The sequence below is a fragment of the Bradyrhizobium liaoningense genome, from assembly GCF_018130785.1.
Classification (GTDB): Bacteria; Pseudomonadota; Alphaproteobacteria; order Rhizobiales; family Xanthobacteraceae; genus Bradyrhizobium; species Bradyrhizobium liaoningense_A.
This window is the reverse complement of sequence record NZ_JAFCJT010000011.1, coordinates 1-215,268: the sequence shown is the minus strand read 5'-3', so window position 1 is coordinate 215,268 and position 215,268 is coordinate 1. Positions and strand designations below refer to the sequence as shown.

Below are 215,268 nucleotides of genomic sequence, written 5' to 3'. Positions count from 1 at the left end.
AACAAACTCGTCCTGGGCGCCCCGTGGGCCACGAAGCCGAAGCCGGCCAAGCCTCAGGATGCGCTTCAAGTGCGCAATCCACCATCTCTCGTCGCGCCGTGCTGATCGATGGCGGACTACGCCAGCGGACTGCGCTCCGCGCAGCCGCGGGCTGATCCGCCCTACGAAGTTGGTCGCCTACGCCATCTCGCGCCATCGCATCGGCAACTTGCCGTCCTCTCTGAAACTGTCGAGGAAGCGAAAGCGCGCGGCTTGCGGATTGGGGCGGGCCTCGATCGTGTTGCCGATGATCTGCACGACGTCGCTCTCGTCATAGGCAGGCCATGCCGGCAGGCCCGGTCCGTTCGGATTGCCGTGCATGGCAAAGTTCACCCAATAGCTCATCATCGTTCGCGCCAGTGCACGGTCCTGTTCGGCTGGTGGCGTCGTGCTGCCGACGATCTGCTGCGGCGTCAGCGTCCCGAACACGAACGGGATTTCGGTGACATGCGAGGCGATCGGTGTGTAGGGCGACGTATAGTTGAAGAGATAGCCGTAGGCCGGCACGCGTCCCGCGCGTCGATGCAGGCGCAACCACTGCCAGCACTGCTCGCCGATCACGTAGTCGCCGTTGAGCTCAGCCGCAGAGGCTTTGGCCTCCGCGTCGGTCATCGCGGGATAGACCTTCAGGAAATCGGGCATGCGCTCCTTGCCGAACATCCGCTCAGCCGCCGCGAGAAAGGCGGGCGCCGACTGATCGGGGAGTGATTGTGCGGGAAAGGGGAATTCTTCCGCGGCATTCCAGCCCGCCAGCAACGGGACGTGCATCTGTTCGCCGCGCAGGAATCGCCGCGCGGGTACGTCGAGCACCAATTGATGATCGATACTCGGTGAGAATGCCGCAACGACCGGGCTGGCCTCGAAGCTCCACGGCGCGGCGGCGTTCAGGCGGTCGGCCGGCATGGTGCGCAATTCCGCGATCGACGCGTTGCCTTGCCGTCGCGCGAAGGCGCGACCTCGCGCCCGGGCTTCGTCGAACGTCTGGAGCGGTCCGTGCCTGCCGTCCCAGAACGCGCCGCTCTGCCCGATCGCCTTGTGAAACAATCCGCGCGCCAGCGGCGAGGCCATCAGGATGCCGACGGCCATGGCGCCCGCGGACTCGCCGAACAATGTGACGTTGTCGGGGTCGCCGCCAAAGCCAGCGATGTTGGCCCTGACCCAGCGCAGCGCCATCAGCTGATCTTGCAAGCCGTAATTGCCTGACGGCGCTTCCGTGTCGAGATAGGGATGGGCGAAGAAGCCGAGGATGCCGAGACGGTAGTTGAAGCTGACCACGACGACGCCTCTGGCGGCCAACGCTACGCCATCGGTGGCGGGGTTGGCCGAGGAGCCGAACTGGAAGCCGCCGCCGTGAATCCACACCATAACGGGCCGTTTCTCGTTCGTGTGCTGCGCGGCGGTCCAGACATTGAGATAGAGGCAGTCCTCGTCGCGCGGTCCCGGCCGATGGTCGTTCGCGAGCGCTGACAGACAACCCGCGCCGAAGACGCTTGCATCGCGCACTCCGTTCCATGGCGCCGGCGGTTTCGGTGCGCACCAACGCAGAGGCCCGACCGGTGGCGCGGCGTAGGAGATGCCTTTGAACGCCAGAACGCCGCTCGCATCGCGCCGCTGGCCGCGCACGACACCGGACTGCGTGCGGATCTCACGTCCGAGTTCGGCTGCTGTCGAGATCATGAAGCCATGCATGATTGTCTCTCTTGATCGCGTGAGTGCCCGGCCAGCTGGCCGGGCAGGTTCAGCGCGCAGCCTATGGACTTCAGGGCTTCCTGAATTTAGATATTCAGCCTAGCAATGACTAAAAACGGTCAAGCATGCGGCAATCCCTTCGCTTTCCCTGGTCCAATCTCGATGTCGACGATCGCTCCGCGCCTGTCATCGCGGTGCGCGTGGACGTCAAGGGCACCACGGCCGAGGTGCCCGATCATCAGCACCGCAAGGCGCAGCTCGTCTTCGCGCTGGGAGGCGGCGTCACATGCCGCGTTCCGAGCGGCCTCTGGATGGTGCCGCCGCATTGCGCGGTGTGGGTTCCGGGCGGCATGCGGCACAGCAATCGCGCGACCGCCAACGCCCGGCTGTTCTTCGTCTACATCGAGTCGGAGATGATCGATCTGCCGGATCGCTGCTGCACATTGTCGATCTCGCCGCTGCTGCGCGAAGTGATCGTCGAATTGTCCGATCAGGTCGCGGACGACGAGGCGAGGGGAGAGCTGCTGGCGACCCTGCTTCGGCGCGAGTTGCCTCGCATGCCCGTTCAGCAACTGCATCTGCCGCTCTCGCCCGAGCCGCGATTGAAGCGGATCGCCGCCGCACTGGCGGAAGATCCGTCCGACCGCAGGACGCTGGCCGAATGGGCCCGTCGCGTTGCACTGAGCGAGAGCAGTCTCGCCCGTCTCGTCATCAAGGAGACGGGTCTCAGCTTCGGGCGGTGGCGACAGCAATTGCACCTGATCGTCGCCATACGAGAGCTGACCTCCGGCGCAAGCGTGCAGCAGGTGTCGGCCGAACTCGGTTATGAATCGGTCGCGGCCTTCATCACCATGTTCAAGAAGGCTCTCGGGAAGCCGCCGGCGAAATATCTCGCCAGCGTCGCACAGGACCGCTCTACGTCCGCGACATCTTCTCGTACTTCTTCACCAGCCGCTCGCGCTTGAGCCGCGACAGCCGCTGGATCCAGAATATCCCGTCGAGCTGGTCGATCTCGTGCTGGTGGCAGACCGCGCGCAACGCCTCCGATTCCTCGCTTTGCGTGTTGCCGTCGAGATCCTGATAGCTGATCCGCACGCGGGCGTGGCGCTGGACCTCGTCGTTGACGCCGGGCATCGAGACGCTGCCCTCGCGGTGCATGATCATCTCGGGCGAGGCCCATTCGATCTCGGGGTTGACGTAGGTCTGCGGCCCCGCCTTGGCGTCGAGCTCGAGCACGACGACGCGCAGGGGTACGCCGATATGCGGCGCCGTGATGCCGATGCCGGGCGCGGCGCGCATGGTATCGAGCAGATCCGCTGCAAGCTCGCGCAAGGCGCCGTCGAATGCGGTGACGGGACGGGCCGGGATTGCGAGCCGGCGATCGGGGTAGCGGACGAGGGGACGTATGGTCATGCAGGCTCCTACCACTCACGGATCGTTGAAGCATCCCGTTCTTGACTACCTACCAACTGGAAGGTAGCTAGCGGCCATGACCAACGTTTCCTCGACCGCCGACGACATCCTGGCCTGCGCGCGCAGCCTGATCATCGCGGGCGGTTACAACGGCTTCAGCTATGCGGACGTTGCCGAGGTGGTCGGCATCCGCAAGCCGAGCATCCATCACCATTTCGCCAGCAAGGTCGACCTGGTCCGAACCCTCGTGTCGCGCTACCGCGCGGAAGCCGAGGCGGGACTGGCTGCACTTGAGCGGAATGTTCCCGATCCGCGCGATCAACTCAAAAACTATGTCGGGTATTGGGAGGCGTGCATCAATGATGCGACGGCGCCTTTCTGCGTGTGCGCACTGCTTGCCAGTGAACTTCCGATATTGCCCGAGGAGGTCGCGCTTGAAGTGCGCGCGCACTTCCGTTCGCTGGCTTCGTGGTTGACGTCGGTGATGGAGCGCGGCAAGCGGAAAGGGCGGCTGCATCTCTCCGGCACAGCGAAGGTCGAGGCTGAAGGATTCATGGCGACCGTTCACGGCGCGATGCTGTCCTCGCGCGCCTATGGCGATCCAAAGATGTTCGGCGTGATCACCGGCCCGCTGCTGGATCGGCTTTCCACCAGGCACTGAAGACATCGGCGAGACGACAACACGCCCGCGGGCAGCTGCGGCGAGGGCAACTTGCTGCGCGTGAAAATCTACCAACTAGTAGGTAAAGGAGGGTGAAATGGCCTATCATCAACTGGATCTCGTTCGTGCCGATCGTGAGCGATGGCTGAAGCAATACTACTTCCTCCGGGCGGTGTTTTCGGTCGCCTGGGTCGTTGCTGCGTTTGCGGTCGGGCCGTCGTCTGCGGCGATCGCCGGAGCCTTGCTCGTGCTCTATCCGGCCTGGGACGCTGCTGCGAACTTCGTGGATGGCTTGCGCAGCGGCGGGCTCAATCAAAACCGCACGCAGGCGCTGAACGTTGTGGTCAGCCTGGCGACCGCTGTCGCGGTCCTCGTTGCCTTGCAGATGAGCATGAACCGGGTGCTCGGCGTGTTTGGTGCCTGGGCGGTTCTATCCGGACTGCTCCAGCTGGGAACCGCGATCCGTCGCTGGAGAAGTTTTGGCGCGCAGTGGGCGATGGTGCTTAGCGGTGGCCAGTCGGCTCTGGCCGGCGGTTTCTTCATCTTTCAGGCCACGACGCCGATGTCTCCGACGATCGCGAATGTCGCCGGCTACGCTGCGGTCGGTGCGGTCTACTTCCTGGTCTCGGCGGTATGGCTGACCGTCAGCGAATGGCGGCGTCGCGTAGCGATGTGAGGCGTCACCGTTGCCGCTCATTCGTCCGGGGGAAGGCGTGCCGTCCTTGTGCAGGAACCGGCCGCTGGAAGCCGGGCTCATCATGTCGATGTCGGAGCACGTCGTGAGATCGTCGGGCGAGCGCGAGCCGACTTCGAGATAGACGGCCATCGCATCCGAGCGGTTGATCATGTGATGGCCGTTGGCGCTGCCTTTCGGGAAGGCTGCACAGTCGCCGGCGCGCAGCACGGTTTCGCCGTTGTCCTCGATCAGGACCACTTCGCCCGCGAGCACGTAGACGAACTCGTCCTCGTGCGAATGCCAGTGCCGCTGGCTCGACCAATTGCCCGGCGGCAGCTGCATCAGGTTGACGCCGAAATCGGAGAGGCCACCGGCATTGCCGAGCTGCATGCGGAGGCGATCGGCGCAAGGGCCGGCGAAGGGCGAGGGATAGCCGGACCCCTTGCGCACCGGGACAGCGGCGATGTCGATCTTGGGCATGTGAATGTTCCATTCAAATCAGCGCATCGCGCGCAGCGGACCGGTGACCGGCGCCATGATCGGCGGCCGTTCGAACGTGATGCAATGAGCCTGACGGGATGATGACAGGATGCCAGTGTTTTGCCCGACGTGTCAAATTGCGGCCTGGCATCGCGAGTTCCAGATCATGCAATTTGGCCGCCCCGTAAGTCATTGATCCCGCGAGGGCGGGGTACTGTGCATGGGGTTGTTTTCGACATTTTTCTTGGCGGGCCGCAAAAGCCTGCTACGAAAAATGACGCGAGCCTGTCGGTCTCCGGCGTTCCCATTCGTCTTCCACCCAGACAGACCTGACGGGAGACCCTAATGAACGCTTCCTCCTATCGCTGGGTGATCGTCGCCGCCGGCGGCTTGCTCGGCTGTGTCGCGATCGGCGGCATGTTTTCGCTGCCGGTGTTCCTCCAGCCGATCGCCAAGGACACCGGCTGGTCGGTGACCGGCATTTCGAGCGCGATGACGATCGGCTTTCTGGCGATGGCCTTCACCAGCATGGCCTGGGGCACCGCGACGGACAGGTTCGGGCCGCTGCCGGTGGTGCTGACGGGATCGACGGTGCTGTCGCTCAGCCTGTTCGCGGCAAGCCACGCGACCTCGCTAATGGCGTTCCAGTTCATGTTCGGCCTTCTGGTCGGCGCTTCCTGCGCGGCGATCTTCGCGCCGATGATGGCGACCGTCACCGGCTGGTTCGACACCCATCGCAGCCTGGCTGTATCGCTGGTGTCGGCCGGCATGGGCATGGCGCCGATGACGATGGCGCCGCTCGCGGCATGGCTCGTCTCCGGCCACGACTGGCGCACCTCGATGCAGATCGTCGCACTGGTGGTCGGCGCCATCATGATCCCGGTCTCGTTCCTGGTGCGTCGCCCGCCTGCGCTTGCGCGTGCCGTGGCCGCGCCTGCGGGCGAGGGCACGCCGCAAGGGGAGATGTCGCTCGGCGAGGCGCTGCGCTCGCCGCAATTCATGATCCTGCTCGCCACCAACTTCTTCTGCTGCGCCACCCATTCCGGCCCGATCATCCACACCGTCAGCTATGCCGTGAGCTGCGGCATCCCGCTGATCGCGGCGGTGACGATCTACAGCATCGAGGGCTTTGCCGGCATGGGCGGCCGCATCGCCTTCGGGCTGCTCGGCGATCGTTTCGGCGCCAAGCGGGTGCTGGTGACGGGCCTGCTGTTGCAGGCGTTCGGCGCGCTCGCCTATGTCTTCGCGCAGCAGCTCGCGACGTTCTACGCGGTCGGCGCCGTCTTCGGCTTCATCTATGCCGGCACCATGCCGCTCTATGCCGTGCTGGTGCGCGAAAACTTTCCGCTGCGCATGATGGGCACGGTGATCGGCGGCACGGCGATGGCCGGCAGCCTCGGCATGGCGACCGGCCCGCTCGCCGGCGGCCTGATCTACGACGCGTTCTCCAGCTACGCCTGGCTCTACATCGCCTCCTGGGCGATGGGCCTCGGCGCCTTCCTGATGGCGATGAATTTCAGGCCGTTCGCGAAGCCGCAAGGCGAGGTGACCGCGGCGGCGGCGGCATGAGGACACCGATCGAGGCGCAGCATCACAGCTGCGCCTCGATCGCAGCCTTGTCGATCACCGACCATACCTGCCAGATCTTTCCGTCCCGGTATTCGTAGAACACGTTCTCGCAAAACGACACGCGCTTGCCGTTGATGGCGAGTCCCAGAAATGTCCCGACCGGTGTGCAGTCGAACTTCAGCCGCGCCGCGATCCTGGGCGGATCGGCGATCACCATTTCGATGTTGAATTGCAGATCCGGTATCTCCCGAAAATCCTGCTCCAGCATCGCGCGATAGCCCCACAGGCGGAACGGCCGCGCATTGTGGGCGACGTCGTCATGCACGAACTGGCCGAGCGTCGGCCAATCCTGCCGGTTCAGGCAGGCGATGTAGTTGCGGTAGATGCCGGCAAGCTCGTCTCTGGTCATGTCGCGGCTCTCAAAAGGCTTCGATGATAACGCCCGAGGATCGCGATCCGGTCCGACCTACAGCCGCTTCTCGAAGAACAAATCCGGATAGGGATCGTCGTTGAAGCGGGGAATCTCGCGCCAGCCGGTCGTGCGGTAGAGCTGACCGGCCTCGGGCAGCGCGCTGTTGGTGTCGAGCCGCAGCAGCGCGATGCCGAGCCCGCGCGCGGTGTCCTCGGCTGCGTCCATCAGGCGCCGGCCGAGCCGCAATCCGCGCGCGGCGGGGGCGACCCAGAGCCGCTTGATCTCGGCATAGCCGTGATCGGTGCCCTTCAGGCCGACGCAGCCGATCGGCAGCGTGTCCGACGTCGCGACGATGAAGGCGCCGCGCGGGCGGCGCATGTCCTTGGCATCCGGATCTCTCGAAAGAGAAACGTCAAAGCCCTGCTTGAAGCGGCGGCCGAGCTCGGCATAGTACTCGCCGAGGCAATAGCGGGCCTCCTCGCACTGTGGGTCCATCTCGGCGAGCGCGACGCGCTCGCGCGTCAGCGCCGAGGCAATCATGTCCATCGCCGCCAGCAGCGCCTCGCGTTGGGAATGGTGCGCGAGGAAGCCCTCGGCCTGCGCGTTCGACAGCGCCTCATAGGCCGCGAACTCGCGCCGCCCCGCACGCGTCAGCTTCGCCACGCGGCGGCGTGCGTCGTCGTCATGCGCATGGGTCTCGACCATTCCTTCGTCCTCGAGGCTGCGGAGCAGCCGGCTCATCAGCCCGGAATCGAGGCCGAGATAGTCGCGGATCTCCGCCACATCGGAGCGCCCGTGCCCAATCGCGTTGAGCACCCGGGCAGCGCCAAGCGGTCGGCCACGGCCGAGGAACGAGGTGTCGAGCGCGCCGACGGCAGAGGTGACGGCACGGTTGAAGCGGCGGACGCGGGAGACGGGATCGAGCATTAGCTGACCTTAGTCAGATAATATCGGCGGGTCAATCGGGCGGCCGCTTTGGAGTGCTGAGAGGCTGGCATTGGGGCGGTAATTCGAGCAGAACTTTGCCGTTGGAGCGCCTGCCGCGCCGTGACTGGAATAAATCAAGGAGACCATCGTGAGCAATGCGAGTGAAATGGCAGACCGGCTGGTCGCGGCCCGAAGCAGCGGCCGGCCGGTCGCGTGGCGTGATGTTCTGCCGTCAGATCGTGCGGCCGCTTACGCAATCCAGGATGCGACGCTTGCCCGGATCGGCCCGATCGGCGGCTGGAAGGTCGGGGCGGCGAACCCGGAGGCTGAGCCCATCTGCGCGCCATTGCCTGCGTCGTGTCTGCTTGCCTCGGGCGCACGATTGGGGACGGGGTTGCTGCGCGGCGTGGAAGCGGAAGTCGCGCTCCGGGTCGGGCGCACGCTCACGATCGACGATGCCGTACTGCCCGATCACGAACTGGCACGCGCGTTCGATGCCGCTTATCCCGTTATCGAAGTGGTCGAGACACGTCTTGAGGATTGGACCGACAGTGCGGCCCTGGCGCAGCTCGCGGATTTGCAGAGCCACGGCGCGTTGCTGATCGGACCCGCCGCGACAGTCAGCATCGCTTCCATCGATCTGAGGAGCGTCGAGGCGCAGATCTCCGTCGGCGATGACGTCAACAAGAGAACGACTGGCGGCAATCCGGCAGGCGACATCTGGCGGATGCTGCGCTGGCTCATTCGCCATTGCGCGGAGCGCGGCGCGCCTCTCTTGCCGGGTCACATCGTTACGACCGGTTCGTGCACCGGCATGATCTTCGCACAAGAGGGCGCCAGCGTCCGTGCGCGCCTGGAGGGTTTTGGTGACGTTGCCGTCGATTTCTGATCAATGCGCATAAAGGCAAGCCGCCACGCGCTTTACGCCGGTCATGCTGGCGGGCCGAGCCCAAGTTCCTTGCGGATCTTGCGCGGGAGCTTTGCCACGATCAGGGCATGGGCCTGCGCGAGATAGCCAGTGATCTCCGCATCGGGAAGTGCGTTGTTGCCGACCAGCTGCACCCATTTGGCGCGCGCAAGATAGGGGGCAGGCCGCGCGACGCCGTGCTCGATCAGCATCCCGTAGGCCATGTCCGAGGCCTTGAACATGTAGCTTGCTGTAAAGCCACCGCTCAGCGCGAACATCTTGCCGCCGACCTTGAACACGGAGGTGCCTTCCCACTGCACCACCTTGGTAGCGGCGGGCAGGCGCAGGCAGCGTGCTTCAAATGTCTTGGGTGTCATGCGATCAGAACCAGGGCGCAAGGCTAGCCTTTATGGCAGCATGTCTCTTCCAACCAGGGATGAATTGCCATGTCGCGCGTTTCGATCAAGACCAGGGACGATCTGCCGGAGGCGCTGAGGCCGCTGTGGGACAAGATGACCACCTATGGCGCGTTCGAGAACCAGGCTGGCGTCATGGCCCACCGCGCGCCGATCTTCAAGCACATGTGGTCGCTGCTGGTCGACCTCGCCGAAGAAGGCACTGTGTCGAAGCGCCATCTCGAGCTGGCGCTGGTCACGGTCTCGCTCCTCAACAAATGCGACTATTGCGTCTCGCACCACGCGCCGAAGCTGGCGGTGCAGGGCGTATCGGAGGAGGGCGCCGCTCGCCTCGTCGATTACAAGGATCATCCCGAGCTCGATGAGCTCGACAAGCTCGTCGTCGAATATTCCATTGCCGTCACCAACAATTGGAACAAGACCCGCGACGAGATCTTTACCCGCCTTCGCGCGCACTTTTCGGAGGCGCAGATCGTCGAGCTGACCTGGCGCATTGCGCTATGCGGTGCCTTCAACCGCTTCAACGACATCCTTCAGCTCGAAGTCGAGCAGGGCGTCCCCCACAGCGAAGCCGCCGAGTAGCGGCGCGTGGCCAGGCTGGGTTCCACCCCGGACCCGGTCTCCCGGCGTCCGATCACGGATTTGTGGGTTGTAGATAGAATATCGCAAACTATATCGTAAGATATGTTTTACAGAATGGCATACGATATGCACCACGGACGAGACCACAAAGACTTCCACTTTGGGCACTTCGCCCATTTCGTCATGGGCCGGCATGGCGGCGGGCGGCGCTTCGGCCGCGGCGGGCATGGCTTTTTCGGGCGCGGCCCGGGCGGCGACTTTCCCGGCGCGCGGAGGTTGTCCTCGCAGGACCTCCAGCTGGTGATCCTGGCGCTGCTTGCCGAAAACCCGGCCCACGGCTACGAGCTGATCAAGATCATCGAGGAGCGGTCCGACGGCTTCTACACGCCTAGCCCTGGCGTGATCTATCCGGCGCTGACCTATCTCGAAGAGGTCGGCCACGCGCGCGTCGAGCAGGATGGCGGCCGCAAGCTCTACAGCATCACGCCGCAGGGCGAGGCGTATCTCGCCGAGAACCGCTCGACTGCGGATGCGATCCTGCAAGCGCTGTCGCGAATCGGCCGCCGCATGGATGAGGTGCGCGAGGCCTTTGCCGGCGTCAGCGATCTCGATGCCGACGCCTCCGACGAATTGCACCGTGCCCGCCACAACCTCAAGCGCGCGCTGCGTGCAAGGCACGGCAGCGACTCTGCCGAGGCGCGCCGCATCGCCGCGATCCTGGATCGCGCGGCTGCGGAAATTCTCGGCAAGTAACTGACTGCGAAGCGAGGCAAGACATGAGCGATCGGCCGCACAGCCCGATTCAGGATCCACGCGTCAACGCCGTCATCGCGCGCCTGCAAGGCGCGCGGCAGCGGCCGGCCGTCGGCGGCCCGCGCGGCGCATTCAACAGCCGTGACCCCCACGCCTATGCGGAGCAGGGTTTTTCGATCCATCCCGAGCAGGGCGAGTTGATCTATCTGCTCTGCCGCGGCCTGCGCGCAACGCGCGTGGCCGAGTTCGCGACCTCGGTCGGGATGTCCACGCTCTATTTCGCGGCGGCCATCCGCGACAATGGCGGCGGCACCGTGATCGGCTCGGAGATCGTGCCGGCCAAGGTCGAAGCCGCGAGAAGCAACCTCGCTGAAGCGGGCCTTGCCGACTATGCCGAGATCCGCGAGGGCGACGCGCGGCAGACGTTGCGCGATCTCGGCGGCTCCGTCGACTTCGTCCTGATCGACGGCTGGCCGGGCGAGGCAGGCCCTTCGCTGGCGCGCGAGGTCATCGAGATCGTTGCGCCGCAGCTGCTGGTCGGCGGCTACGTCATGAACGACAATGCCGAGCCCGACTATCTCGCCTTCATCCGCGATCCCCGAAACGGCTTCGTCTCGATGACGCTGCCGCTCAAGGGCGGCACCGAGCTCAGCCTGAAGGTGACGTGACGGACGCGCCGGCGTCGCTGGCGCGCCAGGCGTCGGGAACCACGAACACTTCGTCGGCGCGGCCATAGCCGCCGTCGGGGACTTCCTCGATCAGAACCATCGTGTGCGGCCGCGCCGCCTCGCCGAAATAGTCGACGAAAAGCGCGGTGAGGTTATGCACGATCTCCGCCTTCTGCGCGCGCGACAGCGCGGCTTGCGGGACCTTGATGTTGACGAAAGGCATGATGGTTCTCTCCGTGTGATGCGTCAGACCACGCCGCCATTGGCGCGGATGACCTGGCCGTTGATCCAGCCGCTGTCGCGCCCGGCGAGGAAGGCGACGACACCCGCGATGTCGTCGGGCTGGCCGAGGCGGCCGAACGGGTTCATGGCGGCAACCGTGCGCACCTGCTGTTCGCTCTTGCCCTCGAGGAACAGCCGGGTCTCGATCGGTCCCGGCGCCACCGCGTTGACGGTGATGCGGCGGCCGCCGAGTTCCTTGGCGAGGATGTGCGTCATGGCCTCGACCGCGGCCTTGGTCGCGGCGTAGACGCCGTAACCGGGCTGATAGAGGCCGATGACGCTGGACGAGAAGCTGACGATGCGGCCGCCGTCGCGCAGCCGCCGCGCCGCTTCGCGCAAGGATCGGAACACGCTGTCGAGGTTGATCGAGGTTTGCCGCGCGAACGCTTCATCGGTCACCTCGGCAAGCGGCCCCAGCTCCATCACTCCGGCATTGTTGACCAGGATGTCGACGCCGCCAAAGCTGCCCTCGGCGGCATCGAACAGCCGCGCCGGCGTCGCCGGATCGGCAAGATCCGCCTGCACCGCGAGGGCGCGTCCGCCGGCGGCCTCGATCTCGGCAACGAGGTCACCGGCTGCGGCACGGCCGCTCGCATAGTTGATCGCTACAGCAAGTCCGTCTTGCGCCAGCCGGCGGGCGATCGCTGCGCCGATGCCGCGGGAGCCACCCGTGACGATGGCGGCGCGCTGATGTTGATTGGTCATGGCCAGTCTCCTCGATGACGACAATCCGAGCATAGCTGATCGGTATGGCCGGATAATCGCGTAAGACTTGCCATCACTTGTCGGCTGTGGTGAACAATCGGCCATGGATCGTTTTGACGCCATGCGCCTGTTCATCCGCCTCGTCGAGCGGCAGAGCTTTACGGCTGCAGCGGCCGACCTCGGGATCCCCCGTTCGACGGCGAGCGAGGTTTTGCGCGGGCTCGAGGCGCGTCTGGGCGCGCGGCTGCTCGAACGGACGACGCGGCATGTCACGCCGACGCTGGACGGCGAGGACTATTACCGCCGCTGCGTTGCCATCCTGGCGGAGGTCGAGGAAGCGGAAGCCGCGATGCGCGATGCGCAACCTCGCGGGTTGCTGCGCATCGACGCGCATCCCTTGCTGACCCGGACCTTCATCCTGCCGCACCTGCCGGAATTCCTGGCGCGCCATCCGCAACTCGAACTGCAGATCGGGCAGGGCGACCGCCTGGTCGATCTCGTGCGCGAAGGCGTCGACTGCGTGATCCGGTCGGGCGAGCCCGGCGACAGCGGGATGATTTTGCGCCGCCTCGCCACGATCGCCGAAATCACGGTGGCGAGCCCGGCCTATCTCGCCAGCCACGGCACGCCTGCGACGCCGGATGCGCTCGACGGCCATCAGATGGTGGCCTTCGTCTCCTCGCGTACCGGCGATGTGCTGCCGCTGGAATTTTCCGTCGCCGGTGTGCTTCGCCATGTCGTGTTGCCGAGCCGGGTTCGCGTCAACAATTCCGACACCATGGCCGATCTCGCACGGCTCGGCTTCGGCCTCGCGCAGGCCCCCCGCTATCGCTTCGCGGATGACCTCGCCAGCGGCGCGCTGGTCGAGGTTCTGGCTCACCACCCGCCATCGCCGACGCCACTCTCCGCGCTCTATCCGCAAAATCGCCAGCTCGCGCTTCGTCTGCGAATTTTCCTAGACTGGATCGCCGGCATTTTTGCCGAGGCGAAGCTGTGACGGGAATGCCGCGCGCGAGTTCACATGCCGCTCCCGCCGCCTCCGCCGCCAGCTTGTCTGGACGCTTCGAGATTTCTGTCTAAACGACTAGATTCACCAGGCGCGAAATTGGAAGCTCCCGGGTGGCCCTTCTTCGCCCCGATTGTCTGCGTCTCACGCAGCGCAGCGTAGCCGGATACGCTCGACTGATGTGTCTTAGGGATCATCTTATGCTGACCAGGTGCTTTGCCCGGTGCATCCCGTGCAAGAGTGGCTGGTGCGGTAGCGATGAGAGCGGCGGCAGAAAGTGCGATGATCGTTGTCTTCACTTTTTGGTCCTCCCTCCGTGGATTGAAGTGCCCGCGTAGAGCAGGGAAATTATCCCTGCTCGGTGAACGGCCGTATCACGCTGGGGTGAAGGCGTATCACTTCACCGTGGCAGTCCAGACTCTTTCCGCGGTGCCAGTCAGGGTTGCTTCGCTGTGCTCGCAATGCCGATGTTGAAGCAATTGTACGCCTCTTTGTGAGTTGTGCCCGTGCTGCAGATCGCTACCATGCGCCCGCTTCCGTGGAACACGGGGGCCAGCACGGCGAGCGGAGGCGACATGAGCGGGCAGGAACGCAAGGTAAAAGGATCGGACCTGTTTGTCGCTGCGCTGGAAAACGAGGGCGTCGATCGCATCTTCGGTATCCCCGGAGAGGAAAATCTCGACCTCGTCGAATCGCTGGGCACTTCCAAAATCGAGCTGGTCCTGACCCGTCACGAGCAGGCCGCGGCCTTCATGGCCGCCACGCACGGACGGCTGACCGGCAAGCCAGGCGTGTGTCTCTCGACGCTCGGTCCGGGCGCACTCAACCTGTCCACTGGTGCGGCCTATGCCCATCTCGGCGCGATGCCGATGATTCTGATCACCGGCCAGAAGCCGATCATGAGCAGCCGGCAGGCGCGCTTCCAGATCGTGGACGTGGTTGCGACCATGAAGCCGCTGACGAAGCTCTCTCGGCAGATCATCAGCGCCTCCAGCATTCCGACCGTGGTGCGCGATGCCTTTCGCGTGGCGATGGAGGAACGGCCGGGGCCGGTGCATCTCGAGCTGCCCGAGGACATCGCGGGCGACGAAGTACCGGCCGTTCCCGTGATCCCGGTCCATCCGATTGAAATTCCGGTCGCCCATCGCGCCGCGCTCGACCGCGCGGCCGAGATGATCCTGACCGCAAAACGTCCGTTGGTGATGATGGGAGCTGCGACCAGCCGGCCGAGCTCGACCCACGGCATCGCCAGCTTCGTTCGGCGAACCGGCATTCCGTTTTTCACGACGCAGATGGGGAAGGGCACGGTGCCCGGTGGCACCAATCTCTACATGGGCACGGCGGCGCTGTCCGAGCGCGACTACGTCCATGATGCGATCGATGCAGCCGATTTGATCGTGGCGATCGGCCATGATCCGATCGAGAAGCCGCCCTTCATCATGGGGCCGTCGGGACCGAAGGTCATTCACGTCAGCTACACGCCGGCGAGCGTCGAGCTGGTCTATTTCCCCGATGCCGAGGTCGTCGGCGACGTCGGCCCGAGCCTGGAGCTCCTCGCCGACCGGCTCGAAGGCAAGCTGCCGCAGGCGGCGGCGCTCTTGCCGTTGCGCGAGGAGATCCTCAGGCACATCGCCGACCGCGCGACCGAGGCGCGCTGGCCGCCGACACCGCAGCGCATCGTGCACGACATCCGCCAGGTGATCCCGGAAAACGGCATCGTCGCGCTCGATAACGGCATGTACAAGATCTGGTTCGCGCGCAACTACCGAACCCGCGTCGCCAACACGCTGCTGCTCGACAATGCGCTGGCGACCATGGGTGCCGGCCTGCCGTCGGCGATGATGGCCGCGATGCTCTATCCCGAGCGCCGCGTGCTCGCGGTCGCCGGCGACGGCGGCTTCATGATGAACAGCCAGGAGATGGAGACCGCCGTCCGCCTCAAGCTCAATCTCGTCGTACTGGTGCTCGAGGACAACGCCTACGGCATGATCCGCTGGAAGCAGGCCGTCGATCACTTCGCCGATTACGGCATGACCTTTGGCAATCCGGACTTCGTGCTGTACGCGAAGGCCTATGGCGCGAAGGGGCATCGCATCGAGAGCATCGACAGCTTTGGGCCGACGCTCGATGCCGCGTTCAAGGAAGGCGGTGTGCATCTGGTTTCGATCCCGATCGACTATTCGGAGAATGTGCGGGTGCTCGTGGACGAGCTGCGCGCGCATGAGAAATCGAAGGCATGATTTGTTCGGGACTCTCGCCACACCCGTCATTGCGAGGAGCGTAGCGACGAAGCAATCCAGAGGCAGTCTGGATTGCTTTGCTGCGCTCGCAATGACGGAGTGAGTGGCGAGACCGAAGCCCACATGACAACCGCACTTGTGTCGCGCCTTCCGATCGCCGACACTCACAATCATCCAACCAACCACAGGAATATGAAATGACTCGCGTTCGCTGTATCACCGAGATGGGCATGGGCGTCGACGTCCACGGCAGGGACGCCACCAAGGCGGCGAAGCGTGCGGTGTCGGATGCGATCAGGCATTCGAGCCTCGGCTTCTTCAGGATGATCGGGAAGACCGGCAACGACATGTTCGTCGATGTCACGATCGCGGTACCCAATCCCGAGGCGGTGGACAAGGAAGCCGTTGCGAAGGAGCTGCCTTACGGCACGGTGACCGTGAATGCGGTTAAGGGCGGGCTGGAGATTCCCTCGGCCACGGAACAGGCCAACGACCCCATCCTCATCGCCAATGCCGCCGTCATCGTCAGCTTCGACAAGGACTAGGGTCCAGTGTCCGACAGCGATGTGGCGCTGCTGGATCGCCCGATCTGGAGCGCGCTGACGACGAGCCAGAAGCATCTGGCGGAGGGCGGACCGCGTGCGCTGCGCTATCCCGTGGACATGACGCCGTTTGCCGACCTGGTCGACATGTCTGAGGCTAGCTTCGCGGCGCTCGGTGATCTCCTGGCGGGCTCGCAAGTTGCCGCGCTGTTCACGCCGGAGCCGGTCGACGTGCCCGCCGACTTCAAGGTGGTACTCTCGGAGACCGGCGAGCAGATGATCGGCTCGCCGGCCGACAGTCCGCTGCGCGATGTCGAGATCGTCACCCTCGGCGCTGCCGACGTGCCGGCCATGATGGCGCTGACGGAGCTGACCAAGCCCGGTCCATTCGCGCTGCGTACCCATCAGCTCGGCACGTTTCTCGGAATCCGCGCGGGCGGCGAGCTGGTCGCGATGACGGGCGAGCGGATGAAGCCGGGAAAGTTCGTTGAGATGACGGCCGTTTGCGTGCATCCCGACTATCGTGGGCGCGGCTACGCACAGGCGCTGCTGGCGGCGGTCGCACGACGGATCGAGGCGCGCGGTGAAATTCCGTTCCTGCACGTGTTTTCCCACAACGCATCGGCCATCGCGCTGTACGAGCGGCAGGGCATGACAATCCGCCGTCGCCTGTACGTCACGGCGCTGATGAAGGCGTGAGGGCCGTGCGGGCGGCCTTCATTTCCTGCGAAAGCGCGCTATATCCTTGCCAACCATAATTGGGGGAAACACATGGACGCCAGAACACCTGATTTTTCCGCCGCGCGGACGGCGATGCAGCGCTACGTCGATCAGGAGATCATTCCAGGCGTGTCCTGGGCAGTGCTGCGGGGGCGCGATGTCGTCGATCAGCAATGCGTGGGTTTCGCCGACCGTGAGGCGAGCACTGCGCTGCGGCCCGATCACATTTTTCGCGCGTTCTCCAACACCAAGATCTTCGTCACCTGCTCGATCATGCTGCTGGTCGAGGAAGGCCGCATCGGGCTCGATGACGCGATCGAGAAATTCCTGCCGCAACTCGGCAATCGCAAGGTGCTGAAGCAAGGCGCTTCGAGCCTTGCCGATGTCGAGCCGGCGAAGGGCCCGATCACGATCCGCCAGCTTCTGACCCACACCTCGGGCCTCAGCTACGGTATCTTCGATCCCGGCACGGTGCTGTTCAAAGGCTATAACGAGGCGCGCGTGCTCAATCCGCTCACGCCGCTGACCGACATGATCGACAAGCTCGCCGATCTTCCGCTGTCCTATCATCCCGGCACGGGCTGGGAATATTCGGTGGCGACCGACGTGCTCGGCCGCGTGGTGGAGGTCGTCTCCGGCGATGCACTCGACACCTTCCTCAAGGCGCGCATCTTCGATCGCCTCGGCATGGTCGATACGGGCTTCTCAGTGCCCGAGGCGCAGCAGGGCAGGCTGGTTGCGCTCTACACCGGCGCCGACGTGCTCGATCCGATGAAGCCGGGCCTCACGCGGGCCGACAATCTTCCGTTTCCGCAGGCCTATCGGCGGCCGTTTCCGCGGCTGTCGGGCGGCGGCGGTCTGGTCTCGACCTTGCCCGACATGCTCGCGCTGGTACGCGCGCTGCTACCCGGCTCGGATGCGCTGCTGAAGCCCGACACGCTGCGGCAGATGATGACGAACCAGTTGCCCGCGGGCCAGACCATCCGCTTTGCCAATCTCGGGCCGATCCCCGGCAAGGGCTTTGGTCTCGGCGGCGCCGTCACTTTTGCGCCGACGCCCTTTGATCCCCCGAATTCGACCGGCGAATTCCAGTGGGGTGGGCTTGCCGGCACCCATTGGTGGATCTGTCCGCAGGCAAACACCGCCGGCGTGCTGATGGCTCAGCGCCATATGGGCTTCTGGAATCCATTTTTCTTCGAGTTCAAGCGCCTGGCCTATCAGGCCGTCGGAGGCTGATCGCGAAAAAATTGTCGGCGCCCGCGAATCCTTTCCGGCCTTCGCGTCCTCTTGATGGTCGAGGCACTCCGCCTCGGCTCATTCTGGAGGATGTGATGGCGCTTTACAGGAAGAATATCGGCGGTCTGCATCAGGCGGTGAGGGTTGCCGCGGGGATCGCGGTGGCGGTCGCGGCATTTGTCTATCTCGCCGGCGCAACGGCGTGGCTGCTGGCGCTCGGGGGCGCAGGCTTCGCGCTGACGGGTCTCGTCGGCTATTGCCCGATCTGCGCGATGGCCGGGATCGGACGAGGAGGCGTGTCGTGAGTGCGGCGGCGATCTCGTCAAATCTGTTCGAGGCGGCACGGCTCGGCGATCCCCAGGCGATCGCGACCCTGCTCGAGACGGCGCAGCCGGATATCCGCCGCTACGCACGCGCCACCTGCCGCAGCTCGGCCGATGCCGAGGATGCAACCCAGGAGGCGCTGTGGATCCTGTTCCGCCATGTCGGCACGATCCGCTCGTGGCTCGCGTTTTCCGCCTGGCTGTTCAGCGTGGTCCGTCGCGAATGCCTGCGGCTCGCGCGCAAGGCCGGCCTCGCGCCATCGATCGACGACGAAGCGGCGGAGGCTCTGCTGCTGTCGCGTCCCGAAGCCGATTTGCGGCTTGACGTGGCCGCCGCGTTTGAAGCGTTGCCGGCGCACTATCGCGATATCGCGCTGATGCGGGACGTCAAGGAAATGACCATCGACGAAATCGCCGCCGCGCTCGGTGCATCCAGGCAGACCGTGAAGGCTCGCCTGCATCGCGCCCGCGCCCTGATGCGCGAATATCTGACGAGATGAGATATGAGCAATTATCAGACACCTGACGATCTGAAATCGATTCCGGCCTTTGTGGCGCTCGCGCCGGTCGAGGCCAAAGCGTTTCTGGCGTTCAACCACGCGGTCGAGCGCAAGGACGGATTGATCCCGCCGAAATATCGCGAGCTGATCTCGCTCGCGGTCGCGCTCACCACGCAATGCGCCTATTGTCTCGACGTGCATACCGCGCAGGCGGCGGAAGCCGGCGCGACGCGGGAGGAGGTCGCCGAAGTCGCGTTGATTGCGGCCGCCGTGCGCGCCGGCGGCACGCTCGGCCATGCGTTGCTGGCACAGCGCCTGTTCGAGCGACATCGAGACGAGGGGGAGAGCTAGATAGCTTGCCAAACTATCTCGGCCTCGATGGATTTCGCTTCGGTTGGGTCGCAGCCTGGATCGACGACCGCGGCGATCATGGCTTCGATTATTCACCGGGGCTCACGCGCCTGCTCGCGTTGCCGCATGCGCGTGCGATGATCGACATGCCGATCGGATTGAAACCGGGCGGCTATCGCGAATGCGACTTGCGTGCACGGGAGCTGGTTGGCCCCGCCGTGTTTCTCGGCGCGCGCCGTGACCTCTGGACGTTTCCCGACATGGCGGCGGCCAATCGCCATTATTGGGAGCACGAAGGCAAGGGCAGGGGCGTGTCGGCGCAGCTCTGGAACATCAGGGGCAAGATCAGGGATGTCGACGAGATCATGACGCCGGCGCGGCAGGCGACGATCGGTGAAGCGCATCCGGAATTGATCTTCTGGAATCTGGCAGGGCGAATCCGGCTTGCGAACAAGACATCTGCGGAAGGCCGCGCGCAGCGCATTGCTCTGCTGGCGCAACGCGGTTTCACGCGCTTGCCGAAATGGCTGACGCAGCGTCATGGCACCGGCATCGGCCGCGACGACCTCATCGATGCCTGCGCCTGTGCGGTCGCGGCCCGCGACAGCACACAGCGTGTCGGCGGCGAGGAGGTCGATCCGCGCGGACTGCGGATGGAGATGAATTACTGAGGTCGCGGCCTGGCGCGCATCGATTCGGGATAAAGTGGCAATTTATTTGAGGCGTGCAGGAACTGTCGATGGTCGGCCCGCGTTCCCCGTTCGAACCGATGACGGAGAAGCTCGTGCGATGAAGGATGCCAGTCAGCTCGCGACCGCGATGCTCGCGCTCGTTTTCACCGGAGCGCTGCTCGTCACCGGGCAGCTCTTCATCGAGCAACGCGCACAGCGCGATATCGCGTACGCCGCCAGCCATTTGCTGCGGCCCTTGTAGTCCGGCTTCGATGCGTGATCACTGCCCGGCCTTGCGCCGTTCGATGGCTCGCCTAGACTAGGCGGAATTTCACGAGCGAAGCCGGGGTCCCGATGTCTGATCTGTCTGCCTTTCCCATCACCAAGCGCTGGCCGGCCAAGCATCCGGAGTTGCTTCAGCTCTATTCGCTGCCGACGCCGAACGGCGTCAAGGTTTCGATCATGCTGGAAGAGATCGGCCTGCCCTACGAGGTCCATCTCGTCGATTTCGGCAAGGACGATCAGAAGACGCCGGAATTCCTCTCGCTCAATCCGAACGGCAAGATTCCGGCGATCCTCGACCCCAACGGTCCCGGCGGCAGGCCGCTGCCGTTGTTCGAGTCCGGGGCGATGCTGCAATACCTCGCGGAAAAGACCGGCAAGCTTCTGCCTGAGGACGCCGCGCGCCGCTACCAGACCATCCAGTGGGTGCATTTCCAGATGGGCGGCATCGGGCCGATGTTCGGCCAGGTCGGCTTCTTCCACAAATTCGCCGGCAAGGACTTCGAGGACAAGCGTCCGCTCGAACGCTATGTCAGCGAGGCCACGCGCCTGCTCGGCGTGATGGAAACGCATCTTTCCGGCCGGCAGTGGTTCATGGACGACGACTACACCATCGCTGACATCTCCATGCTGGGCTGGGTGCGCAATCTCATCGGTTTCTACGGCGCCGGCGATCTCGTCGCGTTCGACCAGTTCAAGTCGGTCGGTGCCTGGCTCGAACGTGGGCTGGCGCGGCCGGCGGTGCAGCGCGGGCTGAACATTCCGAAGCGGCCGTAAGTTACGTTAGCGCCTTGTGGGTCATGTAGAGCGCCATCACCGAGATGAGCGCGATCATGACCCCACGCAGGACCGACTTGCTGACGCCGTTGGCCGCGCGTGCGCCGAGATCTGTTCCGATCCAGAGACCGGCCAGAATGCCGATGATCGCCGGCCAGCCGACCATGAGCCCCTTGCTCCAGTAGATCCAGGCCGCCGGAATGTTGGTCGGGACGACCGAGAAGACGAGGCTGACGAGTTGTGCCTGATGCTGCGGCACGCGCAGGCCGGCTGCTAGGCCGACGGTGATCGCGAGGCCGCCGCCGATGCCCATGAAGCCGGAGGAAAATCCGGCGAGCATGCCGATAAGGAGTAGGGGCAGCCAGGGCAGTTCATCGCGGTCGCCGGCCTCGTTGCTCCCGTCCTTGCGCTCACGGCGCAGGATCAGGAGTGCGATCAGCGCGACGAGATAGACGACATAGGACCATTGCAGCACCGAGTCGGACACCGCCGCCGCGGCGTATCCGCCGCCCGCACCGCCGATGAGAAATCCGAGGCCGATCCAGATGATCCATTGCAGCGGGCTGCGATTGCCGCTTTGCCAGTAGCGGCGCACGCCGGCGAGACCTGTCGGCGGGACCTGCGTGATCAGCGATGTGCCCTGGGCGACGTGCTGCTCAGCGCCAAGCAGCAGCACGCTGAAGATCACGAGCCCGCCACCCGGGCTCGTTCCCATGAAACCCGACGTCAGTCCACCGACGAGACCAACGCCGGCGCCAGCGAGGAGATCGTGGATCCAGGACATCGCTTACGTCCTGGTTCGGCGCTTGATGTCGGGCTTGGGCGTGCGAAATCCGTCGATCACGCCGGCCACGGCCGCCATGCAGGCCTTAAGATCAAAATCCTCGCCCCAACATTTTTGCAGCACAAAACCCTGGAAGATCGCGATCAGCACGCGCGCGATCGCGTCGGCACCGAGGTCGCGCTTGATCAGGCCGTCATGCTGGCCGCGCTCGACCAGCGCGACGATCAACGCGCGCGGCATGTCGATGCCTTCGACGACGCTGGTGCGGACGCGGCGGTTGCGCAGCGCTTCGGCCCAGCCATGGATGCCGACACGGCGCCGCGCTTCGCCCGCGGGATCGGTGAGCCATTGTGCGTAGACGCGGATCAGTGCGTTAAGTCCTTCGATCGGATCGCCCGATCCCTGCGCGACCGAGTTGAGCACGGCCTCACGACGATGCCGGTCGTCGGCGAGGGCCTCGATCAGATCGTCCTTGCTCTGGAAGTAGAGATAGACCGCGCCGTGGCTCAGGCCCGAACGCTTGACGATGTCGGCCATGCCGGTCTGGTGAAAGCCATCCTCGGCGAAGCAGGTGAGGGCAGCGTCCAGGATCTGCTGCCGCCGACCTTCGCGCTGCTTGTCGCTGATCTTGGGCATTTTGGGCGTCCCTAAATAACCGACAGATCGATCGTTTTAGCTACTGGCTAGGTGCGGCCGGAATGAAGCCAAGCAAAATAAAAAACGATCAGTCAGTCATTTTTATTATCAAAAGCGATTTTGGTCAAGGCCGGGCTGTCCGGAGCCGGGAAATGAAGAGGCTTATGCCGTTGCGGACGCGTCGGCAGAGGCGACGGCGCGTCCCCTCGGTCGCGCCGCTAAAACAGCCGTCCGCCGTTCGGCACGGGTTTGCTCGGCTGCACCAGCACGACCTTGCCCTCGGCATCAGGGAAGCCGAGCGTCAACACCTCGGAGACGACCGGGCCGATCTGGCGCGGCGGGAAGTTCACGACCGCCGCGACCTGCTGTCCCACCAGCGTCTCGAGCGGATGGTTTTCGGTGATCTGGGCTGAGCTCTTGCGCACGCCGATTGCAGGACCGAAGTCGATCCACAGCCGCCAGGCCGGCTTGCGCGCCTCCGGGAACGGTTTTGCATCGACGATGGTGCCGACGCGGATATCGACCGCGAGGAAGGTGTTGAAGTCGATGGTCGGCGACGCGGCCGCGGCGGGGTCGTGAGTGGCGTGCATAACGTATCCGTTCGGAGAGCTGGCTTCGTTCGCAATATTGTCGCGCGAACCGGAGTTTCGTACAACGCCGCAGCCGAAGCACCACGCATGCGCGAGGAACTGTCTTGCCCAACATCATCTACGGCATCAAGAACTGCGACACCATGAAGAAGGCGCGCGCCTGGCTCGACACCCATGGCGTGGCTTATGAGTTTCACGACTACAAGGCGGCGGGCGTCGAGAAGGACAAGCTCAAGCAGTGGAGCGACAAGGCTGGCTGGGAGACGCTGCTCAATCGCGCCGGCACGACCTTCAAGAAGTTGCCGGATTCCGACAAGGAAGGCCTCACCGAGAAGAAGGCGCTGGCGCTGATGCTAGCGCAACCATCGATGATCAAGCGGCCGGTGCTCGAAGCCGGCGGCAAGCTTCTGGTCGGCTTCAAGCCGGATATCTACGCCAAGGAAGTCAAGACCCGGTAGGTCGGCGCAAAATCGCGCTGGCCCCTAGTTCAGCTCGACGATTTCGGTGGTGATGCCGGGCTGATCGGCGAACTCGACCACGTCGGCGGCAGCGATCCGGCCGGGTGCGCGATGGAAAAGATCGCGGTCGATCACCGCGCGCAATTTCGGACGCGGCAGCGCGTCATTTCCGCGCATCAGATTCTTGATCTCGAAGCCGCCATCCTCGCAGAACGTCTTGAGCGAAGCGATGACATGGCAGACCTTGCCGTCGGTCTGGAACGGCAGCAGCAGGCGTTCATAGGCAACGACGCGGCCGTAGATGTCGTCGACGTCGGCGACGCTGTAGACCGGAAGCCCGCGCGCCACGCATTCATGATAGATCGGCATCACGAAGGGGGCGAGGCGCGGCCCGATATAGTCGTCGAGGAGAACGCCCTTGCCGGTGTGACCATAGGCACGCGAGATGCGCGTGCCCTCGCTCTGGATGGTCAGGCGCGGCGTCGGTGCAGAAATGTCCACGGTATAATAGATGAGATCGGACAGCTCTTCCTCGAGCCGCGCGGGCTGATATTCCCAGATCGCCGGCGCCATCTGCTCGCGCGCATAAAGTCGCAGCCACGTGTTCAGGAGATCACGCTGCCTGATCGACTTGACGACAGAAGGAGCTGCGCTTGCAAAATCCAAGGCAATTTCCAAGACAATATTCCCGACGTCCAAAAACCCGCGCATGATCCATGCTGCGGGAAAATTTTCTATGAAGGCTGGCGCGCGGGACGAAAGACCGTTAACGACGGCTTGATGACCGGTGCTTTGTGAACCGGGAGGCCGGGCAGGCGACATCAAAACGCGTCCGACTAAGGGAGCATAAGTCTCCCGGCCGGAGGCCTGACCTGCTCAGCTTTCCGCCTTGCCTAACCCCCGTCACCTCCGGCATATTCCGCGCCCGGAGGCGGCGTTCCGGGACAGGCTCCAAGGCCTCCGGAAAGCCGAAGCAACTAAGGACAGCCACGCGCATTTCGCGGGCGGGGGGAAATCTGTTTGGCCGATGAGTTCATTCTTGAAACGGAAGGCTTGACCAAGGAGTTCGCGGGCTTCTTCGCCGTCCGCGACGTTGCGCTCAAGGTTCGCCGTGGGAGCATTCACGCGTTGATCGGCCCGAACGGGGCCGGCAAGACGACGTGCTTCAATCTTCTGACCAAGTTCCTGAAACCGTCCGCTGGAAAGATCCTGTACAAGGGACAGGACATCACTGCGATGGCGCCGGCCGACGTGGCCCGCCTTGGCCTCGTCCGTTCATTCCAGATCTCGGCGGTATTTCCGCATCTCACCGCGCTGGAGAACGTTCGTGTCGCGCTTCAGCGCCAGCACGGCAGCTCCTTCGATTTCTGGCGCTCCAAGTCGGTGCTGAACCGGTACAACAACCGTGCGCTGGAACTGTTGAACGATGTCGGTCTCAGCGAGTTCGCCAACACGCCGGCGGTCGAGATGCCCTATGGGCGCAAGCGCGCACTGGAGATCGCAACCACGCTCGCGCTCGACCCGGAGATGATGCTGCTGGACGAGCCGATGGCCGGCATGGGCCACGAGGACATCGACAAGATCGCGGCGCTGATCAAGCGCATCTCGGCGAAATATACCATCCTGATGGTCGAGCATAATCTGAGCGTCGTCGCCAATCTCTCCGACATCATCACCGTGCTGACGCGCGGACAGGTGCTTGCGCAAGGCAATTACGCCGAACTCACCAAGGACGAGCGCGTCAAGGAAGCCTATCTGGGAGCCGGTCATGCCTGAGACTGCAACCGCGGACGCTCCCGCAAAGGCCGCAGCCGGCGGCAACATCCTCCAGGTCCGCAACCTGGAAGCCTGGTACGGCGAGTCCCACATCCTGCACGGGATCAATTTCGACGTGAACGCGGGCGAGGTCGTCACCCTGCTCGGGCGCAACGGCGCCGGCAAGACGACTACGCTGAAGTCGATCATGGGCATCATCGGCAAGCGGACCGGCGCGGTGAAGTTCAACAACCAGGACATCATCCGCGCGACCTCGGACAAGATCGCGCGGATGGGCATCGCGTTCTGCCCGGAGGAACGGGGGATCTTCTCCAGTCTCGATGTGCGCGAGAATTTGTTGCTGCCGCCGGTGGTCCGCCAAGGCGGATTGCCGCTGGAGCAGATCTTCGATCTGTTTCCGAATCTGAAGGAACGTCTCAACAGCCAGGGCACCAAGCTGTCCGGCGGTGAGCAGCAGATGCTCGCGATCGCGCGCATCCTGCGCACCGGCGCGAGCTTCCTGATGCTGGACGAGCCGACCGAAGGTCTTGCGCCTGTCATCATCCAGCAGATCGGCCACACCATTGCGCGGCTCAAGAAGGAGGGTTTTACCATCCTCCTGGTCGAGCAGAACTTCCGGTTCGCATCCACCGTCGCCGACCGCTATTACGTGGTCGAGCATGGCAAGATCATTGACGGATTTTCCAACGCGGAGCTTGCCGCCAACATGGACAAGCTCCACACCTATCTCGGCGTCTAGAACGGCCAAGCGTAGAACGGCCAAGAGAAAACGGCGAAGAAAAAATTCAAAGGGAAGTAGCATGAAGACAAAGTCGATTGCATCGTTTCTGCTCGGCACGGCGTTGGCCGTGACCATCACCGGCGTAGCCTTCGCGCAGGACAAGACCGTCAAGATCGGCGCGCTGTCCGATCAGTCCGGCCTCTATGCCGACCTCGGCGGTCCCGGCTCGACGCTCGCCGCCCAGTTGGCCGTCGAAGATTCCGGCCTTGCCGCGAAGGGCTGGAAGATCGACATCATCTCCGGCGATCACCAGAACAAGCCTGACATCGGCACAGCGATCGCGCGGCAGTGGTTCGACGTCGACAAGGTCGACGTCATCGTCGACGTGCCGAACTCCGGCGTGGCGCTCGCCGTCAACAACGTCATCAAGGAAAAGAACGGCGTCTACATCAACTCGGGCGCGGCGACCTCGGATCTGACCAACGCGCAGTGCTCGCCCAACACCGTGCACTGGACCTACGACACCTACATGCTGGCCCACACCACGGGCCAGGCGCTGGTGAAGGCCGGTGGCGACACTTGGTTCTTCCTGACCGCGGACTACGCCTTCGGTGCGGCGCTCGAGCGCGACACCACGGCCGTGGTCTCCGCCAACGGCGGCAAGGTCGTCGGCGGTGTCAAGCATCCGCTGAACACGCCGGACTTCTCGTCCTTCCTGCTTCAGGCGCAGGCCTCCAAGGCAAAGATCATCGGCCTTGCCAATGCCGGCGGCGACACCACCAACTCGATCAAGCAGGCGGCCGAGTTCGGCATCGTCAAGGGCGGCCAGAAGCTCGCGGCGCTGCTGCTGTTCCTCACCGACGTCAAGGCGATCGGCTTGGAGACCGCGCAGGGCCTCAACTTCACAGAGACGTTCTACTGGGACATGGACGACAAGACCCGCGCCTTCTCCAAGCGCTTCGCCGACAAGATGAAGAACAACGCTCCGCCGACCATGGTTCAGGCCGGCGTCTATGCGGGTCTGCGTCACTACTTCAAGGCACTGGAAGCGCTCGGCGGCAATCCGCATGACGGCGTGAAGGTCGTCGAGAAGATGAAGTCGATGCCGACCGAGGACGATTTGTTCGGCAAGGGCCTGATTCAGCCCAACGGCCGCACCATCCATAACGCCTATCTGTTCGAGGTGAAGAAGCCCTCCGAGTCCAAGGGACCGTGGGACTTCTACAAGCTGGTCGGCACGGTGCCGGGCGATCAGGCCTTCACGCCGCTCGCCGAGAGCAAGTGCGCGCTGCTTAAGAAGTAAGGCCAACAGCCCGCCGGCTGCTAGCCGGCGGGCGACTCTAGGGAACGCCGAAGGGACCGGGTGCGGGATCGATGCAGGCTCTTTACGCTCAGCTACTGGTGGGACTGATCAACGGCTCGTTCTACGCGCTGCTCAGTCTCGGGCTTGCTGTGATCTTCGGCATGCTCAACATCATCAATTTCGCCCATGGCGCGCTCTACATGATGGGTGCTTTCGTCGCTTATTTCCTGCTGAACCTCGGCGGCATCAATTACTGGTGGGCGCTGCTGCTGGCGCCGATCATCGTCGGCATCTTCGGCATGATCCTGGAACGGACCATGCTGCAATGGCTGACCGGGCTCGACCATCTCTATGGCCTGCTGCTGACCTTCGGCATCGCGCTGATCGTGCAGGGCGTGTTCCAGAACTATTTCGGCTCCTCCGGCCTGCCTTACGCGATTCCGGATCAGCTCAAGGGCGGCATGAATCTCGGCTTCATGTTCCTGCCGATCTATCGCGGCTGGGTCGTGATCTTCTCGCTGGTGGTGTGCATCGCCACTTGGTTCCTGATCGAGAAGACGCGGCTCGGCGCCTACCTCCGCGCCGCCACCGAAAATCCGACGCTGGTGCGCGCCTTCGGCATCAACGTGCCGCGCATGATCACGCTGACCTACGGTCTCGGCGTCGGCCTTGCCGCGCTCGCCGGCGTGCTCTCGGCGCCGATCAACCAGGTGCGGCCGCTGATGGGTGCCGACCTCATCATCGTCGTGTTCGCGGTGGTCGTGATCGGCGGCATGGGATCGATCATGGGCTCCATCATCACCGGCTTCGCGCTCGGTGTGATCGAGGGCCTGACCAAGTATTTCTACCCCGAGGCCTCCAACACCGTTGTGTTCGTGCTGATGGTGCTGGTGCTCTTGGTGAAGCCAACGGGATTGACGGGAAGGGCGGCCTGATATGACAGCCTTGACGGACGACACGCTGCCGGTAACCCCGCGTGCGATGCGTGACGAGATGGTCGTGTTCGTGGTGATGGCGCTGCTGCTAGCCGCAGTGCCATTCAGCGGCATCTACCCGTTCTTCGTGATGCAGGCGCTGTGCTTCGCGCTGCTTGCCTGTGCGTTCAACCTCCTGATCGGCTATGGCGGTTTGCTGTCGTTCGGCCACGCGATGTTCCTCGGCACGGCGGGCTACTGCAGCGCGCATGCGCTGAAGGTGTGGGCGCTGCCGCCGGAGCTCGGCATCCTCGTCGGAATCGTCGCGGCTTTCGGGCTCTCGCTCATCACCGGCTATATCTCGATCCGCCGCCAGGGCATCTACTTCTCGATGATCACGCTGGCGCTGTCGCAGCTGCTTTACTTCATCTACCTCCAGGCGCCGTTCACACATGGTGAGGACGGCATCCAGGGCATTCCGCAGGGGCGCATGTTCGGCGTGTTCGATCTCTCGAAGCCGACGGTGCTTTATTATGTCGTGCTGGTCGGCTTCCTCGCCGGTTTCCTGCTGATCTACCGCATCATCAACTCGCCGTTCGGGGAGGTGCTGAAGGCGATCCGCGAGAACGAGCCGCGCGCCATCTCGCTCGGCTACCGGACCGACCAGTACAAGTTCCTGGCGTTCGTCCTGTCGGGCACGCTGGCGGGCTTTGCCGGTGCGCTGAAAGTGTTCGTGGCGCAGAACGCCTCGCTCACCGATGTGCACTGGTCGATGTCGGGGGAGGTCGTGCTGATGACGCTGGTCGGCGGTCTCGGCACCATTTTCGGTCCCGTGGTCGGTGCCTTCGCGATCATCGCCATGCAGCAATATCTGGCCGGCTTCGGCCAGTGGGTGACGGTGATCCAGGGCTCGATCTTCGTGATCTGCGTGCTCACCTTCCGTCGCGGCGTCATCGGCGAAATCGCCCATTACTTGCGGCGATCACTCTAAATCATTGATATCGCACCAATTTCATTGGTGCGCGAATCCGGTGGATGATCCGGCTCCGCGGGCGTGAGATGACACGCGCGCGGGGCGGAAATGGTCTATGACAGTTTTATGACGGCCCGTTCGGGCCGGGCCATTTCCAACCGGTAGCCTATCCCCATGATGCGATGGTTTCGCGCTTTCCTGCCCAAGGAAGAACGGTTCTTCGACCTGTTCGACCGCCACGCCCAGACCGTGATCCAGGGCTCGATCGCACTCCAGGGCATGCTCAACGGGGGCGAGGAGACGCCGGTCTATTGCCAGCGTGTCAACCAGTTCGAGAACGACGCCGACAACATCACCCGTGAGGTGCTGACGGCGGTGCGCCGCACCTTCATCACCCCGTTCGACCGTGGCGACATCAAAAATCTCATCACCTCGATGGACGATGCCATCGACCAGATGCAGCAGACGGCCAAGGCCGTGATGCTGTTCGAGGTCCGCACGTTCGAGCCGCCGATGCGGGAGATTGGCGGGCTTCTGATCGAGTGCGCCAATCTCGTGGGGCGCGCGTTGCCGCTGATGCAGTCGATCGGCCCGAACGTCGCGATGCTGACCGCGATCACGGAAGAGCTGGGCAAGCTTGAGGGCCGGGTCGACGATCTCCATGACATCGGGCTGAAGGAGCTGTTTCTCAAGCACCGTGATGGCAGCGCGATGGATTTCATCGTCGGCGTCGAGATCTACGACCATCTCGAGAAGGTGGCCGATCGCTTCGACGACGTCGCGAACGAGATCAACAGCATCGTCATCGAGCAGGTTTAGCGCATGATCCGGAAAAGTGTGCAGCGGTTTTCCGCGCAGATCATGCGCAAAGCTTAGAGCAGGGGTCGCGCCGTGGATGCTGCGCTCGGACTTCCTGTCCTCGTCGGCTTGATCGCCGTCGCGCTGCTGTTCGACTTCCTGAACGGCCTGCACGACGCCGCCAACTCGATTGCGACCATCGTTTCGACCCGCGTGCTGCGGCCGCAATTCGCGGTGTTCTGGGCCGCGTTCTTCAATTTCATCGCCTTCATGGTGTTCGGGCTGCACGTCGCCCAGACCATCGGCACCGGCATCATCGATCCCACGATCGTCGATGCGCAGGTGATCTTCGCGGCCCTGATCGGTGCCATCGTGTGGAACTTGGTGACCTGGGGACTGGGTATCCCGTCCTCGTCGTCCCATGCGCTGATCGGCGGCCTCGTCGGCGGCGGCATGGCCAAGGCGGGGATTTCGGCGGCGGTGTGGAGCGGCCTGTCCAAGGCGGTGCTGGCGATCGTGCTCTCGCCGCTGGTCGGCTTCCTTCTCGCGATGATGCTGGTCGCGATCGTGTCCTGGCTTTCGGTGCGCTCGACGCCGTTCGCGGTCGACCGCGCCTTCCGCATCCTGCAATTCGCCTCCGCCTCGCTCTATTCGCTCGGCCATGGCGGCAATGACGCTCAGAAGACCATGGGCATCATCGCCGTGCTGCTCTATTCGCAGGGCCATCTCGGCGGAGAATTCTCGGTGCCGTTCTGGGTGGTGCTGTCCTGCCAGGCGGCGATGGCGCTGGGCACCCTGATGGGCGGCTGGCGCATCGTCCGCACCATGGGCCTGCGCATCACCAAGCTGACGCCGATGCAGGGCTTTTGCGCCGAGACTGGCGGCGCCGCGACGCTGTTCATGGCGACCTTCCTCGGCGTTCCCGTCTCGACCACCCACACCATTACCGGCGCGATCGTCGGCGTCGGCGCGGCCCGCCGCGTCTCGGCGGTCCGGTGGAACGTGGCAAGTTCGATCGTCTATGCCTGGGTGATCACGATCCCGGCCTCGGCCATCGTCGCGGCGCTGACCTGGTGGGCGGTCCAGCTCTTCAAGTAACGAGCTTTAGCCCGACGATGCCGGCGACGATCAGCCCGATGCTGGCGAGGCGAAGCGCGGTGGCGGGCTCGCCGAACAGGATGATGCCGAGCGCCGCAGTTCCGACCGCGCCAATCCCGGTCCAGACCGCATAGGCGGTTCCAATCGGCAGCGATTTGAGGGCGAGGCCGAGCAGGATGACGCTGCCGGCCATGGCCGTGAGGGTGAGGACGGACGGAACGAGCTTGGAAAAGCCCTCGGTGTATTTGAGCCCGATCGCCCAGCCGACTTCCAAGAGACCAGCGACGAACAGGATGCTCCAGGCCATGACGACCCTCCATTCAAGGCAGGGTCGTCCCCGCGGCTGATATGCTGGTGAGCAGGAAGGCCGTCCTCCCCGAATGCCGATATGGGGCTGGCCGAAGGGCTCTGCAATCACCAAATGAGGCTTGATCAGGCCCATTTTCCCTGCCAAACGCTCCCGCCATGTCCGACATCGCCATATCAGCCGACTCGCCGGCCCGTTCCCCGCTTGCCACCGAAGTGGCGCGGCGACGCACCTTCGCGATCATCTCGCACCCGGACGCGGGCAAGACCACGCTGACCGAGAAGCTTCTGCTGTTCGGCGGCGCCATCAATCTCGCCGGTCAGGTCAAGGCCAAGGGCGAGCGGCGCAACACCCGTTCGGACTGGATGAAGATCGAGCGCGAGCGCGGCATCTCGGTCGTGACCTCGGTCATGACCTTCGAGTTCGAGGGCCTCGTGTTCAACCTGCTGGACACGCCGGGCCACGAGGACTTTTCGGAAGACACCTACCGCACGCTGACGGCGGTCGACTCCGCCGTGATGGTGATCGACGCCGCCAAGGGCATCGAGGCGCGCACCCGAAAGCTGTTCGAGGTCTGCCGCCTGCGCGACATTCCGATCATCACCTTCATCAACAAGATGGACCGCGAGAGCCGCGACGTCTTCGAGCTCCTCGACGAGATCGAGAAGACGCTGGCGCTCGACACCACGCCGATGACCTGGCCGGTCGGCCGCGGCCGCGACTTCCTCGGCACCTATGACGTCGTCAATGGCGGCGTGCGCCTGCTCGACGGCGGCGGCGCCAAGACCGGCGCGGCCCAGCAGATCGAGATTGCCGAACTGGCCAAGCTCAATGCGAACCTCGACGTCGGAGCGGTGAAGGACGAGCTCGAGCTCGTCACCGAAGCGTCAAAACCGTTCGAGCTTGGCGCGTTTCGCGAGGGCCATCTGACGCCGGTCTATTTCGGCAGCGCGCTGCGCAATTTTGGCGTCGGCGACCTTCTGGAAGGTCTCGGCAAGTTCGCGCCCGAGCCACGCGCGCAGGAGAGCGATCAGCGCAAGGTCGAGGCGACCGATCCGCGCATGAGCGCCTTCGTGTTCAAGATCCAGGCGAACATGGATCCGAACCACCGCGACCGCATCGCCTTCGCGCGGCTGTGCTCGGGAAAACTCAGCCGCGGCATGAAGGCCAAGCTGGTACGAACCGGCAAGAGCATGCCGCTGTCGAGCCCGCAATTCTTCTTCGCGCAGGACCGTTCGGTCGCGGATGAAGCCTTCGCCGGCGACGTTGTCGGGATTCCCAATCACGGCACGCTGCGCATTGGCGATACGTTGACCGAGGGTGAGGATTTCACCTTCGTTGGCGTGCCGAGCTTCGCGCCAGAAATCGTCCGCCGCGTCCGTCTCACGGACGCGATGAAGGCGAAGAAGCTGAAGGAAGCGCTGCAGCAGATGTCGGAAGAGGGCGTGGTGCAGGTGTTCCGCCCCCGCGACGGCGCGCCGGCGCTGGTCGGCGTGGTCGGTGCGCTCCAGCTCGACGTGCTGAAGGCGCGGCTCGAGGCTGAATATTCGCTGCCGGTCGAGTTCGAGGTCAGCGAGTTCCAGCTTGCGCGCTGGGTCTCGTCCGAAGATCGCAAGAAGCTCGACACCTTCATAGCCGCCAACACCTCGAGCATCGCCGACGATGTCGACGGCGATCCCGTGTATCTGGCGAGGAACGAGTTCTATCTCGGCTACGCCAGGGAACGCGCCGAGGGCATCGAGTTCACGAACGTCAAGGACGTCAAGAAGAAGGGGTAGTGCGGCTCGCTGGTAGCCACATCCGTGGCAGCCACACCGTCCGCTGACATGCCCCGGCTTGACCGGGGCATCCAGTGCACCGCAGCCTCTCGATTCCGTCACCGCCGTCTCGGAGTACTGGGTCGCCCGGTCGAGCCGGGCGACGACACCGGAGCCAAACGCGAGCATGTGAACAGCCGCAGGCTTGACGCATTCGTTGGCAATGCCACGTTTGTGCGTGTGGCATTGTGAGCTCGCATCATGTGGCGCGGCATCCTCGTTTTCCTCCTGCTGGCGATATCGACGGTTGCCGCCGATGCGCAGCGCCGCCAGATCAATCCGATCCCGTTTTCGCATGAGCCGTGCAGCGTGCTCGACTATCGGCCCTGCACGCCGTACTATTGCAGCCCGCTCGAGCATGGCCCCTGCATTCCCGAGATCGACTACCCCTACGGTCAGAACCTCCAGCTCACGATTCAGAGTGTGCCGGCGGAGGCTGATCGCGCCAAGTACCGGAAGCCGGATCACGATCTCGATACGATCGGCGATCTCTTCGCCGAGCTGCGCACCTGCTGGTCACCGCCATCGGACAATGCGCGCGCGGGCATGCAGGTGGCGGTGCGCTTCAGCTTCAACAAGGCGGGTGGCATGATCGGTCCGCCGCAGCTGACCTACGCGACCGCGGGCGTCCCGGCCGATACCCGAACGACCTATCTCAACGCGATCAATTCATCGCTGAAAGCCTGCCTGCCGCTCAAATTCACCAGCGGCCTCGGCGGCGCTCTGGCCGGACGGCCGATCGCGATCCGCTATGTCGATAATCGCGAGCTTGGAAAATAGCTCCATCGCCTCGTCCTGAGGAGCGCGTTTGCGTGCGTCTCGCAGGATGAAGGCCGCGCTGTTGCAGCAGCCGGGCCTTCACGGCTGATCATGAGGCGCGAGAGTTGCGACCCGCGCCCAATCGATGATACGCCATAGGCGGGGGCGCTGGTTGAGGGGGAGGACGTCGTGGGTCTGCTGGTCATGATCCTGGGGCTGATGCTGTTTTTTGCGGCCCATGTTTTCACAACGAAACGCGAGGCGCGCGCGCAGGCGATCGCGAGGCTGGGCGAGGGGACCTACAAGATCCTTTATGCGGCGGTCTCGCTTGCGGGACTGGCGCTCATCATCTGGGGCTTTGCCCATTATCGCGCGGCCGGAATGATCCCGGTTTGGGAGCCGCCGGTCGCATTCAAACACATTACAGTCGCGCTGATGCTGCCCGCAGTCATCCTGGTGGTGGCGTCCTACTTGCGCGGGCGCATTTATGCGACGCTGAAGCATCCGATGCTGGCGGGCATCAAATTATGGGCGGCCGCGCATCTGCTCGCCAATGGCGATCTCGGCTCTATCATCCTGTTTGGCTCGTTCCTCGGCTGGGCCGTGTACGACCGCATCTCGCTGAAGCATCGCACCGATAGTGGCGCCCCGCCGATTCCGGTGGGCGGTGTCACCAACGATCTGATCGCGGTCGCCGTTGGCGTTGTCGCCTATCTGGCGCTGGCTTTCGCGTTCCACCCGGTTGTGATCGGCGTTCCCGTCATGGGAGTCTAACGACAGCCGATCAGCGCAAGACTGCTCCGCGCACCCGTGCGCGGAAGGTGACAAAGCAACAAGCTCAGGGCATTCCGATGGACTGGTCGCAATCTCAGTTCCCGCCGATGCGTTTCGAGGCGCGCTTTGGCGACCGGGTGGTCCCGGCCTTCTGCGACCGGCCGGCGAACCTGTGGGCGATGATCGCGGACGCTTGCGCCCGCAATCCGGATGGCGAAGCGCTGATCGCCGGCGATGTCCGGCTGAGCTGGCGGCAGGCGGTGGAGCAGGCCGCACGGATCGCGGCTGGTTTTCGCAAGCTAGGGCTCCAGCGCGGCGACCGCGTCGCGATCCTGCTCGGCAATCGCATCGAGTTTCCGCTGCTGCTGTTTGCCGCCGCGCATGAGGGGCTGGTGACGGTGTTGCTCGGCACGCGCCAGCAGAAGCCGGAGATCGCCTATGTCCTCACCGATTGCGGCGCCAGGATCCTGATCCACGAATCGGCGCTCGCCGAGCGGCTGCCCGATGCGCTGGACGTGCCCGATGTGATCCACCGTATCGCCATCGACAGCGATCCCGCCCTGTCGCGTTTCGCCGTGCTTGCCGACAATCCACCGGCACCGGCGCCGGCCGAAACGAGCGAGGAGGACACAGCGATGATCCTCTACACCTCGGGCACGACAGGAAAGCCGAAGGGCGCGATGCTCGCCCATTGTAACATCGTCCATTCCTCGATGGTGTTCGTCTCCTGCCTGCAATTGACGGAAGTGGACCGTTCGATCGCGGCAGTGCCGCTCGGCCACGTCACCGGCGTCGTCGCCAACATCACGACCATGATCCGCTGCGGCGGCGCGCTGATCATCATGCCGGAGTTCAAGGCCGCCGATTACCTCAAGCTCGCCGCGCGCGAGCGCGTCACCTACACGGTGATGGTGCCGGCGATGTACAATCTCTGCCTGCTCCAGCCCGATTTCGACAGCTACGATCTTTCGAGCTGGCGCATCGGCGGCTTCGGCGGCGCGCCGATGCCGGTCGCGACCATCGAGAAGCTCAAGGCGACGATTCCTGGCCTGAAACTCGCAAACTGCTACGGCTCGACCGAGACGACGTCGCCCTCGACGATCATGCCGGGCGAGCTGACCGCGAGCCACATCGACAGCGTCGGTTTGCCGTGTCCCGGTGCGCGCATTGTCGCGATGGGAGCTGATGGCCGCGAGCTGCCGGCCGGCGAGATCGGCGAGCTCTGGATCCAGAGCGCCTCCGTCATCAAGGGCTACTGGAACAACCCGAAGGCCACGGCCGAAAGCTTCACCAGCGGATTCTGGCACTCCGGCGATCTCGGCTCGGTCGATGCGGAGGGGTTTGTCCGCGTGTTCGACCGGCAGAAGGACATGATCAACCGCGGCGGCCTGAAGATCTATTCGGCCGAGGTCGAGTCCGTGCTGGCCGGCCATCCCGCCGTCGTCGAGAGCGCGATCATTGCCAAGGCCTGCCCGGTGCTGGGCGAGCGCGTCCACGCCGTGGTCGTGACGCGCAGCCCCGTCGCCAGCGAGGCCTTGCGCGCCTGGTGCGCGGAGCGGCTGTCCGACTACAAGGTGCCCGAGACGATGGCGATCACTCATGAGCCGCTGCCGCGCAATGCCAACGGCAAGGTGCTGAAGCGGCAACTGCGGGAGCTCCTGGGCACCTGAGCCGGGCGATGGCCCCGGGGCTCTCCCGGGTGGTTAACGCCTTGATCGGGCTCGCTTTGCCTTGCCACCGCCATATCGTTAGGGTACCTGCCGCCACACGGGGGACGGGATTCCTGACGCGAACGCCTTGGCGCGCGCACCCGGACGGGTATGGGATTATCATAAGTGTCTGAATTATTTGACGAAGTCGACGAGGAAGTACGTCGCGAACAGTTCAAGAAGCTGTGGGACAAGTATTCGATCTACTTCATCGCGCTGATGGTGCTGATCGTGGCCGCCGCCGCCGGCTGGCAGGGTTATCGGTACCTGGAGGCCCAGAAGGCCGCCGAGGCCGGCGCCGCTTTCGAGAAGGCCGCCGAGCTGTCCGACCAGGACAAGCACGCCGAGGCCGAGGCCGCTTTCACCGCGCTCGCCGCGAAGGCTCCCTCGGGTTATCGCACCCTGGCGCGGCTGCGTGCCGCGGCCGCGGCGGCGCCCCGCGATCCCAAGGCTGCCGCCAAGATGTTTGACGACATTGCTGCCGATCGCAGCATCGGTGGCGAATGGCAGGATCTGGCGAAGATCCGCGCTGCCGGTCTTTTGGTTGACAGCGCCTCCTATGCCGACATGCAGCAGCGGCTGGAGTCCTCCGCCGCGCCCAAATCGACCTTCCGCCACAGCGCCCGCGAGTTGCTGGCGCTGTCGGCCTGGCGCAACAACGACATGACCGCGGCTCGCAAATGGCTCGACGCGATCGCGGTGGACGGTGAAACGCCGCCCGGTTTGCGCTCACGCGCCGAGGCGCTCCAGGCCCTGCTGCCGCCCGTCTCCAAAAGCTGACGACGGTTCTCTGACGTAGACGAGACACCAAGATGCGCCGCACGCCACGCTTGATCGCAGCCGCCGTCCTGATCGCCTTCACCGGCGTCCTGGGCGGCTGCTCCAGCTTCGATCCAAGCGACATGCTCGACTTCCTCGACACCAAGAAGAAGCTGCCGGGCGACCGCAAGCCGGTCTTCCCGGAGGGCGTTCCGGGCCTCGAGCAGGGCGTGCCGCGGGAGATGTACAAGGGCGCAGCACAGCAGCCGGATCCCAACGCACCAGCCGTCGCGGCTCTGCCCACCGAGCCGCCGCCCGAGGCCAAGCCGGCCAAGGGTGCCAAGGCCAAGAAGACGAAGCAGCCGGCCGCCGCAGCCGCACCGGCCGAGGCGCCTGCCGGCGAGGTCGACGGCGAGGCCCAGCCGGAAGCCGCGCCGCCCACGGCCGCGCCGCCGCCCAAGCAGAAGATCGTGCGCAAGCGCACCACCGCGCCGCCGCCGGATCAACCCGTCCAGCAGGCGCAACCGACCCAGACCACCCAGCAGCAATCGCAGGGGGCCTTCCCGGCGCCGATGCCCAGCGGCAGTTTCTCCCGCTGACATTTTTTCACTGAATTGACAGGCGCAGCCTCCGCAGCGCACGAATGACCGATGTCCTTTGCGATTGCCATTATCGGCCGGCCCAATGTCGGCAAATCGACGCTGTTCAACCGCCTGGTTGGGCAGAAGCTCGCGCTCGTCGATGACCTGCCCGGCGTCACCCGCGACCGCCGCGAAGGCGGGGCGAGGCTCGGTGATCTCGAATTCACCATCATCGATACTGCCGGCCTCGACGAGGGCGCCAAGGGCTCGCTGACCGCGCGCATGCAGGAGCAGACTGAGGCCGCGATCGCACAAGCTGACGCGTTGTTCTTCGTCATCGATGCCCGCATCGGCCTCACGCCCACCGATCGTGCCTTCGCCGATTTCGCCCGCAAGGCCAACAAGCCGGTGCTGCTGGTCGCCAACAAGAGCGAAGGCAAGCATGGCGATGCCGGCGCGATGGAGGCCTTTGCGCTCGGGCTTGGCGATCCGATCCAGATCTCGGCCGAGCACGGCGAGGGCATGGGCGAGCTTTACGATGCACTCGCCAAGCTGATGCCGGAGCCCGTTGAGGAAGATGAGGACGAGGACGACGCGCCAATTTCGGAAGAGGCCGCGACGCGTCCGATCCGGGTCGCCATCGTCGGCCGCCCCAATGCCGGCAAGTCGACGCTGATCAATCATCTGCTCGGCGAGGAACGGCTGCTGACCAGCCCGGAGGCCGGCACCACGCGCGATTCCATCGCGGTCGAGATCAACTGGAAGGGCCGCGATTTTCGCGTGTTCGACACTGCCGGTTTGCGGCGGCGCTCGCGCATCGAGGAGAAGCTGGAAAAGCTCTCGGTCGCCGACGCGCTGCGCGCGGTTCGCTTCGCCGAAGTCGTCGTGCTGATGATGGACACGCAGAACCGCTTTGAGGAGCAGGACCTCCGCATTGCCGATCTGATCGAGCGCGAAGGTCGCGCGGTCGTGCTCGCCGTCAACAAATGGGATCTGATGGAGACCAAGGGCGGCGGCGCGATCTCGGGTCTGCGCCGCGACGCCGATCATTGGCTGCCGCAGGTCAAGGGCGTGCCGATCGTCGCCGTTTCCGGTCTGATGGGCGAGGGCATCGACCGCCTGATGCAGGCGATCCAGGACGCCTACGCGGTCTGGAACCGGCGCGTGCCGACGTCAGCGCTCAATCGCTGGTTCGAGCAGGCAGTTCAGGCCAATCCACCGCCCGCGGTGTCCGGCCGGAGGCTGAAGCTGAACTACATCACGCAGAACAAAGCGCGCCCGCCGAGCTTCGTGCTGTTCTGCTCGCGCGCGGACGCGGTGCCGCAGTCCTATTTGCGCTACCTGACCAATTCCATGCGCGAGACCTTTGAGCTGCCGGGTACGCCGGTGCGCATCACTCTTCGCGAAAAGGCCAACCCCTTCGCTCACAAGCGCAAGCGGCCGTCGTGAGCAACGATGCCGGCGAGGCGATGGCGCAGGGCGCTGCGCCGGTCCGGCGCGGCGCAGTCGCCTTCATCTTCGTCACCATCCTGCTCGACATGCTCGCGCTCGGCGTGATCATGCCGATCCTGCCAAAGCTGATCGAGAGCTTCGTCGACAACGACACCGCGCATGCGGCTCGGATCTTCGGCCTGTTCGGCACAGCCTGGGCACTGATGCAGTTCGTGTTCTCGCCGGTGCTTGGCGCGCTGTCGGATCGCTTCGGACGGCGGCCGGTGGTGCTGCTGTCGAATTTCGGGCTCGCCGCCGACTATGTGCTGATGGCGCTCGCGCCGTCGCTTGCCTGGCTGTTCATCGGCCGCGTGATCTCGGGCATCACGTCGGCGAGCATTTCGACCGCCTTCGCCTATATCGCCGACATCACGCCGCCGGAGCGGCGCGCGGCCGTCTTCGGCAGGATTGGAGTGGCCTTCGGCGCCGGCTTCATCCTGGGCCCCGCGCTCGGCGGCCTGCTCGGCGATATCGATCCGCGGCTGCCGTTCTGGGCGTCGGCGGCTTTGAGCTTTGCCAATGCGCTCTATGGGCTCTTTGTCCTGCCGGAATCGCTGGCGCCGGCGAGGCGCGCGCCGTTCCGCTGGACCAGCGCCAATCCGATCGGAGCGCTGCACCTGCTGCGTTCCAATGCGGCGCTGGCCGCGATGTCCGTCGTCAACTTCATCGCGCAGGTCGCGCATGTGGTGCTGCCGTCGACCTTCGTGCTCTATGCGACCTATCGCTATGGCTGGGATTCCAAGACCGTGGGTCTGACGCTCGCGATGGTCGGTATCTGCGCCATGGTGGTGCAGGGGCTCGCCATCGGCCCGATCGTGCGCGTGCTCGGCGAGCGCAATGCGCTGGTGCTCGGTCTGTGCTGTGGCGCGATCGGCTTCGTGATCTTCGGCGCCGCGCCGACCGGCCCGCTGTTCTGGATCGGCGTTCCCGTGATGTCGCTGTGGGGCATCTCGGGTGCCGCCATGCAATCGCTGATGACGCGGCTGGTCGCGCCGGATCAGCAGGGCCAATTGCAGGGCGCGACCGCGAGCGTGCAGAGCGTGTCGCAGCTCGTCGGGCCGTTTCTGTTCACACTGACGTTTTCCTATTTCATCGGCGCCAGCGCGCCGTGGCATCTGCCCGGCGCGCCGTTCCTGCTTGCGGCGGTGTTGATGGTGGTCTGCGTGGCGATCGCGATGCGGACGTTGGCGACGACCAAGACGGTCTCGTAGGGTGGGCAAAGGCGCGTAACGCCGTGCCCACCATCCCTCCACGACACCAACATGCGTGGGCACGCTTCGCTTTGCCCACCCTACGGCAGCGTTTTCCGTGGCACAAATGCAAATGCCCGGGGGCAAGCCCCGGGCATGACGTCGTCGAGGTGGCGCGCGACCGCTACGCGATCACTTCTTCACCAGCGGACAGTCGCTGTCCTTGAGCGGCTTGGCCGCGTCTTCCGCCGCGATCGTGGCGATCTGCTTGTAGTAGTCCCACGGGCCCTTCGACTCCTCGGGCTTCTTCACCTCGAACAGATAGGCCGGGATGAGGCGGCGTCCGTCCTGGCGCAGCGGGCCATTGCCGAACAGCGGATCGTCGGTCGGCAGCTCCTTCATCTTGGCGACGACCTTGGCGCCGTCATGCGGGTTGCCGCCGAGCGCTTCCATCGCCTTGAGATAGTGCAGCACCATCGCGTAGTTGCCGGCCTGGGTCATCGACGGCATCGCGTTCTTGCTGGCCAGTGCGGCGAAGCGCTTCGACCAGGCGCGGGTCTGCTCGTTCATGTCCCAGTAGAAGGACTCAGTGAAGGTCAGGCCCTGCGCGGTCTTTAGCCCCAGCGAATGCACGTCGTTGATGAACAGCAGCAGCGCCGCGAGCTTCTGGCCGCCCGATACGATGCCGAATTCGGCCGCCTGCTTGATCGAGTTCGTGGTGTCGCCGCCCGCATTGGCAAGGCCGACCACCTTGGACTTGGACGATTGCGCCTGCAGCAGGAATGACGAGAAGTCCGAGCTGTTGATCGGATGCTTGACGCTGCCCAGCACCTTGCCGCCATTCGCCGTCACGACGGCCGTGGTGTCGCGTTCCAGCGCGTGGCCGAAGGCATAATCCGCGGTCAGAAAGAACCAGGTGTCGCCGCCGGCCTTGGTCAGCGCCTTGCCGGTGCCGTTGGCGAGCATGTAGGTGTCGTAAGTATAGGAGATCGTGTTCGGCGTGCAGGCCTTGCCGGTCAAGTCGGCAGAGGCGGCGCCGGAATTCAGCAGCACCGCATTCTTTTCCTTGACGAGGTTGCTGACCGCGAGCGCGACGCCGGAGTTCGGCGTATCGGCGATCGCGTCGACCTTCTCGTTGTCGATCCACTGCCGAGCGATATTGACGCCGACGTCCGGCTTGTTCTGGTGATCGCCGCTCAGCACGTCGATCTTCCAGCCCTTCTTGAGCAGGCCGGAATCCTCGACGGCCATCTTGATTGCGACCACGGAGTTCGGGCCGCCGATGTCGGCATAAAGGCTCGACATGTCATTCAACACGCCGATCTTGACGGTCTTGTCCTGCGCGTAGGCGGATGTTGCAAAACCGAAGGTGGCACAGGCCAGAAGGGCCGCATAGCGGCGCGCGAGCGTCGTCGTCATAAAAGGTTTCCTCCAATGTCAAATATGCGGACGGCTCTCTTGCGGAGCCTTGTTCCGGCTGATCGCTCTACCGTGTCCCACGGTCGGCGGCAATGCGCCTAAAGCCGGATGACGCTGCGGCGTAGCGTCATCCGTCGGTTAACCTTTGGGCAAAATGCGTCGAGACGCTATTTCATCGCGTCCGACGTCAGCTTGAATTTCTGGATGCGCTTTCCGGTATCGACCTCGGCGGTATAGACGTTACCCTTGGCGTCGACCGCCATCGCATGCACCCAGTGGAATTGCCCCGCATTGCGGCCGTTGTGCCCGAAGCTGCCGACCACGCTGCCGTCGTCGCGCTTGATCACCCTGATCTCGTTATTCTCGCCGTCGGCGCTGAGCAACCAGGTCTGCTTCGGATCGGGCCAGATCGCGATGTCCCACACCGCACCGTTGCCGAGGGTGTTCTTCTCGAAGAAGAACTCCTTCACGAAGCTGCCGTCCTTTTTGAACACCTGGATGCGGTTGTTGATGCGGTCGCAGACATAGACAAGCCCGTCATTGGCCAGCTTTACGCAGTGGACGGGATTTCCGAATTGCTGGGATACCGGCGCCTTGGGATCATAGGCCGCCTGCTTGTTGTCATCAGGCTTGTTGCCATAGGCGCCCCAGTGCCGCTTGTAGGCGAGCGTCGTCGCATCGAACACGATGACGCGGCGGTTGCCATAGCCGTCGGCGACGTAGATTTCGTTCGCCTGCTTGTCGATCGCGGTTTCCGCGGGCTTGCCGAGCTGCGTGGTGTCGTTGCTGCCGAGGCTCGGCGCGATCTTGCCGATCTGGGCGACGAACTTGCCGTCGAGCGTGAACTTCAGGATCGCGTTGTCATTGTCGGCATTGCCGCCGATCCAGACGAAGCCGCGCTCGTCGACCTCGATGCCGTGCTCACGGCCGACCCACTCATAGCCTTCGCCCGGACCGCCCCAGGACCGCAGCAGATTGCCGTCCGTGTCGAATTCGAGAACGGGCGGCGCCGAGACGCAGCACTTCGAGCGCGGCGGGTTCAAGCTCGCGCCCTTCTCGTCGTCGGTGAGCGAGCGCGGGCGATGGATCACCCAGATATGGCCCTGCCAGTCGACGGTGATGCCGCCGACCTGGCCGAGGATCCAGTTGTTAGGCAGCTGTTTTGGCCAGGAAGCGTCGACCGCGAAGGTCGGAACATCGCCCGCAGTCGCGGTGCCCGGAAGCACGAACGCGATGGCTGCAATCAGGATGGAGAAGGCGTGAGAGACTCGTACGAGCGCACGGCCGAGCCTTATACGACCAAGCCTTGTACGACCAAGCCCTGCGCGATCATGCCGTGGCGCCATGGCAACCTCCCTTTTTTGGCTTGCGGCTTGCTGCCGCTTGAGCGCGGGCAGTCAATCGCGGGGAGGCACGCGAGTCAATCAGGCCGGCGAGCGGAAGCTCATCAGGGTGCGGGTCTTGTAATCGTAGAACTTGCCGGTTTCGGTCCAGTCAGGCGCGCACATCGGCACGATGAATTCGGCGACCTGTTCGGGTGTGTCGAGCGTCGCCGGATCTTCGCCCGGCATCAACGTGGCGCGCATGCGAGTGCGGATCGGGCCCGGGTTGAACAGGTTGACACGGAGCGGCGTGTTCGCGGTTTCCTGCGCCCAGGCGCGGGCCAGCGTTTCCAGCGCGGCCTTGGAGGCGGCGTAGGGGCTGACATAGGCCGTCGCCTTGTTGGCGGCGCCCGAAGTGATGAACACGGCGCGGCCGGCATCGGATTGCCTCAGCAGTGGCTCCATGCAGCGGATCAGCTGGAAGTTCGCGGAGACGTTGACCGCCATCACATCGGTGAAAGCCTTCAGTTCGATGTGGCCGACCGGCGAGGAGGGGCCGAGCACGCCGGCATTGCCGACGAGGATGTCGAGCTTGCCGTAGCGCTCGTGCAGGCCGGCGCCAAGCCGCGCGATGCCGTCGGAATCGGTGAGATTGAGCGGCACCAGCGTGGCGCTGCCGCCGTCCTTCCGGATCTCGTCATCGAGCTCTTCCAGCCCGCCCTGCGTGCGCGCGACAGCGACGATATGCGCGCCGGCTTTGGCCAGCGCTCTGGCGGTGGCGAAACCGATGCCGCGCGAGGCGCCGGTGACGAGAGCGATGCGGTTGGCGAGATTTGTCATGGCGGGGTTTTACAGGCGTGGATGGCCGGGACAAGCCCCCATCACCCCGTCATTCCGGGGCGGTCCGCAGGACCGAACCCGGAATCTCGAGATCCCGGGTTCGCGCTATCGCGTGCCCCGGAATGACAGTTGAGCCTCAGCTCGCCTCGGCCAGCAGCGACAATTGCCGGGGCTGCTGCTCGGTCTGGGTCTGGTCGGTGAGGTGGGTCGGATAGGCCCCGGTGAAGCAGTGGTCCGAGAACTTCGGATTGGCGGGGTCGCGGCCGGGCTCGCCCATGGCGCGGTACATCCCGTCGATCGACAGGAAGGCGAGCGAGTCGGCACCGATGATCTCGCGCATCTCTTCCAGCGAATGCGTTGCGGCCAGGAGGCCCCCGCGATCCGGCAGGTCGATGCCGTAATAATCGGGATAGAGGATCGGCGGCGAGGCGAGACGGAAGTGCACTTCCTTGGCACCGGCATCGCGCATCATGCGCACGATCTTCTTCGAGGTGGTGCCGCGCACCAGCGAGTCGTCGATCAGGATGATGCGCTTGCCTTCGATCGCCGCGCGGTTCGCCGAATGCTTCATGCGCACGCCGGACTCGCGGATCGCCTGCGTCGGCTGGATGAAGGTGCGGCCGACATAGTGATTGCGGATGATGCCGAGCTCGAACGGCACGCCCGAATATTGGCTGTAGCCGACGGCGGCAGGAACGCCGGAATCCGGCACCGGCACGACGACGTCGATCGGCACGTGGCTCTCGCGTGCGAGCTGAGCGCCGAAATTCTTGCGCACTTCGTAGACCGAGCGGCCGTGAACGATGGAGTCCGGACGGGAGAAATAGATATATTCGAAGATGCAGGGGCGTGGCGCGATCGGCGGGAACGGCTTGTGGATGTCCTGGCCGTTCTCGTCGAACACGATGACTTCGCCGGGCTCGATGTCGCGAATGAAGCGCGCGCCGATGATATCGAGCGCGCAGGTCTCAGACGTCAGGATCGGGCAACCGTCGAGCTCGCCGAGCACCAGCGGACGGATGCCGCGCGGATCGCGCGCGCCGACCAGCTTCTTGTTGGTGAGCGAAACCAATGCATAGGCGCCCTCGATCTCGCGCAGGGCGTCGATGTAGCGCTCGATGAAGCGGCTGCGCTTGGACCGCGCGACGAGATGCAGGATCACCTCGGTGTCGGTGGTCGACTGCATCATCGCGCCGTTCTTCACGAGCTCGCGGCGCAGCGTCAGGCCGTTGGTGAGGTTGCCGTTGTGGGCGACCGCAAGGCCGCCGGCGTTGAGCTCGGCGAACAGCGGCTGCACGTTGCGCAGGATGGTGGCGCCGGTGGTGGAATAGCGGACATGGCCGACGGCCATATTGCCGGGCAGGCGGTCGATCACCTCGCGGCGGGAGAAGGTGTCGCCGACGAGGCCGAGACGGCGTTCGGAATGAAAGCGGCTGCCGTCGTAGGAGACGATGCCGGCGGCCTCCTGGCCGCGGTGCTGAAGGGCGTGGAGGCCGAGCGCCGTGATGGCGGCGGCTTCGGGGTGGCCGTAGATGCCGAATACGCCGCATTCCTCGCGCAGCGTATCCCCCTCCAGATCGTCCTGAAGCTCTAGCGCGGCCGGGCCGAGATCGAGATCAATTTGGGCGTCCTGGTCAGGGTGTCGCATCTCGTCCGCGCCTCTCTCTTGGTTCAATCAACCCAGGCTCAATCAACGCGCCGCAGGTTTCTCGATCAGCTTTTTCAGGCTGTCACGAGCCGGTTTACTGTATCCGTCGCCACTGCCCGAAGGCTGCTGCTCGGAATCAGCTTGATCATCATCTGGTTTGTTTTTCTTGAATCTCTTCAAGATGGTGTTCTCGGGGTCGTCAGGCAAGAGGGACATCAGCCAATCCCCGGTTCCCTGGAGCACCACGCGGGATTTGGCCCCCGTGACCCAGTCCGGGCGCTGCTTGTCCGGCACGAGCCAGGTGAAGAACAGGAACGCGACCACGACGATCAAAAGCCCGCGAGCGAGGCCAAACAGGAACCCCAGAGTGCGGTCCAGTGCGCCGATCCGCGAATCCAGGATCATGTCGGAGATCCGGACCGTGATCACGGAGACCACGACCAGGGTGCCGACGAATACACCGGCGACGACGACCACGCTCGCGACCGTGTCGTTGTTGAAATAGGTCTTGGCGGTCGGCAGCAGCTTCGAGAATGAGTACAGCGTCACGATCGCAGCGGCGCCCCAGGCCGCGATCGAGAGGATTTCGCGCATGAAGCCGCGGACCATGGCGAGCAGGCCCGAGATCAGCATCACACCGAGCAGGATCAGGTCGAGGAGTGTTACTGGCATCGGCTGGTCGGGTCCGCTCGTACTTCAAAGGTGCTCAGCGAATCGGTGCTTGGCCGTGGCCCTAAGTGAGGGCCAGACGGCGTTCCCGGCAAGGCCGCAACCACGCAATCCCATGCTGCTTTTGTGACGGCTGTATAGCGGTGGGGGCGGGGGACGTCACCTCCGCCTAGCCCTCTCCGCGGCGGAATCTTGCCGGTGTGGCATTTTTCTCCGCCGATGCGCTCTGTTCGCCGCGGCGGGAGCCCTTGGCAGCGATTTCGGCGACCAGTGTCGTGAGGCTGTTGACTGCGTTCAGGGACAGCCCAGCGTCGCCGCCGGCGTCGCCCCGGGCCGATTCGGGCAGCACGGCGCGCTTGAAGCCGAGCTTGACCGCTTCCTTGAGCCGGGCCGGGGTCTGCGCCACCGGCCGGATCACGCCGGAGAGCGAAATCTCGCCGAAATAGACGGCATCGGTGGGTAACTGCGCGTTAACCAGGGACGACACCAGCGCGGCCGCGGCCGCCATATCGGCTGCCGGCTCGTGGATGCGCAGGCCGCCCGCGACGTTCAGATAGACGTCGTGGCCGGACAGCTTGACCCCGCAATGGGCCTCCAGCACCGCCAGCACCATCGAGAGCCGGCTCTGATCCCAGCCGACCACGGCCCGCCGCGGGGTGCCGAGCGAGGTCGGCGCAACCAGCGCCTGCAATTCGACCAGAACGGGCCGCGTGCCCTCGATCCCTGCGAAGACGGCGGTGCCGGGCGTGCCGAGGTCGCGCTCGGACAGGAACAGCTCGGAGGGGTTGGTGACCTCGCGCAGGCCAAGGCCGGTCATCTCGAACACGCCGATCTCGTCGGTCGGGCCGAAACGGTTTTTCACCGCGCGCAGGATGCGGAATTGCTGCGAGCCTTCGCCCTCGAACGACAGCACGGCATCGACCATGTGCTCGACGACGCGCGGGCCTGCGATCTGGCCGTCCTTGGTGACGTGGCCGACCAGGATGATGGCCGCACCGGTCTTCTTGGCAAAGCGGATCAGCGCCTGCGCCGAGGCGCGCACCTGCGTGACCGTGCCGGGCGCGGATTCCACCGTGTCGGTCCACATGGTCTGGATCGAGTCGATCACGATCAGCCGCGGGACCGCGCCTTCCGACAGCGTCGAGACGATGTCCTCGACCGAGGTCTCTGCGGCGAGCTGCACCGGCGCATCCGATAGCCCGAGCCGTTCGGCGCGCAGCCGTACCTGCGCGACCGCCTCTTCGCCGGAGATGTAGACGATGCGGTGCCCGGCGCGCGCCATCATGCTGGTCGCCTGCGTCAGCAGCGTCGACTTGCCGATGCCGGGATCGCCGCCGACCAGCAGCACCGAGCCGCGGACGAAACCGCCGCCGGTGACGCGGTCGAGCTCGGTCATCCCGGAGGACAGGCGCGGCGCGTCGGGGCTTTTGCCAGCGAGGCTCTCCAGCGCGAAGGTGCGCCCCTTGCGCTTGGAGCGGATCGAGACCGGCACGCTGCCGGATGTGTCCTCCTCGGCGAGCGTATTCCACTCGCCGCAGGACTCGCACTTGCCCTGCCAGCGGTTATAGGCCGCGCCGCAGTTCTGGCAGACGAAGGAAAGCGTGTTCTTGGCCATGGGGACAGCGAGTCGGGGGTTTAGGTTTGCTGATAGCACGGAATGACGGGTGGAGGCGGCGATCGCCAGCCCCCCAATTAGCCCAATTCACCACCGCCGATACACCCTTTGTTAGCTCTACGCCGCCGTGCCGTTCCGGACTTTGCCAAATGTTAGCGGACGCCGGTCCAGTTTCGGAACCAGTACGGGATGGCGAAACGAATGACGGTAGTCTTGCGGATAATGCTCGCTGTGGGCATGGCCTTCGGCGTTCTGATGCCGGTTGGCGGCGCCGTTGCGGCCGACGCCGGGCGTCTCAACATCGTTTTCGTCAACCCCGGCAAGACCGGCGAGGTCTACTGGGACATGGTCGCGCAGACCATGCAGGCCGCGGGCCGCAAGCTCAACGCGCATGTCGAGGTGCTGACCAGTGAGCGGAATTACCGCACCATGCAGGAGCTTGGCCTCGGCGTGGTGGCACGCGCCGACAAGCCGGACTTCCTCATCCTGTCGAACGAGGAATCCGCCGCCGTTCCCATCCTGGAGGCGGCCGAGGCCGCCGGGGTCAAGACGGTGCTGCTCTCGAACACGCTGATCGGCGACGACGCCGCGCGCCTCGGACCGCCCCGGCAAAAGCTCAAGACCTGGCTCGGCGACATCACGACCGATCTCCAGACCGCGGGCGCGCGGATGGCCAATGCCCTGATCGCCACGGCGCGCGCCGAGAAATGGCAGAGCCCGGACGGCAAGATCCATATTCTCGGCGTTGGCGGCGACGAGATCACGCCATCCTCGATCGCCCGCAATGCCGGGCTTCAACTTGCGGTCGCCGCCGCGCCCGACGTGGTGGTGGACCGGATGCTGTTCGCCAACTGGACGCAGTCCGAGGCCGAACAGGTCACGATGAATTATCTGAGCTGGGCTACGCGTAAAGGCATCCGGCCCGCGGGCGTCTGGGCCGGCAACGATCCGATGGCGCTCGGTGCCATCAAGGCCATTTCGACGGCAGGCCTTGTGCCCGGCCAGGATATCCAGGTGGTCGGCCTGAACTGGTCGGAGGACGCGCTGCGCGCGATCAGGGCGGGGCGTCTGCTTCTCACCGACGGCGGGCACTTTCTGCTCGGCGGCTGGTCGATCGTGCTGCTGCGCGACTACGCCGATGGCTGCGATTTCGCGGCGACTTCGCCCCATGTCGAGGTCAAGACATCCGCGATCACGAGCACGAACCTGGTCTCGGTCGGCGACCTCATCAAGAACCGTGCATTCGACCGCATCGATTTCACCCGGTTCAAGGCGAAGGTGGGACGCTGCGGCCAATATGATTTCTCTATCGATGCGCTGATCTCGTCGCTGGCGCCGCTCGAAGGTGCTGCTGAGTGATGCGAAACGCTGACGACATGACCGATCCGAAACGCAACACGCAGGCTGCGCCGTCGCGCTCGGTGGTCCGTGCGATGATCGGGGCGACCGTGCCGGTGCTGCTGGTGGTGCAGCTGCTCGCCTCGGCCGGCGTCGAGGCATCGAGTTTCTGGTCGCAGATCAGGCAGCTCGACGCGCGCATTGCGCGCACGGCCGAGAGCCGCGCCGAGCTGATCGCCGAGCCGCTCTGGAAGATGCGCTACGATCAGGTCACGAGCGTGCTCAACGAGATCATGCACGACGAGACCATCGCCGCGGCGGCCGTTTATGACGACACCGGCGTTGCGATCGCCCGCGTGGTGGCGCGTCCGGCGGACCAGGCGGTATCGGAGGTCTCACGTCCGATCGGCTACAGCAACGGCAACATCGCCGTGCAGGCCGGCCGTATCGCGATTGCCTATTCCTATGCGACGGTCTACGCGGACACGGGTAGCCGGCTGATGTTGCTTCTGGTCGTCGGCCTGCTCGCAACGCTTGCAACGGTGGTCGCGATGCGGATCTCGGCCAACATCTTCATCGGCAAGCCACTCGCCGCGATCATGTCGGCGATCCAGCGCAGCAAGCAGGACGGCCGCGCCTATCCGGCGGATATCAAATCGTCGAACGAATTCGGCCAGCTCGCGCGCGCCTTCAACGCCATGCAGCTCACGACGTCGGGGGCGCTCGACCGGCTCGGGCACATGGCCGCGCACGATCCGCTCACGGGCCTGCCCAACCGGCGCTCGCTGTCCGAGCATCTGGTGACCCTGAGCCGCGATGCCGGTTCGCCGGACTCGCTGATTGCCTTCTGCTTCATCGATCTCGACGACTTCAAGGGCATCAACGACACCTTCGGCCATGACGCCGGCGACAAGTTCCTGGTGCACATCTCCGAGCGCCTTCGTGATGCGGTCGAACCGCAAGACTGGGTCGCCCGGCTCGGCGGCGACGAATTCGTCGTCATCCGCCCCGAGGTCAGCAATGAAGCGACCGCCCAGGCGTTCGCGCGCCAGCTGCTCGATGCGATTTCCGAGCCGATCCGGCTGCACGACAAGCAGGTCGTGCCGCGCGCCAGCATCGGCCTTGCCGTGCGCCGCGCCGGCGATCCCGAGCTGTCGCATTTGCCGGCGCTCGCCGACATCGCGCTCTACCACGCCAAGAGCAAGGCGCCCGGCACTGTCGCCGTGCTCGACGAAGCGCTTCAGCGCGACTATCGCCGCCGGCGGGATCTCGAACTCGCCATTCCCGCAGGCTTCGCCGAGGGGCAGTTCGAGGTCTGGTATCAAAGCCAGGTCGACCTCGAGAGCCAGGCCGTTGTCGGCCTCGAGGCGCTGATCCGCTGGCGCCATCCCGAACTTGGCTTGATCGGTCCCGGCGAATTCCTGCCGCTGATCGAGCGCAGCGGCAACAATGCGCGGCTGACGCGCTATGTGCTCACCGATGCCTGCCGCGCGTTGCAGCGACTGGCGTCCGCCGGCAGGCCGCATATCCGGATCGCGATCAATCTGCCGCCGTCCGAGCTTGCCGACCATTCGCTCGCTGCCGAGCTGCGCGCGACCTGCGCACGCTTCGATGTCGCGGCATCATTGCTGGAGCTCGAGATCACCGAGGGCTCGCTGATCAACAACATCGCCAGCGCATCCGAGACGCTGCACCGCCTGCGGCGCCTTGGTGCCACCATCGCGCTCGATGATTTCGGCACGGGGTACAGCTCGCTCGCCCATCTCAGGCGTTTCCCGCTGGACAAGGTCAAGATCGACAAGGCCTTCATCAGCGAGATCCCTGCCAGCGCGGAAGACAAGGCGATCGTCGGCGTCATCGCCTCGCTTGCCGGAACACTGGGGCTGACGCTTGTCGCGGAAGGCATCGAGCGGGCCGAGCAGGCTGAGGCCATGCGCGAGATGGGCGTGACGCTCGGGCAGGGCTATTTCTATCAGCGGCCGCAGCCTCTCGACGCTGTGCTGCAATGGCTGGAGAAGCAGGCGGCACCCGAGAGCCACGTCCTCGCGGACAGCCCATCGCTCGCGCCCGAATTCGCCGCCTGAGCGCGGCGCGACTACGATTGCGTCGCGTTCCAGAGCATCGAGAGCCCGGCTGCGATCATGATCGCGTCCATCACCAGACGGAACACGTCCGGCTTCAGGTGCAGCACGAAGCGCTTTGCGATGAAGGCGCCCGACATCAGCGAGGAGCCCGCGACCAGGCCCTTGATGAAGACGTCCTGCGTCAGCGCGCCAAAACGTTCGAAGGTCACGGACTTGGCGAAATAGAGGCCGAGCGAGGAGGCCGCCTCGGTGGCGAGGAAAGCGCCTTTGCTGAGCCCGTAAAATAGGAACAGCGGCACGCTGAGCGGGCCGGTCGAGACCACGATGCCGGTGAGGTAGCCGATGACCGCGCCACCGATCGCGAGGTGCCAGAGATTGGCCTTGAGATCGTGCCGCGCCAGCCAGTGCCGCACCGGCACCATCGCAATCAGGAAGATGCCGATGGCGAGATCGACGGCGTGCGAGGGCAGCGCCAGCAGCGTCCGCGCGCCAAGGACCGCAGCCGGAATGCCCGTGACCGAGTAGGCCGCACAGGCGCGCCAGTCGACCTCGCGCCACCACGCCAGAATCCGCGAGAAATTCGCCATCACGGAGGCGACCGCCATGATCGGCACGGCTTCCTTCGGCCCATAGGCGTAGACCAGCACCGGCATCAGCATGATCGACGAGCCCGTGCCGACGATGCCTGAGACGGTGCCGGCGATCAGGCCGACGATGAGGACGAAGAGAAAGGCCAAGATGCTCTCCACGAATCGGGAGAGTTTAGCCGTCGCGAACGATGCGGGCGATTCGTGTTAGGCGAGGGAACCTACGGCCTCCCGCATCGGCATGCCGGTCCGGGCAAGCCGTCAGTCTTGCTCGTCCATGACGCGCAGCTTCTCCACGCGGCGGCGGAAATCCTCGTCGGTGGAGAATTCGGCGGAGAGATAGGACGAGACCAGATCCACCGCGAGCCAGGCGCCGACGATCTGCGCGCCGATGCACATGACGTTGACGTCGTCATGCTCGACGCTCTGATGGGCGGAGTGGATGTCGTGGCAGACCGCGGCGCGGATGCCCTTCATCTTGTTGGCGGCGATCGAGGCACCGACACCGGTGCCGCACACCATGATGCCGCGCGCCGCTTCGCCCGACGTCACCTTCTGCGCCACGGCGCGTGCGATGTCGGGGAAGTCCACCGGCTTGTCGTCATAGGAGCCGACGTCGACGACGTCATGGCCGAGGCTGCGGATGTGATCGATAACGGTCTGCTTGAGCGGCCAGCCGGCGTGGTCGGATCCGATGACGAGACGCATATGATGTCCTTCTTGATTTTGCATTGGCCGTGACAGCCGCTTCGCGGCTGTCACGATTTTCCGTGGTTTCAGCTGCGCATGTCGGGCGGCAGCTCGACCCCGTGGAATTTCTTGTAGATCGCGTTGAGCTTGCCGTTCTTGACGTTCTCGGTGATCCAGGCGTTGAGCTTGTCCATCAGGCGCTGCTCGCCTTTCTTCAGGCCGATCGCGAGGTCGAAGGTCGCCAGCGGAATCCTGGACTCGAACACGCGCGACGGGTTCTTCACCCCGATCTGGTTGATGATCGTCGCGGACGAGGCGACGCAGTCGACCTGGCCGGACACGGCCGCAGTCACCATGGTGGCGTCGTCGTCGTAACGCGAGATCTTGAGATCCTTGTCCTTCATGTTGGACAGGGTGGTGTCCTGCGTGGTGCCGCGCGAGACGCCGATCGGCTTGTCCTTCAGGTCGGGCCAGTCCTTGATGGTCGACGACTTCAGGCAGCCGACGTCGGATTGCAGCGTCGCATAGCGCTTGGTGAAGTCGATGACCTTGGCGCGATCGGGCGTCACCGACAGGGTCGAGATGATGATGTCGGCCTTGCCGGTCAGGATGTTGGGGATGCGCGTCGCGCCGGTGGTCTGGATGAATTCGAGCTCGAGCCCCCAATCCTTGGCGAGCAGCTGGGCCACTTCGACGTCGGAGCCGGTCGCTTTCATGTTGCTATCCATCATGCCCGAGGGCGGGATGGCGACGTCTGTGGAAATGCGGATCTTCTTGGCCTGCGTGATGTCGTCGAGCAGATCGGCCGATGCCGGCGTGGCTGCCATCATGACGAGGCCGAACAGCGCGGCGGCGGTCCCCGGCAGTGTTGTCTTTGTCATCCTTGGTTCTCCTCTCCTTGTTATGATTTTAAGTTTCCAGTGCCCACGAATTGGGTGAGCTCGGGCGTCGTCGGCGACGTCAGGATCGAGGCTGGTCCGGTCTCGTGAACCTTGCCGCGATGCATGAAGACGATCCGGTCGGCGATCCCCTTGGCAAAGCCCATCTCGTGGGTGACCATCACCATGGTCATGCCGTCAGCCGCGAGTTGCTCGATCACCTTCAGCACCTCGGCGGTAAGCTCGGGATCGAGCGCGGAGGTGACCTCGTCGAACAGCATGACTTTCGGCTGCATCGCCAGCGAGCGGGCGATCGCCGCGCGCTGCTGCTGGCCGCCCGAGAGCTGCTCGGGGTAAGCGTGGAGCTTCTCCTCGAGCCCGACCTGCGCGAGCACTTTTCGCGCGAGGTCCCTGGCGCGCGATGTGGCCATGCCCTTCACGGCGCAGGGGGCGAGCGTGATGTTCTGCTCGATGGTGAGATGCGGAAACAGATTGTAGCTCTGGAAGACGATGCCGACGTCCTGGCGCAGCGCGCGCAGATCGACGTCGGGACGGTCTACCCGATGCCCGCAAACCACGATCTCGCCGCCGTCGACCTTCTCGAAGCGGTCGATGCAGCGCAGCGCCGTGCTCTTGCCGGAGCCGGATCGGCCGATCAGCGCCAGCACTTCGCCACGCTCGACGGCAAAGGAGACGCCATCGAGTACGCGGAGCGGGCCAAAGCTCTTCTGCACGTCGCGAAGCGACACGATCGGGTCGGATGAGGAGAGGTTTTGCTGCATGTCAGGCTGGCGCGAGGTTGGACCTGCCACGCCCCATCCGCCGTTCCAGCTTCTGGCTGAACAGCGACAGCGGATAGCACATGGCGAAATAGACGACGGCGATGATGGCGTAGATGGCGAACGGCTCGAACAGCGAGTTGTTGACGATCTGGCCGGAGCGCATCAGTTCGACGAAGCCGACGACGGAAGCGAGCGAGGTGTTCTTGATGATCTGCACCATGAAACCGACGGTCGGCGGCGTCGCGATGCGGATCGCCTGCGGCAGGATCACCTTCATCATGCGTTGGGTCCGGCTCAGCGCCAGCCCTTCGGCGGCTTCCCATTGCGGCTTCGGTACCGACTGGATGCAGCCGCGCCAGATCTCGCCGAGATAGGCGGCAACATAGAGCGTCAGCGAGGCACCGGCGGCAGCCAATGGCGAGACCTTGAGGCCGATCGCCGCAAGGCCGAAATAGCCGAGGAACAGGATGACGAGCAGCGGCGTGCCCTGGATGAGCTGAACGTAGACGGCGCTGGCGATCCGGACCGATTTGAGCGGTGAGATGCGTGCGAGCGCGATCACGAATCCGACGATGCCGCCGCCGATCAGCGCGATCATGGACAGGCCAATCGTCCACAGCGCGCCGTGCCCGAGGAACATCAGATGGTTGATGTTGAGATGTCCGCCCATGGTCATCTCACAACGGTGTGCCGAGCCGGCGCCGGCGCGGAAACAGCACAAGGCCGAGGCCCCAGAAGCCGGCGCGCATCACCAGCGACAGGATGACGTAGAGCACGGCGACGATGATGTAGGTCTCGAACGCCCGGTAGGTGTCCGACTGGATGTAGTTGGCGACGGCGGTGAGCTCCTCGGCCGAGATCTGCGAGCAGACCGAGGAGGCCAGCATCAACAGCACGAACTGGCTGGTCAGCGCCGGATAGACCTTCTCGATCGCCGGCAGCAGGATGATGTGCCAGTAGATCTGGAGGCGCGACAGTGCCAGACCTTCGGCCGCCTCGATCTGTCCGCGCGGGATCGCCTCGAAGCCGGCGCGCATGATCTCGGCGGTGTAGGCGCCGACATTGATCGTCAGCGCGGCCACTGCCACGGTGAAGGCGGAGAATTTCAAGCCGAGGCTGGCGAGGCCGAAATAGACCAGGAAGATCTGCACCAGCAGCGGCGTGTTGCGGATGGTCTCGACATAGACTTTACAAGCCCCGGCGATGAGTGGGCTTCGTGAGCCGCGGCCGACGGCTGCGAGCGTGCCGAACAGGGCGCCGAGCACCGTCGCAAAAGCCGCCAACTCCAGCGTCAGCGCCGCGCCACCGAGAAAACTCGGCCAACGCTCCAGCACTGCGGGAAAGTCGAGTTGGAGGCTCATCGCCGTCGCTTTAGCCTGTGACCTGATTGGTCATGCGGTCGTAGACGCGGAACAGCGCCTGGTTGCCGTTGCTGCCTTCGCCGTGCGCGCGTGCGTCGACATACTGGCTGGTGACGAGCGCGGTGCCGGGCAGCGGCACGCTCAGCGCTTGTGCATGCTCCTGCACCAGGCGGAGGTCCTTGAGCTGCAGATCGATGCGGAAGCCGGCGGATACGTCGCCTGCGATCATCGCAGGGCCGAGCTTGTCGAGCATCCAGGAGGCGGCCGAGCCACCGAGCAGCACCCGGCGTAGCAGATTGAGATCGAGACCCGAAGCGCGACCAAGTGCAAGCGCTTCACAGATCGCCTGGATGTTGATGCCGCAGATCAGCTGATTGCAGAGCTTGACGGTCTGGCCGGCGCCGGACGCGCCGACATGTGTGATGGTCGTGCCCATTGCGCGGAAGAACGGCTCGGCCTTGGCGAACGCGTCCGCATCGCCGCCGGCCATGATCGAGAGCGCAGCGTTCTTGGCGCCCACGGGACCGCCCGAGACCGGCGCGTCGATGAAGCTGACGCCAATTGTTTGCAGGTCGGCATGGATGCGGCGGACCGCGACCGGCGAGATCGTGCTCATGTCGACGATCAGCTTGCCCGGAGGAGGCGACTTCAGGAGGCCCTGTTCGCCGTAGATGGTCGCTTCGACATGGGGCGTGTCGGGCAGCATCGTGATGACGATGTCGGCGCCTTGCGCGGCATCGGCAGGGCTCTTGGCACGAACGGCGCCTTCCTTGACACTGTCGGCAACGGCGACCTCGTTCAGATCGAAGACGCGAACGCTGTGCCCGGCGATCAAGAGGTTGCGCACCATCTCCCGGCCCATCGTGCCGATGCCGATGAAGCCGACGCTGCCCTTGTCATTCCGTCCCATGTTGTCAGTCCGTTTCTTGGTTGATTGGCGTCTTGGTCGATAGGCTCGGTTGCGATCAGCCTGAGGCGCTGGTCTTGTCGATGTCACCGACGACGGCCCGTCGCCGGTATTCGTCGCCAATGGCAAAGTGCTTGCGCAACGTTGCATCTGCACGTTCGGGATCGCGCGCGATGACGGCTTCGAAGATGCGCCGGTGATCGTCGATCAGGTAGGTCTTCATCGACGGGAAGCCCTGCACCAGTTCACGGCGGCTGCGATGCGAATGCGTCAGCAGGCCCGCCATCGAACTGTGGAGGACCGACAGCGTTTCCGAATGCGATGCCACGACGATGGCGCGATGGAATTCGAAGTCGGCCATGCCGCCGGCGTCCGCTTCGTCGATCGTCTCCCCGATCTTCGCGAGCGCGCGCTGCAGGCGTTCGAAATCGGCAATGTTGGCGCGATCGCAGGCGAGCCGGATCGCCTGGCATTCGATCGCGACGCGCGCCTGCATGACGTCGTCGAGCATGTCGGCCTGCTGGGCAAGCGCAAAGGTGAAGAAGTCGTTCAGGACCGAGACGTCCGGCCTGGTCACGACCGTGCCGATGCGGTCGCGGATCTCGACGATGCCGAGTACGGTGAGGGCGCGCAGCGCCTCGCGGACGATCGGTCGGCTGACACCGAGGAGGGTCGCCAGCTCGCGCTCGGAAATCAGGCGGTCGCCGGGCTTCAGCGAGCCCGCAAGCAGGCGTTCGCGCAAGAAGGCGAACACCTTCTCAAACCCTTTTTCGCCTTCGGCGGCCCGCTTCAGCTCCATCCCGGTCTCTTTTGGTCTGATCTTGGTCAGACCAGTAGGATAACCAGACTGGCGACGTCAAGGGCCTTGGTTAACTGGCGGTGTCGCAGGCGTGCCCAATCCGACCGGTTCCCCGGCCTGATCCTTCAAATTTGAAGCGTATTGATCGGAGCGTCCGCCCAAAGAATTTGAGGTCCGCGATGCCCGACCATCACTCCTTTTCCGCGCTCGACCGCCATGCGGTGCTCAGCGGATCCGACAACGGCTTTCCCTGGTACGCCGGCGCGATGCTCGCGGTCGAGGCGAGCGAAGTCGTGCGGCTACGCTGCGAGAAGCTCAGCCATGGCGATGCGGCCGCCGGGCAGGAGGCCATGCTGATGGTCAGCGAGAAGATCGCGGCGGCTTTCGAGGCGGCAGCGAACCTGCTCGCCGGGGCAACGCCAGCGGCCATCGTTCAGCGTTATCGCGAGCACGTCGCCGCGAACGCCAGGCGACTGTCCGCCAACGAGGCTCCATGACGAAATTGGCTGCTGACAGCCTGTTGGCAGCAGGGGCAGTCTACGACCATCTCCTGACAAAACGGGGAGTGGGTCATGCCGATCGAGGCAAGCTGTCATTGCGGTGAAACGGTGTTCGAGGTGACGGAGGCGCCCTCGGGCGTGACGCGCTGCACCTGTTCGCTCTGCGCCAAGCGGGGCGCGCTGTGGGCCTATTACGCGCCGGCGCAGTTTCGCCTGCTGTCACCGCCCGACAACGTCGCGACCTATCTCTGGGGCAGCCGCACGGTCAAACATCATTTTTGCGCCAACTGCGGCTGCGGTACCTACTCGGAGTCGCCGGACTGGTCGACCGGCAAGCCCGATTTCGACAATCCCAAGGTCGCAGTAAACGCGCGCCTGTTCGACGATTTCGATCTAGATGCCGTGCCGGTGAACATGATCGACGGCAAGAATTTGTGGTGAGCATTGAGGGCTCACGCATGTCTCTGCTGCACGCCGGTGCTCTTGAGACCCTTTTGAAAAGCTGATTTGGTTTCAGCCCGAGAAAAAGGGGAGGAAACCCATGATGCGTCTTTTTGCGCGAGTGATGCTCGCAATGTGTCTGGCCGTTGCAGCCGGCTTCAATGCACAGGCGCAGACCAAGCCGAAGGTCACGACATCAGGACCTGACTTCCCCAAGGCTGCGCTGTTCGTCGGCAACAGCTTCTTCTACTACAACAACGGCATGCCCGGGCATCTCTCGTTCATGGAGCGGGCAGCGGATGCCGAGAACAAGGCGGCGTATCGCAACACCATGGCCACGATCGGCGGCTCCGGCCTCGACTGGCACGACATGGACAATCTGCTGCGGCCGGGCGGCATCGGCGCCTATTCCTTCGACGATCAGAACAACGTCGTCTTCAACAAGCCGGGCAGGCAGTTCGATGCCGTCGTGATGATGGATTGCAGCCAGTGTCCGATCCATCCGCAATTGAAGGACGCGTTCACGGCCTTCGCCAAGAAGGACAGCGAGATCGTCCGCGCCCACGGCATGCGGCCGGTGTTTTTCATGTCCTGGGCCTACGCCGACAAGCCTGAGATGACGGAAGCGTTGGCCGAGGCCTATACGCTCGCCGGCAATGCCAATGACGCGCTGGTGATTCCTGCAGGTCTCGCTTTCGCGCGTGTCCGCAAGCTCCAGCCCGAGCTCAATCTCTACGCACCGGACAAGCGGCATCCGAGTCCGGCAGGCACGTATCTCGCAACATGCGTGACGCTCGCCGCGCTGACGGGCCGTTCGCCTGTCGGCAATTCCTACAACATGGGGCTGGATGCGCCGACGGTGGAGCTTCTGCAAAAAGCGGCGTGGGACACTGTGCAGGAATATTACGGGCGCTGATCTGGCATCGTTCCACGATGCGATAGGGTGGGCAAAGGCGCGCTTGCGCCGTGCCCACCATCCGTCTGCATAAGCAAATTTGGTGGGCACGCTTCGCTTTGCCCACCCTACGGCACCTCGCTTATTTCAGCACCACCCACGCCGGCGCGTGATCGCTCGCCCCGTCCTCGCCACGAACCTTCTTGTCGACACCAGCCTTCGCCAGCCGTGAGACCAGAGCAGGGCTGAGCAGCAGATGATCGAGCCGAAGGCCCGCATCGCGCGGCCAGCGGTTTCGCTTGTAATCCCAGAACGTGTAGATGCGCTTGTCCGGATGCTGCTCGCGGATCGCGTCGCACCAGCCTTGTTCGACGAGTGAGGCAAAAGCCGCACGGCTCTTCGGCTGGATCAAGGCGTCCTTGTCCCATGAGCGCGTCGGATAGATGTCGATCTCATCAGGCGCGACGTTGTAGTCGCCGGCGAGCACCACGGGCAGATCCTGCCTGATGAAGGCTTTGGCGTGGCGCTTGAGGCGCGCGAACCAGTCGAGCTTGTAGTCGAATTTCGGTCCCGGTTGCGGATTGCCGTTCGGCAGATAAATGCTGGTGACGATGATTCCGCGCACGGCGGCCTCGATGTAGCGGGCTTCGCGATCATCAGCCTTTCCCGGCAAGCGATCGCGGGTGAGAATGGGCTCGGCATTGCGGGCGAGGATGGCGACGCCGTTCCATGTCTTTTGTCCACACCACACTGCGCCGTAGCCCGCCTTTTCGATCGCGGCTGCCGGAAATTCGCCATCACTTGCCTTCAATTCCTGAAGCGCGACGACATCGGGCTTTGCCGCGCGCATCCATGCCAACAGATTGGGCAGGCGGCGATTGATGTTGTTGATGTTGAATGTCGCAATCTTCATGTAGAGCTACGGCTTCTGCCTTCCGTCACCGGAGATACAATGTCCAAGTTGAACTTTGCTGCTTTCGTCGTCGTTGTCGCGATCTCCGGAGCGGCTTCGGCACAATCGTCCGATACGCGCGGTGCGTGCAAGGCGGACTATGACAAATTCTGCGCCGGCATCGCGCCCGGTGGCGGCAAGGTCATCGCCTGCCTCAACGCCAAGCGCGATCAGCTCAGTGCGTCCTGCAAGACGGCGCTCGACAGCCGGAAGAAGTAAGCGGCCGTTAGCTCTCAGCTCGGCAGCGGCGGCGGGCTCGCCGGCTGCTCGACGGGCGGCGGGGAGGGCGGCTGCTCGGCCGCCTGCACCGGCTCCGGCTTTGCCAGCGGCTCCACCACGTTGCCGCCCTTGTAGACGCGGGCGTGGCGGCGGCCGAGGCTGGTCAGCACCTCGTAGCCGATCGTGCCGAAATGATGCGCCAGCTCGTCGACGGTGATGCCCTCGCCGAGCAGCGTCACCATGTGGCCGCGCCGCGCCGCATTCGGCGGCAGGTCGGTGATGTCGATCGCGATCAGGTCCATCGAAACGCGGCCCGCGATCGGGCAGCGCTTGCCGGCGACGACAACCTCGGCGCCACGAGTGCCGTCATTGGAGCTGGCGGCGCGGAAATAGCCGTCGGCATAGCCGACCGCGATGATCGCGAGCTTGGTCGGGCGACGCGCGGTCCAGGTGCCGCCATAACCGACGCTCTCGCCACGCTCGACATTGCGGATCTGCACGATGCGCGCCTTGAGGTCGGCCACCGGCTGCATCGGATTGTCGGCCTCTGGCGTCGGGTTGACGCCGTAGAGCGCTGCGCCCGGCCGCACCATGTCGAACTGGAACGGCGCGCCGAGGAAGATTCCGGAGGAATTGGCGAGCGCAGCCGGCACGCCGGAAAATTCGCTGGCGATACCGCGGAAGGTTGCCAACTGTTTTGCGTTCACGGGACTGTTGAGCTGCTCGGCCGAAACCAGATGGCTCATCACCAGCGTAATGCCGTGATCGCCGGCGTTGATGCGGGGAATGATGGCCTGCGCCTCTGCGAGCGTCAGCCCGAGCCGGTTCATGCCGGTGTCGATATGGATTGCGGCGCCCCCGCTCCAGCCGGTGCGGCGGCAGAACACGTCCCATTCGGCAAGCTCGTTGAGATCACCGATCACCGGCCGGCAATTGATCTTGGCATAGTGCTCGCCGGTGTTCTGGAAATAGCCGCCGAGGACGTAGATCGTGGCTTCCGGAACGGCTCCGCGCACTGTGCGCGCTTCCTCGATGGTGGCGACGAAGAAGGTCTTGCAGCCGGCCTTGCTCAGGGCGCGCGAGACCTGCGCGGCGCCGCAGCCATAGGCGTCGGCCTTGATCACCGCCGAGCATTCGGCCGGCACAGCCGTCTTCTCGAGCTTGCGCCAGTTGGCGATGATGGCGTCGAGATCGACGGTGAGCACGCCGCCATGGGCGGCGAGCGCGGCAGCTTGATTGGCCTCCGCGGAGAGGAGGCCAGCTTGCGGGATCATTTTCGGGTCGGACGCCATTGTCATGGCGCCGTTTTACGCAAGAGGCAGGTCCGGTTCAAGGAACTCAGTAGTCGTTGCTGCTGCGAGCCGGCAGCTGACTGTCAGGCGCGAGGTCGCCGAACCGCGTGACCGAGGCTTCGAAAGCCAAATCGACGGTGCCTGTCGGGCCGTGGCGCTGCTTGCCGATGATGACTTCGGCCTTGCCGTGCGCAAGGCTCATGTCAAGTTGCCACTTCTCGTGTTCAGGCGTTCCTGGGCGGGGCTCCTTCATCGCGAGGTAATATTCCTCGCGGTAAACGAACAGCACGACGTCGGCGTCCTGCTCGATTGATCCGGATTCGCGCAAGTCGGAGAGCTGCGGCCGCTTGTCGTCGCGGGATTCGACTTGGCGCGAGAGCTGGGACAGCGCGATGACGGGAACGTTGAGTTCCTTCGCCAGCGCCTTCAGGCTGGTCGTGATCTCCGTGATTTCCTGCACGCGGCTGTCGCTGGAGCGCTTGCCCGAGCCCGACAGCAGCTGAATGTAGTCGATCACGAGCAGGTCGAGGCCCTTCTGTCGCTTCAGCCGGCGCGCGCGCGCCATCAGTTGCGCGATCGACAGACCACCAGTCGCGTCGACATAGAACGGCAGCGATTGCAGCTCGATCGAGACCTCCCGGATCTTGTCGAAATCGGCTTCCGAGATGCCGCCGCGGCGGATGTGGGAGGAGGGAACGCCGGTGCGCTCGGCCACGATACGCGTGGCGAGCTGGTCGGCCGACATTTCGCAGGAGAAGAAGCCGATCACGCCGCCATTGGCGGCCTTCATGGTGCCGTCAGCCTGGATCTCAGGAACGTAGGCTTTGGCGACATTGTAGGCGATGTTGGTCGCCAGCGACGTCTTACCCATGCCCGGGCGCCCGGCCACGATGATGAGGTCGGAGTGCTGGAGTCCGCCCATCTTGGTGTCGAGGTCGCGCATGCCCGTCGAGATGCCGGACAGCTTTCCGTCGCGCTGGAACGCCTTGGCCGCGAGATCGACCGCGACCGCCAACGCCTGCGAGAATTTCTGGAAACCGCCGTCATAGCGGCCGGATTCAGCGAGCTCGTAGAGGCGGCGCTCGGCGTCCTCGATCTGCGCCCGCGGCGCGAAATCGACCGGCGCGTCATAGGCGACATTGACCATGTCCTCGCCGATGCCGATCAGGTCGCGCCGCAGCGCCAGATCGTAGATGGTCCGGCCGTAGTCCTGGGCGTTGATGATGGTGGTCGCTTCCGCCGCAAGGCGTGCCAGATATTGCCCGATGGTCATGCCGCCGACATCGGTATCGGCGGGCAGGAACGTCTTCAGGGTCACGGGCGTGGCGATCTTGCCCATCCGGATCAGGCTGCCGGCGGTCTCGTAGATGGTCTGGTGCAGCGGCTCGAAATAATGCTTCGGCTCCAGGAAGTCGGAGACACGGTAGAACGCATCGTTGTTGACCAGGATCGCGCCCAGAAGGCTCTGCTCCGCCTCGATATTATGCGGCGCGCTCCGATAGGCGGGCGTTCCGGGCTCGGGCGCGAGTTTGAGGACGTTCGAATCAGTCAGGGCCATGGTCGAGCGTTAGCAATTTTCTGGGGCGGATGCGGGGCCGGGATAAAGCGCCGCCTCTGGCCAAAGCGGAAGCAAAAGCTAGCCGCTATCAACCGATCATTAAAATGGTGGATGATTAGCAGCCGCAGCACGCGCCGCGCTTGACGGATTTTTGCGGAACTCGCCCGTCCCAGTGGTGGGCCGCAACCGCACCACGGAAAAATCCGGATGACGTGAACCTAATGGATTGGCGCGCAGACGTATCGAGAAGCGCGCGAAATGACGCACGCTGGGAGCTCTGGGCTCGGATTCAGACCAGCAGGAGGTAGATCAGCGCAACCAGGGCCGCTCCGACGCCGGTGGCGATCAGGGCGTAATCGGTGCGGAGGTCGTCCTGCACGTCGAATGAGGTTTGGGTCTGTTTGCTCATGGCGACGGTCTAAGCCTGGCCCGACCAGACTTATGTGAAACAGATCACATCTCCCCGGATTCTTTCGGGGTACCACCCGGAACAGGTGGGCGGGCAGGGGGTTATCTCCCGCCACCAGGGAACGAGGCGAGCGATGCGGCCAGAACGGCAGCACCAGAATTGGCGAAGCGAGGCAGGAAGCCGGCTTTGGCTGTCGGGGCTGATCGCGGCCATGCAACACGCCGAGCGGCCCGAAGTGCGGCGCGAGCCTGTCTCGCCCGAGACCCTCGCGGACCTGCGGGCGCATCTGGCGTTAACGGCCTCTTTCCGAACCTCCGAGATATCGACCCTTCGTCACTAGGATCCATTCCCAGCCAGCTTCAGGCTCGGGTTCGGTGCGCCTTCGCGCGCAGGCAGACGCGCGTCTGCGGCGTCTTGGCTTTGCGACGATGTGCCGCTTCTGACGGGCGGCGCGTCGTCTCATGAGGCCTCCGGCGTTCGAACAAGGTGCAGCGCTATTGCGCTGTGATCACAGCCGTTATTCGAAATCGCTTAATCACATCCTTGCGTGCGGTGGCTGCTTCCATTCGCAGCTCAATCCGTTAAAAGGTGACCCGCCGCCGCGCCGGATCCCGGCTGCGTTCGCGGAATTCAACGGAGATGACGGGATGTCGAGCCGAGCGCTCAGCCTCGCGACGGTATTGCTTCTGATTGGCTTCGGCGCGACCGACGCCGTTCTGGCGCAGGCGACGAACCTCGAGGCGGGCAAGGCGCCATCCCAGCTTTTCGCGCAGACCTGCAATGCCTGCCACAAGAGCCCGCGCGGTCTGTTGAAGACTGTGGCGCCGGGCTCGTTGCCGGGCTTCCTGCGCCAGCACTACACCACCAGCTCCGACATGGCCGGCGTACTCGCGTCCTATCTCGTCTCCAACGGTGCCACCGACACCCGTTACCAGGCCAAGGACGGTAAGGACAAAAAGGACGGCGCCAGGGACAAGGAAGCCAATACAGCTCCGAGCCAGGCGCCGGAACATCAGGGGCGCCGCCAGCGCGCCCAGGACGCCGCCAAGCCGGAAGGCGAGGCTGCCGCTCCCGCGCCCGAGGGCGCGCGGCAGAAGCGCGCGGCACGGCCACCCGAGGAGGGATCGAAGGAAGGTGCGAAGCCCGAGGGCCAGGCAGCGCCCGAGGGACGCAAAGGTAAGCGTCGCGGCAAGCCCGGGACCGAGGAAGCACCGAAGGTCGACGCCGCCGCGCCGGCCACTGAAGACAAGAAGAGCGAGCCGAAGCCCGAGTCCAAGCCCGACACGGCCAAGGTCGAGTCCGGCCGTGACGAGGCGAAGCCCGAGAACAAGCCGGCAGAGAACCCCGCTGAGGCCAGGCCGGAAAGTGCCAAGGTCGAGCCGCGCAGCAGCGATACTCCGGCGCTGCGGCCCGATCCGGTGCCGCAGGTGACACCGGCTGCACCCGCTGCCGCGAAGCCCGCCGAGCCCAAGCCCGAGTCCAAGCCGGTGGAAGAGGCCGCTCCCAAGCCGGCCGCGAGCGCCGAACCGGCAGCAAGGCCGCAGGAGCCGGCACCGCCCGCGACCGCTGCGGCCCCGCCCGCAGCGTCAGGCGACTCGTCCGGTCCGCCGACGCCGCCGATTTCGCGATAAGCGAGCCAGAGTTTCCGTCGATTTGCGAAGGCCGCAGGCATCGCGGCCTTCGCATCGTCTTGACCACAATTAGAGTGTTACTCTAGAGTAGTGCTCTAGGAGGCGTCGATGACGACGAGCGTGCGTGAGGACCTGTTGGCGGCCGGGCTTTTCGTGTTCGACCGCGTCGGCTTCGAAGCTGCCACGGTGGCTGCGATCCGCGCCAGGGCGCGCGCCTCCAACGGCAGCTTCTTTCATGTCTTCGGATCGAAAAAGGAACTGGCGGGTGCGCTGTTCCTGGAGGTGCTGCGGCACTATCACGCCGCAGTGCTGGCCGCGCTCGATCCGATGCCCAATGCCGGGCAGGGCATCGATCGCCTGATCCGGGCCCATCTCGACTGGGTGGTGTCGAGCCGGCGCGAGGCACGCTACCTCTTCGAGATATCGCGCAGCGAATGGGGTGAGGACGTCCGCGACGCCCAGCGCGCGCAGAATGCGCGCCTTGCCGAGGGCATCGAGCGCTGGCGCGCGCCACTGGTTGCCGGCGGCGAGCTCTTGCCGATGACGCCGGTGATGTTCGTCAGCCAGCTCATCGGTCCTGCCCAGATCTTCTGCCGCGCCTTTCTCTCGGGACGTGACCGCGCCGATCCGCGCAGCGAAGCCGATTCGCTGATCGCCTGCGCGATCCGCGCCCTGGTCCCGCCAGATCGCATCAGGAAACAATGAGGAGAGGTGTCATGCGAGCCGAAGCAGATCCCGAATTCGCAGCCGTAGCCGAGCGCATCCACGCCAATGTCGGCCGGCAGGGTTTCATGAATCTGGTGGGCGCCGAGCTCTCGGAATTGTCGCGCGGCACCTGCACCATTGCGGTCGAGCGCCGGCCCGAGCTGCTCCAGCAGCACGGCTTCTTCCACGGCGGTGTCACCGCCTTTTTGGTGGACAACGCCACGACGATCGCGGCGGCGACATCGCGCGGCCAGCCGGCGCTGACGGCGGAATACAAGCTCAATCTGTTGTCGCCGGCGGTCGGTGAGAAGCTGATCTGCCGAGCCAGGGTGATCAAGCCGGGTCGCCAGGTCTCGGTGGTCGCGGCCGACGTTTTCTGCGTCAGCGACGGCGTCGAGAAGCACACGGCAACGGCGCTCGCCTCGATCGCGATGCTGAGCGAGGACGTCGGCGCCAAAACGAAAAGCCCGGCCGCTTGAGGCGGCCGGGCTGCGCAACCTGCGCGAACGCGGGTCTTACTTCTCGGTCTCTTCCGCAGCCGGCGCCGGCTCGTCGTCGTGCTGGGCTTCCGGATCGAAGAACTCACCGGCGGCGGCGATTGCCTCGGCGGCCGCATCGCGGTCCTCATTGCGGGTCGAGATGTCCTCGCCGCGGTTGATGCGCTCGGCTTCGTCCTGGCTGCGCGCAACCGTGATGCTGACCTCGACCTCGACCTCGGGGTGAACCGCGACGGTGATGGTGTGCTTGCCGATGGTCTTGATCGGTGCGTCGAGCTGCACCTGCGGGCGGGCCAGCGAAACGCCGTCGGCTTCGAACGCCATGACGACGTCACGCACGGTGACCGAGCCGAACAACTGGCCGGCTTCCGAGGCCTGACGGATCACGATGATGTTCTTGCCCTCGATCTTCTCGGCGATCTTGGACGCCTCGCCCTTGGACTGGAGGTTGCGAGCCTCGAGCTCGGCCTTCATGCCGTCGTACTTGGCGCGGTTGTCGGCGGTGGCGCGCAGCGCCTTGCCGCGCTTGAGCAGGAAATTGCGGGCATAGCCGTCGCGAACCTTCACGACTTCGCCCATCTGGCCGAGCTTGCTCACGCGTTCCAGCAAAATGACTTCCATATTCGTTCTCCTTTGAAGTGTTGGGTGAGTTGGATTTTCGAACTTGAACTTAAGAGGTCGGCAGCGGCGGTGGCTGGCGGCTGCGCAGGAAGCGCTCGCGGAAGCCGAACACGGCATCCGCAAGGCCCAGGATCACCATCGCGAGGACCGGCCAGCCGAACACCACGACGACGGCATAGGTCGAGCCGAGCCAGAAGGTGCGGCTCTTCAGCGCCAGCGTCAGCGTATGCAGCACGGCAAAACCGGTCAGCGCATAGCCCATCATCAGCGCCGCCGTCGTGATCTGCGCGACGATCGCGAGCAACCCGCCGGTGAAGCAGAAGGCGACCGCGATGCAGAGCGCCACCAGCGTCATCGGCGGCAGCTCGGCCGTCATCATGTCCGGCCAGGGACGCCGCAGGCGACCCGACGTCGCCGTTACCTTGGCGCTGAGCCAGAGATTGAGGGTGAGCGTCATCATCGCGACGATGGTGGCGGCGGCCGGTGCGATGCGCACCAGCGCGTCGACGAACTGACCGGCTTCGCCCGATGTCTGCGGGTCGGTGGCGCGGAGCAGGCGCATCAGACCGCGCCGCAGCGTGCCGATGATGGTCTCGGCATCGGTGCCGAGCGTGAGCAGGGCGGCGATCGTGGTCAGCACGGCGAAGCCCGCGATCCACAGCAGGATGCGGCCGACCGGATACCATTCGAGCTCGGGCTCGGCCGGCGGCTCGGTGGCGGCTTCCGGCGCGACGGGGCCAACCCGCCGGCTGAGCAGGACGAGATGACCGAGCCACCACGCCGGCAGCGCGACGGTGACGGCAAAGGCGATGCAGTAGGGCAGGCCGAACAGGGCGCCGAGGCCGACCGCAGCGGCGATGCCGCCGAGGCTCGCGCAAAGCGGCCCCCAGCCGATCGAGGCGACCATCAGTGGCAGCGGTGCGAGATAGAACAGGACAAGCGAGATCAGCGCGCCCGACACGATCGAGGCGAACATCAGGGCCGACGCAGCGCCGGCGATCAGGGCTATCAGTCCAAAAGCCATCATCAGCTGTCCCGCTCCTTTCGAGCGGTTAGAGGCATCTCGCCCCAACCATCGGCGACCGGACGACCCGGAAGCCTTATGAAACCAAAAAAGTGCGGCCGGCGGCAATGTCGCCGCCGGCCGAATTCGTCTTAGCGAATGACGTAGGGCAGCAGGCCCAGGAAGCGCGCGCGCTTGATGGCGCGGGCGAGCTCACGCTGCTTCTTGGCCGACACCGCGGTGATGCGGCTCGGCACGATCTTGCCGCGCTCGGAGACGTAGCGCATCAAGAGCTTGGAGTCCTTGTAGTCGATCTTCGGAGCATTTGCGCCCGTGAACGGGCAGCTCTTGCGGCGACGGAAAAACGGACGGCGTGCACCAGCTTCAGCCATTGATCTTACTCCGCATCCGGCGTTGTGGTTTCAGCTTCGTCACGCGGACGGCGCGGACCGCGGTCACCGCGGAAGCCACCACCGTCGCGATCGCCGCCACGGAAACCGCCCTCGCGGTCGCCACGGAAGCCACCGCCTTCGCGATCGCCGCGGAAGCCGCCGCCACGGTCGTCACGCTCGCGGTCACGGTCGGCCTTGCGCATCATCGCTGACGGGCCTTCCTCGAGCTCCTCGACGCGGACGCTGAGATAGCGGATCACGTCTTCGCTGATGCGCTCCTGGCGCTCGATCTCGGCGATCGCCGCGGACGGCGCGTCGATGTTGAGCAGCACGAAGTGCGCCTTGCGGTTCTTGTTCATGCGGTAGGTGAGGGAGCGAACGCCCCAATTCTCGGTCTTGGTGACCTTGCCGCCGAGACCCTCGACGATGCCGGTCATCTGCGCAGTCAGCTCTTCGACCTGCTGCGTGCTCGCGTCCTGGCGCGCGAGAAAAACATGCTCATAGAGAGCCATTGTCGTCCTTTCCTCGTGTTGGCGCATCGCCCGGCGTCAAGCCCTTAAGAGACCTTCGGAAAGGACTCTGGGATTAAGCTCAGAAGGCGGAAACACGGGACGACGGGCCGACTGGCCCTGCCACACCAAAATCACGAATGATTTGCTGAGACCGTCCGTTCAGCTCCCGGCCGGGGTCTGCGGATGGCGCGCTTATACGGATTTTGGCCGGCATTGCAAGGTTGCGGGCAGCGGTTTCGGCCCCGGACGGCCCCGGTGCGGGGTGGCGCGACCGGTCCTTTCGTACCACACCAGCTTGATTTATTTGTTTGTATAGCATACAAATAAATCAACGGAGAGGATCCCAATGGCTGAAAAGTCGGTCCATGAGCCGTTTGAGGCCGCTGGCGACCCCAAGCATGCTGTGCGCGCCACGCGCTCGGCCGGTCGCAAGATGCGGTCAATGCTGCTGGACGCGGCGAGCCCACTGTTTCGGGAGCGAGGGCTGTCGGGCACGGCAATCACCGACATCGCGGCCGCCGCGGACGCGTTTCCGAGCCAGATCACCTATTACTTCCGCACCAAGGAGGCGCTGTTCGTCGAATGCGCCTGCCGCGAACTCCTGTATCTGGCGCGGTCGACGGAGCAGGCGGCGCTGAAAGCGCGCACGCCGCGGGAATACACCCATGCGCTGGCCGAGACCGTGACGGCGAGCGATTCGGTCGCCTTCTTCGCCGAGGCGCTGACGCTGACGCGGCGGCGCCAGGATCTTGCTCCGCTGGTCGAGCGCACCATCGAGCGCTTGCACAGTGAAGGCGCACGCGCCTATGCGAGCCAGGTCGCGCGGCACGGCTGGCGCTCCCTGCGCGCGCCCGACGAAAGCTCGCGGCGGTTCTGGGCCGTCGCCATCGGCGTCATCCTCGAGGGCTACGCCATGGGCCGGTCGCCGGATGAATTATGCGACGAGATGCTGCGTGTCCTCGGCGAGCAGGCGAAATCAGCGAGCGACACCGCGCGGCTCCGTCTGGTCGACGAGCGCGACGCATCAGGCAATTCGAATGAGGAGGGTTAGGCCATGACCGCACTTCGCATGCGTGCACGCGATTTCCTGACCGACGACCAACTCGCCGACGTGCGCCAGCGCGTGACCTGGAAAGGAGTCGCGCTGATTGCGCACGCCTGGGCGCTGATCATTGGTGCGATCGCCCTGGTCGCGTGGTGGCCCAACCCCGTCACCTATATTCTCGCCGTTGCCATCATCGGTTCGCGCCAGCTTGGGCTCGCGATCCTGATGCATGACGGCGCGCATGGCTGCCTGTCCGCCGACGAGAAGACCAATCTGGCCCTGAGCCAATGGTTCTGCGCCTATCCTCTCTTCGCGGAGACGCGCAGTTACCGGCGCTATCACCTTCAGCACCATGCGCGCACCCAGCAGGAGGACGACCCCGATCTCGTGCTGTCGGCGCCGTTTCCGATCACGAAGCTGAGCTATCGCCGCAAGTTCATCCGCGACATCACGGGGCAGACCGGCTACCAGCAACGCAAGGCACAACTCTTCAATGCACTCGGTCCGAAGGACTGGTCGTGGCGCCGGCGCGCCACGCATTTCTGGGAGAAGCTCGGTCCGCAATGCCTCGCCAATGCCGCGATGTTCGCAGCACTCGCGGCGGCCGGCGTGTGGTGGGCCTATCCGTTACTATGGCTGGTGCCGCTGCTGACCTGGATGATGGTCATCACCCGCATCCGCAACATCGCCGAGCACGCCGTCGTGCCCGACAGCAGCGATCCCTTGCGCAACACTCGCACCACACATGCGAATTTCCTCGAGCGGCTGTTCATCGCGCCGTACTACGTGAACTATCACCTCGAGCATCATCTCCTGTTCTACGTGCCCTGCTACAATCTGCCGAAGGTGCATCGCCTGCTGAGTGCGAGCCGGCACGCCGGCCGCATGGAGGTGCAGCCGGGCTACGCCGCGGTGCTGCGGCTCGCGACGGCGAAGCCGAATCGTGACGACCGGCCGGGGCAATTGGTCAACAGCGCGCGCCGCGCGCAGGCTGGGTCGGAGGTCGACGCCAATCAGACGGCCGGAGGATTCTAGCAGGCCAGCGCCGGCGTTTTAGCGAAGGGGACGAGAGGCACGACCTCGGCGACGAACTCGACGCTGCGATGGATGACGAAATCGCCTTTGCCGCGGCGCTTGGCCTCGTACATCGCGCGGTCGGCTGCGCTCAGCAGCTCGTCTGCGGTGGTGCCGGCACGCGGCGCTGACGCGATGCCGATGCTGGCTCCCACGCAGGCCGCCGGCGCGAACTCGAACGGTTCGGAGACGCGCGAGATGATCCGCTCGGCCACGATGACGGCTTCGCGCTCGGTGATGTCAGGCAGCAGCACGACGAACTCGTCGCCACCGAGCCGGCACACGAAATCGACGTCGCGCACGCTGGCGCGCAGGCGCTTCGCCACGGCGACGAGGACGGCGTCGCCTGCTGCATGTCCAAACCTGTCGTTGACGCCCTTGAAGCCGTCGAGATCGACGCAGAACACGGTGAGCTTCGAGCTTTCCGACGCGGCTTCCGGCCACGGGCCGTCGAGCATCTCGGCGAAGAGCTTCTGGTTGAGCGCGCGGTTGGGAAGGCCGGTGAGCAGGTCGTGATGCGCCATCAGGCGGTTGTTGCGCTCGGAATGATGGAGGTCGAGCAGGATCTTGTGGTTCTCCAGCAGCAGGAAAATCATCCCCGCCGTATAGACCGGCGTTTGCAAGCCGATGATGAACAGGAACGGCACCGGCGACAGGATCGTGGCGAGCGCGAAGGGCAGCGTCAGGATGCAGATCAGGAGTATGCCGTAGCGTGGCGTACCGGCATTGCGTGAGGCGATGCCGCCGACGAGATTCGCCAGCCCGATGCCGGCCATCAGCACCAGCGGCATGACATCAGACGCGACGCATTGGTAGCAGCCGGCGGAAATCAGGACGACGGAGGCGAGCCCCGCCCAGATCGGCGAGACGTTCACCGGCGCCCGCCGGTCTCGCTTCGCCCGTGCCAGGGCCCTCATCATCAGGCAGATGCGCGTGCTGCCGAGGGCCAGCTCCGCCAGCACCCAGGCATAAGCCCATGCGGCGCCGGTCAGCGTGGCGGCAAGCGATGCGATCAGCAGCGATGCCAGTATGGCCACCACCAGCGTCCTGGTCTTGTTGGTCCGCTGCTGGAGCAATTCGTTGTGGATGTCGTCAGGCTGCGGACGCGGGCCGGCGAGCAGCCATTCAACGCTGGCATGGAAAGGAGGCCACGGCCGCGGCGGGTGCCCGGCCGAAGCGGAAACGGTGGACGTCTGTGGGACCATCATTGCCATGCCGGCAACCTAGGGGAGCTGAATTTATGGCCTCTTAAGTGACGGAACCAAGTTCCCGATAGCGTAAATGCTTTGCCCGCAAGCGATGCCCCGCAGGCCCGATTGGTGCACAGCAACGGGCGGCTTTTGAGGCATAGCGCCTGTGGCCGGGCGTCTATCTCCGGGCCATCGCGGCTTGACAGCGCGGCCCTGGTCGTTGTCTACGCCCCCTTTGGAGCACGATCGGGAACCAAGGCTCGGGCCGGGCGTAGTCGGCTGCCGGTTCTCGAAGACAACTGCTCGAGCGATCCAGGGGAGCGCCGATGACGGCAGCATTCACATTTCCGGGGCAGGGGTCCCAGGCGGTTGGTATGGGCAAGGCCTTGGCCGACGCATTCCCAGTGGCGCGCGCCGTGTTCGACGAGGTCGATGCCGCGCTCGGGGAGAAGCTGACGGCGATCATCTGGGATGGTCCGGCCGAAACCCTCCAGCTCACCCAGAACGCCCAGCCGGCGCTGATGGCGGTATCTGTCGCCACCCTGCGTGTGCTGGAGGCCGAAGCCGGGTTTTCCGTGGGACGGGATGCGGCGTTCGTCGCCGGCCACTCGCTCGGTGAATATTCGGCGCTGGCGGCGGCCGGCAGCCTGACGGTTTCTGATACCGCGCGGCTGCTTCGCACCCGCGGTCTCGCAATGCAGAAGGCCGTGCCGGTTGGCGCCGGCGCGATGGCTGCTCTCCTCGGCCTCGACTACGAAGCCGCCATGGAGGTCGCCAACGAGGCGGCGCAGGGGCAAGTCTGCCAGGCCGCCAACGACAACGGCGGCGGGCAGGTGGTCGTCTCCGGCGACAAGGCTGCGGTCGATCGCGCCGTCGAGATCGCCAAGACCAAGGGTGCCAAGCGCGCAATGTTGCTGCCGGTGTCCGCGCCCTTCCATTGCAAGCTGATGCAGCCGGCCGCCGACGCCATGGCGGAGGCGCTGGCCAAGGTCACGATCAAGGCGCCGGCCGCGCCGCTGGTGTCGAACGTGCTGGCGAGCGCGATCACCGATCCCGACGAGATCCGCCGCCGCCTGGTCGAGCAGGTCACCGGCACGGTGCGCTGGCGCGAGTCGGTTGCCTACATGGCCGGGCAGGGCGTCACGCGTTTCTTCGAGATCGGCGCCGGCAAGGTGCTGTCTGGTCTCGTCAAGCGCATTGCGGACGGCGCTGTCGGCGTTTCAGTCGGCGGACCGAACGATATTGCCGCCGCCAAGGATGCATTGGCCGCTGCGAAGCAGGCCTAGAGGAGTACTCAATGTTCGATCTGACTGGCAAGAAGGCGCTCGTCACCGGCGCGACCGGCGGCATCGGCGGCGCGATCGCGCAGGCGCTGCACGCGCAGGGCGCCACCGTTGCGATCTCAGGGACGCGCAAGGAAGTGCTGGATGAGCTTGCCGGCAAGCTCGGCGAGCGTACCCACGTGTTGCCGTGCAATCTCTCCAAGGCTGACGAGGTCGAGGCGCTGGTGCCCGCCGCGGAAGCTGCGATGGGACAGGTCGACATCCTCATCGCCAATGCCGGTATCACCCGCGACAATCTCTTTGTGCAGCTCCGCGACGAGGACTGGGAGGAGGTCATCAACGTCAATCTGACCGCGACCTTCCGCCTGGCGCGTGCCGCCACCAAATTGATGATGCGAAAGCGCTTCGGCCGCATCATCGCCATTACCTCGGTGGTCGGCGTTACCGGCAATCCCGGGCAGGGCAACTACACGGCGTCGAAGGCGGGCCTGATCGGCATGATCAAGACGTTGGGTGCCGAATACGCCAAGCGGGGCGTCACAGCGAACTGCATCGCGCCGGGCTTCATCAAGACACCGATGACGGATGCGCTCAACGACAAGCAGCGCGAGACGATTCTGACCAAGGTTCCGGCCGCTCGCCTGGGGACGCCCGAGGACATCGCGGCGGCCGCGGTTTACCTGAGTTCGAACGAAGCAGCCTACGTCACAGGGCAAACCATCCACGTCAACGGCGGCATGGCCATGATCTGACGTCTCGTTTCGCACTGCCCACATGGCGGCGCGGGATGCGGCAAACGGCCGTTTCCGGAGCGAAATGAGGCTTGTAGTCAAGGCAGTTGAAGTATGATAACCGGACCTTCAACGGATGGGCAAAGAACGCCATTGCAGGTTTTTGAAACCCTGTATATTGGCGATGCGGAGCCTTGGCCGTCGTTCGCCGGGGCCCGCATCGTTAGGATGGGGCCAAATCAAGTTCGTAAGCGAAGGCAGTCAACGACCACGACGGCTCGTATCGTCCCGGGGGGTCGGGTCTACAGGGAACAACACGAGGTTATGCAATGAGTGACATTGGCGAGCGGGTTAAGAAGATCGTGGTCGAACACCTTGGTGTTGAACCCGAGAAGGTTGTCGACGCTGCGAGCTTCATCGACGACCTCGGCGCCGACAGTCTGGACACCGTCGAACTGGTGATGGCGTTCGAAGAAGAATTCGGTTGCGAGATTCCTGACGACGCCGCGGAAACGATTCTCACCGTCGGCGACGCCACGAAGTTTCTCGAGAAGAACGCGAAGAGCTAAGGCTCTTCATTTTCGCGGGGACAACATTGAAACCGGACGGGCCGCTGACCAGCGGTCAGCCGGTTTCTTGTTATTGGCCGTGAATCTTTCGATGCGGAGTTTTCGGATATGAGGCGGGTTGTCGTCACTGGTCTCGGCATGGTGTCGCCACTCGGCTGCGGCGTCGAGCCAACCTGGAAACGTATCCTCAACGGCGAAAGCGGTGCGCGCAAGATCGAGAGCTTCGATGTCTCCGATCTGCAGACCAAATACGCCTGCACCGTCGTGCGCGGCGACGGCACCAACGACACGTTCAATCCCGACAAGTGGATGGAGCCGAAGGACCAGCGCAAGGTCGACGACTTCATCATCTTCGGCATGGCCGCAGCCGGCCAGGCGCTCGACGATGCCAACTGGCATCCCGAGTCTGAGGAGGACAAGTGCGCGACCGGCACCATGATCGGTTCCGGCATCGGCGGCCTCAACGGTATCGCCGAAACCGCGATCCTCTTGAAGGAGCGCGGACCGCGCCGGGTGTCGCCGTTCTTCATTCCCGGCCGCCTGATCAATCTCGCCTCCGGCTACGTGTCGATCGCGCACGGGCTGAAGGGGCCCAACCATTCGGTGGTCACGGCCTGCTCGACCGGCGCGCATGCGGTCGGCGATGCCGCTCGCCTGATCGCGCTGGGCGATGCCGACGTCATGGTGGCCGGCGGCGCCGAGTCGCCGATCAGCCGCATCGGCATTGCCGGCTTCAACGCCGCCCGTGCGCTCTCGACCGGCTTCAACGAGACGCCCGAGAAGGCATCGCGTCCCTACGACAAGGACCGCGACGGCTTCGTGATGGGCGAGGGCGCCGGCGTCCTCGTCCTGGAAGAACTCGAGCACGCCACGCGCCGCGGCGCCAAGATCTACGCCGAGGTGATCGGCTACGGTCTTTCGGGCGACGCCTATCACATCACGTCGCCGTCGCCCGATGGCGATGGCGGATTCCGCAGCATGTCGGCTGCGCTCAAGCGCGCCGGCCTGACGGCATCCGATCTCGACTACATCAACGCCCATGGCACCTCGACACCGCTCGGTGACGAGATCGAACTCGGTGCGGTCGAGCGCCTGCTCGGCAACGCCGCTTCCAAGGTCGCGATGTCCTCGACCAAATCGTCGACCGGCCATCTCCTCGGTGCGGCCGGTGCGATCGAAGCGATCTTCGCCATTCTCGCGATTCGCGATAATGTCGTGCCGCCGACCATCAACCTGGATAACCCGTCGGTCGAGACTGCAATCGATCTCGTGCCGCACATTGCGAAGAAGCGCGAGGTCAACGTTGCGTTGTCGAATTCTTTCGGTTTTGGCGGTACCAATGCGTCGGTGATCGTCCGGCGTCTGATTCATTAGTTTGTTGTTGCGACGAATCCACCGTTTTGCCGCATTCGGCGATAGTCATGGAAGTGGGCGCGTGCATTCGGCAGGGCAAGCGATTGCCAGGCCGCGGTTGAACCGGCAGGATTCAGGTTTGCTTCGATGAGTGAAAGGCCGCCCATTTCGCCCCGGAGTCCGCGGGCAGCGCTGGAGCCCGAGCAGGTCCCGCCGCCGCCGAAGCGATCGGACCGGGCGCGCAATCCCTTCGTGATCGTCGGCAACGCCATCATCACCCTTCTGCTGATCGCCATGCTCGGCGCCGGCGGCGTCTATTATTACGGCCGGCAGGTGCTCGAGGCGGCCGGGCCGCTGAAGGAAGACAAGATCGTCAACATCCCGCAGCGGGCCGGCAAGCGCGACATCGCCGAGACGCTGAACCGGGAAGGCGTGACCGACGTCAATCCATGGGTGTTCATCGCCAGCGTCGCCGCGCTGAAGGCGAGCTCGGACCTGAAGCCGGGTGAGTATTCGTTCCAGAAGAACGCCTCCTTGCGCGACGTCATCGCCACCATCGTCGAGGGCAAGGTGGTGCAGCATTCTGTCACGATCCCGGAAGGCCTGACCTCCGAGCAGATCGTGGCGCGGCTGTCCGACAACGACATCTTCACCGGCAGCGTCCGCGAGTTGCCGCGCGAAGGCACGCTGCTGCCCGAGACCTACAAGTTCCCGCGCGGGACCCCGCGTGATCAGGTGATCCAGCGCATGCAACAGGCGCACAAGCGCGTGCTGGCCGAGATATGGGAGCGCCGCAGCCAGGACATTCCGGTGAAGTCTCCGGAGCAACTGGTGACGCTGGCCTCGATCGTCGAGAAGGAGACCGGCAAGGCGGACGAGCGCAGCCGTGTCGCGGCCGTATTCGCCAACCGGCTGAAGCAGAAAATCAAGCTGCAGTCTGATCCGACCATCATCTACGGCCTTGTCGGCGGCAAGGGCACGCTCGGCCGTCCGATCAAGCGCAGCGAGATCACGCAGCCCTCGCCCTACAACACCTACGTGATCGAAGGACTGCCGCCCGGCCCGATCTCCAACCCCGGCCGCGCCTCGCTGGAAGCCACCGCCAATCCGGCCCGCACCCGCGACCTCTATTTCGTCGCGGACGGCTCGGGCGGGCACGCCTTCACCGAGACCTACGACGCGCACCAGAAGAACGTCGCCAAGCTCCGCGCGATGGAGAAGCAGATCCAGAACGACACCGTGGAGCCGGCCGAGGATGCGCAGCCGCCGGCGGCCGCCGCGCCCGGCGCTGCCGCGGATCCGCCGACGGCGACCACGCCGGCGCGGCCCAGCCAGCAGAAGAAGCCGCCGGCGCGCCCCGCCGGTCCGGCGCCAGCCCGGCAGGGCGCGGTGCAGCCGTCGCCGCCGGTGGTCCAGCGCTAGCCTTGGCGCAGACCTGCCTGCGGGACTTTGCGGATTCCACTTTCCTGCAAAATAGTCTTAAGATTCGCGTGGCTTGATGGCCTCGCGAATCCTGTGTTTCCGGAGAAATTGACCTGATGGCGCTGTCGTCCATGACCGGCTTTGCCCGAAGCCACGGCGCTAGCGGGCCGTATACGTTCGAATGGGAATTGAAGTCGGTCAACGCCAAGGGCTTTGACCTCAGGGTGCGGCTGCCGCAGGGGTTCGACGAGCTCGAGGCCCACGCCAAGAAGCGCGCCGGCGAGCTTTTGTCGCGCGGCACGGTCTACGCCAATCTCAACGTCAAGCGCGCCAACGCCGCAGCCTCCGTCCGCGTCAACGAGGACGTGCTCAACGCCGTCCTGAAGGCCGCGGCCGTGATCGCCGGCAAGGTCGACGCGGTCGCGCCGAGCGTCGACGGCCTGCTCGCCATCAAGGGCGTCGTCGAGGTCGCCGAACCCGAGGGCGACGAGGACGAGGACAGGGCCGCGCGCGCCGCGGCAGCGGAGGCCTTCGACAAGGCGCTCACCGATCTTGTCGAGATGCGCAAGCGCGAGGGGACTTCGCTCGGGCGGATCCTGACCCAGCGGGTGGACGAGGTCGAGGCGCTGGCCAAGAAGGCGGAGGCCGCGCCCGGCCGCAAGCCCGAGGCGATCAAGGCGAGACTCGCCGAGCAGATCGCAACGCTGCTCGACACCTCCGACCGTTTCGATTCCGACCGCCTGATGCAGGAGGCGATCCTGATCGCGACCAGGGCCGACATCCGCGAGGAGCTCGACCGCATCGCCTCCCACATCGCGCAGGCGCGCGAGCTGATCGGCAAGGGCGGCCCGATCGGCCGCAAGCTCGACTTCCTGGCGCAGGAGTTTCACCGCGAGGTCAACACCTGCTGCTCGAAGTCGAACGACATCGAGCTGACCAATACGGGGCTCGCCATGAAGAACGTGGTGGAGCAGTTCCGCGAACAGGTCCAGAATCTGGAGTGATCGATGACGACGGGCTGTCACGGAACTGACGGTGTCGAGCGGCGTGGATTGATGTTCGTGCTGTCCTCGCCGTCAGGCGCGGGCAAGACGACGCTGTCGCGTCTGCTGATCGAGCGCATGCCCGGCCTTCGGATGTCGGTCTCCGCGACCACGCGGGCGATGCGGCCCGGCGAGGTTGACGGTCGCGACTATCTGTTCGTCGACAAGGCCAGGTTCGACGCGATGGTGAAGGGCGACGAGCTCCTGGAATGGGCGACCGTGTTCGACAATAGCTACGGCACGCCGCGCGCACCGGTCGAGGCGGCGTTGTCGGCGGGGCAGGACGTGCTGTTCGACATCGACTGGCAGGGCACGCAGCAGCTCCGCGAGAAGGCGCGCGCGGACGTCGTCAGCGTGTTCATTTTGCCGCCCTCGGCCGGCGATCTCGAGAAGCGCCTGCATTCGCGCGCGCAGGATTCCGACGAGGTGATCCGCAAGCGCATGAGCCGCGCTAGCCACGAGATGAGCCACTGGGCCGAGTACGACTACATCGTCATCAACCACGACGTCGATGAGGCCTTCGCCGAGGTGCAGTCGATCCTGAAGGCCGAACGCCTCAAGCGCGAGCGGCGGACGGGCCTCGTTGGTTTCGTGCGAGGTTTGCAAGGCCAGCTTCAAGGTTAGGCTTCGAGAGGCGCGGTCCTTCCTGCGCCAGCCGTTCCAGCATCGCCGTGATCACGTCGACGTCGACGGCATCCTCGATCTGCACATCGTCATCGCGATCGGCCGATTCCTGGTCATTGACGTCGTTGGCCGCGAGCCGGGGGCCCGATGCCTCGATCTCGAACTGTCCGTTGAACATGGCGGCGTCGTCGAGCTCTGCGACCTCGTGGCGGGCTTGCTCGTGGCGGGCTTGGGGCGCTCGCTCATCGACGATCTCGATCGCGCGATCGATCGCCTTGAGCTGCGCGGCCTTGAGCTGCGCGGCTTCGAGTTGCGCGGCTTTGGGACGGGGGGCATCGAAATCCACCGGGCGCGGCTGCTGCGCGCGCGGCGCGTCGGCTGACGTCGCGTGGAGCCAGGGCGCACGGCCGTCGTCTTGCGGCTCCCGATTGTCCCAGTTGACGCGGCGATGGTCGGCGGCCTGGACGCGGACGCGCCGGCCAGCGAACCGGTAGATGATGCTGGCGAGGAGGCCGGCGAGCGCCAGCGCGCCGCCGATCACGAGCAGCAGCATCTGGAGCGAGCCGGTCGCCTTATCGGTGGTGGCATCTGCTGCGGCAAGCGTGACCGGGGCAGGGGATTTTGACGGCTTTGCACTCGGCGGCGCGGGCGAGGCGACAGGAGAGGGCGACGCGACAGGAGCGGGCGCAGCTTGCGGTGCGGGCGATGTGGGCACGGCGGAGGCGTCGGGCCAGCGCGTGGCGACCTCGGGCTGCTGCGCGTTGCTGTCGGCGGAGGGAGGCGCAGCCTGTTGCAGCGGCGCCGGTTTCGCCGGCGCCGGTGTGTTCGGCGTCGTCGGCGCGGCATTGCTCTGCGCCGTCAGATATTCGGCGCGTGCGTCCTGCACCGTGTGCTGCTGCTGCGACGGCGCTGCCGCTGAATCTGCTGTCGGTGCGTCGGGCGCAGCCTGCGCGGTCTGCACGGCCTTGGCGCTGTCCTTGACGCTATCCTTGCCGCCTTCGGCGCGCAGATACCAGCATTGCCGCTTGGTCCCGCGCTCCACGCGATAGTACCAATGCTGCCCCTGCGGCGCGACGCCCTTTGGCGAGGCGAGGCAGTCGCTGGCGGCATTTGCCGTGCTCGTTGCCGTCGGCGCATTCTGCGACACGGCGGCTAGTGGCGCGCCGGCAATGATGCTGCCAGCAAGCGCGGATATGAACTTTGCGGCGCGGTTGCCCATCCTGGTCTCCCGATTACGCATGACGCAACTGATTACCTTCCCTTTGTCATCAAAGACTTGGGTGGCAATGAGCCGCAAATCCGGAGAGGATGTGGCTTGAATCAGGCCTCCGCGGCGTTCGTTCCGCCGCGAAATCAGGTGTTTTCTCGGCCCTATTGTTTTCCGCCGCAGCCGTCGGTGCGGCGCCAGGTTCCGGAACCGCTGCGGCCGGAAAGGCGGACAGCGATTTCTCGTCATTGCCGATCGAGCCGCCGGCACTGCCGGACTGCGCGACGATGGACGATGAGGCGAGGGCGACGGCGATCATATCGGAGGGCTGCGCTCGGCATTGCGTGAACGCTTCGGCGTCACTCATTCTCGATCGATGCCGTCGCTGTGTGTTGGCCGGATCGCCGGGTGCAACTGGAAGCGGACGGCAGTACTTTTGGCGTACAGCCGTCCGCGCAAAGGCGATTTCGGTCAGTATCGATACCCGTAAGGATATTGACCCGGGCAAACTTGATTGCCGTAGGTGTCGTAGGTGCAGTTGTTGTTGTAGTAGCCGTAGGCTCCGGCTGCAGCCGCTCCTACCGCAGCTGCTCCCAAACCGTAGGCTGCGCCTCGATAGACACCGCGATAGGCGGCATTGCGGTAGGCAGCCCTGGCGACCGGTCGGCCGGCTATTGGGCGGTATCCATAGCCGCGACCCGCCACCCGATATCCGCCGACACGTCCGGCATGAACAGCACCGCCCCCGACGCGAACGCCGCGCATGCCGCCTCCATGATATCCGCCACCGCCGCGGCGGGCATAGGCTTCATCTGGAATCAGGCTGACGGTGATCAGGACGAGAGCTGCCAGAGCAGCGAGAACATATCGAAGCATGGCGTTCCTCCGTGAGTTGGGGTGCCGTGCAACACCAATGCGATGCCGCCCCGCGAGGATCGGCACCCTCCGAGAACTTCAGCTTCTTCCCGGAGTCTGATTTGACCTAAATCAAGATCCAGGCGATGTGGTTCGAAAGCCAGCGCTCATTCCATTCCGAAGCCGCCGCCAAGAACGTCAAGGCCAAGAACGTCAAGTTTCCCGGCTCGCGGCCTGCACGCGAGCTCGCAGGATAGAGATGCAAGGCATAGCCCTCGGCAGATTCCCACCCAGCGCGGCGCTAGTGAGCCCACGATGGTGTATCGCAGCTGCGATGCGGGATCAGTGATGCAGGGTTACAACGACACGGCCGAGGGCGGGTTGCTCCGCCGCTGTGCACGGGTTTGTGCGTCAGTCGCGTGCGCAGCAATCGACGAGTGCGCGCCATATGCGCTTGACTTCGATTGATCTCTGAGTTTCGAGGACGTGGTTCTCGCTCTCATGGGAAGATGTCGCCTCCAGGCGCGCTTCACGCGGTGCGATCCAGCGCTCCGATATCGGATCGTACCACTTACCGAAATTGAACAAACTCGTCTCTCCTGTTTCGTCTCCCCCTTGGTTACCTGATCGCCTATCCCATGCGCCTGTTGCTGGTGTTCCGGTGAGGTTGCCGTGCGCGGCCCGCCTACGCGATGCCAACGCGCGGAACATTCGCAGCGTTCCAACTGGCGGTCTGAAGTGATGGATGCGAAAGGTGCGGCGCGAAAGTTACCGAAACCGCCGCGTCACCATCGCAAGCACGAAGACAGGCTCGCTTCCGTCGAACACGCTGAGTGTCCAGCTGTCGCCGGGGCGCAGCGCATGCTCGACATCACGGGAGAGGCGGGCCGCCTCACGCCATGCGGCCTCGTCGTCAGGAAGCGTTTCGCCGGTCGTGTCGGTGTAGGGCTGCTGGCCCTCGAAATGAAAAAAATACCGCGGCATGTCCGGGCCAATGCGGGCGGCTCGGATATGTTCCGGCGGCGTGGCGTTCCGCGCGGATCGTTCTGGAGCCCCGTTCCGATTGTGTCGGAACGGGGCTCCAGATCCTTGTCTTGACGCATTGTCCTTGCGCGAACCGGCGTCCACTTCGCTCGAAAACGCTCTAGCCGGCCGAGGCCGCGCGTCCGAGCACTTCGCGAAAGTGCTTCTTCACCGCGCCGTTGCAGGTGCAGGCGCTTGTCTCGAGTGCCGGCGCATCGAGAATCAGGATGGCACCGCGGCGGGTCGCGAGGATGCGCCTGGCCTTGAACGTCTGGATGACGCGGCTGGCATAGCTGCGGGAGACGCCGAGCATGCCGGCAAGCTGCTCATGGGTGAGGCGGATTTCGTCGCTGCCGATATGCTCCCGGGCCGCGATGATCCATTTGGCCGCGCGTTGCTCGATCGAATGCGCCGCGTTGCAGGCCGCGGTCTGGAGCAGCTGTGCGAACTGGCAGGCTGCGTAGCGCGTAAAAATCTCATGCAGGCTGGCCGATCGCTGCTGCGCCTGTTCGAGCGCGCGTAGCGGCAGGCGAATCAGCGTGCCGCCGACCTTCACGACGACGCGGGAATAGGCCAGCGACGGGCTGCGGCCTGCGGAAAGACCGACCCCGCCCTCGCGGCCCACCAGGAGACTTTCAACCTCGCGGTCATCCTCGACCGGCACCGCGAACGATACGAACGCAGGGCCGCAGGGGAAGTGGACGACGGAGATGCCGTCGCCGGCGTGATGCAGAATGTGGTTCGCGGCCAGCTCGACTGCTTGCAGGTGTGGGGCGAGCAGCTCGAAATCCTGGGCGCTGAGCGTTCGCAGCAGATCGTTCCTGGGCCGGCCGGTCACGCTTCTTGTCTCAAGGCTCTTCATTGGCCGGGAATCGGCACCTGGGGAAAAACCCTACGTTTCCACGCAGGAACCGACAGTTCCAAAGTGAACACAAGTGTTTGCGGGAAATCGAAAAGTTCGCAGGCGGAAGGCCTCGCGCCGTCCAGCGTTGCGCGCGGGTCACGCTGCGAACTTTGTTCTCATCCGGAGAACTACGGAATTTCGAAATGAGCCCGGATCGTCTGTTCAGGAGTGAACATAAGGCGCGCGCCTACGGGGCGGCTCTTATCCGAGACAGATCTGGCGTTCGGCCGGCAGGAGCCTTTGGGCCACCTGCCTGCGGTAGGCATCGATCGCCTTGTTGGCGAGCATCAACTGCCGGCGCTCACCTTTCCTGACCTGGGCTTCGATGGCATCCAGAATGATGTTCGCGCTCTCGTCCGGAGGACCGAGCTCGCCGCTCTGCTCCAGGAAGCTCCAGGCGATGAAGAATGCGCTTTCGACGGTGCAACGAATGGACATGCGCTGCCAACGCGGTGTTGCCGCAGCCGTTCCGCGCGCGGCGACGTGCTTCGAGTGAGCGGGCAGGGTCGCGCTATTTAAGCGAGGTGCTGATCGGGCCGAATTTCAACTTCAACGACGAGCCGAGATTGTTGACCACGGCGATGATCGCGAGTGCGATGCCGGCAGCGATCAGGCCGTACTCGATCGCAGTGGCGCCGGTTTCATCGGCCAGGAAGCGGCGGATGGTCTGCATGGTCTCACCAGAATTCCAAAGAAAGCTGGCAAGGACTATAGTTCGCGACTTGCTGGTTCCCCTGTTTGGAACCGGGCCTTGCGTCCATTCCGGGTTAATTCCGCGGAGGAAAGCGCGGCGGCGAGACCTCATCCCGCCGCCAGGCCCGTCTAGATTTTCCTGCGCGTCAGTTCTTCAGCACGATGCGGCCGACGACCTTGCCGGCGCGCAGTTCGTCGATCCACTTCTGGACGTCGCCCATCGGCTCCTCGCGCATCGGCGTCGGCTTGATCTTGCCGGCGCGGGCGAGCGCCATCAGCTCCTGCGCTTCGGCGAGCGTGCCGACCATGAAGCCTTCGACGGTCAGACGCTTGTAGACCCATTGCACCATCGGCAGCGTGAACTGCCCGCCCATCAGGCCGGAGACCACGACCTTGCCGCCGCGCGCGGCGACTGCCACCGCGAACGCCATCGACTTCTCGTTGCCCGCGAAATCGACCACCTCGTCAAAGCCGCCTTCGGTTTCTTTCAGGATGCGCTTGATCACGTCGGGCTCGGACGGATCGTAGGCGACAGCGGCACCGTTCTTCAGCGCGGTCTCGCGCGCGGCCGGGCTGAGATCGGCAACCGTGATCGGCTGCTTGAACATCGCCTGTGCGAACGACAGGCCCATCATGCCGACGCCGCCGAGGCCAATGAGCAAGAGATTGCGCTGGCGCGGACGGTCGACCAGGCGCTTGAGCGCGCCATAGGCGGTCACGCCGGAGCACATCAGGGTCGCGGCCTGGTTGACGGGCAGGGGATCGTAGTCGAGCAGGTATTTCGCGTCGGGCACCAGCACGTGGGTGGCGAAGCCGCCGTCGATGGAGACGCCGAGGAAGCGCTGCTTCGCACAAAGATTCTCGTCGCCATTGGCGCAGTCGCGGCACTGGCCGCAGCCGATCCACGGAAACACCGCCTTCTTGGCGCCGACGAGGCCGGCAAGTACGTCCGGGCCGACTTCGTCGACGACACCAGCGATCTCGTGGCCGAGCGTGAAGGGCAGCGTCATGCCGCGCGTGGTGTCGAGCTTCTTGCCGCCGCCGAGATCGGCATAGCCGTCCTGGATGTGCAGATCGGAATGGCAGAGGCCGCAGCGCTCGATGCGGACCAGCACTTCACGCCCCTGAGGTTTTGGCGTGTCGACGATGGTCTCGCACAGCGGCGCATCGAACTTGACCAGGGACTGCCGACGCATCAACGCCATTTTCTTTCCTCCGGAATTTCCATTCTCACGTTTCGGCTCGTATATCCGCCAATTCACGCGCCATGGCAACAAAGCCGGAAATGGGAATAGTCTCGGCACGCCGCGTCGCATCGACGCCGGCCGCTTGCGCAAGCCGTGCGGGATCGACACCCAGCGATTTCAGACTTTGCCGCAGCATTTTTCGGCGCTGACCGAAAGCTGCGGCTGCGACCTGTTCGAGCAGCTTGCGATCGCAGGGGAGCGGCTCTGCGCGCGGCTTGAGGCGTACGACGGAGGAGGTGACCTTCGGCGGCGGCACGAAGGCGGACGGCGAAATGTCGAACAGGATCTTCGTCTCAGCGCGCCAGTTGGCGAGTACGCCGAGACGGCCATAGGCCTCCTCGTCCTCGAGCGCCACGATGCGCTCGCCGACCTCGCGCTGGAACATCAGGACCATCATGTCGTACCAGGGCGGCCACGGCTCGGTGGTGAGCCAGCCGATCAGGAGCTGGGTCGCGATGTTGTAGGGCAGGTTCGCTACGATTTTTGCTCTTTCGCCGTCGAGCAGGGGGCGCGGGTCGAAGGTCATGGCATCGCCATGCACGATCTCGAGCCGGCCGGGATAGCGCGCCGAAATGTCCTCCAACGCTGGGATCGCGCGCTCGTCATGCTCGATGGCGATGACACGTTTGGCACCGAGCGCGAGCAGCGCGCGTGTCAGTCCGCCGGGGCCCGGGCCGATCTCGACGATGGTGGAGTCTTCAAGGGGAGCCGCCGCACGCGCGATGCGCGCGGTGAGATTGAGGTCGAGCAGAAAGTTCTGGCCGAGCGATTTGCGGGCCGACAGCGCGTGCTGGCGAATGACCTCGCGAAGCGGCGGGAGGTCGTCGATTGCGCTCATCAGCTTTGCGACGCCGCCATGCGGCCTGCGAGCCGAAGCGCCGCGATCAGGCTGGCCGGATTGGCCTTGCCGGTGCCGGCGATGTCGAAGGCGGTGCCGTGGTCGGGCGAGGTGCGGATGAAGGGCAGGCCGAGCGTGACGTTGACCGCGTCGTCGAAGGCGACTGTCTTGATCGGGATCAGCGCCTGGTCGTGGTACATGCAGATTGCGCAGTCATAGGTGCTTCGCGCGCCTTCGTGAAACATGGTGTCGGCAGGGAGAGGTCCCTTCGCCTCGATGCCGTCGCTGCGCAACGCCTTGAGCGCTGGCGCAATCACGGTCTGCTCCTCGTGGCCGAGCGAGCCCTCCTCTCCGGCATGCGGATTGAGGCCGGAGACCGCAATGCGCGGCCTTTCGATGCCGAAGCGGGATTTCAGCTCGGTCGCGACGATACGCGCGGTCGAGACAATGAGCTCGCTGGTGAGCTGGGCCAGCGCATCGCGCAAGGAGACGTGGATCGTCACGGGCACCACTGCGAGCCGCGGCGACCACAGCATCATCACCGGCTGCGGCACGTGGCCGTCCTCTGCGGCAAGCTCGGCGAGGTATTCGGTGTGGCCGGGATGGCGGAAGCCCGAGCGGTAGAGCACGCTCTTGGCGATCGGGTTGGTGACGACGGCGCTGGCGCGGCCTTCACGGACATCGGTAACCGCCTGCCGGATCGAGGCGAGCGCGGCCGGTGCACTCGACGCGTCGGGCTTGCCGGGCTCGGTCGTCGCGTGTTCGCCGGTTGCAACGACCGGCAGGGCCTTGGGGAAGGCGGCCTCGGTCTCACTGGCGCTCACGGCGGCGATCCGGATATCGGCGCCAAGCGCTTTCGCGCGGCGCGCGATCAGCGCTTCGTCGCCGAGCAGATAGAAGGCGGGCAGGTTCAGCTCGCGGCGTCTGAGCCAGGCTGCGATCGTGATGTCGGGGCCGATGCCGGCGGGCTCTCCCAGGGTCAGGGCGAGGGGCTTCGAAGGCTTGATCGAAGGCTCTTTTACGAAGTTGGCCATCAGCGGTTGCGATATTCGATCATCGCCGCCTTGCGGAGATCGTCGAGATAGGCCTTTTGGGTCTTCTCGTACTTCTCCGAATACATCTTTTCGCGGACCTCGCGCTTTTTCGGCGTGTCGATCGTGGTCGGCTTGCGGGAGCACAGCACGACCATCTCGATGCCCGCCTTGGTGACCTCCGGCGCGGTCATGTGGCCGATCTGGGTGTCGTCGAGCACCTTGCGAAGCGCCTCGGGCAGGTCCGCGGTGGTCTTGGTGACGGTGTCGCGGATGGTGGCGTTCGGCGTCGAGCGGAATAGCGAATTGGCTTCCTCGCAGCTTCCGACGCGCGAGCGATAGGTCTCGGCTTCCTTGTGCCGCGTCTCGATGAAGGCCTGGGACGAGCCGCGCGGCACGATCAGCACGACCGGCTGCATCTTGTACTCGGTGCCCTCGATCTGGAGCTTGTCGCCGGTCTGGGCCTGCACGGCCTGCGCGACGTCGCGCTCGCCGACCATCAGCTTCTCCTTGAAGCGGCCGCGCACGAGGCTGGTCCAGACCATCTCGGACTTCATGCGGCCCTTCAACGTCTCGGGACGGACGCCCTTGACCTCGAGCGACTTGGTGAGCTGGTCCGGCGAGATGCGCATGCGCTGCGCCATGGCCTCGTAGGACTGGTTGATGTCGGAGATGCCGGGGTCGACGCCGTACTTCTTGCCTTCCTTGAGCTTCACCTTGTCGTCGATCAGCTCGTTGATGACCTCCTGCCGGCTCGGGGTCTTCTGCGTCGTCAGCTGGTCGAGCTTGGAACGCTGCTCGATGTCGAAATCGGTGATCGGGTCGCCGTTGACCATGACGACGATGTTCTGCGCACGCGACGGCGCGGGCAGGCCGGTCAGGACGAGCCCGGCACCGATGGCGAGGAGGAGGCGAAAAACAGGCAGTTGGGTCGTCATGATTGTCGCTCGCATGTCAGCCGGGATGAGCTCGCGATCGGGAGAGCCCGGCCGTCATTTCAGACGGTTCATTGGTAGCCGGCGTTCGAGCTGGACCCGGTCGAGGTCGCCAGCGTGCGCAGGCCGATCTGGAACATGAACGCGTGGTTCAGCACGGGCGGCGCCGTGCCCGCAGAGTAACTATACGAAGTTACATAGTTCACGCCGAGCACGAAGCAATCGTCAACATAGCCCGCTCCGAGCACATACTGGTTGAGCTTGTTGGCCTCGAGGTCCCAGCGCGCCGAGCCGGTCACCACCCAATTGGCCGCGACCTTGACCGAGCCCGAGGTCAGGATGCCCTCGCGCCGCGTCAGATAGCCGAGCTCCGGCTGCGCGGCGTAATTGCCGTACATCATGCTGACCGACCAGCGATTGAAGTTGGCGCGGCCTTCCGCCTCGAAGCGCTGCACATTCCAGGTCTCCTCGTCCATGCGGGAGCGGACGCTGAACGTGTAGGTGCTGTTGGGCGAGTAGCTGGCGCTCGCCACGTAGTCCGAGCGCGGCTTGTCGAGGCCGGAATCGAGGCCTGTGTTGATGGTGTCCTGGACCGTGTAGGAGTTCAGGCCGAACAGCTGGTAGGACTGCCCGAACAGCACCTTGACGGCGCCGCCCCTGTCGAACTGCGTGGTGGATTGCACGCCCACATTGGCGCGGCCGCCGCCCTCGACGCGGTCGTAACCGGAGAACTTGTCGACGCTGAACAGGTTCGAGGTGTCGAACACCATGCTCTGGGCGTCCTCGTTCGGGAACCTGCCGGCGTAGGTCTCGTTCGGCCGGATGATGATCTGTGCGATCGGCTCGATGGTGGTCGAGCCCCAGGGCTGAACGTTGATGAAGGGATAGCGGTATTCGAGGCCGACCGTCGGCATCAGGCGGAGCGCCTGGGTGTCGCCGACCGGCAGGTAGTTCGACACGCCCGGCTGGTTGGAGATCGAGGCGTTGACCGCGTCGGCGCGGAGGATGGCGAACGGCGTCCAGATCTCGCCGAACGGGTCGGTGAAGGACTTGCGCCACTGCGCTTCCGCCGTGAGGCGGGTGTAGGTGCCGGGGACGCCGCGCAGCAGGCACTGCGACGGCGTGCGCGCGAGCGGATCGGCAGACGTCGTCGTGCACAGGCTGTTGGTATTGGCGATCGTGGTGATCGGATCGAACACCGCGGCGTCACGCGACAGGTTCGTGAAGTTGGTCTTGTAGCTGAACTCGCCGCCGAACACCGGATAGTTGAGCACGTTCGAATAATCGATCACGGGATAGACGATCGGCACCTGGCTCTGGTTGCCCGAGTAGCTCAGCCAGTACATCGTACGCGCATCGAAGAAGCTGCGATTGCCGACGCCGGTCAGATAGAGCTGCGACAATGCGTCGGTCGGCAGATACAGGAACGAGCCCAGCGGATCGCGGTATTGCGACAAGCGGTAGTCCGAGAAGAAGTAGTAATCGGACATGACGACGCCGTCCCAGCCCCACACCCACTTGTCGTTCAGCGCGAACTGACCCTTGGTGTCGACGGCGCCGCGGAACTGGCGGTCGCCGGGCTGGCCGGCGAGTGCGCCGGGGTCGAGCTGGTCGATGCCGTACACTCGGATCTGGTAGGCGCCGTCCATCAGGCGCTGGCGGTACTCGGCCTGGAACAGCACGCCCTGCCTGGAGGTGATGCGCGGGTTGAAGGTCATGTCCATATCGGGCGCGATCGCCCAGTAGAACGGGACTTCGACGCCGTAGCCGAACGGCGTGTTCGACGTGAAGCCCGGCATCAGGAAGCCGGTCTTGCGCTTCACGGTCGGGTCGGGCGTCGAGAAATAGGGCATGTAAGCGAGCGGCACGCCGAAGAATTCGATCTGCGCCGTCTCGAAATACAGCATCTTCTCCTGCTGGTCGTGGATGATGCGTGCACCCTTGACCTGCCACAGCGGCGGTTTCTTCGGATCGTCCTTACATGGCGCGCAGGCCGTGTAGACGCCGTTCTCGAACACCGTGTAGTTGCCGCTGGAGCGGTCGGCGCGGCTCGCGGCCATGCGGGTCTGGTCGGCGGTGTCCACGCGCAGCGAATCGACGAAGCCGTCGCGGTAGTCGTCCGAGAGATCCATGATCTCGGCATAGGTGATCTTGCCGTCGGCATCCGTCATGCGGATGTTGCCTTCGGCATGCAGTCGCTTGGTCTTCTGGTCGTAGATGACCTTGTCGGCCTCGACGCTGGTGCCGTTGTAGAACAGCTGGACGTTACCGACCGCGGAGACGCGCGAATTGTTGTAGTCGTAGTCGACCTCGGTCGCCTGAACCAGCATCTGGTTGTCGTTGGCGACCTTCGGCGGCTTCGCACGCGGCGGCAGCGGATTGTAGGTGAAGCTCTGGGCCGAGACCGGCGTCACGGCGGCAATATCGATCAGCCCGCCAAGCGACGCCACGGCGGCGACAGCCAGCAGGAGCCTGCGAATGGACAAGCCACACCCGTTCGCGCGCACCAATGTGCGCCGCGTCGAACGAGGCACGGGCCCTTGATGGACGGCAGTCACTAACCGTCCTCCTGGTACAACAAGGCCAAAAAGCCGGTGAGGCCGCCCACCACCACGGGCAACCACGCCGCAGCGATCGGATGCATCAACTCAGCCTTGCTCAAGTCTTCAGTCACTTTCGACAAAACGTAGAGCAGAAAGCCTGCGCCCACGCCACTCAAAACCATCTTCTGCACGCCGCCCATCCGGAAGAAACGCAACGACACGGAGGCCGCCAGCATCACCATGGCGGCCAGCAAAAACGGCTGTGCCAGAAGCTTGTGATACTGGAGTCGATAGCCGGCTGTCGCGAAGCCCGAGCTTTCGGATGAGCGGATGTAGCTCGGTAGTTGCCAAAAGGACACAGTCTCGGGTGTGGAAAAGCTGTTGCGGACCTGGGCCTCGGTCAGCGTCGTCGGAATCTCCAACGTCGCCTGGTCGATCGGCGGCGAATCCAGCGAGAAGCGGCGGACGGTCTTGAACAGCCAGTGGCCGGCTTCCAGTGTCGCCTCGCGCGCCTCGATGCGCTCCTTGAAATGCCAGTCCGTATCGAATCGGAACAGGGTCAGACCGGTCAGCCGGACGCCCTGCTGCTCGCTGCGCGCCGCGTTGATGATGACCTGGCCGTCATTGGTGACCTGGTTGAGCCAGAAGCCGGAGGCGTCCTGGATGCCGCCGCCGGGCGCCGAGCCGAACAGCTCGGCTTCCATGCGCTTGGAGAGCTCGCGCAAATTCGCCGACATCGGATTGTAGGCGACGGTGGCGATCACCCCGATCAGGAGCGCGCTGCCGAGGGCCGGCGAGATGAATTGCCATGCAGAGATGCCGGCGGCGCGCGCGACCACGAGTTCGAGCCGGCGGGAGAGGGCGAGATAGCAGGTCATGGCGCCGATCAGCATGCAGAACGGCGTCAGCTTCTCCAGCAATTGCGGGACCCGGAACAGCGAGGTTTCGGCCACCATGATCGCGGAGGCGGATGCGAGCCCTGAGGTCTTGCGCACCATCTCGATGTAGTCGACCAGCACCAGCAGCAGGAAGATGCTCGCGAACACGCCCAGCGCCGCGACGACGAAGCGTCCAGCGAAATAGCGCCCGAGTGTGTTGGTGAGCATGCTCATGCGGCGGCCGGCCGGCCGAACAGCCGCGCGATGCGCGCGTTCGACCTGTTGATGGCCTCCATGAGGCGGGGCGGCGGCTCGACCACGATGCCGCCGATGATCATCCACAGCCCGACGCCGATGGCGCCCAGGACCATGGCGTATTGGAACAGCACCGGGCCGGGCGACTTCACTGCCATCACCGAGCAGGCGAATCCCGCCATGCGCAGGCCGAACACGGCGATCACCGAGCCGCCGATCGAGAAGTTGCGGCTCTGGCGCGTGGTGCGCGGCGCGCCGAGGAAGGCGAAGGTCAGCACGGCAAAGGCGAAGGGATAGATCGGCGCCAGCAGGCTGTCGTGCAAGGCCGAGCGAAACTGCCCGGGAATCTGCTTGTAGACCGGATCGTCCTCGGACGGGGAGAACAGCTCCCAGAGATAGCGCTCGCGGATGCCGAGGGTGACGTCGTGCCCCTGGCCCGAGAACTTCGACATGTCGAAGCCGTAGCGGCCGAACGCCACCAGCGCGGGATCGCGCTTGCCGGCCTCGAAACGCTGGAGATTGCCGTCCTTCAGCACCAGGAACGAGCCGTTGTCGTTCTTCACGACCTCGCCATGCTCGGCGACGATCGAGACGCGCTCGTTGGGATCGCGGCGATCGTCGATGAAGATCCCGGCGAGGATGCCGCCGGGCTGGCGTTCGCGGATCCGGATCGTGAGGTTCTTGTCGAGCTGGGCGAACCGGCCGGGCTGGAGGATGTTGGTGAGCACGTCGGCCGTGATCTCGGCGTCCCACTGCTTGATCCGCCGCATGCCGTCGGGGGCGAGATAGGCCGCGATGAAGGCGACCAGCAGCGCCACGACACAGGTGGCGTAGAAGAACGGATAGAACAGCCGGAACGGTGAGAAGCCGGCGGCATTCATCACGATGATCTCGGAATCGGTCGCGAGCTTGTTCAGCGTGTGCGAGATCGCGATCATCAGCGCGATCGGCGAGATGATCAGGACCAGTGCGGGCACGACGAGGCTCGTGATGCCGAGGAAGGTCAGGATGGTCTGACCCTGGCTCGTCATCAGGTCGATGCCGCGCAACGCCTGCGTAATCCAGATCACGCCGGTGAGGCTGACCAGGACGAGCGCAAACGACGCCAGCGTCGTGCGGAAGATATACCTATCGATTGACCCCATGCGCTACCGCACGAATCCCACCAAGCCCCAACGCCGACCGGAATTCCGGCTGTCCAACCAATCCCCGATAAAGGGATCCCCAAGGTCGGCCAACCACTTCTTCCGCCGTCTTATTCTCTCACTACCATCCCTTTGATCCGTCAACAAAATGGCTGCCCCATGGCACCCTCAATATATGGTTAATATTTCGCCCGTTGTGGCCCGGCGGCCACGGGGGGTGCTTGGCATCTGCCGGGCCGGTGGCCCATAGTGGGGAAGTCCAGTGAATCGCCGTTCAGCTCCGGCCCCGTGGCCGGGACCGCCAAGCGGCGAAAAGCCCGATGTTTTGAAGGAGTTACTCATGTCCGATGCCATCAAGGTCGGCTTTGTCCCGTTGTCTGCCGCCGCCCGTGGCATCCTGGTCGTGTTCTGCGACGACGCTCTGAAGCTCGGCCCGGCGACGGCCAAGGCGCTGGGCGGCGCCACTGAGCTCGTGAAGCGGGCGGCCTCGGCCGCCGGCTTCAAGGGCAAAAGCGGCGCGGCGCTCGACATTCTGGCGCCGGAGGGGGTGAAGGCCACCCGTCTGGTTGTGATCAGCGCCGGCAAGGCGGCGAGCCTGAAGGCGAACGACTTCCTCAAATTCGGCGGCGTGGCGGCGAGCAAGCTTTCGGCCGCGGCCGCTGCCATGACCATCGTCGCGGAACTGCCCGATGGCGCCATGACCAGCGAGCAGGCGGTTGCGATCGCTTCGGGCCTGCGGCTGCGCGCCTACAAGTTCGATCGTTACAAGACGAAAAAGAAAGACGGCGAGGAGGGCGGCTTGCGTGCCGACGTCTCCGTTGCGGTGGGCGACGTCACTGCCGCGAAGAAGGCGTTTGCCTCGGCCGGCCATGTCGTCGACGGCGTGGTCATCGCGCGCGACCTCGTCAACGAGCCGCCGAACGTGCTTTTCCCCGAGGAGTTCGCGCGCCGCGCCAGTCAGCTCCGCAAGCTCGGCGTCAAGGTCGAGGTGCTCGACGTCAGGGCGATGGACAAGCTCGGCATGGGCGCGCTGCTCGGCGTCGGCCAGGGCTCGTCGCGGCCGAGCCGCACCGTGATCATGCGCTGGGACGGCGGCAAGAAGGGCGATGCGCCGGTCGCCTTCGTCGGCAAGGGCGTCTGCTTCGACACCGGCGGCATTTCGATCAAGCCCGCGGGCAGCATGGAGGACATGAAGGGCGACATGGGCGGTGCCGCCTGCGTCGTCGGCCTGATGCACGCGCTCGCCGCGCGCAAGGCCAAGGCCAACGTGGTCGGCGCCATCGGCCTTGTCGAGAACATGCCCGACGGCAACGCGCAGCGACCGGGCGACATCGTCACCTCGATGTCGGGCCAGACCATCGAGATCATCAACACCGACGCGGAGGGCCGCCTCGTGCTCGCCGACGTGCTCTGGTACGTCGCCAAGAAGACCAAGCCGAAATTCATGGTGGATCTGGCGACGCTGACCGGCGCCATCATGGTCGCGCTCGGCACCGAGCATGCCGGCATGTTCTCCAACAATGACGAGCTTGCCGAACGGCTGCTCGCGGCCGGCATCGAGAGCGGGGAGAAGGTCTGGCGCATGCCGCTCGGCCCCGAATACGACAAGCTGATCGATTCCCAGTTCGCCGACATGAAGAACACCGGCGGCCGCCACGGCGGCTCAATCACCGCGGCGCAGTTCCTCCAGCGCTTCGTCGACGGCACGCCCTGGGCGCATCTCGACATCGCCGGCACGGCGATGGGGGCGCCGAAGACTGACATCAACCAGAGCTGGGGCTCCGGCTATGGTGTCCGTTTGCTCGACCGCCTGGTCGCCGACCATTACGAGCGCAAATGACTGAAGTGCTGTTCTACCATCTGCAAAACATGACGGTGGAGAACGTGTTGCCGCCGCTTCTCGAGAAATCGCTCGAGCGCGGCTGGCGCGTCGTGGTGCAGTCGACGTCGCCGGAGCGCGCCGACGCGCTCGACGCGCACCTGTGGACCTATCGCGACGATTCCTTCCTGCCTCACGCGACATGGCGCGTGAACGATGCCGCCGAGCAGCCGATCGTGCTGGCGATCGAGGAGGACAATCCGAACGGCGCCAATGTCCGCTTCCTGATCGACAACGCCACGCTACCGCAAGACGCGCAGGGCTATGAGCGCATGGTGCTGTTGTTCAACGGCGACGATCCGGACGCGCTGGCGTTTGCCCGGAGCGCCTGGACGGATTGCAAGGCGCGGGGATTTGATGTCACCTATTGGCAGGCCGACGAACGGGGCCGGTGGCAGCGTCGGAACTAGGGGCCGTTTGCAATTAATGATAATTTGCACTTTTCGGGCGATGCTGGCTTTTGTCACCTTCGTGCCGCAAAGTGATGTTGGGACAATCGCTTAGGGCCGGTCCTTCACGCGGGGAATTTAGTTTATCGTGCGACATCAAAAGCTTCCCAGCTCGCTCATAGTTGTGTTGGCTGCCGTAGCACCGCTGGTTGCGGGCTGCTCGGGGACCGATCTGCTGTCGAAGGACGCCCAGTGGTTCAACACGCCGAGCCGCCTGTTCATCAAGAGCATCTCGATCGAATCGCCGCCGTTGACTCCCGACAAGCCGGTGACGGCCGAGGATCTGGTCAGCGCCGACGGCGCGTGTCCTGGCATGGCGCCGCCCCCCGGGCCGGCTGACGCCAATGCATCGACGACGGCGCCCGCGCCCATGGGCGGCACGGTCGCGCTGGGCCACACCGAATGCGACGTGGTGCGTGGCGTCGGTGCGCCCTCGACCGTCAATCTCTCCAGCGATGCCGTCGGCCGGCGCGTTGCCGTCGTCACCTGGACCTCCGGTCCGCGCGCGGGCATCTACACCTTCACGTCCGGCCGCCTGTCCTCCATCGAGGGCACGCCGGAAGCGCCGGTCATGCCGAAGGCGACCAAGCCGAAGTCGAAGAAGAAGTCGGCGTAGGGCAAGGTGTCCCGGACGCCCTGCAGCGCGTTCACGCGCGTCTTCGACGCGCTATGCGCTGCTGCCGGGACCTAGTCTCTCTCGATCCAGTTTCTCTCGATCATGGGGCCTCGGCTCCAGCAGCGCACCACTATCGTGCTGCTGCGTCCGGGGCATGAGAGCAACGATCGAATTCGCCATCTCATCAAAACTAATGTGTTGTCGCTTCGAGGTGTGGCTTCTGCGCGCGCATCAATGTGTTGTTGGGGTTCGCGCACGTCTTTGAAAATCACGCTGCCGTTACACGTGATCGGCAATTCGTGATGTGAGAGCTTTTGCATCCGCTGTCGAAATCAGCCCGGAGGAAAACTGGAGGAAATCTCCAGAATAATCACGCGCGTCTAAAGCAGCGCTTCAAGAATGACATCCGCACCACTGCTACGCATCGAGGGGAGGGACTGGATCGATCGAAGGAATATTTGGATGTCTACTACCTCTGTTTTCTCCCCGGTTACGGGCCAGCTCACCATTTTCGGCGACCGCGCCAATAACGGCGTCGTGATCAGTCGCGACAAGTCGGGCCGCATTCTCATCAACAACGGGCAGGTGAAGACGATCGGTGGCGATCCCACCGTCGCCAACACCAATGAGATCGACGTCTTCGGTCAGGGCGGCGACGACACGATCACCGTCAACGAATCCAACGGCCCGATGCCCGCGGTGCACATTTTCGGCGGCGACGGCAATGACAGGATCACGGGCGGCTCGGGTGCCGATCTGCTGTTTGGGCAGGCCGGCGACGATACGATCAAGGGCGGCGGCGGCAACGATCTGCTGTTCGGCGGCGCGGGCAACGACACGCTGGACGGCGGCAGCGGCGACAACCAGTTGTTCGGCGAAGCCGGCGACGACCTCATGATCTGGAATCCGGGGGGCGGCACCAACCTGTTCGAGGGCGGTGACGGCAACGATACGGCGCAGGTCAACGGAAGCAATGACGCCGAGACGTTCAACATCACGGCGAACGGCACGCGCGTGCGGTTCGACGGGACGGGCGCCTCACCATTTTCGCTCGACATCGGCACGACGGAAAATCTCGTGCTGCACGCAGGCGGCGGCGACGACGTCATCACCGCGGGCAACGGGCTCGGTAGCCTGATCTCGCTTACGCTCGATGGCGGCGCCGGCAATGACAGGATCACCGGCGGCGACGGCAACGACCTCCTGATCGGCGGCAGCGGTGACGACATCGTCATTGGCGGACGCGGCAACGACGTCGCGCAATTGGGAACGGGCGACGACACCTTCATCTGGAATCCCGGCGACGGCAGCGACACGGTCGAAGGCGGATCGGGCAACGACAAGCTGCTGTTCAACGGCGCCAACGTCAACGAGACCATCGATATCTCGGCCAATGGCAGCCGCGTGCGTTTCACCCGTGACGTCGCCAACATCACCATGGACCTCAACAGCATCGAGCAGGTCGAGTTCGATGCGCGCGGCGGCATCGACAACATCACCGTCGGCGACCTCACCGGCACCGGCGTCAAGCAGGTGCTGGTCGATCTCGGAGCCGTTCCCGGCGGCACGCAAGGTGACGGCGCGGCCGACACGGTGACCGTCAACGGCACCAACGGTGGCCAGCACATCGAGGTCACAGCCGTTGGTACGACCGTGACGGTGACGGGTTTGCCTGAAGTCGTGACGATCGCGAATGCAGAGGCTGCCAACGACCGGCTGGTGATCCAGGCGCTCGGCGGCAACGACGTCATCGATGCATCCACGCTTGCCGCGGTGATCGGACTGACCGTCGACGGCGGCGCGGGCAACGACACCATCACCGGCAGTCAGGGCGCCGACACCCTGATCGGCGGTGATGGCAACGACAAGGTCACGGGCGGCCGCGGCAATGACGTGGCTCTTCTCGGTGCGGGTGACGATCTTTTCACGTGGAACCCCGGTGACGGTAGCGACACCGTTGAAGGCGGCACGGGAGCGGATACGCTGGTGTTCAACGGTTCCAATGTGGCCGAGAACATGTCGATCTCGGCGAACGGAAGCCGTGCGCTTCTCACGCGTGACGTCGGCGCCATCACCATGGATCTCAACGGCGTCGAGCGTGTGCAGATCGCGGCTGCCGGCGGGGCCGACAACATCACCGTCAATGATCTCTCCGGCACCGGCGTCACGCAGGTCGCGATCGACCTCAGCGCAAGCCCGGGCAGCCAGAGCGGCGACGGCGCGGCGGACCGCGTGACGGTGAACGGCAGCGCTGGCGACGACAACATCTCGGTCACGACCTCCGGCGGATCGATCGCTGTCAACGGCCTTGCGGCGCAGGTGACCATCGCTCACGCCGATGCTGGTGACGCCCTGGCCGTCAACGGCGGAGGCGGTAACGACGTCATCAATGCCTCGTCCTTCAAGGCGGGGCAGCCGTTCAGCCTCAACATTAACGGTGGCGACGGCAACGACACCATCACCGGCAGTGCCGGCAATGACATTGTGAACGGCGGCCGTGGCAACGACGTTGCCAATCTCGGCGCCGGCGATGATACCTTCGTCTGGAATCCCGGCGACGGCAGCGATGTCGTCGAAGGCGGATCGGGCACCGATACGCTGCTGTTCAACGGCGCCAACATCAACGAGAACATCAACATCTCGGCCAATGGCGGCCGGGTGCTGTTCACCCGCGATGTCGCCGCCATCGCGATGGACCTCAATGGCGTCGAGCATATCGACTTCAACGCCCTCGGTGGTGCCGACAACATCACGGTCGGCGACCTCTCCGGGACCGGCGTGAATCAGGTCAACCTCGACCTCGGCGCCAATGACGACGCCGCCGATACGGTGACGATCAACGGAACCAGCGGCAGCGACGTCATCACGGTGACCGAGCACGACGGCATCATCACGGTGTCGGGGCTTGGCCAGGACATCAACATCAGCGATGCCGGTGCGGGCGACAGGATCGTCATCAACGGCCTCGATGGCGACGACGTCATCACGGCCTCCGGTCTGCACGGCGGCATCCAGCTCGTCGCCAATGGCGGCAACGGCGACGACATCCTGATCGGCAGCCCCGGCAACGACACCCTGACGGGTGGTGCAGGTGATGATGTGCTGATCGGCGGCGGCGGTCAGGACGTCCTCGATGGCGGCAGCGGAAGCAACGTCGTCATCCAGGGCGGAGCTTTTGCCGCAGCGATGATGCTCAACCAGGCCATGGCTGCGAACCTCATCCCGGCAGGTGACGGCCACGGCGAAATGCCGATGCCCGATCCGCACACTGCGCAGACCCAGACGCTCGCTCCGCCGCAGCACGCCTGAACCCGCGGCTCCGGCCGGGAGAACGCCCATGACGACGAATGCGGTCCCGGCCGACACGGGGCTCGACGCGCTGCTCACCCTGCTGCATCTGCAGGGTGTTGCGGCCGACCGCGACCAGCTCAGGCATCGGCTCGGCGCGGCAAGCTTCGGCGCAGCGGACATTGTCCGCTGCGCCAGGTCCCTTGGCCTGAAGGCACGAACCTATCGCACGCAGTGGAGCCGCCTGTCAGGTAGCCCGCTGCCGGCGATCGCGATGCTCCGCGACGGCAGCTTCATGGTCGTCGCAAAGGCGTCTGCTGATAAAGTGCTGGTGCAGTCGCCGCAGGCGCAGCGCCCGGTGCTGATGGAGCGCGACGAGCTGTGTGCGATCTGGGACGGCGGGTTGATCCTGATGACCCGGCGCGCCGGGCTGTCCGACCTCGCACGCCAGTTCGACATTACCTGGTTCATCGGCGCGATCGGCAAATATCGGCGGCTGTTCGGCGAGGTGCTGGCGGCCTCGTTCTTCCTCCAGCTCTTCGCGCTGGTTTCGCCGCTGTTCTTCCAGGTCGTGATCGACAAGGTGCTGGTGCACCGCTCGCTGTCGACGCTCGACGTGCTCGTCATCGGCCTCGTCGTCGTCTCGCTGTTCGACACCGTGCTCGGAATCCTGCGCAATTATCTGTTCGCGCACACCACCAACCGCATCGACGTGGAGCTGGGCGCGCGCCTGTTCCGTCATCTGCTCGCGTTGCCGATGGCCTGGTTTCAGGCAAGGCGCGTCGGTGATTCCGTGGCGCGGGTCCGCGAGCTCGAGAACATCCGCAATTTCATCACCTCATCGTCGCTGACGCTGCTGATCGACCTGTTCTTCACCTCGGTGTTTCTGGCGGTGATGTTTGCTTATTCGCCGCTGATGAGCTGCATCGTGCTGGCCTCGTTCCCGTTCTACATCGCGATCTCGGCGGTGGCGACGCCGCTGTTCCGCCGCCGGCTGGAGGACAAATTCCGCCGCGGCGCGGAGAACCAGGCCTTTCTGGTCGAGAGCGTCAGCGGCATCGAGACGCTGAAGGCCATGGCGGTCGAGCCGCAGATGCAGCGCCGCTGGGAAGAGCAGCTCGCCGGCTACGTCTCCGCAAGCTTCGGCGTCACCAGCCTCGGCAACACCGCAAGCCAGCTCGTGCAGTTCGTCAGCAAGGTCGTCACCGCCGCTATTCTTTATGTCGGTGCGCGCCTCGTGATCGCCGACGCATTGACCGTCGGCGAGCTCGTGGCCTTCAACATCTTCGCGGGGCGCGTCTCGGCGCCGGTCTTGCGGCTGGCGCAGGTCTGGCAGGATTTCCATCAGGCGCGGCTCTCGATCGCGCGGCTCGGCGACATCCTCAACAGCGCGGCAGAGCCGGCTTATTCGGCCGCGCGCGTGGGGCTGCCACCGCTCCGGGGCAATATCCGGTTCGAGCACGTGTCGTTCCGCTACCGGCTCGACGGGCCGGAAATCCTGCATGATGTCTCGTTCGAGATTCCGGCAGGCCAAACCGTCGGCATTGTCGGCTCCTCGGGCTCGGGCAAGAGCACCTTCGCAAAACTGGTGCAGCGGCTCTACGTGCCGCAGGGTGGCCGGGTGCTGATCGACGGCATGGATCTCGTCATGACCGACCCGGCGTGGCTCCGCCGGCAGATCGGCGTGGTGCTGCAGGAAAACATGCTGTTCAACCGGTCGGTGCGCGACAACATCGCGCTCGCCGATCCGACTTTACCGATGGACCGCATCTTAGAGGCGGCAAAGCTGGCGGGTGCGCATGATTTCATTCTGGAGCTTCCGGAAGGTTACGACACTGTCGTCGGCGAACGCGGCTCGACGCTCTCGGGCGGGCAGCGCCAGCGCATCGCGATCGCCCGCGCGCTGGTCACCAATCCGCGCATCCTGATCTTCGACGAAGCCACCAGCGCGCTCGACTACGAGAGCGAGCGGATCATCCACGACAACATGAAGGAGATCGCGAAGGGCCGCACCGTCCTGATCATCGCTCATCGTCTCTCCACCGTGCGCGGCGCCGACCGCATCTTCACGCTGGAGCGCGGTCGTCTGGTCGAGGACGGCACGCATGACGCGCTGATCAAGACCGGAGGCCGCTACGCCGCGCTGCATCGTCTGCAGGGAGGACTCTATGAGGTCGGCTAGCGCCGCACCGGCCGCCCGGCCGGCCCCAACCGTCGTTCCCTTCAAGAAGCCGACGCCGCGGCGCGCTGAGGAGATCGCGTTCCTGCCGGCGGCGCTGGAGATCACCGAAGCGCCGCCGTCGCCGACCGGCCGCACTATTGCGATCGCCCTGATGCTCCTGGTCTGCGCCGCGCTCGCATGGTCGGCCTGGGGCACGATCGACATCGTGGCGTCCGCAACCGGCAAGGTCGTGTCGAGCGGACGCAGCAAGGTGGTGCAGCCGTTCGAGACCGGCGTGGTGCGCGCGATCCATGTGCAGGACGGGCAGGCGGTCAAATCCGGCGACGTCCTGATCGAGCTCGATCCGACCGTGAATGCCGCCGAGCGCGACCGGCTGCATGACGACCTCATGGCCGAACGACTGAACATTGCGCGCCTCCGCGCCGCGCTGATGGCCGGCGAAGATGGCGCCGCCGATCTCGTTCCGCCCGCAGACGCCGATCCTTTGCTGGTCGCGACGCAGCGGCAGCTTCTGACGAGCCAGGTCGGCGAGCATCGCGCCAAGCTTGCTGCGCTGACGCGCCAGGAGGCGCAGAAGGAGGCCGAGCATCAGACCATCGCGGCGACCATCCACAAGCTCGACGCGTTGCTCCCGGTCACCCAGCAGCGCGTCGATATCCGCAAGACGCTGATGGAAAAGGAGATCGGCTCGAAGCTGACTTATTACGAGACGCTGCAGCTCCAGATCGAGCAGCAGGAGGAGCTTCGCGTCCAGAGCAGCCGTCTCAGGGAAGCCGAGTCCGCCGTCGCCGCGATCCGGGAGACCCGCATCCAGGCCGTGGCCGAGTACAGAAAAAGTTTGTCCGACGAGTTGGCCAAGAGCGAGCAGAAGGCCAACGGGATTGCGCGGGATCTGATCAAGGCGCAGCAGCGGACGCGCCTCCAGGAGCTGACGTCACCAGTCGACGGCGTCGTGCAGCAGCTTGCGGTCCACACCGTGGGCGGCGTGGTCACGCCCGCACAATCGCTGCTCGTGATCGTGCCATCAGATACGCGGCTCGAGATCGAGGCGATGATCTCCAACCGCGACATCGGCTTCGTCGAGGTCGGGCAGGGCGCCGCGGTCAAGATCGACACTTTCAACTTCACCCGTTACGGCCTCCTGGAAGGCCGAGTGCTAAGCGTCTCGCAGGACGCCATCATTCGCGACCGTCCGCCGGAGCGGAACGGCGACCGCGCACTCGGGACACCGCGCGACAGCAGCGAGCCCAATGGTCAGGAGCTGAGCTACAGCGCCCGCATCTCGCTCGACCGGACGCAAATGCAGGTCGACGACCGCCTCGTCAGCCTGTCACCGGGCATGGCGGTGACAGTTGAGATCCGGACCGGCTCGCGCACCATCTTGAGCTATCTGCTATCGCCACTGCAGCGCTACCGGCACGAGATCATGCGGGAGCGGTAGATCCCTCTTTGCCCCAGCGGAACCGTAATCGCGTCTCCCCACCATTCTTTTCGCCAGCGACGCCGCCATTCCCGGCGCGGATCACCGTGCTTGCGACACTTTTGCAGACGTCGCTTTCCTGATGGCCGTGCGGCCGGGGATGCGCTTTTATGGCGCGATAAAGAATCCCGGAGGGAACATGCGCTTCATCACGATCGTGTCGGCTCTGCTTCTGTCGCTCGGCGCGGCGGTCGCCCAGGACTATCCGTCGAGGACCATCACTGTGCTGGTGCCGTACGCGGCGGGCGGACCGACCGACACCATCGCGCGCCTGACCGCAGCAAGCATGGCGAAATCCCTGGGACAGCAGGTCATCGTCGAGAATGCGACCGGCGCCGGCGGCACGATCGGCACGACCCGCGCCGCGCGCGCCCAGCCCGACGGCTACACGCTGCTGGTCCATCATGTCGGCATCTCGACCGCGGCCACGCTGTACCGCAATCTGAGCTACGACACGAAGACCGCCTTTGCGCCGATCGGGCTCGTGACCAATGCGCCGATGACCATCATCGCGCGTCCGGATTTTCCGGCCGACACGCTGAGGGAATTGGTCGCCTATGCCCAGCAGCAGGGCGACAAGCTGACTTACGCCAATGCCGGGTTAGGCGCGGCATCGCATCTGTGCGGCATGCTGTTCATGACGGCGATCCAGAAGCAGCTCACGACGGTGCCCTACAAGGGCAACGGTCCGATCATGAACGACCTGCTCGGCAAGCAGATCGATCTCACTTGCGACCAGGCGACGAATACGACCGGCCCGATCACGGCCAAGCAGGTCAAGGCTTATGCGATCACCACCAAGGAACGGCTGAAGAGCCTGCCCGATCTGCCGACCGCCGACGAGGCCGGCCTCAAGGGGTTCGAGCTCGGTGTCTGGCACGGCCTCTATGCTCCCAAGGGCACGCCGCCCGCGGTCGTCCAGAAGCTGACGGCGGCGCTCCAGGCTGCGCTGAAGGATCCCGCCTTGATCGCCCGGTTCAACGACATCAACACCGAGCCGGTCCCGCAGGACAAGGCGACGCCCGAGGCGCTCGGAGCGATGCTGGCCAGCGAGGTCGACCGCTGGGCGCCGATCATCAAGGCCGCGGGGCAGTATGCGGATTGAGTAAGAGGCTTTCTGCTCAGCAGCTTGCGGACAGGTAATTTATTACCCGTACTGTGCATGAGGTTGTTTTCAAGATTTTGAATCTAGCCCGCTGCCTCGTCGAACTGCGTGCTCGCCTCGAGCCATTGCTCCTCGGCGCGCGCCAGTGCATCGGATGCGTTGGCGCGCGCCTTCGACAGTTGCGCGGCCTGCTTGGGATCGCGCGTAAAAATATCGGGCAGGGCGAGGGCGGTGTCGATCTTGGTGATGATCTCGCTGACGCGGGCAATCTCGGTTTCGGCTTCCGCAATGCGCTTCTTCAGCGAGCCGCGATTGTCCGATTTGGGGCGCTGCGGCTTCTCGCTCGCGGCGCTACGCTCGCGCGGGGCGGGCTCGCCGTTGCGCGCAGACAGCACCAGGCGGCGGTACTCGTCGAGATCGCCGTCGTAATTGGTCACGGTGCGGTCGGCGACGATCCAGAGCCGGTCGGCACAGGCTTCGATCAGATAGCGGTCGTGCGAGACCATGATGACGGCGCCGGGGAATTCGTTGATGGCCTCTGCAAGCGCGGCGCGGCTGTCGATGTCGAGATGGTTGGTCGGCTCGTCCAGGATGATCATGTTGGGGCCGAAGAAGGTCGCAAGGCCCAAGAGGAGCCGCGCCTTCTCGCCGCCCGAGAGTTTGCCGGCCTTGGTGTCGGCCGCCTTGCCGGAGAAGCCGATCGCGCCGGCGCGCGCGCGCACCTTGGCTTCGGGGGCATCGCCCATCAGCTTGCGGACGTGGTCGTAGGCGGAGGCATCCTCGTTGAGTTCGTCGAGTTGATGCTGCGCGAAATAGGCAATCGACAGCTTGTCGGCGCGCGTCACCCTGCCTGAGAACGGCGCCAGCCGTCCGGCGAGCAGTTTTACAAGCGTCGATTTGCCGTTGCCGTTCGCACCGAGCAGCGCGATGCGGTCGTCATTGTCGATGCGTAGCGTAACGCGGCCGAGCACCGGCGCTGCCGGATCGTAGCCGACCGCGGCGTTGTCGACGGCGATGATCGGCGGCGACAGGATTTTTTCCGGCGCCGGAAAGCTGATCTCGCGGACGTCCTCGGTGACCAGCGCCGTGATCGGCTTCAGCCGCTCCAGCATCTTCACGCGAGACTGTGCCTGCCGGGCCTTGGAGGCCTTGGCCTTGAAGCGATCGACGAAGGCTTGCAGCCGAGCGCGTTCGGCCTCCTGGCGCTTGACCTGCTTGGCGTCGAGCAGCTCGCGCGCGGCGCGCTGCTCCTCGAAGGAGGAATAGGTGCCCTTGTAGAGCGTGAGCTTGCCGCGCTCCAGATGCAGGATCTGGTCGACCGAGCTTTCGAGCAGGTCGCGGTCATGGCTGATCACGATCACCGTGCGCGGATAATGCGCAAGGTGATCCTCGAGCCACAGCGTGCCTTCGAGGTCGAGATAGTTGGTGGGCTCGTCGAGCAGTAGCAGGTCAGGGGCGGCGAACAGCGTGGCGGCGAGCGCGACGCGCATGCGCCAGCCACCGGAGAACTCGGCGCAGGGGCGGAGCTGGTCGGTGGCGGAGAAGCCGAGGCCGGAGAGGATCGCCGCGGCGCGGCTCGGCGCCGAATGGGCGTCGATGTCGACCAGCCGGGTCTGGATCTCGGCGATCCGGTGCGGGTCGGTCGCGCTCTCCGCTTCGTGAAGCAGCGCGTCGCGTTCGAGGTCGGCCTTGAGTACGACCGAGATCAGGCTTTCGGGGCCGTTCGGGGCCTCCTGCGCAAGGCTGCCCACACGCCAGCGCGGCGGCAGGGTGACCGTGCCGTGCTCGGCCGAAAGCTCGCCGCGGATCACCTTGAACAGGGTCGATTTGCCGGTGCCGTTGCGCCCGACCATGCCGACGCGCGATCCGGGCGTGATCTGCACGGAACTCTGGTCAATCAGAAGGCGTCCGGCGAGGCGGATCGAGAGGTCGGTGATGGACAGCATGCGGCCTTGTCACCGCAGGCGGGATCAAACGCAACCCGATTTTTCGTCAGTGCGAATCGCGGTCGCGCTGTTTCAGCTCGTCGAGGAGCTGTTCGAGATGCGTCGGGAGCCGGGGTTCGGGGCGCAGGCTCTGCTGGAGCCGTTCGCCCACCGCATCGCAAATCGAGCGGCTGGTGCGCCGGTCGATCTGTTCGCTGTCATTGGCAAAAAGGCCAGCCATTGTGGGGTTCCGTGTTTTCAAAGTAACGACACGGTATCAAGTCCTTGGCCCCCCAGATGGTTTCCCCACTCGCGGAGATTGCCCGGAATTCTAGTAAAAATTGCATGAACTCGTCGTATCCGCGCAAATACAAAGCCCCGGCGCAGGGGGAACGCCGGGGCTTCGCTTGGAAGGTACCTGGGGGGAGCAGGTACCTCAGGAAGGTGCAGTCGGGCTCAGTAGCAGCGGTTGATCAGCCGCCAGCGGGGTCCCCAGGGGGTCGGGACCAGCCGGCGCACATAGCAGCCGCCATAACCGTAGGAGACGGGGCCGCCGGCATAGAAGCGCGGTCCACCCCAGCCGTGATGCCAGCCACCGCCGCCGCCGTGCCAGCCCCAGCCGCCATGCCAGTGTGCGGAGGCGGAGGTCGGCGCCAGCGCGGCACCCAGCGCAACCGCGGCGACGGCGGCAAGCGAAAGTTTCCTCAACATGGTGATCTCCTAAAGACTGCCGGCGCGGGGCTATCGCGTCGATGGAAAGGCCGCCGAAACGGTCCGCCTCATGATCAGGCTTTCGGTTTCGATAGGCCCGACCTTACGCCGGCGAAGCTGAACCGAACCCTGACGGGGGTTTCAGATTGGGTTCATCCGGATGAAATTGTTGTAATCCATGCTGGAATCCCGGGGTGGACCCTGCGGCGAAGCGCCTGTGTGGCCGCTTTTGCGGTCGCTTGCCGTCCGGCGATGGCGCCGATATAAGCCCCGCAACTCGGAAACCACCGCTTTCTTCTCAAGGACAAGATTATGGCCCTCGAACGCACTTTCTCGATCATCAAGCCCGATGCGACCGCGCGTAACCTGACCGGTGCGGTCAACGCCGTGATCGAGAAGGCGGGCCTGCGCATCGTCGCGCAGAAGCGCATCCGCATGACCAAGGAACAGGCCGAGACTTTCTATGCCGTCCACAAGGCCCGCCCGTTCTTCGGCGAGCTCGTCGAGTTCATGACCTCGGGCCCGGTCGTGGTCCAGGTGCTGGAAGCCGAGGGCGCGATCGTCAAGTACCGCGACGCGATGGGTGCGACCGATCCGTCCAAGGCGGCCGAGGGCACCATCCGCAAGCTCTACGCAAAGTCGATCGGCGAGAACTCTGCTCACGGTTCGGACGCTCCGGAGACCGCCGCGATCGAGATCGCGCAGTTCTTCTCGGGCAACGAGATCGTCGGCTGATCCGTCAGCCGACCGGTTAATATCGACGGGGGAAAGGACTCATTGTGAACTGGCTCTGGCAGATCTTCGATCCCGCTACGATCGGGGCATTCTTCACCCAGTTTCGCAACGAGATGGCCGAACCGACCTTCTGGATCGCGGTCGGCAAGATCATCTGGATCAACATCCTGCTCTCCGGCGACAACGCGCTCGTGATCGCGCTCGCCTGCCGGGGCCTCAAGCCGAGGCACCGGCTGTGGGGCATGATCTTCGGTGCAGGTGCCGCGGTGCTGCTGCGGATCATCTTCACCGGCATCGTCGCGAGCCTGATGGAGCTGCCGTATCTCAAGCTCGTCGGCGGTCTCGCGCTGATCGTGATTGCGGCGAAGCTCCTGGTGCCGGAACAAGAGGACGAGGAGGGCGTCGAGTCCGCTTCGCATCTGTGGCAGGCGGTGCAGATCGTCGTCGTTGCCGACATCGTCATGAGTCTCGACAACGTCATTGCGGTCGCCGCCGCCGCCAATGGCAGCGTGCCGCTGCTGATCCTCGGCCTTGCCATCAGCGTGCCGCTGATCGTGGCCGGTGCGGCGCTGATCATGGCGCTGCTTGCCAAGCTGCCGGTCCTGGTGTGGGCCGGTGCGGCGCTGCTCGGCTGGATCTCGGGCGAGGTGATCGCGACCGATCCCGGCATCGCGCCGAAGCTGCACGCGCTGTTCGACGGCCCGTTCGGCGCCTCGCTGGACAGCATGCTCGGCGCATTGCGCATCCCGCCGCAGTTCGGTCATGGCGGCGGAGGCGGCGAATATCTCTGCGCAGCGCTCGGCGTCGTCGTCGTGCTGGTCGTCGGCTCCATCTGGCGCCGGCGCAGCCTGAGCCAGGCCGCGCTCGAATCCTCCGAGCGCCACGCCAAGGCCTCCGCGGAGTAATCTCTACGGCATGATCTGGTTTGGCTTGCCTCTTCCCGGCGGGAAGAGGTCTTGCTCGCAATCATTCCGGCAGAGGTTGCGACAGCCGCCGTCCCCACTGGACCGGTCGCACACCGGCGAGCATTGCCGCCTCATAGCGTGCGGTCGGCTAAAGCGCGATGAGATTGGAAGGAATCGTTATCGCGCTTTAGGTTGTTGTTTGAGCATGATCTTTTCGGAAAACCGCTGCGCACTTTTCCGGATCATGCTCTAGCGCCGCACGATCGAGCCGGCGCGGCCGATCAGGCGGGCGAGGGCGCGGAAGCGGCTGCCGACGCGGTCGGCGACGAGGTCGCCGAGCCGGTGCTCGAACACCAGCATCAGATTGCGGCCCTGGCTGCGGAAATGCGTGGCCGGCAGCACGCCCGGGCGTGCCGCCGAGATCAGATGGGCGACGCGGAACGCCGCGCCCAGCAGACGGGCACGTTCGAGCTGGGTCGGTGTCAGCAGCTCCTGCATGGTCACCGGTGGCTGGTTCTCCTCGCTCAGGCCCGCATAGCGGTAGAACACGGACAGGCCAACGAAGGCGCGCTCGGTGTGGGTGATTGCGCCGAAATTGCCGTTGACGACCAGGCTCAGCGTCTGCTCGCCGCGATGGTCGGGATGCACGCGCCAGCCGATGTCGGAGAGCAGGCACGCGGTGTGGCGCAGGCGGCGATCCTCCTCGGTCTCGCGCAGCTTCACCACGCGCACGAGGCGGTCGGTCCAGGCGATCAGCTCGCGGGCGTGCTTTGCCGAACGCGACAGCAGCTGATTGAGCTCTTCCGCGGCGCAGATCAGCCCGTCCTTGTTGCGCTCGGATTCCGACAGCTTCTCGTGCAAGAGGCCCTCGCGCACGCCGAAGGTCGAGAACACGATGGACTTGGGTTTCGCTACGCGGATGATGTGCTCGAGCACCAGCGCCGCATAGGTGAGGAGCGGGCGCCTGGCATCCGCGACGATCTCGATGTCAGCCAGCATGCCGGCGGCCGCAAGCCGGCGGAGACGACGAGAAAAGTCGAGCGCTTCAGCGGCGGAAATGGAGTAGCCGTGCATCACCTGGAGCGGATAGCCGCTCTGGATGATGTGGATGCGCGCGAGCGCGCGCCAGGTGCCGCCGACGGCGTAGAAGGTGCGGCCGCGACCGGCAGTGAGCTGCGGTACCTCGTCGAGCTCCTCGCGCACGATGCGGTCGGCGCGCTTGAGCGATTTGTGCGCGAGGTCCTGGAGCGCGAGGCCGCCGAGCGGCAGCGTCACGCCGCTGCGCACGCTGTTCTTGCGCACGTCGATCAGCTCGAGCGAGCCGCCGCCGAGATCGCCGACGATGCCGTCGGGATGGTGGATGCCGGAGATCACGCCGAGCGCCGACAGCCGTGCCTCGCGCGGGCCCGACAGGATCTCGATCTTCACGGCGCAGATGCGCTCGGCTTTCGCGATGAAGTCGGGGCCGTTCGAGGCGTCGCGGCAGGCTGCGGTCGCAATCGCAAACACGCGACCGACCTGCATGACGCGGCACAGTGCCCGGAACCGCTTCAGCGAGGTCAGCGCCTTGTCGACGGCATCGGGCGCAAGCAGGCCCGTGCTCTGCACCTCGCGTCCGAGGCCGCACAGCGTCTTCTCGTTGAAGATCGGAATGAGGCTCCGCGTCAGCCCCTCGTAGACGACGAGACGGACCGAGTTGGAACCGATGTCGATGACCGCGACGCTCGAGCCGCGCTTACGCGGCCGCTTCACGTCCTCGATCCCGGATCAGGATTGATGACGTTCATTACGGCGCGTGAGACGGCGCGGCGAGGATTCCTTGAGCGACTTTCCACGGCCAGATAGACTCGGATTTGTCATGAAGTAGTTGTGGACGTTGAAAGGCTCCTCGCCCTTCGCGGTCTTCATACGCGTCGAGGACCCGTCCGGCAACAATTGCCAGCTCTGCTCGTTGTCCTTCAGATTCGCGACCATGATCTGTTCGAGAACCTGCTGATGCACCGTGGGATTTTGCAGCGGACACAGCACCTCGACGCGGCGGTCGAGGTTGCGTGGCATCATGTCGGCCGAGGAGATATACACAGCCGCTTTGGCGCTCGGCAGGCCCTGGCCCATGCCGAAGCAGTAGATTCGGCCGTGTTCCAGGAAGCGCCCGATGATCGACTTGACGCGGATGTTCTCCGACAGGCCTGGAATGCCGGGCCTGAGGCAGCAGATGCCGCGCACGACGAGCTCGACCTGAACGCCGGCTTGTGAGGCCTCATAGAGCGCGTCGATGATGTCGGGGTCGACCAGCGCATTCATCTTCATCCAGACCGCGCCGGGTCGGCCATGCCGCGCATGCGCGGTCTCGCCCTGGATGTGCTCGATGATGCGCTTGCGCAAGGTCAGCGGCGATACCGCCATCTTTTCCAGATCGCTCGGCGCGGCATAACCGGTGATGAAGTTGAACACGCGCGCGGCGTCGCGGCCGATGGTCGGATCCGAGGTAAAGTAGGAGAGGTCGGTGTAGATGCGCGCGGTGACGGGGTGATAATTGCCGGTGCCGGTGTGGACGTAAGTGGTGAGGCCGCCGCCTTCGCGGCGCACCACCATCGAGAGCTTCGCGTGCGTCTTCAGTTCGAGGAAGCCGTAGACGACCTGCACGCCGGCGCGTTCGAGGTCGCGCGCCCAGCGGATGTTGGCCTCCTCGTCGAAGCGCGCCTTCAATTCGATCAGCGCGGTGACGGACTTGCCGGCTTCGGCGGCTTCCGCCAGCGTGCGTACGATCGGGGAGTTGTTGGAGGTGCGGTAGAGCGTCTGCTTGATCGCGACGACATCGGGATCGCGGGCGGCCTGCTGGAGGAACTGCACGACCACGTCGAACGATTCGTAGGGATGATGGACGACGAGGTCCTTCTGCCGGATCGCGGCGAAGATGTCGCCGCCATGCTCGCGCACGCGCTCGGGATGGCGCGGCACGTAAGGGGTGAATTCGAGATCGGGCCGGTCGAGGCGGGTGAGCTGCGAGAGCTCGTTCATGGCGAGCACGCCGTCGACCAGGAACACCTCGTCGTCGGCGGCCGACAGCGCGTGCTGCACGAAGTTGCGCAGCTCCTCCGGCATCTTGGCGTCGATCTCGAGCCGGATCACCGACCCGCGGCGGCGGCGTTTCAGTGCGGTCTCGAACAAGCGGACGAGGTCTTCGGCCTCTTCCTCGATTTCCAGCTCGGAGTCGCGGATGATACGGAAGGCGCCCTGGCCATGGAGATTGTAGCCGGGGAACAGGCGGTTGATGAACAGCCCGGTCGCCTGCTCGAGCGAGATCAGCCGGACGACCTTGCCCTCGGCCGGCAACCGGATGAAGCGGTCGATCTTGCCGGGCATGCGGATCAGCGCGTTCATCTGCTTGCCGTCGGCGGCGCGCGTCAGCTGGAGCGCGATGGTAAAGCCGAGGCTCGGAATGAACGGGAAGGGGTGAGCCGGGTCGATCGCGAGCGGGGTCAGCAGCGGGAACACGTTGTTGAGGAAGTAGTCCTCGATCCAGGTCCGCTCCGCCTTGGTGACGTCCTTGCCGTCGACCAGTGCGATGCCGACGTCGGCCAGCGTGCTGCGCAGGTCGCGCCAGATTGCCTGCTGGTCGGAGGCAAGCTGCGACACGGTGCGGTTGATCAGCGCGAGCTGCTCGGACGGCGTCAGGCCATCGGGGGCGCGCTCGGCAATGCCTTCGCGGACCTGGGCCTTGATGCCGGCGACGCGGACCATGAAGAATTCGTCGAGGTTATTCGCTGAAATCGACAGGAATCGCACCCGCTCCAGCATGGGGTGGCTGGGGTTGACCGCTTCCTCCAGAACGCGGCGGTTGAAATGCAGCCAGGAGAGCTCGCGATTGATGAAGCGCTCGGGGCTTGAAGCAATCGCCGGCAGGCTCTCGACCTCCGGAGTTTTCTCTTTAATTTCAACAGTTTGCGCAGAGTCCATCAGAAGTCGATCCATCCAGTTCGCCCCAATTTGCGAGTTATGCGCAAAACCGGCGGGAGCATGTGTTAGTCCGATGACGTTTCGATGACATTGATGTTCCGCCGCTGTGCGGCGTCAAGCGGCCTTGGAGCCAGAGCCGACAGGTCAGGCGTCCCGAAGCAGCTCGGCGGCCAGTGCCCGCGTGACGGGGCGACCGAGGCGCAGGGCCTCGCTGTCGAGCAGCTCCACGGCCTCCCGCGCGGCCGCCGAAGACCGCTCCAGGCGGGTGGCGAGGTAGCTGACCACGCTCTCGTCCACGGCGAGCTGGCGGTCGGCGCAGAATTTGACGATCAGGCCGCGGAAGAGCTGGTCGTCGGGCGGCAGCAGCGAGATCACGGGCACGGCGCGCAGCCGCGAGCGCAGGTCGCGCAGATCGATTTCGATCGATGCCGGTACCTCGCGGCCGGTGAGGAGCACGTGGGCGCCATCCTCGCGGGCGAGGTTCATCAGGTGGAACAGGGCGCGCTCGTCGAACTCTTTTGCCTTGAGGTCCTCGACCACCAGCGCACCCGTGGCCAGTGCGCCCGGGACTGTTTCGGCGGTCAAGCCATTGGCCACGGTCGAGCGGGCGCCTGAAGCCTCGGCCCAGATCGCGGCGAGATGGCTCTTGCCGCTGCCTTCCGGGCCGGCCAGCCACATGATCCGGTTCGGCCATTCCGGCCAGGCGTCGATGAGGGCAAGACCGGCTTCGTTGGCGGGGCCTTCGAGGAAATTGTCCCGGCTGAGGCTCTCCGCATGCGGAAGCGAGAACGCCAATTGTCGGGGATGAACGCGGCCTGCCACGCTTGCTTTGCTCCGTGCCGGCATGCCGGCTTCGTTTGAAGAGATTCGACTTGATCGAGCGGGAGTTGGCCTTTTGCGGGGCCGCCTCCCGGCTCATTTGGCCTCGATCGTGCTACTTGGCCTCGATCGTACTCATGTGCCGCAGCCACTCGACGAGATAGAGCGACACCGAAGAGAGCGTGAAGACCGTAACGAGGCCCATCAGGATGATATCATAAGGCGCTGGCTTGAAGCCGAAGGCGAGGGAGGCCAGCACCAGCGCCGCATAGGCCACCTGGGCGGCGGTGTTGAGCTTCGACACCTTCGACGGCTTCATCTCGACCGGCTTGTCGAACAGCCAGGACACGATCACGGCGGCGACGATCATGATGTCGCGCGAGACCACCAGGATCACGATCCAGCGGGGAATGTCGCCCCAGATGCCGAGCGACAGGTAGATCGAGACCAGCAGGGCCTTGTCGGCGAGCGGATCGAGCAGGGCGCCGAGCTCGCTGGTCATGTTGAAGCGCTTGGCAAGGAAGCCGTCGACCGCGTCGCTGATGCCGGCAATGAGGAAGACGGCGAACGCCACCTCCATTTGGCTCGACACGATGGCCCAGACGATGATTGGGACCAGCATGATGCGGCCCAGGGTAATGATATTCGGAATACTCACGCGGCGCTTCCTGGCACCCGGTCTGACCTCGAATCCGGCCCCCTTCGAGGCTGAACCGGTTGATATCTCTACATAGTATACGGAGGTGCGCCATGCGAGCCATTGCGCGTCCCCGGAATTCGACGTAACCAGCCGCAAACCCACTGGAAATCGGGCATGACCGACCGCAAAAACGGCCTCACTTACGCCGATTCAGGCGTCGATATCGACGCGGGCAACCGCCTGGTCGATCTGATCAAGCCGATGGTGCGCGCCACCGCACGGCCCGGCGCCGACGCCGAGATCGGCGGATTCGGCGGCCTGTTCGACCTCAAGGCGGCTGGTTTCAGGGATCCCGTCCTGGTCGCGGCCACCGACGGGGTCGGCACCAAGGTCAAGATCGCGATCGAGACCGGCCTGCATGGCGGGATCGGCATCGACCTCGTCGCCATGAGCGTCAACGACCTCGTCGTGCAGGGCGCCGAGCCGCTGTTCTTCCTCGACTATTTCGCCTGCGGCAAGCTCGACCCGGAGGCGACCGCGTCGATCGTTGCCGGTGTCGCCGAAGGGTGCCGCGAATCCGGCTGCGCTCTGATCGGGGGCGAGACCGCCGAGATGCCCGGCCTCTACAAGGACGGTGATTACGACCTCGGCGGCTTTGCCGTCGGCGCCGCCGAGCGCGGTACGTTGTTGCCGCGCAAGGACATTGCCGCGGGCGATGCCGTGATCGGGCTAGCCTCGTCTGGTGTGCACTCCAACGGCTTCTCGCTGGTGCGCAAGATCGTCGAGCAGTCCGGCCTCAGCTTCGAGGCGCCGGCGCCGTTCGCGCCCGTCATGACGCTCGGCGGCGCGTTGCTGACGCCGACGCGGCTCTACGTCAAATCCTGCCTGCGTGCGATCCGCGAGACCGGTGCGGTGAAGGGGCTTGCCCACATCACCGGCGGAGGTTTCACCGACAACATTCCGCGCGTGCTGCCAAACCATCTCGGCGTCGGCATCGACCTGGCGCGCCTGCCGGTGCTGCCGGTGTTCAAATGGCTGGCTGCCCAAGCCGGGATTGCCGAGCTCGAGATGCTGCGCACCTTCAACTGCGGCATCGGCATGATCGCGATCGTCGAGCCCGACAAGGTCGATCAAGTCGTGCAGGTCTTCAGCGAAGCCGGTGAGACGGTGGCGCAGCTCGGCACCGTGATCCCGGCCGAGGGCGAGCACCGCGTCGTCTATAACGGCCACCTCGACCTGGCGCTGTAATGAAGCGGCGCGTCGCCATCCTGATCTCCGGTCGCGGCTCCAACATGTCCGCGCTGATCAGGGCCGCCGCTGCGGCAGATTTTCCGGCGGAGATCTCGCTCGTGATCTCGAACAAGGCCGATGCGCTCGGCCTCGAACGCGCCAGGGCGAGCGGCGTCAACACGCTGGTGATCGAGAGCAAGCCGTTCGGCAAGGATCGCGCCGGCTTCGAAGAGGTACTGCAGGCAGCGCTTGACCAGCACGGCATCGAGCTGATTTGCCTCGGCGGCTTCATGCGCCTGTTCACGGCGGAGTTCACCAGAGCCTGGTACGGGCGGATGCTCAACATCCATCCCTCACTGCTGCCGTCGTTCCCTGGCCTCGACCCGCACGGCCAAGCCCTGCGCGCCGGCGTAAAACTGTCAGGCGCGACGGTGCACTTCGTGATCCCCGAGACCGATGCCGGCCCAATCGTGATGCAGGGCGCGGTGCCCGTGAGCGATCACGACACGGGAGATACGCTGTCGGAGCGCATTCTCGAAGTCGAGCACCGCATCTACCCCGAAGCGCTGCGGCTGCTTGCGACCGGCAAGGTCCGGATCGAGGGCGATGTGTGCAAGACGGCGGGCAGCGGGCCCTCGGAGAATTTCCTGGTTTCGCCGGTGGTGCGCTAGGGCGCCGCCGCACGGTGTTTCGTCTTCGCAAACAAAATCCCCCGGCAGAGCCGGGGGCATCGTCATGATCTCTCGCGCGAAGCTTTGAGAGAAATCAGGAGACCTTGAGGTTCTCCGCAGATGCTTTGCCGCGGTTCTCCACGAGGTCGTATTCAACCACCTGGTTCTCGTTGAGGGTTGAGAGTCCGGCACGCTCGACGGCCGAAATATGGACGAACACGTCCTTATCGCTGCCGTTCGGCTTGATGAACCCATAGCCCTTGGTCGGGTTGAACCATTTGACGGTGCCCTTTTGCGGCATCGGTCATCTCCTCCACTAGATACAAAAAAGACGCGGCCGCAGTTTCGCGTGCCACGCCACAAACGGGCTTCCGGAAGTCTGTTCGAGTCTCAATGTCGCGAAACGCACAGTCGAGCGGCCAATTCCGATTGTGTCCAATATTGCAACATGAAAATCGTGCGTTAGCAAGCCGCGTGCGAATTTCAAGACCGGGCCGGGTGTAGCCGTCCGCTAATTGCGACCTGTGGCAGGGGAACCACAATCGGGCAATAGCCTCGGCCATTGCGCGCCAACCGGTTGACCCTCCGTGGCAGTTCGGCACAAATCGCCGCACGCGCGCGCCATTCGTGTTGCATTTTTGCGCGGCGCCACTTTGCTTCGGGATTAGTCATCATGTGCTGCACCTCGCAGCTCTCCGCGACACGGCAGACGATTGGGCTGGACCGTGTCCGCCGGATCGCGGCTGCGTTCGTCATGGCGCTTGTACTCGTCGTGCTGATGTCGGCGACATCAGCCTTCGCGCAGACTCCGACGCCCACGCCGACCCCGACACCGGCACCCACGCCGTCCCCGACCCCGATGCCGACCGCGACCAATTACGACCAGTCGGCTGGCAACAGCGCGCTCAATCTTGGCTCGAATTTCCTGGAGCGGCTGGGCAACCAGGCGTCGGGCGGCGTCAACCGTGCGTTCCGAACCAATCCTGGCGGCGGCGGGGCGTCCGCGAGCACGGAAGACCCACGCTACCGCACCTGGTTCGAGGGCTACGGCATCTCGGTCCGGACCGATGCGCAGGGCGATTTCGTCGGCGACAAGCGCAAGACGTTTGGCGGCCTTGCAGGTTTTGGTGCGCGGGTCGCGCCGGGCGTCAATCTCGGCTTCTCCGTCGACCAGAGCCACACCGACATCGACGTGCCGCTGGCGCTCCAGTCGGCGACGCTCGACCTGACGCAAATCGGCTTCAACGGCTCGGTCGACAAGGGACCGTGGACCTGGGCCTTCGCGGTGGTGCACGGTTTCGGCAAGGTCCATTCCAGCCGGGACACCGGCTTTGGCTTCGCGACGGCGGGCTATCGTGCTGCAATCGATGGCGCGTTGACCGAGATCAGCTATTACTGGACCCAAGACCAGATGCGCATCGTGCCCAAGGGGGCGCTCGAATATGTGCGCGCCACCAGCGCCGCGTTCCAGGAGGCCGGAGGGCTCGATCCATTGAACGTCGGCTCCACTGCACTCTCACGCGCACGCGTGATGATCGGCGCGGAGATTGGGCGCTACTTCATCTACGACCAGAAGATCCTGGACCTGTCGGCCTACGGCAAGTTCGTCGACAATTTCTACCAGAACCTGGGATCGGTGCAGGTCAGCTTGGAAACCCAGAGCATCGTCGTTCCCGGCATCGGCGAGAGCCGTTACGGCATGGATGCCGGCGCCTCGGCTTCGCTCAGCCTGACCAGCACGGCGCGGCTCTACATCAACTATGACGGCAAGTTCCGCAATGAGCTGACGTCACACCAAGGAACGGCCGGCTTCGAATACCGGTGGTGAAGCGAGCACGATCCGGAAAACTGTGCAGCCATTTTCCCTCGCGACAAACGCGGGACGCGTTTGCGCGCGGATCATGCTCAAATAGCTGTCTGGCTCACGCCGGCGTCGCCGCGACATATCCCTTCAATCCAAAACCCTCGCGCGCAGCCGTCATCATCGGCACCAGCGCATTCGGATGGATGAACTCGTCGCGGAAGCAGGGATAGGTCTTGGCATCGAAGATCTTCTTCAGCCAGTCGACCACGATCTTGTGGCGCTCGGAGCCGCGGAATTCCTTGTGATAGGTGAGCCAGAGATCGGCGTGGTGGCTGACGCCGAGATCGACGGCAACGAGCGGTGCACCGAGCGCGATCGACACGGTCGGCAGGAAGCCGATGCCGGCGCCGCGCTCCACCGCATAGAGCACGCCGACCGAGGAGTTGGTCTTGATCCCGACGATGCCTTCGAGCGACTTCAGTCCAAGCACGCGGGCGTAGGCGCCGTCGTCGACCTGCGGCGCGCTCTGCTTGATGATGCGATGGTTCTTCAACTCGGCCAGGGACGCCGGCACGCCGTAGAGGCTCTCGTATTCCTTGGAGACGAAGGGATAGATGTGCAGGCGGCCGAGCTTGGCGACGATCAGGTCGGGATTGGTCGGCGGCTCGAGCTGGATCGCGATGTCGGATTCAAGCCGGGCGACGTCGGCCTGCTCCATCGCGCAGCGCAGGTCGACGGTGATCTTGCGATAGGTCTTCTGGAAATCGATCAGCCGCGGCAGGATCCAGAAATTGCCGGGGCCTTCCGTCACTGCGACACGCACGGTGCCCGCGGTGTCGTTCGACGATCGCGAAGCACGCCGGAAGACGTTGAAGGCATGACGCTCCATGTGCGCGACGTCGGCGATCATCGCGGTGCCTTCATCGCTGAGCGTCAGTCCACTCTGGTCGCGCAGGAACAGCTTGCAGTCGATGCTCTCTTCGAGCCGGTCGATCCTGCGCATCAGCGTGGTGGAGGTGAGTCCGAGTTCTTCGGCCGCGTTGCGGAAACTTTTATATTTTGCGCACGCTAAAAACAGTTTCAAATCGTCCCAGGACGCGTCCAGGGCTTCTTCACGGTGCTGCATCATAGCAGCACCCCGGTGCAATAACTGCTGCATACTCGTGGTCCCCAACCGCTAAGCTCGTCGTCATAGCGGGGCACTAAATCCTCCAACGATAGAGGGGCGACATGAGTATGGAAAGGGGCTGCTTTGCCGCAAGGCACGATTTCGACGGCTTGCCACTGAGTCCGGACGTCGATGTCCGTTGTGCGCAATCTTCCGAAATTGCCGCGCTTTCCGAAATGGCGCGCCGGCTGGTGCCGGGCGTGCAGATCGGAACGGCGGAGCTTACGAGATATTTCACGTTCGATCCCCAGAGCATCCTGACGTTCAGCCGCAAGGGCAATCTGCTCGGCGGCATGGCCTTCTTGTTCCTCAACGACCGCGGACACGATGCGCTGCTGCTCGACGAGATCTGCCTGACGGCACCCGAGACGCGCTATCTCGCTTCCGCGAAGGAAGACGTTGCTGCCATCTACATCTGGGCGATCGCGGCAACTGGCCGGGGCATCGCCGGTCTCGGCAAGGCCGCGGCTCATCTGCGTCAAGTAAGGTTTCGCGGCGCGGATTGCTATGCGCAGCCGTCAACCGTGGCCGGACGTGACATCATGAAGGCGACGGGGTTCGACCCCGTCCCGAGCTTCCAGCCCGATCTCTGGTGTTACGAGCGGCCCTGGCATCGGCGGCCGGTGCAGATGCCGGGCGCGATCATCCAAGCAAGGAGTTTTGCAGATGCACGGCACTAGGATTCCTCTCGCGAAGCCCGATTCCCGCGCCATCACCATCCGCCTCGCGCGCGATCCCGGCGATCTCATGCTGGTCACCGCCATTCGCTCCGCGGTCTATCTGGCCGAGCAGGATTGTCCGTTCGAGGAGGAGTTCGACGGCAACGACATGGTCGCCGCGCACTTCATCGGCTACGTCGGCAACGAGCCTGCGGGCTGCCTGCGGGTGCGCTTCTTTGGTGATTTCGCCAAGGTGGAGCGGCTCGCGGTGCGTCATCAATATCGGCGCTCGCGCGTCTCGTTCAAGTTGGTGCAGGCGAGCGTCGACTATGTGAAGCGCAAGGGCTTTCGCAAGATCTACGGCCAGGCGCAGGACCGGCTGGTCGATTTCTGGGCCCATTTCGGCGCCAAGCCGCTCGGTCACAACCGCAAGATTACCTTCTCGGATTTCTCCTACACGGAAATGCTGTTGGAGATCGAGCCGGGGCCGGACGCCATCACGCTGGACAGCGATCCCTATGTGATCATCCGTCCCGAAGGCGATTGGGACCGGCCCGGCGTGCTCGACGCGTCGGCGGGGCGGGCGGTGACCTCGCCGCTGCGGGACCTCGCACTCGCCGACCACTGAACCGGTGCAGCTTCGTGCAAGACAATGCTGGCTTCCATTACCGATGATGATCCGCCGATCCTGGTCTGTGCGGATCTCCAGGTTGAATATCTGACCCCCGGGCGTCGCCATGTCATTCTCGACGGCGAAGCCGCCACCGTGCGCTGCGTGGAACTCCTGACGCTGTGGCGCACCAATCTGTGGCCGGTAATGCATCTGAAGCGCATCGCCCAGGCGGCCTGGTTCAATCCGGCATCCAGGCTGACCGATTGGATCGCGGAGGCGAAGCCGCGGCCCGGTGAAATGACGTTCGAGCACCCGCTGCCGTCGGCCTACAGTTCCTCGCGGTTCGTGGATTACATGTCCAATATCCGCAATGTGCGCTGCATTCTGGTCGGCTTTTCCCTGGACGAAACCATCCTGGCCACCGCCGTCGACGGGTTTCACCGCAGCCATCGCTACCAGGTGGTCGGAGACGCCGTGGCCTGCCGGCAGGCGGGCGCGGGCGATGCCGCCGCTTACAAACAGTCGGTGGTGAACGTGATTGGGAATTTTGCTACAGTCCATGCCAGCGCCGAACTGATCAGAACCAGCGGCGCCATCGCGGTCTAGGCGGCCGTGGTCGGCGGATGGATGGGGTGGGACATTGTCACGGGGGGACGAGCTCAAGGAGCTGGCGAGCGATTTGTCGCGTGCCGTGGAGATGGCGCGCCGCGTCGGCTTGTCCACGACCGTCTATCTGCTCTCGATGGCGCTGGTGGAGGTGAAGGAAGCCGCTCGCGCTGCCGCCGAAGGAGATGACGACGGCGCGGCGTAGGGTTTCGGGCCTGCGGCGAAGGCGTTTCTCTCAGGATCGGCCGATGGCGCGCATCAGGATGTCGGATGCGTCATCAGCGCTGTCGCCGGCGTAGGCAACGAATTGATCGGGCCGCACCAGGATCAGCCGCGCCTCGTATTGCTCGCGGCCGCCCGATGCGGTGTCCCTGATCACCCTCAGCGGGATGGCAAGCCGCGCGGCGGCTTGCTCGAGAGCTGTAGCCGCGCCGTCGTCCGTCAGATCGATCAAGGTGAAGCCGTCGCCCAATTCCTCGAACACGTTTTTGCCTGACGACAGAGGTTGCGGCGTGAGATGATGACCTGCGCGCGCCGGATAGGCGTGCGAGCCGATCGCGCTGCAGACAGCGCCGGCCGGACCAAAGACGATTGGTGACCCCTCGTAATTTGGCTCGAAGGCGTTGACCTCGGCGCGCGCGCCGGAGTGCCGCTCGTGCCAGGCGGCCTCGAAATCCGCCCGATCGCGCGCCGGATCGTGCCGGCGAAGAAAATCGCGGTCGCGGAAGATCGGTGTCTCGATGAAATCGCGCGCGGTGGACGCAAACACCGGACGCCGCTCGGCATCGTAGCTGTCGAGCAGACCGGCTGGCGCCCAGCCTTGCAGCGTCGCGGCGAGCTTCCACGCCAGATTTGCGGCGTCCTCGAAGCCGGTGTTGATGCCATAGCCGCCGTAGGGCGGGTGGCTATGCGCGGCATCTCCGGCGACGAAGACGCGGCCTGCGCGGTAGCTGTCTGCGAGCGTGAAGCGAAGATCCCAGAATCCGATGTGCTCGAACTCGATGTCGAACTGTGCGCCGGCGGCATCGTGCAGCAAGCGTCGGAAATCGAAATTGTCGGCCGTTGTGTCGGCGGGAACGGGGGCATGGAAGAACCAGGTGCTGCCGAGATCGACCCGTCCGAAGAACTTCCAATAGCCCTCGAGGTCCGGGTGCAACACGCTGTAGAACGACTTGCCTGGAAAGGCCTCGAGCAGTCGATGCAATTCGACGGAGCGAAACACCAGCAGCACCATCAGCCGGTCATGGTCGGAGCGGGTCTGGGTGATGCCGGCGCGTTCGCGCACGATCGATCGGCTGCCATCGCAGCCGATCACGTAGTCGGCGCGAAGGCTCTGTGTCATCCCGTCGCGACTTTCGATGTCGAGGCTCACGCCCTCGGCGTCAGGCCGGACATCCCGGCAGGTCCAGCCGTATCGCAGGTCAATGGAGGGAAGCTGTGCCGCCCGTTGCCGCAACACGGCTTCGGTCGCGTATTGCGGCAGGCGTTCGTTGTCGGTGAAATAGAAGGGGCGGACGAGCTCGCGCTGCAGCCAGTTGTAATTGTAGCCGCTCAGCAGCGTCCCGTAGCTGGTCATTCCGCCGATGCCATAGTCGGGAGGAATGGTGCGGGCCGCGCGCAGCGCCGCCTCCGCGCTCCAGAAATGGAAATGCTCCATCGTCCGCTGCGTGAGATTCTGACCCTTGGGGATCGCCTGCGGCTGTTCGTGGCGTTCCACGACGATGGTCTTGATGCCGCGCTGGCCAAGGCCGATCCCCAGACCCATCCCGACGGGTCCGCCGCCGACGATCACGACGGGCGCGTCGCTATCCGCTGAACCCTGCCTCACAACGCTTCCCCACGATTGTCATCGCGCCACGCGCGATCGCTCGTCCTCATGAGACGTCGCAGGGGATATAGTCAAGTAAAATCTCATATGGTGAGATTATGATGTGGTGCCGTCTGTCGCGGCCTCGGAGATCCGCCGGGCCGCTTCGCGGACCTCCGCGCTGATGCGATCGATCAACTCGCCCTTGGCATGTGGTCCGGCGATCGTGATGCAAAGGCTCGCGATCGGGTAGCCCGCATCGAGGATCGGCGCGGCGATCCCGACCGCGCCCGGTGTCACTTCGCCAAAGGCAACGGCGACGCCGGCGCGCCGCACGCGTTTCAGCGCTGCCAGGATTTCGTCGGAAGTGTCGCCGACGCCGACGCTGCGCAGATCGGCGGCATAGCGCGTCACCAGTGGCATCACGCGCTGCTTGGGCAGAAAGGCCATGATCGAACGCGCGATTGCGCCGCGTCCCATCGCCATCGGTCGGCCGCGCGGATAGCTGCTCACGGGATTCACGACGGAAGCGATTGAAGCCACGCACAGCATCTTCTCGCCATACCAGCGCACGACCAGGGCCGTGCAGGGGTGCGCGGCCGACAGCCGCTCCAGGTGCGGGGTGGCTGCTGCGATCAGCGGATCGGAGCGCCGGCTGAGATAGTCCATCTCCACCACGCGCGGGCCAAGCGCGAACCGGCCGCCGCGCGTCGGCATCACGAAGCCGCTGTCCTTCAAGCTCTTGAGATAACGATACAGCGTCGGCCTCGTGTAGCCGAGCTCCTTCATCAGCTCTTCGGGCGACCATTGCGGCCGTGCCTCGGTGAAGAGATCGAGCACGGCAAGAACCCGATCCTGACTGTTTGCTTTGACCAAGTGAGATTCGATCCAGCTTCGCGTATTCGCCGTGATACCCGCATTCGCGCCGGCCGCAAAACGGCGGCACGGCGGTGGCTTGCCTTCGTCATAATCTCACTATAAGAGATTTTAGGAAGAACAATAGTGCAAGAGCTGCCGGGGAGGGTTGGGCATGGCCGTCACAGCTACGGACGAGATCGTGTCGGGCACGGTCGACGTTCCCGGCTATGTCGATCGTCAACCGGTCGGTGCCTTTCAGATCCGGGTTCTGCTCGTCTGCGCCGCAGTGCTGTTCATCGACGGCTTCGACACCCAGGCGATCGGTTATGTCGCGCCTGCAGTCGCGCAGGAATGGAAGCTGGCGCGTGGCAGCCTCGGTCCGGTGTTCAGCGCGGGGCTGCTGGGTCTCATGATCGGCGCCCTGATCTTCGGTCCGATGGCCGACAGGATCGGTCGCCGCCGCATCATCCTCGCAAGCACGCTGGTGTTCGGCATCGGGACTCTGCTCACCGTGTTCGCGGCGGATACGACATGGCTGATCGCGTTGCGCGTTCTGACCGGTCTTGGTCTCGGCGGTGCAATGCCCAATGCGATTGCGCTGACCTCCGAATTCAGCCCGCATCGCCGCCGCGCCACCATGGTCATGATCATGTTCGCGGGCTTTTCGATCGGTGCGGCCCTGGGCGGGCTGCTGGCAGCCGCCATGATCCCGGCTTTCGGCTGGCGCTCGGTGTTCCTCGTCGGCGGCCTCGTGCCGCTGCTGCTTCTGGCTTTCCTCTTCAAGGCGTTGCCGGAGTCGATCCGGTTCCTGGCGATGATGGGCGGCCGCGACCGCGAGGTGGCGAACCTCCTGCAAAAGATTGCCCCGGGGGTATCCTTCGCCGGCAATGCCAAATTCGTGGTCCGGGAGCCGAAATTGTCGGGATTGCCCGTCGCGCATTTGTTTGCGGAGGGCCGCGCATCGGTGACGGTTCTGCTCTGGGTCGTGTTCTTCATGAGCCTGCTCGACCTGTATCTCCTGTCGAACTGGCTGCCCACTGTGCTCAACGATCTCGGCGTGTCGGTTTCGGGCGCGGCCGCGATTGGTGCGATGCTCCAGGTCGGCGGCGTAGTCGGCACGTTCACGCTCGGCCAGTTCATCGACCGCTTCTCGTTTCGCGCGTTGTCGCTGACTTATCTCGTGGCGGCGGTCGCGGTTGCGGCCGTCGGCATGGCCAGCCATTCGATCGTCCTGGTCACGATCGCGATTTTCGCGTCGGGATTTTGCATCGTCGGGGGACAGATCGCCTCGAACGCGCTGACGGCGACCTTCTATCCGACGGCAATCAGGTCGACGGGCGTGGGCTGGGCGCTGGGCATTGGCCGCATCGGCTCGATCGTGGGGCCTCTGATCGGCGGCGTGATGCTGGCCCGCGACATGGGACCGCAACTGCTGTTTGGCGCTGCGGCCGTCCCGGCATTGATCGCCGCGGCGGCGGCCTTCGTGCTGGCGCGGCGAGGCTAGCCGAGGCGATATATCTTGTGCCGAAGTGCCAGCGCAGCTTTCCTGCAACGCTCGTGTGCGCTTGTTGCCAACGAAATGACGTTGCAAGTTGCGGCGTGCCGCAATAGCCAAGATGTCGACGTTTTCTTTGGACAAGCTCGTCGTTTGGACAGGTCTGCGTCATGACCTCCAATGACGCACTGTTGAGGAATCCCGCAATGTCCATGCTGCCCAATTCGCAAGAGGCCCGGGATGTGGCCTACCAGCTCCATTCCTACACCAACGCGCGCGCGCATCAGCAGGCCGGTCCGCTGGTGATCGAGCGCGGCGAGGGCCCTTACGTGTTCGACGCGTCGGGCAAGCGCTATTTCGAGGCCATGGCCGGCCTGTGGAGCGTCGGACTCGGCTTCAACGAGAAGCGGCTGGTCGAGGCGGCGCACAAGCAGATGCTGGCGCTGCCGTTCTACCATACGTTCTCCGCCAAATCGCACGGGCCCTCGATCGACCTCGCCGAGAAGCTGGTGGCGCTCGCGCCGGTGCCGATGAGCAAGGTGTTTTTCACCAATTCCGGCTCCGAGGCGAACGACACTGTCCTCAAGCTGATCGCCTATCGCTCCAATTCGCTTGGCCAGCCGCAGCGCAAGAAGATTATCAGCCGGATGCGCGCCTATCACGGCGTCACCATTGCATCGGCAAGCCTCACCGGCCTGCCGAACAACCATCGCTCGTTCGACCTGCCGCTGCCCAACATCCTGCACACGGGCTCGCCGCATTTCTACAAGGACGGCGCGCCCGGCGAGAGCGAGGAGGCTTTCGCGACGCGGCGGGCCGAGGAGCTCGACGCGCTGATCCAGAAGGAGGGGCCGGATACGATCGCGGCCTTCTTCGGCGAGCCGGTGATGGGGGCGGGCGGCGTCGTCGTGCCGCCAGCAACCTATTGGGACAAGATCCAGGCCGTCCTGAAGAAGTACGACATCCTGCTGGTCGCAGACGAGGTCATCTGCGGCTTCGGCCGCACCGGCAAGATGTTCGGCTGCGAGACCTACGGCATCAAGCCGGACGTGATGGTGGTCTCCAAGCAGATCACCTCGAGCTATTTCCCGCTGTCGGCGATCATCCTGAACGATCGCATGTTCGAGCCGATCGCGGACGAGAGCAACAAGATCGGCGTGCTCGGCCATGGTTTCACCGCGGGCGGCCATCCCGTCGGCTCGGCCATTGCGCTGGAGAACCTCAAGATCATCGAGGAGCGCGGCCTGGTCGCGCACGCCGCCGAGCTCGGCGGCTATATGCAGGGCAAGCTGCGCGAGCTCACCAGCCATCCGCTGGTCGGCGAGGTCCGCGGCGTCGGCATGATCGCGGCGATCGAGCTCGTGATCGACAAGGAGCGCAAGACGGCCGCCAGCACGCCCGGCGCCGTCGGCGGTATCGCCAGCCGCATGCTCCAGGAGCGTGGCGTGATCTCGCGCAACATGCTGGATGCCATCGCCATCTGCCCGCCGCTGATCGTCACCAAGGCTCAGATCGACGAGCTGGTCGCGGCGATCACCGGGGTGCTGAATGACATGAAGCCGGAAGTCGCGAAGCTGACGCCGGCGTAAGGTCTCTCTTCGTCATTGCGATGACGATCTGGAAGCAGCTAGCCCAAATCCAACACCGTCACCCTGAGGTGCTCGCCTCTTCGGCGAGCCTCGAAGGGCGACGGCCCGGCGCTCTCGGAGCGGCAGCAGTGGGGCCGCTTATCCTTCGAGGCTCGGCGCGCGATGCTTCGCACCGCGCGCCTCGCACCTCAGGATGACGGTTGAGCCAATTACGCCCGCTGAACCCCGACCACTCGGCCTTTCTCGATTGCCAGCGCCAGCTCGCCGCGCTTCAGTTTCAGCGCGGCATCGCCGAACAGCTCGCGGCGCCAGCCGCGCAAGGCCGGGACGTCGGCTTCGTCGTCGGCTGCGATCTCTTCGAGATCGTCGACGGTGGCGATCACCTTGCTCGCGACCGCGTGGCGCTCGGCCGTCATGCGCAGCAGGACCTTCAGCAGCTCGACGATCGCCGCGCCATTGTTGTTGTTGCGCGGCTTCTCCAACTTCGGCAGCGCCGAGAAATCCCGCGCCAGCCCGCGCTCGACCGCGGCGACGATGTCCGCGCCCCATTTGGACTTCTCAAAGCCCTTCGGCACCGAGCGCAGATGGGCGAGCTTCTCCAGCGTGTTCGGCGCGTGGGTGGCGATGTCGCTGATGGCTTCATCCCGCAGCACGCGGCCGCGCGGCACGTCGCGGCTCTGCGCCTCCTGTTCGCGCCAGGCCGCGACCTCCATAAGGACCGCGAGGTCCTTCGGCTTGCGCACCCGCGTCTTGAGCCGTTCCCAGGCGCGCTCGGGGTGGAAATCGTAGGTCCTGGGCGAGGTCAGGACCTCCATCTCGATCGAGACCCATTCGCTGCGGCGCCGCTTCTTGAGGTCGGCATCGAGCGCTGCGAACACGTCGCGCAAATGCGTGACGTCGGACACCGCGTAGTGCATCTGCTCCTTGGTCAGCGGCCGGCGCGACCAGTCGGTGAAGCGGTGGGTCTTGTCCGGGCGGTGGCCCGTGACCTTCTCGACCAGCGCGTCATAGGCGATGCTGTCGCCATAGCCGAGCACCATGGCGGCGACCTGGGTGTCGAACACCGGGTGCGGGATGATGTTGGCCTGGTGCCAGATGATCTCGATGTCCTGGCGGGCGGCATGGAATACCTTCAGCACGCTCTCGTTGCCCATCAGCTCGAAGAACGGCTTGAGGTCGATGCCCTCGGCCAGGGTGTCGATGACGATGGCTTCCTCGGCGCTGGCCATCTGCACCACGCACAGCAGCGGGTAATAGGTGGTTTCGCGCAGGAACTCGGTATCGACGGTAATAACAGGGTGCTTGGCCAACCGGCTGCAGGCAGCCGCAAGGTCAGCAGTGGTGGTAATCAAATCCATGAACGGCCCATGACGAGATCATCAGCCGTTCTGCCGAAAGCACTGTGATGTCAAGGGGCTTGGAGCGAATTCGAGCCTTGCATTTGGACCGGAATCGCCCGGAGCGGTCGAAATTCCTATTCGTAGCGGATCCGGTGCGAGGATTTGCGGGCGCAGGGCAACGCCACCACGACCACGCACATGGCGACCAGCGCCAGCCCCAGGAACTCGAAAACCAACAGATCCACGGCGAAATCTCCAGAAACATTGATAGATTTGTCGGGGGTACGTTGAGGGTCTGTTAATTCTCGTGGTTACCGGCGGCCGGACGGGCCGAATGGTGGACGGGGAGTTAATGGAGGCGGGGCCGCCCTTCACGTCATCAGCTTCGGCAAGGCGGCGGCCAGGGTGTCCACGGCGGCGCGGACCTTTGGCGTGATGCGGGGCGAACGGGGCCACAGCGCGTGGCAGTCGTAGTGGAATTCCGGTTGACCACCGAGGAGACCGACCAACGCGCCGCTGTCGAGGCGCTCGCGGACCAGCCAATAGGGTAGCCAGGCGAGACCCATGCCGTGCACGGCGGCATCAGCGATTGCCTCCATATCGTCGATCCTCAGCCTGCCCGACGGCATGATCTCGCGCTGCCGTTGGCCCTCTTGCGGAAACAGCCACGGCCGGACGCGCCCGGAGCGGCGGTAGATGATCGCCTGGTGCCCGGCGAGATCGTCGAGCGTCTTCGGCTTGCCATTGGCTCGCATGTACGAGCGCGCGCCACACACCACCATGCGCTGGCTTGCGATGCGCCGCGCGGTCAGGCCGGACCGGTCGTCGAGATCGCCGGTCCGGATCGCAAGATCGTAGCCCGCCTCGATGATGTCAGCGATCGGATCGCCGAAGGAGAGATCTAGCTCGAGACGCGGATGTTTGCGCGCGAGCTTCATCAATAACGGGGCAATGCAGTGCCGTCCCAGCAGGGCAGGCATAGTCACGCGCAGCCTGCCACGCGGCTCCGAGAGTTCGTCGGACGCGACGGCGTCGGCGGCTTCGGCCTCGCTCAGCACGGCACGGCAGCGCTCGTAATAGGCCTGGCCTGCTTCAGTCAGGCTCTGGCGCCGTGTGGTGCGGTTGAGGAGGCGGACGCCGAGGCGCTCTTCGAGGAAGCGTACATGCTTGCCGACCATCGGCCCCGACATCTCCAGGGCGTCGGCGGCAGCGGCGAAGGAGCCGAGATCGACCGCCCGGACGAATACGGCCATGCTGGTCAGGCGGTCCATGATTGAAAACTCCTGGTTTCGACTGTTCGCTTGTCTGGGCGATTTATCCGCTTCCGTGGGATCGGCATAGCTCCATTCGGTTCAACTGTTTTGGAGTATTCCATGGCCCGCGCCGTTCGCTTTCATCGTCATGGCGGTCCCGAAGTGCTGGGCATCGAGACCGTCGACGTTCCGCCGCCGGGAAAGGGGGAAGTGCAGATCCGGGTCAGGGCGCTCGGTCTCAATCGTGCGGAAGCGCTGTTGCGGAGGGGCACGTATATCGAGACCGCGACATTGCCGTCCGGCCTCGGTCTGGAGGCGGCAGGTCTCATTGAGGTCGTCGGCGAAGGCGTAGCCGGCTTTGCGCCGGGAGACGCTGTTAGCATTGTGCCGCCGCTATCGATGGTGCGATGGCCCGCCTATGCCGAGCTCGCGACGTTTCCGGCCGAACTCATCGTCAAGCATCCGCCCGAGTTCGGCTTCGAGGCGGCAGCTGCGGTGTGGATGCAGTATCTGACGGCCTATGGCGCGCTGGTCGAGGTCGCCGGACTCTCGCGAGGGGACATCATCGCCATCACGGCCGCATCCAGCAGTGTGGGGCTTGCCGCCATCCAGATCGCGAACCGGATCGGAGCTGTCCCGGTCGCGCTGACGCGAACCTCGACCAAGCGGGGCGCCTTGCGCGATGCCGGCGCCGCCCACGTGATCGCCTCGGACGAGGAGGACATCGGCGCGCGGCTGGCGGAGATCGCCGGTGCAACCGGCGTTCGGGTGGTGCTGGACGCGGTCGGCGGTCCCGCATTCGAACCGCTGACCGCGGCGATGTCGCCGGGCGGGATCCTGATCGAGTACGGCGGACTGAGTCCCGAGCCGACGCCGTTTCCGCTTTTCAACGTGCTCGGCAAGAGCCTGGTCCTGCGCGGCTACCTCGTGCACGAGATCACAGGCGATCGCGCGCGCCTTGAGCGGGCCAAGGCGTTCATCCTCGATGGGCTCGCGGACGGCAGCCTGAAGCCGGTGATCGCTAGAACGTTCCCGTTCGAGGAGATCGTCGAGGCGCACCGCTTCCTGGAGTCGAACAATCAGTTCGGCAAAATCGTGGTGACGATCTAACCGCGCGGCGCGTGGCTCACGTCGCGGCGATCAGCCCCCCTCGAATATTCTCTTGCGGGCATTTTCGACATGCGTGCGCATGGCGCGGCGGGCGCCGTCCTCGTCTTGTGCCTCGATGGCCTCGAACACGCGGCGATGCTCCTGCTGCCCCCTGAGAATGCGACCGCGCGGCTGAATGAGCGACAGGTTGCGGTTGAGATTGACGCCAATGGCGATCTGCTCCCTCAACGACGTCAGCGTCTCGACAAAGAACCGGTTGCCGCTCGCCTCCGCGATCGTGCGGTGGAAGAGGAGATCTTCCTCGACACCGAGGCCACCCTCGCGCCCCTGGGCGACCATCGTATCCAGCCTGGTCAGGACCTGCTGAATGCGGCGCAGGCTTTGCCTGTCCCGGTTGCGTGCGGCGAGGGCCGCGGCATCGCCCTCGACGGCCATCCGGAACACGAAGCAGCGCTGGATGTCGGGGATGCTACTGATGGGCGCGAAGTCGAAGGCATTGGCGGCCGGGCGCCGCGTCACGAACCAGCCCGCACCCTGGCGTGATGCGATCAGCCCGTCGTCGCGCAATCGCGTCAGCGCCTCGCGAACGACGGGCCGTGAAACGCCGAGGAGTTCGGCAAGGCCATTCTCGGGCGGTAGCCGGCAGTTCACGGGAAGGATGCCGATCGCGATCTGACCCAGCACGTGGTCGTAGATCCGGTCGCTCAATCGTCCCGTCGAGGACGAGAGCGGCAACTCCGCGGATTTCATCGCAGGCTTCTTCAAGTCCGGCTCCGCCCGGTTTTGCGTTCGGCTTCCAAACAAGTTTTTGACATTTCAGTTCGTGCACGAGCGCTGCGGCCGGCAGTTTGAAACAGCTGCAGAACAGACGGCTTGACAACCAGCGAAGATTTCGTCGATGCTTGCCTTACAAATAAATAACAAGTTGCGCAAAAAATAAAGCGCTTGGGAGGCGAGAATGAAAACGAGGTCGGCAACCCCAATGGTCGCGGCCCTGGTGGGGGCGTGTCTTTGCAGCGGAGCCCTGGCCGCTCCGATCAGTCTTTCGATCATCGATACCGGCGGTGACCTGGCCTCGGTGCAGACCATCATCGAGAACTACAAGAAGGCGAATCCGGACAAGGTGAGCGAGATCAAGATCCAGCGCGCGCCGGCGCCGGAGCTTCCGGCCAAGATCAAGGCGCAGCAGGATGCCGGACGCCTCGATATCAATCTGGTGCTGACCGGGCAGGATGGCGGCGCGCTGCTGGCCCAGAACGGCCAGCTCATCGCCATCCCCGATTATCAGAAGACGTTTCCGCGCGATGGTCTCACCGACGCGGGCAAGGCGCTTTACGACGAGGGCAAAGGCGTCCTCATTCCGTCAGTCGGCAATGCCGGTGGACCGGTGCTGATCTACAATCCGGCGAAGGTGCCGAGCCCGCCGAAGACCGCGCAGGAATTGCTGACCTGGGTGAAGGCGAACCCGGGCAAATTCATGTATGCGCGTCCGGCGAACAGCGGGCCGGGCCGCGCGATCCTCCAGGGCTTTGCCTTCATTCTCGGGGATTCAAAGCCGCTCGACCCCGAAAAGGGCTGGGACAAGAGCTGGGATTTCCTGAAAGAGCTCGGCAAGTCCGTCGAATATTATCCGACCGGTACTGCGATCACGTTGAAGGAGTTCGCGCAGGGGCAGCGCTGGATGATCGCCGGGATCATGGAATGGGACATGAAGCCGCGCGCGCAGAGCGTGATTCCGCCGGACTCGAAGATCGCAATCTTGGAGAACACCACGTTCGTGGTGGACGGCCACTATTGGTGCATCCCGAAGGGCGTGCCGCAGGAACAGGTCGATGTCATCGTCGACCTCATGAAGTTCATGTGGAAGCCGGAGCAGCAGGCGCTCACCTGGAAGGCCTTCATCGGGCCGGTCGTGAAGGCCGCAGCCTTGGCATCGGCGCCCAAGGACATCCAGGACGAGGTGAAGGAGTTCTGGCGTCCTGAATACGATCAGATCGGGACCAAATGGAAAGTATCGCCTCCGCTGGGCGTGACCGAGCTGAGCTACGCGATGGAACGGTGGGACCGTGAGGTAGGCGCCGATCAGGTCAAGAAATAACAATAACCGGGACCAAGACGCGAGGGCGCGCAGGTGCGGCCCTCGCGCGCGTATGCGGGGCGGGGAATGGCCGACTCTATCGATAAGCTGCAGATGTCGATCACCAAGCGTTATGGCGGCAAGGTGGTGCTCGACCAATTTCCGCTGGAAATCGTCGGCCGCGAGTTCGTCACCTTCCTGGGCCCGAGCGGCTGCGGAAAGTCCACAGCGCTCGGCATCATCGCGGGCCTCGTGCCGCCGAGCGACGGCGAGATCCACCTCAACGGACGACGGATCGATGACGTGCCGCCCGAGAAGCGCGGTTTCGGCATGGTTTTCCAGAACTACGCGCTGTTTCCGCACCTGACGGTGTTCGGCAATATCGCGTTCGGCCTCTCGCTACAGAAGCGCTCGTCGGAGGAGATCGACAAGCGCGTCCGGGACATGCTCGGTCTGGTGCGTCTTGCCGGTTATGAAGACCGCTATCCCGGTCAGCTCTCGGGCGGACAGCAGCAGCGTGTCGCCATTGCGCGGGCTCTTGTGCTGCACCCTCGGTTGATGCTGTTCGACGAGCCTTTGTCCAACCTCGATGCAAAGCTCCGCGTCGAGATGCGCGCCGAGATCAAGCAGCTGCATACGCGGCTTGGCCTGACCTCGATCTACGTCACCCACGACCAAGCCGAAGCTCTCTCGCTCTCCGACCGCATCGTCGTGCTGCGCGAAGGTGTGCTCATGCAAGTCGGGACGCCGCAGGAAATCCACGACCGTCCCAAGAACGTCTTCGTGGCGGATTTCATGGGCTTTCGAAATTTCCTCGATGTGACACTCGGCAAGGAAGCGGGCGGTATGATCGAAGCCGGCTTCAAGGGGCAAATCCTGCAAGCAAGGGCCAGGGATAGCTTCCACCCGGGCGAGCGCGCCGTTCTGGCTATCCGGCCGGAAGATGTGCGTCTCGGCCAATCTGGTGATGGCGTCAATGTGCTGCGCGGCAAGGTCGAGCTGGTCGAGTATCTCGGACGCGAGCAGGAGGCCGAGATCACGCTAGATGGCGGCGCAAGGCTCTGGGTCCGCTCGCACGAGAAGATCGTATTGGGCGAGACGCTGGATCTGACCTTGCCGGCGGACAAATTCGTCCTGCTGCGTCGCGAGTGAGGGGACAGATCGTGGCTCGCATCCGCTCTGATTCCCGCAGCGAACTGGACCTCGTCGCGATCCTCTGTCTTACGCCGTCGCTGCTCTACGTGCTCGCGATGTTCGTCTACCCATTCCTCTACGGGATCTACATCAGCTTGCAGCCGAAGAAGCGCGACGCCGGAATATTCTCGAACTATGTCGCGTTCTTCAACGACGCCTACCAGTGCAACACGATCAAGACGACCTTCATGTTGGCGTTGCCGACCACGATCGCGGTCGTGCTGGTTGCGCTGTTCCTCGCATACGGCATGCGGCGTGGCATCTGGTTCGAACGCACCATCACGACCATTCTCGTGCTTCCGATCTCGCTCGGTGTCGTCTTCCTGTCGGAAGGGATCCTCGGCTTCTATGGCCACAATGGCTGGCTCAACCAGTTGCTGCTTGCGGTCGGATTGATTCAGAACCCGCTCGAGCTGACGCATAATTCGATCGGCGTCATCTTCTCGCTGTTCATGCAGAACTTTCCGTTCTGCTTCCTGATGTTGCTCGGTTACATCTCCGGCATCGACCCGAGCCTGGAAAGCTCTGCCCGCATGCTGGGCGCCGGGCCCTGGACCATCTTCCGGCGCGTCATGTTCCCGTTGATCGCACCGGGCCTGATCATCGCGTTTGCCCTCGTCTTCGTGATGAGCTTTGCCGTATTTCCATCCGCCGTGATGGTTGGCCAGCCGGCCGGTTCGACGCGGACGATCTCGATCGCGGCCTACCAGCAGGCCTTCGAGCAATATGACATGTCCTACGCGTCCGCGATCGCGGTCATCATGGGGCTCTGCCAGCTCGCGGCGCTGGTGGTCATCGTGTTGGTGCGCCGCCGTATGACGATTGCAACAACCATGGGCGTCGGCAAACGCTGAGGGGAAGTAGATGCGCGGGCGGATGTGGAAATTGGCGATCTACCTGTTCCTACTGGGGTTCATCCTGAACCTGCTCGGAATCGTGACGCATGTCGTGGTCAGCTCGTTCGCCAAACGCTGGTTCGGCAAGCCGTTGCCACCGGCGTTCACGACGGATTGGTTTACCTACGCCTGGCGGGAGTTCGAGCTTTCCCATGTTCTCTTCATCACGCTGTTCATCGCGCTGGCCGTGGTCTTCATCGCGCTCGCGATCGGATTTCCGGCCGCCTACGTGCTGGCGCGGCGAAATTTCAACGCCAAGCCGGTGCTGCTGCTGCTCTACTTCCTGCCGCTGCTGATCCCTCAGATGACCTACGGCATTCCGCTTGCCACGACGCTTTATGGGTTTGGTGTCGGCGGCACGGTCATTGGCGTCATTCTCGCCGTGCTCGTGCCCATGGTTCCTCTTGCCGTCTTCATCCTGTTGCCGTTCTTCGAGCAGATCAGCTTTAACCTTGAATGGTCGGCGCAGATGCTCGGCGCGAGCCGGCTGCAGATATTCCGCCGCATCCTGTTGCCGCTGATGCTGCCCGGCATTTTGACAGCGGGCCTGCTGGTTCTCGTGAATACGATCTCGAACTTCGAGCTGGCGTTTCTGCTTGCGGGCGGAGGATCGCAGACCCTGGTCGTCGCGCTGTATTACAACGTTTTTGCTGGCGGTGTGCGGCCGGTCTATTCGATCGATGCGATGGCTGTCATCTACATGTGCACCGTCATGGCCGTGTTGCTGGTCGCATTGCGGTTCGTGCGTCCGACGCAGATGGTGTTCAGGCTCGACGGCAGGCGTAACTGACGCAATCGCGGCCGCTGAAATGATTTGGGCGCCCCACACCGTGGAGCGCCGAGGCTGTTTGGCTGATCGTCGGCCTTACGGCAGCTTCAGCGACGTCTCCGCATTGTACGGCTTCAGCGTCTCGTCGGCGGCCTTCTGGGCGGCGGCGAGGGCTTCCTTCGGCTGCTTCTTGCCGTTGAGGACCAGCATCACCTCGTCCTCGAGGTTCTTGCGAACCGGCACGGTCTTGTAGGTCGCAAACCACGGCTTGGCGACGTCGAGCTGTTCGACGGCGGTCTTGGCGTCCGGGTTCTTGTTCAGGAAGTCGACCATGTCGGGCGTCTTGTAGGCGGCCATGTTGGGCGCGAAATAGCCGGTGGCGCGGCTCCACCAAGCGCTCTTCTCGGGCGAGGTCATCCACTTGATCAGGGTCCAGGCGGCCTTCTGCTTGTCGGCCTCGAGGCCTGCCGGAACGATCAGCGAGGCGCCGCCGATCGGCACGGCGTTGCGGACGTTGCGCGGGATGAACGCGACCTTGTAGTTGAACTTGGCGTTGTCGCGCACATAGGTCAGCGAGCCCGTCGACAGCATCATCATCGCGGCATTGCCGGAGATGAACGAGGTGCTGACGGCAGGACCCGGGGTGGCGCCGGGCGCGTGGACCTTGTGCTTGTACACGAGGTCGTTCCACCAGGTGAGTGCGCCGAGCATCGAGGGCGTGTCGTAATAGACCTCGCCGCCGAACTCCTCGTTGTAGTAGCGGCCGCCATTGGTCATGGTGAGCGTTTCCATCATCCAGCCGCAATAGTCATAGGCGCAGGGGATCGCGATGCCCCATTGGGTCACCTTGTCGCCCTCGCGCTTGGTGAGCTTCTTGGCCCAGTCGGTGAGCTCGGCCCAGGTCTGCGGCGGCTTGTTCGGATCGAGGCCGGCTTCCTTGGCCTTGTCGGCGTTGATGTAGAGCAGCGGCGTCGAATTGTGGAAGGGCACGCCGTAGACCGAGCGGTTGATCACCGCGTTGCCCTGGAGCGCCGGGAAGAACTGGCCCAGGAACTGGTCCTTTGTGGCGCCATCGGCGGCAATGAGGCTGTCGAGATTGGTGAGCTCGTTCTCGATCTGCATGTCGAGCAGGAAGTTCGCGGACATGATCACGGCGGACGGCGGCTTGCCGGCCTTGATCGCCGCGCGCGTCTTGATCAACGTGTCGTCATAGGAGCCGGTGTAGACGGCGGTCGCCTTGATCGCGGGATGGGTCTCGTTGAACTCCTTGATCAAGGTGCCCATGTCGCGGGCGAGCTTGCCGTCGACGGGAACGGGGAAGAACAGGTCGATCTCGGTCGGACTTTCGGCCATTGCCGGGACGGCGAGGGCGCCTGCCATGGTACCTGCGATGGCAAGGCCGAGCATGAGCCTGCGGGAAAACAGCATCGAGATTCTCCTATTTGATGCCAGAGGTGACGAACGAGCTGATGAAGCGCTTCTGGAAGATCAGGAACGTGATGAGCAGTGGCGCGATCACCATCAGCGTGCCGGCGGCGATGGTGCCCCAGGCCTGCGTGCCTTCGGCGGTCGCGGTGAAGACGGACAGGCCGACCGTGAGCGGACGCTTGTCTGGCGAATTGATCACCATCAGCGGCCACAGGAAGTCGTTCCAGTGGCTGGTGACGGAGATGATGGCGAAGGTCGAGAAGCTCGGCATCGACAACGGCACGTAGATGTGGCGGATGCGCTGGAGAAGGCTGGCGCCGTCGATCAGGGCGGCATCTTCCAGCTCGGTCGGAATGGCTTCAAAAGCCTGCCGCATCAGGAACGTGCCGAACGCCGAGGCGAAGAACGGCATCATTACGCCGGTGAGCGTGTCGTAGAGCCCGAGCTGCGCCACCAGGCTCAAATTCGGCACGATCAGCAGCACGGGCACCAGCATGAGCTGCATCAGGAACAGGTAGAAGATCAGCGTCTTGCCGGCGAATTCGAGCCGGGCAAAGGCAAAGCCCGCCAGCGTGATCGTGACGAACTGCACGAGAAGGATGCCGGTGCAGATGAACGTGGTGTTGAGGGTATAGCGCGGGAAATCGCCGATCTCCCAGGCGTCCCTGATGTTGTCGAGCGTCGGCTGCAGGCTCGGCATCAGCTCGGCCATCGCGTTGATGCCGTCGGACGCCGGGCGCAGCGTCGCCACGCCCATCCACAGGAACGGGATCAGCCAGACGATGGCGAGCAAGATCGTCAACATGAAGCCGAGCTTGGGCGTGATCTCGCGGCGGGTGGCGAGCGGGGCATCCCTGAACAAGCGATCGATCAGCGTCATGCTCTGCCCTCGCGGTTGGCCATCGTCCGGAAGGAGAGCGCGGTGAGACCCATCAGCGCGGCGAGCGTCAGCAGCGTTGCCGCCGAGGCCTTGCCGATGTCGTAATGCTCGACCGCCTGCTGGTAGATGTAGAACAGCACGAGATTGGTCGAGTTGGACGGGCCGCCCTTGGTCATGACGAAGACGTGGTCGACCTGCGTCACCGCGTTGAGCGTGGCGATGACGATGACGAACAGGAAGGTGGGCTTGAGCTCCGGCAGGATGATGTAGCGCAGGCGCATGAACGGACCGGCGCCGTCGAGATGCGCGGCCTCCATGACATCCTCGGGCACGGCCTGGAGGCCGGCGAGGAAGAACAGCATGTAGTAGCCCGCGTTCTTCCAGATGGTGATCACCATGATCGCAGTGAGCGCGATGTCGGGGTCGCCGAGCCAGTTCGGCACCACCGGAAGCAGGCGTCCGATGTAGTAGTCGAGCAGGCCGACATTGGGCAGGAAGATGAACAGGAACAGCGCGGAGGCCGCGACCATCGGGATCAGCACCGGTAGGAACAGCGCGGCGCGCAGCGCGCTGCTCACCGCATTGGTGCGCGACAGCGCGAGGGCGAACAGGAGTGCAAGTCCAATGCTCGGGATCGCCGTGCCGACGGCATAGATGAGATTGTTGACGACCGCGCCGGTGAAGGCGGGATCGGCAAGCACCGCGCTGATATTGTCGAGGCCGACGAAACGGACCGGCGCCTTCGGCGTGGCGCGCTGATAGAGCGCGTCGATGAGCACGCGGCCCATCGCGCCATAGGTGAACAGCGCGAGGAAGACCAGCGAGGGCAGCAGCAGGAGATAGGCGGGCAGCGAAGCTCTGAATCGGCTCGAGAGGCGTTTCAGGAGGTGCAGGCGCGGTGCCGCCGAAGTCGCGACCGGGAGAGCCGCGGGTTCAGCGAGGCTCATGTCACCGCGCCGGGAAATTGAGCGCATAGTCGCGGCCGTCCACTCCCGCCGGTGGCTCGAAGGGGAAGCGCAGACTGGTGTCGAGGAAATCGTGGCTGTGCACGACCAGGTTCTCTCCGTCGATCAGCACCACGCCATAGGCCGGCGGCTCATGGCTGGCGAGATGATCGGCGGCGGTGGCGTCAAGCTCGAACCAGACCTGATGGTTGGTGCCGCGCAGCGTCGAGAACGGGATATTGCCGTAGCTGCCGAAGATCGGCCGGTGCACGTGGCCGAAGAAGAGGTGGCGGATGCGCGCGCGGTAGGGCGCGATCACTTCGGCGAATTCGGCGCTCTGCTTCAGCGCGATCTCGTCCATCGCGTGGACGCCGACCGGGAAGGGCGGATGATGCATGAAGACGACGAATTGCTGGTCGGTGGGCGCGGCTGCGAGCGTCTTCGCTAGCCAGTCGAAACGTTTTGCGCACATCTCGCCGGCATGGCTGGTCTCGTCCAGCGTGTCGAGGAAGACGAACAGGCCGTGCTCGGTGGTGCGGGTGCCCTGCACAAAACCATTCGGATCGCGCGGCGCCGCCTTCAGGCTGTCGAGGCAGGCCACGCGCTTGTCGTGATTGCCGACCATGGCGATGTACGGGATTTTCAGCGCGGCCGTCGCTTCAGCGAAATTCGCATAGGATTCCGGCTCGCCCCAATGGGTGAGATCGCCGGTCACGACCGCGAAGGCGGCGTCGGGCTGGCGCTTGTTGATGTCGGCAATCGCCGCGTCCAGCCGAGCGCGCGGATCGAGGCCGTAGAGTTTCAGCCCGGGATTCGCGAGATGCGTGTCGGTGATGTGGATGAACTTGAAGGGCATGGCTTGTCAGGACTGTTGGAGGGTGGGCGCCTCCGGCAGGACGACCCTGACAGGCCGTTAGAGCGCGAGTGTTTCAGTTTGATGACAGCGGTTCCCGCGGTACGTTGAAGATGTGGGAATGGCGTGGACGGGCGGCCAAAGCCCGGAATCCTCTCCTGATTGAGGTCGCAGGCGCGATCTACCTTGCCGCGAAGATGCGGTCATGGTTTGCTCGGACTGCCCATCGAATTTGCATCACGAGATTTTTCGAATGTTGACGTCGCGTATCCTCCGCGAGCCGGGATTGCCCCGTGCGCTCCATCCAGGGGCGCGAGCTCAGGGTCTTCATCCAGGACGTGGTCTACGGCTTCCTGCCGAGCGAGGTACCGGTCGGGGAAAAGCTGTCGCTTTACGCGATCCATGCCTTCACGTCGCCGGAGGGGCCAGGACTTCTGGTCAATGAATTCCTGATCCCGCGCAGCTTTCCGCGCGCCGACAAGCCGGCGGACAAGACGGTGACCTCCTGCGGATGCTGGACCCACGATGAGCATCCCGGCCAAGACTTCACCGTGGACGCGCCGGGCCTCCCAGTGGCGATGGCAGACGGCATCGTCGTCAAGATCGAGAACAGCGAACAGGCGCCGGCCGATCTCCCTGTGATCGGTGGTTGCGGCCGCTATGTGGTGCTCAAGCACACCTTTCCCAACGGCCGCATCGTCTACACGCGCTACATCCAACTCGGCCGCATCAATGGGCCGAAAGGAGAGGCACTCGAGGTCGGGGCGGCCGTCAAGGCAAGGGATACGATCGGCGAGATCGGCCCAAACACGGTGCTGCATTTCGAGCTCCGGCCCGTCGCACCCGGCACGACGACGGAAAACAAGGACTGGGCCGAACGCTATGGCAAAATGCCTGATATGGAGTGGTCACGCTACGATGCCGTCGATCCGCAGAAGTTCGACGCGGCATCGTTCGGCGGGGTGAGGAAGGCGACGAAGTAGGGGGCAGGCGAGACGTGGCTCACGTCCCGCAAAACGTCCGCAACACGCGCTGGTCTGGCAGCGGTGGATCGGCGTAGGCCGCGTGCTCGGGCTGGTCCTCGTACGGCTTCGCCAGCACCTTCACCAGCTCCTCGAAGGGCGCGTAATTGTCGTCATTCACCGCGGCCTGGATCACGGCCTCGACGCGGTGGTTGCGCGGGATGAAGATCGGGTTGACGGCGTGCATGGCGGACTGCCGCTCGGTGGCGGCTTGCGGCTCCAGCGCGGTGCGCTCGCGCCAGCGCTTGGCCCAGTCGTCGAAGGCTGAGGGATCCATGAACTGCGCGCGGACGTCGGAGATGCCGGCCTCGTCAGCCGCGGCATCGCACAGCTTGCGGAAGGTGAGGGTGAAGTCGGCCTGGTTCTTCGCCATGGCATCGAGCAGGTCCTGGATCAGCGCCTCGTCACCATCGCGCTCCCTGAACAGGCCGACCTTCTTGCGCAGGCCCGCCTGATAGGCGGTGCTGAACGTCTCGGCGAAGGCGCCGAGAATGTCCTGGGCTTCCGCCACGGCCTTCTCCTGGTCGTCCGAGAACAGCGGCAGCAGGCACTCGGCGAGCCGGGTCAGATTCCACAGCGCGATGCGCGGCTGGTTGGCATAGGCGTAGCGGCCCATCTCGTCGATCGAGGAGAACACCTGCGCGGGATTGTAGGCGTCCATGAAGGCGCAGGGGCCGTAGTCGATGGTCTCGCCCGAGATTGAGCTGTTGTCGGTGTTCATCACGCCGTGGATGAAGCCGACCAGCAGCCAGCGTGCGACGAGATCGGCCTGGCGTGCGACGACGGCGGCGAGCAGCGCGTGATAGGGCCGCTCAGCATGCAGCAGGTCCGGATAATGCCGGGTAATGACGTGCTCGGCCAGACGACGAAGCGCCTCGGTGTCGCGGCGGACGGCGAAGAACTGGAAGGTGCCGACGCGGATATGGCTCGCGGCGACGCGCGTCAGCACTGCGCCGGGCAGCGCGGTCTCGCGAATGACGTGCTCGCCGGTGACGACGGCGGCGAGCGAGCGCGTGGTCGGGATGCCGAGCGCGAACATGGCCTCGCTGACGATGTATTCGCGCAGCACCGGTCCGAGCGCCGCGCGGCCATCGCCGCGGCGGGAGAACGGGGTGGGACCCGAGCCCTTGAGCTGGATGTCGCGGCGGACGCCGTTCTTGTCGATGACCTCGCCGAGCAGGATTGCCCGCCCATCGCCGAGTTGGGGCACGAATTGCCCGAACTGGTGGCCGGCATAGGCCATGGCGATGGGATCGGCGCCGGCGGGAACCGTCTTGCCGGCTAGGATTTCGGCACCCTCAGGGGTCTCCAGCATATCAGGGTCGAGCCCGAGCAGGGCTGCCAGGGGCCGGTTCAGCTTGATCAGCCGGGGGGCGGCCACAGGGGTCGGCGCGACGCGGGCAAAGAAGTTGTCCGGCAGTGCCGAATAGGAGTTCTGGAAGGGGAAATGGACGGTCATGGAGGTAAAGATAGGGGGGGAACGCCTGATGGCAAAGGCTTGAGGCCAGATCGGCTAAAATTGCGCCTTCCGGGCCCAAAACGGGCCGTTCCCTTGGTTGCCGCCCCCGGTCTCGTCGGGTAAACCCTGCCGCAACTTCGGACCGGTCGTTTCAGGCCGTCCGATTCGCTTCCTCCGACATTGATTTTGGGACGACCATGCATCGCTACCGGTCACATACATGCGGCGCGCTCCGCGAGAGCAACATCGGCGAAACAGTTCGCCTCTCGGGCTGGGTCCATCGCGTTCGCGACCATGGCGGCGTGCTGTTCATCGACCTGCGCGACCACTACGGCCTGACCCAGTGCGTGGTCGATCCGGACTCGCCGGCGTTCTCGCAGGCCGAGAAGCTGCGCTCGGAATTCGTGGTGCGGATGGACGGCAAGGCCCGCCGCCGCCCCGCAGGTACCGACAATGACGAGCTGCCGACCGGCAAGATCGAGATCTATGTCAGCGAGATCGAGGTGCTGGGCCCGGCCGGCGACCTGCCGCTGCCGGTGTTCGGCGATCAGGAATACCCTGAGGACATCCGCCTGAAGTACCGCTTCCTCGACCTGCGTCGTGAGAAGCTGCACCAGAACATCATGACGCGCGTCGAAATCATCAAGTCGATGCGCAGGCGGATGGAGGGGCAGGGCTTCTTCGAGTTCAACACCCCGATCCTGACCGCTTCGTCGCCGGAAGGCGCGCGCGACTTCCTGGTGCCCTCGCGCATCCATCCCGGCAAGTTCTACGCGCTGCCGCAGGCGCCGCAGCAGTACAAGCAACTGCTGATGATGTCGGGCTTCGACCGTTACTTCCAGATCGCGCCCTGCTTCCGCGACGAGGACCCGCGCGCCGACCGTCTGCCCGGCGAGTTCTACCAGCTCGACGTCGAGATGAGCTTTGTCACGCAGGAGGACGTGTTCGCGGCGATGGAGCCCGTCATCACCGGCGTGTTCGAGGAGTTCGCCAGGGGCAAACCGGTGAGCAAGAACTGGCGTCGCATCCCGTTCGCCGAAGCGCTGCGCAAATACGGCAGCGACAAGCCGGACCTGCGCAATCCCATCGAGATGCAGGACGTCTCCGAGCACTTCCGCGGCTCCGGCTTCAAGGTCTTCGCGCGCATGCTCGAAGATCCCAAGAACCAGGTCTGGGCGATCCCGGCACCGGGCGGCGGCAGTCGCGCATTCTGTGACCGCATGAATTCGTGGGCGCAGGGCGAGGGCCAGCCGGGCCTCGGCTACATCATGTGGCGTGAGGGCGGCGAGGGTGCCGGTCCGCTTGCCAACAACATCGGGCCTGAGCGCACCGCTGCGATCCGCGCGCAGATCGGCGTCAAGGAAGGCGATGCCGCCTTCTTCGTCGCCGGCGACCCCGACAAGTTCTGGAAATTCTCCGGCCTTGCCCGCAACAAGGTCGGCGAGGAATTGAACCTCACCGACAAGGAGCGGTTCGAGCTCGCCTGGATCGTCGACTTCCCGATGTACGAGTACAACGAGGACGACAAGAAGGTCGACTTCTCGCACAACCCGTTCTCGATGCCGCAGGGCGGTCTCGATGCGCTGAAGGGCCAGGACCCGCTGACCATCAAGGCGTTCCAGTACGACATCACCTGCAACGGCTACGAGATCGCCTCGGGCGGCATCCGCAACCATGTGCCGGAAGCGATGGTGAAGGCGTTCGAGATCGCCGGCTATGGCGAGCAGGAAGTGGTCGACCGGTTCGGCGGCATGTACCGCGCCTTCCAGTACGGCGCGCCGCCGCATGGCGGCATGGCCGCGGGCGTCGACCGCATCGTGATGCTTCTGTGCGGCACCAACAATCTGCGCGAGATCTCGCTGTTCCCGATGAACCAGCAGGCCATGGATCTGCTGATGGGTGCGCCGTCAGACGCCACGACAAAACAGCTCCGCGAGCTGCATGTGCGGGTAAACCTGCCGCAGAAGTGAGGTCGTGCGTGCCCCGGCGCACAGTAGGGTGGGCAATGGCGCATAGCGCCGTGCCCACCGGCTCTCGTTGATCCCAACGAAGATGTGGGCACGCTTCGCTTTGCCCACCCTACATCCGATATCGCTTCAGCTCTCTCCGCATCGTCATTGCGAGCGCAGCGAAGCAATCCGGAGTCCCTCCGCGGAGGGACTCTGGATTGCTTCGTCGCAAGAGCTCCTCGCAATGACAAGGTGAGAGTTACGCGTAGCGCCCTACAACCCCGTCGACGCCTCGATCTTGAACTGCGCCAGCGCGACGATCGGTTCGCTGTTCAGCACGTCCATGAGCTGAAGCACCGGCACCTTGCCGAGCGGCGTGAGCTTGATGGTGAGCGTTTGACCTGAGGTCTCGACGAAGCCGGCGAGCGCATCGACCGCCGCTTTGGCATCGAGATTGGCGGCGGTGACCTTCTCGCCCTGCGCCCGGATCATCTCGGCGATGGCGCTGCGGCCGGCGTCGCGGCTGACATTCTGCATGCGCGAGAACTGCGCCACGATCAGATCGACGACGCCGCTGTCGCGCAGGGAGAGCTCGATCGCACCGGTCTCGACCTGCGCCGCCTGGCCCATGACCTGCACCGGGTCGGTCGTGAACAGGCCGCGCGGCACGTTGGCGAGCGCGAAGCGGGCCTGCGCCTTGGCGAGATTGCCGAGATCGATGGTGGCGGGTGCAAGCGCAAACGCGCCCGACGACTCCGTCCAAGCGGCGCCGAGATCGAGATCGATCGCCAGCTTGTCCACGCCCGCCATGATGAGCGGCCGTTGCGCCGGATTGGTGGGATCGGTGGGCGTGACCATCTTCACGACCAGATTGGCCTTGCTCGGGATCGAGCCGACCAGCTGTCCCCAGTTCAGGCTAATCGTGTCGATGGTGACGAGCTGCCGCGTGGTCTTGTAGGGCGACACCACGCCCTTGATCTCGGCGCCTTCGAGCACCCGGAATAGACCCAGTACCTGATCCGGCGAGGGCGTCTGTCCGGGATTGCTGAGGCCCGCCGCCCAGCGCATTAGGTTTGCCGCGCTGAACGACTTCAGCGCGAAGCGCTCCATCTTGAATTGCCCCTGCGGCGCCGGCGTATCGACGCCCTCGATCGCAAACTCGTCCTCGCGGTATTTGATCGCGTTGACCCTACCGGTCCCCTGCGGCGTGCCGATCGCAATCTTGCTGATCTCGGCCTTGCCGATGCGAAGACCCTCATAGACTCCGGCGATCTTCTCCAGCATCTCGCGCGACTGTGCCGGCGTCGGAACGGCGGATTGATCCTGCGGCAGCGCGGCAAACAGCTCGGCCAGCCGGAATTTCGACGGCTGCACGTCGATGTCCTCCATCACGAAGCCGTCGATATCGACACGCATCCCCTGGGCCGATTTGAGCGTGTAGGGGCCGGCCGAGATCTGCCGGTAGACGCGATGATAGGTCTCGTCACTGCTGGTCTTTGGATCGAGCGCAGCGATGATCGCCGTCGCATCGAAATCGTTGACGATGACGTTCGACAGCTCGCCGGTCAGCTTGTCCGGCTTGCCCGGCTGCTTCACGTCGACCGAGACGGCGGCGCGGTCGGCCTTCATCGCATCGACCTTGCCGTTCTTCAGATTCTGGATCGTCAATCCGGAATAGGTGATTTCGCCGTTGCCGCCGGGACCGCTGCCGGAATCGAAGCTCATCGTCAGCGTCGGCGCCGTGAGCGACGTCGCCGTGACGCTCGCGTATTGACCGAGCACGTAGCGGTAGAGGTCGATAAGGGAGCCGTTCGCCGGCGCCGTCCCGGTGTGAAGGGGGCCGGCGTAGTCGCGCATCGTCAGTTGCGGGATCTTGTAGGACGCCTTCACCTTGGTGGGGCCGACCTGATCCAGCGTGACGTCGAGGCCGGTGATGTCGATGCTGTCGGCCGAAAACCTGATGTCGTCGATCCGGCGAACGCCGGTGCCCTTGATGCCGGCGATCTTGACCTGCGCTTGCGGCTGGCTGCCGGGCGTGACCGCGATGTCCTCGATGGTCAGCGTCCGGCTCATCAGGTCGAACGCGACCTTGCCGTGGCGCGCCTTGCCGCCACTGCTGCGGATCTGCTCGAAGGCCGCCTCGATCTCGGCTGCGGCGCGATGCTTGGCGTAGAGGTTGAAGCCGAACCATCCGCCCGCGGCAAACACGACTGCCACGATCAGGCCGATCAGGATCCGCTTCATTCCCAGCTCCAGTTGCTCGTTTTGCACTGCGCAACCTGCCATATTCGGGAAACGTCGCGCGGTCCAGGGAAAGCTAGCGCTATCAGATATTTGACATGCGCCCTGTTGATGGGGCGGCAATCGGATGTTGCCACCGGGGCGCCCGGCGTGCTTCATCCCGTTTCCACGACCCGGAAATAACCGTCGGCTTGGACGGCGGCTCCGGATGAGGCACTTTGAGGCCGGTAACCCGAGGCAAGAGACCGCATGTCGTCCTTTTCTGATGATCTCCACCAGGCGGCGCTGGCCTATCACCGTCTGCCGCGCCCCGGAAAGCTCGAGATCCAGGCGAGCAAGCCGCTTGCCAACCAGCGCGACCTCGCGCTTGCCTATTCTCCGGGCGTTGCCGCCGCCTGCACCGAGATCGCCAAGAACCCGGCGGAAGCCGCCACGCTCACCACCCGTGCCAATCTGGTCGCTGTGGTCTCAAACGGCACCGCGGTGCTCGGCCTCGGCAATATCGGCCCGCTGGCCTCCAAGCCGGTGATGGAGGGCAAGGCCGTCCTGTTCAAGAAATTCGCCGGCATAGACGTGTTCGATATCGAGATCGCTGCCGACACCATCGACCGCGTGGTCGAGACCGTGGCGGCGCTCGAGCCGACCTTCGGCGGCATCAATCTCGAGGACATCCGCGGTCCGGAATGCTTCGAGATCGAGGCGCAGCTCAAGCAGCGCATGAAGATCCCGGTCTTCCATGACGACCAGCACGGCACCGCCATCATCGTCGCCGCCGCCATCACCAACGGCCTCAGGCTGAATGGCAAGAAGCTATCCGACGTCAAGATCGTGGCATCGGGAGCAGGGGCCGCCGCGATCGCGACGCTGAACCTGCTCGTGTCGATGGGTGCGCAGCGCAAGAACATCTGGGTCTGCGACATCGACGGCCTCGTGCATGAGGGCCGCAACACCACGATGGATCGCTGGAAGGCGGTCTACGCGCAGAAGACCGACAAGCGGACGCTTGGCGACGTCATCGGCGGCGCCGACATCTTCATCGGGCTCTCGGCACCCGGCGTGCTCAAGCCGGAGATGGCCAAGGCGATGGGCGACAAGCCCCTGATCATGGCGCTCGCCAATCCGACCCCGGAGATCATGCCGGAGGAGGCGCGCAAGGTGCGCCCCGACGCCATGATCTGCACCGGCCGCTCCGACTATCCGAACCAGGTCAACAACGTTCTCTGCTTCCCCTTCATCTTCCGCGGCGCGCTCGACGTCGGCGCCAGCGCCATCAACGAGGAGATGAAGCACGCCGCCGTCGAAGCCATCGCGCAGCTCGCGCGCGAGGCGCCGTCGGATGCGGTGGCGCAAGGCTTTGACTCCGGCGAAACGCAGGGCTTTGGCCCGGGCTCGCTGATCCCGAGCCCGTTCGACCCGCGCCTGATCCTGCGCATCGCGCCGGCCGTGGCGAAGGCCGCGATGGAGTCGGGCGTCGCGACGCGGCCCATCACCAATTTCGACGAATACACCGCGCTGCTCGAGCGCTTCGCCTTCCGCTCCGGCCTCGTCATGAAGCCGATGTTCGCCAAGGCCAAGACCCAGCCGGTGCGCGTGATCTATGCCGAAGGCGAGGACGAGCGCGTGCTCCGTGCCACACAAGTGGTGCTGGAGGAGAAGCTGGCGACGCCGATCCTGGTCGGCCGTCCCTCCGTGGTGGAGGCGCGCATCAAGCGCTTCGGCCTGTCGATCAAGGCGGGCAAGGATTTCGACCTCGTCAATCCCGAGGACGATCCGCGCTATCGCTCCTATGTGCAGTCCTATGTCGAGGTCGCCGGCCGCCGCGGTGTGACGCCGGATGCCGCGCGCACGGTGGTGCGCACCAACAACACGGTGATCGCCGCGCTTGCGGTAACGCGCGGGGAGGCGGATGCGATGCTTTGCGGCGTCGAGGGCCGCTACATGAGCCATCTGCGCCATGTCCGCGAGATCGTCGGCTTCTCGCCTGGGATCAGCGACTACGCGGCACTGGCGCTGCTGATCACCAGCAAGGGCGCCTTCTTCATCGCCGACACGCAAGTTCGGCCCAATCCGAGCGCCGAGGAGCTCGCCGAGATCGCCTCGCTTGCCGCGGTCCACGTCCAGCGCTTCAACATCAAGCCGAAGATCGCCTTCGTCTCGCACTCGGATTTCGGCAGCTACGACACCGAGTCTTCGCGCAAGATGCGCCGGGCGACCCAGCTGTTGAAGGAGAAGCATCCGGAGATCGAGGCCGACGGCGAGATGCAGGGCGACACCGCGCTCTCCGCCGCTGCGCGAAAGATGGTGCTGCCGCACTCCAAGCTCGAGGGCGAGGCCAACATCATGATCATGCCGAGCCTCGACACCGCCAACGTCGCCTATCAGATGATCAAGTCGCTGGCGGATGCGCTCCCCGTCGGCCCGATCCTGATCGGCCCGGCGCGTCCCGCCCATATCCTCACGCCGTCGGTGACGGCGCGCGGCATCCTCAACATGACGGCAGTTGCGGTGGTGGAAGCGCAGGAGCGCGCTTCGCGGCAGCAGCCGACGTTGTTTACGTAGGGGCGCGCGTCCGGCGTTTCTCGGAGGCGCGGTCGTTCCACAAATTCGTCATGCCCGGGCTTGTCCCGGGCATCCACGTTCTTTGTGCCGCGAGGAAAGTCGTGGATGGCCGGGTCAAGCCCGGCCATGACGCCGAGAGCGTTGTCTTCGCCGCTCTTGGTTCGATTCTGCTAGGGAGCGCCATAACGCCGCCAACTTTGAATTACTTTCAGTTCGGCATTTCCCCGTTTGTAAACCGGCGCATGACTCTTCATAATCGCTCGGTGCTTTCTTCAAAATTCCCGTTTCAGAAAGCCTGAGCCAAGAGGCCGATCATGCCAGCGTTCGTGACTTTCGGACGGATCCTGTTCGCCGTGCTGTTCATCTACACGGGCGCGACCAAGCTCTTTGCCATCCAGGCGACGGCCGACTTCATCGCCACCAAGCTCGTGGTGCCGGAAGTCATCGCGCCTTACGCCAAGCAGATCGAGACGGCGACCGCCATGACCACGCCGCAGCTTCTGGCGATCGCGGTCGGGGCGCTCGAGATCATCGCGGGGCTGATGATCGCGCTGAACTTCGGCGCGCGCTTCTTCGCGTTGCTCATGATCATCTACGTCGCGGTCGCGACCGCGCTGTTCTATGACTTCTGGAACCAGGCGCCGCCCGACAACGCCAAGATGCTGGTCGACGCGCTCAAGAATCTCTCGATCATCGGCGCGCTGTTCATGATCATGGGCTACGGCCGCACCACGCGCCCGGCCGAGGCGGCCTACGGGGACGTGTAAAGCGGTCGATGGCTCGTCCCCTAACGACGAGTGCATGAACCGTCGTTCACAGATTAGCTTTTGAGATCACAGCGGTTCTACAAATCGAGGCCGCTGCGGCTGCTGCGCGGGGTGCTGGCTTATTATCCTCCGGCGCCGTAGCGCAGATCAGCTTCGGCGCCACGGCGTGACGGTGACCTCATGCGCCGCGTCGAGCGTATAGGGCGCGCCCGGTTTCATCCCGTGTGACGACAGCACCTCATGCGGAGTCCGCTGGGGCACACCGACGAAGCAGCCTTCGCCGCCAGGCAGCCGCACGTGGGGGGCCTCCGACAGCCAGAACGTGTCGTAGCGGTCCATGAACATGTCGAACACGACCGGGCCGCCAATGATCGCGACGGTGCCGGAAGCCACGTCGGCGAAGGCGCAGGCTTCTTCGAAACTCGCGTGATCCGGATTCCATAGGGTGGCGTTCGGCATCTCGGGGTCGACGGTGAGCGCCTTGATCTTGCGGGTCAGGATCAGCCGCTTGCGCTTGGGCGAATTCGGCTGGCCCTCATGCGAGCGGCGGCCATGCACGATCAGGGCGGCGCGATCGAGCGCCTGCTCGAAGAACAGCTTGTCGCCCTCGAATTTCAACGTCTCAGGCATGATGTGCGACGGATCGGCGAGCATGCCGTCCGCGGAGACGATGACGTAGCCTTCGATACGAAAGGACAATTGCCGGCTATTCGGAAACGGTCGTCACCACGGAATTGACCGGGCGCTGGCTCACCGTCGGCAGCTTGACGTCCTTGAGCAGCTCCTGGTCGTATTCCGGCAGTGTCGACGCCGGGAATTTGGCGCGCATCGCCACCACCTTGTAGCCGCCGGCCTTCAACCGCTTGAGCAGCTCGGGCAGGGCTTCCGCGGTGTGCTTCTGGAAGTCGTGCATCAGGATGATGCCCTTGCCCTTGCTGTCGAGCTTCTTCATGACGGTCTCGACCACCTTCTCCGGCTTGGAGGCCTTGAAGTCGAAGGAGTCGATGTCGCAGGAGAAGATCGCGACGTTGCGGTTGCCGAGATAGGTGACCATCTCCGGCGGATGCTGGAGCGCCGGGAAGCGGAAGAACGGCGAGGGCGAGATGCCGCCGAGCGCCCACTTCACTGCCGAGAATCCCTTCTCGATCTCGTCCTTGCGCTGCGCTTCCGTGAGCTTCTTGTTGTTGAGGTTGGCGTGCGACCAGGTGTGCGCACCCACGGTATGGCCGGCCGCGTAGACCTGCTTCAGGATCTCCGGCTCATAGGTCGCGTGCTTGCCGATGGAGAAGAAGATGCCGGTGGTGCATTCATCGGCGAGAGCCTTCAGCACCGCGGGTGTGTTCTTGGGCCAGGGGCCGTCGTCGAAGGTCAGCACGACCTCGTGGTCGCGCAGGAAGTCGAGCTCCTTGAAATGCTCGAAGCCGAAGCCGGGACCACCCGTGGTGTCGATCTCGACGGTGCGGGCGACCCCGAGAGCGCCGGGCGTGTTGCAGGCCGCGCGGGCGGGCTGGGGCGCCTGTTTGGGCGGGGGCGGGAAGGCCGGTTGCGTTGGGGCAGCGACTGCCGCCGCGGGAGCGGGCGCCGGTGCTGCGGCGGGGGCTGCAGCCGGTGCCGCTTGGGTGGCGGCTGCGGGTTTTGCTGCCGGGGCCTGTGACCACGCTGCGCCTGCCATCGCAACCGACATCGCGCTTGCTAAAATCAGTCCTGCCGCCACACGCATGGTGATGTCCTCGAGATTGATCCCGTTGTTTCGCCGTGGCTTTTCGCCATTGGCAAAACCATCCTGCCCCTTGATAGTCCTAGCCTAGATGGTGGGCCCTCGTCATTGCAACGGCTGTTTGGCACCCCGCCACAATTGTGCCCAACCGGATGCGGGCTGTGGGTGTCAGCTGTCGGCCAGCGCCTTCGCAATCGCCGTCTTGACCCGTGTGTCCGTCGGATCGACCGCAGACGGAAAGACCTCGGCAATATAGCCGTCCCGGCCAATCAGGTATTTGTGGAAGTTCCAGCGCGGAACCTCGCGGGGGCGCGCCTCGGCAGCCCATTTGTAGAACGGATGCGCCTTCGCCCCGACCACGACTGACTTGGCAGTGATCGGGAAGGTAACGCCGTATTGGTGGTGCGCGGTCTGCGTGATTTCGCTCGTGCCGCCGGGCTCCTGGCCACCGAAATCGTTCGAGGGCACGCCGATCACGGTGAGTCCGCGCTCGCGAAACTCTGTCCAGAGCTCTTGCAGGCCGGCATATTGCGGAGTGTAGCCGCAGAGCGAGGCGGTGTTGACCACCAGCAGCGGCTTGCCCGTGAAAGCGGCAAGACGGAGGTCGTCGCCGGACAATGCAGGGAACGAGAAGGCATAGGCCGAGATCCGGCTCATGCCGCCCTCGGCGAAGGTGCGTCCAGCAGATGCGGTCGTCGCGACGAGCGCGGCGAGCATGGTCCTACGGTCCAGCATGGCAACGTCCCCCGACGTGATCCGGGACGCAGTTTACTGCGTCGGCGCCGCGCGCCTGCTCAACACCGCGTTATCGGACGCGGCGAGGTGACAGATTCCTGCTTTGACGCGTTTTCTTTGCGCGAACCGGTATCCACTTCGCTCAGAACGCTCTAGTACAGGCGCACGATGAAGTCGGTGCCTTCGCCGGTCTCGCCCTGGTTGATGCCCTGGTCGGAGACAATGATTGAGCCGCCGGATGTCAGCATCTCGTTGATCTTCGCCATGGTGTCGGCCGGGATCGAGATGCGGTCGAGTGCCTCGGCCGGGCTGTCCGGCGTGACTACGGGCTTGGTTGTAACGGGCTTGGCGGCGACGGGGATCATGGCGGCGCCACGGCGTGTCACGCGGCTGTTGTCGTCGCGCGCGGCGGCGCGGGCGGAGACCGGCAGCGACAGCACCGACCAACGCAGCGCATTGGTGTCGGTCTTGTCCACCACGGCGGTGAAGACGTGGGTGCCGAGTGGCCGCTCGCTGGCAGCGATCGTGACGGGCACCTCGAACAGCGGCGCAAAGTTCTGCCGCACGTAGAGCTTGGAATCCTTGCGGCTGATGAATACGGCGATCTGGCCGGCCCGCTTGGGCACTTCCGGCTTTGCCACCGGCGCGGGATCGGCGATGCGGGTCTCGTCTTTCTTCACGTCGGGCGAGGCGGCGAGCGCCGGTGCGACAGCGGGCGCATCGGGCTTCTTCGCGGTGTCGGCGGCTCCAGTCTTTGCTGCTTCGGTCTTGGTTGGCTCGGCCTGGGACGCTTCTGCGGCTTCAGGGGGCTTTGCTTCGGTGGCCGCGGGCTTGGCGGCTTCTTCGGACTGCGGCTTGGCCGGGCCAGATGCCTCGGCGGTCTTTTCAGACTTTGCCTCAACCTTGTCGGCTGGTGCGGCTGTATCCTCTCGAGCGGGTGCATTGCCGGTGGTCACATCCGACATCACGGTGTGGCCGACCGAGGAGCGCAGGTCGGGTACGCCGTCTGCGCTGGCGGTCTTCGTCTCGGCGGGCTTCGCTTCGCTGACCTGGGTTTGCGCGGCGCCCTTGTCGGCCTTGTCGCCGACATTGCTCTGCGGCTCCAGGCTGGCGGCGGGCTGCGGCGGCACGCGCACCGAGGCGAGCAGGGGATGCGAGAAATTTTGCGGCGACATCTGGCCGGGCGAGACGATCACGCGCGCGCCCATCTTGGTCCAGTTCCACATCTTCACCGCGAACGCCATCGGCATGCGGATGCAGCCGTGCGAGGCCGGATAGCCCGGGAGGACGCCGGCATGCATGGCGATGCCGGACCAGGTGATCCGCTGCATGTACGGCATTGGCGCGCCGCTATAGATGTTGGAATGATGGAATTTGTGCTTCTGGATCACGCTGAACACGCCCATCGGCGTCGAATGGCCCTTCATGCCTGTCGACACCGGGGATTCCGCGAACACGCCATTGGTATCGTAGACCGTCACCTTCTGCCGGTCGATCGACACGACGATCATGAGCGGACCTTGCGGCTTGGTGCCGGCTTCCTTCTCGGCGACGACCGCCTTCTTGCTGGCGGCGCTGCGCTTCGGCGGCTTCTGTCGCGGCTGTTCAAAATGCCGCTCCTGCCGTCCGTAGGACCCGTCAGAATAATCCGTCCAGTAATAAAACGCCGCTTCCGCCTGGCTTGCGGTGCCGATCGCAGCCGCCGCCGTCAAGATGGCGACCTGCCAAAGCCGCGTCGGCTTGGCAGAAAAACCGGACCCGTTCACGCTATTCATCTTCGAATCCATAATCCAAATCAGACATTAGTCTCGCAGAGTGGATACGCGTTCACCAGCAGGGCGGTTCTGCCATCAGCGACTTTTGTCCACCACGTAGCAAAAAAGCCTCACGGAGCGGTAAACGGCGGCCGTGATGGGCTTGCCGGTCGTCTTCCTGACCGGCTGTCGCATGCCTACATTGCCAGGACTTGTTACCGGAGAACTTCATGTCATCTCGTTTCCCCGGTCTTTCTGGCATCCGCTTGAAAGACCTCGTTTTATTCCTCCTGCTGCTGGCCGTGCCAGCGACCTCTGCAATCGCCGCTGACGAACCGGATCTGATCTTCCGCCGCTCAACCGTGTTCAAATGGATGAGCCCGAATGACAAGCTCGCGACCTATGGTCTCGATGACCCTGAAGTCGAGGGCGTGGCCTGCCATTTTACGATCCCGGAAAAGGGCGGTTTCAAGGGCTGGCTCGGTCTTGCCGAGGAGGTCTCGGATATCTCGCTGGCTTGCCGCCAGGTCGGTCCGATCAAGTTCAAGAACAAGATGGAGCAGGGCGACGACATGTTCCGCCAACGCCGCTCGCTGTTCTTCAAGAAGATGCAGATCGTGCGCGGCTGTGACGCCAAGCGCAATGTGCTGGTCTACATGGTCTATTCGGACAAGCTGATCGAGGGCTCGCCGAAGAACTCGACCTCGACCGTGCCGATCATGCCGTGGGGACCGGCTGACGCAAACATCCAGAAGTGCGGCGAGTTCTTCACTCAGTGACGCGCTTGCATTCACTCAGTGACGATGGCGCGGCTGGCCTGCGGTTTTACATGGTGCGAGCCGGTCAGCCGCACGAATGCCTGTGGCGCGGCTTCGTAGCCGCGGCCTGACTGCAGCGACATCGCGCCGCCCGAGGCGACGCGGCCGCGAATGGGGTGTTGGTCGGCGCGGTCGGTCCGCAGGTCCGCCTCGCGCGCCGCTGCACGATCTTGCGCCATCATGATGGCCATCCCTCAACTGAACGTGCCCGGTGGTTCCGGGCTTCTCGGTTTCGATGGTTCGGTCGCACCCGAAGCGCCCCCGGTTCGACAGGACCCAGCCACCGTTTGGGCTTCTCTTCAGCAGAAAAACGTAAAATGCATGTGAAGTGCGGAAGGCGCGCGTGTGACGGCGCGCAGTGTGAGGTCTGCTTCCAAGCGCGAGCAGCGCTTGCCACGCCACTTTGATCCGCGGTGCGACCCGCCTGAAAAGATTGAGATTTTTCGCCGAATGTTTCGTCGCCCGGGGTGCGACGAAACAATTCTCGCGAAGACGAAACCATTTTCCGCTTTTGGTGCATCACGCGCGAAACGACGCATGGTTATCAGCTTCGCAACGACGACGGCGCACCGCCGGCCACGGAATTGGGAGACAAGACCATGCGCGCGCTCAGCTTCATCCTTGCCTTCGGTTTCGTGCTCGCCGGCTCGTCGTTCGCGGGGGCGCCGGACGGCAATCTCCCGGGTGTCGGCACCTTCCAGTACAGCGGCTCGCCGGTCACCACCACAGCGCCGCAGCCGATCATGGTCGCCGCGCGCTTCTGATCGAGAGCCAAGAGGAATCACAAGAACAACCAGCCGATAAAGGCCATCATGATTGTCCGGTTCTGCGCTGCAGCGTTCGTTTCCCTCCTGACGATCAGTGCTGCCCATGCGCAGGTGCGCGCTCCCTCCAGACTACCGGATCCCCGGAGCGAGTTCGTGCGTCAGTGTGCGCCGCGGATGCTAGGGCGCTGGGAGCATCCCGAGGCGGTCTGCAGCTGCCTGCATGATCACGCTGCGGCGGCCGTCGAGGACCGCGATCTTCGCGAGGCGCTGTTGCGCGGCATCAGCGAGACCGGTGTGCCAACGATCGAGACCGATTGGGTGCCGGCGTCCAAGCAGAGCGAGATCGGCCCGACCTTCACCAAGATCGCCAAACCGACCTTGCAGTGCATGTTCGACCCGGCGAAGTCGTAACCATCATCACTTCGATTTCGGACCGTAGCGCGGCACGCAGGCACTGGTCCTCGCCACGCCCTTGTCGGTCATTTTCGCACCGCGCACTTCCTTGACCTGCCCGGCGGGGCAGGTTCCGTCATCCACTTGCACGCGCTGGCCGAGCTTGAGATCGACGATGTCCTGCTCACGGCCGACGGTGACGGCGTGCGCCGTCGCAGTGAGCGCGATCGAGATCAGGAGCGAGAGGCTGGCAGCACGGCGTAGAAGCATGGTGAAAGGTTCCGGCATCGATGCCGCAATGTAGGGATCGCCTCGCGATTCTGATAGTGAACCTTCGTCACGCCCGCCGGGCCGATCTGCTCGCCGCGCGCAAGACAACGCGCGATTCCCGGGCAAGCTGTTTGGCGGACGCGATAAGGCCCGGAAGTGCGTGCCCCGAAAATCCCAGCACGAAACCGGGCAGGGGATTTGCGCAGGAATAGGTGTCGGCGAGCAGCCAGCCTTCTGCGCCGGCGGCCTGCTTCGCCTGTGCCGCGACCGCAAGATCGACCGATGGATCGAACCGGGCGACGAGGTGCAGCCCTTGCGACGGTACCGGCACCGACAGCGCACCGTCGGATGCTGCTTCCAGCGTCTCAGCCAGCGCATCGCGCGCCTCGCGATAAAGCTTGCGCACGCGCTTCAGGTTCGCGGCGAACGCGCCGGAATTAAGCATGTCGGCCACCGCGCCTTCCATCAGCGTGCCGGGAAACCGGTCGAGCGCTGCGCGCGCGGTGGTGACATCAGCGATCAGGCGCTCGGGCAGCGCGCAATAACCGATGCGCAGGCCCGGAAACAGCGTCTTGGCGAACGTGCCCATGTAGATCACGCGCTGGAGATGATCGATGCCGGCAAGCGACATCAGAGGCGCGCCGTCGTAGCGGAACTCGCTGTCGTAGTCGTCCTCCAGCACGAAGGCGCCGGCCTGCCTCGCCCAATCCAGCAGTTCCAGCCGTCGCGGCATCGACATCTGCACGCCCAGCGGAAACTGGTGCGATGGCGTCACATAGGCCGCGCGTGCGGACGAGGCGGCGGTGCGGCCCCTGGCGACACGTATCCCGTGTTCGTCGACGGGAACGGGCACGGCACGATAACCGCAATGCGAAATGGTTTTTCGCGCGGCGGGGTAACCCGGGTCCTCGCACCAGACCTGGTCGTTGGGCTTCAGGATCGCACTTAGCACAATGCGCAGCGCGTGCAGCGTGCCTGACGTCAGCATGATCTGATCCGGATCGCAGCGCAGTCCACGTGCCGACAGCAGATGATCGGCGATCGCGGCACGCAGCTCGCGGCTGCCGCGCGGATCGCCATAGTGCAGATGCTCCGATCCGAAGGCACGCATGCGCCGGCCGACGAAAGCGCGAAAACGCTGCACCGCGCGCTCGTCGATATGGGTGCAGCCGAGCGAGAACGCGCCCTGTCTGGGTGTTTCGACCACGGCCTTCGGCTTCTTCGGCTCGGCGGCGCGCGCCGGAATCCGCGCGGCGACGAAGGTGCCGGAGCCGACGGTCGCGTCGGCAAAGCCGTCGGCGATCAGCCGCTCATAGGCAGTGACGACGGCGTTGCGGCGGAAGCCGGTCTGCTTGGCCAGCGTCCGCGATGGCGGCAGCGGTTCGTCGGGCTTGACGAGACCACAGACGATCATCTCGCACAGCGCCTGGTACAGCCGGTGCGCCGACGACGCGCCCGCGGTGATGTGCGGGCCGGTGAGGTCGAGCGGCAGTTCGGCCTTGGCCGGCGAGGGGACGAAATTGGTCGGAATTTTTCGCATGGAATTGGCACTATCGCAGACCAAATCGGCCGCTACAACTCTCCTGGATTTGTTCCAATCCCGACAGGAGCGGCCGTGAGCCAGACTGAAAGCCAGAATTCCTATCCGACGTCAGCGCGCAACCAGGTGAAGCGCCGTCACGACCGCGGCTTTTACGATCACGGGACCGTTCATCGTATTCTGGATTCGTCGATGATGTGCCATGTCTCCTATGTGATCGACGGTCAGCCCTATTGCACGCCGACTTTCTTCTGGCGCGAGGGAACGAAGCTGTACTGGCACGGTTCGAGCGCGAGTCGCATGCTGCGCAACCAGACCAGGGGCGAACGCGTGTGCCTGACGGTCGCCCATCTCGACAGCCTCGTGCTGGCGCGCTGCGGCTTCAACCATTCCGCCGACTACCGCGCCGTGATGGCGTTCGGCACCGCCTATCTCGTCACTGATCCCGAGGAAAAGGAGCGGGCAGTGATCGCGATGGTCGACCGTTTTTTCCCGGACCGCACCGCGAGCCTGCGTCAGAGCAACACGCAGGAGATCAAGGCGACGTCCTTCATAGCGATGGAGATCGAGGAGGCCTCGGCCAAGGTCCGCGCCAAGGGTGTCGCCGATGACGACGAGGACTACGAATTGCCGATCTATGCCGAGCGCATTCCGGTACGCACCGTGCTCGGCGCGCCGGAACCTTGCCCGCGGCTGCTCGACGGCGTGAACCGGCCTGCGACATTGAGTGGCTATTCGGAAGGCCGTCTGCTCGAAGATGCATTGCGGGATGCCTATTTTGCAGAGTACCCGAACGGCTGAAATCAGCTAGCTTGCGCTCCTTCGATGATCTGAACGCCCGATTGGAGTAGCCTGATGAATGCCGAGACGCAGCAGAGGATTCTCGACGCCGTCGATGCCGGCTTCGAAGCCCAGCTTGCGACCACAAGCGATTTCGTCGCGATCCCTTCGACCCGCGGGGCGGAGGGGCCGTGCCAGGACATGATCGGCGACCTCCTGCGCGCGCGCGGCTATGAGGTCGACGACTGGCATATCAACGTCGACGATCTCAAGGATCTGCGCGGCTTCGGTCCGATCGAGCACGATTTCTCCAAGGCCCGCTCGGTGGTGGGCACCTACCGTCCGCAAACGAATGGCGGCAAATCGCTGATCCTTCAGGGCCACTGCGACGTCGTGCCCGCGGGGCCGCTGGAATTGTGGGACACGCCGCCATTCTCGCCCGTCATCAAGGACGGCAAGATGTTCGGCCGCGGCGCCTGCGACATGAAGTCGGGCACGATCGGCGCGCTCTATGCGCTGGATGCGATCAAGGCGGCGGGTTTCAGGCCGACGGCGCGGATCCACTTCCAGTCCGTGATCGAGGAGGAGAGCACCGGCGTCGGCGCTCTCTCGACATTGCAGCGCGGCTATCGGGCCGACGCCTGCTTCATCCCGGAACCGACCGGCGGCAAGATGGTGCGCTCGCAGGTCGGTGTGATCTGGTTTCGCCTGCGCGTGAAAGGCCATCCGACCCACGTTGCCTTCGCCGGCTCCGGCGCGAACGCCATCATGGCTGCCTATCATTTGATCCAGGCGCTGCAAAAGCTTGAGATCGAGTGGAACGAGCGCGCGAAAGCTGATCGGCACTTCAAGACGTTGAACCATCCCATCAACTTCAATCCCGGCATCATCAAGGGCGGCGACTGGGCTTCCAGCGTGCCGGCCTGGTGCGACGTCGATTGCCGTATCGCCGTCCTGCCGGGCTGGTCGATCGCCGATCACCAGAAGGAGATCGCAGCCTGCGTTGCGGCTGCCGCACGCAACCACCGCTTCCTCGCCAACAATCCGCCGGAGATCGAATGGTCGGGCTTCCTGTCGGAGGGGTATGAACTGACCGATGCCGCCGCGCCCGAGGCCACGTTCGGCAAGGCCTTCAACACCGTCTATGGCGGCGAGGTCGAAGATCTCGTCTTCACCGCGCTCACCGACACCCGTTTCTACGGCCTCAATCACGGTATCCCAAGCCTGTGCTTCGGCGCGAGCGGCGGCGAGATGCACGGCTTCAACGAATTCGTCGACCTGGAGTCGCTGAAGAAGTCGACCAAGGCGATGGCCCTGTTCATCGCGGATTGGTGCGGGGTGGAGAAGGCGTAGCTGAGGCGGCCTTCGCTGCTGGCGCAGGGCGGGCAAGGGCGCCCTTGCGCCGTGTCCACCATGTTTCCTCCATCTCGCACGAGAAAGTTGGCACGCTTCCGCCTTCGCTCTTCGATCTGCGGCGGACAAGTCGCTTTGCCCATTCTGCGGCTTCTGGAATGGGGGTGACTTCTGCCTGAAGCGCGAGCGCGTCCAGATACTTTAAGCTTAAAATAAAGACTAGGATGCCGGCCCCGCTGGTGGCAGACTGGCGCCTGATCGCAAGGCCTTGAGTCCGCCGAAGGAGTAACAATGCGCGATTGGGATGATGCTTATGCCAATTCGGCCCATATCCCGGGCTCGGACAAGATGCCGGCGCAATGGGCGGAGCGGGCGGCGGCTTACCGCGCCGGCCTGAAGGGCTTCCGTTCGGACATTGCCTACGGCGCGGGTGAGCGCCAGCGTCTCGACCTGATCTTGCCCGACGGCGACAGCAAGGGCCTCGTCGTCTTCGTGCACGGCGGCTACTGGATGCGCTTCGACAAATCGACCTGGACCGATCTTGCCGAAGGCGCGCGGCATCACGGCTGGACGGTGGCGCTGCCGAGCTACACGCTGGCGCCCGCGGCACGCATCTCCGACATGACTGCGGAAATCAGCGCCGCGATAGCCAAGGCGGCGTCGCTCGTCGCCGGGCCAATCCGGCTCGCCGGCCATTCCGCCGGCGGCCATCTCGTCACGCGCATGCTGTGCGACGACAGCCGGCTCGAAGGCACGGTCTATAACCGCGTCGCCGGCACGCTCTCGATCAGCGGGCTGCACGATCTGCGACCGCTGCTCAAGACGAAGATGAACGAGACGCTGCGCATGACCATGGAGGAGGCGACGCTCGAAAGCGCGGCGCTGCATCTGCCGCGCGGGCATTCGCCTGTCACCGCATGGGTGGGCGGCACCGAGCGGCCGGAATTCATCCGCCAGTCCGATCTGATGGCTAATGTCTGGACCGGCTTCGACGTGCCGACGCGCCTCGTCGTCGATCCCGGGCTCAACCATTTCACCGTGATCGACGGACTGAAGGATCCGTCGTCGCCGATCACCGCGCGCCTGATCGGCCTCGACTGACGAGGCGAGGATTGATCGATCGAAAGGGCCTGCCATGACGTCCAGCGATTACGATCCCACCAGCGAAGGCGCCGAGACCGATTTCGTCCGGCGTATGTCCTACGGCAACTATCTGGCGCTGGATGCGATCCTCGGCGCGCAGCATCCGCTCTCGGAAGCCCATGACGAGATGCTGTTCATCATCCAGCATCAGACCACGGAGCTGTGGATGCGGCTGGCCATCCACGAGCTCAGCGCCGCGCGCCGCGCCATCGCCAGGGACGAAGTGCAGCCCGCGATGAAGATGCTGGCCCGGATGTCGCGCATCTTCGAGCAGCTCAACAATGCCTGGGACGTGCTGCGCACCATGACGCCCAGCGAGTACACGCGTTTCCGCTCGCAGCTTGGCCAGTCCTCGGGCTTCCAGTCACGTCAGTACCGGCTGATCGAATTTCTCCTCGGCAACCGCAACCATGCCATGCTCAGGCCGCACGCGCACGATCTGGAAACGACCAGGCTGCTCGAAGGCGAGCTTGCCACGCCGAGCCTGTACGACGAGGTGCTGCGGCTCGCCGACCGCAACGGGCTCAAGATGCCCGCGTCCGTGCTGGCGCGCGACGTGCGCGAGACCCACAGCTTCAACGAGGGCGTGCTCCAGGCCTGGCGTGTTGTCTACGAAGCGCCGGAGACGCACTGGATGCTCTACGAGCTTGCCGAGAAGCTGGTCGACTTCGAGGACTATTTCCGGCGCTGGCGCTTCAACCATGTCACGACGGTCGAGCGCGTCATCGGCTTCAAGCGCGGCACCGGCGGCACCGGTGGCGTCAGCTATCTCAAGCGCATGCTGGAGGTCGAGCTGTTTCCCGAGCTCTGGCGCGTCCGTACCATTCTGTAGAAATCGCCATGACCAAATATCGCGTCTATGACGACACCAGGGCCTTGTTCCATTTGCCTGACGGCGTGATCTATCTCGACGGCAATTCGCTCGGCGCGCTGCCGCTGGGGGTTGCCGAGCGCGTCAGCCGCGTCATCACCGATGAGTGGGGCAATGAGCTGATCCGCGCCTGGAACAGTGCGGGCTGGTACGCCCAGCCGCGCCATGTCGGCGATCGCATCGCGCGATTGGTCGGTGCGGAGGCCGGCTCCGTGATGGTCGGAGACACGCTGTCGCTCAAGGTCTATCAGGCACTCGCTGCCGCGCTCGACATGAACGCATCGCGCAAGATCGTACTGTCAGACACCGGCAATTTCCCGACCGACCTCTACATGGCCGAAGGCCTGATCGTGACGCTCGGGCGCGGCCATCAATTGCGCCTGGTGGCGCCGGAGGAGATTGAGGCCGCGTTGTCGGAGGAGGTCGCTGTTCTCTACATCACCGAGGTCGACTACCGCACCGGGCGGCGCCACGACATGGCGAAGCTGACTGCGAAGGCGCATGCGCTCGGCATCGTCACGGTCTGGGACCTCGCGCATTCGGCCGGCGCGCTGCCGGTCGATCTCGCTGGTTGCGGTGTCGATTTCGCCGCCGGCTGCACCTACAAATACATCAACGCCGGCCCCGGCGCGCCGGCCTTCCTCTACGTCGCGCCGCGCCACGCCGACAACGTGCGCGCCGCGCTCTCGGGATGGATGGGCCACGCCAAGCCGTTCGCGTTCGAGCTTGCCTATGCGGCCGCCGGCGGCGTCGAGCGCATGCGTGTGGGCACGCCGCCAGTGCTGGCGATGGCGGCGCTGGAGGCGTCGCTCGATATATGGGACCGCGTCGATATCGCGGAAGTCCGCGCACGTTCGCTGGCGCTCGGCGATTTGCTGATCGCCGAGGTCGAGCGCCGCTGCCCGCAGCTCAAGCTCGTGACCCCACGCGCACATGAGCGCCGCGGCTCGCAAGTCTCCTTCGCCTTCGACGGCGGCTACGCCGCGATGCAAGCCCTGATCGCCCGCGGCCTCATCGGTGATTTCCGCGCACCCGACATCATGCGGTTCGGGATCACGCCGCTGTACATTGGCGAAAGTGAGATCGTGCGGGCAGCCGAGATCATCGAGGAGGTGATTGCAGGCGAGGTGTGGCGCCGGCCGGAATATCAGGTGGTGAATGCGGTAACGTGATCCGTTGCGGTTCGCCAGGCGCGGCGCGGCCGCTTCGGTTGCGCCGGCGCAGAAACGTCCCTGAAACGATAGGGATCGCCTCCCGGTTCGAAAGCCTCCTTTGCGAGCAATGGCAGCAGGGCCGCGGCCTGTTGTGCTTCACGCCGCAGCGGCAGGCCCGGTAGCCTGCTGCCATAGCGCGGCAGTGCGAGTTGCCGTCCAAAATAGGCAGGATCTTGCGAGAGCTTGCTCAGAAAGGCGTCATGGCCCTTGGCCGTGCTGTAGCGGGCCATGCGTCGTACGACGCTTTCGGGCCGCTGATAGCACAGCATGACCGCTCGGAGAAACCATGCCCAGGCGCCGTGCGCCGGTTGACCAATCGGGATATGTCCGGCCACGTTCGCGTCCTTGAGTTCAGCTCGTTTTTCGTCGCCAAATGAACATCAGGTAGAGCAGGGGCAGAACGCCTAGTGCTGTCCATGAAACCGCGTCCCACCAGCCATCACCGACAAGGGCGCTGATCAGCCCCGCCGTGCTGACGATGGCGACGACGAGCGGCGCGGCGAAGATCTGCATCAAGGTGCGATGGGTGGCGCGATGCGAATTCATGACGATGTCAGCGCCGCGTTGTCGACTGCGGAAGCTTTGGCAATGCTCCGCTCCACCGTCACGCCGGCCTTGCGGCGGCGCAGCCATAGATACACGCCGGTCCACAGGATGATGATGGTGAGGACATCGAGCACGGCCCAGATGATCTTCAACGGCATCCCGCCATAATCGCCGAAATGTAGCGGCTGGGAGATGAAGAGGGTCGAGACATACCAGGGCATGTCGCGCGTATCGGTCAGCTTCCCGGTCTCGGCGTCGATCAGGGCCGGCTTGAGCAGCCGCGAGGTCAGCGGCGTGTCACCATGCAGGAAGACCGCATAGTGGCTCTTGCTGCTGAAGAGCGTGCCCGGAAACGCGACGAAACTCGCGGTCATGCCGGGAACGGCCTCGGCGGCAACTTTCACGGCGGCGTCGACCGAGGTCGGCTTTGCCGGCACCGCACGATCTTGATACTGCGCCGTCATTTCGGAGAGCTGCCCGAACTGCCAGAGTTTGAGGACGAGGTCCGCCCAGGTGTTGATGACGCCGGTGAAGCCAACGACGAGCGTCCATGCCACCAGCAGGATGCCGGCGATGTTGTGCACGTCGAGCCAGCGCACGACGCGGGTCCGGCGAGCGCGGTAGGTGCCAAAGCTCAGCTTCCGCATCGAGGGGGCGTAGACGACGATGCCTGAGATGATTGCGACACATAGCAAGATGCCCATCAGGCCGAGAAACAGCTTGCCAGGCAGCCCTGCGAACATGTCCGTGTGCAGCCTCAGCATGATGTAAGTAAAGCGGCCCGTGAAGTCGGGGGCATCCAAGAACGCTGCGGTGTGAAGATCCATCCGGATCAGCGTGTTCTTCGACGGGTCGGACGTGATGGTCGCTCCGACGCTGACGAACATCGTGTTGGGATCATCGCGGTCCCACACCAGGAAATGCGGAACCTTGCCCGGCGCGCTGGCCATCGCATTGGCGAGCAGCTTATCGAGATTGGCCTGCGGCGTCCCGGCTGGCACCTCCGCGGCCTTGACCTGGCTGTGCAGGAGATCGTCGATCTCCTCGTGGAAGATCAGCGGCAGCCCGGTGATGCAAAGCAGCAGCATGAATATCGTGCAGATGAGGCTCGACCATTTATGGACGAAGCCCCATCGCCGGAGAGATATTGTCGCTGTCGTCAAAGCCAGTTCCAGCTCTTCTCAATTCCACGTGTACTTCAACGTACCGAGCACTGTACGCGCACTGCCGAAACCGCAATAGGCCAGACCCGTGAAGCATGAGGCGACATAATACTTGTTGGCCAGGTTTGTCACGTTGATCTGGGCCTTCCAGTTCCGCCAGTCGGGCCGGAGATAGGCGAAGTCGTAGCTCGCGCTTGCATCGACCAGCGTGTAGGAGGGGACGACGAACGTGTTGAAATTATCGCCATAGGTGTCGCCGACATAGCGGACGCCGGCACCGATCCCGAAGCCGGCGAGCGGGCCGTCGTACCAGGTGTATTTGCCCCACAAGGCTGCCTGATCCAGCGCCGTGTTCATCATGTACTTGCCGGCATAGCTTGCGATGCTCTGGGTGACCTTCGGGTCGAGGTGGCTGTAGCCGCCGGTGATCTCGAACTCGCGCGTAACGTTACCCTTGACTTCGAGCTCGAAGCCGCGAACGCGCACGGCGTCGGTCTGGACACTGAAGAAGGGATTGATCGGGCTCGTGGTCAGCACGTCCTTCTGCCTGGTGTCGAAGACCGCCGCAGTGACCATGAAGTTCGAGCCGACCGGCATGAACTTGACGCCGGCCTCGACGCTTTCGCCGGTGGTCGGCCGGAACGAGTTACCCGTGAGATCTGCGCCGAGATTCGGGGTGAACGACGTCGAGTAGCTGACATACGGTGCAAGCCCGATGTCGAAGAGATAGCTGAGGCCGACGCGGCCGGTCTGTGCGGAATCGTCCCGGCTATAATTGCCGGCCGGCGGATAGAACGCCAGGCTCTGGAAGCCCGAACTCGTAAAGTCCTGCCGCCCGCTCATCGCCAGCGTGAAGCGGTCGAACTTGACCTGATCCTGGATGTAAAGACCAGCTTGCTTCAAGCTGTCGCTGCGCAGGATGAAGGGAGCGAGTGACGAGAACGACGGCACGGCCGTGCCGTAGACCGGGCTGTAGGCGTCGATCGGCGCAATGAGGGTCGAGCGATAATCGGTCCTGGACCAGAGGTTGAAGTAGTCCATGCCGAGCAGGACCTTGTGCGTGAGCGGTCCGGTCGCGAAGTCGGCCTGGACCTGGTTGTCCAGCGCGACGTTGGCCGCGCTTGCCTTGACGTAATTGTAGGTGCGAGCAACGAGGCGATCGGTCACCATGCCTTCGGTGCGGACCGAAGCAAGGTCGTTGGTCACCTCAGTGTAACGCAGGTTCTGGCGGATCTGGAACATGTCGTTGAAACGGTGCTCGAACGCATAACCGAGCATGAATTGTTCGAGATGATAGCCGTCGATCGAGGGCTCGCCGAGATAGCGGCTGTAGGGAACGTGGCCGTTCGGATTGGGCAGGAACGAGATCTCACCGGTCACGTATTGCTGGTAGCCCTTGTTGTCGACCTTCTGGTACTGCGACAGCACGGTGAAGCTGGTGTCTGCGTCCGGCCGGTAAGTGAAGCTCGGCGCGATGAACAGCTTGTTGTCCTGGACGAAGCCGGTCTGCGTGTTGCTGTCGCGACCGAGGCCGATGATGCGGTAGAGGTACTGGCCGTCCTTGTCGATCGGACCGCCGATATCGAACGCACCCTGGAAGCGCTCGAACGAGCCGAAGCTACCGACGATCTCGTTCGTCGGGGTCGCTGTCGGTCGCTTGCTGACCATGTTCAACAGGCCGCCCGGGTCGGACTGGCCGTAGAGGCCCGATGATGGTCCCTTGAGGACTTCCAGGCGTTCGAGACCATAGGTCTCGATGCGCGGCACGGCGAAAGTGGTCGTGTCCGCCGGCAGACGGAGACCGTCGAGGTAGCGCGGTGCTTCAAAGCCCCTGATCTTGAAGGTGTCGAAGAAGGCGTTGGCACCAAAACTCACCGTGGTGACCCCGGGCGTATAGCGCAGCGCCTCGCTGACGTTCTGCGCACCCTGTGCCTCAATCTGGTCCTTGGTTACGACCGAGATCGACTGCGGCGTCGTCAGGATCTGCGTATCGGTCTTGGTCGCGGTCGTGCTCTGGCTGGCGAGATAGCCTCTCACCGGGCCGTTGCCTTTCTCGCCGCCGAGACCACCAGGTGTGGTGGCAGGGACGGCCTGCTGCGTTGCCACGGGCGCGCGCCTGGCGACGGTTCGTGTCGCGCGTGACGAGTTCGACGACCGGGCGGGCCTGGCCCGCGCGCGCTCCGGCGTGGGCGCATCGACCGTGACAGGCGGCAGGGCGGCCCCTGAATTCTGCGCCTTCGCAGGCGCATTCGTCATTGCCACCACGGCAAGACCGGCAAGTGTCAACGCAGCCAGTCGCTTCTCATTCTCCAACGCACGAAATTCCATTGCCCCAAACCTGTCCCGCCAATCCAAGATCGGGCTGATTAGGTGCTGAATTGGTGCGACATCGCCTTTGCTTACGCGCAAAAATCCTTTGATCGTTTGTCGATAAGCTCCAGATTGGCGCGCAAGACATTTCGTCGCAGTACCGGACAGGCTAGATCGACCGGCCAGACACGCAGCATTGGGGCCTTGATGCCGGTCAGTGCTTGAGCGCGCGGATGCGGCTTGGAGCTTGCCCGAAATGTTTGCGAAACGCGGTCGCGAAATTGGCCGGATTGCCGTAGCCGGCAAGATACGCGGCCTCATTGATCGAGACGCCTTGCTCGATGATCGCGTCCCTGGCCGCTTCGAGGCGCCGCGTTCGCAAATAGTCGGAGGCGCTCATGCCAAAGACGCGGCGAAAGTTCGTGTTGAAGGAGCGGTGGCTGATACCTGCCTCGCGGGCCAGCTGCGGAATGGTCCACGGGCGTTGCAGATCCGCGTCGATCGCGTCCCGCACGGCGCGCAGGCGACGCTGCTTGACGTCTCCGACCGGGTCAGTAATGACGCGGGCTCCGGCCATGGAAATGATCCTGACGAGAATCTCGAGCGCATGGGCGGACAGCAACAGCTCTTCCACGCGCCCACGGACCGTTGGCGTGAGCATCTCCGTCGCCATCGCCAGAATCCGTGCGGGGGCCTTCAACGAAATTGCGAACTGGTCGGCGCCGGCCCGGCCGAAGAGATCGAGGAATTCTCGCTGCAAACCCAGCCGTTCGATCGAGGGATAGGGAAAGGCGAGACCGGCTGCGAACATGTACGTCCCGCCGGCCGCCCGGCCGCCGCAACGCGACGGCTTGCGCAAGCCCATCACGACGATCGAGTTGTCCGAGTAGCGTGGTCGCTCGATGCCGTTGAGCGGGCCGCCGCCGCCGGCGCCCTTGAGCACGATCGAGATGTACAGCCCGGGCTTGATCACGCCCTCGGAGCGGATCTCGCTATCGAGGACGAGATTGTTGCGCTGGAACAGGCATCCGGGAGATTCCAGCCATTGCACGATCTTGGCAAACTCGTCCGCCCGCGAGGTGTTGGTGGCGTCGAGGATGTGAAATTCTTCGTAGATGCGATGATAGATGTGCGTCACGTGCCATTCCCGGAAACGATCGGCGCAGGGTTGAGCGATCTATTTGTCGTCCGTCACAATCACCCGCAACTAGAATGCTTCCAAAAACCTGTCTGGTCGGGGCGGCCGGGCATGTTCCGCAGCGTGGGGCTGTTTCGATGACCGCGCCTATGGCGGCCCTTGCTCTCGATCCCAAGGTGAGCGGCGTGCTCGAGGAGCTTCACCGCAAAAGCCGCCGAGAGCTGCCATCGCTGGTCGGATATTTCCTGTTGCGCGCGATCCCGCGCTGGATCAGGTGGCAACGCTCCCCCGAGATCGACGAGCAGGCTCAGTCGTTCCTGAGCGACAAGCTGATCGCACTGGCGCAGGACAAATGCGAATTCTGCTACCTGATGTGCCGGTCCATTGCGGCAAGGCGCATCGTCGAGGTCGGTTCATCCTTCGCCGTTTCGACGATCTATCTCGCGGCCGCCGCGCGAGAATCCGGCGGAGAGGGGGCGCTTGTGATCGGCACGGAGATCGATTCCCGCAAGGTCGCGTTCGCACGCCGCAACCTCGAACGGGCCGGATTGAGCGCGTTCGCCGACATCAGGCTGGGTGATGCGCGCCGGACGCTGCTGGATGTCGAAGGACCGATCGACTTCGTCCTCATCGACAGCTGGATTCCGCTTGCGCGTCCCATGATCGAGATGCTGGCTCCGCGTTTGCGTCGCGGAGCGATTGTGGTGTGCGATAACACCGGCCAGTTCAGCAAGCAGTATCGCGACTATCTCGACTACGTCCGTTCGCCGGAAAACGGGTTTCGGTCCACGCAGATTCCGTATCGTGGCGGATTGGAGCTTTCGGTGCGGTGCTAGCGCCGTTCGGGCGCGCCCCACAACGCCTCAACGATCGCATCGAGCCCGTCCGTCAGCGCCGCGGGCCCCGGCTGCAAGATGATCGGCGATTTGATCTCGACGATCCGATCATCCCGCACGGCCGGAATCTCGCTCCAGCCGTCGCGCTGCCTGATGCGGGCAGGGACAACTTTCTTGCCACACCATGACGCGAGGATCACCTCGGGCGCAGCCTCCCGAACCGCGTTCGCCGAAACGATGCGATCCTTCGCCGCCTGCCGATGCCGCAGGTCTGGAAATACATCTTCACCGCCGGCGATCTCGATCAGCTCCGACACCCAGCCGATGCCCGAGATCAACGGATCGTCCCATTCCTCGAAATACACCCTTGGCCGCTGCGAGGGACGGGGTGTTGCCGCCACCTCCGCAAGACGTCGTTCGAGATCGTCGGCCAGCCGTCCGGCCCGCTCGGCCGCGCCGACCAGCGCGCCCAGCGTACGGATCATCGCAAGGATGCCGGCAACGTCGCGCTGGTTGAAGACGTGCACATCGACGCCCGCGCGTACGAGGTCGGCGACGATGCCGGCCTGGAGGTCGGAGAAGGCCAGCACCAGCTCCGGTTCCAGCGCCAGGATCTTCGGGATGTCGGCGGAGACGAAGGCCGACACCCGCGGCTTCTCCCGCCGCACCTGCGGCGGGCGGACGGCGTAGCCGGAGACGCCGACGATGCGGTCCTGCTCGCCGAGCAGGTACAGCGTTTCGACCGTCTCTTCGGTCAGGCAGACGATACGGCGGGGCGGGAAGTGGCGCATAGGAAGAGCATATGCGCAAATGCCGTCGCCGATGTCAGCAGGGCCATTACCTCGGACGTCATTGCTTTGCCGCGCGAAGCAATTCACCCTGAGACAACAATGAATTGGGAGGAAATCCGATGACGCCGCTCGAGAAACTTAAAGCGATGAAGATGCCGTTTGCCGAGCTCAAGGGCGTCGAATTCGTCGAGGCTGAGAAGGACCGCGTGGTGGCCCGGATGACGGTCAGGCCCGACCTCTGCACGCTCCACCACACCATCCACGGCGGCGCGGTGATGGCGCTCGCCGATTCCGTCGGCGCGGCCGCGACCGTGATCAATCTGCCGGAGGATGCCAAGGGCACCACGACGCTCGAGAGCAAGACCAACTTCATCGGCGGGGCGAAGGAGGGAACCACGGTTATCGCCACGGCTACCCCGGTCCATCGGGGACGGCGGACCCAGGTCTGGAGCACCCGGCTGGAGACCGAGGACGGCAAGCTGGTCGCCGTGGTGACCCAGACTCAGCTGGTGCTCGTATGACTACGGGACTTGATTTTATTAACGAATTAGTCGCATCCGATGCCCGAAACTTGGGCAGGTTCCCGTCTTGAAAAACATGCTGCGTCGCACAATATTGGAGGCCTAGGGATTCGAACGCCTCCTCGAGGGACACCAAGAGGAGTTTTGACGTGGTACTTGAAGACACGACCCGCACGAAATCCGTTCCGGGCTATGTGCGGACCTTGAGCCAGCAGGAAGAATTGCCGCTTCTGCGCGATCACCTGTTGCGGCTTGATTCCGGAAGCCGGCACGACCGTTTCAACGGCTTTCTCGACGACAGCTTCATCGAGCGATACGCCGCCCGCTGCGCCGAGGACGGCACAGTGATCGTCGCCTACATCGTCGACGGCGTGGTCCGCGGTGCGGCCGAGCTGCATCCGCCGGAGGACGATTCGCTGCCCGAGGTCGCCTTCAGCGTGGAAGCCTCGGCACGGCGCCAGAACGTCGGCACCATCTTGTTCAGCCGGCTGATCGCGGAAGCGCGCTGGAAGGGCTACAAGCGCCTGCGCATCACCACCGGCGCTGAGAATCACGCCATGCGGGCGCTCGCGAGGAAGTTCGGCGCGAATCTGCAATTCCGTCATGGCGAATCGACCGGCACGATCGATCTCGCCAAGACGCCCGAGGCCGAGCTCGCTGAACTCGCGGCCTCGCCGTTCACGGCCGGCCGCGCTCTTCTCAGCTTCAATTCGACCTGCTGGAAGCTGATCTCCGCGATGTACGGCAATCGCGCCGCCTAATCCAAACGCGGACTGGAATCAAAAAGCGGACCGGCATGGCCGGTCCGCTTTCGTATTGGGGCTAGGGAATTAGGCGGTCAGGTGCCGGTGCGCTTGTCGTTGCCGAAGCGGCGGACGACACGGCGTTCGACCACCACCGAGCGCTGCGCACCCTGTTCGCCTGCGATCACGCGCGTTGCGGTGATGCGGCCGTTGGTGCGGGCCTGCTTCTTGACCTCGGCCTGCACGATTTCGATCGGCATGCCCATCAGCGCTGCCGCGATCTCTGCCTGCTGCTCCTGATCGTCGGTGATGCCGACGGCGGCGAAGATCGCCTCGTCCAGGGTCGGCGGATCGTGGCGCACGCGTCGCGTGCCATATTTGGTATTCCAGTCTGCGCTCATATCGGCCTCGGTTTGATGCCGGGATACCTAGTGCCGGAGATGTTGCATTGCAATATGGAATCCGTGTGGCATCTCAGCTATGCACCGGTCGGGTGTCATGGCGGTGACGTGACACCGGCATCGCCTTCAACCCGCTGCTGCGGCCAGCGCTTCAAAGCGGCATGACCGGCCTCGGTGAGCCCGTAGATTCCCCGGTCCGCACGTTCGAACCAGCCATACACATTGTTAAGCAAGATCTTGCCGGCATCGGGAAAGCGCACGCGCAATTCGCGCACCTTTCGTGGCCCACCGACGAGTTCCGACGCACAGGCCAGCGCCTGCTGGCGATAGGCCGTCATGATCGGCGCGCGGGTGCTGCCACCGAGCACGGGGTCGCCCTGGCGGCGCTGATGCTCGGCGACCAGGCGTGAACGGACCTTTGGCTCGCGGCGCGGCGCTGCCGTCGGCGGCTTCACCAGCACCTCGACCTGGCCGCGGTCGGTCACCCCAAGCATACCGAAGCCGAGGCGGCGGCAGAGATTGCGATAACGCGCATCGCTCTCGCGCCCCTTGCCGCGGATCGACATCTTTGCGGCGATCCAGACCTCGTCGCCGGCGGGTGCACGGTCGACCGCCTGGAGGATCAGCTCGAGATTGAAGGCGAGCTTGAGCTCGCCGATCACCACCACGGGCGGATCACCGGCGCTGAGGCCGACGAGGTCGCAGCCGCCGATCTCGCCCTTGACCGTGAAGCCGAGCTCTTCGAGGAAGCGTTTGACGGGTAGATAAAGCGCGGTTTCCACGGCAGGTCCGATCGGAGAATCAGTTGCGAGCAGTCTAGAGCCTTCCCGGCTCCGATTGAATCGGAGCGGGGCGCATCAGACCAGAACTGCGACTACACCCGCCCGCCGACCGGGATCAGCGCGCCGGTGACGCCGCTCGCGGCATCGCTGACCAGGAACAGGATCACCTCGGCGAGCTCCTGCGGCGTCACCCATTTGGAGAAATCCGCTTTCGGCATGTCGGCGCGGTTGGCCTTGGTGTCGATGATCGACGGCAGCACCGCGTTCACGGTCACCTTGCCTTTCCACTCGTTGGCAAGCGCCTCGGTGAGGCGATGCACGCCGGCTTTCGACGCCGCATAGGGGGCCATGCCGGAACCTGCCTGAAGCGCGCCCATGGCGCCGATATTGACGATGCGGCCGGCCCCGGACGCGGCGAGATGCGGCAGCGCCGCGCGCGAGGTGTTGAGCGCCGTCAGCACGTTGAGCGCATGCATGCGCTGCCACGTCCTGATGTCGCCATCGCCCACCGTCTCGAACGCGAAGCCGCCGGCGATGTTGATCAGCGCATCCAGCCTGCCGAAGTGCTTTGCCGCCGCCTCGACCGCCGTCTTCGCCTGTGCTGCGTCGGACAGATCGACGGCGCCGATCTCGATGCGTTCGGGCGTTGCTGACATCTGCGAGGGCGCGTGATCGATGCCGGCCACACGCGCGCCGCGCGCCAACGCTGTCTCGGCGACAACCTCGCCAAGTGCGCCGAGCGCGCCCGTCACGATCAGAACCTTGCCTTGCATCGTCGTCCTCCCGGCACGGCCGCCTACGATTGCAGATAACGCGCCTTCAGCGCGGTCTGCTCCGGTGTGCCGAGCTTGAGGCCGTCGCGCAAGTAGGTTTCGAGATCGCCATATTCGCTGCCGACGGCCTCGAAAGCAGCAGCGAGATACGAGGCCTCGACGCTGCCGATCGCGTCGAGGACGTCGGCGGGAAGATCGGAGGCGTTCGATGCGTCACGTCTGTAGTGTTGGTTGGTCAACAGGTAGTCCTCGGCAATGACGTCGTCGGCCACGCCGAGCGCGTGCAGGATCAGGGCGCTTGCAAAGCCGGTGCGGTCCTTGCCGGCGGTGCAGTGGATCACCAGCGGCGCACGGTCTTCCAGGAGATGGCCGAACAGGAGACGGAAACTGGTCGTGTTGTGGCGGACGTAGTTGCGATAGGATTCTCGCATGAGTTCGAGCGCAACCGGCGCGGTGAGCCTGCCCACGGCAAGCTCGGCGCGCAGCGCGGCCACGACCGTCGGCTCGATCGGCAGCGAATGCACCGTGATCTCGTTCACGGCGCAGACGCCGGCCGCGCGCTCCTCGACGCCGCGAAAATCGAAGGCACTGCGCACGCCCAGCCCGCGGACGATCTCGACGTCGGCGGGCGTGAGCTGGCCGAGATGGTTGGAGCGAAAGATGTGACGCCAGAGCGTGGTGCGGCCATCCGAAGTCGGATAGCCGCCGAGGTCGCGAAAATTGCTGGCGCCTTGCAAGGCGAGGTGACGGGCAGGTGAATCTGGCATGAGATCAGCTTGGGTTAAGTTTCCACTGGGCGCACTACGGCGTCCTTGCGTGCATTCAGGGGGCAATCATGGGCCGGCACAAGGCCATTGTTTTGGCGATCACCATGCTGTCGGGCGGAATTATCGGTGCGGGACAGGCGGACGCGCAGACGTTCCGGACCTATCGCTGCGCCGATGGTACGCAGTTCATCGTGGGATTTTATGACGATGACAAACGCGCCTTCCTCCAGATCGACGGCGAACCTGTCACGCTGAAGAAGCGGCTGGAGTTTTCTGGTACGCGCTATTCGGGGGCAGGGATCACGCTGAGGATCGGCAAGACCGGCGCGACCACGGTCAAGCATCTGAAGCGGCCGGTCACGGCCTGCGCGGTGATCGAAAAGCCCGCGCTCTAGCCGGGAGTCCACCAGGAATCAAAAAGGGCCGAAACATCGTTGTTTCGACCCTTTTTCAAACTGCCGCTAGACGCTTGCGCGAGCGCGGCGGTATTACACCGACCATAGGCATCAGCGTTCCCATTTGGGCTTTGCTTCGTCGACCGCTTCCTGGTGGTACCAGCTGTCGCTGCAGATCGACACGTTCGCAGGAAGCGAAGCGTGATCGGCAGGAAGACGGGTCTCGCCATAGCGGCGTCCGGCGAGAGCCGCGCGGCCCCCGGCGGGGAATTGATAGATCTTCGCAGATCCATGACTCAGACCATTATTCATCATTGCGATTGCTCCTGGGTCGAAGCGCCTTGGCCTCCATGGTGCGCCCGACTCGTTCGATTGTGGTTACTGGATTCCCCATATCGGCCGCGGATCCCGAATTGGAAAGTGCTGAAAAGGAAATCAGTTGCTGCCCAATCTGTAGGCAGGTGACCCTCTGCACCCCCTAAGGCACCATGTCGGTGGCTAACGCCTGGGCCATTCCAAAGGTTGCTAGGCAGGGGCGCCCGACTTTGCAAAAATTGCCGGACGTTGATGCGCGTTTCATCGGCAACCTCCGGCAATGCGGCATCTGCTCCAGAATCAGGCGTTTTCCGCGGGATTTTTGCAGTGCAGCTTCACGGGAAGGTGCGCGTCTATGACGCACCCTGCTGTGGAGGCTTGGTGCGGGCAGGCCGACCCCGGCGACGGTGGAAAACCTCCCGCGCTGCGGCCTTTTGGCACGCAAAATGCTTGTAGAGGGTCGGCCGATGATGGCCGGGTACAAACGTGCGGGGCTCTCAACCCCACCTTTCGCATCATCTACAGAGAGGCTCAATGACCAAGTATAAGCTCGAGTACATCTGGCTCGACGGATATACGCCGACTCCGAACTTGCGCGGCAAAACTCAGATCAAGGAATTCGCGTCGTTCCCGACGCTCGAGCAGCTTCCGCTTTGGGGCTTCGATGGCTCCTCCACGCAGCAGGCCGAAGGCCACAGCTCCGATTGCGTGCTGAAGCCGGTCGCCGTGTTCCCGGACGGCGCGCGCACCAACGGCGTGCTCGTGATGTGCGAAGTCATGATGCCCGATGGCAAGACCCCGCACGCCTCCAACAAGCGCGCCACCATCCTCGATGACGCCGGCGCCTGGTTCGGCTTCGAGCAGGAATACTTCTTCTACAAGGACGGCCGTCCGCTCGGCTTCCCGGCCTCGGGTTATCCGGCCCCGCAGGGTCCGTACTACACCGGCGTCGGCTTCTCGAACGTCGGCGACGTCGCCCGCAAGATCGTCGAAGAGCATCTCGACCTCTGCCTGGCGGCCGGCATCAACCATGAAGGCATCAACGCGGAAGTCGCGAAGGGCCAGTGGGAATTCCAGATCTTCGGCAAGGGCTCCAAGAAGGCCGCTGACGAAATGTGGATGGCCCGCTACCTGATGCTGCGCCTGACCGAGAAGTACGGCATCGACATCGAGTTCCACTGCAAGCCGCTCGGCGACACCGATTGGAACGGGTCCGGCATGCACGCCAACTTCTCGACCGAGTATATGCGTACGGTCGGCGGCAAGGAGTACTTCGAGGCGCTGATGGCAGCCTTCGACAAGAACCTGATGGACCACATCGCCGTCTACGGCCCGGACAACGACAAGCGTCTGACCGGCAAGCACGAGACCGCGCCGTGGAACAAGTTCAGCTACGGCGTTGCCGATCGCGGCGCTTCGATCCGCGTGCCGCACTCCTTCGTCAACAATGGCTACAAGGGCTATCTGGAAGACCGCCGTCCGAACTCGCAGGGCGACCCATACCAGATCGCTTCGCAGATACTGAAGACGATCGCGTCCGTGCCGGCTGACAAGAAGGCGGCGGCCTAAGATCCTCCCGACCCGGGCTGGGGGGCTGGCCCGGGTTGGTCTTCAATCCGCCGGAGCTGCAAGGCTCCGGCGGATTTTTGCATTTTGATGACGCGCGTTCCTGTGGCCTGCCAGGCTTGTCCGCGTGAAACTTGTCCATCGCCGTCGAAAGCGGGATAGAGTGCCTCTGGATGCGCGCAGGGCCGGGGACGGCTGGTGTTTGAAGGCTTCTACAAGGTGCGATTTCAGCTCGGCGACAGTATCGGCCGGAGCGTGATGCATGCCGGCAATGGCAAGATGCTGGGCGGCAATTCGGCCTTCGCCCATATCGGCACCTATGAGAGGACCGAAGGCGGCGTCGACATCGTCATCAAGACGGTCCGCCACAACCCGGACCCGAACTATCGCGCCATGGCCGGCACCGACGATGCGACCTTGCTTGCGAAGGGCTGGGCCGATGGCGATCTCTATCGCTTCAAGGGCGAGCTGAAAGAGCTGCCCGGCGTGCCCTTCCAGTCGGTGATGACGCCGATCACCGAAGACGAGGTGCCGATCGCGGGCGGCGTCGGCGAGGCCGGCATCACCGACGGTCTCTATTCGGTTCACCTGCGCATGCTCGACGGCGTCGACGGCGGTCTCACCGGCGTGATGCTGCTCAACCAGGGCCGTATCCTCGGTGGCGACGCCGCGTTCTACTATCTCGGCAGCTACACCGCCGCGAATGGCCGCTGGAAGGGCCAGATCCTCAACCAGGAGCACACGCCGGCCAAGGACGATCCGATCTTCGGCGGCCACGAGGTCGGCATCGGTTTCTCCGGCAGCTATGATGCAGAGCAGGCGGTGCTGGAGGCAACGGCGCTCGCCGGCAAGCGCAGCCTGCGCCTGACCGCCGCGCTCAAGCTGATGCACCGCGCCTGACCGCTACAGGAATAGCCCATGGAAAAAATTCGCATGCTCTCGACGCTCGGCCTGATGGGCGCGATGCGCAGCCTGTCCTCCGCCTTCGAGAGCGCATCGGGCATCCATGTCGATGCCGACTTCGCGCCAACCCTGGCACTGCTCAAGCGCCTGCGTGCCGGCGAGGCCGCCGATCTCGTCATCCTCACCCGCGAGGGGCTCGACGAGATGATCGGCGAGGGCCGCGTGATCGCCGAGAGCGCGGCCGATCTGGCGCGCTCCTTCGTCGGCATTGCCGTGCGGGCAGGGCAGGCGCATCCCGATATCGGCGGCGAAGCCGCGCTCCGCAAAACACTGCTCGCGGCGCGGTCCGTCGCCTATTCGCGGCTGGGCGCAAGCGGTGTCTATTTCGCCCAGCTGATTGAGCGATGGGGCATCGCGGCCGAGATCAACGCCAAGGCCACGATCGTCGAGCAGGGCTTCACGGCGGAGCGGCTCGTGAATGGCGAGGCCGACCTCGCCGTGCAGCAGATCAGCGAGCTGAAGCAGGTCGACGGCATCGAGGTCGTAGGCCCCATTCCGCACGATTTGCAGACACCGGCCGTGTTCTCCGCCGGCCGCGTGGCCAACGCCAAACATGCCGAAGCGGCCGATCGGCTGCTGCGCTATCTGGCATCGCCGGACGTCGTCCCGGTGCTGCGCCAATCGGGGCTCGAGCCTTGAATTTGCCGGGGCAGAGACGCAACGTAGTGCCCATGCGGACTTGTCTCCTTGCCATCCTCCTCGCGCTTGCCGCGCCGTTATCGGCGCAGGCCCAATCGGCCGATCTCGTCCTGTGTGACCGGGTCGCGGCCGATCCCAGCGATCCCGACAAGCCGGCCGACGTGAGAGGCGTGGCGGAGATCGCTCCGTCCGACGTTGCGACCGCCGTCAAGTTCTGCAAGCAGGCCGCGTCATCCTCGCGGCGGGCGATGTTCGCGCTCGGCCGCGCCTATGCCGCCAACCGGCAGACGGCGGAGGCGATCGCCGCCTGGCGCAAGGCGGCCGACAAGGGCTCGAGCGCCGCGATGGTCGAGCTCGGCGTCGCCTACGGCACCGGCTCCGGTGTTGCGAAAGACGAAGCACAAGCGCGAAAGCTGTTCGAGCGGGCGGCGCAGGCCGGCAATCCCCGCGGTGTCAGCAATCTTGCCGCGCTCGGCGGCGCCGGCGGTGGTGCGCCGGCCGATCCCGCACAGGCGCGCGCGCTGCTCGGCAGGGCGGCCGAGACCAACGCGGAGGCGCAGTATCAGCTCGGCCTGATGCTCTCCAACGGCAACGGCGGCGAGAGGGACGACGTCGCGGCGCGCGCGATGTTCGAGAAGGCGGCGGCGCAAAACCATCCCGGCGCGCTGGAGCGGATGGGCGCCTTCGCGCAGGACGGCCGTGGCGGCGCGAAGGACAAGGACGCCGCAAAGGCCTATTACGAGCGCGCTGCCGCGCTCGGCGACGAGGACGCCAAGAAGGCGCTGGAGCGGATCCGCTGTCCCTATGCGATCAAGGACAAGCAGGGCAAGCTCGTCACCACGCTGTGCTTCTAACTTGCTCCGACGTCATTGCGAGCGCAGCGAAGCAATCCGGACTGTCAACGTGGCAGGACTCTGGATTGCTTCATCTCCAGCGCCAAACTACTTCGCAATTTTGTCGCGGGCTCCTCGCAATGACGGGCGTGGTCGATACTCCGACTACTTCATGTAATAGGCGAGATTGTTGCGGGCGTCGCGGTAGGTCGTCTCGAGAAAGTCGGGATATTGCGCGGCCGCCTGTGCCACCGCGCGCACGATGCAGTCCCAGAAATCGCCGTCCCAGTTGAAATGTGCCTCGGCCGCGCCCTCGAATTTGACGGCGGTGATGATGGCCTGCCGGATCGCATCGTCACTGGCTCGCGGATGGGCGCGCTTCACATGGCCGAACATCGGCCCTTCATGGGCATGATCGCGGTCGTGGCAATATTTCGCGCTGATCTGCTCGGGCGTGAGGGTGCGATTGACGCGGACCTCCTCGGCGGTCGGACGCCGCTCGATCGAATCCAATCGGTAGCGCCAGCGCCAGAGTTCGAAGGCCGCATCAAGCAGCGGCTGCTTCGCTGCGCTGGCGACGATCGCGGCGATCAGTTCCTCGGCTGATGGTTGTATCTGGTCCATGCCCCTTTGTCGTGAACTCGCGCCGGCGGGTTCGAACGAACCTCAAGGAGGAACCAGCTCCGGCACGGGCCGTTGAACCACAACGAGCGGGAGGCCCCATCATGATCCGCAAACTGGCATCCGGCGAATACCGCCTCTATTCACGCAAGGTGAATCCCAAGACCGGCAAGCGCCGCAACCTCGGCACGTTCAGGAGCCGCGCGGCGGCCGAGAAGCACGAGCGCGAAGTGCAGTATTTCAAGCGTCACTAGCGCGTGAGGTGGGCTGCTCCGGGCAGGTCAGACAAAAAAGTCGAAAAACAACCCCATGCACAGTAGCCAAGTGGTTGAAATCGCGTCTTTACGGATTTTGCGAAAAACCGATTGACCCGTCGGGCAAAACAGGGGCATGATGGCATCATGCGGCGAGTGGGCTCCGCTCCCGGCCCTGCGCGGAAAAGCCGGATGGCTTCGGTGTGGCGACAGTGCTAGGTAGCCCGCGATTCTTTTTCCGATTTTGTTCCGATTTTGCGGGCTCAAGACATTGCTGGACGGACTCTACAAAGTTGAATACGGCGTTGGCGGCGCGTTCGGCCGCAGCATCATGTGCCTGCACGATGGCAAGATGCTGGGCGGCAATTCCGCCTTCGCGCATCTCGGGACTTACGACGTCAGGGACGGCGCGATCGAGGCCAACGTCATCACCGAACGCCACAATGACGATCCCAACTACAAGCCGCTGATGGGCACCGACGTGGCCGCGATCAAGGTCCGCGGCAGGATGGAGGGATCGACGATCCTGCTCGAGGGCAAGGCCGATCTCGAGGGCAAGGCCGATCCGATGCCCGACAGCGTGTTCTGGGCAAACCTCGCGCCGCTCGACGACGAGGCGCTGCCGCCGCGCGGCGCGGTCGGGCCGGGCGGGATCGCCAACGGGCTCTATGCGATCCGTCTGCGCACGCTCGACGGCGTCGATGCCGGGCTCTCCGGCGTGATGTTGCTGATGGACGGCCGCATCCTCGGCGGCGATGCGTTCTTCTACTACCTCGGTTCCTATTCCTCGGAGGAGGGCCGCTGGAAGGGCGAGATCGTCAACCAGGAACACACGCCGGCGAAGGGCGAAAATCCCGTCTTCGGCGGCAATGAGGTCGGGATTGGTTTCTCCGGGACTTGCACGGCGGAGAGCGGCGAGCTCGAAGGCATCGCGCTCGCCGGCAAGCGCAGCCTGCGCCTTGCGGCCTCGCTGAGGCTGATGCGGCGGGCTTGAGCGGAACCGCACGTCCTTCCGAAGTGCGTTACAAAACCGTGCGAATTTGCAAAAGCGCCAAGATGTGACTGACTGTCACATGGAATACGATGTCGCGGCGCTGCGATGATTTGAAAGCAATGCGCCCGCTGTTCCCCACTGCCGATTGACGCGCAGCTGTGCGCGACGAGCAGCTATTTCGCGCTGGCACGTTTCCTCTGGATGAGAGCTTGAGGACAGGCCTGTCATGGTCAGGAGTATCAGTTCTCCCGCAAGTTCCGATGCGGGAATATTCTTCGGCGACTTCCAACTGGACAGGTTTCGTCGACAGCTCCTGAGGGATGGAAATGAAGTTCGGATCGGTTCACGCGCTTTCGACCTCCTGGTCGCCCTGACCGATCGGGCCGGCGAACTCGTCAGCAAGCGCGATCTCCTGATGTCCGCGGGGCGCGACGTTGTCATCGATGAGGCTGCCCTGAGAGTGCACGTTGCTTCCCTTCGCCGGACTTTGGGCGAAGGCCGTTACATCGTCACCGTTTCTGGCCGAGGCTACAGTTTTGTGGCGCCGATCGAGCGCAAACGCCGTGACGGGCCTTCATCTTCTGGATACGTTCCGCCACCCAGGCCCGGCCGGCAATTCCAGTCGATGCCCAGATTGCTCGTTGGGCGGGACGAGGTCGTCGACGACCTCTGTGCGGTGATCATGAAGCAACGTTTTGTCAGCATCGTTGGAGCTGGCGGTATCGGCAAGACGACCGTGGCCGGGGCTATCGTTCGGCGGCTGGAAGCGGAGTTTGGCGATGACGGTGCCGTATTTGTCGATCTGGGCGCCATTTGCGAGCCTGGCTCGGTTGCCGGCGCGGTTCTCTCAGCAGTTGGTTGCTCGCTCGGGGGATCCGACGCCCTTGCTGATCTCTTGAGGTTCGTTGCCGATAAGCGAATTCTGATCGTGCTGGATAGTTGCGAGCATCTCCTCGACGCATCCGCGGGTTTGGCTAGCCAGCTGTTCCATGCCCGCGATGTTTGTCTGCTCGTCACCTCGAGGGAAGCATTGGACGTCGAGGGCGAGATTGTGCATCTCCTCAGCCCACTTGCCTGCCCAACCGACGACGTTCCGAGCGCGGCTGACGCGATGACGGCCCCGGCGGTGAGGCTGTTCCTGGAGAGAGCCTCGCTCGCTGGCTTTGAGGGTGCGCTGAGCGACGCTGATGCGCCGGTCGTTTCCGAAATATGCCGTCGCACCGACGGAATTGCACTCGCGATCGAGCTGGTTGCCAGCCGAGTGGGGACTTACGGGCTTCGGGGCGTTGCGGGCTTGCTTGCCAGCGACCTGGAGCTGTCACTGACCGGCCAGCGGAACGCTGTCCCACGACACCGCACGCTCCAGGCGATGCTCGACTGGAGCTTTCGCCTGCTTGCCGAAAGCGAACAGCGCGTTCTTTCCAATCTGTCCATATTTGTCGGCTTGTTCACGATCGAGGCCGCTTGCTCTGTTGCGGGAGTTGGAGAGCGCAAGAGTGCGGAAGTCGAGATGGCAATCGCGAGGCTGGTGGACAAATCGCTCGTCTGGGTCCATTCGGTCGGCGATACCGTGTTCTATCGTTTACCCGATACGACACGCACATACGCTGCGGCCAAGCTGGAGGATCTCGGGGAGATCGAGCTGATTTCCGAGCGTCACGCGTGCTATTTCGGCGCCTTCTTCAAGGCGATCGCGCTCGAGCATGGCGCGTATGCCGACATAGGGCGCTATTCGCCTCACATCGGAAACGTGCGAAAGGCACTTGAGTGGAGCTTCTCGAAAGAGGATTGCTCGATCGGGATCGAGCTTGCTGCAGATTCCTCGCCTTTGTTCCTCGGTCTGTGGTTGCTGGTCGAGTGCCGGCGTTGGTCGGGAGCGGCACTGACAGCGATTACGAATTTCGGTGGATTGTCGCATCGAGAGGCACGCTTGCAGGAAGCGTACGCGGTCTCATCATTGCATACATTGGGCAACACGACCGAAGTTCAGGCAGCCATACGGCGCGGGTGGAACTTCACGAGGCGCGAGAAGAAGCATTGCCACAACTGCGTCTGCTGGCTGGTCTCAATCTCTTCCTTACGAGGCTCGGTGACTTTGAAGGAGCGTTGGCCGCAGCAACAAGATGCAGAACTGTCGCGGAGCTGAGTGGCTCATTGAGCGACAGGATTATTGCCGAATGGATGCTGGCGGCAGCTTACCATCTGGCCGGTGATCAAGTCGCGGCCATGAAGCATTGCAGGTGCGGTTTTGAGCTCGAGAAGGCAATTGGCCGGCTCGACATCAATTTGTTCGGGTATGATCACCATCTGCGCGCTGAGATCGCGCTGGCGCGGTCTCTCTGGTTGCTCGGCTCCCGCAAGCAAGCTTGCAAGCAGGCGCTCGAGGCGATGAACGAGGCTACCCGGTTGGCTCCTGCGGCAAACTACTGCATGGCGGTGGTCCACTCCGTCCCGGTGCTGCTGTGGAATGGGAACACTGGCGACGTTGCCGATCATGTCGATCGTGCAATCTCACTGGCTGAGAAGCATTCTCTCCGCGGTCTTGCGGCTGCCGCTGAGGCTCTGAAGGGAGAGTGGCTCTTCATGAGCGGGAGGCCCGCGGCCGGGGTTGAAGCGTTGCGCCAGGCGCTCAAGGCGCTCCACCGAGAGCAACTCCATATGGTCATACCCGCCGCATCCCGGGCTCTCGCCGATGGACTTGCTCGAAGCGGAATACATGAAGAGGCGCGCGAGACCATTCAATCGGCAATTCTGTCCGCTGAGCGGATGCGCCAGATATTCTGGATGCCGGAACTGCTACGCACACAGGCGCAAATCATCCTGATGAGCCCAAATCCGGACCACGCGGCAGCAGAATTGGTGCTTCGACAGTCCATGGATCATGCAAGGCGCCAACGCGCATCGGGGTGGGAGCTGAAGGCCGCAGCTCCGCTGGCGCGGTCAATGAAGGATCGAGGCCGTGGGGTCGAGGCGCGCACGATGCTGCAACAGGTCTTCGATGCACGCTCAGTGACGTCACGGTCGACTGGTCCTCGCATGCACTGAACATTTCGAGTGCAAAATATTGGCCTGGCCGGGCTCCAGTGGGTCCGGCAGGTGTCAGAACTTTTCATTTTCTAACGCGCGCCAAGCTTCGGCGTGGCGATAGCGTCACTCTCCGGAATTGGGTCATCGGGTTGCGTCCGATTTCTCAGTCGCATTTGATCTGATCAACGGTCCGACAAAGGTGTCTTATCGACCCCAAGACTTGTCGCCCCCAAGACGACATCTGGCGCCCGTTTTGCGAAAGCACCTGAGTTGCAATGAACCGGAATCGCAGGATTGTTGGACAGTCATCGCTCGACTGCAAATATGCGCCATTCGCCGGGAACACCCTTCAGCGATCGGGCACCACGGTCGCCGAACCGTAACGCTGACCCGGCCACCAGTTCTTTGACGGTACTCGATACCAGGACCTCGCCCGCGCCTGCGAGCGCTGCAACGCGTGCACCGATGTGGACGGCGATGCCGCCAACATCGTCATCGCTCATTTCGCACTCGCCCGTGTGCAGTCCCGCGCGGATTTCGATGCCCAGAGATCGAACCTCTTCGGCTATTGCGCACGCGCAGCGCACCCCGCGTGCCGGTCCATCAAAAGTGGCCAGAACGCCGTCGCCAGTCGTCTTCACTTCGTGCCCGCGGAAGCGATCGAGGTTGCGTCGGATTGTGGCGTGATGGGCATCAAACAGATCGTGCCAACGGCGGTCGCCGAGTGCAGCCGCCTTCTCGGTCGATCCAACGATATCGGTAAAGAGAACCGTAGCGAGCACCCGATCGACGGTGACCGGCGCGCGCACGCCGGTCAAGAATTCCTCGATCGTATCCGCAATAAGATCGGCGTTGTCGCCGAAAAAGGGAGGGTGGTCAATTCCTGGAAGCTCGACGTAACGAGCTCCGGAGATATGCTCAGCCAGATAACGGCCCCCCTCCACATTGATTGCTCTGTCGCCGGTGCGGTGAACGACAAGGGTGGGAATCCGGATCGTTGGCAGGACGTTACTAATATCGATTTGACTATTCATGCGCATGAGTTCGGTCGCCGCAGCGGGGCTCGCCCCCAAGCGCTCAAATCTGCCCATCCATTGTTGTGCGGCCGGATCGTTGGCAAGGGAGGGAAAAAAGATGGCTATACTGGCGCCAGAACCCCAAGCCTGATCAATATATGCAAGGAACTCTGACAGATCCTTATCTGTCGGTAGCCAGGATGAAAATTGCGCAAAGCCGCCGTAGAGGATCAGCGCACGGGATCGTGCCGGATAGGTGGCAGCGAACAGCGCTGCCAGAGATGCGCCTTCCGATGCTCCAAGGAGCGCCGCCTGTTCCATGTTTGCGGCGTCCATAACTGCCCGAAGGTCGTCCATACGTTGGTCGAGGCCCGGAAGCTCCGGGACGCGATCGGACATGCCTGTCCCACGCTTGTCAAACATTGCCACCCGAGCAAAGGATCCCAGCCGCAACAGCCATCGAGCGACTTCGGGATGCTCCCAGTAGACCTCAATGTTCGACACGAAATAGGGAGCGAGAACCAGATTAATCGGCCCGTCGCCAAACAGTTGGTAAGCGATATGGACGTCGCCGCTTTTCGCGTAGCGAGTGACCGGTTGCATGGATGGTCTCCCCGGCCTCGGTCGTCGCAGTCCGCTCGGAGTGTAGCAGCAAGACGGATACCGGCAAAGGTTGAATATCTCGGCTTGGCCCTCGTCGGATATGTGCCACCACGCTCATGATGTCCGTTGATATGAGCAAGCGGCCCGTTGTGATTGGTCGGATTGAAGTCGGGAAATGAACCCTAAGCGGAAGCTGATGCGGCGGGCGTAGCTCGGACTCATCGAAGCCGCGACCGCTTACGCGAGGAAGCGGCGTCGAAGCGGGGGTGGACGAATGCCGTCCTTGGGCCGGCCAGAAGCAGGCATTCACATCAGCTAAGGGCCGGCTTTGACATTTCGGCCCGCGAGTGGCTCGGAGTCTTGCTTGGCTTGATCCTCCCAGTCGTCCCAATCCACTTTGTTGATCTCGATATAGCGGGAGACGGCCACGCCGATTGTTGGGAAGAAATAGTGCTCACCAAGCTGCTCGTACACACCAAATCTCTTCAGCTTGTCTTTCACGGGGTCTTTGAGTTCTGCGAAGCAAAACTCGACACCCTGCGCGTGCAACGTCCGGTCCAGTTCGGCAACCACGTCGCACGCGGTGACGTCCACGCTCGTAACCGGCTCCGCGGCAACAACCAGCCAACGCACGGGTGTTGGCGACGTCGCGATGGCATCCAGGACACGCTCCCTGAAGAATTCCGCGTTGGCGAAAAACAGCGGCGCATCCCACCGAAACAGGACCAGTCCCGGAACTCGGCGAGCAGCCGGATATCTCGTGATGTCGTGATAACCCTTGATACCCTGGGCGCGCCCCAAAACTGCGGAGTGCGGCCGCCAGCCGTCCCAGAGGAACTCGATGATCGCGAGAGCGATCGCAAGACCGATTCCTGGAATGACGCCGAGCACCGCCACGCCGACGAAGCAGACGATCGACAGCCAGAATTCCCAGCGTTGAATGCGATAGATGCGCTTGAGGTCGGCAACTTCAATCAGCCCGATCGCCGATGCAATGACGACGGCGGCCAATGCGGCCGTGGGCAGATGCTGCAGCAGACTGGGCGCGACCAGCAGAAGCAGGGCGATGGCCAGCGCACCGACGACGCTGGTGAGCTGGGTGCGGGCGCCGGCGGCTTCTGCGACGGGTGTACGTGAGCTGCTGCTGCTGATCGGAAAGCCCTGAAAAAAGCCTGCCGCCAGATTGGCGGCACCAAGCCCGACCATCTCCTGATTGGGGTCGACACGCGACCCCAATCGCGCGGCGTAGGCGCGTGAAAGTACGCTCGTATCGGCAAACGAGACCATTGCTATTGCGCAACCGCCGAGCAGCACCGGGACGATGTCGCTGGAGGTGATCCACGGGACGACGAAGCCCGGCAGCCCCTGAGGAAGCGGCCCCAGCACCTTGACGCCGTACCGCGTCCCGAGATCGAGCACGCCGACGACGACAGTCGCCGCAACGACGGCAATCAGGATGCCCGGCAATTTGGTGTTCTTGAGAAGTAGAATCGCGGCCAACGTCGCGAACCCGATCGCGAACGCGACCCAATTGATCTGTCCAGCAAGGATCGCGTTGACGATCGCCCATAAGCTTCGCAACGGTCCTTCGCCCTCAATGGAAAAGCCGAAGAGTTTAGGCAACTGGCTGATCAAGACGGTCAGCGCAATTCCGTTCATGTAGCCGTAACGTATCGGCTTGGAGAGAAGCTCCGTGACAAAACCCAAACGCGCGACACCAGCCAGGATGCAAACCACCCCTGAGACGATAGCCATCATGCCGGCAAGCGTCACTGCGCGCACGGGATCGCCGTGAGCCAGAGGCGTGATGACGCCGAGAAGTATTCCCGCCAGCGCCGAGTCCGGGCCGAGGACGAGAATGCGGCTTGGGCCGAACAACGCGTAAGCCAGCAGCGGCACGATCGTGGCGTACAGGCCATAGATGCCGGGCAACCCAGATGCGACCGCGTAGGCGATTCCAACGGGGACCAGCATTGTCGCCAGGACGACACCGGCGAAAACATCGTGCGCAAGCCACGCGACTTCATATCGACGGAGCGCATTGAGTCCGGGCAACCAGTGCTTCATCAGTGGTCACTCCCACGCGCGAGACGCCTGCTGTTTCCGGCTATTCGCAGTCAATCTTCCTCAAGGTCCCCGCTATGGCGTTGCGCATATGGTTCAGCACCAATCCTCGACACCGGGTCGAGCCGGGTTTCCAGGAAGTCGACGTGATCTTCCTCGTCATGAAGCACCATCTCCTCATAACCTGACTCCTGACAGCGGCACCGGCAAGTCGCGATCAGGCACTGGAGGAGGCCGCGCATGCGGTTCGGACGGCGTCTTCGGGGCCGCAAGCAGACGGCGGGCTGGGATCGGCAGACGCGAAATCCGGGCCTGTCCGGGCTTCCCCTGGGCCCCCGCATGGCCTATGACGCTGCAACGCAAAAATCCCCCGAAAAGACCCCATGATCCGCCTCGACAACGTCAGCAAGCAAGCCGGCCACCAGATCCTGTTCATCGAAGCTTCCGCCGCCCTCAACAAGGGCGAGAAGATCGGCCTCGTCGGCCCGAACGGCGCGGGCAAGACCACCCTGTTCCGCATGATCGCCGGTGAGGAACTGCCCGACGAGGGGCAGGTGTCCACCGATCGCGGCATCACCATCGGCTATTTCAACCAGGACGTCGGCGAGATGTCTGGCCGCAGCGCCGTGGCCGAGGTGATGAACGGCGCGGGTCCCGTCAGCGAGGTCGCGGCCGAATTGCGCGAGCTCGAAGCTGATATGGCCGACCCTGACAAGGCCGATCAGATGGACGAGATCATCGCGCGCTATGGCGAGGTGCAGCACGCGTTCGAGGAGCTCGACGGCTATGCGCTCGACGGCCGGGCGCGCGAGGCGCTGTCCGGCCTCGGCTTCAGCCAGGAGATGATGGACGGCGACGTCGGAAAACTCTCCGGCGGCTGGAAGATGCGCGTGGCGCTGGCGCGTATTCTCCTGATGCGGCCGGACGTCATGCTGCTCGACGAGCCGAGCAACCATCTCGATCTCGAAAGCCTGATCTGGCTGGAGAAGTTTTTGCACGACTTCGAAGGCACACTGCTGATGACGTCGCACGACCGCGAGTTCATCAACCGCGTGATCTCCAAGGTGATCGAGATCGATTCCGGCTCGCTCACCACCTACACCGGCGACTACGAATTCTACGAGCAGCAGCGGGCGCAGAACGAGAAGCAGCAGCAGGCGCAGTTCGAACGCCAGCAGGCAATGCTCGCCAAGGAGATCAAGTTCATCGAGCGCTTCAAAGCGCGCGCATCGCATGCGGCCCAGGTGCAGAGCCGGGTGAAGAAGCTCGACAAGATCGAGCGGGTCGAGCCGCCGCGCCGCCGCCAGAGCATCGCGTTCGATTTCCCGCCGGCGCCACGCTCGGGCGAGGACGTCGTCGCCTTGAAGAACGTGCACAAGGGCTATGGCAGCAAGCGCATCTATGACGGCCTCGATTTCATGATCCGTCGCCGCGAGCGCTGGTGCGTGATGGGCGTCAACGGTGCCGGCAAGTCGACCCTGCTCAAGCTCATTGCCGGCGCGAGCGAGCCGGACGAGGGTACGGTGGCAGTCGGCGGCAGCGTCAAGATGGGCTATTTCGCCCAGCACGCGATGGATCTGCTCGACGGCGAGCGCACCGTGTTTCAGTCGCTCGAAGACCAGTTTCCGACCGCGGGGCAGGGATCATTGCGTGCGCTGGCCGGTTGTTTCGGCTTCTCCGGCGACGACGTCGAGAAGCGCTGCCGCGTCCTCTCGGGCGGCGAAAAGGCGCGCCTCGTGATGGCAAAAATGCTGTTCGATCCGCCGAACTTCCTGGTGCTGGACGAGCCGACCAACCATCTCGACCTCGCCACCAAGGAGATGCTGATCACGGCGCTGGCGGATTTCGAGGGCACCATGCTGTTCGTCTCGCATGACCGCCACTTCCTGGCGACGCTGTCGAACCGCGTGCTGGAGCTGACGCCGGAAGGCATTCACCAGTTCGGCGGCGGCTACACGGAATATGTCGCGCGCACGGGACAGGAAGCGCCGGGGTTGCGGAGCTAGTTTTTGCTCTTGCGCGAGATCGTGGCGATCGCCTCGATCTCGTTGGTCCAGATCCCGCCGGGATAGGCTTGCGGCAGCCGGGCGAACAGTTCGGGCGTATCGATGCCGGTGGAGAACTCGCCGCCGCTGTAGGGGCCGAGCACGAAGACCGCGCTGTTGGCGTCGGTCATGCGATTGAGGAAGCGATCGGGCCAGCCCCATAGCCAGGGGGCGGCGTTGATCGGTACCAGCACCATCGCGTTGCGGCAGGCGGCTGGCATCAGGCCGGTCCAGCCATAGCCGATATAGCGGATCAGGCAGCTCCGGATGGCCCCGCGCGAAATGGTGCGGACGTCCGGGACGAGGCCACGGATCACGTCGATGGGCTCGTCGCCGCCATAGACCATGATCGTCCGGCGGCGTTCGGCCGGGAGCGCGTTCAGCACGGCGGCAAGTTTCTCGCCTTCGTTTGGGTCCCGGCTCTTCACGTTGATCAGGAGTTTCTTGTCAGGGAAGGCGGCGAACACCTCCGACAATGTCGGCATCATCCCGATGCCTTTGCCGCGAAACGGGAATGTCTTGCCGCCGTCGGCCGTGTAGCCGTAGCCGATGTCGAGCATTTTCAGTTTCGCCATGCTCTGTTCGCGCGTGACGCCTTGGCCGTCGGTACGGCAGTCGAGAGTCCAGTCATGGAAGACGGCGAATTCGCCGTCGGTCGTCGGGTGCACGTCGAGCTCGACCACATCGGCGCCGGCGTCGAAGCTCGCATGCATCGAACGGAGGGTGTTCTCGAGGTAGTCATGCGCAGGCGGTAACATTCGCGCGGCGGTGCAGGTGTCGTTCCTCACATCGCGCTCGTCAAACCGCTGTGCCATGCCGCGATGCGCGAGCAGCACCGGTTTGCCGTCGCGATGCGGCGCCAGCAGATCGGTGTTGTTGATGTAGACGCCCGCGGCCACGGCAATCAGGACTGCCGTGGCGACTCTGAGTTTCCTGCCCACCAGATATTCCCCATTCCAGGGTTATCGTCGGCGGCGTTTGAGGTTGATTTGCGGCAATCGGGGTGCATGGGAGGCCTATGCGCCTCGCGGCTTGAACGGTCCTGTGTCGCCCGCTACGCTTCCTTAAAAAAGGAGCGAAACAACCATGAAGCAGCTCAGGATCGGCGACATCACCATCGATGCGGTGATCGAGCGGGAAGGGCCGTGGCGGCGGCCGCAGGATTTCTTCCCGGCCTATGACGAGGGCGTGTTCAAGCGTCATCTGCCGACGATGGAGCCGGAGGTGTTCGATGCGGCGCGCGGCATGATGGTGATCACCTATCAGACCTTTGTGGTGCGCACACCGCGCTACACGATCCTGGTGGACACCTGCACCGGCGAGGACAAGGGCCATCCGCCGCCGTTCGACTTTCCCGGCAAGGAGCGCTGGCGCAAGGAGTTGTTCGCGCTCGGCATCGGCTTCGAGCAGATCGACTACGTCTTCTGCACGCATCTGCACATCGACCACACCGGCTGGAATACGACCTTGCGCGACGGCCGCTGGGTGCCGACGTTTCCAAACGCGAAATACGTCTTCCACAAGGGCGAGTATGCGGCCTGGGAGGCCGAGCACGCCAAGGGAAACAATCCGCCGGGCACCGTGTTTCGCGACAATTGCCTGCCGATCGTCGAGGCCGGGCAGGCGTTGCTGGTCGACGATGACTACGCGCTCGATGACACCGTCACGCTGACGCCGACGCCGGGGCATTCACCTTGTCATTGCTGTGTGAATATCTTTTCGAAGGGTAGCCGCGCGGTGGTCGCAGGCGACCTCATGCATCACCAGATCCAGTGCCGCGAGCCGGACTGGTCGGCGAAGCCGGATTGGGATGCCAGGCAGTCGGCGGTCTCGCGGCGAAAGTTCTTCGTCTCCGTCGCCGACACCGACACGCTGATCCTGCCGATCCATTTCCCGGCACCGACGGTAGGGCTGATCAAGCCGCTCGGCGCAGCGTTCGACTACCGGTTCAGGCGGGACTAAGCATGTACGGAAGTTGCCGTTTCGGCTGAAGCAGTGGTTTCGCGCCGCTTTGATCACGGCCTGGGTCGCAGTCGATCTACGAAATGGGCCGGTCATTATTGAACGATTTGAAGCGTGACATTGACCACGCCCATCCTGATCATTCCAAGGGCTTCAGCCGCACGCGATGTAACGTCGATGATGCGTCCACGAACAAACGGACCACGGTCATTGACTCTCACGATCACGGACCTTCCGTTCGAGACATTGGTCACACGCAAGCGCGTTCCAAAAGGCAAGGACGGATGCGCCGCATGCAGCGCATGTTTGTTGAACCTTTCGCCGCTCGCGGTCATCTGATCTTCCGAGTAGAAACTCGCAAGCCCGGACAGGGGGGTGTGCCGTCGATGGTGCTTTTTATGAAATGCATGCTGATGCTTGCTCTTCCGATGCGTTGCTCGGCGAATTTCACCGTGAGCTTTCTGATCTTGCTCTGCTGTGCGCTGACGGCGTCGGGCTGGTTTGCCGGCAATCGGGGGGAGGTCGTTGGCGCCTGGCGAACCGTTTGGGTCGCGGGTATGGTCATGTACTTCCGGCTGCGTCGCGCCCGGGACAGTCGCGGACTTCGTTGTTCGACCGAACTTCGCGTGTGCAACGTCAATTCCGCCGTCGTATGCGATGCATGACGCGGCAATCGCGGTAGCAGCGAGCAATGCAGGTTGACCGCTCCATCGTTTCATGATGGCCTCCCAGCGCCTCAGCTGGTTGGAGTAGTTCGGTTCCAGGAATTGCCGGCTTTGACATAGGTCAACGTTGCCGTCCAAGACAGCGCGGCTTCAATCAGCGCTCAGCCGATGCGCGACGAGGGCTTGCCCAATTGCCCGTATACCGCCGCAAGGAAAAGTCGCTGGCCTTGGGGAAGCCAGCGGCTCTGGTAGGGGCATCGCGCGTAGCGGGTGCTACGCGAACTCCCAATCTAGGCCAAGGTGTAGGGCGTGCGTTGCACCGGGATCAGATGCCAAGCGCGCTGGAGATTTCGCCCAGGGTTGCTTTCTCGGCGTCACTGACCTGAACACCTCCACCGAACAAGCCTCCGCCTTCCGATGCAGCCTCGGCCGTCTTTTGACTAATTTGACGCAGCCAACCCTTGAAAGCCGCGGCATCACCAGGAGCTTTTGCAGCAAGCAGCGCCGTGACCTCGCACAACGATGCGATCGTCTTGCTCTTGATCTCGGTCGGCGTGCTCTTGCCGAGTTCTGCCTTCAACCCGTCATGAGCCGCGGCCCGGCCGTCGCTCGTCTGGAAGTCGGCGACCACAGCCTTTACCAAGGGGTTGGCATTGGGGTCGGTCGCCGCCTGGGCGAGTGCGGTGCCGCCGGCAAACGATTCCTTCAGAAGGCCAAACAGTCCGCTCGGCTCGGCCGCCGTAATGGCCATTCCTGCATTCATCGGGCTTCGCAAGAGGAGCGCCCATTCGTCCTTGGTGAAATTGGTCTTGTCGGCCATGGAGTCTTTTCCTTTCATCTTGCAGGACGGGAGGCTGCGAAGCACGTCCCGTCGCTGAAGTGTGGCGAGGTTCTTGCGTGTGACGTCTCAGACTTTCGCCAGCTCGTCGAGCTTGGCACGAAGATTGTCGATCACGGGCTTTGCGATCGTGCCGGCCGGCGTCGCCGAGATCTTGTTGCACATCTCATTGATTGCCGGCGCCGCCGCGACGATCAGCTTGGCAAGCGCGCGTCGAGATTCCGGAGAAAGCTTGGCCGCCCGCGCCGTGATGCCATCCAACTGTGCGATGGCGTCGTTGATCTTCGGCAGGGTGGCCTGCGCGCTGGCTTCATCGGTGATGGTTGGCAGTTGAGCCTTCAGCGTCCCAAGGGACGAATTGACCTGGTTCGCCAGATTCACTCCGTCAACGGTGAAATCCGCGGGCGCCATGCCCACAGTTCCGGCTGAAGGCCGCGTGACAGTTGTGCTCTGAGCGACCGTCTGCTCGGTCGGACGCTGAAGCGCATATATGGCAAGACCACCAAGGATAACCAGCGCGACGAGCCAATATGGCCATTGCGTCCGGGCGGCGGCCATGGCGGCCCGGCTCGCACCAGTGGCACCGGCAGCGCCGGCAAACTGGCTCCCTGTGGCGGCAGCCGTGGCCATTCCACTGCGCGCCTTGTCAATCAGGCCCACGGCGCTGAGTTGATCACTGAGGCCCGATGGAATCGCCGCCGTGATCTGATCTCGCTGCGAGCGAAGAAGCGATGCGAGTCCGTTTGCATCCATCCCGGCGTCACGCTGTTGCTGACCGAGCATGCCCATGACCAACGGGCCGACCACGGCGAGTAACGACTTGCCACCGCCGTCACCCGTTCCCGCGAATCTGCCGATTGCCTGGGCCATGGTGTCCGTGGTCCGGTCTCCCAGCAGTCCGGACAACATGCTCGAACCCGTCTGAGCCAGGCCGGGAACGCCGGAGTTGCGCAGCAGATCCATGGGATTGTTGCCTTGCTGTTGGGACAGCAGTTTTGACAGTTGATTGGCGCCAGCCGGGGTTCCGACCAGGTCCGACAGGCTGGCCAATATAGTCGGGATGGCCGCTACCGCGGCCTTCTGCGCAGCGCTTCGGTCCATGCCGAGAAAGGCGGCAATCTGCCCAATGATTTCAGGGGTCAGGAGTTGGTGTGCAGCTGAGATGAGATTGACGGCCATGGCGGTCTCTCCACTACGTTGCAGGTCTGTTGGTTGCCCCCTAATTTGCAAATCTGACGTGACAGACGTCGATGGTTCCGAACGTCGCCTATCGCAGAAGTTGAGATTGCATCGATCGTCCGACTCTTTGATCCAGATCAAAGGTCTCCGGTGAAGCTTCCCCCGGCGGGGATGAGGTCTAGGATGCTCTCACCTGATTTGCGAGCAATGCGGAAGGACCAGTGACATTGCAGCATGGCGGTCGCTGGGGCTTTCCGAGCAAGGCTCACGGCCACTTATCGGATGAGTTATAAGCGGGTTCAGAGGTGCCGACGCGGGTGTGACGGAATCGTTCGCCGCTCGACGAGCGAAGGCGCAGGACGAAAGTAGCGCCGCAAAGCGTCTCCCATCCTCACGCGCGCGGCGGTCGAACCGGAAAGCTTGGATGACCCATTTGGAGGAGGTGACGATGCGGATGCTTCGTTGGCTTATCCTAGGCAGTGCGGCGATCCTGGTGATCGCCTCGGCTACAGCTCAAACTTACGATCCCAGGAACCCCGTCTGCCTTCAGAGATGGGAGTGGGGTGGCAGCACCTATTTTGAATGCGCATATACATCATGGGATCAGTGCCGGGCGTCGGCCGCCGGACTTGCTGCGATGTGCGTGGAGAACCCCTACTGGCCGCGACCGCAGCCGAGGCCATCAGGCGACCGCTTGCGTTCACCGGCCCCATACTGATGCACCCGCCGAGGCGTCCGGCGTGGCGATCAAGTCGCGATCAAGTGGCGATCAAGTCGCACCACATTTGCGAGCGTGTCCGAATCGTTCGCCGCTTTCGGCGAGCGACGACGGAGGAGGAAGCAAACCCCGCACAGCGTCTGCTTTCTCCATGCGATGCGGCAGAAGAAGACTCCGGAATGGCCGTCGAACGACAACACGAATTCGTCGGCAAATATGTAGTACGGCGTGGAGATGCAGGCACCCAGGGCGTTGATATCGCGCACCAGGCATGGATGAGTCTCGCGAAGTTCACCAAACGATAGCCGCGCCGCCCGGTTGACCGGTATGCGCTTCATTGCACGACGTTCGATCATGGCGAGATGCTCCCAATGAAAGGTAACTTCCAATCGAACGATCGCAGTGATGGCGACCGCACCTGACGAAGTCACTTTTCCGGTCCCGCCGACATCCCGGAAAACGGCAATTCCGGCACGTTGATCTGCGCCGCTTGCCTTTAACAAGCAGCTTTGTTGTCTTATTAAAATTGGATCGGAGTTGGTGGTTAATTCGAAGGACTTGACGACGGCCTTGCAAGCGGACGTTCGTGCTCTCGACTTGTTCCGGCCATCCGGGGCGTACTCGCAAATTCGACGCGACGGCGATCTACGCCATCAACTTCTATCGATCATCCAGCGGTTTACCGCTTGGTGGAAGTTAAGAGGGCCCGGAACGGTCATGTGCGTCTTGACGTATGTGAAGCCCGCCTTTTGAAGCGTGCGGTTCGGAGCCACATTGAACGCATTGGGCTCACAGAAGAGTTGCTTCAACCCTAGAACCTGGAAATAGAGTTCGACGGTCTTTCGGACACACTCTACGCCAATCCCCTGCTTACGCAGCGAGGGGTCCGTGACGTGTAGATGCATGTTTGCCTGCTGGCCGATGCGGATCTTGTCGGCTGTCGAGAACCCCAAGACCTTATCGTCGGAGAGCCAGCTTACCAAAAAGCCGTTTCGTTGCTCGACAGGCCGGTCGAACATTTGCTCATAAAGTCGCTGCCATTGCAGCGCCGGTGGTAGTCGTGTTGGGTCGACCCCGAGCATTTCCAGGTGCTCTGGCGTCGCTGCGTGGAAATACTCAATGATCAGTGCAGTTTCCTGCAGAGTCATCGGCCGAACGGTGATGGCCACTGGGCAACCCCTACGGTCGGTGGGCGCTTCAAAAACAGCAATTTGGAAATAACGTGGATGCCCGGGACAGGGCCGGGCATGACGAAGTTGCAGAGTGTCCGTGCAGCAGTGGCGAACCAGCAGCGATCAGGCGCCGACTTCGCACTTCTTCATGAAGCTGTTCTTGGCGGCACCGGCGAGCGGCTTGCCGTCGGCGCTGACGGCCTTGGGCGCGCAGGCGTCGGCCTTGCACTTCTTCATGAACGAGGTCTTGGCGGCGCCGGCGAGCGGCTTGCCGTCCTTGCCGACCGCCTTGCTCTCGCATGTGTCCTCCGCGAGGGCCGAGCCTGCCGCAAAGGTGGCGACGATCGCTGCGAGAAAAATCCGCTTCATCATGGGTGTCTCCCTAGGACAAAATGACCGAGCGGATTGGAGCCGCGAATCGTGGCGCAATCAAGCAGGATCGATGCGCGCCGCGACCGGCATCGCGGATTTTTCCATTCATCTGCGGTTCAGATTCCGCGCGCGAGCAGTGTCTTGAAATCGGCCCGTGCGCGCTGCGCCTCGGCCTTTGCGGCCGCGGAAGCATCGCCGAGGCCGAAATAGCCATGGATCAGGCCGGGGCCCTCATGGTGCTTCACGCGGACACCGGCGGCTTCCAGTGCCCCTGCATAGGCCGCGCCCTCGTCGCGCAAGGGATCGAACCAGGCGGTGGTCACGATTGCCGGCGCGACGCCGGCGAGCTCCGCGCGCAACGGGGAGACGCGCCAGTCGCCGGCGTGAGCGGGGTCGGCCAGGTAGTGGCCGCAAAACCATTCCATCACGGCGCGGGAGAGGAAATAGCCCTCGGCATTCTCGGCGCGCGACGGAAAGCGCGCGTTCTCGCGCACGTCAGCGTAGCCGCCTACGACGTCGGTCACGGGATAGACCAGCAATTGCGCCGCGAGCGTGATGCCGGCGTCGCGGCAGGCGATTGCGGTGGCGGCTGCAAGATTGCCGCCGGCGCTGTCGCCGGCAACGCCGAGACGCTTTGCATCGCCGCCAAATTCCGCGACGCGGTTGAAGATGTCACTTGTGGCAGCGAAGGCGTCCTCGAAGGCGCCGGGAAAGCGCGTTTCCGGTGGGCGCCGATAATCGACGGAGACGACGACCGCACCGGTTTCGATCGCGAGGTTGCGCGCCTGCCGGTCATGGGTCTCGAGATCGCCCGCGACCCAGCCGCCGCCGTGGAAGAACACCACGGTTGGCGCGGACGCGGTGCCGACCCGATAGACACGCGCGTCGAGCGGGCCTGCACCGCCCTTGACCTTGATCTCCGCAACGGCATCGACGGGCGGCGGCGGCACGGCCGCGCGCGAGGCAGCCAGTGCGCGCAAGGCATCGCGGGCGCTCTGTGGCGTCATCGTGGTGGGATCGCGCAGCGGCAGCAGCGGAATGATCTGGGCGATGACGGGATCGAGCGGGGCAGCCATGATGGGTCCTCACGGGGTTCTTGGTCTTGCTTGCGGGTTAGCATAGATTTCGCGCGCGGCATCGGCAACCGCTCACGCGTTACAATCGCGATGCCGGCAGAATGAACGGGCAGGGAGATCTTGAGGTGGAATTCGAAACGCTGGTCCAGTCGCGCCGCAGCGTGCGCGGCTTCAGGAACGAGCCGGTGCCGCGTGCGGTGATCGAGGCGATCATCGAGAGTGCCAAGCGCGCGCCGTCGTCGATGAACACCCAGCCCTGGCATGTCCATGTGCTCACGGGCAACCCGCTCGAAGAAGTGCGCCGCCGCAACATGGAAGAGATGGTCGGCGGCGCCAAGGTCAAACGCGACATCATCAGCCACGGCGAATACCAGGGCATTCATCGCACGCGCCAGGTCGACATCGCCAAGAAGCTGTTCGGCGCGATGGGGATTGAACGCGACGACAAGCCGATGCGGCAGGACTGGGTGCTGCGCGGCTTCCGCCAGTTCGACGCGCCGGTCTCGCTAGTCTTGACCTATGATCGCGTGCTCGATCCTGGCGCGGTCTGTCATTTCGATCTCGGCGCGCTCTGCTACGGCATCGTGCTCGCGGCCTGGGACCGCGGTCTCGGTTCGGTGATCAACGGGCAGGGCATCATGCGCTCCGACATCGTGCGCGAGGTCGCAAAGATTCCGGAAGACGAGGTCATCATGACCTGTGTCGCGATGGGTTATCCCGACGACAGCTTCGCCGCCAACGCCGTTCGCTCCGATCGCGAGGGCAACGACGATTTCGTGCGTTATGTCGGCTTTGCCGACTAGCGCGAGAAGTCGCTGATGCGCACAGCCGGCTGACGTTGCGAGCCGACTAACGCGCAGAGCCGGCTGAGGCGGCGGAAAGGAGATTATTCCCTCGTCGAAATTTTTGGTGCCGAGCCGTTGGTGGCCTCTTGCAATCTCGATCGCGCGGGAGGAACAATACGCGCAGTGAAAGGTTTGTTGCTGGCGCGAGGGAATCGACATGCGGCGGCTGGCTAGCCTGATTCGACGGTTCTTCGGTCCGCGACCGCGGTATCCGATTGATGATGATCCAAATCTTCCCTTCACACCCGATGAGCTCGGCAAGCTGATCCGGAGTGGCAGACGCGAGGACATGAAGCTGCTTGCGGATGGACTGGCCTCCCGGTCGATTCCGCACCGCGCCAAATACCGGGCCACGCACTAAGCGCGGTTCATGACGAGGTCCTCGCTGCGGGATCGCTCCGCCCACGCGGTCATCGCGTGAGCGCAACCTCTTTGAACGAGGTTACGAGGGCCTTCTCCAGCTTTCCGGTCATCCCGCAAAGAATGTTGTAGGCCTCGGTGCGCGGCATCATCGGCTTGTAGTGCCGGTGTTCGATCAGCGCTGCGAAGATGTCCGAGATCGTCAGAATGCGGACGATGTCGTTGATGCTCTCGCCGCACAGCCCGTCGGGATAACCGCTCCCGTCGAGATATTCGTGGTGATGCCGCACGGCGTCGAGGATCTCAGGCGAGATTCTCTCGTGATCCTTCAGGAACTCGTAACCCGCCGCCGGATGCATCTCGATCATGGCGCGTTCGTCGGCGTCGAGGCGGCCGGGCTTGTCCAGGATCGCAAGCGGAATCTGCGCCTTGCCGATGTCGTGGAACATGGCTGCGGAATACAGCCGCTCGAGATCGGTTCGCCCGACGCCGAGGCTCAGTCCGAAGTCGATCGCCACGCCGGTCACGAGCAGGCAATGCTGGTAGGTTCCCTCATGGTGACGCCGCACCGTGGCAAGCCATTCGGACAGGCCGTGCTCGGTGATGCGGTCGGCGATCCTGCGGCCCGCTTCCTTCGTGCCGTCGACGTCGAGGGGCTCACCGAGCGTGACGGCGGTGAACATCGAAGCGATGGCGGTTGCCGCGGTTTCAACGGCGTCGTCCGGTTGCGGTGCGTCACTCGAGGCAGCAGAGGCAAGCTCGGCCGGATCAGCCAGCGCTGCCAGCAGCTTGATCTTGTTGATAGCCCCGGGAAGAACGAGGGTGGCGCCGAGCGCGTAGGCCTGCGAGATGCCGACGTGAGATGAGTGCTCGACGAGGAAGATGCGCTTCGTGGCTTTCGCCAGCTTGCCGGCGCGCTTCTTGATGGCCGCGATGTTGCCGACGTCACGCAGCTCTGCGCGAACCACGACCGCGAATGGCACTTGTGACAGCCTGGCTTCCGCATCGAGTCGTTCGCCGGCGACGGTAAACTGCCGTTCGAGGGCCGAGCAGACGCCCGCCAATTTGTCGGAGGAATCGGCCAGCACATGCACAAACGGGCGAGCCGCTTCCGTCTCTCGGGTGCCGCCGTCCCTTTTGACGGGGCTGGATATGGTTCGGGCATTCTGCACGGCGAGCCGGGACTATAATGAAACTGAATGAGGTCGATGAATTCTGGAGCCTATTTGCTTGGAGTGGCGTTCTGCGCGGCGGCCGCTTTTGCACTCGCCGGCTTCTTCTTGCCGTCCGCGGTGATGAAGTGCACGCCGGCCATGGTGCCGTCGATCCACACCAGTTCGCACCGCCGGTAGGCAAGACCCGTCGATGACAGCAGCATGAAGAATTCCTTGGCCTGGAGCACGTCGAGCGTACCTTCGACCTCGATCTTGGCGCCGCTTTGCGACACGTCGAGCAGGAAGCAACTGCGTCGCCAGGTGCCGTCGGAGCCCATCAGATTGACGGCCTGCTTGTGATCCATCCGTACGCGAAGCGCCTTGCGACCGTCGAACCTCATCGGTTAACCCCCATTTTTGTGCCGCGAGGATCGCCTGGGTTGGCACTCGCTGCAATTTCCCCCCAGCGCACTGTCCATTGGCTGGTCGACAAGAGAAGCGTTTCGAATATGTGCTGCGCCCGCTCGCGTTCTACGAAGGAGAGACGTGCACAGCCGCGATTGCTCAGGATCGCGAGCGTGGTTGCCCAGTTCAGCCGCGACGCCCGGCAGGCCATGACGAGGCCCTCGCAATCGTCATCGGTCATGACGTGCTCCACGATCTCGATCGGAGCGCCTGAGAGCACCGACAGTGCCGTGAACAGATTGGCGGTCTCGCCGCGGATCGCGAAACGGTTCACCGTGGAATCGTTGAGCTTGCCGACGCGGCTGAGCGCGACGATCTCCGGCCTCGCGCTTGCATAGTCGGCCGGGCATGGCGGCCCGGGCGGAGCCGGCGCTGCCCGTTGTACGGGCGGAATGGCGGATGCGATGGGCTTGGCCGGCGCCTTCGGGGCCGGCGCGACGGAGAGCAGCTTCCGCACAACCTGGTCGGGCGTGCCGGGCCGCAGCACCAGCGCCTTCGCAATCTCGCCGTCCTGATCGGCCTTGGCGATCAGCGCGGCGTAAGCCGCCTCGGAGAACCGGGTTCCCGGGTTCTTGATCAGCGCGAGGCAGATCGGGCCGCCGCGTTTGATCAGCGCCTCGGTCACTTCAGGCTCGATCGAGTTGCGAGCAGCGATCGTGCGTTGATGCCGCTCGCCGCACGACGCAGCGACCACCGCGAGATCGGTGGCTGAGAGTGCCAGCGATTTGAGCAGGACGGGACAGGCCACGTCCGGGTCATCGTGCGCGGCGAGACGCCGTAAGGTCTCTGGCGGGGCCACGTCAAGCTCGGCAAGCGCGGTGCTGAGTTGAATCAGGGCGCTGGCCTCGACGCGTTCCGTCAATCGCAGCAGAACGCCGTCAACCACACCGGCGAGCAATTCCTGGGGCCGGTCGCGGTGACCAGTGAGCAACTGCACAATACCGGAGAGGATGCGTGCGCAGCGGTCCGGCGGGCACGTCGCGACCGCCACTTCCAGTTCAACCAGAATATCAGCAGGCAAAGTTGCCATCATGGCAGGGGCCTGTACTCAAATAAATGCGCGACTATCCAATGACCTCCATTGCGCCTCAGAGGCGTTAATTTGAAATTTAGAGCTTGATCGGCCGGGTATTAATGCACCGCCGACCGCGCTGGAAACGCTATCGAAATTCGGCGAGGCTTGATGCGGCGGCTTGTCCTTTGAACGGGACCCTCGCCAACTGAACCAGACGAGCTAGGATGATTCTTTCGGTCGAACGGGACAACCGAAAGGGGGAAACTCGGACCGGCATTGTCGCCGGACGCGCGTTGTTGCGACGCGAAGTTTCACATTGCCATGAACAGTATTAATGACTCGCCCGGATTGGCGCCCAAGGTATTTCGCTTCTCCGACGTCGATGAATTTCGAAATGCCATACGAGGCCTGAATTTCGAGTTCACGCCCTTCGTACGGAGGATTTCGGCCGAGCAGACCATTCTGTCGCTGCCCGGTTGCGACGTGAATTTCACGCGGGCGTTTCCCCGCGTCGTCGACGCGCAGCTCGTCGAGAATTGCACCGCCATCGGATTCACGATGGACGAGCTCAACGTGCCCATCCGCTTCAACGGCTCGCAGCGGGCCCGACCGGTCATCGTCATCGGCAGCGGCGGCGCTGCCTACACCACCATCGAGGAGGTGCAGCGGCAAATTGCCTCGGTGATGTTCAGGCCGGAGGTGACGGATCGCGGCTGGCCGCACGCGACATCCAGCTTCAAGATATTTGAAACGACGGTTGCGGGCCTGAACCGGCTGCGCAGCCTGGTTCGGGAGGTGCTGGCTGCCGCGTCGGAGCCGATCGGAGCCGCGGACGTGCCGCTGAAGGCCGCAGCCATGAAGGAGTCCCTGCTTGGCGCCGTCGACGACGCGTTCGAAAGCGTCGTTCCCGCGCGATGGACCCTGCGTCCCAATGACGAGCGGAACTTCAGGATCTTCCGGGAGATCCGCGCGCTTCTGTCCGACGACCTCTCGCAGCCGATCTACAGCGAGGAGATTGCGCGCAAGCTCAACCTGTCCGTCCGCACCCTGCACGACGTCGTCCGCCGCTATCGCGGCATGAGCCTGCATCGCTATTTGCGCCTGCGCCGCTTGTGGCTCGTGCGCCAGCGCCTGCTCGCCGGTGCCGACAGCGTCAAGGCCGTCGCACTGGCGTTCGGCTTCTGGCACCTCAGTGACTTCTCCAGAAGCTATCGCGACCAGTTCGGCGAGACGCCGTCGCAAACACTGGAGTTGGGGCGAAAACGATAGCGCGGCAAATCGGTTGGGGCCGTTCCGCCGTTTCGTGCTAGCGTGCCGGCCATGAGCAATCGCATCCTCGTCTTCTATGGTTCCTACCGTTCCGACCGCATGGGCGTCCGCCTTGCGAATTTCGTCATCGATCGCCTGCGTCAGCGCGGCGAGGAGGTCGAGTTCATCGACGCCAAGGCGATCGGCCTGCCGATGCTCGACCGCATGTACAAGGAATATCCCAAGGGGGCGGCACCCGAGGCGCTCGAAAAGCTGGCGGGGCAGATCCGCGGCGCCGACGGTTTTGTCTTCGTCACCGGCGAATACAATTGGGGCATCCAGCCCGGCCTGAAGAACCTCACCGATCACTTCCTGGAAGAGTGGTTCTGGCGCCCGGCCGCGATCGTGAGCTATTCGGCCGGCCGATTGTCCGGAGCACGCGCCTCGACCGCCTGGCATGGCACGCTGTCGGAGATGGGCATGGTCGTGGTGTCGAGCACCATCGGCGTCGGACCGATCGCGCAGACGCTGTCGGCCGAGAATGAGCCGATCGGCGAGGGCGGCAAGGCCCTGGAGCGCTCGTTCCCGCGCTTTGCCGACGACCTGCTGTGGTGGATCGAAGCCGCCAAGGCCCAGCGGGCGCGCAAGGCGCCGCCGTACTAGGTTGACTAGGCGGCCCTGACCTCGCCGAGGAAGCGGTCGAACTGGCCGGCGAGGTCGCGCGACTGGGTCGAGAGCTGCTCGGCTGCGCCCAGCACTTCCCGGGCCGCGGCACCGGTGTCGTCGGCGGCGCGCTGCACGCCCGTGATGTTGGTGTTGACCTCCTGGGTGCCGCGGGCGGCTTCCTGGACGCTGCGGGAGATCTCCCGGGTCGCCGAGCCCTGTTCCTCGATCGCAGCCGCAATCGCGGTGCCGATCTGGTCGATCTCGGCGATGACGTCGGCGACGTTGCGGATCGCGGCGACGGTCTCGTCGCTGGCGGACTGGATCGCGGTGATCTGCTCGGAGATTTCGGTGGTGGCCTTGGCGGTCTGGCCGGCCAGCGACTTCACCTCGGATGCGACGACCGCAAAGCCACGGCCGGCGTCGCCGGCGCGGGCGGCCTCGATCGTGGCGTTGAGGGCGAGAAGATTGGTTTGCTCGGCAATGCTCTGGATCAGCGTGACGACGTCGCCGATCTTCTGCGCGCCCTCGGCGAGCGCACGCGCGGTGTCGCCGGTGCGGCGGGCGTTGTCGACGGCGCGGGCCGCGATCTCGGTGCTTTGTGCCACCTGACGGCCGATCTCGGAGATCGAGGAGGTCAGCTCTTCGGTCGCGCTTGCGACCGTCTGCACGTTGGTCGAGGTCTGCTGCGAGGCGGCGGCGACGACCGCGGCCTGGCTGTTGGTCTGCGCCGCGGTCGAGGTCATCGACTGCGCCGTGCTTTCCATGGTGGACGAAGCGCGGGACAGGCCGCCGACCAGTTCGCTGACCTTGGCCTCGAACGCGCGGGTGAGCCCGTCGAGCGCCTGGGCGCGGCGCATCTTGCCGTCGTTCTCGGCCTGCTTCTCGGCCGCGAGCCGGTCGGCGCGGATCATGTTGTCCTTGAACACCTGGACGGCGGAAGCCATCGCGCCGATCTCGTCGGAGCGCTCGGCGCCGGGGATCTCTTCCGCAACCTCGCCGTCGGCAAGGCGCGACATCCGCGTCGTCAGGCTGACGATCGGGCCGCAGACGCGGCGGCGGACCATCACGATGAGGCCGGCGCTGGCGATCAGCACAGCGAGGAGGCCGACGAGTGCGATCGTGAAGCTGGTGCGCGCGGCGGAGGAGGCGCCGGCGAGGATCTGCTCGGCGTTGTCGTAGAGCGCGTCGCGGACGCCGATGATCGAGCCGAGCCCCTTTTGTGACGCCGCGTAATAGGTCTCGACGTCGTGCTCATACTTGCCGGTGACGGCGCCGTCCTTGACGAGCTTGAGCTCGCGACCGAACTCCTCGACATAGCGCGCATTCATCGTCTCGAGCGCGGTGCCGACATTGGCCGGGGTCGCGGGATTGCCACGCAATTCCATCAGCGACATCACGATCTGGTCGTTGCGGCCCTGCATGCGGGCCACGTCGGCTTTCTCGGCATCGGTGGCCACCTTCTTGCCGCCGACGAGGTTCTTGTGCACGCTGGCATTGAGGCCGCCGATGTCGCGCAGCGTCATGGCGATATTGGCATTGTTGGCCTGGCGGTAGGCATCGCCGTTGAGGATCGCCATGCGGCGCACCTGCTCGTTGAGCAGCGCGGTGATGCCGGCGTTGAGCACGGCGTTGTCGGCGACGACCTTCTTGGCCGCGTCCTTGCGGGCGTCCGCCGGTCCCGCGATCGCCTTGTCGATGGCTTCGCGCAGCGCTGTGAACTTCGAATTGATGGCGTCGATGTTGCCGCCGATGGTGTTACCGTCGTCGAACGGGCCGGGCAGCTCCTTGCGCAGCGCATTCATCCTGTCGCGGGCGCCGTCGGTCTGCTTGCGCAGCTTGTCGTGCTCGGTGAGCTGCGCCGGATCGACGGTCGCGGGCCCGTAGAGGATGTTGGTGGCGAAGCCGCGCTCGGGATTGAGATAGCGCGGGATGTCGCTCGCCGCGCGGACGATCGCGAGCCGGCCTTGCGCTTCGGCGATCCTGTCCATCGTCTGGTACTTCGTTACGGCGACGTAGACGGCGAGACCGCCGCCGACGGTCGAGAGCGAGACGATGGCGGTGGTCAGGAGCGTACCGATTTTCATGTTCTGTCCGGCAATTGGCGCGGGGAAGAAAAATTATTCTGCGCAAACGATAGGCAGCCGGTGTTAATCCGGGGTTTACGCTGCCGGGCGCCATGCCCCGCCGGCATGCGTCCATTCGTCGAGACGAAGATCGCGCTAGCGCGTCGGCCGATCGAGCCTGGCGAGAATCTCCAGCGTGGCGCCGTCGCGCTCGCCTGCGAAATACCGGGCGAGCGCCTGATCGAACACGGGCTCGTCGGACACCGCGCCGAACAGCGTCATCGACGAACGGAATTTGGCGTCATCGGGCGCGCCGAGGATGGCGTTGATGGTTCGTCCCTCGACGGCGAGCACGAGGGTGGTGCATTCAATGAGTCGCGGGCCAAGCACGGGGTGGGCGAGGTAGGCTCGGGCCTCCGCGCGCGAGCCGATGGCATAGCGCTGCGACATGGCGCTGAAACCGAGGCCCGAGATTTGTGGGAAGACGAACCACATCCAGTGGCTCTGCTTCCGGCCCCGGGTCAGCTCCCCCCGGATGTCGCGAAAAACCGGGTCCTGGGCCCGGACGAAGCGCTCTAGATCGAAAGGATTGGTCATTCGGGTATCCTGGGATGCCTCGGCGGCCGCGATTATGCCTAACTTTTGGCTCCCAATGTGGTAGCTGGTATAGAGTCTCCGGGTGGGGGTTGGGCCCCCCGGGGGTCGATTTGGGGATCTGATGGTTTCCGACCGCGCAAGCGCCGAGAGGCTGTTGTCGCGCCGCCGTATTGGGCGAGCGGAGACGATACTGCTGTCTTTGGCCGCAGTCGCGCTGGCATTGGGCGCCGCTGCCTGGGTCGCTGACCTCGGCGATTCGACCCCGCTGGTCACCGCCTCACTGCCGCCCGCCACCGCACTGCCGCCGGCCAATAGCCCTTCGTTTGACGACCGTTTCGCTTCGGCATCCAGCAACACGCCCGCCCGTGAGCTTGGCCTGCGGGCGATGGAGCGCTCCGCCTTGAGTGCGGTCCAGCTCAAGCTGCGCGATGCCAAGGCGATGCTGGCCCAGAAACTCCAGGGCGACGAGTGGCGCTCGACCCTGACCGATGATGACCGGCACGTGGTTGACGAGACCAAGCCCTCGCAGCGCGCCGATGCCGTTCCGATGCCGCGCTCGCGCCCGGCGCAGGCGGACTTCTCCGCCCAGATCGCTTCCAGCCAGGCCTATGCCGAGACCACCCCCAAGGTCGACAACCGCAACTTCTTCGAGAAGTTTACGGCCAAGATCAAGCTGGCCTCGCTGACGCCGGACAGCGGCCTGTTCGCCAAGGCGCCGGATCTCGCCGCCCTCGGCTACGATTCGCGCACGGCGGTCTATGACATCAAGGCCAAGGCACTTTACCTGCCGAGCGGCGTCGCGCTGGAAGCGCATTCGGGCATGGGCGCGATGATGGACGACCCGGCGCATGTCGACCAGCGGATGGTGGGTGCGACCCCGCCCGCGACCTACGATCTGAAGCCGCGTGAAAAGCTGTTCCACGGCATCCGCGCGCTGCGCCTGACGCCGACCGAGGGCACCAGCGCGCTTGGCCGCGTCGGGCTTCTCACCCACAGCTACATGCTCGGACCGCGCGGCGACTCCAACGGCTGCGTCTCGATCAAGGACTATGATCGTTTCCTCAAGGCCTGGGACAATGGCGAGTTCAACCGCCTGGTCGTGGTGCCGAGCCTGAGTGGATCGGCGATAGCCGCGCAACGCGCCAGCACCGACTCCTGATATTTGCCGAACGGCGGGGCTGCCGTTTTCCCTTCGTTAAGCCGTCATCCTCCAGAAGCAGCCCATGACTGATACCCAGAGTTCCGAGACCCCGCTGCGTACGACGTTCAAGATCAAGCTGAATGGCGACACGCTGGCGATTGCGACCGTCGGCCAGGCCTATCAATTCCTCACCAACTTCAAATCGGTCGAGTGGATGGAATTCCGCTCGCTCCATGAAGACGCGATCGCGGCGCTCGAAGGCGCCGCCGACAACGCCATGCTCGTGGTGCAGGCGACCAACGCCGTGCGCGCGCTGTTCGTGAGTGCGAAGCTGCTCTGAGCAGGGCAATCCTCCTTTCCAACCGCGTCGAACCCACGCCTGTGCGCCTGCGACCAAGGCCAGGCGCGTTTCGCGCCGAGGGACAGGATCGCATGGACATCGCAGAATTCATTGCAGGCGTCGATCGCGCCGGTACGAAGCAGCCGACGCCCGCAGGGTTCGGCGATTTCATTGCCGGCCTGTACGAGGAGGCCGCGGCCGCGTGAGGCGCGCATTCAAGGAATTGCAGCGGGCGCTGTCGATCGTCCTCCAGGGCGCCTGAGGAGTTGCCGGCAAGGCCTTGGCTTGGTGCGCTGTTTCGGCGTCGATGGCCGCGGCGCCATGTGTTCTCACAGCTTGAACTCTGCCTCGGGAACAGGCAAACGGTCCGGGAAGACCGTGGCCCAAGACCGACCAAAGGCCATCCATTTCAAGCCTTGATTTAGGGAGAGACCCCAACATGAAACGTCGTACATTCCTCAAGGGCGGCGCGGTCGCCGGCGCGACGACGCTGGTTGCCGCACCCGCGATCGCGCAAAGCACGCCGGAGATCAAATGGCGCCTGACCTCGAGCTTCCCGAAGTCGCTCGACACCATCTACGGCACCGCGCAGACCTTTGCGAAATACGTCGCTGAGGCCACCGACAACAAATTCCAGATCCAGACCTTTGCGGCCGGCGAGCTCGTTCCCGGCCTCCAGGCGCTCGATGCCGTCAGCGTCGCCTCCGTCGAGATGGCGCAGACGCCGCTCTATTTCTACATCGGCAAGGAGCCGGCGCTGGCCTACGCGACCGGCGCGCCGTTCGGCATGAACCACCGCCACCAGGAATCCTGGTGGCATTTCGGCGGCGGCGCCGACCTCGCCAACGAGGCACTGAAACCCTTCAAGACGCACGCCATTCTCTGCGGCAATTCCGGCACCCAGATGGGCGGCTGGTTCCGCAAGGAAATCAAGACCGTCGACGATCTGAAGGGCCTCAAATTCCGCATCGCCGGCATGGGCGGCCATGTGCTGGCCAGGCTCGGCATCGTGCCGCAGCAGCTCGCCGGCGGCGACGTCTATGCGGCGCTGGAGAAGGGCTCGATCGACGCCGCCGAGTTCGTGGGTCCCTATGACGACGAGAAGCTCGGCTTCCAGAAGGTCGCCAAGTACTATTACTTCCCCGGCTGGTGGGAAGGCGGCGCGATGCTGCACATGATCGTCAATGACGAGAAGTGGGCGAGCTTGCCGAAACAGTACCAGGCGATCGTCAACCAGGCCGCCTCCGCGGCCGGCGCCTGGATGCTCGAAAAGTACGACAGCGTGAATCCGGCGGCTTTGAAGCGGCTGATCGCCAACGGCGCGGAGCTGAAGGCGTTCCCGCAGCCGGTGATGGAAGCCTGCTACAACGCGACCCAGGACCACCTGAACGAGCTCGCCGCCAAGAGCGACCTGTTCAAGCGCACCAAGGAAAGCCACGACGCCTATATGAAGGAGCTGCTGTTCTACACGCAGATCGCGGAAAACTTCTACGACAACTATCTGCTCAGCAAGATGCGCAACAAGACCTGATTGTCGTCGTCATTCCGGGGCGCGCCGCCTGGCGCGAACCCGGAATCCATTTTACTACGCGTAGTGCCGCCCGATGGATTCCGGGCTCGCGACTTCGTCGCGTCCCGGAATGACAGTCTCGTAGGGTGGGCAAAGGCGCGCTTGCGCCGTGCCCACGACTGCCCCGCGTTTCGTAAAATTGGTGGGCACGCTTCGCTTTGCCCACCCTACGGCACCTGTCGTTTGGCGTCTTACGCCGCGCCCAGACCCAGCTTCGCATAGATCCGCCGCGCATAGGCGCCGAACGCGTCCGTCGTCTTGAGCGGAAGGTCGCGCGGGAAGGGCAGGTCGATCGGGAAGTAGTCGGCCATCTTGGCCGGTCCCGCCGTCAGCACGGCGCAGTGCGAGGACAGGAACACGGCTTCCTGGATCGAGTGCGTGACGAAGATGATGGTCTTGCCGCTCTCGCGCCAGATCCGCAGCATCTCCAGATTCATCTGCTCGCGCGTCAGTGCGTCCAGCGCCCCGAACGGCTCGTCCATCAGGATCAGTTTTGGATCGTGAATGAAGGCCCGCGCGATCGCGGTGCGTTGCTGCATGCCGCCTGAGAGCTCTCGCGGATATTTCTGCTCGTAGCCGGCGAGCCCGACCAGGTTGAGCAGGTCGCGCGCCCGCTCGCGCGCGGCCTTCATCGGCAGGCCGACGATCTCGGCCGGCAACAGCACGTTGTCCAGGATGGTACGCCACTTCAGCAGCAAGGCCTGCTGGAACACCATGCCGATGTCGCGGGTCGGATCGAACGGGCTTTTGGCATTGCCGATTCTGACCGTGCCGCCGTCCGCGCCGTGCAGGCCGGCCAAGATCTTCATCACCGTGGTCTTGCCGCAGCCGGACGGGCCGACCAGCGAGACGAGCTCACCTTCCTGCACGTCCATCGTGACGTCGGACACCGCGAGAAATTCGGCGCCGCCGCTGCGATAGACCTTTCGGACGCCGCTCAGGCTGATGAAGGGTTTTGAGCTCATGCCAGCCATTTGCTGAGGTTGTCGGCGACGAAGCCATCATCGCTGAGGTCGGAGTGCTCGCGACAGACGCGGTCGATCTCGTCCTTCTGGCCCGGGCTCAGGCCCTCGTTGGGATCGAGGCACCACAGACCTTTCATCAGGCCCTGACGCCGCAGCACGTCATGGCAGCCGGCGATGCAGCCGTGAAAATTGTTGGCGACATCGAAGAAGGCGCTGTTGCAGTCGGTGACGCGGGCGTCGAGCGCCAGCAGATCGGCCGGCACGCTGTCCTTGTGCCGCGCCGCCTTGCAGCGCTCGAACTGTTTTATGGCGCTCGCCGTCCAGACCGACCAGTGGCCGAGCAGGCCGCCTTTGAAATAGGTGCGCGTCGTGACGCCGTTGTCGCGCAGGTCGAACGGCAGCATGAGGTCAAGCAGGATGTGATCGTCATTGCCGGTGTAGAGCGCGACGCGGTCGAGCGCGCCGGCGGCCGCGACGCCGCGCAGCACGTCGAGTGTCCGGTAGCGGTTGAAGGGCGCGATCTTGATCGCGATGACGTTGTCGATCGAAGCAAAACGCTGCCAGAAGCGGGTGGACAGGATGACGCCGCCGACGGCCGGCTGGAGGTAGAAGCCGACCAGCGGGATCTCGGCGGCGACCGCCGTGCAATGCGCAATGATCTCATCCTCGGAGGCGTTCTTCATCGCAGCAAGGCTGAGGAGCCCTGCGTGATAACCGATATCGCGCGCGGTGCGGGCTTCAGTGGCCGCCTGCTGCGTTGGGCCGGCAAGGCCCGCGACCATCGCCAGCGGACGTTTGGTCCAGTTCGCAGCGGTCTCGGCGGCGAGCTCGAGCACGGGACGGTAGAGGCCGACGTCGCGGATCGCGAACTGCGTGGTGTGCACGCCGACGGCAAGGCCGCCTGAGCCGGCATCGATGTAATAGCGCGTCAGGGCGCGCTGATGTCTTTCGTCGAGCCGGCGCTCGGCGGTGAGTGCGAGGGGGTGCGCTGGCAGCACGGTGCCCTCGGCAATCAGCTTGCGGATGTCGCTGTTGATCTGGCTGTGGTGCATGATGTCCTATCCGAATTCAGGGCCGGCGACGGCGAACGGCGTTTCCTCGGCAGCAGGAGTGGCGGGGCCGAACCGCATGCGCTGGAACGGCCGCTCGATGGTCCAGCCTGAGGCGGTCAATCCTTCCAGGAACGCAGCTTGCGACGCGACGGCGTCGATCAGCAGCGGTCGCTCCTGCGATTGCGCGACCGCATTGACCAAGGCCAGCGCGGCGGCGGCGTGATCGGCAAACACCGGGCCGATATGGCGCGCGGTTCGGCCGTCCCGCACCAGTGCGATGGCGCCGTTGGCAGAGACGATTCGCGAGCCCGGGCGCTGCGCGAAGGCCGAGAGGAGGGCGGTCCGGTCGAGACCGGTGGCGCGGCGGTCGCGCGCGCGAAGCGCCTCGAGCGTCGCGGATGAAGGTGGCCGCGTGGCCATTTGAGCAGATTTCACCAGCTTCAGCCGGCGCAATTGCAGCGTCGGCGTGAAGCCGAGCGGGCCATAGACGGCGACGCCGTCGGGCGTGGCGTCGAGCCAGCTCGTCAGGCCGTTCTTGCGCGCAGTCTCCAGGCAGGCGTCGACGAGGCGTGTTGCAAGGCCGCGGCGGCGGTGGGTTGCCGACACCAGCACCATGCTGATCCAGGCGTTGTTGCCGGAGTAGGGCAGCAGAGCGGCTGTTGCGACCAGTCGCGCGCCGTCGCGGATGCCGAACACGACGCCGTCGTGCAGGAAGACGCGCCAGTCCTCTTCGGTCTGGTTCCAGTGAGCTTCCGTCGAGAGCGCGAGTCCTGCGATCGCATCCTCGACGCCGAGCTTGAGGACGGGCGGACCGTCAGTAGCGTCCATCGCGCACCTCGTATTTGGTGGGCTTGCCGTGGCTCGGCATGGAACGCGAGACCCAATCCGCGGTCCAGGCGATTAGCTGCTCGGTGTCGACCACCGGCAGGCCGAACAGCTCGACGGATTTGGACGTGTCGGTGAGCCACGCTGTCGGTTCTTCCTTGCCCGTCAGCACCGGCGCGCGGCCGAAGCGCGCGCCGAACTTTTGCGCGAGATCGCGCACCGCCAAAATCTCGTGGCCGCTGACGTTGATCGGCGAGGTCGGCGCGGTGCAATGCGCCAGGCACCGCAGTGCCTGAGCGGAGGCATCGCCCTGCCAGATGAAGTTGACATGACCGATGCTGACGTCGATCGGCACGCCCGTGAGCACTTTCGTGGCGATGTCGTGCAGCACGCCATAGCGCATGTCGATCGCGTAATTGAGCCGGAACAGCCGGCCCGGCGTCGAAAACTTGCGCGAGAAATACTCGAACATGCGCTCGCGGCCGACGCAGGACTGGGCGTATTCGCCGGGCGGGTTCGGCGCCATCTCCTCGGTCGAGCCTTTGCCGCCGACGGGCACGAACGGATAGATGCAGCCGGTCGAGAACGCCACGATCCGCGACGACGGGAAGGCCTGTGCGACCAGCGCCGGTACATGCGCGTTCATCGCCCAGGTCAGCGACAGGTCGCCCTCGGCGCCGAATTTTCGGCCGGCCATGAAAATGATGTTGGGCGCCTTCGGCAGCGCATGAATCGCGGTCTCGTCCATCAGGTCGCAATTGATGGTCTCGACGCCGCGCGCGTGCAGCCAGTCCTTCACGCTCGCGTCGCTGAAGCGGGCGACGCCGATCACGCGGCGATCCGGCGCGGCGGCTTTCGCGAGCCCCGCCAGCGTCGGGCCCATCTTGCCGGCGACGCCGAGGATCATGATGTCGCCCTCGACCCTGGCGAGGTCGTCGATCAGCGCTTGCGTCGGCCGGCACAGCAGATCGTCGAGCGCGGCGATATCGGGAATAGTCTTCGGCAGCGTCTGGCGAGTGAGCAGCATGGGGCGGTCCTTCAGTTAAGTCTGCCTTGCATCGCCGACCACGAACATGCGTTCGAGGGCGAGCACCAGGCCGTAGAGCGCGACGCCGAGCAGTGTCAGCAGCACCACGGCCATCACCATCGCGGGCGTGTCGAGCGACGACTGGACCTGGATCATGAGGTAGCCGAGCCCGCGCTCGGAGGCGATGAACTCGCCGACGATGGCGCCGGCGACCGCGAGGATGGCGCCGACCTTCATGCCGGAGAACACGTAAGGCAGCGATCCCGGCAACTGGATCTTGCGGAACAGCGTCCAGCGCGAGCCGCGCAGCGATTTGACGAGATCGAGCAGGTCCGGCTCGACCTCGCGCAGGCCCCGCGCGGTGGTCAGCAGGATCGGGAAGAAGCAGATGCTGAAGGCGATCAGGATGTTCGGCACGATGCCGTAGGAGAACCAGACGATGAAGAGCGGGCCGAGTGCGACCTTCGGGATCATGTTCAGCGTCACGAACAACGGCAGCAGCACGAGGCTCAGCAGCGGCGCCCAGCTGAAGATCACGGCCAGCGCGACGCCGACGAAGGCGCCGAGCGCAAAGCCGCCGAGGATCTCGATGGCCGTCACCAGCGTGTTGGCGCCCCAGGCATAGCTCGCGGTTCCCAGCGTCTGGATTGTCGCGAGCGGGGAGGGCAGGATGAATTTCGGCACGTGGAAGGCGTCGACCGCGAGCTGCCAGAGCACGAGCACGGCGAGGTGCACGATCAGGATGACCGCAATGCTGCGCGAGGCGCGTGCGCCGTCTCCTGTCACCGGTTGCTCCCTGTTGCCAGCAGCCACCTTGCCGCTGGGGCTGAGCCTAACCGGCCTTGCGGAAAGTTTCAACCAATTGGTTGATTACGGCCGGAGCGAATGCAGCACGAGATCGGCGACGTGCCGGCGGCGAGCGCGCTTTGCTGCCCGGCTCGACAGGTCCTTGCCGAAGATCGCCGACAGTGTCGGCGTGTTGGAGAGATAGAAATAGCTGAGGCCCGCGATCGAGATATAGAGCTGGATCGGGTCGATCCCCTTGCGGAACACGCCGGCGCGGACGCCCTCGTGGAGGATGTGGGATACGCTCTTCACCAGCGGCGAATGCATTGCCTCCAGCCGCGTCGAGCCGCGGACGTGGCGCGCGCCGCCGCGGTTCTCGTCGTTCAGAAGCACGATGAAATCGGGGTTCGTGGCGAGGTAATCGAATGAGGCCTCGATCAGCTTCCGGATCGCCTTTTCCGGCGGCAGGCCTTCGAGGTTGAGCTGGCGCTCCTGCTCGCGGATATCGGCGTAAACCCATTCGAGCACAGCGAGATAAAGCGCATCCTTGTCGCCGAAGTAGTGGTAGACGAGCTGCTTGTTGACGCCGGCGCGCTCGGCGATCTCGTCGACGCGGGCGCCCGCAAAGCCGTGCCTGGCAAATTCCAGGCGCGCCGCGGTGAGCAGCTTCTTGCGGGTGGCGACGGGATCGCGCCGCTGCGGCACGGTGTCGCCTGAACGTTTTGCGGGCATTTCCAACCAGACAGTTGACAAGTCGAGGGCGGGCTTGTTGCATTGGTATCCTCACATGGGGAGAGCGACAAGCCGGGTCGCGGCAATGAGGAGAGATGCGATGAAGCGTTTGCAGGCGGCGGGCTCGACCCTGGCTTTGGCCCTGATGTTCGGTATGCCGGCGGTGCCGGCGAGCGCGGGGGAGGCGGTCAATCTGATCCTGAACTGGACGCCGACGGCCGACCATTCGCCGTTCTATTACGCCAAGGCGCAGGGCTGGTTTGAGAAGGCGGGCATCGACCTGACCATCGAGGTCGGCAAGGGCTCCGGCGTCTCCGCCGCCAAGGTCGGCTCCGGCGGCTCGCCCTTCGGCATCGCCGATCTCGCCACCATGCTGGTCGCGAAGAGCAAGGGCGCCGACGACGTCGCCTTGATGAGCATCTACGCCAACACCGGCCAGACCTTCTACTGGCTCAAGAGCTACGGCGTGAATGGCGTCAAGGATTTCCCGAACCACAAGATCGGCAATCCGCCAGGCGATGCCTCGCGCGTGATGTGGCCAGCCTTTGCGAAGGCCGCGGGCATCGCGCCTGATGCCGTCAGCTTCGTCAATATCGGGCCGACCGCGAAGATCGCGGGGCTGAAGAGCCATACCGTCGACATCATCAGCGACTTCTACAACGAGCACGATCTGAAGGTGATCGAGTTCGGACAGGATCTCGGCTACGTCAACTGGAAGGACATCGGGCTCAACCCCTACGGCAATTCGCTGATCGTCAACGGCGCCTATCTCCAGAAGAACCCGAAACTCGTCGAGGAGTTCGTGCGCATCTCGCAGAAGGCCTTTGCGGCCTGCGTCGCCGACGTCACGCCATGCCTGAAGGCGCTGCTCGACCAGGTCTCCGGTCTCGACCAGGCGAACCAGGAACGCCAGTGGGAGCGCATCAAGTATCTGATGACGGACGAGTTCACCACCACCAAGAGTCTCGGCTGGATCGATGGCGAGCGGATGAAGAAGGACTACGAACTGGTCCAGACCTATCTCGGCATGGAGAAGCCGTTCGACGTCTCGACGGCGTTCACGACCAAGATGCTGGATCCCGCCGTCAAGATGGATGCGAGCAAGGTGAAGAAGTAGGGGGCGGCGCGAGCGGTGCCTGACCGCTTGCTGCGCATCGTCAACGCTTCTTCATCTCGTAGACGTGTTCAGGCCCGGGAAAGGCGCGTGACCGCACGTCGGCAGCATAGCCTTCGATCGCGGCTTCGATGGCCGGACCGAGATTGCCGTACCGCCGGACGAATTTCGGGGTTCGTGGCGACAGCCCGAGCATGTCCTCGAGCACGAGCACCTGACCGTCGCAGGCAGCGCTCGCACCGATGCCGATCGTGGGGATCGCAATCGTCTCCGTAATCTTGCGCGCCAACGGTTCGGCCACGGCTTCGACGACGACCGAGAATGCACCGGCATCGGCGACGGCCTTCGCATCGTCCTCGATCGGGCCCCAGTCCATCTCGTTGCGCCCTTGGGCGCGAAACGAACCGAGCGTGTTGATGGATTGCGGCGTGAGGCCGATATGACCCATCACCGGAATGCCGCGCCCGGACAGGAATGCAATCGTCTCCGCCATGCGAACGCCGCCCTCAAGCTTCACCGCGCCGCACTGCGTTTCCTTCATGATCCGTACCGCAGAGTTGAACGCCTGCTCCCTGGAGCCTTCATACGATCCGAAGGGCATATCGACCACGACCAGCGCCTGCCTGGATCCCCGCATCACCGCGGCGCCCTGGAGGATCATCATGTCGAGCGTAACAGGCACCGTCGTCTCGAAGCCGTGCATGACGTTGCCAAGGGAATCGCCGACCAGAATGACGTCGCAATGCAGATCCACCAGCGCTGCCGTATGCGCGTGATAGGATGTCAGCATGACGATCGGCTCGCCTTGCTTGCGTGCCCGGATGTCCGGCGCGGTCTTGCGCCTGATGGAAGACTGAATTGACATGATCGGCTCCGTCCACGGGGGAGGCGGATCGAAACCAGATGTCACCACCGTGTCAATCCGGATGGTCGGTCCCGCGATCAAAATGGACGCGAGCAAAGGTGAAGGAGGGGCGGGGCGCAGGCAGTTGGCACTCATCCGTCACCGTCACCCTGAGGTGGCCGCTTCTTCAGCGGCCGTCGAAGGGCGACGGCCCGGGTGCAGCTCGGTCGTGCATCCTTCGAGGCTCCCTGTAGGTCGCTGCGCACGCCCTATGGGGAGCGCCTTAGCGACTGTGTTCTTCGTCAAGCGGGTTGCCATTGTTTTTGGTCCCTGAGCATGGCGTTGAGGATGGTGAGGACTTT

The 215,268-nt window shown here is 64.3% G+C and carries 218 protein-coding genes and 1 pseudogene; 110 read left to right on the top strand and 109 right to left on the bottom strand.

The window, feature by feature from the left end; translation table 11 throughout:
* Nucleotides 1-177: 177 nt before the first annotated feature.
* Entirely contained in the window at nucleotides 178-1,728 is a 1,551-nt protein-coding gene (locus JQ627_RS22770) for a carboxylesterase/lipase family protein (RefSeq protein ID WP_212486366.1), read from the bottom strand.
* Between the two features lie 125 nt (nucleotides 1,729-1,853).
* On the opposite strand from JQ627_RS22770, the gene JQ627_RS22765 reads away from it, so the two are divergent.
* Nucleotides 1,854-2,693 carry a helix-turn-helix domain-containing protein gene (locus JQ627_RS22765; protein WP_212486365.1) on the top strand — a complete coding sequence of 280 codons (840 nt, stop codon included), beginning with the start codon at nucleotides 1,854-1,856 and terminating at the stop codon, nucleotides 2,691-2,693.
* Here JQ627_RS22765 and JQ627_RS22760 read toward each other — a convergent pair.
* Complete coding sequence (locus tag JQ627_RS22760; RefSeq protein ID WP_212486364.1) at nucleotides 2,644-3,141, bottom strand: peptide deformylase; 498 nt, start codon at nucleotides 3,139-3,141, stop codon at nucleotides 2,644-2,646. The two genes, JQ627_RS22765 and JQ627_RS22760, sit on opposite strands and share 50 nt — an antisense overlap.
* Before the next feature lie 76 nt (nucleotides 3,142-3,217).
* Here JQ627_RS22760 and JQ627_RS22755 point away from each other — a divergent pair, with 76 nt between their 5' ends.
* Nucleotides 3,218-3,802 carry a TetR/AcrR family transcriptional regulator gene (locus tag JQ627_RS22755; RefSeq protein ID WP_212486363.1) on the top strand — a complete coding sequence of 195 codons (585 nt, stop codon included), beginning with the start codon at nucleotides 3,218-3,220 and terminating at the stop codon, nucleotides 3,800-3,802.
* A 97-nt stretch (nucleotides 3,803-3,899) separates the two neighbouring features.
* Nucleotides 3,900-4,478 carry a DUF308 domain-containing protein gene (locus JQ627_RS39130; RefSeq protein WP_249143267.1) on the top strand — a complete coding sequence of 193 codons (579 nt, stop codon included), beginning with the start codon at nucleotides 3,900-3,902 and terminating at the stop codon, nucleotides 4,476-4,478.
* 27 nt (nucleotides 4,479-4,505) lie between these two features.
* Here the strand turns inward: JQ627_RS39130 and JQ627_RS22750 are convergent.
* Nucleotides 4,506-4,958, bottom strand: a pseudogene (locus JQ627_RS22750) (cupin domain-containing protein); the annotation flags it as partial.
* A 345-nt stretch (nucleotides 4,959-5,303) separates the two neighbouring features.
* On the opposite strand from JQ627_RS22750, the gene JQ627_RS22745 reads away from it, so the two are divergent.
* A complete protein-coding gene (locus JQ627_RS22745) occupies nucleotides 5,304-6,527 on the top strand; it encodes an MFS transporter (protein WP_212486362.1) in 1,224 nt (407 codons plus the stop codon).
* A 22-nt stretch (nucleotides 6,528-6,549) separates the two neighbouring features.
* On the opposite strand, the gene JQ627_RS22740 is transcribed toward JQ627_RS22745, so the two are convergent.
* Nucleotides 6,550-6,936 (bottom strand): ester cyclase, encoded by a 387-nt coding sequence (locus JQ627_RS22740; RefSeq protein WP_212486361.1) that lies wholly within the window; start codon nucleotides 6,934-6,936, stop codon nucleotides 6,550-6,552.
* A gap of 57 nt (nucleotides 6,937-6,993) precedes the next feature.
* Nucleotides 6,994-7,866 (bottom strand): helix-turn-helix domain-containing GNAT family N-acetyltransferase, encoded by an 873-nt coding sequence (locus tag JQ627_RS22735; RefSeq protein ID WP_212486360.1) that lies wholly within the window; start codon nucleotides 7,864-7,866, stop codon nucleotides 6,994-6,996.
* Between the two features lie 148 nt (nucleotides 7,867-8,014).
* Here JQ627_RS22735 and JQ627_RS22730 point away from each other — a divergent pair, with 148 nt between their 5' ends.
* A complete protein-coding gene (locus tag JQ627_RS22730; RefSeq protein ID WP_312015800.1) occupies nucleotides 8,015-8,755 on the top strand; it encodes a fumarylacetoacetate hydrolase family protein in 741 nt (246 codons plus the stop codon).
* Between the two features lie 41 nt (nucleotides 8,756-8,796).
* Here JQ627_RS22730 and JQ627_RS22725 read toward each other — a convergent pair whose 3' ends face one another.
* Entirely contained in the window at nucleotides 8,797-9,150 is a 354-nt protein-coding gene (locus JQ627_RS22725; RefSeq protein ID WP_212486359.1) for an MmcQ/YjbR family DNA-binding protein, read from the bottom strand.
* Nucleotides 9,151-9,219: 69 nt separating this feature from the next.
* Here JQ627_RS22725 and JQ627_RS22720 point away from each other — a divergent pair, with 69 nt between their 5' ends.
* The 3 genes from JQ627_RS22720 (at nucleotide 9,220) to JQ627_RS22710 (ending at nucleotide 11,192) form a co-directional block, all read left to right on the top strand.
* Nucleotides 9,220-9,771 carry a carboxymuconolactone decarboxylase family protein gene (locus JQ627_RS22720; protein WP_212486358.1) on the top strand — a complete coding sequence of 184 codons (552 nt, stop codon included), beginning with the start codon at nucleotides 9,220-9,222 and terminating at the stop codon, nucleotides 9,769-9,771.
* 126 nt (nucleotides 9,772-9,897) lie between these two features.
* A complete protein-coding gene (locus JQ627_RS22715; protein WP_212486377.1) occupies nucleotides 9,898-10,524 on the top strand; it encodes a PadR family transcriptional regulator in 627 nt (208 codons plus the stop codon).
* 23 nt (nucleotides 10,525-10,547) lie between these two features.
* Nucleotides 10,548-11,192 (top strand): O-methyltransferase, encoded by a 645-nt coding sequence (locus JQ627_RS22710; RefSeq protein WP_212486357.1) that lies wholly within the window; start codon nucleotides 10,548-10,550, stop codon nucleotides 11,190-11,192.
* On the opposite strand, the gene JQ627_RS22705 is transcribed toward JQ627_RS22710, so the two are convergent.
* Both JQ627_RS22705 and JQ627_RS22700 read right to left on the bottom strand, forming a co-directional pair.
* A complete protein-coding gene (locus tag JQ627_RS22705; protein WP_212486356.1) occupies nucleotides 11,173-11,415 on the bottom strand; it encodes a 4-oxalocrotonate tautomerase family protein in 243 nt (80 codons plus the stop codon). The genes JQ627_RS22710 and JQ627_RS22705 overlap by 20 nt on opposite strands.
* 23 nt (nucleotides 11,416-11,438) lie before the next feature.
* Nucleotides 11,439-12,179, bottom strand: a complete 741-nt coding sequence (locus JQ627_RS22700) for an SDR family oxidoreductase (protein WP_212486355.1) — start codon at nucleotides 12,177-12,179, stop codon at nucleotides 11,439-11,441.
* A gap of 103 nt (nucleotides 12,180-12,282) precedes the next feature.
* Here JQ627_RS22700 and JQ627_RS22695 point away from each other — a divergent pair, with 103 nt between their 5' ends.
* The 11 genes from JQ627_RS22695 to JQ627_RS22645 all read left to right on the top strand — a co-directional run bounded on the left by JQ627_RS22695 (nucleotide 12,283) and on the right by JQ627_RS22645 (nucleotide 20,827).
* Nucleotides 12,283-13,176, top strand: a complete 894-nt coding sequence (locus JQ627_RS22695; protein ID WP_212486354.1) for a LysR family transcriptional regulator — start codon at nucleotides 12,283-12,285, stop codon at nucleotides 13,174-13,176.
* A gap of 584 nt (nucleotides 13,177-13,760) precedes the next feature.
* The gene (locus tag JQ627_RS22690; RefSeq protein WP_212486353.1) at nucleotides 13,761-15,425 is read left to right on the top strand and encodes an acetolactate synthase large subunit; all 1,665 of its coding nucleotides are present in this window, start codon (nucleotides 13,761-13,763) and stop codon (nucleotides 15,423-15,425) included.
* A gap of 197 nt (nucleotides 15,426-15,622) precedes the next feature.
* Nucleotides 15,623-15,970: a Lin0512 family protein gene (locus tag JQ627_RS22685; protein WP_212486352.1), complete on the top strand. Its 348-nt coding sequence runs from the start codon at nucleotides 15,623-15,625 to the stop codon at nucleotides 15,968-15,970.
* A 6-nt stretch (nucleotides 15,971-15,976) separates the two neighbouring features.
* The gene (locus JQ627_RS22680; protein WP_212486351.1) at nucleotides 15,977-16,666 is read left to right on the top strand and encodes a GNAT family N-acetyltransferase; all 690 of its coding nucleotides are present in this window, start codon (nucleotides 15,977-15,979) and stop codon (nucleotides 16,664-16,666) included.
* 72 nt (nucleotides 16,667-16,738) lie between these two features.
* On the top strand, nucleotides 16,739-17,923 hold the full coding sequence (locus tag JQ627_RS22675; protein WP_212486350.1) for a serine hydrolase: 1,185 nt from the start codon (nucleotides 16,739-16,741) through the stop codon (nucleotides 17,921-17,923).
* Between the two features lie 95 nt (nucleotides 17,924-18,018).
* Entirely contained in the window at nucleotides 18,019-18,228 is a 210-nt protein-coding gene (locus JQ627_RS22670) for a DUF2892 domain-containing protein (protein WP_212486349.1), read from the top strand.
* Nucleotides 18,225-18,746 carry an RNA polymerase sigma factor gene (locus tag JQ627_RS22665; protein ID WP_212486348.1) on the top strand — a complete coding sequence of 174 codons (522 nt, stop codon included), beginning with the start codon at nucleotides 18,225-18,227 and terminating at the stop codon, nucleotides 18,744-18,746. Before JQ627_RS22670 ends, JQ627_RS22665 begins: the two co-directional genes overlap by 4 nt.
* 3 nt (nucleotides 18,747-18,749) lie before the next feature.
* Nucleotides 18,750-19,097: a carboxymuconolactone decarboxylase family protein gene (locus tag JQ627_RS22660; RefSeq protein WP_212486347.1), complete on the top strand. Its 348-nt coding sequence runs from the start codon at nucleotides 18,750-18,752 to the stop codon at nucleotides 19,095-19,097.
* A 5-nt stretch (nucleotides 19,098-19,102) separates the two neighbouring features.
* Complete coding sequence (locus JQ627_RS22655) at nucleotides 19,103-19,768, top strand: DUF429 domain-containing protein (protein WP_212486346.1); 666 nt, start codon at nucleotides 19,103-19,105, stop codon at nucleotides 19,766-19,768.
* A gap of 118 nt (nucleotides 19,769-19,886) precedes the next feature.
* The gene (locus JQ627_RS22650) at nucleotides 19,887-20,030 is read left to right on the top strand and encodes a hypothetical protein (RefSeq protein ID WP_212486345.1); all 144 of its coding nucleotides are present in this window, start codon (nucleotides 19,887-19,889) and stop codon (nucleotides 20,028-20,030) included.
* A gap of 92 nt (nucleotides 20,031-20,122) precedes the next feature.
* Complete coding sequence (locus tag JQ627_RS22645; protein WP_212486344.1) at nucleotides 20,123-20,827, top strand: glutathione S-transferase family protein; 705 nt, start codon at nucleotides 20,123-20,125, stop codon at nucleotides 20,825-20,827.
* A 1-nt stretch (nucleotide 20,828) separates the two neighbouring features.
* Here the strand turns inward: JQ627_RS22645 and JQ627_RS22640 are convergent, their stop codons facing one another.
* The 3 genes from JQ627_RS22640 to JQ627_RS22630 all read right to left on the bottom strand — a co-directional run bounded on the left by JQ627_RS22640 (nucleotide 20,829) and on the right by JQ627_RS22630 (nucleotide 22,837).
* Nucleotides 20,829-21,611, bottom strand: a complete 783-nt coding sequence (locus tag JQ627_RS22640) for a sulfite exporter TauE/SafE family protein (RefSeq protein WP_212486343.1) — start codon at nucleotides 21,609-21,611, stop codon at nucleotides 20,829-20,831.
* A 3-nt stretch (nucleotides 21,612-21,614) separates the two neighbouring features.
* Nucleotides 21,615-22,247 (bottom strand): TetR/AcrR family transcriptional regulator, encoded by a 633-nt coding sequence (locus tag JQ627_RS22635; protein ID WP_212486342.1) that lies wholly within the window; start codon nucleotides 22,245-22,247, stop codon nucleotides 21,615-21,617.
* A 218-nt stretch (nucleotides 22,248-22,465) separates the two neighbouring features.
* Nucleotides 22,466-22,837, bottom strand: coding sequence for a tRNA-binding protein (locus JQ627_RS22630; RefSeq protein WP_212486341.1), 372 nt, complete (start codon nucleotides 22,835-22,837; stop codon nucleotides 22,466-22,468).
* A 104-nt stretch (nucleotides 22,838-22,941) separates the two neighbouring features.
* Here JQ627_RS22630 and JQ627_RS22625 point away from each other — a divergent pair, with 104 nt between their 5' ends.
* Nucleotides 22,942-23,295, top strand: a complete 354-nt coding sequence (locus JQ627_RS22625; protein ID WP_212486340.1) for an ArsC family reductase — start codon at nucleotides 22,942-22,944, stop codon at nucleotides 23,293-23,295.
* A 24-nt stretch (nucleotides 23,296-23,319) separates the two neighbouring features.
* On the opposite strand, the gene JQ627_RS22620 is transcribed toward JQ627_RS22625, so the two are convergent.
* Nucleotides 23,320-24,006, bottom strand: a complete 687-nt coding sequence (locus JQ627_RS22620; RefSeq protein ID WP_212486339.1) for a PAS domain-containing protein — start codon at nucleotides 24,004-24,006, stop codon at nucleotides 23,320-23,322.
* 309 nt (nucleotides 24,007-24,315) lie between these two features.
* On the opposite strand from JQ627_RS22620, the gene JQ627_RS22615 reads away from it, so the two are divergent.
* The 7 genes from JQ627_RS22615 to JQ627_RS22585 all read left to right on the top strand — a co-directional run bounded on the left by JQ627_RS22615 (nucleotide 24,316) and on the right by JQ627_RS22585 (nucleotide 30,878).
* On the top strand, nucleotides 24,316-25,071 hold the full coding sequence (locus JQ627_RS22615) for an ABC transporter ATP-binding protein (RefSeq protein WP_212486338.1): 756 nt from the start codon (nucleotides 24,316-24,318) through the stop codon (nucleotides 25,069-25,071).
* Complete coding sequence (locus JQ627_RS22610; protein WP_212486337.1) at nucleotides 25,064-25,810, top strand: ABC transporter ATP-binding protein; 747 nt, start codon at nucleotides 25,064-25,066, stop codon at nucleotides 25,808-25,810. Before JQ627_RS22615 ends, JQ627_RS22610 begins: the two co-directional genes overlap by 8 nt.
* Before the next feature lie 61 nt (nucleotides 25,811-25,871).
* A complete protein-coding gene (locus JQ627_RS22605; RefSeq protein WP_212486336.1) occupies nucleotides 25,872-27,095 on the top strand; it encodes an ABC transporter substrate-binding protein in 1,224 nt (407 codons plus the stop codon).
* Between the two features lie 71 nt (nucleotides 27,096-27,166).
* Nucleotides 27,167-28,030 (top strand): branched-chain amino acid ABC transporter permease, encoded by an 864-nt coding sequence (locus JQ627_RS22600; RefSeq protein WP_028149745.1) that lies wholly within the window; start codon nucleotides 27,167-27,169, stop codon nucleotides 28,028-28,030.
* Nucleotide 28,031: 1 nt separating this feature from the next.
* Nucleotides 28,032-29,000, top strand: a complete 969-nt coding sequence (locus tag JQ627_RS22595; RefSeq protein ID WP_212486335.1) for a branched-chain amino acid ABC transporter permease — start codon at nucleotides 28,032-28,034, stop codon at nucleotides 28,998-29,000.
* 156 nt (nucleotides 29,001-29,156) lie between these two features.
* Nucleotides 29,157-29,801: a DUF47 domain-containing protein gene (locus tag JQ627_RS22590; protein ID WP_014495845.1), complete on the top strand. Its 645-nt coding sequence runs from the start codon at nucleotides 29,157-29,159 to the stop codon at nucleotides 29,799-29,801.
* A gap of 72 nt (nucleotides 29,802-29,873) precedes the next feature.
* Complete coding sequence (locus JQ627_RS22585) at nucleotides 29,874-30,878, top strand: inorganic phosphate transporter (protein ID WP_212486334.1); 1,005 nt, start codon at nucleotides 29,874-29,876, stop codon at nucleotides 30,876-30,878.
* Here the strand turns inward: JQ627_RS22585 and sugE are convergent.
* Nucleotides 30,871-31,185, bottom strand: coding sequence for a quaternary ammonium compound efflux SMR transporter SugE (gene sugE / locus JQ627_RS22580; protein WP_212486333.1), 315 nt, complete (start codon nucleotides 31,183-31,185; stop codon nucleotides 30,871-30,873). The genes JQ627_RS22585 and sugE overlap by 8 nt on opposite strands.
* 158 nt (nucleotides 31,186-31,343) lie before the next feature.
* Here sugE and JQ627_RS22575 point away from each other — a divergent pair, with 158 nt between their 5' ends.
* From JQ627_RS22575 to JQ627_RS22540, 8 genes are all read left to right on the top strand, one after another.
* The gene (locus JQ627_RS22575) at nucleotides 31,344-32,963 is read left to right on the top strand and encodes a peptide chain release factor 3 (RefSeq protein ID WP_212486332.1); all 1,620 of its coding nucleotides are present in this window, start codon (nucleotides 31,344-31,346) and stop codon (nucleotides 32,961-32,963) included.
* Between the two features lie 240 nt (nucleotides 32,964-33,203).
* Nucleotides 33,204-33,782, top strand: a complete 579-nt coding sequence (locus tag JQ627_RS22570; RefSeq protein WP_212486331.1) for a hypothetical protein — start codon at nucleotides 33,204-33,206, stop codon at nucleotides 33,780-33,782.
* A 168-nt stretch (nucleotides 33,783-33,950) separates the two neighbouring features.
* A complete protein-coding gene (locus tag JQ627_RS22565; RefSeq protein WP_212486330.1) occupies nucleotides 33,951-34,535 on the top strand; it encodes an NnrU family protein in 585 nt (194 codons plus the stop codon).
* 77 nt (nucleotides 34,536-34,612) lie between these two features.
* Nucleotides 34,613-36,205 (top strand): class I adenylate-forming enzyme family protein, encoded by a 1,593-nt coding sequence (locus tag JQ627_RS22560; RefSeq protein ID WP_212486376.1) that lies wholly within the window; start codon nucleotides 34,613-34,615, stop codon nucleotides 36,203-36,205.
* Between the two features lie 165 nt (nucleotides 36,206-36,370).
* Nucleotides 36,371-37,024, top strand: a complete 654-nt coding sequence (locus JQ627_RS22555; protein WP_212486329.1) for a tetratricopeptide repeat protein — start codon at nucleotides 36,371-36,373, stop codon at nucleotides 37,022-37,024.
* Nucleotides 37,025-37,056: 32 nt separating this feature from the next.
* A complete protein-coding gene (locus JQ627_RS22550) occupies nucleotides 37,057-37,602 on the top strand; it encodes a hypothetical protein (protein ID WP_212486328.1) in 546 nt (181 codons plus the stop codon).
* A 51-nt stretch (nucleotides 37,603-37,653) separates the two neighbouring features.
* Complete coding sequence (der, locus tag JQ627_RS22545) at nucleotides 37,654-39,033, top strand: ribosome biogenesis GTPase Der (RefSeq protein ID WP_212486327.1); 1,380 nt, start codon at nucleotides 37,654-37,656, stop codon at nucleotides 39,031-39,033.
* Nucleotides 39,030-40,286, top strand: coding sequence for a TCR/Tet family MFS transporter (locus JQ627_RS22540; protein WP_212486326.1), 1,257 nt, complete (start codon nucleotides 39,030-39,032; stop codon nucleotides 40,284-40,286). The genes der and JQ627_RS22540 overlap by 4 nt, the downstream gene beginning before the upstream one ends.
* A 171-nt stretch (nucleotides 40,287-40,457) precedes the next feature.
* Here the strand turns inward: JQ627_RS22540 and JQ627_RS22535 are convergent, their stop codons facing one another.
* From JQ627_RS22535 to radA, 6 genes are all read right to left on the bottom strand, one after another.
* Entirely contained in the window at nucleotides 40,458-41,684 is a 1,227-nt protein-coding gene (locus JQ627_RS22535) for an ABC transporter substrate-binding protein (protein ID WP_212486325.1), read from the bottom strand.
* A gap of 167 nt (nucleotides 41,685-41,851) precedes the next feature.
* A complete protein-coding gene (locus tag JQ627_RS22530) occupies nucleotides 41,852-43,030 on the bottom strand; it encodes a hypothetical protein (RefSeq protein WP_212486324.1) in 1,179 nt (392 codons plus the stop codon).
* Between the two features lie 78 nt (nucleotides 43,031-43,108).
* Nucleotides 43,109-43,846 carry an SDR family NAD(P)-dependent oxidoreductase gene (locus JQ627_RS22525; protein WP_212486323.1) on the bottom strand — a complete coding sequence of 246 codons (738 nt, stop codon included), beginning with the start codon at nucleotides 43,844-43,846 and terminating at the stop codon, nucleotides 43,109-43,111.
* 136 nt (nucleotides 43,847-43,982) lie between these two features.
* Nucleotides 43,983-45,494: an amidophosphoribosyltransferase gene (purF, locus tag JQ627_RS22520; protein ID WP_212486322.1), complete on the bottom strand. Its 1,512-nt coding sequence runs from the start codon at nucleotides 45,492-45,494 to the stop codon at nucleotides 43,983-43,985.
* Between the two features lie 42 nt (nucleotides 45,495-45,536).
* Nucleotides 45,537-46,166, bottom strand: a complete 630-nt coding sequence (locus JQ627_RS22515) for a CvpA family protein (protein ID WP_074120893.1) — start codon at nucleotides 46,164-46,166, stop codon at nucleotides 45,537-45,539.
* 166 nt (nucleotides 46,167-46,332) lie between these two features.
* Nucleotides 46,333-47,778, bottom strand: coding sequence for a DNA repair protein RadA (gene radA, locus JQ627_RS22510; protein WP_212486321.1), 1,446 nt, complete (start codon nucleotides 47,776-47,778; stop codon nucleotides 46,333-46,335).
* Between the two features lie 201 nt (nucleotides 47,779-47,979).
* On the opposite strand from radA, the gene JQ627_RS22505 reads away from it, so the two are divergent.
* Nucleotides 47,980-49,137 (top strand): ABC transporter substrate-binding protein, encoded by a 1,158-nt coding sequence (locus JQ627_RS22505; RefSeq protein WP_249143266.1) that lies wholly within the window; start codon nucleotides 47,980-47,982, stop codon nucleotides 49,135-49,137.
* Nucleotides 49,137-51,200, top strand: a complete 2,064-nt coding sequence (locus JQ627_RS22500; RefSeq protein WP_212486374.1) for a bifunctional diguanylate cyclase/phosphodiesterase — start codon at nucleotides 49,137-49,139, stop codon at nucleotides 51,198-51,200. Before JQ627_RS22505 ends, JQ627_RS22500 begins: the two co-directional genes overlap by 1 nt.
* Before the next feature lie 11 nt (nucleotides 51,201-51,211).
* On the opposite strand, the gene JQ627_RS22495 is transcribed toward JQ627_RS22500, so the two are convergent.
* The 8 genes from JQ627_RS22495 to JQ627_RS22460 form a co-directional block, all read right to left on the bottom strand.
* Nucleotides 51,212-51,937: a sulfite exporter TauE/SafE family protein gene (locus JQ627_RS22495; protein WP_212486320.1), complete on the bottom strand. Its 726-nt coding sequence runs from the start codon at nucleotides 51,935-51,937 to the stop codon at nucleotides 51,212-51,214.
* A gap of 111 nt (nucleotides 51,938-52,048) precedes the next feature.
* Nucleotides 52,049-52,495, bottom strand: a complete 447-nt coding sequence (rpiB, locus tag JQ627_RS22490; RefSeq protein WP_212486319.1) for a ribose 5-phosphate isomerase B — start codon at nucleotides 52,493-52,495, stop codon at nucleotides 52,049-52,051.
* 68 nt (nucleotides 52,496-52,563) lie between these two features.
* Nucleotides 52,564-53,358 carry a transporter substrate-binding domain-containing protein gene (locus JQ627_RS22485; protein WP_212486318.1) on the bottom strand — a complete coding sequence of 265 codons (795 nt, stop codon included), beginning with the start codon at nucleotides 53,356-53,358 and terminating at the stop codon, nucleotides 52,564-52,566.
* Between the two features lie 20 nt (nucleotides 53,359-53,378).
* Complete coding sequence (locus JQ627_RS22480; RefSeq protein ID WP_212486373.1) at nucleotides 53,379-54,137, bottom strand: amino acid ABC transporter ATP-binding protein; 759 nt, start codon at nucleotides 54,135-54,137, stop codon at nucleotides 53,379-53,381.
* Nucleotide 54,138: 1 nt separating this feature from the next.
* The gene (locus tag JQ627_RS22475) at nucleotides 54,139-54,807 is read right to left on the bottom strand and encodes an amino acid ABC transporter permease (RefSeq protein ID WP_212486317.1); all 669 of its coding nucleotides are present in this window, start codon (nucleotides 54,805-54,807) and stop codon (nucleotides 54,139-54,141) included.
* A gap of 7 nt (nucleotides 54,808-54,814) precedes the next feature.
* The gene (locus tag JQ627_RS22470) at nucleotides 54,815-55,498 is read right to left on the bottom strand and encodes an amino acid ABC transporter permease (RefSeq protein WP_212486316.1); all 684 of its coding nucleotides are present in this window, start codon (nucleotides 55,496-55,498) and stop codon (nucleotides 54,815-54,817) included.
* 10 nt (nucleotides 55,499-55,508) lie between these two features.
* The gene (locus JQ627_RS22465; protein ID WP_283817123.1) at nucleotides 55,509-56,555 is read right to left on the bottom strand and encodes an NAD(P)-dependent oxidoreductase; all 1,047 of its coding nucleotides are present in this window, start codon (nucleotides 56,553-56,555) and stop codon (nucleotides 55,509-55,511) included.
* Complete coding sequence (locus JQ627_RS22460) at nucleotides 56,464-57,204, bottom strand: FadR/GntR family transcriptional regulator (RefSeq protein WP_212486314.1); 741 nt, start codon at nucleotides 57,202-57,204, stop codon at nucleotides 56,464-56,466. The genes JQ627_RS22465 and JQ627_RS22460 overlap by 92 nt, the downstream gene beginning before the upstream one ends.
* Nucleotides 57,205-57,383: 179 nt before the next feature.
* Between JQ627_RS22460 and JQ627_RS22455 the strand changes: the two genes are divergently transcribed.
* From JQ627_RS22455 to JQ627_RS22445, 3 genes are all read left to right on the top strand, one after another.
* Entirely contained in the window at nucleotides 57,384-57,701 is a 318-nt protein-coding gene (locus tag JQ627_RS22455; protein WP_212486313.1) for a hypothetical protein, read from the top strand.
* A gap of 75 nt (nucleotides 57,702-57,776) precedes the next feature.
* Complete coding sequence (locus tag JQ627_RS22450; protein ID WP_212486312.1) at nucleotides 57,777-58,145, top strand: GFA family protein; 369 nt, start codon at nucleotides 57,777-57,779, stop codon at nucleotides 58,143-58,145.
* A gap of 100 nt (nucleotides 58,146-58,245) precedes the next feature.
* Complete coding sequence (locus JQ627_RS22445; RefSeq protein WP_212486311.1) at nucleotides 58,246-59,061, top strand: hypothetical protein; 816 nt, start codon at nucleotides 58,246-58,248, stop codon at nucleotides 59,059-59,061.
* 121 nt (nucleotides 59,062-59,182) lie between these two features.
* Here JQ627_RS22445 and JQ627_RS22440 read toward each other — a convergent pair whose 3' ends face one another.
* Nucleotides 59,183-59,953, bottom strand: coding sequence for an exodeoxyribonuclease III (locus JQ627_RS22440; protein ID WP_212486310.1), 771 nt, complete (start codon nucleotides 59,951-59,953; stop codon nucleotides 59,183-59,185).
* A gap of 39 nt (nucleotides 59,954-59,992) precedes the next feature.
* Here JQ627_RS22440 and JQ627_RS22435 point away from each other — a divergent pair, with 39 nt between their 5' ends.
* The gene (locus tag JQ627_RS22435) at nucleotides 59,993-60,211 is read left to right on the top strand and encodes a cysteine rich repeat-containing protein (protein ID WP_212486309.1); all 219 of its coding nucleotides are present in this window, start codon (nucleotides 59,993-59,995) and stop codon (nucleotides 60,209-60,211) included.
* A gap of 14 nt (nucleotides 60,212-60,225) precedes the next feature.
* Here JQ627_RS22435 and alr read toward each other — a convergent pair whose 3' ends face one another.
* Both alr and JQ627_RS22425 read right to left on the bottom strand, forming a co-directional pair.
* Nucleotides 60,226-61,503, bottom strand: coding sequence for an alanine racemase (alr, locus tag JQ627_RS22430; protein WP_212486372.1), 1,278 nt, complete (start codon nucleotides 61,501-61,503; stop codon nucleotides 60,226-60,228).
* 46 nt (nucleotides 61,504-61,549) lie between these two features.
* Entirely contained in the window at nucleotides 61,550-63,061 is a 1,512-nt protein-coding gene (locus JQ627_RS22425; protein WP_212486308.1) for a replicative DNA helicase, read from the bottom strand.
* Between the two features lie 1,056 nt (nucleotides 63,062-64,117).
* On the opposite strand from JQ627_RS22425, the gene JQ627_RS22420 reads away from it, so the two are divergent.
* The 3 genes from JQ627_RS22420 to JQ627_RS22410 all read left to right on the top strand — a co-directional run bounded on the left by JQ627_RS22420 (nucleotide 64,118) and on the right by JQ627_RS22410 (nucleotide 66,285).
* Nucleotides 64,118-65,101 (top strand): hypothetical protein, encoded by a 984-nt coding sequence (locus JQ627_RS22420; protein WP_212486307.1) that lies wholly within the window; start codon nucleotides 64,118-64,120, stop codon nucleotides 65,099-65,101.
* A 108-nt stretch (nucleotides 65,102-65,209) separates the two neighbouring features.
* A complete protein-coding gene (locus JQ627_RS22415; RefSeq protein ID WP_212486306.1) occupies nucleotides 65,210-65,806 on the top strand; it encodes a TetR/AcrR family transcriptional regulator in 597 nt (198 codons plus the stop codon).
* Nucleotides 65,807-65,817: 11 nt separating this feature from the next.
* Nucleotides 65,818-66,285, top strand: a complete 468-nt coding sequence (locus tag JQ627_RS22410; RefSeq protein WP_212486305.1) for a PaaI family thioesterase — start codon at nucleotides 65,818-65,820, stop codon at nucleotides 66,283-66,285.
* A 36-nt stretch (nucleotides 66,286-66,321) separates the two neighbouring features.
* Here the strand turns inward: JQ627_RS22410 and rplI are convergent, their stop codons facing one another.
* The 4 genes from rplI to rpsF all read right to left on the bottom strand — a co-directional run bounded on the left by rplI (nucleotide 66,322) and on the right by rpsF (nucleotide 68,831).
* Nucleotides 66,322-66,924, bottom strand: a complete 603-nt coding sequence (gene rplI, locus JQ627_RS22405) for a 50S ribosomal protein L9 (RefSeq protein WP_212486304.1) — start codon at nucleotides 66,922-66,924, stop codon at nucleotides 66,322-66,324.
* A gap of 49 nt (nucleotides 66,925-66,973) precedes the next feature.
* Nucleotides 66,974-67,951, bottom strand: coding sequence for a DUF2232 domain-containing protein (locus JQ627_RS22400; RefSeq protein ID WP_212486303.1), 978 nt, complete (start codon nucleotides 67,949-67,951; stop codon nucleotides 66,974-66,976).
* A 128-nt stretch (nucleotides 67,952-68,079) separates the two neighbouring features.
* Complete coding sequence (gene rpsR, locus JQ627_RS22395; RefSeq protein ID WP_007592020.1) at nucleotides 68,080-68,319, bottom strand: 30S ribosomal protein S18; 240 nt, start codon at nucleotides 68,317-68,319, stop codon at nucleotides 68,080-68,082.
* A gap of 5 nt (nucleotides 68,320-68,324) precedes the next feature.
* Nucleotides 68,325-68,831 carry a 30S ribosomal protein S6 gene (rpsF, locus tag JQ627_RS22390; RefSeq protein WP_014495806.1) on the bottom strand — a complete coding sequence of 169 codons (507 nt, stop codon included), beginning with the start codon at nucleotides 68,829-68,831 and terminating at the stop codon, nucleotides 68,325-68,327.
* A gap of 346 nt (nucleotides 68,832-69,177) precedes the next feature.
* Here rpsF and JQ627_RS22385 point away from each other — a divergent pair, with 346 nt between their 5' ends.
* Both JQ627_RS22385 and JQ627_RS22380 read left to right on the top strand, forming a co-directional pair.
* Nucleotides 69,178-69,882 (top strand): TetR/AcrR family transcriptional regulator C-terminal domain-containing protein, encoded by a 705-nt coding sequence (locus tag JQ627_RS22385; RefSeq protein ID WP_212486302.1) that lies wholly within the window; start codon nucleotides 69,178-69,180, stop codon nucleotides 69,880-69,882.
* Between the two features lie 3 nt (nucleotides 69,883-69,885).
* Nucleotides 69,886-70,911, top strand: a complete 1,026-nt coding sequence (locus tag JQ627_RS22380; RefSeq protein ID WP_212486301.1) for a fatty acid desaturase family protein — start codon at nucleotides 69,886-69,888, stop codon at nucleotides 70,909-70,911.
* On the opposite strand, the gene JQ627_RS22375 is transcribed toward JQ627_RS22380, so the two are convergent.
* Nucleotides 70,908-72,164, bottom strand: coding sequence for a GGDEF domain-containing protein (locus tag JQ627_RS22375; RefSeq protein WP_212486300.1), 1,257 nt, complete (start codon nucleotides 72,162-72,164; stop codon nucleotides 70,908-70,910). The two genes, JQ627_RS22380 and JQ627_RS22375, sit on opposite strands and share 4 nt — an antisense overlap.
* Before the next feature lie 302 nt (nucleotides 72,165-72,466).
* Between JQ627_RS22375 and fabD the strand changes: the two genes are divergently transcribed.
* From fabD to gmk, 7 genes are all read left to right on the top strand, one after another.
* On the top strand, nucleotides 72,467-73,426 hold the full coding sequence (gene fabD, locus JQ627_RS22370; protein WP_212486299.1) for an ACP S-malonyltransferase: 960 nt from the start codon (nucleotides 72,467-72,469) through the stop codon (nucleotides 73,424-73,426).
* Between the two features lie 11 nt (nucleotides 73,427-73,437).
* Nucleotides 73,438-74,175, top strand: coding sequence for a 3-oxoacyl-[acyl-carrier-protein] reductase (fabG, locus tag JQ627_RS22365; protein WP_027557576.1), 738 nt, complete (start codon nucleotides 73,438-73,440; stop codon nucleotides 74,173-74,175).
* A gap of 308 nt (nucleotides 74,176-74,483) precedes the next feature.
* Nucleotides 74,484-74,723 carry an acyl carrier protein gene (locus tag JQ627_RS22360; RefSeq protein ID WP_008130699.1) on the top strand — a complete coding sequence of 80 codons (240 nt, stop codon included), beginning with the start codon at nucleotides 74,484-74,486 and terminating at the stop codon, nucleotides 74,721-74,723.
* A 108-nt stretch (nucleotides 74,724-74,831) separates the two neighbouring features.
* Nucleotides 74,832-76,097, top strand: coding sequence for a beta-ketoacyl-ACP synthase II (gene fabF, locus JQ627_RS22355; RefSeq protein ID WP_212486298.1), 1,266 nt, complete (start codon nucleotides 74,832-74,834; stop codon nucleotides 76,095-76,097).
* Between the two features lie 126 nt (nucleotides 76,098-76,223).
* A complete protein-coding gene (gene mltG, locus JQ627_RS22350; RefSeq protein ID WP_212486297.1) occupies nucleotides 76,224-77,498 on the top strand; it encodes an endolytic transglycosylase MltG in 1,275 nt (424 codons plus the stop codon).
* Between the two features lie 116 nt (nucleotides 77,499-77,614).
* Entirely contained in the window at nucleotides 77,615-78,502 is an 888-nt protein-coding gene (locus JQ627_RS22345) for a YicC/YloC family endoribonuclease (RefSeq protein WP_212486296.1), read from the top strand.
* 3 nt (nucleotides 78,503-78,505) lie between these two features.
* Nucleotides 78,506-79,165 (top strand): guanylate kinase, encoded by a 660-nt coding sequence (gene gmk / locus JQ627_RS22340; RefSeq protein ID WP_212486295.1) that lies wholly within the window; start codon nucleotides 78,506-78,508, stop codon nucleotides 79,163-79,165.
* On the opposite strand, the gene JQ627_RS22335 is transcribed toward gmk, so the two are convergent.
* From JQ627_RS22335 to lptF, 13 genes are all read right to left on the bottom strand, one after another.
* A complete protein-coding gene (locus JQ627_RS22335) occupies nucleotides 79,098-80,384 on the bottom strand; it encodes a hypothetical protein (protein WP_212486294.1) in 1,287 nt (428 codons plus the stop codon). The genes gmk and JQ627_RS22335 overlap by 68 nt on opposite strands.
* Nucleotides 80,385-80,843: 459 nt before the next feature.
* Nucleotides 80,844-81,248: a hypothetical protein gene (locus tag JQ627_RS22330; protein WP_212486293.1), complete on the bottom strand. Its 405-nt coding sequence runs from the start codon at nucleotides 81,246-81,248 to the stop codon at nucleotides 80,844-80,846.
* A 747-nt stretch (nucleotides 81,249-81,995) separates the two neighbouring features.
* Nucleotides 81,996-82,211: a DUF6894 family protein gene (locus tag JQ627_RS22325; RefSeq protein WP_212486292.1), complete on the bottom strand. Its 216-nt coding sequence runs from the start codon at nucleotides 82,209-82,211 to the stop codon at nucleotides 81,996-81,998.
* A gap of 160 nt (nucleotides 82,212-82,371) precedes the next feature.
* Nucleotides 82,372-83,088 (bottom strand): Crp/Fnr family transcriptional regulator, encoded by a 717-nt coding sequence (locus JQ627_RS22320; protein WP_212486291.1) that lies wholly within the window; start codon nucleotides 83,086-83,088, stop codon nucleotides 82,372-82,374.
* A gap of 267 nt (nucleotides 83,089-83,355) precedes the next feature.
* On the bottom strand, nucleotides 83,356-83,592 hold the full coding sequence (locus JQ627_RS22315; protein ID WP_212486290.1) for a hypothetical protein: 237 nt from the start codon (nucleotides 83,590-83,592) through the stop codon (nucleotides 83,356-83,358).
* A gap of 73 nt (nucleotides 83,593-83,665) precedes the next feature.
* Nucleotides 83,666-83,827, bottom strand: coding sequence for a Flp family type IVb pilin (locus JQ627_RS22310; RefSeq protein ID WP_212486289.1), 162 nt, complete (start codon nucleotides 83,825-83,827; stop codon nucleotides 83,666-83,668).
* A gap of 166 nt (nucleotides 83,828-83,993) precedes the next feature.
* Nucleotides 83,994-85,052 carry an alcohol dehydrogenase gene (locus JQ627_RS22305; protein ID WP_212486288.1) on the bottom strand — a complete coding sequence of 353 codons (1,059 nt, stop codon included), beginning with the start codon at nucleotides 85,050-85,052 and terminating at the stop codon, nucleotides 83,994-83,996.
* A gap of 25 nt (nucleotides 85,053-85,077) precedes the next feature.
* Nucleotides 85,078-85,932 (bottom strand): 16S rRNA (adenine(1518)-N(6)/adenine(1519)-N(6))-dimethyltransferase RsmA, encoded by an 855-nt coding sequence (gene rsmA, locus JQ627_RS22300; RefSeq protein ID WP_212486287.1) that lies wholly within the window; start codon nucleotides 85,930-85,932, stop codon nucleotides 85,078-85,080.
* Nucleotides 85,932-86,966 carry a 4-hydroxythreonine-4-phosphate dehydrogenase PdxA gene (gene pdxA / locus JQ627_RS22295; RefSeq protein WP_212486286.1) on the bottom strand — a complete coding sequence of 345 codons (1,035 nt, stop codon included), beginning with the start codon at nucleotides 86,964-86,966 and terminating at the stop codon, nucleotides 85,932-85,934. The genes rsmA and pdxA overlap by 1 nt, the downstream gene beginning before the upstream one ends.
* Complete coding sequence (locus tag JQ627_RS22290) at nucleotides 86,966-87,901, bottom strand: SurA N-terminal domain-containing protein (RefSeq protein WP_212486285.1); 936 nt, start codon at nucleotides 87,899-87,901, stop codon at nucleotides 86,966-86,968. Before JQ627_RS22290 ends, pdxA begins: the two co-directional genes overlap by 1 nt.
* A 68-nt stretch (nucleotides 87,902-87,969) precedes the next feature.
* A complete protein-coding gene (locus JQ627_RS22285; RefSeq protein ID WP_212486284.1) occupies nucleotides 87,970-90,456 on the bottom strand; it encodes an LPS-assembly protein LptD in 2,487 nt (828 codons plus the stop codon).
* Entirely contained in the window at nucleotides 90,456-91,553 is a 1,098-nt protein-coding gene (gene lptG / locus JQ627_RS22280) for an LPS export ABC transporter permease LptG (protein WP_212486283.1), read from the bottom strand. Before lptG ends, JQ627_RS22285 begins: the two co-directional genes overlap by 1 nt.
* A complete protein-coding gene (lptF, locus tag JQ627_RS22275) occupies nucleotides 91,550-92,719 on the bottom strand; it encodes an LPS export ABC transporter permease LptF (RefSeq protein ID WP_028147750.1) in 1,170 nt (389 codons plus the stop codon). The genes lptG and lptF overlap by 4 nt, the downstream gene beginning before the upstream one ends.
* Nucleotides 92,720-93,059: 340 nt before the next feature.
* Between lptF and JQ627_RS22270 the strand changes: the two genes are divergently transcribed.
* From JQ627_RS22270 to JQ627_RS22240, 7 genes are all read left to right on the top strand, one after another.
* Nucleotides 93,060-94,559: a leucyl aminopeptidase gene (locus JQ627_RS22270; protein ID WP_212486282.1), complete on the top strand. Its 1,500-nt coding sequence runs from the start codon at nucleotides 93,060-93,062 to the stop codon at nucleotides 94,557-94,559.
* Nucleotides 94,556-95,008: a DNA polymerase III subunit chi gene (locus JQ627_RS22265; protein ID WP_212486281.1), complete on the top strand. Its 453-nt coding sequence runs from the start codon at nucleotides 94,556-94,558 to the stop codon at nucleotides 95,006-95,008. Before JQ627_RS22270 ends, JQ627_RS22265 begins: the two co-directional genes overlap by 4 nt.
* Before the next feature lie 166 nt (nucleotides 95,009-95,174).
* Nucleotides 95,175-95,663 carry a hypothetical protein gene (locus JQ627_RS22260; protein WP_212486280.1) on the top strand — a complete coding sequence of 163 codons (489 nt, stop codon included), beginning with the start codon at nucleotides 95,175-95,177 and terminating at the stop codon, nucleotides 95,661-95,663.
* 462 nt (nucleotides 95,664-96,125) lie between these two features.
* A complete protein-coding gene (locus JQ627_RS22255; protein WP_212486279.1) occupies nucleotides 96,126-98,972 on the top strand; it encodes a calcium-binding protein in 2,847 nt (948 codons plus the stop codon).
* A 28-nt stretch (nucleotides 98,973-99,000) separates the two neighbouring features.
* The gene (locus JQ627_RS22250; protein WP_212486278.1) at nucleotides 99,001-101,133 is read left to right on the top strand and encodes a type I secretion system permease/ATPase; all 2,133 of its coding nucleotides are present in this window, start codon (nucleotides 99,001-99,003) and stop codon (nucleotides 101,131-101,133) included.
* Nucleotides 101,120-102,574, top strand: coding sequence for an HlyD family type I secretion periplasmic adaptor subunit (locus JQ627_RS22245; protein ID WP_212486277.1), 1,455 nt, complete (start codon nucleotides 101,120-101,122; stop codon nucleotides 102,572-102,574). Before JQ627_RS22250 ends, JQ627_RS22245 begins: the two co-directional genes overlap by 14 nt.
* Before the next feature lie 178 nt (nucleotides 102,575-102,752).
* Nucleotides 102,753-103,718, top strand: coding sequence for a tripartite tricarboxylate transporter substrate-binding protein (locus JQ627_RS22240; RefSeq protein WP_212486276.1), 966 nt, complete (start codon nucleotides 102,753-102,755; stop codon nucleotides 103,716-103,718).
* Between the two features lie 83 nt (nucleotides 103,719-103,801).
* Here JQ627_RS22240 and JQ627_RS22235 read toward each other — a convergent pair whose 3' ends face one another.
* From JQ627_RS22235 to JQ627_RS22225, 3 genes are all read right to left on the bottom strand, one after another.
* Nucleotides 103,802-105,664 (bottom strand): ABC-F family ATP-binding cassette domain-containing protein, encoded by a 1,863-nt coding sequence (locus JQ627_RS22235; RefSeq protein WP_212486275.1) that lies wholly within the window; start codon nucleotides 105,662-105,664, stop codon nucleotides 103,802-103,804.
* A gap of 46 nt (nucleotides 105,665-105,710) precedes the next feature.
* Nucleotides 105,711-105,884: a hypothetical protein gene (locus JQ627_RS22230; RefSeq protein WP_166096073.1), complete on the bottom strand. Its 174-nt coding sequence runs from the start codon at nucleotides 105,882-105,884 to the stop codon at nucleotides 105,711-105,713.
* Between the two features lie 215 nt (nucleotides 105,885-106,099).
* Nucleotides 106,100-106,354, bottom strand: coding sequence for a hypothetical protein (locus JQ627_RS22225; RefSeq protein WP_014495771.1), 255 nt, complete (start codon nucleotides 106,352-106,354; stop codon nucleotides 106,100-106,102).
* 312 nt (nucleotides 106,355-106,666) lie between these two features.
* On the opposite strand from JQ627_RS22225, the gene ndk reads away from it, so the two are divergent.
* Together ndk and JQ627_RS22215 are read left to right on the top strand one after the other, a co-directional pair.
* Nucleotides 106,667-107,089 carry a nucleoside-diphosphate kinase gene (gene ndk / locus JQ627_RS22220; RefSeq protein ID WP_212486274.1) on the top strand — a complete coding sequence of 141 codons (423 nt, stop codon included), beginning with the start codon at nucleotides 106,667-106,669 and terminating at the stop codon, nucleotides 107,087-107,089.
* Nucleotides 107,090-107,133: 44 nt separating this feature from the next.
* Nucleotides 107,134-107,994 carry a TerC family protein gene (locus tag JQ627_RS22215; RefSeq protein WP_212486273.1) on the top strand — a complete coding sequence of 287 codons (861 nt, stop codon included), beginning with the start codon at nucleotides 107,134-107,136 and terminating at the stop codon, nucleotides 107,992-107,994.
* A gap of 249 nt (nucleotides 107,995-108,243) precedes the next feature.
* Here the strand turns inward: JQ627_RS22215 and ppx are convergent, their stop codons facing one another.
* The 4 genes from ppx to JQ627_RS22195 form a co-directional block, all read right to left on the bottom strand.
* Nucleotides 108,244-109,746, bottom strand: coding sequence for an exopolyphosphatase (ppx, locus tag JQ627_RS22210; RefSeq protein WP_212486272.1), 1,503 nt, complete (start codon nucleotides 109,744-109,746; stop codon nucleotides 108,244-108,246).
* Between the two features lie 15 nt (nucleotides 109,747-109,761).
* Nucleotides 109,762-111,954, bottom strand: coding sequence for an RNA degradosome polyphosphate kinase (locus JQ627_RS22205; protein WP_212486271.1), 2,193 nt, complete (start codon nucleotides 111,952-111,954; stop codon nucleotides 109,762-109,764).
* A 144-nt stretch (nucleotides 111,955-112,098) separates the two neighbouring features.
* Complete coding sequence (locus JQ627_RS22200; protein ID WP_212486270.1) at nucleotides 112,099-112,776, bottom strand: DnaA ATPase domain-containing protein; 678 nt, start codon at nucleotides 112,774-112,776, stop codon at nucleotides 112,099-112,101.
* A gap of 112 nt (nucleotides 112,777-112,888) precedes the next feature.
* Nucleotides 112,889-113,431, bottom strand: coding sequence for a CDP-alcohol phosphatidyltransferase family protein (locus JQ627_RS22195; RefSeq protein ID WP_212486269.1), 543 nt, complete (start codon nucleotides 113,429-113,431; stop codon nucleotides 112,889-112,891).
* Between the two features lie 156 nt (nucleotides 113,432-113,587).
* On the opposite strand from JQ627_RS22195, the gene purM reads away from it, so the two are divergent.
* Together purM and purN are read left to right on the top strand one after the other, a co-directional pair.
* Complete coding sequence (gene purM / locus JQ627_RS22190; RefSeq protein ID WP_212486268.1) at nucleotides 113,588-114,661, top strand: phosphoribosylformylglycinamidine cyclo-ligase; 1,074 nt, start codon at nucleotides 113,588-113,590, stop codon at nucleotides 114,659-114,661.
* Nucleotides 114,661-115,314 (top strand): phosphoribosylglycinamide formyltransferase, encoded by a 654-nt coding sequence (gene purN / locus JQ627_RS22185; protein ID WP_212486267.1) that lies wholly within the window; start codon nucleotides 114,661-114,663, stop codon nucleotides 115,312-115,314. The genes purM and purN overlap by 1 nt, the downstream gene beginning before the upstream one ends.
* Nucleotides 115,315-115,408: 94 nt before the next feature.
* On the opposite strand, the gene JQ627_RS22180 is transcribed toward purN, so the two are convergent.
* Entirely contained in the window at nucleotides 115,409-115,615 is a 207-nt protein-coding gene (locus JQ627_RS22180) for a cold-shock protein (protein WP_007591938.1), read from the bottom strand.
* A gap of 372 nt (nucleotides 115,616-115,987) precedes the next feature.
* On the opposite strand from JQ627_RS22180, the gene JQ627_RS22175 reads away from it, so the two are divergent.
* On the top strand, nucleotides 115,988-117,142 hold the full coding sequence (locus tag JQ627_RS22175) for an autotransporter outer membrane beta-barrel domain-containing protein (RefSeq protein ID WP_212486266.1): 1,155 nt from the start codon (nucleotides 115,988-115,990) through the stop codon (nucleotides 117,140-117,142).
* Nucleotides 117,143-117,236: 94 nt separating this feature from the next.
* Here JQ627_RS22175 and JQ627_RS22170 read toward each other — a convergent pair whose 3' ends face one another.
* Nucleotides 117,237-118,277 (bottom strand): LysR family transcriptional regulator, encoded by a 1,041-nt coding sequence (locus JQ627_RS22170; protein ID WP_212486265.1) that lies wholly within the window; start codon nucleotides 118,275-118,277, stop codon nucleotides 117,237-117,239.
* A gap of 71 nt (nucleotides 118,278-118,348) precedes the next feature.
* Between JQ627_RS22170 and JQ627_RS22165 the strand changes: the two genes are divergently transcribed.
* From JQ627_RS22165 to JQ627_RS22150, 4 genes are read left to right on the top strand one after another with little or no spacing between them, the layout of a single operon-like run.
* The gene (locus tag JQ627_RS22165; protein ID WP_212486264.1) at nucleotides 118,349-118,966 is read left to right on the top strand and encodes a hypothetical protein; all 618 of its coding nucleotides are present in this window, start codon (nucleotides 118,349-118,351) and stop codon (nucleotides 118,964-118,966) included.
* Nucleotides 118,953-119,573, top strand: coding sequence for a GNAT family N-acetyltransferase (locus JQ627_RS22160; RefSeq protein WP_212486263.1), 621 nt, complete (start codon nucleotides 118,953-118,955; stop codon nucleotides 119,571-119,573). Before JQ627_RS22165 ends, JQ627_RS22160 begins: the two co-directional genes overlap by 14 nt.
* Nucleotides 119,574-119,597: 24 nt before the next feature.
* Nucleotides 119,598-120,164: an isochorismatase family protein gene (locus JQ627_RS22155; RefSeq protein ID WP_212486262.1), complete on the top strand. Its 567-nt coding sequence runs from the start codon at nucleotides 119,598-119,600 to the stop codon at nucleotides 120,162-120,164.
* Nucleotides 120,165-120,198: 34 nt separating this feature from the next.
* Entirely contained in the window at nucleotides 120,199-120,369 is a 171-nt protein-coding gene (locus tag JQ627_RS22150) for a hypothetical protein (RefSeq protein WP_212486261.1), read from the top strand.
* A 30-nt stretch (nucleotides 120,370-120,399) separates the two neighbouring features.
* On the opposite strand, the gene JQ627_RS22145 is transcribed toward JQ627_RS22150, so the two are convergent.
* Nucleotides 120,400-121,992: an FAD-dependent monooxygenase gene (locus tag JQ627_RS22145; protein WP_312015799.1), complete on the bottom strand. Its 1,593-nt coding sequence runs from the start codon at nucleotides 121,990-121,992 to the stop codon at nucleotides 120,400-120,402.
* A 96-nt stretch (nucleotides 121,993-122,088) separates the two neighbouring features.
* Nucleotides 122,089-122,847, bottom strand: a complete 759-nt coding sequence (locus tag JQ627_RS22140; protein ID WP_212486260.1) for an IclR family transcriptional regulator — start codon at nucleotides 122,845-122,847, stop codon at nucleotides 122,089-122,091.
* A 154-nt stretch (nucleotides 122,848-123,001) separates the two neighbouring features.
* On the opposite strand from JQ627_RS22140, the gene JQ627_RS22135 reads away from it, so the two are divergent.
* Together JQ627_RS22135 and JQ627_RS22130 are read left to right on the top strand one after the other, a co-directional pair.
* The gene (locus tag JQ627_RS22135) at nucleotides 123,002-124,333 is read left to right on the top strand and encodes an MFS transporter (RefSeq protein WP_212486259.1); all 1,332 of its coding nucleotides are present in this window, start codon (nucleotides 123,002-123,004) and stop codon (nucleotides 124,331-124,333) included.
* Between the two features lie 197 nt (nucleotides 124,334-124,530).
* Nucleotides 124,531-125,913: an aspartate aminotransferase family protein gene (locus tag JQ627_RS22130; RefSeq protein ID WP_212486258.1), complete on the top strand. Its 1,383-nt coding sequence runs from the start codon at nucleotides 124,531-124,533 to the stop codon at nucleotides 125,911-125,913.
* A gap of 209 nt (nucleotides 125,914-126,122) precedes the next feature.
* On the opposite strand, the gene rnd is transcribed toward JQ627_RS22130, so the two are convergent.
* Entirely contained in the window at nucleotides 126,123-127,271 is a 1,149-nt protein-coding gene (gene rnd, locus JQ627_RS22125; protein ID WP_212486257.1) for a ribonuclease D, read from the bottom strand.
* A 353-nt stretch (nucleotides 127,272-127,624) separates the two neighbouring features.
* Nucleotides 127,625-128,524 (bottom strand): LysR family transcriptional regulator, encoded by a 900-nt coding sequence (locus JQ627_RS22120; RefSeq protein WP_212486256.1) that lies wholly within the window; start codon nucleotides 128,522-128,524, stop codon nucleotides 127,625-127,627.
* A 102-nt stretch (nucleotides 128,525-128,626) separates the two neighbouring features.
* Between JQ627_RS22120 and JQ627_RS22115 the strand changes: the two genes are divergently transcribed.
* Complete coding sequence (locus JQ627_RS22115; RefSeq protein WP_212486255.1) at nucleotides 128,627-129,616, top strand: zinc-dependent alcohol dehydrogenase family protein; 990 nt, start codon at nucleotides 128,627-128,629, stop codon at nucleotides 129,614-129,616.
* 30 nt (nucleotides 129,617-129,646) lie between these two features.
* Here the strand turns inward: JQ627_RS22115 and JQ627_RS22110 are convergent, their stop codons facing one another.
* Nucleotides 129,647-130,324 carry a FadR/GntR family transcriptional regulator gene (locus JQ627_RS22110; RefSeq protein WP_212486254.1) on the bottom strand — a complete coding sequence of 226 codons (678 nt, stop codon included), beginning with the start codon at nucleotides 130,322-130,324 and terminating at the stop codon, nucleotides 129,647-129,649.
* Nucleotides 130,325-130,574: 250 nt separating this feature from the next.
* Here JQ627_RS22110 and JQ627_RS22105 point away from each other — a divergent pair, with 250 nt between their 5' ends.
* From JQ627_RS22105 to JQ627_RS22090, 4 genes are all read left to right on the top strand, one after another.
* On the top strand, nucleotides 130,575-131,714 hold the full coding sequence (locus JQ627_RS22105; protein WP_212486253.1) for an ABC transporter substrate-binding protein: 1,140 nt from the start codon (nucleotides 130,575-130,577) through the stop codon (nucleotides 131,712-131,714).
* A gap of 66 nt (nucleotides 131,715-131,780) precedes the next feature.
* On the top strand, nucleotides 131,781-132,845 hold the full coding sequence (locus JQ627_RS22100) for an ABC transporter ATP-binding protein (protein ID WP_212486252.1): 1,065 nt from the start codon (nucleotides 131,781-131,783) through the stop codon (nucleotides 132,843-132,845).
* An 11-nt stretch (nucleotides 132,846-132,856) separates the two neighbouring features.
* Nucleotides 132,857-133,741, top strand: a complete 885-nt coding sequence (locus tag JQ627_RS22095) for an ABC transporter permease (protein WP_212486251.1) — start codon at nucleotides 132,857-132,859, stop codon at nucleotides 133,739-133,741.
* A 10-nt stretch (nucleotides 133,742-133,751) separates the two neighbouring features.
* Nucleotides 133,752-134,573 (top strand): ABC transporter permease, encoded by an 822-nt coding sequence (locus JQ627_RS22090; RefSeq protein WP_212486250.1) that lies wholly within the window; start codon nucleotides 133,752-133,754, stop codon nucleotides 134,571-134,573.
* Nucleotides 134,574-134,648: 75 nt separating this feature from the next.
* Here the strand turns inward: JQ627_RS22090 and JQ627_RS22085 are convergent, their stop codons facing one another.
* The 4 genes from JQ627_RS22085 to JQ627_RS22070 are packed head-to-tail and all read right to left on the bottom strand — an operon-like array spanning nucleotide 134,649 to nucleotide 138,660.
* On the bottom strand, nucleotides 134,649-135,980 hold the full coding sequence (locus JQ627_RS22085; RefSeq protein WP_212486249.1) for an ABC transporter substrate-binding protein: 1,332 nt from the start codon (nucleotides 135,978-135,980) through the stop codon (nucleotides 134,649-134,651).
* A gap of 10 nt (nucleotides 135,981-135,990) precedes the next feature.
* Entirely contained in the window at nucleotides 135,991-136,860 is an 870-nt protein-coding gene (locus JQ627_RS22080) for a carbohydrate ABC transporter permease (RefSeq protein WP_212486248.1), read from the bottom strand.
* The gene (locus tag JQ627_RS22075; RefSeq protein WP_212486247.1) at nucleotides 136,857-137,807 is read right to left on the bottom strand and encodes a carbohydrate ABC transporter permease; all 951 of its coding nucleotides are present in this window, start codon (nucleotides 137,805-137,807) and stop codon (nucleotides 136,857-136,859) included. The genes JQ627_RS22080 and JQ627_RS22075 overlap by 4 nt, the downstream gene beginning before the upstream one ends.
* 1 nt (nucleotide 137,808) lies before the next feature.
* Nucleotides 137,809-138,660 carry a phosphodiesterase gene (locus tag JQ627_RS22070; RefSeq protein WP_212486246.1) on the bottom strand — a complete coding sequence of 284 codons (852 nt, stop codon included), beginning with the start codon at nucleotides 138,658-138,660 and terminating at the stop codon, nucleotides 137,809-137,811.
* 290 nt (nucleotides 138,661-138,950) lie between these two features.
* On the opposite strand from JQ627_RS22070, the gene JQ627_RS39125 reads away from it, so the two are divergent.
* Complete coding sequence (locus JQ627_RS39125) at nucleotides 138,951-139,640, top strand: M23 family metallopeptidase (protein ID WP_212486245.1); 690 nt, start codon at nucleotides 138,951-138,953, stop codon at nucleotides 139,638-139,640.
* Between the two features lie 19 nt (nucleotides 139,641-139,659).
* On the opposite strand, the gene JQ627_RS22060 is transcribed toward JQ627_RS39125, so the two are convergent.
* Nucleotides 139,660-141,138 carry a YdiU family protein gene (locus JQ627_RS22060; protein WP_212486244.1) on the bottom strand — a complete coding sequence of 493 codons (1,479 nt, stop codon included), beginning with the start codon at nucleotides 141,136-141,138 and terminating at the stop codon, nucleotides 139,660-139,662.
* Between the two features lie 197 nt (nucleotides 141,139-141,335).
* Here JQ627_RS22060 and aspS point away from each other — a divergent pair, with 197 nt between their 5' ends.
* Entirely contained in the window at nucleotides 141,336-143,108 is a 1,773-nt protein-coding gene (aspS, locus tag JQ627_RS22055) for an aspartate--tRNA ligase (RefSeq protein ID WP_212486243.1), read from the top strand.
* A 252-nt stretch (nucleotides 143,109-143,360) separates the two neighbouring features.
* On the opposite strand, the gene JQ627_RS22050 is transcribed toward aspS, so the two are convergent.
* On the bottom strand, nucleotides 143,361-145,331 hold the full coding sequence (locus tag JQ627_RS22050) for a hypothetical protein (protein WP_212486242.1): 1,971 nt from the start codon (nucleotides 145,329-145,331) through the stop codon (nucleotides 143,361-143,363).
* Between the two features lie 246 nt (nucleotides 145,332-145,577).
* Between JQ627_RS22050 and JQ627_RS22045 the strand changes: the two genes are divergently transcribed.
* Both JQ627_RS22045 and JQ627_RS22040 read left to right on the top strand, forming a co-directional pair.
* Nucleotides 145,578-147,887, top strand: a complete 2,310-nt coding sequence (locus tag JQ627_RS22045) for an NADP-dependent malic enzyme (protein WP_212486241.1) — start codon at nucleotides 145,578-145,580, stop codon at nucleotides 147,885-147,887.
* Nucleotides 147,888-148,201: 314 nt separating this feature from the next.
* Nucleotides 148,202-148,654: a DoxX family protein gene (locus JQ627_RS22040; RefSeq protein ID WP_212486240.1), complete on the top strand. Its 453-nt coding sequence runs from the start codon at nucleotides 148,202-148,204 to the stop codon at nucleotides 148,652-148,654.
* 147 nt (nucleotides 148,655-148,801) lie between these two features.
* On the opposite strand, the gene JQ627_RS22035 is transcribed toward JQ627_RS22040, so the two are convergent.
* The 4 genes from JQ627_RS22035 to JQ627_RS22020 all read right to left on the bottom strand — a co-directional run bounded on the left by JQ627_RS22035 (nucleotide 148,802) and on the right by JQ627_RS22020 (nucleotide 152,881).
* A complete protein-coding gene (locus JQ627_RS22035; RefSeq protein WP_212486239.1) occupies nucleotides 148,802-149,353 on the bottom strand; it encodes a dihydrofolate reductase in 552 nt (183 codons plus the stop codon).
* A 7-nt stretch (nucleotides 149,354-149,360) separates the two neighbouring features.
* Nucleotides 149,361-150,374, bottom strand: coding sequence for a polysaccharide deacetylase family protein (locus JQ627_RS22030; protein WP_212486238.1), 1,014 nt, complete (start codon nucleotides 150,372-150,374; stop codon nucleotides 149,361-149,363).
* Nucleotides 150,375-150,539: 165 nt separating this feature from the next.
* Nucleotides 150,540-151,106, bottom strand: a complete 567-nt coding sequence (locus JQ627_RS22025) for a glutathione peroxidase (RefSeq protein WP_212486237.1) — start codon at nucleotides 151,104-151,106, stop codon at nucleotides 150,540-150,542.
* A 152-nt stretch (nucleotides 151,107-151,258) separates the two neighbouring features.
* Nucleotides 151,259-152,881: a L,D-transpeptidase family protein gene (locus tag JQ627_RS22020; RefSeq protein ID WP_212486236.1), complete on the bottom strand. Its 1,623-nt coding sequence runs from the start codon at nucleotides 152,879-152,881 to the stop codon at nucleotides 151,259-151,261.
* Nucleotides 152,882-153,090: 209 nt separating this feature from the next.
* Here JQ627_RS22020 and JQ627_RS22015 point away from each other — a divergent pair, with 209 nt between their 5' ends.
* Nucleotides 153,091-153,639 carry a CreA family protein gene (locus JQ627_RS22015; RefSeq protein WP_212486235.1) on the top strand — a complete coding sequence of 183 codons (549 nt, stop codon included), beginning with the start codon at nucleotides 153,091-153,093 and terminating at the stop codon, nucleotides 153,637-153,639.
* Between the two features lie 11 nt (nucleotides 153,640-153,650).
* Here JQ627_RS22015 and JQ627_RS22010 read toward each other — a convergent pair whose 3' ends face one another.
* The gene (locus JQ627_RS22010) at nucleotides 153,651-153,860 is read right to left on the bottom strand and encodes a hypothetical protein (protein WP_212486234.1); all 210 of its coding nucleotides are present in this window, start codon (nucleotides 153,858-153,860) and stop codon (nucleotides 153,651-153,653) included.
* Nucleotides 153,861-154,277: 417 nt separating this feature from the next.
* Between JQ627_RS22010 and JQ627_RS22005 the strand changes: the two genes are divergently transcribed.
* Both JQ627_RS22005 and JQ627_RS22000 read left to right on the top strand, forming a co-directional pair.
* Nucleotides 154,278-154,442: a hypothetical protein gene (locus tag JQ627_RS22005; RefSeq protein WP_212486233.1), complete on the top strand. Its 165-nt coding sequence runs from the start codon at nucleotides 154,278-154,280 to the stop codon at nucleotides 154,440-154,442.
* A 48-nt stretch (nucleotides 154,443-154,490) separates the two neighbouring features.
* Entirely contained in the window at nucleotides 154,491-154,856 is a 366-nt protein-coding gene (locus JQ627_RS22000; RefSeq protein ID WP_212486232.1) for a hypothetical protein, read from the top strand.
* 6 nt (nucleotides 154,857-154,862) lie between these two features.
* Here the strand turns inward: JQ627_RS22000 and JQ627_RS21995 are convergent, their stop codons facing one another.
* Both JQ627_RS21995 and JQ627_RS21990 read right to left on the bottom strand, forming a co-directional pair.
* Complete coding sequence (locus JQ627_RS21995) at nucleotides 154,863-155,108, bottom strand: DUF6719 family protein (RefSeq protein WP_212486231.1); 246 nt, start codon at nucleotides 155,106-155,108, stop codon at nucleotides 154,863-154,865.
* A 67-nt stretch (nucleotides 155,109-155,175) separates the two neighbouring features.
* Nucleotides 155,176-156,648 carry a PLP-dependent aminotransferase family protein gene (locus tag JQ627_RS21990; protein WP_212486230.1) on the bottom strand — a complete coding sequence of 491 codons (1,473 nt, stop codon included), beginning with the start codon at nucleotides 156,646-156,648 and terminating at the stop codon, nucleotides 155,176-155,178.
* A 75-nt stretch (nucleotides 156,649-156,723) separates the two neighbouring features.
* Here JQ627_RS21990 and JQ627_RS21985 point away from each other — a divergent pair, with 75 nt between their 5' ends.
* The 5 genes from JQ627_RS21985 (at nucleotide 156,724) to kynU (ending at nucleotide 161,967) form a co-directional block, all read left to right on the top strand.
* On the top strand, nucleotides 156,724-157,449 hold the full coding sequence (locus JQ627_RS21985) for a pyridoxamine 5'-phosphate oxidase family protein (protein WP_212486229.1): 726 nt from the start codon (nucleotides 156,724-156,726) through the stop codon (nucleotides 157,447-157,449).
* A 54-nt stretch (nucleotides 157,450-157,503) separates the two neighbouring features.
* A complete protein-coding gene (locus JQ627_RS21980) occupies nucleotides 157,504-158,781 on the top strand; it encodes an ArgE/DapE family deacylase (RefSeq protein ID WP_212486228.1) in 1,278 nt (425 codons plus the stop codon).
* Nucleotides 158,782-159,072: 291 nt separating this feature from the next.
* Nucleotides 159,073-159,882 (top strand): alpha/beta hydrolase, encoded by an 810-nt coding sequence (locus tag JQ627_RS21975; protein ID WP_212486227.1) that lies wholly within the window; start codon nucleotides 159,073-159,075, stop codon nucleotides 159,880-159,882.
* 34 nt (nucleotides 159,883-159,916) lie between these two features.
* The gene (gene kynA, locus JQ627_RS21970) at nucleotides 159,917-160,756 is read left to right on the top strand and encodes a tryptophan 2,3-dioxygenase (protein ID WP_212486226.1); all 840 of its coding nucleotides are present in this window, start codon (nucleotides 159,917-159,919) and stop codon (nucleotides 160,754-160,756) included.
* Between the two features lie 8 nt (nucleotides 160,757-160,764).
* Nucleotides 160,765-161,967: a kynureninase gene (kynU, locus tag JQ627_RS21965; protein ID WP_212486225.1), complete on the top strand. Its 1,203-nt coding sequence runs from the start codon at nucleotides 160,765-160,767 to the stop codon at nucleotides 161,965-161,967.
* On the opposite strand, the gene JQ627_RS21960 is transcribed toward kynU, so the two are convergent.
* The 5 genes from JQ627_RS21960 to JQ627_RS39665 form a co-directional block, all read right to left on the bottom strand.
* Nucleotides 161,943-162,278, bottom strand: coding sequence for a hypothetical protein (locus tag JQ627_RS21960; protein ID WP_212486224.1), 336 nt, complete (start codon nucleotides 162,276-162,278; stop codon nucleotides 161,943-161,945). The genes kynU and JQ627_RS21960 overlap by 25 nt on opposite strands.
* Before the next feature lie 82 nt (nucleotides 162,279-162,360).
* Nucleotides 162,361-162,555: a hypothetical protein gene (locus JQ627_RS21955; protein ID WP_212486223.1), complete on the bottom strand. Its 195-nt coding sequence runs from the start codon at nucleotides 162,553-162,555 to the stop codon at nucleotides 162,361-162,363.
* On the bottom strand, nucleotides 162,552-163,703 hold the full coding sequence (locus tag JQ627_RS21950) for a PepSY-associated TM helix domain-containing protein (protein WP_312015801.1): 1,152 nt from the start codon (nucleotides 163,701-163,703) through the stop codon (nucleotides 162,552-162,554). The genes JQ627_RS21955 and JQ627_RS21950 overlap by 4 nt, the downstream gene beginning before the upstream one ends.
* A 33-nt stretch (nucleotides 163,704-163,736) precedes the next feature.
* Nucleotides 163,737-166,046, bottom strand: a complete 2,310-nt coding sequence (locus JQ627_RS21945) for a TonB-dependent siderophore receptor (RefSeq protein ID WP_249143262.1) — start codon at nucleotides 166,044-166,046, stop codon at nucleotides 163,737-163,739.
* A gap of 196 nt (nucleotides 166,047-166,242) precedes the next feature.
* Entirely contained in the window at nucleotides 166,243-167,166 is a 924-nt protein-coding gene (locus JQ627_RS39665; protein WP_212486221.1) for a helix-turn-helix transcriptional regulator, read from the bottom strand.
* Between the two features lie 74 nt (nucleotides 167,167-167,240).
* Between JQ627_RS39665 and JQ627_RS21935 the strand changes: the two genes are divergently transcribed.
* Complete coding sequence (locus JQ627_RS21935; protein WP_212486220.1) at nucleotides 167,241-168,002, top strand: O-methyltransferase; 762 nt, start codon at nucleotides 167,241-167,243, stop codon at nucleotides 168,000-168,002.
* Here the strand turns inward: JQ627_RS21935 and JQ627_RS21930 are convergent.
* On the bottom strand, nucleotides 167,999-168,793 hold the full coding sequence (locus tag JQ627_RS21930; RefSeq protein WP_212486219.1) for a cobalamin-binding protein: 795 nt from the start codon (nucleotides 168,791-168,793) through the stop codon (nucleotides 167,999-168,001). The genes JQ627_RS21935 and JQ627_RS21930 overlap by 4 nt on opposite strands.
* A 119-nt stretch (nucleotides 168,794-168,912) precedes the next feature.
* Here JQ627_RS21930 and JQ627_RS21925 point away from each other — a divergent pair, with 119 nt between their 5' ends.
* Together JQ627_RS21925 and JQ627_RS21920 are read left to right on the top strand one after the other, a co-directional pair.
* Nucleotides 168,913-169,314, top strand: a complete 402-nt coding sequence (locus tag JQ627_RS21925) for a PaaI family thioesterase (protein WP_028157491.1) — start codon at nucleotides 168,913-168,915, stop codon at nucleotides 169,312-169,314.
* Nucleotides 169,315-169,463: 149 nt separating this feature from the next.
* Nucleotides 169,464-170,075, top strand: a complete 612-nt coding sequence (locus JQ627_RS21920) for a GNAT family N-acetyltransferase (RefSeq protein ID WP_212486218.1) — start codon at nucleotides 169,464-169,466, stop codon at nucleotides 170,073-170,075.
* Between the two features lie 77 nt (nucleotides 170,076-170,152).
* Here the strand turns inward: JQ627_RS21920 and JQ627_RS21915 are convergent, their stop codons facing one another.
* From JQ627_RS21915 to JQ627_RS21900, 4 genes are all read right to left on the bottom strand, one after another.
* Nucleotides 170,153-170,458, bottom strand: coding sequence for a hypothetical protein (locus tag JQ627_RS21915; protein ID WP_014495712.1), 306 nt, complete (start codon nucleotides 170,456-170,458; stop codon nucleotides 170,153-170,155).
* 95 nt (nucleotides 170,459-170,553) lie between these two features.
* Nucleotides 170,554-171,240 carry a DUF2161 family putative PD-(D/E)XK-type phosphodiesterase gene (locus JQ627_RS21910; protein WP_212486217.1) on the bottom strand — a complete coding sequence of 229 codons (687 nt, stop codon included), beginning with the start codon at nucleotides 171,238-171,240 and terminating at the stop codon, nucleotides 170,554-170,556.
* A 92-nt stretch (nucleotides 171,241-171,332) separates the two neighbouring features.
* Nucleotides 171,333-172,013 (bottom strand): SDR family oxidoreductase, encoded by a 681-nt coding sequence (locus JQ627_RS21905; protein ID WP_212486216.1) that lies wholly within the window; start codon nucleotides 172,011-172,013, stop codon nucleotides 171,333-171,335.
* A gap of 23 nt (nucleotides 172,014-172,036) precedes the next feature.
* Complete coding sequence (locus JQ627_RS21900) at nucleotides 172,037-172,780, bottom strand: tyrosine-protein phosphatase (protein WP_212486215.1); 744 nt, start codon at nucleotides 172,778-172,780, stop codon at nucleotides 172,037-172,039.
* A gap of 68 nt (nucleotides 172,781-172,848) precedes the next feature.
* Between JQ627_RS21900 and JQ627_RS21895 the strand changes: the two genes are divergently transcribed.
* A complete protein-coding gene (locus JQ627_RS21895; RefSeq protein WP_212486214.1) occupies nucleotides 172,849-173,175 on the top strand; it encodes an MliC family protein in 327 nt (108 codons plus the stop codon).
* A gap of 111 nt (nucleotides 173,176-173,286) precedes the next feature.
* Here the strand turns inward: JQ627_RS21895 and JQ627_RS21890 are convergent, their stop codons facing one another.
* On the bottom strand, nucleotides 173,287-173,490 hold the full coding sequence (locus tag JQ627_RS21890; RefSeq protein WP_212486213.1) for a DUF2735 domain-containing protein: 204 nt from the start codon (nucleotides 173,488-173,490) through the stop codon (nucleotides 173,287-173,289).
* Between the two features lie 534 nt (nucleotides 173,491-174,024).
* On the opposite strand from JQ627_RS21890, the gene JQ627_RS21885 reads away from it, so the two are divergent.
* From JQ627_RS21885 to JQ627_RS21870, 4 genes are all read left to right on the top strand, one after another.
* The gene (locus JQ627_RS21885; RefSeq protein ID WP_008129886.1) at nucleotides 174,025-175,059 is read left to right on the top strand and encodes a glutamine synthetase beta-grasp domain-containing protein; all 1,035 of its coding nucleotides are present in this window, start codon (nucleotides 174,025-174,027) and stop codon (nucleotides 175,057-175,059) included.
* A 195-nt stretch (nucleotides 175,060-175,254) separates the two neighbouring features.
* On the top strand, nucleotides 175,255-175,956 hold the full coding sequence (locus JQ627_RS21880) for a GrlR family regulatory protein (protein ID WP_212486212.1): 702 nt from the start codon (nucleotides 175,255-175,257) through the stop codon (nucleotides 175,954-175,956).
* Nucleotides 175,957-175,974: 18 nt separating this feature from the next.
* Entirely contained in the window at nucleotides 175,975-176,658 is a 684-nt protein-coding gene (locus JQ627_RS21875; RefSeq protein WP_212486211.1) for a substrate-binding domain-containing protein, read from the top strand.
* A 32-nt stretch (nucleotides 176,659-176,690) separates the two neighbouring features.
* Nucleotides 176,691-177,512 (top strand): tetratricopeptide repeat protein, encoded by an 822-nt coding sequence (locus tag JQ627_RS21870; RefSeq protein ID WP_212486210.1) that lies wholly within the window; start codon nucleotides 176,691-176,693, stop codon nucleotides 177,510-177,512.
* A 144-nt stretch (nucleotides 177,513-177,656) separates the two neighbouring features.
* Here the strand turns inward: JQ627_RS21870 and JQ627_RS21865 are convergent, their stop codons facing one another.
* Nucleotides 177,657-178,115, bottom strand: a complete 459-nt coding sequence (locus JQ627_RS21865; protein ID WP_212486209.1) for a hypothetical protein — start codon at nucleotides 178,113-178,115, stop codon at nucleotides 177,657-177,659.
* Nucleotides 178,116-178,216: 101 nt separating this feature from the next.
* Between JQ627_RS21865 and JQ627_RS21860 the strand changes: the two genes are divergently transcribed.
* The 4 genes from JQ627_RS21860 to JQ627_RS21845 all read left to right on the top strand — a co-directional run bounded on the left by JQ627_RS21860 (nucleotide 178,217) and on the right by JQ627_RS21845 (nucleotide 182,405).
* A complete protein-coding gene (locus JQ627_RS21860) occupies nucleotides 178,217-178,366 on the top strand; it encodes a hypothetical protein (RefSeq protein WP_007591825.1) in 150 nt (49 codons plus the stop codon).
* Between the two features lie 271 nt (nucleotides 178,367-178,637).
* A complete protein-coding gene (locus tag JQ627_RS21855) occupies nucleotides 178,638-179,360 on the top strand; it encodes a GrlR family regulatory protein (protein ID WP_212486208.1) in 723 nt (240 codons plus the stop codon).
* 226 nt (nucleotides 179,361-179,586) lie between these two features.
* Nucleotides 179,587-181,506 (top strand): winged helix-turn-helix domain-containing protein, encoded by a 1,920-nt coding sequence (locus JQ627_RS21850; RefSeq protein WP_212486207.1) that lies wholly within the window; start codon nucleotides 179,587-179,589, stop codon nucleotides 181,504-181,506.
* Between the two features lie 8 nt (nucleotides 181,507-181,514).
* Complete coding sequence (locus JQ627_RS21845; protein WP_212486206.1) at nucleotides 181,515-182,405, top strand: hypothetical protein; 891 nt, start codon at nucleotides 181,515-181,517, stop codon at nucleotides 182,403-182,405.
* 287 nt (nucleotides 182,406-182,692) lie between these two features.
* Here the strand turns inward: JQ627_RS21845 and JQ627_RS21840 are convergent, their stop codons facing one another.
* Nucleotides 182,693-184,006 carry an adenylate/guanylate cyclase domain-containing protein gene (locus JQ627_RS21840; RefSeq protein WP_212486205.1) on the bottom strand — a complete coding sequence of 438 codons (1,314 nt, stop codon included), beginning with the start codon at nucleotides 184,004-184,006 and terminating at the stop codon, nucleotides 182,693-182,695.
* Nucleotides 184,007-184,321: 315 nt separating this feature from the next.
* Nucleotides 184,322-186,073 (bottom strand): SulP family inorganic anion transporter, encoded by a 1,752-nt coding sequence (locus tag JQ627_RS21835; RefSeq protein ID WP_212486204.1) that lies wholly within the window; start codon nucleotides 186,071-186,073, stop codon nucleotides 184,322-184,324.
* A gap of 380 nt (nucleotides 186,074-186,453) precedes the next feature.
* Between JQ627_RS21835 and JQ627_RS21830 the strand changes: the two genes are divergently transcribed.
* Complete coding sequence (locus JQ627_RS21830; protein WP_212486203.1) at nucleotides 186,454-188,076, top strand: ABC-F family ATP-binding cassette domain-containing protein; 1,623 nt, start codon at nucleotides 186,454-186,456, stop codon at nucleotides 188,074-188,076.
* On the opposite strand, the gene JQ627_RS21825 is transcribed toward JQ627_RS21830, so the two are convergent.
* Complete coding sequence (locus JQ627_RS21825) at nucleotides 188,073-189,056, bottom strand: glycerophosphodiester phosphodiesterase family protein (protein WP_212486202.1); 984 nt, start codon at nucleotides 189,054-189,056, stop codon at nucleotides 188,073-188,075. The genes JQ627_RS21830 and JQ627_RS21825 overlap by 4 nt on opposite strands.
* A 145-nt stretch (nucleotides 189,057-189,201) precedes the next feature.
* On the opposite strand from JQ627_RS21825, the gene JQ627_RS21820 reads away from it, so the two are divergent.
* Nucleotides 189,202-190,077, top strand: coding sequence for an MBL fold metallo-hydrolase (locus JQ627_RS21820; RefSeq protein ID WP_212486201.1), 876 nt, complete (start codon nucleotides 189,202-189,204; stop codon nucleotides 190,075-190,077).
* A gap of 95 nt (nucleotides 190,078-190,172) precedes the next feature.
* Here JQ627_RS21820 and JQ627_RS39115 read toward each other — a convergent pair whose 3' ends face one another.
* From JQ627_RS39115 to JQ627_RS21805, 3 genes are all read right to left on the bottom strand, one after another.
* Nucleotides 190,173-190,796, bottom strand: coding sequence for a septal ring lytic transglycosylase RlpA family protein (locus tag JQ627_RS39115; protein WP_249143261.1), 624 nt, complete (start codon nucleotides 190,794-190,796; stop codon nucleotides 190,173-190,175).
* A gap of 271 nt (nucleotides 190,797-191,067) precedes the next feature.
* Nucleotides 191,068-191,562 carry a hypothetical protein gene (locus tag JQ627_RS21810; RefSeq protein WP_212486200.1) on the bottom strand — a complete coding sequence of 165 codons (495 nt, stop codon included), beginning with the start codon at nucleotides 191,560-191,562 and terminating at the stop codon, nucleotides 191,068-191,070.
* Between the two features lie 87 nt (nucleotides 191,563-191,649).
* Entirely contained in the window at nucleotides 191,650-192,759 is a 1,110-nt protein-coding gene (locus JQ627_RS21805; protein ID WP_212486199.1) for a DUF937 domain-containing protein, read from the bottom strand.
* Between the two features lie 424 nt (nucleotides 192,760-193,183).
* Between JQ627_RS21805 and JQ627_RS21800 the strand changes: the two genes are divergently transcribed.
* The gene (locus tag JQ627_RS21800) at nucleotides 193,184-193,477 is read left to right on the top strand and encodes a DUF3551 domain-containing protein (protein ID WP_312015798.1); all 294 of its coding nucleotides are present in this window, start codon (nucleotides 193,184-193,186) and stop codon (nucleotides 193,475-193,477) included.
* 29 nt (nucleotides 193,478-193,506) lie between these two features.
* On the opposite strand, the gene JQ627_RS21795 is transcribed toward JQ627_RS21800, so the two are convergent.
* The 4 genes from JQ627_RS21795 to JQ627_RS21780 form a co-directional block, all read right to left on the bottom strand.
* The gene (locus JQ627_RS21795) at nucleotides 193,507-193,833 is read right to left on the bottom strand and encodes a PilZ domain-containing protein (protein ID WP_212486198.1); all 327 of its coding nucleotides are present in this window, start codon (nucleotides 193,831-193,833) and stop codon (nucleotides 193,507-193,509) included.
* Nucleotides 193,834-194,130: 297 nt separating this feature from the next.
* Nucleotides 194,131-194,646, bottom strand: coding sequence for a GNAT family N-acetyltransferase (locus JQ627_RS21790; protein WP_212486197.1), 516 nt, complete (start codon nucleotides 194,644-194,646; stop codon nucleotides 194,131-194,133).
* Between the two features lie 126 nt (nucleotides 194,647-194,772).
* Nucleotides 194,773-195,021 (bottom strand): hypothetical protein, encoded by a 249-nt coding sequence (locus JQ627_RS21785; RefSeq protein WP_212486196.1) that lies wholly within the window; start codon nucleotides 195,019-195,021, stop codon nucleotides 194,773-194,775.
* A 116-nt stretch (nucleotides 195,022-195,137) separates the two neighbouring features.
* Nucleotides 195,138-196,097 (bottom strand): alpha/beta hydrolase, encoded by a 960-nt coding sequence (locus tag JQ627_RS21780; RefSeq protein ID WP_212486195.1) that lies wholly within the window; start codon nucleotides 196,095-196,097, stop codon nucleotides 195,138-195,140.
* 125 nt (nucleotides 196,098-196,222) lie between these two features.
* On the opposite strand from JQ627_RS21780, the gene JQ627_RS21775 reads away from it, so the two are divergent.
* Nucleotides 196,223-196,900, top strand: coding sequence for a nitroreductase (locus JQ627_RS21775; RefSeq protein WP_212486194.1), 678 nt, complete (start codon nucleotides 196,223-196,225; stop codon nucleotides 196,898-196,900).
* A gap of 452 nt (nucleotides 196,901-197,352) precedes the next feature.
* On the opposite strand, the gene JQ627_RS21770 is transcribed toward JQ627_RS21775, so the two are convergent.
* Genes JQ627_RS21770 through JQ627_RS21760 form a run of 3 tightly spaced genes read right to left on the bottom strand, consistent with a single transcriptional unit; the run spans nucleotide 197,353 to nucleotide 199,954 of the window.
* The gene (locus JQ627_RS21770; protein WP_212486193.1) at nucleotides 197,353-198,474 is read right to left on the bottom strand and encodes an HD-GYP domain-containing protein; all 1,122 of its coding nucleotides are present in this window, start codon (nucleotides 198,472-198,474) and stop codon (nucleotides 197,353-197,355) included.
* 50 nt (nucleotides 198,475-198,524) lie between these two features.
* Nucleotides 198,525-198,857, bottom strand: coding sequence for a PilZ domain-containing protein (locus JQ627_RS21765; protein ID WP_212486192.1), 333 nt, complete (start codon nucleotides 198,855-198,857; stop codon nucleotides 198,525-198,527).
* Nucleotides 198,854-199,954, bottom strand: coding sequence for a DUF2336 domain-containing protein (locus tag JQ627_RS21760; RefSeq protein WP_212486191.1), 1,101 nt, complete (start codon nucleotides 199,952-199,954; stop codon nucleotides 198,854-198,856). Before JQ627_RS21760 ends, JQ627_RS21765 begins: the two co-directional genes overlap by 4 nt.
* A 303-nt stretch (nucleotides 199,955-200,257) precedes the next feature.
* Between JQ627_RS21760 and JQ627_RS21755 the strand changes: the two genes are divergently transcribed.
* Together JQ627_RS21755 and JQ627_RS21750 are read left to right on the top strand one after the other, a co-directional pair.
* Complete coding sequence (locus JQ627_RS21755; RefSeq protein ID WP_212486190.1) at nucleotides 200,258-201,205, top strand: AraC family transcriptional regulator; 948 nt, start codon at nucleotides 200,258-200,260, stop codon at nucleotides 201,203-201,205.
* 51 nt (nucleotides 201,206-201,256) lie between these two features.
* Nucleotides 201,257-201,847, top strand: coding sequence for an NADPH-dependent FMN reductase (locus JQ627_RS21750; protein ID WP_212486189.1), 591 nt, complete (start codon nucleotides 201,257-201,259; stop codon nucleotides 201,845-201,847).
* Nucleotides 201,848-201,852: 5 nt separating this feature from the next.
* Here JQ627_RS21750 and JQ627_RS21745 read toward each other — a convergent pair whose 3' ends face one another.
* Together JQ627_RS21745 and JQ627_RS21740 are read right to left on the bottom strand one after the other, a co-directional pair.
* Nucleotides 201,853-203,934, bottom strand: coding sequence for a methyl-accepting chemotaxis protein (locus JQ627_RS21745; protein ID WP_212486188.1), 2,082 nt, complete (start codon nucleotides 203,932-203,934; stop codon nucleotides 201,853-201,855).
* 135 nt (nucleotides 203,935-204,069) lie between these two features.
* Nucleotides 204,070-204,510: a DUF1810 domain-containing protein gene (locus tag JQ627_RS21740; RefSeq protein WP_212486187.1), complete on the bottom strand. Its 441-nt coding sequence runs from the start codon at nucleotides 204,508-204,510 to the stop codon at nucleotides 204,070-204,072.
* Nucleotides 204,511-204,700: 190 nt separating this feature from the next.
* On the opposite strand from JQ627_RS21740, the gene JQ627_RS21735 reads away from it, so the two are divergent.
* The 3 genes from JQ627_RS21735 (at nucleotide 204,701) to JQ627_RS21725 (ending at nucleotide 207,522) form a co-directional block, all read left to right on the top strand.
* A complete protein-coding gene (locus JQ627_RS21735) occupies nucleotides 204,701-205,669 on the top strand; it encodes a DUF2778 domain-containing protein (protein ID WP_212486367.1) in 969 nt (322 codons plus the stop codon).
* 64 nt (nucleotides 205,670-205,733) lie between these two features.
* Entirely contained in the window at nucleotides 205,734-205,991 is a 258-nt protein-coding gene (locus JQ627_RS21730) for a hypothetical protein (protein ID WP_212486186.1), read from the top strand.
* Nucleotides 205,992-206,430: 439 nt separating this feature from the next.
* Nucleotides 206,431-207,522 carry a TRAP transporter substrate-binding protein gene (locus JQ627_RS21725; protein ID WP_212486185.1) on the top strand — a complete coding sequence of 364 codons (1,092 nt, stop codon included), beginning with the start codon at nucleotides 206,431-206,433 and terminating at the stop codon, nucleotides 207,520-207,522.
* A gap of 230 nt (nucleotides 207,523-207,752) precedes the next feature.
* Here the strand turns inward: JQ627_RS21725 and JQ627_RS21720 are convergent, their stop codons facing one another.
* The 6 genes from JQ627_RS21720 to JQ627_RS21695 form a co-directional block, all read right to left on the bottom strand.
* Nucleotides 207,753-208,535: an ABC transporter ATP-binding protein gene (locus JQ627_RS21720; protein ID WP_212486184.1), complete on the bottom strand. Its 783-nt coding sequence runs from the start codon at nucleotides 208,533-208,535 to the stop codon at nucleotides 207,753-207,755.
* Nucleotides 208,523-209,578 (bottom strand): dihydrodipicolinate synthase family protein, encoded by a 1,056-nt coding sequence (locus JQ627_RS21715; protein WP_212486183.1) that lies wholly within the window; start codon nucleotides 209,576-209,578, stop codon nucleotides 208,523-208,525. The genes JQ627_RS21720 and JQ627_RS21715 overlap by 13 nt, the downstream gene beginning before the upstream one ends.
* A 6-nt stretch (nucleotides 209,579-209,584) precedes the next feature.
* Nucleotides 209,585-210,406: a GNAT family N-acetyltransferase gene (locus JQ627_RS21710; protein ID WP_212486182.1), complete on the bottom strand. Its 822-nt coding sequence runs from the start codon at nucleotides 210,404-210,406 to the stop codon at nucleotides 209,585-209,587.
* The gene (locus tag JQ627_RS21705) at nucleotides 210,393-211,430 is read right to left on the bottom strand and encodes an NAD(P)-dependent oxidoreductase (RefSeq protein WP_212486181.1); all 1,038 of its coding nucleotides are present in this window, start codon (nucleotides 211,428-211,430) and stop codon (nucleotides 210,393-210,395) included. Before JQ627_RS21705 ends, JQ627_RS21710 begins: the two co-directional genes overlap by 14 nt.
* A 15-nt stretch (nucleotides 211,431-211,445) precedes the next feature.
* Nucleotides 211,446-212,216, bottom strand: a complete 771-nt coding sequence (locus tag JQ627_RS21700; RefSeq protein WP_212486180.1) for an ABC transporter permease — start codon at nucleotides 212,214-212,216, stop codon at nucleotides 211,446-211,448.
* A gap of 84 nt (nucleotides 212,217-212,300) precedes the next feature.
* Entirely contained in the window at nucleotides 212,301-212,948 is a 648-nt protein-coding gene (locus JQ627_RS21695) for a TetR/AcrR family transcriptional regulator (protein ID WP_212486179.1), read from the bottom strand.
* 100 nt (nucleotides 212,949-213,048) lie between these two features.
* Between JQ627_RS21695 and JQ627_RS21690 the strand changes: the two genes are divergently transcribed.
* The gene (locus tag JQ627_RS21690; protein ID WP_212486178.1) at nucleotides 213,049-214,065 is read left to right on the top strand and encodes an ABC transporter substrate-binding protein; all 1,017 of its coding nucleotides are present in this window, start codon (nucleotides 213,049-213,051) and stop codon (nucleotides 214,063-214,065) included.
* 40 nt (nucleotides 214,066-214,105) lie between these two features.
* Here the strand turns inward: JQ627_RS21690 and panB are convergent, their stop codons facing one another.
* Nucleotides 214,106-214,927, bottom strand: a complete 822-nt coding sequence (gene panB, locus JQ627_RS21685) for a 3-methyl-2-oxobutanoate hydroxymethyltransferase (protein WP_212486177.1) — start codon at nucleotides 214,925-214,927, stop codon at nucleotides 214,106-214,108.
* Nucleotides 214,928-215,268: the final 341 nt, after the last annotated feature.

Coding starts and splice junctions, on each gene's coding strand:
- JQ627_RS22460 (WP_212486314.1), bottom strand. CDS start 57,204: ATGGAGCTGAAGCGGGCCGCCGAAGGCGAAAAAGGGTTTGAGAAGGTG.
- JQ627_RS22675 (WP_212486350.1), top strand. CDS start 16,739: ATGGACGCCAGAACACCTGATTTTTCCGCCGCGCGGACGGCGATGCAG.
- JQ627_RS22515 (WP_074120893.1), bottom strand. CDS start 46,166: ATGCCAGTAACACTCCTCGACCTGATCCTGCTCGGTGTGATGCTGATC.
- JQ627_RS22230 (WP_166096073.1), bottom strand. CDS start 105,884: ATGGCTGGCCTTTTTGCCAATGACAGCGAACAGATCGACCGGCGCACC.
- JQ627_RS21895 (WP_212486214.1), top strand. CDS start 172,849: ATGGGCCGGCACAAGGCCATTGTTTTGGCGATCACCATGCTGTCGGGC.
- JQ627_RS22310 (WP_212486289.1), bottom strand. CDS start 83,827: ATGCAGACCATCCGCCGCTTCCTGGCCGATGAAACCGGCGCCACTGCG.
- JQ627_RS21980 (WP_212486228.1), top strand. CDS start 157,504: ATGAATGCCGAGACGCAGCAGAGGATTCTCGACGCCGTCGATGCCGGC.
- JQ627_RS22040 (WP_212486240.1), top strand. CDS start 148,202: ATGCCAGCGTTCGTGACTTTCGGACGGATCCTGTTCGCCGTGCTGTTC.
- JQ627_RS21870 (WP_212486210.1), top strand. CDS start 176,691: ATGCGGACTTGTCTCCTTGCCATCCTCCTCGCGCTTGCCGCGCCGTTA.
- JQ627_RS22745 (WP_212486362.1), top strand. CDS start 5,304: ATGAACGCTTCCTCCTATCGCTGGGTGATCGTCGCCGCCGGCGGCTTG.
- JQ627_RS21995 (WP_212486231.1), bottom strand. CDS start 155,108: ATGCTTCTACGCCGTGCTGCCAGCCTCTCGCTCCTGATCTCGATCGCG.
- JQ627_RS22330 (WP_212486293.1), bottom strand. CDS start 81,248: ATGCTTCGATATGTTCTCGCTGCTCTGGCAGCTCTCGTCCTGATCACC.
- JQ627_RS21860 (WP_007591825.1), top strand. CDS start 178,217: ATGATCCGCAAACTGGCATCCGGCGAATACCGCCTCTATTCACGCAAG.
- JQ627_RS22010 (WP_212486234.1), bottom strand. CDS start 153,860: ATGATGGCGCAAGATCGTGCAGCGGCGCGCGAGGCGGACCTGCGGACC.
- JQ627_RS22550 (WP_212486328.1), top strand. CDS start 37,057: ATGCGCCGCACGCCACGCTTGATCGCAGCCGCCGTCCTGATCGCCTTC.
- JQ627_RS22305 (WP_212486288.1), bottom strand. CDS start 85,052: ATGGCGTTGATGCGTCGGCAGTCCCTGGTCAAGTTCGATGCGCCGCTG.
- JQ627_RS21755 (WP_212486190.1), top strand. CDS start 200,258: ATGAACAGTATTAATGACTCGCCCGGATTGGCGCCCAAGGTATTTCGC.
- JQ627_RS21785 (WP_212486196.1), bottom strand. CDS start 195,021: ATGATGAAGCGGATTTTTCTCGCAGCGATCGTCGCCACCTTTGCGGCA.
- JQ627_RS22160 (WP_212486263.1), top strand. CDS start 118,953: ATGCACGGCACTAGGATTCCTCTCGCGAAGCCCGATTCCCGCGCCATC.
- JQ627_RS22250 (WP_212486278.1), top strand. CDS start 99,001: ATGACGACGAATGCGGTCCCGGCCGACACGGGGCTCGACGCGCTGCTC.
- JQ627_RS22105 (WP_212486253.1), top strand. CDS start 130,575: ATGAAAACGAGGTCGGCAACCCCAATGGTCGCGGCCCTGGTGGGGGCG.
- kynA (WP_212486226.1), top strand. CDS start 159,917: ATGACGTCCAGCGATTACGATCCCACCAGCGAAGGCGCCGAGACCGAT.
- JQ627_RS21695 (WP_212486179.1), bottom strand. CDS start 212,948: ATGCCCGCAAAACGTTCAGGCGACACCGTGCCGCAGCGGCGCGATCCC.
- JQ627_RS22020 (WP_212486236.1), bottom strand. CDS start 152,881: ATGAATAGCGTGAACGGGTCCGGTTTTTCTGCCAAGCCGACGCGGCTT.
- JQ627_RS22100 (WP_212486252.1), top strand. CDS start 131,781: ATGGCCGACTCTATCGATAAGCTGCAGATGTCGATCACCAAGCGTTAT.
- JQ627_RS22060 (WP_212486244.1), bottom strand. CDS start 141,138: ATGACCGTCCATTTCCCCTTCCAGAACTCCTATTCGGCACTGCCGGAC.
- JQ627_RS21740 (WP_212486187.1), bottom strand. CDS start 204,510: ATGACCAATCCTTTCGATCTAGAGCGCTTCGTCCGGGCCCAGGACCCG.
- JQ627_RS22085 (WP_212486249.1), bottom strand. CDS start 135,980: ATGCTGTTTTCCCGCAGGCTCATGCTCGGCCTTGCCATCGCAGGTACC.
- JQ627_RS22245 (WP_212486277.1), top strand. CDS start 101,120: ATGAGGTCGGCTAGCGCCGCACCGGCCGCCCGGCCGGCCCCAACCGTC.
- JQ627_RS22030 (WP_212486238.1), bottom strand. CDS start 150,374: ATGCGTGTGGCGGCAGGACTGATTTTAGCAAGCGCGATGTCGGTTGCG.
- JQ627_RS21725 (WP_212486185.1), top strand. CDS start 206,431: ATGAAACGTCGTACATTCCTCAAGGGCGGCGCGGTCGCCGGCGCGACG.
- JQ627_RS22505 (WP_249143266.1), top strand. CDS start 47,980: ATGACGGTAGTCTTGCGGATAATGCTCGCTGTGGGCATGGCCTTCGGC.
- JQ627_RS22560 (WP_212486376.1), top strand. CDS start 34,613: ATGGACTGGTCGCAATCTCAGTTCCCGCCGATGCGTTTCGAGGCGCGC.
- rpsF (WP_014495806.1), bottom strand. CDS start 68,831: ATGGCTCTCTATGAGCATGTTTTTCTCGCGCGCCAGGACGCGAGCACG.
- JQ627_RS22440 (WP_212486310.1), bottom strand. CDS start 59,953: ATGAAGATTGCGACATTCAACATCAACAACATCAATCGCCGCCTGCCC.
- JQ627_RS22705 (WP_212486356.1), bottom strand. CDS start 11,415: ATGCCTTTCGTCAACATCAAGGTCCCGCAAGCCGCGCTGTCGCGCGCG.
- JQ627_RS22500 (WP_212486374.1), top strand. CDS start 49,137: ATGCGAAACGCTGACGACATGACCGATCCGAAACGCAACACGCAGGCT.
- JQ627_RS22690 (WP_212486353.1), top strand. CDS start 13,761: ATGAGCGGGCAGGAACGCAAGGTAAAAGGATCGGACCTGTTTGTCGCT.
- JQ627_RS21805 (WP_212486199.1), bottom strand. CDS start 192,759: ATGGCCGTCAATCTCATCTCAGCTGCACACCAACTCCTGACCCCTGAA.
- JQ627_RS21760 (WP_212486191.1), bottom strand. CDS start 199,954: ATGATGGCAACTTTGCCTGCTGATATTCTGGTTGAACTGGAAGTGGCG.
- JQ627_RS22475 (WP_212486317.1), bottom strand. CDS start 54,807: ATGGGCGGACATCTCAACATCAACCATCTGATGTTCCTCGGGCACGGC.
- JQ627_RS22420 (WP_212486307.1), top strand. CDS start 64,118: ATGTCGAGCCGAGCGCTCAGCCTCGCGACGGTATTGCTTCTGATTGGC.
- gmk (WP_212486295.1), top strand. CDS start 78,506: ATGACGACGGGCTGTCACGGAACTGACGGTGTCGAGCGGCGTGGATTG.
- fabD (WP_212486299.1), top strand. CDS start 72,467: ATGACGGCAGCATTCACATTTCCGGGGCAGGGGTCCCAGGCGGTTGGT.
- JQ627_RS22290 (WP_212486285.1), bottom strand. CDS start 87,901: ATGACGACCCAACTGCCTGTTTTTCGCCTCCTCCTCGCCATCGGTGCC.
- JQ627_RS22525 (WP_212486323.1), bottom strand. CDS start 43,846: ATGACAAATCTCGCCAACCGCATCGCTCTCGTCACCGGCGCCTCGCGC.
- JQ627_RS22670 (WP_212486349.1), top strand. CDS start 18,019: ATGGCGCTTTACAGGAAGAATATCGGCGGTCTGCATCAGGCGGTGAGG.
- alr (WP_212486372.1), bottom strand. CDS start 61,503: ATGGCGTCCGACCCGAAAATGATCCCGCAAGCTGGCCTCCTCTCCGCG.
- lptF (WP_028147750.1), bottom strand. CDS start 92,719: ATGGGGTCAATCGATAGGTATATCTTCCGCACGACGCTGGCGTCGTTT.
- JQ627_RS22600 (WP_028149745.1), top strand. CDS start 27,167: ATGCAGGCTCTTTACGCTCAGCTACTGGTGGGACTGATCAACGGCTCG.
- JQ627_RS39115 (WP_249143261.1), bottom strand. CDS start 190,796: ATGAAACGATGGAGCGGTCAACCTGCATTGCTCGCTGCTACCGCGATT.
- JQ627_RS22410 (WP_212486305.1), top strand. CDS start 65,818: ATGCGAGCCGAAGCAGATCCCGAATTCGCAGCCGTAGCCGAGCGCATC.
- JQ627_RS22450 (WP_212486312.1), top strand. CDS start 57,777: ATGCCGATCGAGGCAAGCTGTCATTGCGGTGAAACGGTGTTCGAGGTG.
- JQ627_RS21690 (WP_212486178.1), top strand. CDS start 213,049: ATGAAGCGTTTGCAGGCGGCGGGCTCGACCCTGGCTTTGGCCCTGATG.
- sugE (WP_212486333.1), bottom strand. CDS start 31,185: ATGGCCTGGAGCATCCTGTTCGTCGCTGGTCTCTTGGAAGTCGGCTGG.
- JQ627_RS22170 (WP_212486265.1), bottom strand. CDS start 118,277: ATGCAGCAGTTATTGCACCGGGGTGCTGCTATGATGCAGCACCGTGAA.
- JQ627_RS22255 (WP_212486279.1), top strand. CDS start 96,126: ATGTCTACTACCTCTGTTTTCTCCCCGGTTACGGGCCAGCTCACCATT.
- JQ627_RS22180 (WP_007591938.1), bottom strand. CDS start 115,615: ATGCCGCAAAAGGGCACCGTCAAATGGTTCAACCCGACCAAGGGCTAT.
- radA (WP_212486321.1), bottom strand. CDS start 47,778: ATGGCCAAGAACACGCTTTCCTTCGTCTGCCAGAACTGCGGCGCGGCC.
- JQ627_RS22385 (WP_212486302.1), top strand. CDS start 69,178: ATGGCTGAAAAGTCGGTCCATGAGCCGTTTGAGGCCGCTGGCGACCCC.
- JQ627_RS22345 (WP_212486296.1), top strand. CDS start 77,615: ATGGCGCTGTCGTCCATGACCGGCTTTGCCCGAAGCCACGGCGCTAGC.
- JQ627_RS39130 (WP_249143267.1), top strand. CDS start 3,900: ATGGCCTATCATCAACTGGATCTCGTTCGTGCCGATCGTGAGCGATGG.
- JQ627_RS22535 (WP_212486325.1), bottom strand. CDS start 41,684: ATGACGACGACGCTCGCGCGCCGCTATGCGGCCCTTCTGGCCTGTGCC.
- rpiB (WP_212486319.1), bottom strand. CDS start 52,495: ATGCGTCTCGTCATCGGATCCGACCACGCCGGCTGGCCGCTCAAGCAG.
- JQ627_RS22530 (WP_212486324.1), bottom strand. CDS start 43,030: ATGGCGCCACGGCATGATCGCGCAGGGCTTGGTCGTACAAGGCTTGGT.
- JQ627_RS22080 (WP_212486248.1), bottom strand. CDS start 136,860: ATGACGCTGATCGATCGCTTGTTCAGGGATGCCCCGCTCGCCACCCGC.
- JQ627_RS21720 (WP_212486184.1), bottom strand. CDS start 208,535: ATGGCTGGCATGAGCTCAAAACCCTTCATCAGCCTGAGCGGCGTCCGA.
- JQ627_RS21945 (WP_249143262.1), bottom strand. CDS start 166,046: ATGGAATTTCGTGCGTTGGAGAATGAGAAGCGACTGGCTGCGTTGACA.
- JQ627_RS22455 (WP_212486313.1), top strand. CDS start 57,384: ATGCCCGACCATCACTCCTTTTCCGCGCTCGACCGCCATGCGGTGCTC.
- JQ627_RS22755 (WP_212486363.1), top strand. CDS start 3,218: ATGACCAACGTTTCCTCGACCGCCGACGACATCCTGGCCTGCGCGCGC.
- JQ627_RS22120 (WP_212486256.1), bottom strand. CDS start 128,524: ATGGACCGCCTGACCAGCATGGCCGTATTCGTCCGGGCGGTCGATCTC.
- JQ627_RS22165 (WP_212486264.1), top strand. CDS start 118,349: ATGAGTATGGAAAGGGGCTGCTTTGCCGCAAGGCACGATTTCGACGGC.
- JQ627_RS21810 (WP_212486200.1), bottom strand. CDS start 191,562: ATGGCCGACAAGACCAATTTCACCAAGGACGAATGGGCGCTCCTCTTG.
- JQ627_RS22760 (WP_212486364.1), bottom strand. CDS start 3,141: ATGACCATACGTCCCCTCGTCCGCTACCCCGATCGCCGGCTCGCAATC.
- JQ627_RS22240 (WP_212486276.1), top strand. CDS start 102,753: ATGCGCTTCATCACGATCGTGTCGGCTCTGCTTCTGTCGCTCGGCGCG.
- aspS (WP_212486243.1), top strand. CDS start 141,336: ATGCATCGCTACCGGTCACATACATGCGGCGCGCTCCGCGAGAGCAAC.
- JQ627_RS21840 (WP_212486205.1), bottom strand. CDS start 184,006: ATGCAACCGGTCACTCGCTACGCGAAAAGCGGCGACGTCCATATCGCT.
- JQ627_RS21765 (WP_212486192.1), bottom strand. CDS start 198,857: ATGAGGTTCGACGGTCGCAAGGCGCTTCGCGTACGGATGGATCACAAG.
- JQ627_RS21865 (WP_212486209.1), bottom strand. CDS start 178,115: ATGGACCAGATACAACCATCAGCCGAGGAACTGATCGCCGCGATCGTC.
- JQ627_RS22685 (WP_212486352.1), top strand. CDS start 15,623: ATGACTCGCGTTCGCTGTATCACCGAGATGGGCATGGGCGTCGACGTC.
- JQ627_RS22435 (WP_212486309.1), top strand. CDS start 59,993: ATGTCCAAGTTGAACTTTGCTGCTTTCGTCGTCGTTGTCGCGATCTCC.
- JQ627_RS21955 (WP_212486223.1), bottom strand. CDS start 162,555: ATGAATTCGCATCGCGCCACCCATCGCACCTTGATGCAGATCTTCGCC.
- JQ627_RS21835 (WP_212486204.1), bottom strand. CDS start 186,073: ATGAAGCACTGGTTGCCCGGACTCAATGCGCTCCGTCGATATGAAGTC.
- JQ627_RS22175 (WP_212486266.1), top strand. CDS start 115,988: ATGTGCTGCACCTCGCAGCTCTCCGCGACACGGCAGACGATTGGGCTG.
- JQ627_RS21905 (WP_212486216.1), bottom strand. CDS start 172,013: ATGCAAGGCAAGGTTCTGATCGTGACGGGCGCGCTCGGCGCACTTGGC.
- JQ627_RS22415 (WP_212486306.1), top strand. CDS start 65,210: ATGACGACGAGCGTGCGTGAGGACCTGTTGGCGGCCGGGCTTTTCGTG.
- JQ627_RS22570 (WP_212486331.1), top strand. CDS start 33,204: ATGTGGCGCGGCATCCTCGTTTTCCTCCTGCTGGCGATATCGACGGTT.
- JQ627_RS21915 (WP_014495712.1), bottom strand. CDS start 170,458: ATGAGCGCAGACTGGAATACCAAATATGGCACGCGACGCGTGCGCCAC.
- mltG (WP_212486297.1), top strand. CDS start 76,224: ATGAGTGAAAGGCCGCCCATTTCGCCCCGGAGTCCGCGGGCAGCGCTG.
- JQ627_RS22375 (WP_212486300.1), bottom strand. CDS start 72,164: ATGGCAATGATGGTCCCACAGACGTCCACCGTTTCCGCTTCGGCCGGG.
- JQ627_RS22640 (WP_212486343.1), bottom strand. CDS start 21,611: ATGTCCTGGATCCACGATCTCCTCGCTGGCGCCGGCGTTGGTCTCGTC.
- JQ627_RS22610 (WP_212486337.1), top strand. CDS start 25,064: ATGCCTGAGACTGCAACCGCGGACGCTCCCGCAAAGGCCGCAGCCGGC.
- JQ627_RS22630 (WP_212486341.1), bottom strand. CDS start 22,837: ATGCACGCCACTCACGACCCCGCCGCGGCCGCGTCGCCGACCATCGAC.
- JQ627_RS21890 (WP_212486213.1), bottom strand. CDS start 173,490: ATGATGAATAATGGTCTGAGTCATGGATCTGCGAAGATCTATCAATTC.
- JQ627_RS22645 (WP_212486344.1), top strand. CDS start 20,123: ATGTCTGATCTGTCTGCCTTTCCCATCACCAAGCGCTGGCCGGCCAAG.
- JQ627_RS22265 (WP_212486281.1), top strand. CDS start 94,556: ATGACTGAAGTGCTGTTCTACCATCTGCAAAACATGACGGTGGAGAAC.
- JQ627_RS22045 (WP_212486241.1), top strand. CDS start 145,578: ATGTCGTCCTTTTCTGATGATCTCCACCAGGCGGCGCTGGCCTATCAC.
- JQ627_RS22725 (WP_212486359.1), bottom strand. CDS start 9,150: ATGACACCCAAGACATTTGAAGCACGCTGCCTGCGCCTGCCCGCCGCT.
- JQ627_RS22485 (WP_212486318.1), bottom strand. CDS start 53,358: ATGACAAAGACAACACTGCCGGGGACCGCCGCCGCGCTGTTCGGCCTC.
- rplI (WP_212486304.1), bottom strand. CDS start 66,924: ATGGAAGTCATTTTGCTGGAACGCGTGAGCAAGCTCGGCCAGATGGGC.
- JQ627_RS21900 (WP_212486215.1), bottom strand. CDS start 172,780: ATGCCAGATTCACCTGCCCGTCACCTCGCCTTGCAAGGCGCCAGCAAT.
- JQ627_RS22225 (WP_014495771.1), bottom strand. CDS start 106,354: ATGTTGAGGAAACTTTCGCTTGCCGCCGTCGCCGCGGTTGCGCTGGGT.
- JQ627_RS22635 (WP_212486342.1), bottom strand. CDS start 22,247: ATGCCCAAGATCAGCGACAAGCAGCGCGAAGGTCGGCGGCAGCAGATC.
- JQ627_RS22595 (WP_212486335.1), top strand. CDS start 28,032: ATGACAGCCTTGACGGACGACACGCTGCCGGTAACCCCGCGTGCGATG.
- JQ627_RS22335 (WP_212486294.1), bottom strand. CDS start 80,384: ATGGGCAACCGCGCCGCAAAGTTCATATCCGCGCTTGCTGGCAGCATC.
- purM (WP_212486268.1), top strand. CDS start 113,588: ATGACCGACCGCAAAAACGGCCTCACTTACGCCGATTCAGGCGTCGAT.
- JQ627_RS22235 (WP_212486275.1), bottom strand. CDS start 105,664: ATGCTGTCCATCACCGACCTCTCGATCCGCCTCGCCGGACGCCTTCTG.
- fabG (WP_027557576.1), top strand. CDS start 73,438: ATGTTCGATCTGACTGGCAAGAAGGCGCTCGTCACCGGCGCGACCGGC.
- JQ627_RS21710 (WP_212486182.1), bottom strand. CDS start 210,406: ATGGACGCTACTGACGGTCCGCCCGTCCTCAAGCTCGGCGTCGAGGAT.
- JQ627_RS22270 (WP_212486282.1), top strand. CDS start 93,060: ATGTCCGATGCCATCAAGGTCGGCTTTGTCCCGTTGTCTGCCGCCGCC.
- lptG (WP_212486283.1), bottom strand. CDS start 91,553: ATGAGCATGCTCACCAACACACTCGGGCGCTATTTCGCTGGACGCTTC.
- purN (WP_212486267.1), top strand. CDS start 114,661: ATGAAGCGGCGCGTCGCCATCCTGATCTCCGGTCGCGGCTCCAACATG.
- JQ627_RS21795 (WP_212486198.1), bottom strand. CDS start 193,833: ATGATCGAACGTCGTGCAATGAAGCGCATACCGGTCAACCGGGCGGCG.
- JQ627_RS22765 (WP_212486365.1), top strand. CDS start 1,854: ATGCGGCAATCCCTTCGCTTTCCCTGGTCCAATCTCGATGTCGACGAT.
- pdxA (WP_212486286.1), bottom strand. CDS start 86,966: ATGGCCAACTTCGTAAAAGAGCCTTCGATCAAGCCTTCGAAGCCCCTC.
- JQ627_RS22025 (WP_212486237.1), bottom strand. CDS start 151,106: ATGCTGGACCGTAGGACCATGCTCGCCGCGCTCGTCGCGACGACCGCA.
- JQ627_RS22000 (WP_212486232.1), top strand. CDS start 154,491: ATGATTGTCCGGTTCTGCGCTGCAGCGTTCGTTTCCCTCCTGACGATC.
- JQ627_RS21990 (WP_212486230.1), bottom strand. CDS start 156,648: ATGCGAAAAATTCCGACCAATTTCGTCCCCTCGCCGGCCAAGGCCGAA.
- JQ627_RS22205 (WP_212486271.1), bottom strand. CDS start 111,954: ATGGACTCTGCGCAAACTGTTGAAATTAAAGAGAAAACTCCGGAGGTC.
- JQ627_RS22380 (WP_212486301.1), top strand. CDS start 69,886: ATGACCGCACTTCGCATGCGTGCACGCGATTTCCTGACCGACGACCAA.
- JQ627_RS21745 (WP_212486188.1), bottom strand. CDS start 203,934: ATGAAAATCGGTACGCTCCTGACCACCGCCATCGTCTCGCTCTCGACC.
- JQ627_RS22770 (WP_212486366.1), bottom strand. CDS start 1,728: ATGCATGGCTTCATGATCTCGACAGCAGCCGAACTCGGACGTGAGATC.
- JQ627_RS21875 (WP_212486211.1), top strand. CDS start 175,975: ATGGAAAAAATTCGCATGCTCTCGACGCTCGGCCTGATGGGCGCGATG.
- JQ627_RS21885 (WP_008129886.1), top strand. CDS start 174,025: ATGACCAAGTATAAGCTCGAGTACATCTGGCTCGACGGATATACGCCG.
- JQ627_RS22695 (WP_212486354.1), top strand. CDS start 12,283: ATGGATCGTTTTGACGCCATGCGCCTGTTCATCCGCCTCGTCGAGCGG.
- JQ627_RS22735 (WP_212486360.1), bottom strand. CDS start 7,866: ATGCTCGATCCCGTCTCCCGCGTCCGCCGCTTCAACCGTGCCGTCACC.
- JQ627_RS22360 (WP_008130699.1), top strand. CDS start 74,484: ATGAGTGACATTGGCGAGCGGGTTAAGAAGATCGTGGTCGAACACCTT.
- JQ627_RS22620 (WP_212486339.1), bottom strand. CDS start 24,006: ATGCGCGGGTTTTTGGACGTCGGGAATATTGTCTTGGAAATTGCCTTG.
- JQ627_RS22740 (WP_212486361.1), bottom strand. CDS start 6,936: ATGACCAGAGACGAGCTTGCCGGCATCTACCGCAACTACATCGCCTGC.
- JQ627_RS21780 (WP_212486195.1), bottom strand. CDS start 196,097: ATGGCTGCCCCGCTCGATCCCGTCATCGCCCAGATCATTCCGCTGCTG.
- JQ627_RS22075 (WP_212486247.1), bottom strand. CDS start 137,807: ATGAGCCTCGCTGAACCCGCGGCTCTCCCGGTCGCGACTTCGGCGGCA.
- JQ627_RS21975 (WP_212486227.1), top strand. CDS start 159,073: ATGCGCGATTGGGATGATGCTTATGCCAATTCGGCCCATATCCCGGGC.
- JQ627_RS21800 (WP_312015798.1), top strand. CDS start 193,184: ATGACCCATTTGGAGGAGGTGACGATGCGGATGCTTCGTTGGCTTATC.
- rnd (WP_212486257.1), bottom strand. CDS start 127,271: ATGGATTTGATTACCACCACTGCTGACCTTGCGGCTGCCTGCAGCCGG.
- JQ627_RS22005 (WP_212486233.1), top strand. CDS start 154,278: ATGCGCGCGCTCAGCTTCATCCTTGCCTTCGGTTTCGTGCTCGCCGGC.
- JQ627_RS21750 (WP_212486189.1), top strand. CDS start 201,257: ATGAGCAATCGCATCCTCGTCTTCTATGGTTCCTACCGTTCCGACCGC.
- JQ627_RS21715 (WP_212486183.1), bottom strand. CDS start 209,578: ATGCACCACAGCCAGATCAACAGCGACATCCGCAAGCTGATTGCCGAG.
- JQ627_RS21705 (WP_212486181.1), bottom strand. CDS start 211,430: ATGCTGCTCACTCGCCAGACGCTGCCGAAGACTATTCCCGATATCGCC.
- JQ627_RS21850 (WP_212486207.1), top strand. CDS start 179,587: ATGGTCAGGAGTATCAGTTCTCCCGCAAGTTCCGATGCGGGAATATTC.
- JQ627_RS22090 (WP_212486250.1), top strand. CDS start 133,752: ATGCGCGGGCGGATGTGGAAATTGGCGATCTACCTGTTCCTACTGGGG.
- rpsR (WP_007592020.1), bottom strand. CDS start 68,319: ATGGCTGAAGCTGGTGCACGCCGTCCGTTTTTCCGTCGCCGCAAGAGC.
- JQ627_RS22575 (WP_212486332.1), top strand. CDS start 31,344: ATGTCCGACATCGCCATATCAGCCGACTCGCCGGCCCGTTCCCCGCTT.
- JQ627_RS22480 (WP_212486373.1), bottom strand. CDS start 54,137: ATGCAGCAAAACCTCTCCTCATCCGACCCGATCGTGTCGCTTCGCGAC.
- JQ627_RS22050 (WP_212486242.1), bottom strand. CDS start 145,331: ATGAAGCGGATCCTGATCGGCCTGATCGTGGCAGTCGTGTTTGCCGCG.
- JQ627_RS21730 (WP_212486186.1), top strand. CDS start 205,734: ATGACTGATACCCAGAGTTCCGAGACCCCGCTGCGTACGACGTTCAAG.
- JQ627_RS22465 (WP_283817123.1), bottom strand. CDS start 56,555: ATGCAACGTTGCGCAAGCACTTTGCCATTGGCGACGAATACCGGCGAC.
- JQ627_RS21820 (WP_212486201.1), top strand. CDS start 189,202: ATGAAGCAGCTCAGGATCGGCGACATCACCATCGATGCGGTGATCGAG.
- JQ627_RS22425 (WP_212486308.1), bottom strand. CDS start 63,061: ATGGCCCTGACTGATTCGAACGTCCTCAAACTCGCGCCCGAGCCCGGA.
- JQ627_RS21935 (WP_212486220.1), top strand. CDS start 167,241: ATGCTTCCAAAAACCTGTCTGGTCGGGGCGGCCGGGCATGTTCCGCAG.
- JQ627_RS22070 (WP_212486246.1), bottom strand. CDS start 138,660: ATGCCCTTCAAGTTCATCCACATCACCGACACGCATCTCGCGAATCCC.
- kynU (WP_212486225.1), top strand. CDS start 160,765: ATGACCAAATATCGCGTCTATGACGACACCAGGGCCTTGTTCCATTTG.
- purF (WP_212486322.1), bottom strand. CDS start 45,494: ATGCGACACCCTGACCAGGACGCCCAAATTGATCTCGATCTCGGCCCG.
- JQ627_RS22605 (WP_212486336.1), top strand. CDS start 25,872: ATGAAGACAAAGTCGATTGCATCGTTTCTGCTCGGCACGGCGTTGGCC.
- JQ627_RS22130 (WP_212486258.1), top strand. CDS start 124,531: ATGTCCATGCTGCCCAATTCGCAAGAGGCCCGGGATGTGGCCTACCAG.
- JQ627_RS22700 (WP_212486355.1), bottom strand. CDS start 12,179: ATGACCAATCAACATCAGCGCGCCGCCATCGTCACGGGTGGCTCCCGC.
- der (WP_212486327.1), top strand. CDS start 37,654: ATGTCCTTTGCGATTGCCATTATCGGCCGGCCCAATGTCGGCAAATCG.
- panB (WP_212486177.1), bottom strand. CDS start 214,927: ATGTCAATTCAGTCTTCCATCAGGCGCAAGACCGCGCCGGACATCCGG.
- rsmA (WP_212486287.1), bottom strand. CDS start 85,932: ATGAGCGCAATCGACGACCTCCCGCCGCTTCGCGAGGTCATTCGCCAG.
- JQ627_RS22470 (WP_212486316.1), bottom strand. CDS start 55,498: ATGAGCCTCCAACTCGACTTTCCCGCAGTGCTGGAGCGTTGGCCGAGT.
- JQ627_RS22720 (WP_212486358.1), top strand. CDS start 9,220: ATGTCGCGCGTTTCGATCAAGACCAGGGACGATCTGCCGGAGGCGCTG.
- JQ627_RS21925 (WP_028157491.1), top strand. CDS start 168,913: ATGACGCCGCTCGAGAAACTTAAAGCGATGAAGATGCCGTTTGCCGAG.
- ndk (WP_212486274.1), top strand. CDS start 106,667: ATGGCCCTCGAACGCACTTTCTCGATCATCAAGCCCGATGCGACCGCG.
- JQ627_RS22115 (WP_212486255.1), top strand. CDS start 128,627: ATGGCCCGCGCCGTTCGCTTTCATCGTCATGGCGGTCCCGAAGTGCTG.
- JQ627_RS22155 (WP_212486262.1), top strand. CDS start 119,598: ATGCTGGCTTCCATTACCGATGATGATCCGCCGATCCTGGTCTGTGCG.
- JQ627_RS22015 (WP_212486235.1), top strand. CDS start 153,091: ATGTCATCTCGTTTCCCCGGTCTTTCTGGCATCCGCTTGAAAGACCTC.
- JQ627_RS22400 (WP_212486303.1), bottom strand. CDS start 67,951: ATGATGGCTTTTGGACTGATAGCCCTGATCGCCGGCGCTGCGTCGGCC.
- JQ627_RS22315 (WP_212486290.1), bottom strand. CDS start 83,592: ATGTCCATTCGTTGCACCGTCGAAAGCGCATTCTTCATCGCCTGGAGC.
- JQ627_RS22710 (WP_212486357.1), top strand. CDS start 10,548: ATGAGCGATCGGCCGCACAGCCCGATTCAGGATCCACGCGTCAACGCC.
- JQ627_RS22650 (WP_212486345.1), top strand. CDS start 19,887: ATGAAGGATGCCAGTCAGCTCGCGACCGCGATGCTCGCGCTCGTTTTC.
- JQ627_RS22445 (WP_212486311.1), top strand. CDS start 58,246: ATGATGCGTCTTTTTGCGCGAGTGATGCTCGCAATGTGTCTGGCCGTT.
- JQ627_RS22660 (WP_212486347.1), top strand. CDS start 18,750: ATGAGCAATTATCAGACACCTGACGATCTGAAATCGATTCCGGCCTTT.
- JQ627_RS21830 (WP_212486203.1), top strand. CDS start 186,454: ATGATCCGCCTCGACAACGTCAGCAAGCAAGCCGGCCACCAGATCCTG.
- JQ627_RS22715 (WP_212486377.1), top strand. CDS start 9,898: ATGCACCACGGACGAGACCACAAAGACTTCCACTTTGGGCACTTCGCC.
- JQ627_RS22590 (WP_014495845.1), top strand. CDS start 29,157: ATGATGCGATGGTTTCGCGCTTTCCTGCCCAAGGAAGAACGGTTCTTC.
- JQ627_RS22325 (WP_212486292.1), bottom strand. CDS start 82,211: ATGCCGCGGTATTTTTTTCATTTCGAGGGCCAGCAGCCCTACACCGAC.
- JQ627_RS21930 (WP_212486219.1), bottom strand. CDS start 168,793: ATGCGCCACTTCCCGCCCCGCCGTATCGTCTGCCTGACCGAAGAGACG.
- JQ627_RS22135 (WP_212486259.1), top strand. CDS start 123,002: ATGGCCGTCACAGCTACGGACGAGATCGTGTCGGGCACGGTCGACGTT.
- JQ627_RS21960 (WP_212486224.1), bottom strand. CDS start 162,278: ATGCTGTGCTATCAGCGGCCCGAAAGCGTCGTACGACGCATGGCCCGC.
- fabF (WP_212486298.1), top strand. CDS start 74,832: ATGAGGCGGGTTGTCGTCACTGGTCTCGGCATGGTGTCGCCACTCGGC.